Here is a 162,037-nt window from a genome sequence, read left to right as displayed (position 1 = left end):
TTGAAGCATTCCGAAGACCGAAGCCTCCGGCGCGTTCGCCATCAAGCGCCCACACTTATCGGTTGTTTGGTTGTTAAAGAACTTGCGCATCCGGCTTTGCCGTCTGCGTCGCTGCGTCGTTTGCGTCAGCAGCAGAGAAATGAGATTATGAAGAACAACCTGCRTTTCGTCAACAGGGCAGCGAAGTTTTTTTCGCTTCGGTCAGCGCCGCATTCCTTCGCGACTCCACCCCCCCCATCGACCCCGCAACCCTTGCCAGTGCTGCCTTGCAGCGGCGGTTTGTGTTGCGAGGGGACGAATAGTAGGCGTGTTTCTGAGGCTTTGCAACAAGCTTGTCATGCAAGCATATCCAGGCCTTGTGAATAACCCCGTCAACTCGTTGATCGGAAAGGGAAAGTGATCTCAAAATAAATCGCTGCCATCTTGAATACCCCTCCGCTCTCCTCGGGTATTCCCTAATCAAGTTTTCAGCGGTGCCGGAATTTGGGTGCCCGTTTCTCCACAAATGCGGCCATCCCTTCCTTCTGGTCCTCTGTAGCAAAGGTCGCATGGAACAAACGGCGCTCGAAACGGACCCCCTCATTCAGAGTCGTCTCATAGGCAGCATTGACCGATTCCTTGATCATCATGACCACGGGTAATGAATAGCTGGCAATGGCATCGGCCGCGGAGAACGCCTCATCGAGCAATTTCTCGGCCGGTACGACGCGAGAGACCAGTCCGGCGCGCTCCGCTTCGTTGGCATCCATCATGCGAGCGGTCAGGCACAAGTCCATGGCTTTGGCCTTGGACACTGCACGCGGCAGCCGCTGGGTGCCACCGGCACCCGGCATCGTGCCGAGCTTGACCTCGGGTTGGCCAAACTTGGCACTGTCTGCAGCAATGACGATATCGCACATCATGGCCAGTTCGGAGCCACCGCCGAGGGCATAACCAGCCACAGCCGCAATGACTGGCTTGCGAATGCGGCGGATGGTTTCCCAGTTGCGGGTGATGTAGTCGCCCTTGTAGACATCCATAAAGGAGTAACCGGCCATCATGCCGATATCCGCCCCCGCCGCGAACGCACGCTCGCTGCCAGTGATGACAATGCATCCAATAGCTTCGTCCTGGTCGAAGGCCGTGAGTGCCGCGCCCAGTTCGTCCATCAGGGCATCATTGAGCGCGTTCAGGGCTTTCGGGCGATTCAACGTCACCAGGCCCACGCGGCCGCGCGTCTCCACCAGGATGTTCTCGTACGACATGTCTGCTCCTTACGATAAAAGGGGTCTGCATTGTTGCCAGCGGCACGATACTCGCGCGGGGCCACCGCCACGGTCAAGACAGCGGCAGCCTCTTGCGCCCGGCTGACAGTACCACTACTATTTTCCGACCGACTGGTCGGTTAATTTAAACTCCAACGTAGCTTGAATGCGAATCCGGTTGACTACAATGCCCCGGGCGTTCGCGGTGACGTCAAGCCCACCCACCAGAGCCGGACAACAATATGGCGCAGGAGACAACCATGCCCCCAACCAACGCACGACCCGCTACGCGGGCGAGCCTCGATTCCGGCCCTATCCTGCTGCGCTGGCAGGGCGATGTCGCCGTCGTCACACTTAACCGCCCCGACAAGCTCAACAGTTTCACGCGTGAGATGCACCTAGCGCTGGCCAAGGCGCTGGACCATGTGGAAGCCGGCGGCGCCCGTGCGCTGCTGCTGACAGGCGCAGGTCGCGGCTTCTGCGCCGGGCAGGATCTGGCCGACCTCGATTTCACGCCTGGACATGCCACCGATCTGGGCGAGCTTATCGACACGTACTTCAACCCGCTGGTACGCCGCCTGCAGGCGATGCCGTTGCCCGTGATTGCCGCCGTCAACGGTACGGCCGCCGGCGCTGGCGCCAATCTGGCTCTCGCTTGCGACATGGTGCTCGCCGCGCGCTCGGCCAGTTTCATCCAGGCGTTTGTGAAAATTGGTCTCGTACCGGACTCGGGGGGGACCTGGCTGCTACCCAAGCGGCTGGGCATGGCGCGGGCGCTCGGTCTGGCAATGACCGGCGACAAGCTCTCGGCCGACGAGGCCGACAAGTGGGGCCTGATCTGGGAGGCGATGGACGACCCGCTTCTGGCGGAGCAAGCGATGGCACTGGCCACTCACCTTGCCGCCCAGCCGACGCGCGCATTGGCAGCCATCAAGCAGGCGATGCACGCCAGTGCAACCCAGACATTTGACGCACAACTGGACCTCGAACGCGATCTGCAGAAGGCTCTCGGGCAATCGCATGACTATATGGAGGGCGTGAATGCCTTCCTGGAAAAGCGCGCGCCCCGCTTCACCGGTCAATAGCCGCATCGGGAGCCGGACATCCCGGCTCCGCACCCCAGGAGACCCGCTTGACCCAAGATCCCCAGGCGCTTGCCGAGGCGGCCGCCGCCGCCATGTATGACACCGATGCCTGCAGCCGCTGGCTGGGCATCGTCGTGGAAGCCGTGCGGCCCGGCTATGCACGGCTCTCGATGCCCGTCCGCCCGGAATTCCTGAACGGCCACGGCATCTGCCACGGCGGGCTGATGTTCACGCTGGCGGACTCCAGCTTTGCCTTTGCCTGCAACAGCCACAACATCAACACCGTGGCCGCCGGATGTTCGATCGAGTTCCTGCGCCCCGTCCATGGCGGCGATGTCCTGACCGCCGAGGCGACGGAACAGATCCTGTCCGGGCGCCATGGCATCTACGACATCCGCGTGACCAACAGGGCCGGAGAGCCTGTGGCGATGTTCCGCGGCAAGTCGGCGCAAATCAAGGGGCACGTCGTGCCACCGGCCAGCCACGCCTGAAGCCTGACCCCAGCACCCAGCGCCAACGTAGCGCATCCCTTCCGAGAACGTGGAGACAACATGAGTACGCGCCTCACCGATCTGCCCCTGGATCCGATCGAGACTGCCAGTCGGCAGGAGCTCCTGGCCCTGCAACTGGACCGACTGAAATGGTCGCTTCGCCACGCTTACGAGCATTCGCCGGTCTATCGGCGCAAGTTTGACGAAGCTGGCGTCCATCCCGACCAGCTGCAGTCACTGGCCGATCTGGCGCGCTTTCCGTTCACGACCAAAAAGGACCTTCGCGACAACTATCCGTTCGGCATGTTCGCGGTGCCGCAGGACCGGATCGCACGCATCCATGCGTCGTCGGGCACCACCGGCAAACCCACCGTGGTCGGATACACGCTGCGCGACATCGAAACCTGGGCGACCGTCATGGCCCGGTCGATCCGCGCATCGGGCGCCCGGCGCGGCGACAAAGTCCACGTGAGCTATGGCTATGGCCTGTTCACAGGCGGCCTGGGCGCGCACTACGGGGTGGAGAAGGCCGGTCTGACCGCGATTCCGTTTGGCGGCGGCCAGACCGAGCGTCAGGTGCAACTGATCCAGGACTTCAAGCCCGAGATCATCATGGTCACGCCCAGCTACATGCTGGCGATCGCCGATGAATTCGAGCGTCAGGGGATCGACCCCGCGTCGACCTCGCTGAAGATCGGCATCTTCGGCGCCGAGCCGTGGACGCCCGAAATGCGACTCGCGATCGAGAAACGCATGGGTATTTCGGCTGTGGATATCTACGGCCTGTCCGAGGTGATGGGCCCCGGCGTCGCCAACGAATGCGCCGAAACCAAGGACGGCCCGACGATTTGGGAGGACCACTTCTATCCCGAGATCATCGATCCGGATACCGGCGAGGTGCTGCCCGACGGCGAATTCGGGGAATTGGTCTTCACGTCTCTGACCAAGGAAGCCATGCCCGTGGTCCGCTATCGGACGCGCGATCTGACGCGGCTGCTGCCCGGCACGGCGCGCGCCGCATTCCGTCGCATGGAGAAGATCACGGGCCGGACTGACGACATGATGATCGTGCGTGGCGTGAACGTCTTCCCGTCACAGATCGAGGAATTGATCCTCAAGCATGCCGAACTGGCCCCGCACTATCAGTGCGTGCTCGAGAAGGAAGGTCCGCTCGATACCTTGACAGTGCGGGTCGAGTGCGCACACGGCGCTGACCCGTCGATCGCCGGCGAGGCGCAGGCCGGGCTGGCGCACGACATCAAGGCGTATATCGGCGTCACGGCCGGCATCGAGATCCTCCCGGAAGGCGGTGTGGAGCGTTCGGTGGGCAAGGCGCGGCGGATCGTCGATCACCGGTCGCGCTAGCCAGGAATGGTGTGAGGGAGGGGACGGGAACCCCTTCCCGACGTGCCGCCTAGCTGCGCGGCATCAACACCCACATCCGGCCACCCTGTTTCATGCGACCGGCTGTTTCGCCGGCGGCATCGCCGGCGCCCCAGAAGAAGTCCGCCCGCACGCCGCCCTTGATCGCCGATCCCGTGTCCTGCGCAAACATGAGCCGCTGGATCGGTTCCGTCGACAGTGGGCGCGTGGTGGAGAGGAACACCGGCACACCCAGCGGAATCGTCGCCGGATCCACGGCGATGGAACGCTCCGCCGTGAGCGGCACCCCCAGCGCGCCGACCGGACCTTCATTGGTCGGCGGCAGTTCACGGAAGAAAACGAAGCGCGGATTCACGTTGAGCATCTCATCCACGCGGGCCGGGTTGGCGCGCGCCCAGGCCTTGATGCCCTGCATCGTGGCCTGAACAGGTGTGATCTCACCGCGATCGAGCAGCCATTTGCCGAACGAGCGGAACGGCTGGTCATTGGTGCCGCCATATCCGACGCGCATCACGGAGCCATCCGCCAGCCGAATGCGTCCTGAGCCCTGGATCTGCAGGAAAGCGGCCTCCACCGCGTCATCGACCCACACCACCTCGTTGCCGCGCATGGCCGGGTTCTGCAGCAATTCGGCGCGCGGCGGCAACGCCCCCTTGCCCAACTGGGGCGGGCGACGGTACAGGGGAACCTGGTACGGACCCTGGCGCGTGCGCGATCCATGCAGAATCGGCTCGTAGTAGCCAGTAATCAGGCCACTATCGGTGCCATCGCCGTTAACCACGCGATACGGCTGGAAATTCGATTCAAAGTATTCGCGCATGGCGCCAAGGTCACCGGCATCAACGAGCAGGCCGATCGTGCACACGCGATTCCACTCGGCACGCTTCTTCAGCGCCTGGCAGCTGGCCTGGAGCGCCGGCCAGGCGGCGCGGACGTCGTCCTGACTCCAGCCGCCGATGTCAGCCCAGTTCGCCGGCTGCAGGCGGCCTGCGGCGCTGGAGCCGGGCGGCGCCGTGGTGCCGCCGGTCGTCCCGCCCGGCCCCTCGACGCGTGGTGGCGGGCCGCTCATGCAGCCGGCCAGCAGCACCGCGGCGCCGGCAAGTGCCAGCCAGGCACGCCACGGAGCGCCGGCAGTCGTGAAGGAGGCGCGTGCAGCCGCGCCGGAGGAAGCCTGATATGCCATCTTGTTCGTTCTTCGCATGGCGTGCCGGTTTACGACTCCACGCATGTCCTACAATCTCAACCCTGTCCGGTGCGTGCGCAACGCGGCGCGCCCCTCGCAATCGGCCGGCACAACCGGCGTCCCTCACCTATCGAGACGGAGATGAGCCAGTTCTTCGAAGACCATCCCGCGTTGCTGCTCGCGGCAGAAGCCGGGGTGGCGCTGTTCCTGCTGATCTTCATCGTGGTCTGGACGATGAGCACCGCCCGGAAGCATCCGCGGCCGACCCGCGCGCCGAAGGACCATGCCTCCCGAGCCGCCGACGCGTCGAAAGACGCAGACACCCCGTCCAACGGCTAGGTTCCCGGAGTGCCCTGCATCGCTTAGTGCAGCATGCGCGGTAGCACCAGTGCGAATTCGGGGATCGGCACCTCGAAGCGATGACCGTCTTCGGCCACGCAGAAGTACTCGCCCTTCATCGACCCCACCGGGGTGGAGATGGTCGCCCAGCTTGTGTATTCGAAGTGCTCGCCCGGCTTGAGCAGCGGCTGGTGGCCCACCACGCCGAGTCCGGCCACTTCCTGCGCACTGTTGTCGCTGTCCGTGATGATCCAATGGCGCGAGATCAGCTGTGCGGCTACTTCGCCGGTGTTATGGATGGTCATGGTGTAGGCAAACGCATAGCGCCCGCGCTCGGGGTCCGACTGGTCCGGCAGGTACTGGGTGCGTACAGCCACGGAAAAAGCGTACTCGCTCATGGGTCGACGGGTCAGGAAGAACAGCAAACCGGCCAGCGGCGGGGTGCCGCGGCCGAGGTGTCCGCATTGTGCGGCAAGCCCTTGACAGCGGCAAGCGGCGTTCTCCGGAGGAAGGCGGGCGCCTCGCGGCCCGTCCGGCGTAAAATACGCGCCATTCCATACAGCAGGCACCCCGGCCACCCCTGTCCGGGGCAGCCCGACGCCAGCCCCGGCGCCAATCCGGGGTTGGCCCGCAGGCCCTGCCGCTGCCACGCCAAGACCCACGACCATGAGCACGCCGACCTACCGCATCGCCCCGTCCATCCTGTCCGCCGACTTTGCCCGCCTGGGCGAGGAGGTCCGCCGCGTGACCGAAGCCGGCGCCGACTGGATCCACTTCGATGTGATGGATAACCACTACGTGCCCAACCTGACGGTGGGCCCGCTGGTCTGCGAGGCCATCCGCCCGCACGTGACGGCGCCCATCGACGTGCACCTGATGGTCCGCCCGGTCGACCGCATCATTCCGGACTTCGCCAAGGCCGGCGCCAATATCATCACCTTCCACCCCGAGGCCAGCGACCATATTGATCGCTCGCTCGCGCTGATCCGCGACAACGGCTGCCAGGCCGGCCTGGTGTTCAACCCGGCCACGCCGCTGCACCACATGGACCACGTGATGGATCGCCTGGACGTGGTGCTGCTGATGTCCGTCAACCCCGGCTTCGGCGGCCAGTCGTTCATCCCCGAGACGCTCAACAAGCTGCGCGCCGTGCGCAAGCGCATCGATGAGTACACGGCCCGCACCGGCCGCCAGATCCTGCTAGAAGTCGACGGTGGCGTGAAGGTGGACAACATCGCCGAAATCGCCGCCGCCGGCGCCGATACCTTTGTGGCCGGCTCCGCCGTGTTTGGCAAACCCGACGCCGATGGCGGCTACCACGGCATTCTCGGCGCCCTGCGCGGGGAACTGGCCAAGGTCGGCAAGTAACCGGGCGGGTCAATACGATGAGTCTCGAAATCCTGCGCCGCACGGACTGGAGCGGCATCCAGGCGGTGATCGTCGACCTGGACGGCACCATGGTCGATACCGCCGGCGATTTCCACGCCGCCGTCAACGCCATGCTGCTGGCGCTGGTCCACCGGCATCCGAACCTGGGGCCGGTGGAGCCGATGACCGCGCAGGAGATCGTCAGCTTTGTCGGCAAGGGATCGGAGAACCTGATCCGCCGCGTGCTGGACGCGCGGTTCTCGCCACTGCACGCCAACGGCCTGTTCGCCGATGCCTACGCGCTCTACGACCGCGAGTACGTGCGCATCAACGGCCAGTTCTCCACGGTCTATCCCAATGTGCGAGAAGGACTGGCGGCGCTGCGCGCGGCTGGCCTGCGCATGGCCTGCGTGACGAACAAGCCGTGGAATTTCACGGAACCGCTACTGGCCAAGACCGGGCTGGCGAAGTATTTCGAACTGGTCTACGGCGGCGACGCCTTCCCCCTGCGCAAGCCCGATCCGTTCCCGCTGCTCAAGGTGGCGGATGCCTTCCACCTGGACCCGGGCGCCGTGCTGGCCATCGGCGACTCGGAAAACGATGCCCAGGCGGCACGCGCAGCGGGCATGGGAGTGCTGCTTGTGCCCTATGGCTACAACCATGGCAACCCTGTACAAGGCGTCGACGCCGATGGTATAGTCGCCGACATTGCCCGTGCCGCGGCGCTTCTTGCCGCACACCGGTCAAATCAACGCTGAACACATTCAATGTTCCTCAACCGCAAACGCATCTTTTCTGGCAGTGATCGGCAGGCCTGGCCCTGGCGTCGCTGGCGCGCCTCTGAACAGGCGTAAAGTGCGTTCGCGAGTCTCCTGACGGGCTTGCCGGGGCGTGTCCCGGATTTCCTCAGTCTTTCTGCAGGATTTCCTCCTCCCCCTTCAAGCTCCGCCGGACCGGTCTGAGTACCGGCTTCCCAAGCAGATCCCTCCGCCAGCGCCGTGGCCGGTTTTTCCTGTGCTACGGTTAGCTCAAGAACGCGCCGCACGCCACCCCGGCCGTGTGCGCGCTTGTGCGCAAGTCGTTTGCACCACGGTCCGCCCCCGGGGCGGGTTGCCGTACTTCTCCAGCCCTCCCCTGCCGACATCGCGGCGCCGCCCCACCTTCCGACCGGCGGGCGCTGCAAGAAGAGGATCGACATGACCGAACTGGAATTCAAATCGCTGGCCGACCAGGGCTACAACCGCATTCCGATCATCGCCGAGGCGCTGGCCGACCTGGAAACGCCGCTGTCGCTGTATCTCAAGCTAGCCCAGTCGCAGACGCGCGGCGTGAACACCTTCCTGCTGGAATCGGTGGTGGGTGGCGAGCGCTTTGGCCGCTACTCCTTCATCGGGCTGCATGCCCGCACGCTGATCCGCGCCTACGGCCAGCGTACCGAGGTCGTCACCGACGGCAAGGTCGTGGAAACCCACGAAGGCAACCCGCTCGATTTCATCGCCGAGTTCGAAAAGCGCTTCAAGGTGGCATTGCGCCCGGGCCTGCCCCGATTCTGCGGCGGCCTGGCCGGCTACTTCGGCTACGACGCGGTGCGCTACATCGAAAAGAAGCTGGCCGATACGCAGAAGCCCGACGACCTTGGCCTGCCCGATATCCAGCTGCTGCTGTGCGAAGAGCTGGCCGTCATCGACAACCTGTCCGGCAAGCTCTACCTGATCGTCTACGCCGACCCGACCACGCCCGAGGCCTACCCCCGCGCCCGCCAGCGCCTGCGCGACCTGCGCATGAAGCTGCGCCAGCCGGTGGATGTGCCGGTGACCAGCCCGTCCGTGCAGACCGAGGTCTATCGCGAATTCAACAAGCCGGACTACCTGGCTGCGGTGCACAAGGCCAAGGAATACATCATGGCTGGCGACATGATGCAGGTGCAGATCGGCCAGCGCCTGATGAAGCCCTACCGCGACTCCCCGCTGTCGCTGTACCGCGCGCTGCGATCGCTGAACCCGTCGCCGTATATGTACTTCTACAACTTCGGCGATTTCCAGGTGGTGGGCGCTTCCCCCGAGATCCTTGTGCGGCAGGAAACCCGCAAGGTCGGCAAGGGCGGCGAAACCAACGGCGACACGCAGAACGCCCATATCGTGACCATCCGCCCGCTGGCCGGTACGCGCCCGCGTGGCAGCACGCCAGAACGCGACGCCCAGCTGGCCACGGAACTGCTCCATGATCCCAAGGAGATCGCGGAGCACGTGATGCTGATCGACCTGGCGCGCAACGACATCGGCCGCATCGCCGAGACCGGCTCGGTCAAGGTCACCGACAAGATGGTCATCGAGAAGTACTCCCACGTGCAGCATATCGTCAGCTCCGTCGAAGGCACGCTGCGCGAAGGCATGAGCAACCTGGACGTGCTGCGCGCCACCTTCCCGGCCGGCACCCTGTCCGGCGCGCCCAAGGTCCGCGCGATGGAAATCATCGACGAGCTGGAGCCGCGCAAGCGCGGCATCTACGGTGGTGCGGTGGGCTACCTGTCGTTTGGCGGCGAGATGGATCTGGCGATCGCCATCCGCACCGGCATCATCAAGGACGGCAATCTCTATGTGCAGGCGGCAGCCGGCATCGTCGCGGACTCCGACCCCGAATCCGAATGGAAGGAAACCGAGGCCAAGGCGCGTGCCGTGATCCGCGCCGCCGAGCAAGTCCAGGACGGCTTGGACGCCGACCTCTGACCCCAGGAAATGGAGAAACGACCATGCTGCTGATGATCGACAACTACGACTCGTTTACTTACAACCTGGTGCAGTACTTCGGCGAACTGGGCGCCAACGTGCGGACCTACCGCAACGACGAGATCACGATCGAAGAGATCGAAGCCCTGAAGCCCGACCACATCTGCGTCTCTCCGGGCCCGTGCAGCCCGCGCGAAGCGGGCATCTCGGTGGCCGTGCTGCAGCACTTTGCCGGCAAGGTGCCGCTGCTGGGCGTGTGCCTGGGCCACCAGGCCATCGGCGAAGCCTTTGGCGGCAAGGTGATCCGCGCCAAGCAGGTCATGCACGGCAAGGTGAGCACGATCGAAACCACGCAGGAAGGCGTGTTCGCCGGGCTGCCCAGGCACTTCGACGTGACGCGCTATCATTCGCTGGCAATCGAGCGCGAGACGCTGCCGGACTGCCTGGAAGTCACCGCCTGGACGCCAGACGGCGAGATCATGGGTGTGCGGCACAAGACGCTGGCCGTGGAGGGCGTACAGTTTCACCCGGAATCGATCCTGTCCGAGCACGGCCATGCGCTGCTGGCCAATTTCATCAAGGCACCACGATGAAGCGGCTCGATCCCTCGACGCTCGCGCCCGCCCCCATCGCCCACGACACCCAAGAATCCGCCATGTCCATCACGCCGCAGGAAGCGCTGACGCGCTGCATCGAACACCGCGAGATCTTTCATGACGAAATGCTGCACCTGATGCGGCAAATCATGCAGGCGCAGATCTCTCCCGTGATGGCGGCCGCCATCCTGACCGGCCTGCGCGTCAAGAAAGAGACCATCGGCGAGATTTCCGCGGCGGCGCAGGTGATGCGCGAGTTCGCCAACAAGGTGGCCGTGACCGACCGCGAGAACTTTGTCGATATCGTCGGTACGGGCGGCGACGGCTCTCACACATTCAATATCTCCACGGCGTCGATGTTCGTCGCGGCCGCGGCGGGCGCGAAGATCGCCAAGCACGGCAACCGTGGGGTGTCGTCCAAGTCCGGCAGCGCCGACGTGCTGGAAGCCCTTGGCGTGAACATCATGCTGTCGCCCGAACAGGTGGGCCAATGCATCGAGGCGACCGGCATCGGCTTCATGTTCGCGCCGACGCACCACCCCGCCATGAAGAATGTGGCGCCGATCCGCAAGGAAATGGGCGTCCGCACGATTTTCAACATCCTGGGCCCGCTGACCAACCCTGCCGACGCGCCTAACATCCTGATGGGTGTATTCCACCCGGATCTGGTCGGCATTCAGGTACGCGTGATGCAGCGCCTCGGCGCAAAGCACGCGCTGGTGGTCTATGGCAAGGACGGCATGGACGAGGTCTCGCTGGGCGCCGCCACGCTGGTGGGCGAACTCAAGGACGGCGAAGTCCGCGAGTATGAGATCCATCCGGAAGATTTCGGCCTGTCGATGATTTCCAATCGCGGCCTGAAGGTGGCCGATGCGGCGGAGTCGAAGGAGATGCTGCTCGAAGCGCTGACCGACGTGCCCGGTACGCCGCGAGAGATCGTGTCGCTGAATGCCGGTGCCGCGTTGTACGCCGCCAATGTCGCCGGTTCGATCGAAGATGGCATCCGCCGTGCGCGCGAGGCCATCGCCAGCGGGGCCGCTCGCGAGAAGCTCGACCAGTTCGTGCGCGCCACGCAGCAATTCAAGTAAACGCCATGTCCGACATCCTGCAAAAGATCCTGGCCGTGAAGGCCGACGAAGTGGCCGCCGCACGCAAGAAGCGCGACCTGACGAGCCTGCGCGCGGAAGCCGAAAGCCTGCGTCACGAACCCGGGCTGGCCCCGCGCGGCTTTGAGCGCTCGCTGCGAGGCAAGATCGCGGCCGGACACGCCGCCGTGATCGCCGAGGTCAAGAAAGCGTCGCCCTCCAAAGGCGTGCTGCGCGAGAACTTCGTGCCCGAAGCCATCGCGGAGACCTACGCCAGCCATGGCGCAGCCTGCCTGTCGGTGCTGACCGACGTGAACTTCTTCCAGGGCCACGCGGATTACTTGAAGCGCGCGCGCGGCGCCTGCCCGCTGCCCGCGCTGCGCAAGGACTTCATGATGGACCTGTACCAGGTCTACGAAGCCCGCACGTGGGGGGCCGACTGCATTCTGCTGATCGTGGCGGCGCTGGATCCTGGCCTGATGGGAGACCTGGAGGCCTGCGCGCTCGAGCTCGGCATGGATGTGCTGGTGGAAGTGCACGGCGCCGACGAGCTCGACCACGCGCTGCGTCTGAAAACGCCGCTGGTAGGCGTGAACAACCGCAACCTTCGCACGTTCGAGGTCTCGCTCGACAACACGCTGGACCTGCTGCACGACATGCCGGCGGATCGCCTGGTGGTGACCGAATCGGGCATCCTCGGCGCGTCCGACGTAAAACGCATGCGGGACGCCAACGTCAATGCATTCCTCGTTGGCGAGGCCTTCATGCGCGCACCCGATCCGGGCGTGGAGCTGGCGCGGCTGTTTGCCTGATCATCAGAGCCCGGACCATGGCACGTGAAATCGAACTGAAGCTGGCCGTGCCCGATGCGGCACTGGCGGCCGTCGCGGCATGGCTGGACGCCAACGGCCAGCCATGCGGCGAGACCACGTTGCTCAACGTCTATCTCGACACGCCCGACCGCGACCTGGCGCGAGCCCGCGCCGCGCTGCGGCTGCGCAAGAAGGGCTCGCAGTGGCTGCAAACCCTGAAGACGGCGGGTAGCAGCGCCGGCGGCCTGGCCTCCCGGCACGAATGGGAAACCGAGGTGGTCGGCGCGGCCCTCGATCTCGCGCGCTTTCCCGACGAGGCCCGCAAGGTGCTCGCGCCGCTCGCAGGCAAGCTCGCCCCGGTGTTCCGGACCGACTTCGTCCGCCGGACATGGATCGTCGAGCAGGACGGCGTGCGCATTGAAGCCGCGCTCGATACGGGCGCCATCACGGCGCCCGGGACCGACAAGTCCGAGCACATCCAGGAACTGGAGCTCGAATGGCTACCCGGTGATCTGCCCGCTAATGAGTTGCCCGTTCATGATCCGCCCGTTCATGGCAAGGCCGACGGCGGCGCGAAGGATCGGGCCAACGCAAAGACCGACGATCGGACCGCTGATAGCGCCAACGACAGGATCGAAGCCGCGCTGCGCGCCTTCGGGCGTCGACTCGCACACGTCGCGCCGCTCACGCCATCCGACCTCAGCAAGGCCGCGCGTGGATATCGCCTGACCGGCGGCCAGCTTCTGTAATACTGCCTGCCTCCCGCATATCGCGGGAGTTCCGCGACTTTTCTCATTCCGCATGCAAGCTGACCTGTTCGCCACCGCCGCGCCCGCCACCCTCGTCACGAGCGCCACGCCCGTCCCGACCATCGCCAGCCTGCAAGCACAGGTGGACGCCCTGCCCGCCGCCTGGCGCGAACTGCTGGCGCCGTGCCTCGGCAACCCGGCCTGGGAGGCACTGGCTGCCTTTGTCGATGGCGAGCGCGCGGCCGGCAAGCCGGTATTTCCGCACGCGGTGTTCCACGCCCTGCACCTGACGCCGCCCGACACGGTCAAAGTCGTCATTCTCGGCCAGGACCCGTATCACGGCACCGGGGCGGTCGGCGGCGTGGAGATCCCGCAAGCGCACGGACTGGCCTTTTCCGTGCCGGACGGCGTCAAGGTGCCGCCGAGCCTGCGCAATATTTTCAAGGAGATCGGTGCCGAATATGGTGCCGAGCCGACCCGCGCTTCCGGCAACCTGGAAGGTTGGGCGCGACAGGGTGTTCTGCTGCTGAATACCGTGCTGACGGTGGAACAAGGGCAGGCGGCCAGTCACGCGCGGCGCGGCTGGGAAGCCGTGACCGACTGCCTGATCCATGCGCTGGCCGTCGCGCGGCCGAACCTGGTCTTCCTGCTCTGGGGCAGCCACGCGCAGGCCAAGCGCGCGCTGCTGGAAGGCCAGTCGCACTGCGTGCTGGAAGCGCCGCATCCGTCGCCGCTGTCGGCACACCGGGGCTTCCTGGGCTGCGGGCATTTCCGCCAGGCCAACGACTGGCTGGCGCGTCACGAACGTACCGGTATCGACTGGCTGTCGGCCTGACTGGCCTGACGTCGGCCAGCAAGCGGCGAGTCAGCACGCGGCTGGTCGGGCATGTAGGCCGAGCCCGCCTACCCACGCACCGCACCGCGCCGCGCAACCCACCTGACCTGCCCGCCGCAGCCAGTCAGGCCGTGGGCTGCAAGCTGAATCCTTCGAACGTTCCCTCCCCCGGGGAAACGTCCACATTCGTCACCCGCGCCGCGGGCGGCCCGGACGCCATCCAGGCGAGCAGCGCCTGCAGCTTTCGGGGCGCGCCGCAGGCCATCACCTCCACGGTTCCGTCGGCCCGGTTGCGGACCCAGCCACTCAGGCCAAGTGCCGTCGCCCGATCCGCGCAGGCCGCGCGATAGCCCACGCCCTGCACGCGGCCGTGCGCCAGCAGGCGCCAGGTTTCATTGACTTCATTCGCGTCATTGGCCGGTGCCATGGAAAGCTCCTTGTTCGATCGTCATCATTCTCATGGAGCCTAGGTAAACTCCCTAGGACCTCCAGACGTTACCTAGGTGGGCGATTCACGGAATTGTGCCGCAGCAGGCATCCCGCGCTCCATCCCTGTTCGCAGACCGAGACCGCCACCATGCCACCAACGCCTGAGCTCTCCGCCAAGTCCGCGCCGGCGCCCGGCTACGTCGGCCAGTTGCTGACTGCGCCGCCCAATCGGTTCGACTTCGCACTGCTGCCGATCATCCTGGCCGTCATCGTCATCGTCGCCTATGCGGCGCGACAGATGGACGTGCCGTACCAGCCCGGCGAAGCACTGGCCGTCCACCTCGATGTGGCCTGGCTGCCCTACTACCTGATGCGCACCAGCATTCGCATGCTGGCCGCACTGGCCGCGTCGCTACTGTTTTCCTTTGCCTTTGCCGCGCTGGCTTCGCGCAGCCGCACGGCGGAAAAGGTGATGGTGCCTGCGCTGGACATCCTCCAGTCCATCCCCGTGCTGGGCTTTCTGTCGATCACCGTCACAGGCTTTATCGCGCTGTTTCCCGGCAACCTCGCCGGCGTGGAATGCGCGGCGATCTTCGCGATCTTTACCTCGCAGGCCTGGAACATGGCCTTCAGCCTCTACCAGTCATTCCGCACGATCCCCGGTGACCTGCTGGAAGCGGCGTCGATGTTCCGGCTCTCACCCTGGCAGCGCTTCTGGCGGCTGGAAGTGCCCTATGCCATGCCGGGCCTGTTGTGGAACATGATGATGTCGATGTCCGGCGGCTGGTTCTTCGTGGTCGCATCGGAAGCGATTTCGGTATCCGGCCATGACATCCGCCTGCCCGGCATCGGTTCGTATATTGCGCTGGCGATCCAGCAACAGGACCTGGCAGCAATCGGCTGGGCCATCGTGGCGATGCTCTTCGGCATCGTCCTGTACGACCAGCTCCTGTTTCGCCCGCTGGTGGCGTGGGCCGATCGCTTCCGCTTTGAGACCCTGGCGCAGGACGACGCGCCGCAATCGTGGCTGCTGAACCTGTTGCGCCGTTCGGCCTGGGTGCACGCGCTGCTCAAGTGGGCGGCCGGGCTGGGCGGCCGTACGCTGGCCTGGAGCGCCAGGCATCGCGGCATGGTGGCCATTCCGGCGGCGCCCGCGCGCTTCGCGCCGTGGATCGACCGGCTGCGCGACGCGGTGATCATCGCCATCGCCGTGCTGGCGCTGTATCGCATCATCCACTTCGTGCATAGCGAAGTCGGCTGGGCAGAGGCCGCACGCGTGCTGTGGCTCGGCGCGCTGACGATGATCCGCGTGATCGTGCTGATCGCGCTGGCCGCGCTGGTCTGGGTACCGGTGGGCATCCGCATCGGCCTGAATCCCGCCGTGGCCCGCGTTGCCCAGCCGGTGGCCCAGTTCCTGGCGGCCTTCCCGGCCAACCTGATGTTCCCGCTGGCCGTGATGGCCATCGTCAAGCTGGGCCTGAATCCCGAAATCTGGCTGAGCCCGCTGATGATCTTCGGTACGCAGTGGTACATCCTGTTCAACGTGGTGGCCGGGGCGTCCGGCATTCCCACGGAACTGCGGCTGGCTGCGCGCAACTTCGGCCTGAAAGGCTGGCTGCTCTGGCGCCGCTTCCTGATACCGGCCGTGTTCCCCAGCCTGCTGACCGGCCTCGTGACGGCGGCGGGCGGCTCCTGGAACGCGAGTATCGTGTCCGAATACGTGACCTGGGGCGACCGCACGATGGTGGCGACCGGGCTGGGCAGCTATATCGCCGAAATGACCTCGCGCGGTGACTTCCCGCGCATCGCGCTGGGCATCTGCGTGATGGCCCTGTTCGTGGTCGGATTCAACCGGCTGCTCTGGAACCGCCTCTATGACCTCGCGCAGGCGCGCACCCGTCTCTGAAGAATCCACGATGGCACTGCACGACAATCATTCCCCCGCCGCCGCGCCCGTGATCGAGCTGCGCAATGTCGGCAAGATCTTCCGCACCGCCGACCACACGGACCGGGCGGTGCTGGAGGGCGTCGACCTGACGCTGCGCGAAGGCGAGATTGTCGCCATGCTCGGCAAATCGGGCTCGGGAAAATCCACCCTGCTGCGCATCATGGCCGGGCTGGTCGGTGCGGACCGCGGCGAGGTCCGCTTCCGCGGCAACCGGCTGGCCGGCACCGCCGAGGGCATCGCCATGGTGTTCCAGTCATTCGCGCTGTTTCCGTGGCTGACGGTGCAGCAGAACGTCGAACTGGGGCTGGAGGCACAGGGGGTGGCGCGCGGCGAACGCGCCCGCCGCGCCGAGGCCGCGATCGACATGATCGGCCTGTCGGGCTTCAACAGCGCCCTGCCCCGCGAGCTTTCCGGCGGCATGCGCCAGCGCGTGGGTATCGCGCGGGCCTTGGTGACCGAGCCCGATCTCCTGCTGATGGACGAAGCCTTCTCCGCGCTGGACGTGCTGACCGGGGAAACGCTGCGCGACGAAATGCTCGAACTGTGGGCCTCGGGCCGCGCCAACATCAAGAGCATTCTGATTGTGTCCCACAACATCGAGGAAGCGGTGATGATGGCGGACCGGATCGTGATCCTGTCGAGCGATCCGGGCCGCGTGCGGGCCGAGGTGCGCGTGCCGTTCCCGCGTCCGCGCAACCGTGACGACGCGCAGGTGCGTGCGCTGATCGACGAGGTCTATACGCTGATGACCTCGCCTGTGACGCTCGGCCCGCGCGTGCCGGCGATGGCGGCGGCACAGCAGATCGGCTACCGGCTGCCGGATGCCGATATCAGCCAGATGGAGGCCATCCTGGACCTGCTGCACGAGTCGCCGTTCTTCGGACGTGCCGACCTGCCGCACCTGGCCAACGAAGCCGGCCTGACCGACGACGAACTGCTGCCCGCCTGCGAAGCACTGCAACTGCTGGGGCTGGCCACGATCGAGCGCGGCGACATCACCGCCACGCCGCTGGGCCGCGCCTACTACGAGACCGAGCCGCCCGAGCGCAAGGTGCTGTTCGGCAAGCAATTGCTGATGCACGTGGCACTGGCCGCTCACATCCGCCATGAACTGCAGACCAGCGTCGATGGCGAGGTCGGCGAGGAAGCGGTGCTGCGTGAACTGGAGGCATACCTGAAGCCGGACGAAGCGAAGCGCGTGCTGACCATCGCCATCGGCTGGGGCCGCTACGGCGAGGTCTACGCGTATTCTTACAACAGCGGGATGCTGACGCTGCCGGCGCCGGAGATCGCGGTGGAAGACGACCGCCGGCCCCATAGGGAAGAAGCGGACGAAGCCAACAAAGAGGACAGCGCGGGCAGCTAGACGCCCATCCGCATCGCACGGCCAATCGCGCCGGTCCGCAGCGCGATCTTCGCGGCGTCCTCGCGCAAGGCGCGCAGGCGACGCTCCAGCACCGCGTTCGCGACACGGCCGGTTGAGCTGGCGGTGGATTCGGCGCGCGGGGATTTCTGCAACGGATCGTTCGCACCGATCTCGCCGGCTGCCGCAGCCTGCACCAGCACGTCCGCCTTGCGGCGGTCGGCCGAATCGGCGATGCGGGCGCGGCGATCGCTGGCGTCATCGGCATCGCGATCGCTCACTGCCGGCGATCCGGCCATCGATCCGGCCGCCGCCCCGGGCACCGGATCGGCGCCCCTTGCCGGGGCCGCGCCCCCTTCGGATACTCCCGCGCTTGCTCCCCCGCTTGCCCCCACATTCGCCCCCGCATTCGCCCCGACAGCCGCCAGCGCGGGTTCGGGCACGCCGCTCTGATGTACCAGCCCGACGCCGGCCACCGCGGTCTCGGCCGGCGTGCGGATGAAACCCGCGCCGCGCGGGCCATGCCGCTCCTCGCCGGCCAGACGCTCGCTGGCCAGCGTCAGGCTGCGCAGGGCCGCGTCGGTCGCCTGCTCGATCGCCGCCTCCGCCGCCGGGATATCCAGCTCGCCATAGTGCTGCCGCACGTGGATGCGCGCGGCGGCCACGTGGGCGGCAACCAGGTAGTTCTGCACGATGAACCGGTTCAGGTTATCCACCGCGCGATGCCGGCTGCGCGGCTCGTCCAGCATCCGCTGGAACGCGCCAATCAACGCCGACAAGGCGTCCATGAACTGCTTGCGCTGGACGCGATAGGCAAAGTCATCCTTCGCGCGTCGCAACAGCAAGTCCCGTGTGGCGGCGATATAGCGACGGTTGGCCTGCAGCACGTTGCCCACCAGCTTGGGAATCGCGCGGTATTCCCAGCTGGGCAGCACAAAGCTGAAGATCGACGCGATGACGCCGCCGATAACCGTGTCGATCAGCCGCTCGCCCACCACGGTCTGGCTGCCGGGCATCAGCAGGTTGATCTGGATCAGCACCTGCACGCAGGCCGCAATCGCCGTGTAGCGGTACTTGATTGTCGAGAACGTCGCGCTGGCCACCAGCGCCGCGAACAGCACGCCAAGCAGCAACAGCGGATCGTGGATGAAGCGCAGCACGACCACGCTGATGATGCAGCCAATCAGCGTACCGATCAGGCGGTCGTTGTAGCGCTGCTTGGTCATGCTGTAGTTGGGCTTCAGGATGACGATGATCGTCAACAGGATCCAGTAGCCGTGCGAGGCGTACGGCAGGTGCTCGCCGATCCAGAGGCCCACCGCCACCGCCATCGTGATCCGCAGCGAGAAGCGGAAGGCCGGGGAGCGCCAGTGCAGGTTGTCGCGCACCACGTCCAGTTCGTACTTCTGGCGCGTCAGGAACGGCGTCATGTCCGCCCCCGGCAATACCTGCGCCGGCTCCACGGGCGTGCGTGACGCCTCGTGCAACTGTCCGACCAGCGTGGCCGCGCCGCGAATCATGTCCAGCGTATCGGACAGGGCGGTCATCGCCGCGGGCGACACGTGATGGTGTCGCAACTGCGCAATCTCGCGCTCCACCACGCGCAGGTCGGGGCCGTAGTCGTAGGCGCTGTACGACGGCTTGCCGCGCGTGACGTCGTAGGCAATTTCCTCCACGTCCTTGCACATGCCCAGCACCAGCCGGCGCAGCGCGTCCAGCACCGGCGTGCCGCCGAAGGTCTGGCGCAGCAGGGGGTAGTCGGTGTTGGTGGACAGGATGTACTCGTAGAGATCGAGCATCCGCAGGTGGGTCTGCACCAGCAGGCCGTCACGTTTTGTCTTGTTGCCGCGCAGGACCAGGTCGCGCGCCGCCTGCTGGCGTTCGGCCACCACGATCTGCTGGCGCACGAGCTGGTTGAACTGTTCCTCGTAGTCCGTACCGGCGTCGTAGAAGGCGGCCTTGATCTCAAGGTAGCGAGCCATCTCGTAGAGCGATTCGGCCAGGATCTGCTGCCGGGTACGCCGTTCCATGACCCAGCTGACCACCATGGCGTAGGCCATGTAGGCCAGCGCCCCGCCGCCGAACAGCGCCGCGTGCGCCAGTGCCTTGCGCACGACGAAGTCCTCGTTGACCGTCAACGTCATGACGAACAAGGCCGAGAACTGCAGTGGCATCGTCTTGTTGCCGTAGACCGTCATCATGCCGGCCAGGAACGTGACCAGCACCAGCACCAGCGGCATCACGCGCGGAAACGGCGTGGCCAGCGCCACCACGCCGGTGACAGCGGTGCACAGCAGCACGCTGGCCAGCATCTCGTTGAACTTGTGGTTCAGCGGGCTCGGCAGGTCCATCAGGCTGGTGCAGAGCGCGCCCATCGACACCACCATCGCGCTGGGCAGGTCCATGAACTGCATCGCCACCAGCGTCGCGCCAATCACGCCCGTGGCCGACCGCAGGCCACGGTAGAGGTAGTGCGAGTAAAGAAACGTACGAGGATCGTGCGCGTATTCCATGGGACAGCTTAGTGACCCAGCCAGCGTACGCGGGCCGCATGCTTGCCGGACTCCACGGACACCTTGTACTGCACGGCCGGCTCGCGCGCCAGCGTGATGGGCAGCACCTGCAACTCGTCACGGCGGAACACGTGCAGCTCGGCCCGATCGCCCGGCCGATAGCGCGCCAGCAGCTTGTCGAGCTGGCCTGGGGCCAGCCGCAAACCATCGAGCGCCACCAGCAGGTCTCCCGCCGACACACCCGCCGCCTGGCCCGCGCCGCCATCCAGCACCTGGCTCACGCGCACCCAGCCATCCTCGGTGCGAGTCTTGATGCCAAGCGCGGCGCCGGCCGCCGGCTTCTGCACTTCGGCCTTGATGCCGAACGCGCGGAACAGCGGCACCAGGCCGATCTCGCCCGTGCCCTCGGTCAGCGCCCGCAACAGCGATCCCAGTCGCAGCCCGGTGACCTCGTCGAACAGCGCATGGACCTCCGCTTCGGTCACGCCACGCTGCTTCGCACCCGGCGCGTAGAAGTCGCGCCCGTAGCGCTGCCACAGCGCACGCATGATGTCATCCAGCGACTTGCGGCCCCGCGTCTTCTCGCGGATGGTGAGGTCCAACGCCAGCGCTACCAGCGAACCCTTGGTGTAATAGCTGACGATCGCGTTCGGCGCGTTCTCGTCCTGCCGGTAGTACTTCGTCCATGCATCGAAGGCGCTGTCGGCCACGCTCTGCTTCGTGCGGCCATTGCCGCGCAGTACGCCGTTCCAGGTCTTGGCCAGCATCTCGACGTATTGCGCCTCCGTCACCAGCCCGGTACGGGCCAGGATCAGATCGTCGTAGTAACTGGTGAAGCCTTCGAACAGCCACAGCAGCGGCGTGTAGGTTTCCTGCGCCAACTTGTACGGCACGAACGCCGCCGGCTTGATCCGCTTGACGTTCCACGTGTGGAAATACTCGTGGCTGCACAGCCCCAGGAATGTGCGATATCCCTCGCTGGTCTCGCTATCCCCGCGCGCCGGCAGGTCGCCGCGCGCGCACATCAGCGCCGTGCTGGCGCGGTGCTCCAGGCCGCCGTAGCCATCGGTCGTGACCATCGTCATGAAGACGTAGCGGCGATTGCTGTCGAGGAACGGTGCGCGCGCCGTGCGCGGCTCGAACATGCGGATCTGCGCTTCGCAGATCTGCTTCAGGTCACGGCAGATGCGCTGCAGGTCGAGTTGCGGGACGCGGCCCGTGAAGACCACATCGTGCTGGGTGCCGCAGGCACGGAAGCTGGCCAGCGCGAACGTGCCCATTTCCACGGGATGGTCGATCAGCTCGTCGTAATCCGAAGCCTGGTAGCGGCCGAAGCCGTAGCGACGCGCGCCGCCGGGGCCGCGAGCTTCGGGCAGCGCGGTGGCCACGCGCCAGTCGGCATAGGCGGCGCCTGCCGGGGCATGAATGTCGACGGTGCAAGGCAGGTGGTCCTGGCCATCCACGCGCAGGAACACCGAGCTGCCGTTGTAGAAGCCGTGCGTGGTATCCAGGTGCGCGCTGCGCACGGACAAGTCCCACGCGTAGACCTCGTAGCTGAGCACCAGCGGGCCGTCTTCGGCGCCGATGGGCTCGGCCTGCCAGCTTTGCTTGTCCAGCTTGGTCAGCGGCAGCTGCCTGCCGCCCGCATCGGCACGGATGCGAACGATATTGCGTGCGAAGTCGCGGATCATGTAACTGCCCGGGATCCACGCTGGCAGCGTGAAGACCTGGCCGGCGGGATCGGGCATGTCCACCGTCACGGTGACGGCAAACACGTGGGCTTCGAGATGAAGCGGAGCGATGGCGTAGCGGATCGAAGTCATGGTCACGATTGTAGCGTCACGTTCCGGTGCCGTCGGAGACACCGGATGGCGCGACCGGCGAGTTCCATCGCACGATCGCGCGCGCGGCAGCGCAGCCGGCCGCGCGGCATCAACCGTTCACATCGACCACCACACGCCCGCGCATTCCCCCTTCGACAATCATCCGCCCCGCGTCGATGGCCTCCGCCAGCCTGATCTCGCGCGTGATAGCCTGCAGCCGGTCCGGTGCCAGATCCTGAGCCAGCCGCTTCCACGCGGTCTCGCGCAGCGACATGGGCGCCTGCACACTGTCGACGCCTGCCAGCGTCACGCCACGCAGGATGAACGGCGCCACGGATGCCGGAAAATCCATGCCCTGCGCCAGCCCGCACGCGGTCACCACGCCGCCATAGCGCACCTGGGCGCACGCGTTGACCAGCGTATGGGAGCCCACCGAATCGATCACGGCGGCCCAACGCTCCTTTTGCAGCGGCTTGCCCGGAGCGCCCAGTTCGGCGCGGTCGATGACTTCGGCTGCGCCCAGCGCCCGCAGGAAGTCTGCCTCCGACGTCTTGCCGGTGGACGCCGTCACGCGATAGCCGAGTTTGGACAGGATGGCGATGGCCACCGATCCCACGCCGCCCGACGCGCCGGTCACCAGCACATCGCCATCGCCGGGGTGCACGGGGCCTTTCATGCCGCCGCGCTCCAGCGCCAGCACCGACAGCATCGCCGTATAGCCCGCCGTGCCGATCGCCATCGCCTGACGGGTCGTGAACGCATCGGGCAGCCTGACCAGCCATTCGCCCTTGAGCCGCGCCCGCTGCGCGAGGCAGCCCCAGTGGGTCTCGCCCACGCCGAAGCCATTCAGCACCACACGGTCCCCGGTCTTCCAGCGCGGGTCGCCGGAGTCGAGTACGGTGCCGGCGCCGTCGATGCCGGCCACCATCGGCCATTTGCGCACCACCGGCGAACGACCGGTGATCGCCAGCCCGTCCTTGAAGTTGATGGTGGAATAGTCCACGGCCACCAGCACGTTGCCATCGGCGGGCAGCTGGTTTTCGTCAAGCCCGGCGATCTCGGCCTGCGTCTTGCCATCCGCCTGGGTCAGTAACAAAGCCTGGAAGGTCATGATGTCTCCTTGGGGGCGCCGCGCCGGCGCGGTCTTGTCTTGTGACGGAAGTGTTTGGGATACCGGAAATGCAAAGCGGCCGGACTGTGCCGGCCGCTTCAGACAGCCGGGTCAGGTCCGGCGCTGCGACTACTTTTTGAGACTTGCGAGCTTGCGCTCCAGCGTGGCCACATCGGCGGCCCCCGGGATGCGCGAACCGTCCATGAAGAAGACGGCAGGCGTGCCGGTGATGTTCAGGCTCTGGCCCAGCGCCAGGTTATCGTCGATCGGCGTCTTGCAGCCGCCGTTGCCCACCAGCGACACGTGGCTGAGCATCCAGTCGCGCCAGACCTTGGTACGGTCCGTGGAGCACCAGACCTGCTTGGCCTTGACCGCCGAATCCGGCGACAGCACCGGGTAGAGGAAGGTGTAGACCGTGATGTTGTCCATCTGCTGGAAGGTCTGCTCGATCTTCTTGCAATAGCCGCAGTTCGGGTCCGAGAACACGGCCACGGTACGACTGCCATCGCCCTTGGTCCACTTGATGGCGCGCGCCAGCGGCAGGTCCGACCACTTGATCTTGTTGAGCTCGGCCAGTCGCTCTTCGGTCAGATTGGTGTTGGTCTTGGTATCGATCAACTCGCCGTTGAGGATGTAGCGGCCGCTGGCGTCGGTGTAGACGATCTGGCCGCTGACGTTGACTTCGTACAGGCCCGGCACCGGGGCCTTGGTCACGCTCTTCACCTCGGCGCGGCTACCCAGCATCTTCTGGATCGATGCCTTGATGCGATCGGTGCCCGGCTCGTCCGCGGCCATCGCGTGCAGGGCATATCCGGCCAACGCCACGCTGCTTGCCAGGGCGGCAATCGCGGTGAAGCGGGTGGAACGGCGGCGGAATAGTTGAAACATGTTGACTCCAGGTATCGATGTGCCGGTCAGTGCGCCGGCGCGAGCTTTTTCGGTGTTCGTCGAACGTTGCCGTGGGCACGAAGCCCGTCACCCCAGCGCGCGGCCAATCAGAAACCGCTTGAGCAGTCCCTGGCTGCCCACGGCGCGCATGCCAGCGTTGCGTACCACGCGCGCCGGGGATCCCGGCAGCGAGAACAACCGGTGCAGTCCATCGGTCGCGGCGGTCAGCGATAGCAGGTCCGTGGCGCGTGCGCGTTCGTAGCGGCGCAGCAGGCGCAGGTCGCCCTCGGGACGGAACGATTCTTTGTCGGCCATCACGCGCCCGAGTTCCGCGACATCGCGCAATCCCAGGTTCATGCCCTGCCCGGCCAGCGGATGCACCACATGCGCGGCATCGCCCACCAGCGCCACATGCGGCTGGACGAACTGCTCGGCGCGCTGTAGCACCAGCGGAAAGCCTTGCGCGGGGGTGATGGCGCGGAGTGCGCCAAAACGCGCACCCACGGCGCCGCTGGCGACCTGTGCCACGGTGGCGGCGAGTGCCTCGGGCGTCAGTGCCACCAGTTCCCGGGCGTGCGCTTCATCGGCGGACCAGACCATCGATACCCGGTTGCCGGGCAGCGGCAGCATCGCCAGGATCTCGCCGTTGGCGGGCTCCTCGTCGGCCATCAGCTTTTCTGGGGCACCGAGGAACCACTGCCATGCGGTTTCCTGATGGGGCAGTTCGCAGCGGAAGTTGGCCACCACGCCGAGCTGGCGATAGCGCCGCTGCGTGGTGGCGATATGGCATTGCTGGCGTACCCACGACCGGGCGCCGTCCGCGCCCACCAGGCAATTCGCCCGCACGTGCGCGCCGCTGGCCAGCGTCAGCGTGACGCCGTCGAGATCGCGATCGAGCGCCTCGGCTGTATCGTCGAACCACTGCACCTGATGCTGGAAGCGCAGCGCGGTATCGAGCACGCGCTCGACATGACCGGATTCGATGATCCAGGCCAGTTGCGGCACCGCAGCGGCATAAGCCGAGAAATGGAGATCGCCGTGCGGAGAGGGGCTGGTCTCGGCAGCACTGACGTCACCGCAGATGCGCATGTCGCGCACCGGTTGTACGCGCGCCGGGTCCAGTGCCTCCCACACGCGCAGGCGCTCCAGCAGCGCCTGCGAGCTGGCCGAGAACGCGTAGATCCGGCTGTCCCAGTCATCCTCGCCAGCATGGGCCGTATTGCCTGCCGGGCGTGGCGCCACCAGCGCCACCTGCATGCCCTGCTGGGCCAGCAACAGCGCGCAGGCCTTGCCGACGATGCCACCGCCGACGACGGCAATCTGGAAGCGGGAGGAAGGAGTCGAGGACATATAGGATGTGGCGGCGCGGCGCGCCGGTGCAGCAAGGCCAGTCATGGCTGGATTATAGCGACGTGACGTCGCAGCCATCGGTGACACCGCGCAAAGCCATGCCCGGCGGAGTCGGCCCCCTCGGCAGGCAGCGGCCATCCGCTAGAATACAGGTTTTGCTATTTCCAGCCAGATACCATGAGCCTCAAATGCGGCATCGTCGGCCTGCCCAACGTCGGCAAGTCCACGCTGTTCAATGCCCTGACCAAGGCCGGCATCGCCGCCGAAAATTATCCGTTCTGCACGATCGAACCCAATGTCGGCGTCGTGGAAGTGCCGGATCCGAGGCTTGCCAAGCTGGCCGAGATCGTCAAGCCGGAGCGCATCCTGCCGGCGACCGTCGAATTCGTGGACATCGCCGGCCTGGTGGCGGGTGCGTCCAAGGGCGAAGGCCTGGGCAACCAGTTCCTGGCCAACATCCGCGAAACTGACGCCATCACCCATGTGGTGCGCTGCTTCGAGGACGACAATGTGATTCACGTGGCCGGCAAGGTCGACCCGCTGTCGGACATCGAAGTCATCAATACCGAACTTGCGCTGGCCGACCTGGCTACCGTGGAAAAAGCCCTGGCCCGTTACATCAAGCCGGCCCGCGCGGGTGACAAGGAAGCGCTGCGTCTGGTGGCCGTTCTGGAAAAGGCCCAGGCTGTGCTGGACCAGGCCAAGGCGGTGCGCACGCTGGACCTCTCGCCCGAGGAGTGGGAGGCGATCCGTCCGTTCTGCCTGATCACCGCCAAGCCGACGATGTACGTGGCCAACGTGCGTGAAGACGGCTTTGAGAACAACCCGCACCTCGACGCCGTACGCGAATACGCCAAGCATACGAATTCGCCGGTGGTCGCAGTGTGCGCCGCAATCGAAGCCGAGATTGCCGACCTGGACGACGCCGACAAGGCCGAGTTCCTGGCCGACCTCGGCATGGAAGAACCGGGCCTGGACCGCGTGATCCGTGCCGGCTTCACATTGCTGGGCCTGCAAACGTACTTCACCGCTGGCGTGAAGGAAGTGCGCGCCTGGACCATCCACGTGGGCGACACCGCCCCGAAGGCGGCCGGCGTGATTCACACGGACTTCGAACGCGGCTTCATCCGCGCGCAGACCATTGCCTATGACGACTTCATCGGGTTCAAGGGCGAGCAAGGCGCAAAAGAAGCCGGCAAGATGCGCGCCGAAGGCAAGGAGTATGTCGTCAAGGACGGCGACGTGATGAACTTCCTGTTCAACGTCTGAGCCAAAGCGACTGATCGACGGACCGTGTCGACAACAGGTCGACACCAAAAGCCCGGCAAATCGCCGGGTTTTTTTGTTGCCTGCGGATTGTGAGACGCCACGGCGTCCGCGCGATGCGGGCTTGTCAGAGCGGCTGCAGGTGTTCGTCGCGCATGCCCACCAGCAACGCCTGCCCGTTCGCATCGACGCGGAATTCTCCGTAGCGGGCGCTGGCGAACCGTTCGGCCTGCCCTTCCTGGAAGAACCAGGCATCGGTCGACACCTGCACCATCGTGCCACCCCACCGGGATGGCACGTTCTGGACGCGCAACAATTTCTCACCCTCGGCCAATGGCCCGCCTTCATGCAGCCGAACCAGGTGCCCCACCTGACTAGCGTCACGCCGGATCACCACGACTTCCTCGCGCGCGCGTTTAGCGGAATCGCGACGTCCAGCCGCAGCGATCTCCATGCCAATCGCGAAATTCAGCGCCATGTAGTCACCCTGCATCAGCGACCGTGGGTCCACCGGCGCCAGGCGCAAATAGAGAACGTCGCCATGCGACAGCACGCGCTCCTTGCCAACGATGCCGGCCAATGCGATGCCGATTGCCAGGAGCCAGCCCACGAAGATCCAGCGTTTCATGCGACAACCTCCGTTCGCGGCAGCCGCATCAGCACGCTACGCGCAACCAGCAACAACACCCCCGACGCGACCAGCGTGGCCGACTTGGCCAGCAGCGTCCACTGCAATGTGCTGTAGTACCAGATAAAGCCGAGTGCGACGGTTGCGATCGCCAGGCCAAGCCACGGTAGCGATCCGCGCCGTAACGCCAGGCCGAGTGCCAGCACGCCGGACGCAACGGCCGGCGCCATGACCATCAGCGCGCCAAAGGCAATCGTGACGACCGTCACGCCCGCGCTGACAGGTGGCGCGCATTGCAACCGGCGACACTCGTTCAGCGCGAACCCAAGCAACACGGCACCGATCAGCGCGCCTGCCAGCCAGGCCCCGGGCAGACGCGGCGCGCCGTTCTCGTTGAAGACCATCGCCAGTGGATGCGTGGCGCCGGTTACCAGCAACGCCGCACCCAGCGCGAAAACCAGCGTCGCGTCGGCAGCGGGTTCCCAGCGAGCCAGGCGTCCCCGAGCCGCGAGCACTGCCTCGGTCAGGACGAACACCGTCACCGCCCCACACGCCACTGGCGTCAGCCAGCCCAGCGACCATGGCAGCACCGCCCACGCGTAGCGCACCGCACCTGCCAGCGCGATGTTGAGCGCGAAGGCCACGGCCAGCCACAAGCCGAGTGCCGCAAGGAACCGGTGCAAGCGGTTTGGCACGATGAGGTACAGGACCGCCTCCAACACTGCCACGCCCACCCAGAACGGCGCGGTGTTCACCAGGCGCTCGCCACCAAGCGCCTCCGCAGCGCCGAAGACCAGCATGCCCTGCCCGCCGAGACTGGCGGCCAGGGCGAACTGTCCGAGCGCGATACGTCCGCTGCCCTGTCCCGCCACGCGATACAGCACGACCGCGATGCCGATCATGACCATGCCGGTCACCGCCATCGCCGGCCCATTGCCGCGTGCCGCCGCGAATACCGAGCCGACGAGAAACAGTTGAAAGAACAGCGCGCCGAGCCAGCCGGCCGCCCCCATCAGCAGGCGGATCGGCCACGGCGTGCGCAGCGTACCCGCGTACTCGCCGCGCACCGCGCCGCGGGCGGCCAGCGTCTGCCAAAGCGAGCGTTCGATTTGGTCTGCATTCATGTCGACCTCCCAGCCATGTCGCGCCATACGCGCAGCAGCCACGCGGCCGCTGCCGCGGCCAGTCCGATCGTGACCAGCGCCAGCAGCAGGAACGCGCCGAAGTCGCCGCGGCCTTCGAACAGCAACCGGCCAAGCGCCGAAACGACAAGTCCGATGCCGGCCAGGCACACCAGACTCAGCACAACGATATCGAAGACCCGCCAGCGGAACCAGGCGCCGAGCCCGACCAGGGCAACGAAGCCGACAAGCAACCCGATGCCGTCCACGTGCGTGGCCATCAGGCTGGCCAGTCCGACCCACGCCGCATAGGCAATGGCCAGCACCGCAATCAGGCGCGGCCCGGTGACGCCGCGAAACCCCCACGCGCCAGCCCACGTCGCGAGCAGGTACCAGAGCACCAGCTGGATCACCGACGCGGCCAGCAGGAAGAACGTGGCTTCCCGCGCGTGAAGCGCCGAGAACAACAACTCGAACATGCCCCCGACGCCCAGGCTAATGCTGCAATAGCGCAGCAGCGCGACGTTGCCGACCACGAGCGGCAGCCACCAGTGCGGCGCGGCCCGTGCCGCCAGCGCCCACGGAACGGCCAGCAAGGTCCACAGTGCAAACAACTGCCACGCATCGGCACCGGTCTGGTAGGTCTGGCCGATGACGGCCAGCAGGACCCCGCCCATGACCTGCGCGCCGGCCAAGGCGGCACGACCCGCCATGTCGCCGGTCGGGCGCAGCGCAGCCAGTGCGGCCAGCGCCGTCAGCACCGCCGCGAGCAGGCCGAACTTCGTGAACTTGTGCAGGGCTTGCCAGTTGAAGGCAAAGAAGACGATCACGCCGGCACAGAGCAGTGCCGTGCCGAGGATCAGGAGGGTGCGGTCGAGCCATTGATGCCAGTGCGATGGCGTCGGCATCGTGGGGGCCCACGCCAGGGCGCAGTCCTCGGCGCCGAGCTGGTCCTGGGCTCGCCAGTCGGCCAGCGCCTGTTGCACGGCGCGGCGATGTGAAGAGGTTTCCAAACGGCAATCTCCTGAGAGGTTGCATCCCGGAATGCGATGTCAGGCGCACTGTAGCAAACCGTCCGCGCGGATGCACCTGCGACGAATCTGAAAAGCCGACGTGACCTGCCGTGGTCCCTTCCGCAGTCTCCCGGCCGCCGGTATGCTTGCGCTTCCTCTAAGCCACCTGGGCAATTGCGTCATGACACTGGGCATCCTTGCCGCCCTCCACGATGAAGTCGATGGGTTGATCGCCGCCATGCGGCATGAAGATGCGCGCGCGACCGTGCGCACGATCGGCATGCGCGACTACCACGTCGGCACCCTGCACGGCCAGCCCGTGGTGCTGGTACTGGCGCGCGTGGGCAAGGTGGCGGCGGCGGCCACCACAGTGACGCTGATCCGGGAATTCGGCGTGGACGAAATCGTGTTCACCGGGCTCGCCGGCGGCGTGGGCAGCGAGGTACGGGTCGGTGACATCGTCGTTGCCGACCGGGCGATCCAGCACGACATGGATGCGCGACCGCTTTTCCCGCGCCACGAGGTACCGCTGCTGGATCGGACCGAATTTCCGGCAGACCCCGGACTGACCGCCGCACTGCGCAAGGCGGCGGACGACTTTCTGCGCCAGGACCTGGCCACGGAAGTGCCCGACGGCGTGCTGGCACGCTTTGGGGTGGCCCAGCCCCGGCTGCACGTGGGCATGGTCGCCAGCGGCGACCAGTTCATCAACGCGCCACAGGCCGTGGCCGAGTTATGCGCGCGCCTGCCCGGACTACAGGCGGTGGAGATGGAAGGCGCCGCGCTGGCCCAGATCTGCTTTGAATATGGTGTCCCCTACGCGCTGATGCGGACGATTTCCGACCGTGCCGACGATTCCGCCCATGTGGATTTTTCGGCATTTCTGAGGGATGTCGCCAGCCACTATTCCAGCGCAATCCTGCGACGCTTCCTGGACGCCCGCGCCTGACGTCGTTCGGCGACCACCGGAGGTGGTAGCCAATTCGCAACAATTTCGTCTGTTCAGTCGTTACCGGCGAGGCCGGACCACGCCCCAGACGCCGACCAGCACGGCCGCGCCCGCGATGGCCGCTGCCCATCCAGTCAGTTGTCCATCCGTGAATAATCGCGCCGCCCGGCCACCATAGAACATGGCCAGCGCCCCCAGCACGCCCAGCACCAGCGCGGCTGGCAGGCTGACAACCCGCCCGCCCGGATGGAACTGGCGCCCTGCCAGTCCAACGATTGCCCCTACCACCACCAAGCCCAACATCGGCACCTCCTGTGTCTTTCCAGCCACAATGCCGCGGCCAGCCGCGTAACAATACTGCAGCTGGAACAAAACACCCCAGTTGCCTGCAACTTTGCAGCCCGGCGGTATAATGGCCATCGCTTCCGGCAGCATCCCGGATGGCAACGAATCCCCACAAATGCAACTGCTCGCGATCGGCATCAATCACACAACGGCACCTGTCTCGCTACGCGAGCGGGTGGCGTTTCCGCTTGAGCAGATCAAACCGGCCCTGGGCGCCCTGCGCACCCACCTGGCGGGCCGCAGTGGCACTGAAGCCGCCATTCTTTCCACCTGCAACCGTACGGAAATCTACTGCGCCACCGACGTGCTGCAGCCAGGCACGGATGGTTTCGAGCACACGCTGCGCTGGCTCGCACAGCACCACAACGTGCCCGCAGGTGAGTTGGCGCCGCATTTGTACGCCCTGCCCCAATCCGAGGCCGTCCGCCATGCCTTCCGCGTGGCCAGCGGCCTCGATTCGATGGTGCTGGGCGAAACCCAGATCCTCGGGCAACTCAAGGATGCCGTGCGTACCGCCGGAGAAGCCGGCGCGCTGGGCACGTACCTGAACCAGTTGTTCCAGCGCACGTTCGCGGTGGCCAAGGAAGTCCGCGGCCAGACCGAGATCGGCGCACATTCCGTCTCGATGGCCGCCGCGGCCGTCCGCCTGGCCCAGCGCATTTTCGAGAGCATCTCCACCCAGCGCGTGCTGTTCATCGGCGCCGGCGAGATGATCGAACTCTGCGCCACGCACTTTGCCGCGCAGATGCCGCGGCAGATCGTGGTGGCCAACCGGACCGTGGAGCGCGGTGAAAAGCTGGCCGAACAACTGGCCGGGCAAGGCCTGACCACGCAGGCGATCCGCCTGCAGGACCTGGGCGAACGCCTGCACGAATTCGACATCGTCGTGTCCTGCACCGCGAGCTCCCTGCCGATCATCGGCCTGGGCGCCGTCGAGCGCGCGGTCAAGCGTCGCAAGCACCGCCCGATCATGATGGTCGACCTGGCCGTGCCCCGTGACGTGGAGCCTGAGGTCGCGCGCCTGAACGATGTCTTCCTGTACACCGTGGATGATCTCGGCGGCATCGTGCGCGAGGGCAACGCGATGCGCCAGGCCGCCGTGGCGCAGGCCGAAGCCATCATCGAAACCCGCGTGCAGAACTTCATGCACTGGCTGGAGACCCGCAGCGTGGTGCCAGTCATCCGGGAAATCCAGTCTCAGGGCGAAGCCATGCGCCAGGCCGAACTGGAGCGCGCGCGCCGCATGCTGGCGCGCGGGGACGACCCCGAAGCGGTGCTGGAGGCCCTCTCCGGCGCGCTGACCCGCAAGTTCCTGCACGGACCGACCCACGCGCTGAACCACACCCAAGGCGAGGACCGCGAGGCGCTGCTGCGCCTGGTTCCGGGCCTGTTCCGCCACAGCAGCCACTCCGAGCGCTAGCCCCGCTCGCGCACTTTGCTGGCCGCTGCCCGAGCCGGGTTGCCGCCAGCCCGCCGGCAACCACTGCCGATTCGCCCGACGGCCTTCGCCGCGCCCCGCGCCCTCCGCTCCAGATTCCGGATTCCCATGAAAGCCAGCATGCTCTCCAAGCTCGACCAGTTGGCCGAGCGACTCGATGAAGTCAACGCCCTGCTCGCCCGCGAGAACGCCACGGCCAACATCGACCAATACCGCAAGCTCTCCCGCGAACACGCCGAGTTGTCGCCGGTGGCGGAGCAATACGGGCAGTACCGGCAGGCGCAGGAGGACCTGGCCACGGCGCAGGCGCTGCTGGACGATCCCGAGATGAAGGACTTTGCCGCCGACGAGATCGGCGCCGCACGCGATCGGCTCGAAGTCCTCGAGCAAAGTCTGCAGACGCTGCTGCTGCCCAAGGATCCCAACGACGACCGCAACCTGCTGCTGGAAATCCGCGCGGGCACCGGTGGCGAGGAAAGCGCGCTGTTCGCCGCGGACCTGCTGCGCATGTACACGCGCTACGCGGAACGGCAGCGCTGGCAGGTGGAGATCATGAGCGAGTCCGAGTCGGATCTCGGCGGCTACAAGGAAGTGATCGTGCGGATCGCCGGGGATGCGGCCTTCTCGAAGCTGAAGTTCGAATCGGGTGGTCATCGCGTGCAGCGCGTGCCGGCCACCGAGGCGCAGGGCCGTATCCACACCTCGGCCTGCACGGTGGCGGTGATGCCCGAGGCCGACGAAGTCGGCGAAGTCGAGATCAACCCTTCCGATCTGCGCATCGACACGTTCCGCGCGTCCGGCGCGGGCGGCCAGCACGTCAACAAGACCGATTCGGCCGTGCGGCTGACCCACCTGCCCACGGGCATCGTGGTGGAATGCCAGGACGACCGCAGCCAGCACCGCAACAAGGACAAGGCGATGAAAGTGCTGGCCGCGCGAATCAAGGACATGCAATTGCGTGCCGCGCAGGCCAAGGAGGCCAGCACGCGCCGCAACCTGATCGGCTCGGGCGACCGCAGCGATCGCATCCGCACCTACAATTTCCCTCAGGGCCGCGTGACCGACCACCGTATCAACCTGACGCTCTACAAGATCGACATGATCATGGACGGCGACATGAATGAACTGGTCGCCGCACTGGCCGCGGAGCACCAGGCAGATCAACTGGCGGCCCTCGGTGACGAAGGCTGAAGCGACGTCGCCGCTGATTTCACACGTACGCTCCAAACCGGCATTGCCGGATCGTGCAGGCATCGGCACCTGAACCCGCCAGCAAGCGTTTGTAACTGAGGTAAATGCTTGAAACAGCACTGGCAGGCAAAAGCGCGGTGTCTATAATCGATTTCGACCAGACCGCCCCGATACGTCACTTTTCTGATCGGGTGACACGCGAAGTCTGGGCTGATGTCGACCTCCTCAAACAGACACAAGGATGAAATCATGAAAAAACTGCTCGCGCTGTTGATGATCACCGCTGCCATGGCTGCTTGCAGCAAGAAGGAAGAGGCTCCCGCAGCCTCCAGCGCCGACAAGGCCATGCAAAGCGCCGCGGAATCGGCCAAGGCCGCCGCCAGCGATGCCGCCGCCGCTGCCAGCAACGCTGCGGATGCCGCCAAGGCTGCCGCCAGTGGTGCTGCTGCCGATGTCTCCGCCGCCGCCGACAAGGCCAAGGTCGATGCGGGCAACGCCATGGCCAACGCCAAGGAAGCCGCGCGCGACGCCGTCAACACCACTGCCGACAAGGCCAAGGACGCCGTCAACAAGTAATCGCCCGCCGCAATCAGGGCGACCGCGACAGCCGGAATCGGCTTACACTAGGCGCCAGTTGCAAAGCATTGCCAAAGCCCCGTCAGGCTGATCGCCCGACGGGGTTTTTTGCACCCGGCCTCCGGGTTCCCAACAAGTATTCCGATGTCCTCCACCCCTCCGGGCGCGCTGCCGCCCGATCCCACGCTGCGTGAAGCCCAGACCCTGGCAGCCATGGCCGGGTTACCGGCGCTGGAGGCACGCATGCTGCTGTCCCACGTGACGGGGTTCAGCCGTACCCAGTTGATTACGCGCGATACCGATCACCTGACCGCCGCCCAGCGCGATGCGTTTGCCACCCTGCTGGCGCGGCGGCTGGCCGGCGAGCCCATGGCCTACCTGCTCGGCGAGCGCGAGTTCTTCGGTCGCACCTTCCGTGTGACGCCGGATGTGCTGATCCCGCGGCCGGACACCGAAATCGCGGCGGAGGCCTCGCTGGCGCGCATCGCCAACGTGCACGCCCCGCGCGTGCTGGACATGGGCACCGGCTCGGGCATCCTGGCCGTGACGATTGCGCGCGAACGGCCCGATGCCGAGGTCTGGGCCACCGATATCTCCCCCGGCGCCGTGCTGGTCGCCCAGGACAACGCCCGGGCGCTGCAGGCGGACAACATCCGCTTCCTGGTATCGGATTGGTATCAATCCGTGCCAGACGGCGTGCGCTTTCACCTGATCGTCAGCAATCCGCCGTACATCGCCGCCGGCGACCCGCATTTGGCGGAGGGCGACCTGCGCTTCGAGCCAATCGACGCCCTGACGGACCACGAAGACGGCCTGTCGGACCTGGCGGCGATCGTGGCCGGCGCAACCGCGCGGCTGCTGCCGGACGGCTGGCTGCTGATGGAACATGGCTACGATCAGGCCGCTTCCATGCGCAGCCTGCTGACCCGTGCCGGCTTTGAGGACGTCTATACCGCCCGCGACCTGGCCGGACTGGAACGGTGCAGCGGCGGACGCCTGCCCGCGGCGCAGAAAGACCCCACCTGAAGCCGGCCGGCGATTCCGGTAAAATTGCTGGCTTGTCCCCCGTGCGCGGATGCGCGCACCCGAATCACCCCCAAATGGCGGCGCCGGCTTGATCCGGCACCGCGCGCAACCGGAAACACTTTCATCATGAGTGACGTACAGCAGAAGATCGACCAGATCGTGAAGGGCAGCCCCGTGGTGCTGTTCATGAAGGGCACCGCGCAGTTCCCGATGTGCGGGTTCTCCGGCCGCGCCATCCAGATCCTGAAGGCCTGCGGCGTGGACGCACCGACCACGGTCAATGTGCTGGAAGACGAAGCCATCCGCCAGGGCATCAAGTCATATGCCAACTGGCCGACCATCCCGCAGCTCTACGTGAACGGCGAGTTCATCGGCGGCTCGGACATCATGATGGAGATGTACCAGAACGGCGAACTGCAATCGCTGCTCAAGGCCTGAGGCTGGCCATGCCCGTGACATCAGGCGGCGCGCCGCAACGGCTGATCGTCGCCATCACGGGCGCTACCGGCGCCATCTATGGCGTCCGGCTCCTGCAGGTCCTGCAAGGCGTGGCGGGGGTGGAGACCCACCTGCTGATTTCGCCGGCGGGGGTCATGAACCTGCAGCACGAACTCGATATCGGCCGCGCCCAGGTGGAAGCGCTGGCCGATGTGGTCCACAACGTGCGCGACATCGGCGCGACCATCGCCAGCGGATCGTTCCGCGCGCATGCCATGGTCGTGGCGCCGTGCTCGATGCGTACGCTGGCGGCCATCGCACATGGTCTTTCCGACAATCTCATCACGCGCGCGGCGGACGTCACGCTTAAGGAGCGGCGCAAACTGGTTCTGATGGTGCGCGAAACGCCGTTGAACCTGGCGCACCTGCGTAACATGACGGCCGTCACGGAGATGGGCGGCATCGTGTTTCCGCCCGTGCCGGGTTTCTACCAGAAGCCGCAGACAATCGCCGAACTGGTCGACCACACGGTCGGCCGCGTGCTGGACCTCGTCGACCTGCCTAAGATTGGCGCTACCCTCGCGCCCAGCTGGGGCGGACTGAACGCCGCGGCGTCCGAGGGCGGCAACTGAAGCTACAACGAATCACCAGCCAGGCGGCAACAAGGCGTCGCCGCCCGGCGTGCGGCGCATTACCAGTGGCGATAGCGGCGGCCGTAGTAGCCACCGTAATATCCACCGCCGTAATACGCCCGCGGTGACACGACCACTGCCGGCCCACCGTAGTAGACCGGCGCCGGCGCCACGGCAACGGGCGCCGGCTCCACGACCGGGCCATACGGGGTCGGATACACCGCGCAGCCGCCCAGCATTGCTGCGCCAGCCACCGCCAAACCCATCACTATTGTTTTCATCGTATCGTCCTTATTGTCTCAGGCATTGCCTGCGGCAGTGCACTGCCCTTAAGAACGTTATACGGGTAGGTCTGGTAATACAGCGTCAAGCCGCTGTAACCCTTGTTACGATTCGCAACGACTTCACGCATGTAAGTTGTCAACCTGCGATGGCCTGGCGGAAGCCTGCATGCCAGTGCCATCGCAGGTCCGCCTCCTGCACGCCAGCCTATACGTCGAACCGGATCCCCTGCGCCAGCGGCAGGGCGTCGCCATAGTTGATCGTATTGGTGGCACGCCGCATATAGCCCTTCCACGCATCCGATCCCGATTCGCGCCCGCCGCCCGTCGCCTTCTCGCCGCCGAATGCGCCCCCGATCTCCGCCCCGCTCGTGCCAATGTTGACGTTGGCGATGCCGCAGTCGCTGCCCGCAGTCGACAGGAAGCACTCCGCCTCGCGCAGCGATTCCGTGAAGATGCATGACGACAGCCCATGCGACGCCGCGTTGTTGAGCGCGATGGCTTCGTCCAGCGAGGTATAGGGCATCAGGTAAAGAATCGGCGCGAAGGTTTCGGTCAGCATCGTGTCGTGCTGGGTGTCGGTCACCACCAGCGCGGGCCGCACATAGCAGGCGTGCGGATAGCGGTCGCCGAGCAGCCGTTCGCCGCCATGGACAACGTTTCCCTGCGCCCGGCAACTGGCGAGCGCGTTGGCCATCGTATCGCCGGCCGCCGCATCGATCAGCGGGCCGATCAGCGTGCCCTCCTGCAACGGATCGCCGACGGGCAGCCGCGCGTAGACCTGGCGCAACCGGCTGGTCACGGCTTCGATCAGGTCGACATGGACGAATGCGCGGCGAAGCGTGGTGCAGCGTTGCCCCGCGGTGCCCGCCGCGGCAAATGTCATGGCGCGAATGGTCAGCTCCAGGTTGGCCGACGGCGCGACGATGGCCGCGTTGTTGCCGCCGAGCTCCAGGATCGCGCGCTTGAACTGCGCGGCGCAGGCCATGCCGACCTCGCGGCCCATGCGCGTGGAACCCGTCGCGCTCATCAGTCGCACCGCCGGATGCTGGACCAACTGGGCGCCGACGGCGCGACCGCCCGGCAGCACACAGCAAAGGCCAGCGTATTGCGGTGCGGAGGTTTCCAGCACGCGGTCCAGCAGACCCTGCGCCGCCAATGCACAGAGCGGTGTCTTCTCCGAGGGCTTCCACACCACGCCATTGCCGCAAACCAACGCGAGCGCTGCATTCCACGCCCATACCGCCACCGGGAAATTGAAGGCGGAGATGACGCCGCAGAGCCCGAACGGATGCCAGGTCTCGCGCATGGCGTGCGCGGGTCGTTCCGATGCGATCGTCAGCCCATGCAGTTGACGTGACAGTCCCACGGCGAAATCGCAGATATCAATCATCTCCTGCACTTCACCGAGGCCTTCCTGGAGGATCTTGCCGGATTCCAGCGATACCAGCCGGCCCAGCGCGGTCTTGTGCTCGCGCAAGGCCAGCCCCAGGCGCCGCACCACCTCGCCGCGCGCCGGAGCCGGCGCCAGCGCCCAGATGGTCTGCGCGGCGTGCGCGCGGGCAATCCGGGCATCGACGTCAGCCGGCGTGCAGACCGGCAACTGGGCGAAGACCTCGCCATCGACCGGCGAGCGCAGGGGCAATGCACCGGGGCCACCGGCGCCGCCAGCCTCCCATGGTTGCCGCAGGCCCATGGCCTGCCAGCACGCTGCGATCTCTTGCGCTTTCATGCGGACGTCTCCTGCAACGGATGCCGGGTGTAATGCTGGCCGAACCGGTTCGCCAGGAAGCGATCCAGCGGCATGGCCTCCTGCCGGACAAAGCCTGCCTGAGGCAGCACGCCGGAGGCCACGAGGTCCAGCGCCGTGCAGATGCCGGCCGCCGTCGTCAGCTGGATGGCATTGGCGTGGCCCGCGCCGCCAAGGTCGTCCACACCACCGATACGCGCGGAAAAAGACGCCTGCGTGAGCGGCCCGCGCTTGCCTTCGCCCTTCACGCCGGGCGGATGGCCCGTCGCGCTGGCGAATACGATCACCACGTCCTGTTCCGTCATCGGGATGGCGTTCTCGAAAATCTCGCGCAGCCAGCCGCGCCGCTCGCGCAACCGCAGGTCGTTCAGCAAGAGCTTCATCTGCACGCAATGGCCGGGATAGCGGATGGACTTGTAGTCGACGTGACGCGCCCGGCCGGCCAGGGTATCGGGCAGCGTGCCGAGGCCTCCAGAAGTATTAAAGGCCTCGTACTCGATCCCGTCCAGCGCAAAGGTTTCAAGGCCTTCCAGCGCGGGCAGCTCGACCCGGCGGCCGTCGACGATGGCCTCGCAGGGGTTGCAGTACTCGTTGATCAGGCCTTCCGTGCTCCAGGTCAGGTTGTACTTGAGCGCGTTGCTGGGATAGCGCGGCAGCGCACCCACGCGCATGCGCAGGTCGAACAGGTCGCCGCCGCCCCGCAGGAACCGCTGGGCCAGGTCATGACCGACCACGCCGATAAACCCCGGCGCCAGCCCGCACTGCGGCATCAGGACCGAGCGCGCGCCCTGGCCAAGCTGGCGGATGGCATGCGTTGCGGCCACGTCCTCGGTCAGGTCGAAGTAGTGCACGCCCAGCCGCGCCGCCACGGTGGCGACGCTGACGGCCGCGTGGAACGGCAGCGCGTTGAGCACCGCGTCGGCACCGGCCAGCAGTGCGGCGCAGGTGCCGGGCTCGGTGGGGTCGCCGGCACGCACGGCGATGGTGCGCGGCAAGCCATCCAGCCGGTGCGCGTCGTGATCGACCAGGCAGACGCGGTAGTCGCCGGATTGGTCCAGCATGGCGGCGATGACGCGGCCGATCTTGCCGGCGCCGAGGACCACCACGGAAAGCGGGCGGGGGGCTTTGGTCATGTCCCGGGTGGCGGGACCAAGGGTGGATGGCTGCATGGCTGACTCCGTCGAAAAGCATGAAAACGCGTGACTGAAGTATGGGCAGCGCCGCGCACGTTTTACAGCCGCAAGATTGACGAAAGCCCGGCATAATCCGACGCATCGACCATCCTTTGTGACGAAACGTCAGACTGCCATGGCGGACCTCGACCAGATCGACCGGCACCTGCTGTCGCTGCTGCAGGGCAACGCGCGCGAGAGCGCGGCCAACCTCGCCCGCGTGCTCGGCATCGCCCGCACGACGGTCGTGGCGCGGATCGCCCGGCTTGAGAAAACCGGCGTGATCGCCGGGTATGGCGTGCGCATGGGCAGCCAGATGGAGGACAACGCGATCCTCGCGTTCTGCGGCCTGTCCGTACAGCCCAAGGCCGCGCCGGCCGTGGTCCGCGCGCTGCAGCGCCTGCCGGAGGTGGAAGAGCTGAACTCCGTCAGCGGCCCGGTGGACTATATGGCCGTGATCCGCTGCGACACCCACGCGCGGCTGGACAAGTTGCTGGACGAAATCGGCATGCTGGATGGCGTGAACCACACCACGACGTCGATCGTGCTCGCCCGCAAGATCGACCGCCGGCGCGCGGCCGGCTAGCGCGCTATCCTTGATCGCTTTCAAACCGAATCAGGAGAAGACGATGAGCACTGGCATTCGCGTCGCCGTTGGCGGCGTCACCGGCTGGGCCGGCGGCGAACTGGCGCGCGGCGTGGCCCACGCCCCCGACATGACCCTGGTGGCCGGCCTGTCGCGCGGCGCGGCGGGACAGCCCCTGTCGCAACTGACCGGCCATGCCGATACACCCGGCGTGGCCGCGGCCAGCATCGAGGCCCTCGGCGCCACGCCCTACGACGTCTACGTCGAGTACACCAAGCCGGCCGTCGCCAAGCACAACATCCTGCAGGCGCTGGCCCACGGCGCGCACGTGGTGGTGGGTACGTCGGGGCTGTCCGACGACGACTATGCGGAGATCGACGCGGCCGCGCGCAAGGCCGACCGTGGCGTGCTGGCCTGCGGCAACTTCGCCATTACCGTGGTGCTGTTGCAGAAATTCGCGGAAATGGCGGCGCGGCACCTCGATCATTGGGAAATCATCGACTACGCCAAGGCGGGCAAGGTCGATGTGCCGTCGGGCACGGTGCGTGAGCTGGCGTTCCGGCTTGGCCAGGTGAAGGCCGCCGCGCAGGCGGTGCCGGTGGACCAGGTCAGCGGCCCGAGGGAGACGCGCGGTGCGACGATCTCCGGCACGCAGGTGCACGCGGTGCGGCTGCCGGGATACCAGCTGGGGGTGGAGGTGATCTTTGGCGCGGACGGCCAGCGCCTGCACCTGAAGCACCAGGCCGGGGACGGGTCCAAGCCCTACGTGTCCGGCGCGCTGCTGGCCATCCGCAAGGTCCACACCTTGCGCGGCGTGGTGCGAGGGCTGGACAAGGTGATGGAAGGACTCTGACGCCGGCGTTGCCGCCTGCCATGAATAAGAAAGCCTCCCGCCATGAAAGACACCCCAAAGGTTGAACAGGTGTCCAACTTCTGGGGTACGTTCACGACGGGAGGCTTTCCCGGCAGTCCGGCGGCTTCGGCCCTTATCGAAAATCCTCCGAAAGGCCTTTCGCGGAGCAGTCTCCCCGGCCCTCCGCCCGGGCTTACCAGCTACCCGGGTTGACCGGCTTCGCCGGCGCCTTCTTGTCCGACTTTTCCGATTTTTCCGACTTCTCAGTCTTCTCCGGCTTCTTCGCTGCCGCGCCCGACGCCGGCGGCGCGAGCGACTTCTCCACCTCCGCATCGCGATTCGCCATCAGCGCGCGCGCCTGCGGCAGCAGCAATTCGATCGTCCCTTCGTTCGGATCTTCAGGAATCGCGTAGAGCTCCACGGTCAGCGGACGCTGCATCCAGCCCGCGTGAACGCTCTTGACGGGCTTGCCCGCCTTGTCCTTCATGTCGACCTGTTCCTGGCGGAACGGCTTGCCAAAGCGCGTGCTCAGCGCCCGTACCGCAGCGTCCTGCGAGCGGATGCCGTCCGTCGGCACCATCACGCCAACCAGCGCGTTGCCATCGACAAGCGCCAGCAGCTTCGGGCCGTCCATGAACGCGGGGCGCTTGTCGCGCGGCACGCCGACCTGGCGCATCACGCCATCGCCGCGCAATTCCACGCAGAACGCGGTCACATCTCGCCCGTCGGGTGTGCGATGGTCGGCACAATCGGGCAGCGCAGGCAGCGGACTGCCGATGACGAGCGTGTCGAGCACAGGCGCCAGGGCACCGGTATCGGCGGTGGCAGCGGTGGCGGTGTTTGTTGCGGCGGCGGGTTGCGGCGCGGCGGCCGCGGGTGCAGATGCGGGTGCGGAAGCGGGTGCAGCAAGGGCGACAGACGTCGCCAGCAGGCTGGCCGCAGCCAGCCCGGCAAAAGGAAATCTCAAAACACACTCCTGAAAACGGCTCCCGATTGGAGCCCGCCTCGGGCCAGGGGTTCCTGCCGCGCCCTGCCGGGTGGCGCCAGGTGCCTAGCGAAGCATTTGCTTCCCGAAATGATAGAGCACCAGCGCGGCGCCCAGGAGCACGGCCCACAGGATCAGGCGTGGCACGGCGCTCGGCGGCAACTGGCGCGGCGGCGTGCGCTGCACCAGCGGGATGCGCATGCGGGAATTGGTCTGCAGCCCGCGCGTGTGCCAGATCGTCGTATCTGCCCCCAGGTCCCGTAGCGGCGCCCTGTCCTTGGCAGGCGTCGCGGCCGGCCTCTGGATTGGCGCCTTGACTGGCTTGTTTGTGGGCGCCTTGGCCTGGCGTGTGCCGGCCGGTCGTTGCGTGGCCATCCTGTACTCCCCTCCCGAAGTCCTGCGATGCGCAAAACCGGCGAGTCAGATGTGCCGCCGGAACACTGCACGGCCGACCGGTCTGTTGCCGGCGATCCGTGCGCGGCACATGTTAAGACAAAGACGCTCCATGCGCTACCGGCATGCTACCGGTTGGTGAGGTGAATCCCACACACTCAGCCGGACACCCCCTTGCGGCTGATCGCCACGGCCTCGCGACGGAACCCGTGGGCCATGTGGTGATAGAACGGATGCGGGTTGAACTGGCGCGACAGGAACGACGCCAGCAGCGATGCCGCCAACAGATACACCGTCAGATCCTGCGTGCGGGTCATCTCCATGACGATCACGCTGGCCGTGATCGGTGCCTGCGTCGCCGCGGCCAGGAAGGCCGCCATCGACACCAGCGCCAGCACGCGCGGCTCCGTGATGCCTGGAAGAAAATGCGCGACGGTCTCGCCGATGCCCGCGCCAATCGCCACCGCCGGCGTGAAGATACCGCCGGGGATGCCAGCGAAGTACGACACCACCGTGGCCACCAGCTTGGCAAACCCGAACCACAAGGTGCTGTGGGGTTCGCCATTGATCAGGCCGGCGGCTTGCTCGTAGCCCGTGCCGAAGGTCGCGCCCGCCGTCGCCCAGCCCAGGATCGCGACGATCAGTCCGCAGCCAAAGGCGACCCAGATCGGATGCGCCGCGGGCCATCCCCGCCATTTCACGGGAAGCAGGCCCGGCACGCCACCGACCAGTACCTTGGCGAACAACCCACCGAAGACGCCGTTGACCGCCGCGCACAGGAGCACCGGCCCCCACGCCTCGTGGAGGACCAGCATCGGCACCTCGACGTGAAAATACGGGTTGTTGCCGAACACGGCCAGCGACAGGAAACCCGCGGTCAGCACGCCAGATAGCACCAGCCTGTCCCAGCGTACGGCCGTGCCGCGCCCGAGTTCCTCGATGGCGAACACCACCCCCGCCAGCGGCGTGTTGAACGCCGCCGCCAGGCCGCCCGCGGCGCCGGCGGCGATCAGCGCGTTGGGGTGAAAGCCAATGCGGAACCGGAGCTTTTCCTGGCACCACCGGCCCCAGGCGAGCATGGCCGCGGCCCCCACCTGCACGGACGGTCCTTCACGGCCGACCGAGGCACCGGCGAGTAGCGCCCCGGTCGTCAGCAACACCTTCCACATCGACTGCCGGAACGACACGAGCACATTCTGCGCGACGCCGTTCGGCGGCAGCGTGACGGCGGCGATCACTTGCGGAATGCCGCTGCCGCGCGCCTGCGGCGCCAGCCGGATGGTGAGCCAGCGCAGCGCGGCAAGCCCGAACGGCAGCATCACAAACGCCAGCCACGGCGTGGCCGAAGTCAGTCGTCCGTTCCAGCGCAATGCCAGTTCGGCGATATAGGCGAAGAGAATCGAAAACAGCGCCACACAGCCGGCGCCGCACATGAACACCGCGTAACGCAGCGACGTGCGCGATATCCGGCCGACCTGCCGCGTCTTGCGTTGTGCGGCGCGCGCGGCTTGCTGTCGCAGCCGGCGCGCCCCGCTGGGCTTGTCATCGAGGGGGAGACCGGGGGCGGATTCTGGGGGTGAGGCGGCCGGCGAAGCGGGCGTCGGCCCGGGGATCGAAGCGCTCGACCCCGGCATCGAACCGGGAGCGGAATCGGGTGCGGAATCGGGAGGCGAGGCGGAGGCAGTGGTGCGATCCGGTGGATCCGATGCATCCGACGTACGCGTTGGATCCGACTCATCGGTCGGATTGGCCGCATCGCGACGCGGGACGGATCGGGGCGAATCAGGCGGTTCGACGGACTCGGTCATGGAAGCGCGCGAGAGCAGTGGCAACGAAGACGTCCGCCGCGCCCCCTGCGGTGGCAGCCGCACCGGGCATGCCGCAGCGTCCTCGTACTATAGCCCGCCGATCCCGGCCCCGTGCCGCCGATCAGTCCAGGCTGATGTGGTTGGCGCGAATGACCTTGCCCCAGCTCTCGCGATCGGCCGTCACGTAGCGGTCGATTTCCGCTTGCGTGCGCGGCGCCTGGACGACCAGCCCCAGCGCACCAAACGTGTTGCGGAACTGCGGATCGACCAGCACGCGCGCCGCCGCAGCTTGCAGCTTGCCTACGACATCGGCGGGGGTCTGCGCCGGAACGGCCAGCCCGAACCACGTGGCGGCGTGGAAATTGGGATAGCCGCTTTCCGCCACCGTGGGCACATTGGGCAGCACGTCCAGCCGCGAGCGACCGGTCACTGCCAGCGCCTTGAGCTTGCCAGCCTTGATATGTGGCAGCGAGGTGCTGACCACATCCACCATCAGCTGCACGTCGTTGGCCAGCAGCGCGGACAGCGCCGGCGCGCTGCCGTTGTATGGCACGTGGGTGATGTCGATGCCGAGTTCGGACTTCAGCATCTCGGTGGCCAGCTGCAGCGGATTGCCCAGCCCGACGGACGCGTAGTTGAGCTTGCCGCCCGCGGCCTTGGCATAACCGGCAAAGTCGCGCGTATTGCCGGCCGGCACCTGGTTGTTGGTGACAACGACCAGCGGCACTTCGATGCCGATCGTGATGACCTTGAAGTCCTTTGGATCGTAGCCGGGCTTCTTGTAGAGCATCGGGTTGAGCACCATGCTGGCGCTGGTGCCCATCAGGATCGTGTAGCCGTCCGGCTGGGCGCGCGACACGCTCTGCGTGCCGACCATCGTGTTGGCGCCCGGGCGATTCTCCACGACCACGGGCTGCTTCAGTTCGCGCGACATCCCCTCGGCCAGCGCGCGGCCGAACTGGTCGGTCGAGCCGCCCGGGGTGTAGGGCACGACCAGCTTGATCGGGCGCTCCGGGTAGGCGGCATGGGCGGACGGCACGACGCCGGCGCCGACGGCAAGTCCGAGCGCACTGGCGGCTGCCAGCATGGCAGTTCTGCGATACATCGGTGGTCTCCTCTCTCTTATTGTGGATTGCTGTGGCAAAGCGTCGCGGGGGTACTCAGACGCGGCGCTGCCGTCCCGCCCAGTGCTGATCGCGCAGCCGACGCTTGGCCAGCTTGCCGGTTTCGTCGCGCGGCAATTGCGCCGTGACCTCGATCGTGCGTGGCACCTTGAAGCCGGACAGCCGGCCCTTGAGCCAGTCGATGACCGCGGCGGGCTCGATCGTCACCCCCTGCACAGGCTGGACCACGCCATGCAGGCGCTCGCCGTATTCGTCGTCGGGCACGCCAAACACCACGCAATCGGCCACGCCGGGGTAGCGCACGAGTTCGTGCTCGATCTCGGCCGGATAGATGTTCACGCCGCCGGAGATCACCATGTCCGATGCGCGATCGCAGATGAACAGGTAGCCGTCGGCGTCCACATAGCCCATGTCGCCAAGCGTCACCAGCCCGTCGCGGTCGATGGTGCGGCGGGCGACGTCGTTGTTGAGGTAGGTGAAGTCCGGGTAGGCGGGCTGGCGTACATAGATCAAGCCGACGTCTCCCTGCGCACAGGGGTTGCCGGCTTCGTCGAGGATGCGCAGACTGGCGGCGTCGACCGGGCGCCCTGCGGTCCCGGGTCGCTCGGCCGCATCGGCCGGCGTGGCCACCGTGATCATGCCGGCTTCGCTGGATGCATAGGTCTCGTGAATGACGGGCCCGAGCCAGTCCAGCATCGCGCGCTTGACCTCGGGCGAGCAAGGCGAACCCGTGGAGGCCACGAAGCGGATCGACGACAGGTCATAGCGCGCGCGCACCTCGGGCGGCAGTTTCAGCAGCCGCACGTACATGATCGGCACCAGGTAGAGCACGTCGATGCGATGCCGTTCCACCAGCGCCAGCACCTGCTCGGCATCAAAGCGCGGCGTCAGCACCAGGCGCTCGGCCATCTGCAGCGCGTTCTGGATAAACACGCCCGGCGCGCTGTGATAGAGCGGCGCCGACATCAGGGCACGGCAGCCCGGTACGATGCCGATGGCCTTGGCGACCACGGAACGCATGCGGGCAAGCTGGTCGTCGAGTTCGTCGAGCGGCACGGGATGGCGCAGCACGCCCTTCGGGCGTCCCGTGGTTCCCGACGTATAGGCCAGATGCCCGCGCGGCGCCACGCGCGGGCCGTCATAGGCGGGCTGCCCGGCAAGCCAGGGCTCGTATGCCATGGCGCCACCACCGTCACCCTCGACATCACCGCTTTCACCGTCATTGCGGCCACCGACGGTCAGCACGGCGACGCCGGCCGGAACGACGCCTCGGATCGCGGGCAGCAGGTCTGCATGGGCGATCAGCACGCTTGCAGCGCTGTCTTCCAGCAGGAAGCGGACTTCCTCCGCCGTGAAGTGCCAGTTGATCGGGCAGTAGTAGGTGCCGGCGGTGCGGCACGCAAACACCACGTCGGCAAAGACCGGATCGTTGCGCAGCAGGACGGCGACGACCGCGCCCTCTTCGAGCCCCAGCCGGCGCAATCCCCCGGCCAGCCGCGTGCCGCGATCCTGGACTTCCGCGCCGGGGCGGTGCAACGATTCGAACCAGAGGTCTGCGGGCATTCTTGTCTCCATCATTCCCGGTCTGAAGCCGGGCGAACGGCCACTGTAGCGGCGCATGCGGCTATCGACAATGCGGTGCCCCGGAATCACAATGTTGCGCCTGACTCGACAATCATTCGGACGCCTCGCATGGACCTCAACCTGATCCAGGCCTTCGTGGACATCGTGGAAGCCGGCAATCTCGCGGAAGCCGGCCGCCGGCGCGGCGTCACGAGATCGCAAATCAGCCGGCAGCTGGCGCAACTGGAAGAGCAGGCCGGCATCCGACTGCTACGCCGGACCACGCGCCGGCTGGAAATGACCGACCCGGGCCAATCGCTCTACGAACACGGCTTGCGCATCCTGCAGGAAGTGGCCGCGGCGCAGGCGGAGATCGACAGCCTGGGCAAGACGCTGCGCGGACACGTGCGTGTGAGCGTGCCCACCGGCCTCGGCGACGCCTTCATCGCCCCGCTGTTGCTGCAGTTTGCCAAGCGGCATCCGGGCATCTCGCTGCGGGTGTTCTTTGCCAATCGCGTGACGGACCTGATCGCGGCGGAAATCGACGTGGCGCTGAAGGTGACGTCCACGCCGCCGCTGGACACGGTGGCGCGCGACGTCTGTGCGATCCGCTGGCAGCTGTGCGCGTCGCCGGACTACCTCGCCAGCATTCCGCCCGTGCGGACCCCCTCGGACCTGGCCAAATGCCGTTTCCTGTGCCCGCCCTACACATCGAGACGTTTCGTCTTGACGCTGGGCCGCGACACGTGCGACGGCCCGGAGCGCGAAGACGTGGAGATTGCGCCCTCCCTGCAGTCGGAGCACTTCACGTTCCTGATGCATGCGGTGCGCGAGGGCCATGGCATCAGCCTGCTGCCGGTCTATGCGGGCTGGGAGGACGTGCGGCGCGGCACGCTGGTGCCCGTGCTGCCGGACTGGAAGCCCGAGGGGCTCGGCAACCGGCTGTACATCATCACCACGCCGAATCCGCATCTGTCGATGGCGACGCGGGCGCTGATCACGTTTCTCCGGGATGCCATCGCCGGCCTCGACGTCTTCGCTGCCGAATAGATCACAGATTTTTCCGACGAGCTTTCAGTTCGCAAGCTATGATCCGTTTTTACTTGCATTTCAAAAGTAAAACGACGAGACCATGGCCCCCACCGACTTTGCCAACATGCCCTGCCCCGTCGCCCGGTCGATGGCGATGCTCGGCGAGCGCTGGGCGATCCTGCTGATGCGGGAGGTGTATTACGGCAGCACACGCTTCGATGAATTCGAGCGGCATCTCGGCATCGCCCCCAATATCCTCAGCGCGCGGCTGAAGACGCTGGTCAGCCACGGGCTGCTGGAGAAGTCGCCCGCGCCCGGCGGCGGTGCGCGCCACATCTACACGCTCACCGAGATGGGTCGCGACTTCTTCCCGGTCTACGTTGCGCTCAAGGGCTGGGCCGACCGCTGGATGGCCGATGAAAAGGGTCCGCTGACCGTGCTCGAAGACAAGCGCGACGGCAAGGAGATTGTTGCCGCCACCCTGACGCGCCCGGACGGCAGCGCGATCACCGTCGACGATCTGCGCGTGCGCCCGGGACCCGGTGCCGGCCGCTACCTGCGCTCCCGTTTCGGCGAACCGGCGACCGACGATGTCACCGCCGACACGAAGGCCAGGAGTCATGACTAAGCCGGATGCCCTCGTGCTCGACGGCACCTCGCCCACCGTTGGCGACTTCGTGCCCGCGACGGCCATTGCGCGCCGCATCGCCGTACTGGCGGCACCGACCAGCCTCGTCGCCATCCTGCAAGCGGGTGCCCAACTGATCGAAACCTGTCTGGCCGCGCGCCAGGGCACGGCGGCGCTGGCCGGCTGGGCCGTGGTGTTGCCGTTCGCGCTGCTGCTCCAGCAAATGTCCGCCGGGGCGATGGGCGGCGGCGTGGTATCCGCCATCGCCCGCGCCCTCGGCGCCGGACGGCGCGAGGAAGCATCCTCGCTCGTGCTCCATGCCGTGATCATCGCGGTGACGGCGGGCCTGGCCTTTGCCATCGGACTGGCCGGCTTTCCGGAGCGCGTGTTTGGCGCCGTGGCCGGCGCCACCGCGGCGGAGGCCGCGACGCCCTATGCGATCTGGCTGTTCGGTGCCGGCGCGGTGCCCGCGTGGCTGGCCAACACCCTCGCCTCGGTACTGCGCGGCGGCGGACGTCATGCACTGGCCGCGCGCGTGCTGTGCGGCATGTGGATCGTCTTCCCGATCCTGTCGTGGTGGCTGGCCGAGCGTGTGGGGATGGGCCTCGCCGGCATCGGCGCCGCGCTGGCCGCCGTGTCATGGGCGGCTGCGCTGGCCATGGCGCTTGTCGTGATCCGGGGCGGGGCGGGCTTTGTGCCGACGCTGCGCGTGCGGCCGTCCGGCGCACTGTTCTATCAGATCCTGTCGGTGGGGCTGGTGGCCTGCGCGCTGGCATCCGTCGCCAACCTGACCACGATCTTGATCACCGCGCAATTGCGGCACTTCGGCACCACGGCGGTGGCGGCCTATGGCATCTCGGCGCGGCTGGAATTCCTGATGATCCCGCTGGCCTTCGGCGTCGGCTCGGCGCTGACCGCGCTGGTCGGTGGCGCCGTGGGTGCCGGCGACTGGCATACCGCGCGCCGCACCGCCTGGGTGGGCGCGCTGCTGGCGCTGGTCATCGCCGGCACGGTGGGCGCGGCCGTCGGCCTCGCGCCCGCACAATTCGCAGCGATGTTCACGAAGGATGCCGAGGTGGGTGCGATCGCGGCGCGCGCGCTGTCCTGGGTCGGCCCGGCGTTCGGTGGCTTCGGGCTGGGCATGGCGCTCTACTTCGCGTCGATGGGTGCGGGAAGGATGCGCTGGCCGATTGTGGCGGGACTGTGCCGCATCGCGCTGGCGGCCGGCGGCGGGTGGCTGCTGGCCAACGTCGCGGGCATGGGCCTCGACGGCCATTTCCTGGGCGTGGCGCTGGGGATCACCTCTTACGGGCTGATCACGGCGATCGGTGTACGCAAAGGCGAGTGGTCACCGCGCGCCTAAGATCGCCGCTCCCCCGGCTGGGCGCGGGCAACATTCTCTTGTGGGCACGTCGATCGTCGCCCACAGATGCGAGCGGTCAAGGCTTGGGGGAATCGGCCTGCTGGCGTGCCACGGCTTTCGCCTCCCCGCCCAGTCCGGCGTCCCGCACATCCGCCGGCACGGCCGTCCAGCCGCCGCCCAGCGATTTGTACAGCGCCGCGGTGCCCGTGAGCACATCGACCTGTCCCTGAACCGCGGCCAGCTGGGCCGTGAACAGTTTCTCCCGCGCGTCGGTGACCTCAAGGTAGCTCGAATATCCGCCCTCGTAGCGCGCGTCCGACTGGTCCGCGTAGATCGTCAGGCTTTGCTCCTGCCTGCGCAGGCTGCCCAGCCGGTTGCGCGTCTCGATGCCGTTGGCCAGCGCACTGTTCACGTCGGCCAACGCGTTCAGCACACTCGCCTGATAGGCCAGCATCGACTGGTCGCGGACGGACTCGGCGCTCGTCACCTGCCCGCGAATCGCGCCGCCCTGGAACACCGGCTGCGTGAGGCCGACGCCAAAGCCCCATACCTCCGACGCGCTGTGCCACAGCCCGGCCGGAGATGTCGCAAGCGCGCCAAACAGTCCGGACAGGTTCACCGCAGGCAGGAACAGCGCCTGGGCCGCACCCACCTGGGCGTTCGCGGCCACCGCCAATTGCTCGGCCTGCAGCAAGTCAGGCCGGCGCGACAGCAAGGCTGCCGGCAAGTCGGCCCCCGCGGGCGGCGCCTGCAACTCGATGACGGTCTTGCCCCGTTCGATCGGGCCGGGCTCTCGACCCAGCAGCACCGACAACGCATTCTCGGTCTGGGCGATTGCCGTACGCAGCGGCGGGATCGTCGCCTCGGCCGAATAGTAGTCATTCTCCGACTGCGACAACTCCACCTGCGAGATCACGCCGCCCTCGTAGCGCTGCTTGAAGATATCCAGCGCGCGGCCGCGGGTCTCCAGCGTTGCCTGCGCGATCTCCAGCTGCGCATCGAGGCCACGCAGCGTGGCATAGCCCTGCACCACCGACGCCGCCAGCGACAGCACCACGCCGCGCCGCGTGTACTCCGCGTTCCACAGGCTCGCCTCGGCGGCTTCCGATTGACGGCGGATGCGTCCCCAGAGGTCGATTTCCCAGCTGGCGTTGAGCAGCGCCTCATAAGAATTGCGCGGACCGCCGGACCCGGTCGCCAACGTGCCGCCAAACGTGCCGCCCTTCTGCCGCCCGGCTGCCGCCGTGGCATTCAAGTGCGGAAAAAAGCCCGAACGCGCGACCATCAACTGGCCGCGGAACTCGTCGATGCGGGCGGCGGCAATGCGGGCGTCATAGCTGTTGCGCAGCGCCGTCTCCACCAGCGCGGTCAGCACGGGATCGTCAAAGCTGTTCCACCAGTCGCTGTCGGCTGCCACGGTGAGCACGCCGGTATCGAGCCGGTAGGCGGCGGGCTGCGCCACCTCGGGCCGCTGGTAATCGGGCCCGACGGCACACCCCGCCAGCGCGAGCACGGCGGCCATCAACGCGCCATTGCAGAGCCTGGCCTGCCGGATGGCGGCCGGGCGAATCACGGGGTTGCGGATTGCGGCGCTCATGGCGATTCTCCGACTGTCGGTGTGGCGGATGTGGGCTCACTCCTACTGCGACCGCGCGCCGCCCACTTGTCGGCGGCCGTGCCCACGAGCCACGAGAACAAGGGCACGAACAGCAGCGCCAGCGACGTGGCCGCGATCATCCCGCCAACGATACCGGTACCGATCGAATGTCGTGAGTTCGATCCCGCACCGGTGGCGACAAAAAGCGGCACGGCACCGGGGATGAATGCCAGCAAAGTCATCACGATCGGCCGCAAGCGCAGCTTGGCCGCCTCTACGGCGGCGTCCGCGTGCGACAGCCCCGGCTGGCCGCGTTGCGTCCATCCGGCAGGTTAAGTCGCCGCGGTCGCCGCGACCATTCAAATCTTTAGCCGCCGCGTTAAGCGATTTCGGCGATATCGCACGGCACGTGGGTGACTCTTGCGTCGCCCGACATGGCCATCGCGGCAAAGGCCCGCCGCTTCAGGCTGCCGGCGCGACGTCAGCGGCGGAAGCCGTGGAAATGGCCGCCACCTCCGCCAAAGCGGCCACCGCCCCCCTGGAAACCACCGCCGGCAAAGCGGCCCTGCCACCGCTGCGCCGCCGTATTCCCAAATCGTTGCTGGCCCACCTCCCGCGCCTGCCGCTGCTGATCCAGCCGGCTGTTGACATCGCTGTTGGGCTGCACCGGCTGCCATCCGTCACTCGTGTGCTTCTGCCAGCCGTCGTCCGTGCGCTGATAGACGTTGCCGTCGTGGCCCGCGTAAACGTTGCCGTTGTTCCAGGCAACGGCGTTGTTCTTGTCCGGATTGGCGACAAACCCGCGGCTGCCCGCCGTTTGCGCACCGGTCTGCGTGTTGCCAGCCACGCCGGCTTCCGCCGCACCGACCCGGCCCGTCTGTGCGTTATAGCCAGTGACCTGACGGCCCGCCGCATAGTTGCCGGTGTATTCGTTGCCCACCACGCCGCCGCGTCCCGCGCCTTCCCTCCCGGTCGACGGATTGGCGAACGATCCCTGGCGCCCGGCCGCATAGTTGCCGGAATACGGATTGAACGCGGCGCCCTGGCTGCCCTGGAAGCGCCCGCCCGTGGCGGCGTTGTAGCCCGCGCCCGCGGTGCCGCGCCACTGTGTGCCCGTCCAGGCATTCCAGCCCTCCGCATGCGTGACCGTGCCCTGCCCCCACCCGCCGTAGAAATTGGTCTGGTTCACATTGACGTAATTCCAGTATTGGGCGCCGCCCCACCAGTACGGCCCCCAATATGGCGACGCCGCACCCCAGATCGCCCCGACCGCGAAGCCGAACGCAAAGCCCTCGGCCACGCCGACGCCGAAACCCGCACCATAGCCATAGGTCGCGGGATAGCCGTAGTAGTAGGTGCCGACATAGGGCGGATAGATGTAGCCGGTGCCGTAGACGACCGTGCCGTCGGCACTGACCACCACGCCCATGTAACCGGGGGTATAGCCGACGACCACGGTGTCCGGCGTAACGGAGTAGATACGCACATAGGTCACGTAATACAGCGGCGAGCTGGGCGGAATCGTGTAGATCGCAGAGGGAACCTCTGTCGCCACGCGCCACGGGCCGCCCGGCGCGCTGGCCGTGAACCACACGCCATTGGCCACCGCGTAGTAGTGGCTGCTGTCGACTTCGATCACGGGCGTGCCAGTGTTGATCGCGTAGTTCAGCGAGGTACCGGTGATCGCCGTGAACTTTGGCGTGCCATCATAGACGATGGCCACAACCGCCTTGGACCGGGATACCGACGCCGTCTGTGGAATCGTCGCGGCGATCTCGGCCTCCTTCGCTTGCGGCGTACCCGGCACGGAAACCAGTACATTGGCCTTTGCATCCTGCGGCGAGATCCTCGCGAAGTCCGGCGGCAACTGCGCGCCGGCGACGTATTCCCAGGGGCCGGTCAGCATCGGCGCACGGAACCAGCGGCCAGAAACCAGTACGTAATATTGGTTGGTCAACGGATCGACAAACACCGCGTGGTCGGCATTGGAGATTGTCAGCAGGTTGACGCCGCCGACGGGCGCCATCTGCGGTGCGCCGGTCGTGACGATCAGTTCCGCCGGCTGCGTGACCAGCAGGATCTCCGGCGCCCTGGCCGGCTTCTTGCTGTTGGCAGGCAGCATCGGGTCGGGCTTCGGCTCGTTCTGGCTGGCGCCGGCTTTGCTGGCTGCACCGAGCAGCGCCGCGGGCGGCGAGGCCGCGGCCTCCCACGCACCGCCGGCTGACTCCGACCGGTACCAGTAGCCGGCCGCCCGCAGCCAGAGCTCGCCACCGCCGTCCCGCAGCAGCAGCGCGCGGCTGTTGAGGGCGCGCTCGAAGCGCGTGCCGGGCACGGGACGCCAGACGGGATCGCCATCCACATGGACGAGCAGCGTCGGCGTGGTGGCGAAAAGGATCTGCGGCACGTCGTTCTTCACCGGCACGCGGACCGCGCGCGCCAGCTCCTGCGACACCGCGTAGCTGGCCTGGAGTTCGTCGAGCGGCACCGTCAGGCCCTTCGCCGGCAGCCGCGCGATCAGCGCCTGGCGCACGGCATCCGCGGCGCCGGGCCGCGTGGGCACATCCACGCTTTCCACCTGGATCTGTGTCAGCTGGACCAGCGACGACGGCTTGTCGATATCGGCCGTCGCGGAGAATCTCACCACCCCATAGGTAGGCGTACCATCCTTGGCGCCCACGGCCACGGCCGCCCGGCCGGACATGCGGTTGCCTTCCCATTTCTCGATCTCGGGCTGGTACATCTCGATGTGCTCGCCAGCCGCGTCAAAGTTGCGCGGCCACGCCAGCGACGGCAGCTTTTGGGCGGTACTGGCGGTCATGCCGGCGCTGGCTGCCAGCACGGCAGGCGAGGCGCCGGTCAGCAGTGCGGCAGCAACCAGCACCTGGGTCAGCGCGGCGCGCGGGATGGAACGCGGAAAGCGGAACGCCATGGATTCTCCATCCATTCCTGGAGCGATTTAATGGAGTCATCGGGGTAGAAATTGGGCAGCATCCGACACAGCCTGCCTCGTCAGATGAATCTAAAGGAGCGCGTCGGCCGGAACAATCGGATTCAAAAACATTCACTGTCCCGATGGAAAACGGACAGATCACCGCAGCGACAGGTACGGCCGGAGAGGTGCTCCGGGGCAACCGGGTGTGCATCTTGCTTGGCTTCTTATTCGCCCTCCGCCCCTTGAAGCCCGGTTGCGACAGCCTCACCTTGTCCGAACCCCATCCTCCAGAACCCGTCATGAGTGCCATGCCACCCCGCCGCTCGATCCTGTTCGCCGCCTCGATCACGGCGCTGCTGCATGCCTATATCGGCGTGCGGCTGTTGCCGGACCTGCCCGTGCCGATGGCAGTGAGCTGCGTGGGGGCGATCTGGCTGATCGTCTCGGCGCTGCTGCTGCCCAGCGCGCTGCTGGCGCGCCGGTTCGCGCCACCCTGGGCGGATCGGATTTCCTGGATCGGGATGCTGGCGATGGGCTTCTTCTCATCGTTGCTGATCCTGACGGTTGCCCGGGATATCTTTCTGCTCGTCGCCCTGATCGCCGGCTGGCATCCGGCGGGATCGCTGGCCTATAGCGCGGCGGCGGTGCTGATCCTGGCGCTGGTCGTGACACTGATCGGCTATATCAATGCGCGCGGGCTGGCGAAGGTGGTGGAAGTGGACGTGCCCATCCCCAACCTGCCTGAGGCCCTGCATGGCTTCACCATCGCCCAGATCAGCGATATCCACGTGGGTCCGACGATCAAGCGGCCTTATCTCGATCGCATCGTGGACCGTGTGAACGGCCTGCAGGCCGACGCCGTGGCCATCACCGGCGATCTTGTCGACGGTTCCGTGCGCGAACTGGCGTTACACACGGCGCCGCTGGCGCGGCTCTCCGCCAGGGACGGCACGTACTTTGTCACGGGCAACCACGAGTACTACTCGGGCGCCGAACCGTGGATCGCCGAACTGCGGCGCCTGGGCGTACGCGTGCTGATGAACGAGCACGTCGTGGTCGATCGCGCGGGGGCAGCACTGGTGCTCGGCGGCGTGACCGACTACTCGGCAGGAAAATTCATCGACAGTCATCGCAGTGACCCCGCCCAGGCGCTGTCCGGTGCACCGCCCGATGCGGCGGTGCGGGTGCTGCTGGCGCACCAGCCACGCACGGCGCCGGCGGCGGCGTCGGCGGGCTTTGACCTGCAGTTGTCCGGCCACACCCACGGCGGCCAGTTCTGGCCGTGGAACCTGTTCGTGCCGATGCAGCAGCCCTACGTGCACGGCCTGAACCGGCACGAGGGGCTGTGGGTCTATGTCAGTCGGGGGACGGGCTACTGGGGACCGCCGAAGCGCTTTGGCGCGCCATCGGAAATTACCAGGCTGCGGTTGGTGAAGGGGTGAAGGCTGCCGCCGTATCAGTGCAGGCGGCCGCAGCTTCACCGGCGTTGCTATTTTTTGGCGTTCTTGAGCAGAAACTCCAGGACGGCCTTGCGCTCTTCGTCATTCAAGCCCGCCCGGAGGAACATGCTTTGCGTGATGCCGAGCCATTGCTTCTCACTGAACTGGCCCGGATCGCGGGGACCATGACATACCGTGCAGCGTTGGTAGAAGATGCGCTCTCCCGGGGACAGGCCGGTATTTGATCCGACGCCGGACTCGCGTGAATGGCGGCCATGCCTGCGCGAATTTCGACAGATTCGGAGAGGCTAATGATGACGCTCTAACGCGTCCCTGCCGCGAGACCGCGTTGTGAATATCGTGCCGGTGGGATTCGGAGAAGCGGAGATGCGCGTCACGCCCGGATGGCATTGCGCCAGCCACGGTCTTGACGGAATTGAGCACTACGTATGCGTCGAGGCGACGCACCTGCGAGGCCGTCGGGAGCGGCCCTCCGCAGCGATGGCTGCGGAGGGTGGATCATCGGGGCTGTTCGTCAGCGATCGCCCGGTTCAGGCTACCCTTGCAGCCTGCCCGGATGAACCGGCAACGATCAGCGCTCGATCGGCTTGTAGCGAATGCGCTTCGGCTTGGCCCCTTCTTCGCCCAGGCGACGCTTCTTGTCTGCTTCGTATTCCTGGTAGTTGCCCGGGAAGAACTCCACATGCGATTCGCCCTCGAACGCCAGGATGTGCGTGGCGATACGATCGAGGAACCAGCGATCGTGGGAGATCACCATGACGCATCCGGCGAACTCCAGCAGCGCATCTTCCAGCGCGCGCAGCGTTTCCACATCCAGGTCGTTCGACGGCTCATCCAGCAGCAGCACGTTGCCGCCGGCAATCAGCGTCTTGGCCATGTGCAGGCGGCCGCGTTCACCGCCCGAGAGCGTGCCCACCTGCTTCTGCTGGTCGCCACCCTTGAAGTTGAAGCGGCCGATGTACGCGCGCGACGGCGTCTCATACCGACCCACCGTCAGGATGTCCGAGCCACCCGAGATTTCCTCGAACACGGTCTTGTTCCCATCGAGGGCGTCGCGGCTTTGGTCGACAAACGCCATCTTCACGGTCGGCCCGATCTTGATCTCGCCGCTGTCCGGCTGTTCCTTGCCGGTCAGCATGCGGAAGAAGGTCGACTTGCCGGCGCCGTTCGGGCCGATGATGCCCACGATCGCACCCGGCGGCACCTTGAAGCTGAGGTTGTCGATCAGCAGTCGGTCGCCGTAACCCTTGCTCACGCCGTCGAACTCGATCACTTCATTGCCCAGGCGCTCGCCCACCGGGATGAAGATTTCCTGGGTTTCGTTGCGCTTCTGGTATTCCTGGCTGTTCAGCTCGTCAAAGCGGGCCAGACGCGCCTTCGACTTGGCCTGACGACCCTTCGGGTTCTGGCGTACCCACTCCAGTTCCTTGTGCAGTGCCTTCTGGCGTGCGGATTCGCTCGACTCTTCCTGCTTCAGCCGCTGCTCCTTCTGGTCCAGCCACGAGCTGTAGTTGCCCTTCCACGGAATGCCGTGGCCGCGATCCAGTTCCAGGATCCACTCGGCGGCGTTGTCCAGGAAGTAGCGGTCGTGGGTCACGGCCACCACGGTGCCCGGGAAACGCGTGAGGAACTGCTCGAGCCAGTCCACCGATTCGGCGTCCAGGTGGTTGGTCGGTTCGTCGAGCAACAGCATGTCCGGGCGCGACAGCAGTAGGCGGCACAGCGCCACGCGGCGCTTTTCCCCGCCGGAGAGATGTCCGATCTTGGCATCCCACGGCGGCAGGCGCAGCGCATCGGCGGCGATGTCGAGCTGCAATTCGGCGTTATTGCCGTCGCTTGCAGCCAGGATCGCCTCGTACTTGGCCTGCTCGGCGGCCAGCGCGTCGAAGTCCGCATCCGGTTCCGCGTAAGCGGCGTAGATCTCGTCCAGCTTCTTGCGCGCCTCGAACACACCGCCCAGCGCGGCTTCCACGGATTCGCGCACGGTCTGTTCCGGATCGAGCTGCGGTTCCTGCGGCAGGTAGCCGATGTTCAGGTTCGGCATCGGCGTGGCTTCGCCCTCGATCTCCTTGTCGAGGCCGGCCATGATCTTCAGCAGCGTCGACTTGCCCGAGCCGTTCAGACCCAGCACGCCGATCTTGGCGCCGGGGAAGAAGGACAGCGAAATGTCCTTGAGGATGTGACGCTTGGGCGGAACGATCTTGCCCACGCGGTTCATGGTGAATACGTACTGTGCCATGGGTGCGAGTCGGTTTGAATTTGGGGAATGGCGGGAGTGTAGCAAACGAAGCGAGGCGGGCTCTGGTCACTTCGGCTGATTCCGGTCGCGGCCAGTACAATGGAGGGTTCGCAGTTTTCGCACAATTCCGCTATTCCATGAGCAAACCCGCCCTGACCCTCAAGTTCAAGTGCAAGAAGTGCACGAAACCTGTCACGCTGTACCTGCAAAAGACATCGGCATGCTCGCATATCCTGCCTTACCAGGGCTTCTGCAAGTGTGGCGAGATGATGCGCCACGCCACCGGTGACAAGGACGCCGTCGAGTCGTTCGTGAATTCGATGGATAACAGCTGGATGCACCACCACCATCACCATCACTAAGCAGGCGCCGGTCGTGAACGAGAACTGGCGTGCTGGCGTCAAGGATCCGATGCGCTTCCTGGGCGGCTATCCCCCGGGCGTGCTGGATCAGGTGCGCGCGCTGATCGCGGCTGGCGGCCTCGGCGAGCACCTCGCACGCCGCTACGCGGATCGTCATACGATCCAGACGGATCGGGCCCTGTACGAGTACACGGCCGAGATCAAGCAGGAATTCCTGCGTAGCGCGCCGCCGCTGCACAAGGTGGGCTATGACGCGCGGCTCGACACCGCACAACATGCGCTGGGCCTGCACACCGCGATATCGCGTGTGCAAGGCGGCAAGCTAAAAGCAAAGAAGGAAATCCGCGTGGCGTCCTTGTTCAAGGAAGCGCCCCCCGAATTCCTGCGCATGATCGTCGTGCACGAACTCGCTCACCTTAAAGAGAGCGACCACAACAAGGCGTTTTACCGGCTCTGCGAGCACATGGAGCCGCACTATCACCAGCTTGAATTCGATACGCGCCTGTTCCTGGCCTGGCGCGAGCTCGAAAAGACCGGAAACGCGGCCGGGCGCGCCACCGGATGACCGCGCATCAGCCGAAGCACTGAGCGCGGCACGCGTCGACGCACTGGTCCCGTACTAGTCGCAACTACTAGTCGCAGCTACTAGTCGCAGCTATATCGGAAGTTGTCGTTCAGCTTCAGTGGCAATACCAGCGTACGCAGATTCAGGGCCTTCGCCTTGGCACACAACGTTGCACGCTTCACCGGGTCCTTCCATTTTGTCGCGTACTCCACGTTGAACACAGCCTTGCCCTGCGTAGTAAAGGCTGAATAAACGCCGCATTCGTTGTACTGGAAGCACTGCTCATTGATGGCGAAGTCGAAATCTGTCGCCAACTCCGCAACCTGTGCGATCTCATTCTTAAGTCCGATGGCAAGCCCACGCGCATGGGCTTCGGAAGCAAGGAAGCGGTTGTAGTCGAGTTGCGTCTCGGCCGTCAGCGGCAGACCCGGATTATTCGTGTAGCCGTCGACATTATCCGGATCGATCCCATCGCAACCTCTCGACTTGGCCAGATCCATCCGCGCTTTCATGATGTTGCGCACGTTCGCGGAACGCGTATCAAGCCAACGCTCCCCCGCCCATCCATCGAGCGGATTGCCTTGATCGGCAGCAGTGAACTGCGCGAAATCCGACCGCCAGTCCTCGCTGCTACCCGCCGAGAAATAGCAGATCACGCGTTTGCCCTGCGCCTTCAAGGTGTCTATGGTCGCCTGGGGCGTATCAAACAGATCGAAATCAAATGCGACCGCGTTATAGCTCGTATTGAGTTTGCCTTGCAGTTGAAGCTGCCAGGTATCGGTGACGGCCGGCATCCATCGCGTCGTGGCGGTGATGCTGTTACTTGCGGACGGCGACACGGTAGGCGTTTCCGTGACGCGCACGACCGAGTTTCCGGAATCGCCATCTCCACCACCGCCGCACGCGGCCAGCGTCCCGACGACAATTGCGGCGGCCAGGCGCACGATGCCCTGGCATGCAAATCTGCTGTCCATACTTGCCCTTCCTCTGTCATCCCGACGAATAAATGAATGGCCGGCTTTCCATCGCATCCGCGCGGCCGGCCTCCGGCGCGGAAGTTGCCCTTGCGTCGTCATTGGATCGCGCTTGGGTCGGTGTAGCGTGTCGACATTATGTTCGGGCGGATTGGCAACGCAATGACGCCGTAACGCCACGACGCAGAAATGCGACACCCGGCGACGCCTCTCGCTCATTCAGCCACAGTCGAACCCTCGTTGCCGAGGCGAAGTCGTGATGGCGTGCAGAAGGACTATCGGCATCACGAACGGCTTTTGAAATTGCCTACGGTAATGAGGGCTTCCTCGGTTATCGGCGGAACGATCAACGAGAATTGGCTACCCAAGAGCAACTTGGCGCCGCTGAAGCAAGCGGGCGTCGCGAAGTGCAGGGCTTGTGAGAGGCGGTGAAAACAAAACGGGCCACGCAAATGCGTGACCCGTTCTAGATTCTGGTGCCGGCTGCAGGACTCGAACCCGCCACCTGATGATTACAAATCAACTGCTCTACCTGATGAGCTAAGCCGGCATGTTTGGTGCAGACCGCGATTCTACTGCATGCGGTCCACTTTGACGATGGCTTACTTCACCACCTTCAGAGAAGGTTTCTTGCCGCCGATGCGAGGTACGGGCGGCGGGGTCGGATCATCGTCCGAGCCGCCCTCTTCCGCCGTCACCGGGGTCGGGGCATCCGCATCCACAGAGGCCAGCTTCGGCGGAGGATTATTCTCCCGCTCCGTGGCCGCCTGGGTTTCCGGAATGCTGCGCTCCACCGGAAACGCCATGCCTTGCCCGTTCTCCCGCGCATAGATGGCCAGCACGTTTTCCACCGGCACATCGATCTTGCGCGACACACCACCAAAGCGAGCGCTGAATGCAATCCACTCATTGCCCATGTCCAGACCGCTTGTCGCGTCAAAACTCACGTTCAGCACGATTTCGTTGTTCTTCACGAACTCGCGCGGCACGCTTGTGTTGGCATCGACAAAGACGGCGATGTACGGCGTGAAACCATTATCCGTGCACCATTCGTAGATGGCTCGGATCAGGTAGGGCTTGGTGGACGTTTCAGACATTACGCTTCCGGTGGCGTCGGATCCGTCTTAGCGACGCATCACCTTTTCAGAGGGGGTCAGTGCTTCGATATAGGCAGGGCGGCTGAAGATCCGTTCCGCATACTTGAGCAGCGGCGCGGCATTCTTCGACAGTTCAATGCCGTAGTGATCCAGGCGCCACAACAGCGGAGCGATGGCGACGTCAAGCATCGAGAACTCTTCGCCCAGCATGTACTTGTTCTTCACGAAAATCGGCGCGAGCTGAGTCAGACGGTCACGAATGGCGGCACGTGCACGTTCGTGGTTCTTCTCGGCGGCCTTGCCCTTTTCGTTCTCGAGCACGTAGACGTGCGTGAACAGTTCCTTTTCGAAGTTGAAGAGGAACAGGCGAGCGCGGGCGCGCTGCACCGGGTCAGCCGGCATCAGCTGCGGGTGCGGGAAACGCTCGTCGATATACTCATTGATGATGTTCGATTCGTACAGAATCAGGTCTCGTTCGACTAGGATAGGGACCTGGCCGTACGGGTTCATCACCGAGATGTCTTCCGGCTTATTGAACAGATCTACGTCGCGAATCTCAAAATCCATGCCCTTTTCAAAAAGGACAAGGCGGCAACGTTGGGAAAACGGGCAAGTGGTACCCGAATACAACACCATCATGGTTGAATTCCTTGGGTGTGAAGTCCGCGAAATGCATAGCAATTCGGCGAACTTGGCAGCGCTAGTTCGGACAGGGCAAACATTCTGTCAGAACGCCCTATCGAAAAGCAAATAAGTTACAAATACAGAAAGCGCACCATTCAACACTTTATAGTTGCGTCGCGCAATGCAGAAGGGCCGACGCGGTGCTGCAATGCTGCAACTTCCGCGCCGGCCCTCCGGCAACCACAGCTAGCTGTTACAACTTACTTCACATCTTTCCAGAAAGCAGCATTGAGGCGCCAGGCGAAGACCGTGAACATGAGCAGGAACAGCAGCACCCAGACACCCAGTCGTTTGCGGTGGCTTTGTGCCGGCTCGGACATCCAGTTCAGGTAATTCACGAGATCGGCTGCCGCCTGGTCATATTCCTGGGTGCTCAGCTTGCCCGGCGTCAACTGCTCGAAGCCGGCGAACTTGTGCACCTTCTCGCCATGCTCTTCCACTTCGGCGAACTTGGCGGCGCGCTGGCCCTGCAGTTCCCACAGCACGTGCGGCATGCCGACGCTCGGGAATACGAGGTTGTTCCAGCCGGTGGCACGCGCGTCGTCACGGTAGAACGTGCGCAGGTACGTGTAGAGCCAGTCGTTGCCGCGGGCGCGCGAGATCACCGAGAGGTCCGGCGGCGTGGCACCGAAAAACACCTTGGCATCCTTCGGCGGCAGCGCGATCGTCATGGTCTCGCCCACCTTGTCGGCGGAGAACAGCAGGTTCTGGCGGATCTGGTCGTCCGTCAGATCCAGATCCTTCAGCCGGTTGTAGCGCATCATCGATGCGCCGTGGCAGTTCAGGCAGTAGTTGACGAACAACTTGGCGCCGCGCTGTAGCGACGACACGTCGCTGGTGTCCAGCGGCGCCGGCTCCAGGGGATAGCCCCCTTCGCTCGCGCTTGCGGGCATGGCCGCGAAGCAGGCGCCAACCAGTGCGAAGATCGAAAGCAACTTTTTCATCTTGTGTCCTTGTCCTCTTGTCGGGGTTCGCGCAACGCTTCAGTGCGGATGGAAGGTGACGCGCTCCGGCACCGGCTTGAATTCACCGGCGCGGCTCCACAGCGGCATGGTCAGGAAGAAGGCGAAATACAGCAGCGTACCAAGCTGCGACACCTTCTCACCCACCGGCGACGGCGGTTGCACGCCCAAGTAGCCGAGGACCAGGAACACCACCACGAAAACGATCAGAATCGTCTTGTGGAAAGCGGGACGATAGCGGATGGACTTGACCGGCGAGCAGTCCAGCCACGGCATGAAGAACATTACGATCACTGAGCCACCCATCACCAGCACGCCCCAGAACTTGGCGTCGATGAAGTAAAAGCCCAGGGCCAGGATGACAAGGATCGCCACCGAACCCGCCTTGATGCGTGAGTCCTTGCTGCGCAGGAACACCATGCCCAGCACGACGGCGAAGAACACCCACAGGATCGGCAGGAAATTCGACGTCGTGGCACGCAGCATCGAGTAGAACGGCGTGAAGTACCAGACCGGCGCAATGTGCGGCGGCGTCTTCAGCGGATCGGCCGGGAAGAAATTGTTGGCTTCCAGGAAATAGCCGCCGACTTCCGGGAAGAAGAAGATCACGGCCGAGAAGATCAGCAGGAAACCACCGACGCCCAGCAGGTCATGCACGGAGTAATACGGGTGGAACGGAATGCCATCGAGCGGAATGCCGTTCTCATCCTTCTTTGCCTTGATCTCCACGCCATCCGGGTTGTTCGAGCCCACTTCGTGCAGCGCGATGATGTGTGCGATCACCAGCGCCAGCAGCACCAGCGGTACCGCAATCACGTGGAACGAGAAGAAGCGGTTCAGCGTGGCATCGCTCACCACGTAGTCGCCGCGGATGAACAGGGACAGATCCTGCCCGATCACCGGGATTGCGGAGAACAGGTTCACGATCACCTGCGCGCCCCAGTACGACATCTGGCCCCACGGCAGTAGATAGCCCATGAACGCTTCGGCCATCAGGCACAGGAAGATCAGGCAGCCGAAAATCCAGACCAGTTCACGCGGCTTGCGATACGACCCGTACAGCAGGCCTCGGAACATGTGCAGGTAGACCACGACGAAGAACGCCGAGGCGCCGGTGGAGTGCATGTAGCGCACCAGCCAGCCCCAGGGGACTTCGCGCATGATGTATTCCACGCTGGCGAAGGCCACCGGAATGCCGGCGGCGTTCAGCGTAGCGTCCGGCTTGTAGTTCATCACCAGGAAGATGCCGGTGACGATCTGGATCACCAGCACCAGCAGCGCCAGCGAACCGAAGAAGTACCAGAAATTGAAGTTCTTCGGCGCGTAGTACTTGGAGAGGTGATCTTCCCAGAGTTGGGTGGCGGGGAAGCGGGCGTCGATCCAGCCCAGCAGGCCAGTGGTTTTGACTTCTTTTTCGGCCGCCATGATCAAGCTTCTCCTTTCTCGTCCTTGCCGATCACGATCTTGGTGTCGGTCAGGAACTGGTAGGGGGGTACGTCAAGATTTTGCGGAGCCGGCTTGTTCTTGAACACGCGCCCGGCGAGGTCGAATGTCGAGCCGTGGCAGGGGCAGAGGAAACCGGGGTCGGAACCGAGCTGGGGATTGGCGCCGGACGCAAACGGACCGGACGGAGAACAACCGAGGTGGGAGCAGATGCCGACGACAACCAGCAAGTCCTTGTGCTCGGCACGGGATCGCGTTTCGTTCTTGCAGTAGTCCGGCGTCTTCATGGTGAAGGGCACGTCGGACTGGGGATCGGCGACTTCGCCATCGGTCTTCTTGAGCGACGCCAGCATCTCGGGCGTACGACGCAGAATCCAGACCGGTTTGCCGCGCCACTCCACGGTCATCATCTCGCCGGGCTTGAGCGCACCGACATCTGCCTCGACTGGCGCGCCGGCGGCTTTGGCTTTCTCCGACGGTGCAAAAGTACTGACAAACGGAACTGCTACAGCCACGCCTCCTACGCCGCCCGCGACAGATGTCGCGATCAACCAATTGCGGCGACCTTTGTCCACGTTCTTCACGTTCTGCTGGTCACTCATTCCAAACCCCAGGGGATGTCATCAATCTGATCTTGCGTCAACCGAAAATTATACCTGAGGCACATCCCGCGACGATAGGCGAACTACTGATAGCCGACTGGTCGATAATCGGTCATACCCGCTCCATAGCCGCATCCAGGCTTGCACTCAGGGGTGCGATGATGCAGTCTTAGTCAGACGTGAACGTTAATCTGAAGCAACAAATAAGGGGAAAAAATAATGAGCATGATGAGCGAGTTCCGAACCTTTGCAATGCGCGGCAATGTGGTGGACCTGGCCGTCGGCGTGATCATCGGCGCAGCCTTTGGCAAGATCGTGGACTCGATCGTCAACGATCTGATCATGCCGTTGGTAGGCCGCGTGATCGGCAAGCTGGACTTCTCCAACATGTTCGTCACGCTGGCGGAACCGCCGCCGGGCATCCCGCATACGCTCGATGCGCTAAAGAAAGCGGGCGTACCCGTATTCGCCTACGGCAATTTCCTGACCATCGTGGTCAATTTCGCGATTCTCGCGTTCATCATCTTCCTGATGGTCCGCGCATTTAACAATATGCGCGCCAAGAGCGAGGAACCGGCCAAGCCCGCCGAGACGCCTGAAGACGTCGTCCTGCTGCGCGAAATCCGAGACAGCCTGAGAGCTCCGCGCGCCTGATCGCCAATTCGATCGGGCCCGGCTCAGACCGGATTCGGAATATCGATGAAGGTATGGCGCAGGCCGAATCGCTGCGCCAGATGCTCGCCCACTGCACGAATGCCGAATCGCTCGGTGGCATGGTGGCCGGCGGCCAGATACGCCACGCCGCTCTCGCGCGCGAGGTGCGTAGTCTGCTCCGACACCTCGCCGCTGAGGTAGGCATCCACGCCCGCCGCGACAGCGGCGTCGAAATACCCCTGTGCGCCTCCCGTGCACCAGCCGACGGTGCGTACCATCTGATCCGGATCACCGATTGCGAGGGGCTCGCGTCCCAGCACGCCGCCCACATGCGCGGCCAATGCGCGCAGCGGCATCGGCTGGGGCAGCGTGCCCGTCCAGCCGAGTTGGTCATCACTGAATCGGCCGGTCGGCGTGAACCCCAGATGCAGGCCCAGCTGCGCGTTGTTGCCCAGTTCGATATGGTTATCGAGCGGCAGGTGATACGCCATCAAATTGACGTCCGCACCCAGCAGCCGTTTCAGCCGGGCATGTTTCTGCCCAATGATCCGCGCATCCTCGTTTTTCCAGAAATATCCGTGATGCACGAGGATGGCGTCGGCGCCCGCCTCGATGGCAGCTTCGACCAGCGCCAGGCTGGCCGTGACGCCTGTGACGATATGTGTGACCTCGGGTCGACCTTGCACTTGGAGGCCGTTCGGGCAATAGTCCTTGAAACGGGGAACTTCCAATAGGTCGTTCAAGTACAATTCAAGCTCTTTTGTTTTCATTTTCTGCTCAAAACTCCAATATGTTGCGCCGCTTCTGGCTGTTTTTCGCTCAGGCTGTCACAGTCGTGCTGGCCGTGTGGTTCGTCGTGGCCACGCTCAAACCCGAGTGGCTGCAGCGCGGGCGGGTGGCCGTGCAATCGGGGTCGCCTATCGTGGCACTGAAGGAAGTTGTGCCGAGTGTGGCCGGCTCCGCGGCCGAAGGGTCTTATAGCGAGGCAGCCCGCCAGGCCATGCCCGCAGTGGTGAATATCTTTACCAGCAAGAATGGCAACAAGCGATCGCCGAATCCGCAGGCCGAAGATCCGTGGTTTCGATTCTTCTTTGGCGATCGCCTCCCGGAACGCCAGGAGCCGGTATCCAGCCTGGGTTCGGGTGTGATCGTCAGCGCCGAGGGCTATATTCTAACCAACCACCATGTTGTGGATGGTGCGGACGAGATCGAGATCGCCCTGACCGATGGCCGCAAGGCCAACGCCAAAGTGGTGGGCTCCGATCCCGAGACCGACCTGGCGGTGCTGAAGGTCACGCTGAAGGACCTCCCGGCGATCACCCTCGGCCGGATCGAGAACGTGAAAGTCGGCGACGTGGTCCTGGCGATCGGCAATCCGTTCGGCGTCGGCCAGACCGTGACGATGGGTATTGTTTCGGCACTCGGCCGCAGCCACCTGGGCATTAATACGTTCGAGAACTTCATTCAGACCGATGCGGCCATCAATCCTGGCAACTCGGGTGGCGCGCTGGTCGATGCCCAGGGCAACCTGCTGGGCATCAACACGGCGATCTATTCACGCTCGGGCGGCTCGCTGGGGATTGGTTTCGCGATTCCCGTATCGACCGCCAAGCAGGTCATGGAGTCCATCATCTCGTCGGGCGCTGTGACGCGTGGCTGGATCGGCGTGGAGCCGCAAGACATGACGCCCGAGATCGCCGAATCCTTCGGCCTGGACGCCAAGGAAGGGGCACTGATTGCCGCGGTGGTCCAGGGCGGCCCCGCCGACAAGGCCGGAGTGAAGCCAGGCGACGTGCTGGTATCAGTCGGCGAGCAATCCATTTCGGACACGACGGCGCTGTTGAACGCCATCGCGCAGTTGAAGCCGGGTGCCGAGGTCAGGATGAAAGTCATCCGCCGCGGCAAACCAGCCGATGTCACCGTGACGATCGGCAAGCGCCCTCCCCCACCGCGACGCGCGATGCCGCTGGATGAGGAAGAGTGAGCCTGCGGTTATGGCAGTGACCTCTGGATAGTGCAAAGGACCAGCAAGTTAAGTGCCAAGAAAGCGAAAACCCCGTCAGGCGACTGACGGGGTTTTTCTTTGGGGACAACGCGCGCAACGCTTGCACCTTGCGCATGTGGAGTGGACTTTTGGGTGTTAGGCCAAATCGTGGCGCTGCAGTCGACGATGCGTTAGGTAGATTACTTTTTGGACTTGAAAGGCCTGAGGGACCAGAAGAGGGGCCTGGGGTGCTTGAGGCAGACGTCCGCGGCATGGCGACTGCGCTGGGCAACGTCTCTACTTGCTTGCAGGAGCACACGGTAGGGGGACGACCTTGCACTTGAGATGGGAGCCTGTTCACGCAGGACTGGGTACGCCCTCAGGGGGCTGGTCGTCGGCATCCGGAATGCATTGGAGTCACGACCGCCGACAAAGCGGGGCACCCTCCGCGATGGAGTGGCTGTAACCAGAGCGCGAACCATGATCGCGAGGTGCGATCACCCCAAACACATCGCCCAACGGAAACACCTGGATTTGCAGGACAAAACAAAACGCCGACATCCTTTCGGATGTCGGCGTTCTGATCAAGCCGAATCTGATGCGGGCTTACACCCGCGTCAAATTAGAACTTGTGACGCATACCAACCACAGCACCGAACTGGTTGGCCGAACCATTGGTCTTGCCGAAACCGTCGACACCCATCGTCGAGTTGTCCTTGTTCTTGGCGTAGCTCATGGTCAGGTAAGCATCCGTACGCTTCGAGAAAGCGTAGTCAGCCGAGGCCACGAAGGTCCAAGGATCGCGGCCGCTGCCACGGAAGTCTTGGTAGTAGGTAGCGCCCGTCAGCGAGAACGCCGGGGTCAGCTGGTAACCCAGACCCAGCCAGTACAGGTTCGACGTGTTTTGGCCGCCCGGATTGGCAACTTGGAAAATGGTGTCAACCGAGTGACCCCAACGGTAACCAGCGAACACCTTGGCCGGGCCGAAGGCGTACGTACCAGCGACCGAAGCGCGACGCAGGACTTGGTCCTTCGCCACAGCGGTGCCAACGTTGGTTTCGTCATAGACGGCACCAACCGAGAACGGGCCGCCCGAATAGGTCAGGCTCAAGCTGTACTCGCGACCAACCTTGGCCGAACCCGGCAGTTCGCCGGCAGCGCCGCTACCCGTATCCCAGCCGAAGCTGTACAGGGCGTTGGCGGTCAGGCCACCGAAGGTACCGACGTACTTGACAGCATTGTCAGCACGTTGCGAGAACACCGGATCTTGCGAGGTGATCGAGTACTTGGTCGAGATGGCCATCGGATCGAAGGCCAGACCGAATTCATAGAACGGCGTCTGTTGACGACCCAGGGTCAGCGCGCCCCACTGGCTTTGCAGACCGACGTAGGCCTGACGACCGAACAGGCGGCTCGACTGGGCCGACTTGCCGTCGTCGATGGAGAAACCGCTTTCCAGCACGAAGACGCCCTTCAGGCCACCGCCCAGGTCTTCCACGCCGCGCAGGCCCCAACGGCTGCCGGACAGGTTACCGGAGGTCATGCGAACCACGTCGTGGCCGCCGGTCTGACCTGCGCCCGCTGCGGGCTGGTGGTTTTGGTATTCGATACCAGCGTCAACCACACCGTACAGGGTCACGCTCGACTGGGCATACGCACCGCCGGCGGCCATGGCGGCAACGGCAGCTGCAAACAGTTTCATCTTCATATCGACACTTTCCTTGTCAACTGATTGGGAAATCTTGGTTGCCCAAGTGCTTGGGCGACGCATTAACCTTCACGTCTGCGTCGTATTATGTGACACCCCCCCTCCGCGCCAGAAGACTTTTTCGCCGTAAACGCGGTTTACCGTCGCGTTTTGTTGTGATCAAGCAACAGCAAGGGGGTTGTTTTTCACCATTTTGGTGCAAAACAGCGCATTCAGACGCGGAGAATACGGTGTGCTTACAAGTCCGGAGGAACTCAGTCCGGCTGCGTCTCGCTTGCGGAAGGTGCGCCAAGCGGCTGTTTAGTGACAAAGCGGGCCATCAGCAAGCCCAGCTCATAGAGTGCGATCAGCGGCACGGCCAGCAGCAACTGGGAAAGCACATCGGGCGGGGTCACCACGGCGGCGATGATAAAGGCCCCAACGATCACATACGGGCGGATCTGCTTGAGCTTGTCCAGTTCCACCACGCCAAATCTGACCAGCACGATCACCACCACCGGCACTTCGAAGGTAATGCCAAATGCCAGGAACGTGGTCATGGCAAAGCTCAGGTATTTGTCGATGTCCGTCGACATGTCCGCACCAAGTGGCGCGTTGTAGTGCGCCATGAAATGAAACACGGTCGGGAACACAAGAAAGTACGCAAACGCGACGCCGCAGAGGAACAGCACATAACTGCTGGTGACCAGCGGCAGGATGAGCTTCTTCTCATGCTGATACAGACCTGGCGCGACAAATTGCCAGACCTGATAGAGAACCCAGGGCAAGGCGATCAGGAAGGCCACCAGCATCGTGACCTTCATCGGCACGAAGAACGACCCCGTGACATCGGTCACGATCATTCGGCCGCCCTTGGGAAGGGCCTCCATCAGCGGAGCTGCGAACAGGTTGTAGATATTCGGCGCCCAGTAGACGAGGCCGAGGAAGACGACAATCACCCCGGCAACCGCCTTGACCAGCCGCTCGCGCAACTCGATCAAATGGGAGATGAAGGTTTCCTGCTGGGTTTCGTCGTTGGGATCTTGGGAACGGGAGTCGCTCATGGCGTAGCCGCTTCAGCCGCGCTGGCTGGCATCAGGGTTCGGTGGCGGCCGCCGCCAGCCGGCGCGGCGGGCGGGACGGCAAAAGCCGTCATGGTCATTCGAAGAACGAGCGAGCGCGGCCGCTGGCGGGACGGTGCCGCTTGACGCGCGCAGCGCCGGACTGCACCCATACGCGCGAGCTCTGCTGCCGCTTGAACCAGAGCGGTCGCGCGCCCTGCTTCACGCGCCAGCTCTTGCGGCCGTTGTGGGATTTGTGGGCGGCATTCCAACTTGGTACGTAGCCGCCACCGGATGCACCCTCGCCTGACGTCGTCGACGCAGATCCTTCCACGCCCCCCAAAGCTTCGTTCAGCGCCTGAGTATGCTCGCTGACTTCTTTGTGGATGGTCTGCTCGACGTCGCGTGCGGCATTCTCGAACTCCGTGCGCATCTTGCGCAGTTCATCGAGTTCCACCTCGCGGCTGACTTCCGCCTTGACGTCATTGATATAGCGCTGCGCACGGCCGACCAGCGCGCCGACCGTCCGCGCCACCTTGGGCAGACGCTCAGGACCGATCACGATCAGCGCCACGGCGCCAATCAGTGCGAGCTTGGAAATGCCGAGATCGATCATGCGGACATCTGGCCAGGGACACAGGAAGGGCGGGCCGTCGCGAGCGCGGCCGCCGGGGGGAATGCTTCAGGCAAGTCGAAGACCGTCAGGTGCTTACTGCTGGCGGGACTTTTCCTTGGCTTCCACATCGATCGTGGTGGAATCGCGCAGTTCCTTGGCCGGGGTGCCCGGGGCACCCGGTTCCTCGGCACTGCCATCCTTCATGCCGTCCTTGAAACCCTTCACCGCGCCGCCCAGGTCTTGCCCGATATTGCGCAGCTTCTTGGTACCGAAAACGAGCATGACGATCACCAGCACGATCAGCCAGTGCCAAATGCTAAACGAACCCATTTCTTGCTCCTGATGAAGCTGCGGGCGATCAAGGTAAGCCGCCCGGCCCCGTAGTTCCGTCCCTCAAAGGTCACGTCGGGCGACGGTTGCCGACGCGACACCAGGCCAGGACACATGTCCTGGCCCGCTCATGCCCAGGCTGCCCCGGTAATCAGGGTGCCGGTGCCTTCCACTTGTCGCGCGGTCCGCCGAGTACGTGGACATGGAGGTGATAGACCTCCTGTCCGCCGTCCGTGCCGGTATTGATCACCGTCCGGAAGCCGTTGTCACAGCCGGCCTGGCGCGCCAGTTCAGGCACCTTGAGCATCATTCTAGCAAGCACATCCGAATCGCCGGGTCCGCAATCGGCCAGCGAATCGACATGCGACTTCGGAATTAGCAGAAAGTGTACCGGCGCTTTGGGATGGATATCGTGAAATGCCAGCAACTCGCCGTCCTCATACAGCTTTTGCGACGGAATCTGACCGGCCACGATCTTGCAGAAAACGCAATTGTCCTGGGATTTCATGAAGTTTTTGTTGCAGTATGTCGGATCATTCCACGCGATCGATCCGACCCGCGTTTTCTCAGAACTGCTGGTCCGGATACATCGGCTTGCGGTCATTCAGGTACAGCCAGCCCTTGACGATACGATACAGCATCCACAATGACAAAATGCTCCAGAGCGCAATCGCCACCGGGAACAGCAGCACTGTGACAAACATGAATCCGCCGACCACGGTCCAGACGATCGACCACCAGAACGTGCGGATCTGCCACGCGAAATGTGAGGCGTAAAGCGTGCCGCGCGTATCGTCGCGCTTGACATAGTTCACGACGATCGCGATCAGCGCCGTGATGCCGCCGGTCAGCCAGAAAATCGCATACAGCGCATAGAGAATATGCGTCAGCTTGCGCAGGCCATCTAGCTTGTCTGTGTCCGGGGTAGTCGTGACTTGCGTGGTGTAGTCCGTCGCCATCTTGCCCTCCAGCGTTGCGCCGTGCCCGGGCGATTCCCGGGCGCCAGGGGATCTATGCTACTCCTTGCGGCTGGCCTTCTCCGCCAGCCCGGACATCCCTTCGCGGCGCGCCAGTTCGTTGACCACATCCGACGGCGTCACGCCGAATCGTGCCAACAGCACCATGCTGTGGAACCACAGGTCGGCCACTTCGTAGACCACCTTGCCGACAGCCTCCTGGCTAAGCCCCGCGGCGCGGGCGTCCTTGGCCGCCATCACCGTTTCCGTCGCTTCCTCGCCAATCTTCTTGAGGATGGCATCGTCGCCCTTGTGGAACAGCTTCGCCACGTAGGACTTGTCGGGGTCGCCACCGTTTTCCGGCTTGCGGGACTCCAGCGTCGCAGCCACGCGCGCCAGCACTTCTGCCTCGGAGAGGGAATCGCTCATGACTTGGCCGCGTAGATGGTGGAGGGATCCTTCAGCACCGGCTCGACGGTCTGCCAGTCGCCCGATTCGGCATCGCCCTCGAACTTCTGGAAGAAGCACGAATGACGGCCAGTGTGGCAGGCGATGCTATCCACCTGTGTCACCTTCAACAGCACCACGTCTTCGTCGCAATCCAGACGAATCTCATGGACTTTCTGCACGTGCCCTGATTCCTCGCCCTTGTGCCACAGACGCTTGCGCGAGCGCGACCAGAACACGGCTTCGCCAAGCTCCACCGTGCGCTGCAGCGCCTCGCGGTTCATGAAGGCGAACATCAGCACGTCATTGGAACCCGTCTCCTGGACAATAACCGGCACCAGGCCGTTGTCGTCCCACTTCACCTTGTTCAGCCACTTCTTTGCCATGATCACATCCGGACGGGAATGCCCTCGCGGGCCATGAATGCCTTTGCTTCGCCAACGGTATGCTGGCCGTAGTGGAAGATGCTGGCGGCCAGCACCGCATCGGCGCGACCCAGACGGATTCCGTCGGCCAGGTCCTGCAGGCCGCCAACGCCACCTGATGCAATAACGGGAACCGGCACGGCGTCGCTGACAGCGCGCGTGAGTTCCAGATCGAACCCGCTCTTGGTGCCGTCGCGATCCATGCTGGTCAGCAGGATTTCGCCGGCGCCGCGCGCCGCCATTTCGCGGGCCCATTCGACGGCATCCAGGCCGGTGGCCTTGCGGCCGCCATGCGTGAAGACTTCCCAGCGCGGCGCCTCGCCTGGGGCGGAACTGCGCTTGGCATCGATGGCCACCACGATGCACTGCGAGCCGTACTTGCCAGTGGCATCGGATACGAGCTGCGGATTGGCAATGGCCGACGAGTTGACGCTGATCTTGTCGGCCCCCGCGTTGAGCAGGCGCCGCACGTCTTCCACGGCGCGCACACCGCCGCCGACCGTCAGGGGGATAAACACCTGGGAGGCCACCGCTTCAATGATGTGCAGAATCAGGTCGCGGCCGTCGCTGGTCGCGGTGATATCGAGAAAAGTGATCTCATCGGCGCCCTGCTCGTCATAGCGACGCGCGATTTCAACCGGGTCACCCGCGTCGCGCAATTCGACGAAGTTGACTCCCTTGACCACCCGCCCGTTGGTCACGTCCAGGCAGGGGATAATACGTTTGGCTAGCATGAGATTCCTTGCGCGCCGCCGCCCGAATGGCGACAGCTTCTCGCAGCTGCACGCGCCCGGCGCCGGGCACGTGCTTGTCGCTGGCTTACTCCGCGCCCAGCTTGTCCGCGCGCGCCTGGGCGTCCGCGAAGTTGAGGTCGCCGGAGTAGATCGCGCGGCCGCAGATCACGCCTTCCACGCCTTCTGGCTCCACCTGGCACAGGCGCTCGATGTCGGTCAGATTGGACAGTCCGCCGCTGGCGATCACCGGGATCGACATCGACTGAGCCAATTTCACCGTGGCGTCGATATTGATCCCCTGCAGCATCCCGTCGCGGCCGATATCTGTATAGATGATCGCTTCGACGCCGTAGTCTTCGTACTTGCGAGCGAGATCCGCCACTTCGTGGCCGGTCAGCTTGCTCCAGCCGTCGGTGGCTACCTTGCCGTCCTTGGCATCGAGGCCGACGATGATGTGGCCGCCGAATGCGGAGCACGCATCCTTCAGGAAGCCCGGGTTCTTCACCGCGGCAGTGCCGATGATGACGTACGACAAGCCATCATCCAGCCAGCGCTCGATGGTGTTCAGGTCACGGATGCCGCCGCCCAGCTGCACGGGGATCTCGTCGCCCACCTCGGCGATGATGGATTTGATGGCGGCCTCGTTACGAGGCTTGCCGACGAATGCGCCGTTGAGGTCTACCAGGTGCAGGCGACGCGCGCCCTGGTTCACCCAGTGACGTGCCATGGCGGCGGGATCTTCGGAAAAGACGGTGGCCTGGTCCATGTCGCCTTGTTTGAGGCGTACACACTGACCGTCCTTCAGGTCGATGGCCGGAATGAGCAACATAAGCGTGACGAGCGTGGTGGTTGTGTAAAAAGGAAAAAGGTAGCGATGCCGGCAAACGCGCTGGCTGTTCAGGTCATGTCAGTTTGGCAGTGGATGCGCAGTCTGGTTAGTGGCTCTGAACGATCGCTGGACAGTATCGGGGGCGCTTCAGGTACAGGTGCCTTACGGATTCCAATGCACGAAATTCCGATACAACTGCAAACCCATGGCGGCGCTCTTCTCCGGGTGAAACTGCGTGGCAAAAATATTATCGCGTGCTACCGCACTGGTAAACACGACGCCATACTCGGTTTCGCCGGCAATGTGGGCCGGGTCCTGCGCATGCACATAATAACTGTGCACAAAATAGAACCAGCTGTCGTCCGGGATCCCCTCCCACAGCGGGTGGGCGCGCGACTGGTGCACGCGATTCCATCCCATTTGCGGCACTTTGTAACGCGAGCCGTCCGGCTGCGTCATCCCGTCCAGCTCAAAGCGAATCACCTCGCCCGGCATCAGCGCCAGGCACGGCGTACTGACGCCTCCAGTGCGACTTTCGGTGCTGTGGTCAAAAAGCATCTGTTCGCCAACGCACACACCCAGCATCGGCTTGCTGGCGGCCGCTTCCAGCACCGCCTCCTGCAGCCCGGAGCCGCCCAGCGCACCCATGCAGTCCGGCATGGCGCCCTGGCCCGGCAACACCACGCGGTCCGCCGCGCGGATCGCTTCCGGCCGATCCACTACCTGGACATCCGCTTCCGGTGCCGCGGCGCGCAACGCCTGCGCCACCGAGCGCAGGTTGCCCATGCCGTAATCCACAATTGCTATGGTAGTCATGATTTCAAAACAGGCAACAATGTCTTCAGCCCGTCCACAATGAATTCGACGGCCAGCGCCGACAGGATCAGCCCCATCAGGCGCGTGCCGATATTGATCCCGGTCCGGCCAATCACCCGCGCGATGGGATCCGCCGCGCGGAACGTCATGTACACCACCGCGCCCAGCAACACTCCCAGGCCCACCAGTACCAGCAACTGGTACCAGTGCTGGGTCTTGCCGGCATAGACGATCACCGTGCTGATGGACCCCGGCCCGGTCAGCAACGGCAGCGCCAGCGGCACCACCGCGATGCTTGCCTTGGCCTCGGCCTCGTCCTCTTCCTCGGGCGTGGCCTTGGTCCGGCTGGTCTGGGCGTTCAGCATGTTCATGGCCATCATGATCATGATGATTCCGCCACCTACCTGCAACGACGCCACCGAGATATTGAAGAACTCGATGATCTGCTGACCCAGCAGCGCCGACACCCCGACCACGATTGCCACGGACACCGACGCCGTCTTGATGGTACGCAGCTTCTCCGCTTCCGTCTGCTGGCTGGTCAGGCTGATGAAGAACGGGATCGCCCCGATCGGGTTGATCAGCGCCAGCAATGAAATAAAGGACTTGAGCGTATCCATCGGTTGCGGGTGTATCGGTGTTCGTCAGCGGGCGCCGCAACCAGCCGGCACGCCTACAAGGTGTCGCGGAAGGCAGTCTGGATCAGAGGGTGCCTTTTGTCGATGGGATGATGTTGGCCGCGCGCGGGTCCAGTTCCACCGCCATGCGCAGGGCCCGCCCGAAGGCTTTGAACACCGTTTCGCATTGATGGTGGGCATTGATGCCACGCAGGTTGTCGATATGCAGCGTCACGCCGGCATGGTTGACGAAGCCGCGGAAGAATTCGATCGTCAGGTCCACATCGAAGCTGCCCACGCGCGCACGCGTGAACGGCACGTGGAACTCCAGACCGGGGCGCCCCGAGAAGTCGATCACCACGCGCGACAGGCATTCGTCCAGCGGCACATAGCTGTGGCCGTAGCGCGTGATCCCCTTCTTGTCGCCGATGGCCCTGGCAACTGCCTGGCCGAGCGTGATACCGACGTCTTCCACCGTGTGGTGGTCATCGATATGGACATCGCCGGTGGCTTCGACCTCGAGGTCGAACATGCCGTGGCGGGCGATCTGATCCAGCATGTGGTCGAGGAACGGCACGCCGGACGCCAGCTTCTGGCGACCGGTACCGTCGAGATTCAGCGAAACGCGGATTTGCGTTTCCGAGGTATTGCGGGTGACCTCTGCAACACGCATGGTGGGGTTAATCCTGCAATGAAGCGGCAAAGGCTTCAAGAAACTGCGCGTTTTCTTCGGGCGTGCTGACCGTCACGCGCAGACAGTTGGCCAGCAATGCGTGCATTTTACTCACGTTCTTGATCAATACCTTCCGCGCCAGGAGTCGATCGAATATCTGTGCCGCATCCGGCACGCGAACCAACAGGAAGTTGGCGGCGCTCGGGAATACCGTTACGCCGGGCTGCCCGGCCATCGCGTCGGCCAGCCGCGTGCGTTCGGCGCGCAGTTGGGCTGCCTGGTCGTCGAGCACGCCGACATGCTCCAGTGCGAACAGCGCCGTGGCCTCGGTCAGCACATTGACGTTATAAGGTGGGCGGACCTTGTCCAGCTGGGACAGCCATGCCGGCTCGCCGGCCACGTAGCCCAGGCGGATGCCGGCCAGGCCCAGCTTCGACACGGTGCGCATGACCAGCAGGTTGCCGAATTCGGTCAGCCGGGGCATCCAGCTTTCCTGCGCGAACGGCTGGTAGGCCTCGTCCACCACCACCAGGCTCTGGCAGACCTCTCCCTGCGCGGCGCGGACGATGGCCTCCATGTCGGCGGCGTCGAACAGGTTGCCCGTCGGATTGTTCGGATACGCCAGGTAAATGATGGCCGGCTTGTGCTCGGCCATCGCCGCCAGCATCGCCGCCCGATCCAGCGTGAAGTCCGCGCGCAGCGGCACGCCGACGAACTCGAGCCCGGCGAACTGCGCGGACATCGCGTACATCACGAAGCCCGGCACCGGCGCCATCACCTTCGCGCCCGGCCTGGCCGCGGCCAGCGCCAGCATGCTGATGATCTCGTCCGATCCGTTGCCCAGCAGCACATCCATGCCGGCCGGCACGCCCATGACGTCCTTGAGCTTCGCGCGCAGCGCCTCGCTGCTCGGCACCGGATACCGGTTCAGCGCCACCTCGCCCAGCCGCGCGGCCAGTTGCGTGCGCAGTGCGGGGGGCAGGCAGTACGGATTCTCCATCGCGTCGAGCTTCACCAGACCGTGCGAATCCGCCACATGGTAGGCGCCCATGGCGCGCACGTCGTCACGGATGATGCGTTCGATCAGGGAAGGGTCTACGGCAGGCATGAAGAATCCTCTTACGTTAAGAATTTAAACAATCAACTACGCTTGAAACGGTATTCCGCGCTGCGGGCGTGGGCCTGCAGGCCTTCACCATACGCCAGCTCGGCCGCGATCTGGCCCAGCATCTGCGCCCCGCCCTCGCTCACCTCGATCAGGCTCGAGCGCTTCTGGAAGTCGTACACGCCTAGCGGCGACGAAAAACGCGCGGTGCGTGAGGTTGGCAGCACGTGGTTCGGCCCCGCGCAGTAGTCGCCCAGCGACTCGCTGGTGTAGCGGCCCAGGAAGATGGCGCCGGCGTGGCGGATCTTCTCGCTCCATTGGCGTGGGTTCTCGGCGGAGATTTCCAGGTGTTCCGGTGCAATGGCGTTGGCGATCTCGCACGCCTCTTCCATGTCACGCACCTTGATCAGGGCGCCGCGGCCGGCCAAGGAGGCAGCGATCACCTCACGGCGCGGCATCGTGGGCAGCTGGCGCTGGATACTCGCTTCCACGCGATTCAGGTATTCCGCATCTGGGCACAGCAGGATCGACTGCGCCAGTTCGTCGTGCTCGGCCTGCGAGAACAAGTCCATCGCCACCCAGTCCGGGTCCGTGGTGCCGTCGCAAATCACCAGGATTTCCGAGGGGCCGGCGATCATGTCGATGCCCACCGTGCCGAACACGCGGCGCTTGGCCGCAGCCACGTAGGCATTGCCCGGGCCGACGATCTTGTCCACCTGCGGCAGCGTAGCCGTGCCGTAGGCCAGCGCGCCGACAGCCTGCGCGCCGCCGATCGTGAAGACGCGATCCACGCCGGCGATCTGCGCGGCGGCCAGCACCAGTTCATTGCGCACGCCACCGGGCGTGGGCACGACCATGATGACTTCCTTGACGCCGGCCACGCGGGCCGGAATCGCATTCATCAGCACGGACGACGGGTAGGCCGCCTTGCCGCCCGGCACATACAGGCCCACGCGGTCCAGCGGGGTCACCTTCTGGCCCAGCATCGTGCCGTCGGATTCCGTGTATTCCCAGCTATGGCTGCCGCACTCGATCTTCTGCTTCTCGTGGTAGGCCCGCACGCGCGCGGCGGCGGCTTCCAGTGCGGCGCGGCGCTTCGGTTCCAGGTCTTCCAGCGCCGCTTCGAGCTGGGCCTGCGACAGTTCCAGCGCACCCATCGACGATGCTTCCACGCGGTCAAAGCGACGCGTGTATTCGAGCACCGCCTCGTCGCCGCGCGCACGCACGTCGGCCAGGATCTGCGCAGCCGCGCGATCGATCGCCTCGTCCTCGGACGCCTCGAACGCCAGCACCTGGCGCAGCGCGCTGGCAAAGCCGGGCTCGACGGAGTCCAGCCGGCGGATCGACAGGTTTTCCATATCGGTTTCGTTCATGACTTCCTTCCTAGCGAGTCCCCGGTCGCTGCTGCCTCAGGCAAGCGCCGCCGAGGCCCGTTCAAACGCGTCGAGGATCGGCGCCAGCCGTTCCCGCTTGAGCTTGAGCGCGGCCTGGTTGACCACCAGCCGCGATGAAATTTGCACGATCTCTTCCACTTCGACGAGGTTGTTGGCACGCAGCGTGCCGCCCGTGCTCACCAGGTCGACGATCGCGTCCGACAGGCCGACCAGCGGCCCGAGCTCCATCGAGCCGTACAGCTTGATCAGGTCCACGTGCACGCCCTTCTTGGCAAAATGCTCGCGCGCGGTCTGCACATACTTGGTGGCCACGGCCAGCCGCGCACCCTGGCGCACCGCATTGGCGTAGTCAAAGCCCGCCGGCACCGCCACCGACATGCGGCAACGGGCGATGTTCAGGTCGATCGGCGCATACAGCCCGGTCATGCCATGTTCCATCAGCACGTCCTTGCCGGCCACGCCGAAATCCGCCGCGCCGTACTGCACGTATGTCGGCACGTCCGAGGCGCGCACGATGATGACGCGCACGGCCGGATCGGACGTGGGCAGGATCAGCTTGCGCGATGTCTCGGGATCCTCGGTCACGTGAATGCCGGCGGCCGCCAGCAGCGGCAGGGTCTCGGTGAAGATGCGGCCCTTGGACAGCGCCAGCGTCAGCTGGTCGGGCGAGGCATTGAAGGCGGGGCTCATCGTCAGGTTCTTAATCGATATTCGGGAGTCGGCTCGGCGTGCTTGCGCTGGCAATCAGGCCGCGCTGCGGGTCAGGCGGCGGATCTTGGCGCCCACCGCCGACAGCTTGTCTTCCATGCGGTCGTAGCCACGGTCCAGGTGATAGATCCGGTCGATCACCGTCTCGCCGTCGGCCACCAGGCCGGCAATCACCAGGCTGGCGGATGCGCGCAGGTCGGTCGCCATCACGCTGGCACCGGACAGGCGCGGCACGCCGGTCACCACGGCCGTGTTGCCCTCGGCGGTGATGTTGGCGCCCAGGCGGTTCAGTTCCTGCACGTGCATGAAGCGGTTCTCGAAGATCGTCTCCGTGATGCGGGCGGTGCCTTCGGCGATCGCGTTCAGTGTCATGAACTGCGCCTGCATGTCGGTCGGGAAAGCCGGGTACTCCGACGTGCGGAAGCTCACGGCCTGCGCGCGACGCGGCATGGCCAGGCGGATCCAGTCGTCACCGGTCTCGATCTGGGCGCCCGCCTCGCGCAGCTTGATCAGCACGGCGTCCAGGATCAGCGGCGGCACGCCGCGCAGCACCAGGTCGCCCAGCGTGGCGGCGGCCGCGCACAGGAAAGTGCCGGCCTCGATGCGATCGGCCACCACGGTGTGCCGGGCACCATGCAGGCGATCGACGCCCTGCACGATCAGCCGGTCGGTGCCAATGCCGTCGATCTTCGCGCCCATCTTGACCAGCAGGTTGGCCAGGTCGGTCACCTCGGGTTCGCGCGCGGCGTTCTCAAGCACCGTTTCGCCTTCGGCGAGCGTGGCGGCCATCAGCAGGTTCTCGGTGCCGGTCACGGTGATCATGTCCGTCACCACGCGGGCCCCCTTCAGCCGGCTGGCGCGGGCATGGATGAAACCGTGCTCGATATTGATCTCGGCACCCATGGCCTGCAGGCCCTTGATGTGCTGATCCACGGGACGTGCACCGATGCCGCAGCCGCCGGGCAGCGAGACGCGCGCCTCGCCGAAGCGCGCCACCAGCGGCCCGAGCACCAGGATCGACGCCCGCATGGTCTTCACCAGGTCGTAGGACGCTTCCGGCGAGTTGATGCCCGCGCCCACCAGCGTGGCGGTGTCGCCGGTCATGTCGGCCTGCATGCCCATCTCGCGCAGCAGCTTGAGCATGGTGCGCGTGTCCTGGAGATCCGGCACGTTGTCGATGGTGACGGTATCGGCGGTCAGCAGACCGGCGCAGAGGATGGGCAACGCCGCGTTCTTGGCGCCCGAAACACGGATCTCGCCTTTGAGCGGGCCATTGCCCTGAATCTGGAATTTGTCCATGTTCTGTCAGTTGCGACCGGACGGATCATGCCCGCCCGGTATCGTTGTGGCGGGAGCCGCGCATATCGGCGCCCGGCTCCAATCGGTGAAACGGCCCTGCCTTACTTGCCCTCGCCCGCCTGCCATTCGGCCGGCGTCAGCGTCTTCATCGACAGCGCGTGGATCTCGGCGCGCATGCGGTCGCCCAGTGCGGCGTAGACACGCTGGTGACGCTGGATCAGGCGCTTGCCGTCAAACTCCGCGCTGACGATGGTGGCAAAGAAGTGCTGGCCATCGCCTTCCACTTCCAGATGGTCGCAGGGCAAACCTTGGGCAATGTAATCCCTGACTTGTTCCGGTGTAGGCAGCATGTCTGTCTCTTGTGAAATCCGTCGGTGCGGCAATCAGTGCCGCAGCTTGTAACCCGTCCTGAGCATTCGCAGCGCCAGCGCGGCCAGCACTGCAAACGCGACGGCCACCACCGCCAGGCTATGCAGGGGCGGCACGTCCGATACGCCGAAGAAGCCGTAGCGGAACCCGTCGATCATGTAGAAGAACGGGTTGGCGTGCGACACCGCCTGCCAGAACGGCGGCAGCGAGTGAATCGAATAGAACACGCCGGACAGGAACGTGGCCGGCATGATCAGGAAGTTCTGGAACGCGGCCAGCTGGTCGAATTTTTCCGCCCAGATGCCTGCGATCAACCCCAATGTGCCCAAAATGCTCGCGCCCATCAGCGCGAAGACCACGATCCAGGCGATGTTGGCGAAATGCAGGTTCGCGAACCACGCCGTCACCAGCAGCACGCCCAGGCCCACGCTGAGACCGCGGATGACCGACGCCACCACRTAGGCRCCRAACATYTCCCAGTGCGACAGSGGCGGCAGCATGATRAACACCAGGTTGCCGGTGATCTTGGACTGGATCAATGACGACGAACTGTTCGCAAACGCATTCTGCAACACGCTCATCATCACCAGGCCCGGCACCAGGAAGGCGGTGTAACTGATCTGGTCATAAACCCGCACCCGGTCTTCCAGCACGTGACCGAAGATCAGCAGGTACAGCACCGCGGTCAGCACGGGCGCCGCCACGGTCTGGAAAGCGACCTTCCAGAAACGCAGGACTTCCTTGTACAGCAGGGTTCGGAAACCGACGAAGCCACCCACGGCCATCGAGGCCAGGCGCGCCTGATCGTCGGCGATGTCGATATCTGCCGGGTTTCTCATGCCGCGGGCTCCATGGCGGGGTCGGGTAGCGCGCCGGGCATGTGCCCCTCCCGCCGCATGATCTGGACGAACACGTCCTCGAGGTCTGCCTTGCTGATTTCCATGTCTTCGACTTCGCAGCCGGCTTCGCGCAGCGCGGCCAGGATCGGCTCCACCGCCTCGTAGCCGGACAGGCGCAGCCGGTGGGCGCGCTCGCCGGGGTTCGAGGGGGTACGCAGCGCTTCCAGCTCCGGCGGCAGCGTGCCGCGCGACAGCGTCAGCACCAGTTGCAGCCCGGCAAACTGGGTCAGCAGGTTGCTGGTCCGGTCCAGCGCCACCACCTCGCCAAACTTCAGCATGGCGATACGATCGCACAGCGCCTCGGCCTCTTCGAGGTAGTGCGTGGTCAGGATGATCGTGTGACCTTCGCGGTTCAGGCGCGAGATGAACTTCCACAGCGTCTGGCGCAGCTCAACATCCACGCCGGCCGTCGGTTCATCCAGTACGATCACAGGCGGCCGGTGCACCAGCGCCTGCGCCACCAGCACGCGGCGCTTCATGCCGCCGGAGAGCTGGCGCATGTTGCTGTCGGCCTTGTTGGTGAGATCCAGGTTGGCCATGATCTCGTCGATCCAATCGTCATTGCGCGTCAGCCCGAAGTAGCCGGACTGCAGGCGCAGCGTCTCGCGCACCGTGAAGAAGGGATCGAACACCAGTTCCTGCGGCACCACGCCCAGCATGCGGCGGGCCATGCGGTAGTCATCCACCACGTCATGCCCGAGCACGCTGATGCGCCCCGAATCGGCCCGGTTCAAGCCTGCGAGGATCGAGATCAGCGTGGTCTTGCCGGCCCCGTTGGGGCCGAGCAGGCCGAAGAATTCGCCGCGCTCGACGGTAAAACTGACGCCCTTGAGCGCTTGCAGACTGCGGTAGCGCTTGCGGACATCGGTAATTTCGATGGCTTTCATGGCCGAATGTCTTGTGACGGGTCCACTTTGGGGGACCGGCCTCTCTTGGAGTTGGGGAGCGCCCTCGGGGTTAGCCGCGCAGCACCTGGTGCATGAGTGTCAGGACACTTGGGGGCGACATGGGGACGAACAACCCGGAATTATAGGGGATGCGGGGGATCTCCCGCTTCGGTCCGATCCTGCCGGGCCGGCCATTCCGACGCGGCGTCCGGCCGCTCGGCCGGCGCCGGGGCATCGCATCGACCAGCGCAAACGGCGCGCGGCCACGGATGCCGGTTCAATGTCGGTGGTGGTGTTCCGGGAGAGAGGCGGCTGCAACCGGCGCCAGGCCGAGCAGTCCGTCGACGCCGTAGAGGCTGGCCAACTCGGCCAGTTGTGGCGGCACACCGGTCAGTGCCAGGGCCTGGCCGCGCCCGGCTGCGGCACGCTGCCACGCCAGAAGCACGGCGACGGCGGCCGAATCGACCTGCACTAGCGCACTGCAATCCACTGCCACGTCGCCCTGGGTCACGCGCGACAGCCCGTCACGCAGCACGGCGGCGGCGTTGCGGTTGGTCAGCGAGGCTCCGAACGAAGGCATCAGGATCGAGGGAAAGAGGGGGCGAAAAAACAAGAACTCCCGCTCGGCATACAGCGGGCGGGAGCGAGCGGCCATTGTAGACCAGTTTGGTTGCGGTGTGCTGCACCGCAACCAGATCGTGCCGGACGGGCTAGCTCTTGGCGTTGGCCAACTGGCGATTGCGGTCCTGCAGGGTCTTGATAACCCCATCCACGCCTTGCTGGCCGACGATCGTGTTGAAGCTGCCCTTGTAGGCCTCGGTCAGCCAGGCGCCCAGCACGTTGATGTCATACACCTTCCAGCCCTGCGCGGTCTTCTCCAGACGATAGTCCAGCTGGATCGGCTCGCCCTTGTTGATGACCTGGGTGCGGATCGTCGCGTCGGTGTCTTCCGGCGTGCCACGGTACGGACGGAACTGAACCTGCTGGTCGCGGATCTGGGCAATGGCGCCGGCATACGTACGGATCAGCAGCGTCTTGAATTCGTCGGTGATGATCTTCTGTTGTTCGGGCGTGGCCTTCGACCAGTTGCGGCCCATCGCGATCTGCGTGGTCTTCGTGAAGTTGGCGTTCGGCAGGATCTTCTGCTCGACCAGCGCCGAGATCTTCGCAATGTTGCCGGCCTGCATGTCCTTGTCGCTTTTCACGGTGGCCATGACGTCGTTCACCACGGTCTTGACCAGCGCGTCGGGCGAGGACGCGTCCACGGGATCCTGGGCCTGCGCGGCGCCGGCAAAGGCGAAAACGGCGACGACGGGGAGCAGCAAACGCTTCAGCATTGTGTATTTCCTTTCAATCAAGGGCTTTGCTCATCGGCGATGACGTGACGAGCGGGTGCCCAGGGAACCTTGGCCGGCCCAGCCCGACAACTGCCAGATACCGCGCCTATTGGAACACAGGCGCCAGCGGGACGTTTCACGTCCACGTAGCGCTGGCGCCACTTTCAAACACTTTGTTTCAGAGCTCACAGCACGCTCACAGGCGACCGGCCCCTTGTCCACATTGGTCCGGCCGCCTCTCAGCGACCGAAGCGCAACGTCCCGCCCGGACCAATCAATCGGTTGGGCGGCGGCACCGGCAGCGCCTGGTCGGGCTGCGTGCCCTGCTGCTGCGCCTCCGAAGCCGGCTTGCCGTCGGCTGGTGCCGCAGGCGTCCCATCTGCCGGCGAGGCAGGCTTGCCATCGGCCGGCGCACCGGGCTTGCCTTCCGCCGGAGCGGCCGGCATCGCCGGCTCCGCGGACTGGCCGTCAGCCGGAGAAGCCGGGCCGGACGGCGCGGGGGTCTCGTCGCCGTCCTCGCTCTTATCCGCCGGCGGGTTGCCGTCATAGATCAGGTACTGCCGCCGCTGCATATAGGAATCACGCAGGAACGCATACCGATCCAGCGCCGCCGCTTCGATCAGGTTCGACGCGCCCAGCAACTGCGCGCGGCCATCGACAATCCGCACCCCGGTCGCGGTATTGCGAATCCACACCGGGTAGATGTAGGCGGACGGGTCCAGCTGGCGGTCCACCAGCATGCCCACAGTGTCGCGCACGTTGCTCGGACCGAACAGCGGCAGTACCAGGTACGGTCCCGACGGCACGCCCCACACGCCCAGCGTCTGGCCGAAGTCTTCCTTGTACTTCGGCAGCCCAGCCGGCGTGGCAATGTCGATCAGCCCGCCGATACCCAGCACGCTGTTGATCGCCACGCGCATCGTGTCTTCCGCCGCACGCGTCGGCTTGCCCTGCAGCAGGTTGTTCGCCGCCGAGTACACATCGCTCATGTTGGAGAAGACATTGCCGATGGCAGTGCGCACCGGCGACGGCACGTAGTCCGCATACACCTGCGCCACCGGCTTGAGCGCGTACTTGTCGACCTGTTCATTGACCGTGTGGACGCCCCGGTTAAGCGGCTCCAGCGGGTCCTTCGGATTGGCATTGGGGCCAGTCGCGCAACCGGCCAGCGCCACTGCAGCCACGATCGCTACCACCAGCCGCGTCAGCCCCCGCGGCCGGTGTCCTCTGCCACCAGCGCTCATTTCGTTCCACCCAGACCTGGCGCGGCGGGCAAGGTGGCGGCACCGGATGCCGGAGCGGCCGGCGCCGGGGCGGCGCTGCCGCCACCCGCGCCCGCATCGGCCGCCTTGTTGTACAGGAACTGGCCGATCAGGTTTTCCAGCACCACGGCCGACTGGGTCATCGTGATCTTGCCGCCCTGCGCCAGCATGGCGGTGTCGCCACCGGCTTCCAGGCCGATGTATTGCTCACCGAGCAGGCCCGAGGTCAGGATCTTGGCCGACGTGTCCTTGGGAAACTGGTAGCGCTTGTCCAGGCTCAGTTCCACGGTGGCCAGGTATGCCTTGTCATCGAAGCGGATGCCCGCCACCCGGCCCACCACCACGCCCGCGCTCTTGACCGGCGCGCGCGCCTTCAGGCCGCCGATGTTGTCGAACTGTGCCGTCACGCCGTAGGTCTCCTGGAACGAGAAGCTGCTCATGTTGCCAGCCTTGAGTGCCAGGAACAGGAGGGCGGCAAACCCCACCACCACGAACAACCCCACCCAGTAGTCGAGCGATTTTTTCTTCATGCGATTCTCTTTTCCAATGCGATGGAAGCCACCGGCTCAGCTGAACATCAGCGCCGTGAGCAGGAAGTCCAGCCCCAGGACCGCCAGCGATGCCAGCACCACGGTGCGCGTGGTTGCGCGCGACACGCCTTCCGGCGTCGGGTTGGCCTCGAAACCTTGATACAAGGCAATAAACGTCACCGCGATGCCAAAGATGAAGCTCTTGATCACGCCATTGAGCACATCGGCACGCACATCCACGCCGCCCTGCATCTGCGACCAGAACGCCCCGGCGTCCACCCCGATCAGCTGCACGCCGACCAGATAGCCGCCCAGGATGCCCACGGCGCTGAAGATGGCCGCCAGAATCGGCATGGCGATGACACCCGCCCAGAAGCGCGGGGCAATCACGCGCTGCAGCGGGTTCACGGCCATCATCTCCATGGCCGTCAGTTGTTCGCCCGCCTTCATCAGGCCGATCTCTGCCGTCAGCGACGTGCCGGCACGGCCCGCGAACAGCAATGCACTCACCACCGGCCCAAGCTCACGGACCAGCGACAGCGCCACCAGTAGGCCCAATGCCTGCTCGGAGCCGTAGCGGTTCAGGGTGTAGTAGCCCTGCAGGCCCAGTACGAAACCGACAAACAGGCCCGAGACGGCGATGATCACAAGCGACAGGTTGCCGACGAAGAAGACCTGGTCGGTCACCAGCCGGAAGCGCCGCAGCAAGGCCGGCGACAACGCGAGCAGGGCGAAGAACATGCGGGTGGCGCGGCCGAGTCCGCCCACGAACTGGCGTACCGAGGCGCCGATGGCGGTAAAGAAGCCGGTCAACGCGATCCTCCGGCAGCAAAGTCGTCGGCCAGCGAGGGACCGGGATAGTGAAACGGCACCGGTCCGTCGGCCTCGGCATGCACGAACTGGTGCACGAACGGGTCGGTCGACGCGCGCAGCGCCTCCGGCTCGCCCTCGGCGGCAATGCTGCCGTTGGCAATGAAGTAGACGTAGTCGGCGATCTGGAACGTCTCCTGCACGTCGTGCGAGACGATGATCGTCGTCGCACCCAGTGCGTCGTTCAGGCTGCGAATCAGGTTGGCGGTCAGGCCCAGCGAGATCGGGTCCAGTCCGGCAAACGGCTCGTCATACATGATCAGGGCCGGATCCAGCGCAATCGCCCGGGCCAGCGCCACGCGCCGCGCCATGCCGCCTGAAATCTGCGCGGGCATCAGGTCGCGCGCACCGCGCAAGCCGACGGCATTGAGCTTCATCAGGACCAGGTCACGGATCATCGATTCCGGCAGGTCGGTGTGCTCGCGCAGGGGGAAGGCAACGTTGTCGAATACAGACAAATCAGTGAACAACGCGCCAAACTGGAACAACATGCCCATCTGACGCCGGACGGCGTAGAGCCCGTCCTGGTCCATCGTATCGATGTCGGCGCCGTTGAATGTGACGCGTCCGCTCTGCGGACGAACCATGCCGCCGATCAGTCGCATCACCGTGGTTTTGCCACAGCCGGACCCGCCCATGACGGCCACCACCTTGCCGCGCGGAAAACGCATGGAAAGGCCGGAAAGGATGGGCTTGTCGCCAGCCGCGTATGCAAAATCGACATCCGCGAGTTCGACGACGTTCGGGCCGGTAAAAAGCTGGCCGGGAAGGCTCGGTACGGTAGCGATCACGTTGGCACCGGATTGGACAGGCGGCCATTATAAGGGCTACCACCTATGTGCGCCGGTTGCCGTGTGGTGATCTCTACATTGCACGTTGGACAACAATCCGTGGCGTTACCGCAGGCCAAGTCGGGGTTACGGCTCACCACCCTGCCCGGCCTGCCGGAGAATGACCTGCCACTGGATCGACTCCGAGCGGATGGCGGTAGCGAACGCCTCCGGAGAATCCTGCACTGCCGTCAGCCCGGCCGCCAGGAGGCGTGCCCGGACTTCGCGCTCGTTTGTCACATTGTCGAGTTCCGCCGCCAGCCGGGCGACGATGGCTCGCGGCGTCTTGGCCGGCGCCATCACGCCGTACCAGGCGGCCGCGGCGTAACCTTCGAGGCCCGACTCCTGCAGTGTCGGCACCTGAGGTGCCAGCGGCGAGCGCGCCACACCTGTCACGGCAAGCATGCGCAGCGTGCCGGCCCGCACATGGCTCTGCACCGCCGAATACGAGCAGAAGCACGCGCTGATGCGGCCCGCGAGCATTTCCTGCACCACGGCATTCTCGCCCTTGGCGGCCACCAGCGGCACGCCACTCGGAATGCCGCGCACGGCGTACTCCGCATACAGATGCGCCGGACTGCCGGACTGGCCATATCCGTAGCTATATGAAGAAGGGTTCGAGCGCACCGCCGTCGCCCATTGCTGAGGCGTCTGCATCGGCAGGCGGCCATCGATCACCAGGAACAGCGGCATCGTGGCGACGCGTGCCACCGGCGTGAAGTCGCGCACCACGTCATAGGGCACCGGCTCCAGCCCAGGCTGGATCAGCATATTGGCCTGATGGAAAAGCAGGGTGTGTCCGTCGGAACTGGACTTGGCGACGACATCGCCCGCCATCGTGCCGGCCGCTCCCGGGCGGTTGTCGACTTCCACCGGCACACCGAGCCGGACCGCCAGCCGTTCGGCCAGCAGTCGGGCGACGGCATCGGCGACGCCCCCGGCCGGAAACGGCACGATCAGCCGCATCGGCCTGGCCGGGAATGACACCTGACGATTGAGCGCCTCGGCGCGCGGGCTTGCTGGAATGCTGGCGAGTTGGGCGCCCGATGCGGGGGCCCCCGGCGGCTGTGCGAACGCCATGGCGGCGCCCGCGCATGCGCACAGGAATGCGGCACCCCGAAGCCATCGCCGCGGGACTGCCTGGTTGGCAGCGAGTGTTGGCAACTTCGCTTTACCTCGCCAAAGCCGCGACAACTTGCGAACTTCGGACATCAATTTCCTCCGGGCCGCAGCGTGATGCATGCGACACCAAATCGGCTGAAAGGGATTCGAGGCAGTCTCTTTGTTATCGTTTTTGGGCATTGTACGAACAATGTCCGAGACGGCACAGACCACGTAAACCATAGCCGGGTGGACCCCAATGCTGGCCCCGCGAAACGCCCGCCCGAGGCCGTCGCGCGGCAGGTGATGCATGACTCGCCCCGTATAATTCCCGGATGTCTGAAATCGTCCTGCGGCGGATGGCGGCCGCCGACATGTCCGCCGTGCTGGCCGTGCAGGCGCAGTGCTACGGCAGCGCCTTGCTCGAATCCGCCGATGCGCTCGCCAGCCGCCTGGCGCTTTCGCCAGACACGTGCTGGGTCGCAGCCCTGCCTGGAGGGCACCTTGCCGCTTATTTCTTCACGCACCCATGGCCCACGTCCACGCTGCCCCCGTTTGACGATGTACTCATGGCGCACTGGCCCGCGTCAGCATCCCTGACATGGTTCGTCCATGACATGGCCGTCGCGCCGGTGGGCCGTGGCGCCGGACTGGCGGCCCGGCTCTACGACGCTGCGCGCGACGCCGCACTGGCAATGGGTCTTGCGTCATCGCGCCTGATCGCCGTGCAGTCCGCGGCGGCCTGGTGGCGCAGGCTTGGGTACGCCCCGCTGCCCGCCATCGAAGCCGCGCCTCACGCCGCGAAGCTCGCCGCCTATGGGGTCGACGCGGTGCTCATGGAGCGTAGGCTCCCGGGCTGACGAAAGGCTGACAGCATGGGTGGCAGGTGATGCCCGGCCAGCACGTGCGCGTGCAGCCGGCTGGGCCGCCTACGAAAAAAATCCCCCGCACAGCCTCATGGCTTGCGGGGGATTTTCATTGCTCAGGGCGTGGTCGCGATCGCGGCCACCCCGTCGACAGTCAGCGCATCAGTTAGCGCGGCAGTTCCGTATGGCCCATCAGGAACGCGTCAACGGACCGGGCAGCCTGGCGGCCTTCGCGGATCGCCCATACCACGAGCGACTGGCCGCGGCGGACGTCGCCCGCAGCAAAGACCTTCGGCACGTTCGTGTAGTAAGCACGATCGCCTTCGGTCGCCGCCTTGGCGTTCTTGCGAGCATCCGTATCCACGCCGAAGGCTTCCAGCATCGAGCCCACCGGGTTCGTGAAGCCCATGGCCAGCAGCACCAGGTCGGCCTGCAGCACGAACTCGCTGCCCGGCACTTCCTGCATCTTGCCGTCCTTCCACTCCACGCGGCACGCCTTGAGCGACTTGACCTTGCCGTTCTCGCCGATGAATTCCTTGGTGGCGATCGACCAGTCACGCGAGCAGCCTTCGTCGTGCGACGACGACGTGCGCAGCTTGATCGGCCAGTACGGCCACACCAGCGGCTTGTTCTCTTCTTCCGGCGGTTGCGGCAGCAGCTCGAACTGGGTCACGGACTCGGCGCCATGGCGATTGGACGTGCCCACGCAGTCGGACCCCGTATCCCCGCCGCCGATCACGATCACGTGCTTGCCTTCGGCGCGGATCTCGTTCTGGCCGTCGCCCGCCACTTCCTTGTTCTGCGGGATCAGGAATTCCAGCGCGTAGTGCACGCCGGCGAGGTCACGGCCCGGCACCGGCAGGTCGCGCGGCACTTCCGCGCCGCCGGCCAGCACGACGGCGTCGAACTGGTCGACCAGCGCCTGAGCGGAAATGGTCTCGCGGGCGTAGTTCTTGATGCCGGCCGGCAGCGCGCCGTCGGTCACCATCACGCCCTCGCGGAACGTCACGCCTTCGGCCTGCATCTGCTCCATGCGGCGGTCGATCAGCGTCTTCTCCATCTTGAAGTCGGGGATGCCGTAGCGCAGCAGCCCGCCGATGCGGTCGTTCTTCTCGAACACGGTGACGTCATGGCCGGCACGCGCCAGTTGCTGTGCCGCGGCGAGGCCGGCGGGGCCGGAACCCACCACGGCCACGGTCTTGCCGGTCTTGTGAGCCGGCACCTGCGGTGCCACCCAGCCTTCGTCCCATGCCTTGTCGATGATCGCGTGCTCGATCGACTTGATGCCCACCGGCAGCTCGTTGATGCCCAGCGTACAGGCGGCCTCGCACGGTGCCGGGCAGATGCGGCCCGTGAACTCGGGGAAGTTGTTGGTCTGGTGCAGGACGTCGATCGCCGACTTCCAATCCTGGCGGTACACCAGGTCATTGAAGTCGGGAATGATGTTGTTGACCGGGCAGCCGTTGTTGCAGAACGGGATACCGCAATCCATGCAGCGCGCGCCCTGGATCTTCGCTTCGCTGTCGGACAGCGCGAACACGAACTCCTTGTAGTGCTTCACGCGCTTGACTACCGGTTCGTAGCCTTCGTTCTGGCGCGGAAATTCGAGAAAGCCAGTCGCCTTACCCATGTTGCATCCTTGGTCTTGCTTGGCGCGAGGCGGCCGGGCCAGCCTCGCGTGGGGTCAGAATCTTGTGGACGCCGCGAGCCGTGGGCCGCGGCGCCGTCTCATTGGGCAGCTGCCGGTCAGGCGGCCATCGCCTCGCGGTCGCTGTCGCGGGCGGCCTGCTCCTTCGCGAACATTTCGCCCAGGGCACGCTTGTACTCGGTCGGGAAGACCTTGACGAACTTGCGGCGTGCCGTGCTCCAGTCCGCCAGCAGCGCCTTGGCGCGCTCGGAACCGGTGTAGCGGAAATGCTGCTCGATCAGGTTGCGCAGGATGACTTCGTCAAGCTGGCGCTTGCCGCCCATCTTGTGCCATTGCGCCTGCGCCTGGCCCTTCTCCTGGTCGGCGGCGGCCAGCACGGACTCCAGCGCCACCATCGACGTGTTGCAGCGCTTGTCGAACAGGCCGTCCTCGTCATAGACGTAGGCCACGCCACCGGACATGCCTGCGGCGAAGTTACGGCCCGTGCCGCCCAGCACCACCACCGTGCCCCCGGTCATGTACTCGCAACCATGATCGCCGGTGCCCTCGACCACCGCCACGGCGCCCGAGTTACGCACGCCAAAGCGCTCGCCAGCCACGCCGTTGAAGAAGGCCTCGCCGGCGATGGCACCGTACAGCACCGTGTTACCGACGATGATGTTGCGGGTCGGGTCGCCACGGAATTCGTGCGGTGCACGCACGATCACGCGGCCGCCGGACAGGCCCTTGCCCACGTAGTCGTTGCCGTCGCCCACCAGGTCCAGCGTGATGCCGTGCGCCAGGAACGCGCCGAACGACTGGCCGGCCGTGCCTTGCAGCTGGATGTGGATCGTGTCGTCGGGCAGGCCGTCATGGCCATACTGCTTGGCCACCACGCCGGACAGCATCGCGCCGACCGTACGGTTCACGTTCTTGACCGGCTGGATGAACGACACACGCTCGCCCTTGTCGATCGCCGGACGCGCCTTGGCGATCAGCACGTGATCCAGCGCCTTGCCGGCTTCCACCGACAGACCGTGGTCCTGCACGTCCGTGTGGTAGCGCGGCACCTCGGCCGGGAACGGTGCCTGGTAGAAGATGCGACCAAAGTCCAGGCCGCGTGCCTTCCAGTGTTCGATGCCGGCGCGCGTGTCGAGCAGGTCGGCGCGGCCGATCAGTTCGTCAAACGTGCGGATGCCCAGCTGGGCCATGATCTCGCGGGCTTCCTCCGCAACGAAGAAGAAGAAGTTGACCACGTGTTCCGGCTTGCCCTGGAACTTCTTGCGCAGCGCGGGATCCTGCGTGGCCACGCCCACCGGGCAGGTGTTCAGGTGGCACTTGCGCATCATGATGCAGCCCTCGGCCACCAGCGGTGCGGTGGCGAAGCCGAATTCGTCCGCGCCCAGCAGCGCGCCGATCACGACGTCGCGGCCGGTCTTCATCTGGCCGTCGGCCTGCACGCGGATGCGGTTGCGCAGGCCGTTGAGCATCAGCGTCTGCTGCGTCTCGGCCAGGCCCAGTTCCCACGGCGTGCCGGCGTGCTTGATCGACGACCACGGCGAAGCGCCGGTGCCGCCGTCATGGCCGGCGATGACCACGTGGTCGGCCTTGGCCTTTGCCACGCCCGCGGCCACGGTGCCAACGCCCACTTCCGACACCAGCTTGACCGAGATGTCGGACACCGGGTTGACGTTCTTCAGGTCGTGGATCAGCTGTGCCAGATCCTCGATCGAGTAGATGTCGTGGTGCGGGGGCGGCGAGATCAGGCCGACGCCCGGCACCGAGTAACGCAGCTTGCCGATGTAGTCCGAGACCTTGTGGCCGGGCAGCTGGCCGCCTTCGCCAGGCTTGGCGCCCTGTGCCATCTTGATCTGGATCTGGTCGGCCGATGCCAGGTACTCGGCGGTCACGCCGAAGCGGCCCGACGCCACCTGCTTGATCTTCGATCGCAGCGAATCGCCGTCCTGCAGTTCCAGGTCGCGTTCGACCACGTGGTCGCCCAGCAGGCCCTTCAGGGTATCGCCCTGCTTGATGGGGATGCCACGCAGCTCGTTGCGGTAGCGCTTTTCGTCCTCGCCGCCTTCACCGGTGTTGGACTTGCCGCCGATGCGGTTCATCGCCACGGCCAGCGTGGTGTGGGCTTCGGTCGAGATCGAACCCAGCGACATGGCGCCGGTGGCGAATCGCTTGACGATGTCCTTGGCCGATTCCACCTCTGCCAGCGGAATCGCGCGGGCCGGGTCCACCTTGAACTCGAACAGGCCGCGCAGCGTCATGTGACGGCGGCTCTGGTCGTTGATGATGTTGGCGTATTCCTTGTACGTCTGGTAAGCGCCCTTGCCGTCGTCGGCACGTACCGAGTGCTGGAGCTTGGCCACCGAATCCGGCGTCCACATGTGCTCTTCGCCACGGACACGATAGGCGTACTCACCGCCGGCATCCAGCATGGTTTCCAGAACCGGGCTGTTGCCAAACGCGTCGCGATGCAGGCGCAGCGCTTCCTCGGCTACCTCGAAGATACCGATGCCTTCCACGTTGGACGGCGTGCCGTGGAAATACTTCTGCACGAGCTCGCGCGACAGGCCGATCGCCTCGAAGATCTGCGCGCCGGTGTACGACATGTACGTGGAGATGCCCATCTTGGACATCACCTTGTGCAGGCCCTTGCCGATCGCCTTGACGAAGTTCTTGACGGCCTTCTCCGGCGACAGATCGCCCGACAGGCCCGTGGCCATGTCGGCCAGCGTTTCCATCGCCAGGTACGGGTGCACGGCTTCCGCGCCGTAGCCGGCCAGCAGCGCGAAGTGGTGCACTTCCCGGGCCGAACCGGTTTCCACGACCAGGCCGGTCGACGTGCGCAGGCCCTTTTCCACCAGATGGTGATGCACGGCCGACGTGGCCAGCAGCGCCGGAATGGCGACCTGGTCAGCGTCCACGCGACGATCCGACACGATCAGGATGTTGTAGCCCGAACGCACCGCGTCCACGGCTTCGGCGCACAGCGAGGCCAGGCGGGCTTCGATGCCTTCCTTGCCCCAGGCCTTCGGATAGCAGATGTTCAGTTCGTACGAACGGAATTTGCCGCCGGTGTAGTGATCGATGTTGCGGATCTTGGCGATGTCCTTGAAGTCCAGCACGGGCTGGGACACCTCGAGGCGCATCGGCGGGTTGATGTTGTTCAGCTCCAGCAGGTTCGGCTTCGGCCCGATGAACGACACCAGCGACATCACCATGTTCTCGCGGATCGGGTCGATCGGCGGGTTGGTCACCTGGGCGAACAGCTGCTTGAAGTAGTGGTACAGGGTCTTGTTCTTGGACGAGAGCACGGCCAGCGGCGAGTCATTGCCCATCGACCCCGTGGCTTCCTCGCCCGCCAGCGCCATCGGCGCCATCAGGAACTTGACGTCTTCCTGCGTATAGCCGAACGCTTGCTGGCGATCCAGCAGGCGCGCCACCGGCTTCTTCTCGGCGGCCACGTCCTCGGGCTTGGCCTCGAGTTCGTCCAGCTTGATGCGCACGGCGTCGATCCAGCTCTTGTACGGCTTGGCGTTGGCCAGGTTGTCCTTGAGCTCCTTGTCGTCAATGATGCGGCCCTGCTCCATATCGATCAGGAACATCTTGCCCGGCTGCAGGCGCCACTTCTGGACGATGCGCGACTCGGGGAACGGCAGCACGCCGGCTTCGGATGCCAGTACCACGACATCGTCCTCGGTCACGTAGAAACGTGCCGGGCGCAGGCCGTTACGGTCCAGCGTGGCGCCGATCTGGCGGCCATCCGTAAAGCAGATCGCGGCGGGGCCGTCCCACGGCTCCATCATGGCGGCGTGATACTCGTAGAACGCGCGGCGGTTCTCGTCCATCAGCGTGTGCTGCTCCCAGGCTTCCGGGATCATCATCATCATCGCGTGGACGAGCGGGTAGCCGGCCATCGTCAGCAGTTCGAGGCAGTTGTCGAACGATGCGGTGTCGGACTGGCCCGGATAGATCAGCGGCCACAGCTTGGGCAGGTCGTCGCCGAGCACCGGCGAAGAGATGGCGCCAGTACGCGCGTTGACCCAGTTGACGTTGCCCTTGACCGTGTTGATTTCGCCGTTGTGGGCGACCATGCGGTACGGGTGGGCCAGTTCCCAGGCGGGGAACGTGTTGGTGGAGAAGCGCTGGTGCACGAGCGCCAGGGCCGACACAGCGCGAGCGTCCTGCAGGTCCAGGTAGTACTCGCCCACCTGGTTGGCCAGCAGCAGGCCCTTGTACACAACGGTCCGCGCCGACATCGACGGCACGAAGTATTCCTTGCCGTGCTTGAGCTTGAGCGCCTGGATGGCGTGGCTGGCGGTCTTGCGGATGACGTAGAGCTTACGTTCCAGCGCGTCCGTGGTCATGATGTCGCGGCCGCGACCGATGAAGATCTGGCGGATCACCGGCTCGGTCGTGCGTACGGTCGGGGACATCGGCATGTTGGCGTCCACGGGCACGTCACGCCAGCCCAGCACGACCTGGCCTTCCAGGCGCACCGTGCGCTCGAGCTCCTGCTCGCAGGCCAGGCGGGAAGCGTGTTCCTTCGGCAGGAAGATCATGCCCGCGCCGTATTCGCCGGCGGGCGGCAGCTTCACGCCCTGCTTGGCCATCTCCTCGCGGTAGAACTGGTCCGGGATCTGGATCAGGATGCCCGCGCCGTCGCCCATCAGCGCATCGGCGCCAACAGCGCCCCGGTGATCGAGGTTCTCCAGGATCTTCAGGCCCTGGGCAATGATTTCGTGGGACTTCTTGCCCTTGATGTGCGCCACCATGCCAACGCCGCAGGCGTCATGCTCATTGGTCGGGTCATACAGGCCTTGGGCCTGCGGGCGGGCGGCGATGTCGGAGGTGTGTTGCGAGTGGTCCACGGGCTGAATTCCGGTGAAGGCTGCGCAGCCAGCAAGGCAGACCGAACGGGATGGCTGGATACGTGCGCCTCATTCGCGGGCAGACGGCAAACAGCGGGACCGCAGCGGCGTACACGAGCGTGACGCGCCGCACAATGACTGTGGGTGGAGCAACTATAAGAGAATCAGAAATGTATCGCAAAAAATTTAAATGGGGTCAGAACACATTAAATTTCGCACCAGTTCAGTACCGCATTTAAATGGGGACACATTAGGTTTCCAACACAAATTCCTCATGTTGGTGCAACGACGGCATCGGCAGTATCCAGTTCGTCGTCGGATGCTCGCCTGGGTCTTCCCTTTGGCAACGGCTGGATACGGCGCGTGGCATGACGCTCGAGTTGCGTGAGGAAGGCCGCATCGCCCAGGGGCCAGCCGCTGTGGGCATGCTTGCGCAGCATTGCCAGGGTCTTGCCGGAGAGTCCCTCGGCGGTCAACGCGCGGTAGTTGGACTGGCGCTCGAACGGCGTATTGCCCAGATCCCAGTACGCGGAGTGGTCGCTTACAAGCGGGCTGGCTTCGATACCGGCGTGATGCCGATAGCTGCTCCAACGGTCGGCCTCCGGCGTTATCACATCGCCAGCCCGCATCGCGTTGCCTTCGACATAGAGCAGGGCCGGCAGCATCCAGGCCTCTGGCTCGAAGACCGCGGAGCGGAAACGGCCCTCCCACAGGGTGCCGGTGCGGTTGGCCACGCGATTGAAGTGGCGCGCGTAGCGGCGCCCCACCGCCTGCATGGCCAGGCTCAGGGAATCCGGAGTCTTGGGTGTGGCAACCAGATGGATGTGGTTCGGACGCAGTGCGTAGGCGTGGACGGCGAGCTCGTGCTCGCGCGCCGCCATCCGCAGGCAGTCTAGGTAGTGCAGGTAGTCCTCGGCACTGAGAAAAACGGGCTGGCGATTGTTGCCGCGCTGCAACACCAATGCTGGCAGGCCGGCGGGAGAGAAACGGGGAAGACGGGCCATGGGGCATCCATGCTTAGGTGATGCCCGCATGATATCGGATCCGATCGCGGATCCGTCCCCATTTAATTTGCCACCGCGGGACGGATCGGATCAGTTGCTTTCGCTGACGGCAAAGATCCGGCGGTGCTCGCGAATCGCGTAACGATCGGTCATGCCGGCAATGTAGTGGGCAATCAGGCGCGGCTGATCGCCGCCATGGCTGGCCTGGTACTGGGGTGGCAGCAGGCGGGAATCCTGCATGAACGCACTGAACAGGTCCGACACGATCCGCTGCGCCTTGGCCGACATCCGCATCACGAGATAGTGCCGGTAGAGGTGCCGGAACAGGAAACGCTTCAGGGCAGCGGCTTCCTCATGGATCCGGGGGCTGAACGCCACCAGCGGGCCCGCGGCGCGCACGGCGTCGATCGTCTTGGGACTGGCTGCGGCGATATTGCGGCCGGTCGTCTCGATCAGATCCACGATCAGCGTGTTGATCATGCGCCGGACCGTTTCATTGATGGCGCGGCGGCCATTGATGCCGGGAAACGCGGCAGTGACCTCGGCCCGGTGGCGCCCCCACATCGGCACCTCGTCCAACTGCTCCAGCGTCAGCAATCCCGAGCGCAGGCCATCGTCGATATCGTGATTGTTGTAGGCGATCTCATCGGCCAGATTGGCCAGCTGGGCCTCCAGCGACGGCTGCGCGCCCTCCAGGAAGCGGCGACCCAGCTCGCCAAGCGCTGCCGCATTGACGCGCGAGCAATGCTTGAGAATGCCTTCGCGCGTCTCGAACGTGAGGTTCAGGCCGTTGAAGCCGCCGTAGCGCTCCTCCAGTTCGTCCACGACCAGCAGGCTCTGCAGGTTGTGCTCGAACCCGCCGTAGTTCTTCATGCAGGTGTTGAGCGCGTCCTGGCCGGCATGGCCGAAAGGCGTGTGGCCAAGGTCGTGCGCCAACGAAATCGCCTCGACGAGATCCTCGTTCAGACGCAAGTTGCGGGCGATCGACCGCGCGATCTGCGCGACTTCCAGGCTGTGGGTCAGTCGCGTGCGAAACAGATCGCCCTCATGGTTCACAAAGACCTGGGTCTTGTACTCCAGACGGCGGAACGCGGTGCTGTGGATAACCCGGTCGCGGTCACGCTGGAATTCGCTGCGCGACGACGATGCCGGTTCGGCATGCACCCGTCCGCGCGTGTGCGCGGAGCGGGCAGCATAGGGGGCGAGATGGGATTCGAGGTCGGTCATGCGGCAATCCGTTGGCTGGGTCGGGGTTGCAAGGCATAACCGATCGGTCAGGCGACCGGTGCCTCGGTTGGGGGTTTCAGTACCGCATGGCGCAGTGTTTCGCGCAGATCCGGATCCGGCACGGTGGTAATGAAGGCTTCGCCAAGTTTTTTCAGCAGGATGAACTTGATGCTACCTGCTTCCGCCTTCTTGTCCACTTTCATCAGTTCGATGTAGCGGTCGGTGCCGAGTTCCGGCGCCACCACGGGCAACATGGCCGCCTGCGTCAGCTGGCGAATGCGCGCCCGGGTTTCCGTATCGATGAAGCCCAGGCGATGCGACAGATCCGCCGCCATCACCATGCCACAGCCCACGGCCTCACCGTGCAGCCATTCACCATAGCCCATGCCGGCTTCGATGGCATGGCCGAAGGTGTGGCCAAAGTTCAGAATCGCGCGCAGACCGCCTTCGCGCTCATCCTGCGCCACCACGGCGGCCTTGATCTCGCACGAGCGCTGCACGGCTTGCGCCATCAGCTCGGGATCGCAGGCGTTCAATGCGTCGATGTTCTGCTCGATCCAGACGAAGTATGCGGCGTCGGCAATTGCGCCGTGCTTGATGACTTCCGCCAGGCCCGCGGCCAGTTCCCGCGGCGGCAGCGTACGCAGCGTATCGATATCAGCGATCACCGCATTGGGCTGGTGAAACGCGCCAATCATGTTCTTGCCAAGCGGGTGGTTGATGCCCGTCTTGCCGCCGACCGAGGAGTCCACCTGCGACAGCAGCGTGGTCGGCATCTGCACGAACGGTACGCCGCGCATGTAACAGGCGGCTGCAAAGCCGGTCATGTCACCCACCACGCCACCGCCCAGCGCGATCAGCGTGGTCTTGCGATCGGCGCCTGCACGCAACAGCGCGTCGAAAATCAGGTTCAGCGTCTCCCACTGCTTGAAACGCTCGCCATCGGGCAACGTCACCACGCGCACGGTCTTGCCGAGACCAGCCAGCGTGGCTTGCACGCGGGCCGCGTACAGCGGACCCACGGTTTCATTGGTGACGATGACGGCGTGCTGACCGCGCACGTGCGGCCGCAGCAGCTCGGCGCGGTCCAGCAGGCCGCCACCGATATGGATCGGGTAGCTTCGCGCCCCGAGATCGACTTCCAGCGTGATCATGAGTGGGTGTCCTGCGCCGGCTGCTCCGCCCCCGCCGCGTCCCGCGTGTCCGCCGTCACTCCCGCAGCGCCGGTCACCCCGGTCGCATCGGTTGCCTCGGCAGTCTCCGGGGTACTTTCGGCGGGCGGAAATACAAAGCCGGCCATTTCGAGTTGCATAAGAACCATATTAGCAAGCTGTGCTACGGACGGCTTGCCGGTTTCGATGATGAAGTCCGCGACTTCCCGATAAAGCGGGTCGCGCTGGGCGTACAGCGCTTCAAGGCGGCCCTTGGGGTCCTCGGTCTGCAGCAGCGGTCGATTCCGGTCGTGCCGGGTACGCAGCCACAGATCATGCGGACTGGCGCGCAAATAGACTACGGTGCCGTTCTCGCGCAGCGCGGCCCGATTCTCCTCGCGCAGCACAGCGCCACCGCCAGTGGCCAGCACGATGCCGCTTCGCGACGCCAGTTCGGCAATCACCTGCGCCTCGCGCTCCCGGAAGCCGGCCTCGCCTTCATGCTCGAAAATGATAGGAATACGCACGCCGCAACGCGCTTCGAGCTCGTGATCCGAGTCGAAGAACGGATAGTTGAGGCGCCTGGCCACGGTGCGGCCGACTGTGGTCTTGCCGGCGCCCATCAGGCCAACGAAGAAAAGATTCGGGCGAGAGGCTGTCACTGGACTGTCGAGGTGGTGCGGGGTAAAGCGAGGTGCGCCGGCTTGCCGGCCCAGCCCTTGGAGGCATCGCATTATCGCCCGGGTCGGCAACATTGCGAAGAAGTGATGCTAAGTCATCACGCGGAATCGCAGTCACCCAGCCATGGCTGCCTGTCGATGCCGCCAATGAAAAAGGCCGCGTCGGATCGCGACGCGGCCTGCCAGTCTACTGCATCCGGGCCCTCTGCTGCACCCGGTTGGCGTTATTTCAGCGACACATTGTCGTTGAGGATACGCGGCGTCAGGAACACCAGCAGCTCGGTCCGGTTGTTGACCTTGGCGTTGTTCTTGAACAGGTAGCCGATGATCGGGAGATCGCCCAGGAACGGAACCTTGTTGTAGTTGTTGCTTTCTTCCTGACCGTAGATACCGCCGATCACCACGGTGCCGCCATTCTCGACCAGCACCTGCGTCTGCACGTGCTTGGTGTCGATGGCGAAGCCGGCGGTGGTCTGGATACCCACGCTGTCCTTGTTCACATCCACATCCAGCAGCACATTGCCTTCCGGCGTGATCTGCGGCGTCACCTCGAGCTTCAGGTTGGCCTTGCGGAACTGGATCGACGTTGCACCGCTCGACGTAGCCGACTGGTACGGCAGCTCCGTACCCTGCTCGATCAGCGCCTTGATGTTGTTGGCGGTGACCACACGCGGGCTGGAGATGATCTTGCCCTTGCCATCGGCTTCCAGGGCCGACAGCTCCAGCGCCAGGAACCGGCCTGCCCCGGCATTGAAGATGCTGAAGGCCACCGACGCGGGGTTCGTGCCGTTGATCGCCGCCGCGGGCAGGCTCAGGGCCGGACCGTTATCCCACTTGGCGTCCTGCGTGATCGGGCTCACCACGTTGGTGTAGGTGTTGCCGTACCCGGCGCCCGAGCGCTGCGATGCAAAGCCCAGCTTCACGCCCAGGTTGCGGCTGAAGGTGTCGCTCGCCTCGACAATGCGGGCCTCGATGATCACCTGACGCACCGGGATGTCGATCTTCTGGAGGAAGATCTGCACTTCTTCCAGCTTGCTGGCGACGTCCGACACGAACAGCTGGTTGGTGCGGGGGTCCGCCGTCAGCGAGCCACGCTTGGACAGCATCCGGGTCGCGCCCATCGTCCCGCCAGCGCCGCCAACCGGAGCCGCCGCAGCGCTACCACCCGCGCCACCGCCCGTGGTCGCCTGGCCCAGCAGCATCCGGCGGACGTCATCAGCACGCTGGTAGTTCAGCTGGTACACCTGGCTGCGAATCGGCTCGAGTTCGGTGATCTGCTGCTGCGCTTCCAGCTCGAGCTTTTCCTTGGTTGCCAGTTCAGCCTTGGGGGCGACCCACAGCACGTTGCCGTTGCGACGCGACGCCAGGCCCTTCGAGTCCATCACGATCTGCAGCGCCTGATCCCAGGGCACATCCTTCAGCCGCAGTGTCAGGTTGCCCTGCACCGTGTCGCTGGTGATGATGTTCAGGTTCGTGAAGTCGGCGAACACCTGGAGCAGCGACCGGATGTCGATGTTCTGGAAGTTCAGCGACAGGCGCTCACCGCGGTAACCCTGGCCAGCGATCAGCTTATTCGGATCGTCCTTGACCTGGCGCACCTCCACCACGAACTGGTTGTCCGTCTGGTAGGAGCTGTATTCCCAGTTGCCGCGCGGCTCGATCGTCAGGCGTGCGCTGCCGTTGGCGTCGGTAGCACGCATGCCCTGGATCGGCGTGCCGAAGTCCGTCACATCGAAGCGGCGGCGCAGGTCCGCCGGCAGCGTCGTACCCATGAAGTCGACGACGAGGTTCTGGCCTTGCTGCGCGATGTTGATGCCCGAATCGCGCGACGACAGGTCCACAACCACGCGGCCAGCGCCATCGGTGCCACGACGGAAGTCGATATTGCGCACTGACGGACGGTTGGCCGCGGCCGCCGGGGCCGGGCTGGCCGCGAACGTCGGCGCTGCCGTCATGGCGGCCTGCGATACGTTGTCGATCAGCACCACGAACTGCGTGCCCCGCACTTCCGTACGATATGTTGCGCTGCGGCTCAGGTTCAGCACCACGCGGGTGCGGTCCCCGATCTGCATGACGTTGGCGCTCTTGAGCAGCTTGCCGGAGTAGTCATACTGCGCACGCCCGGCGGCAAAACCCGTGTCGAAGAAGTCGATCGCGATCTTTGCCGGGTTCTGCGTGGTGAAGTCCACAGGCTTCTGCGCCAATGGGCCCTGCAGGTCGACCGTGAAGACGGTCTGCTCGCCGACCACATTGGCGTCTACCTGTTTGAGCTGGTTAGTCTGTGCGAGTGCGGCCGGAGAGGCCAGCACGAATGCCATCGCTGCCGCGCCCGCAAGCGCCCGGTACCAACGTGCCGTGATCATGCGGATGCCTCCAGCTTCAGGCTGGTCATTTTCTCTTTCCAATCTGAGACCCCTTCCCGAACCAATTCGCGCAACACGATCTCTTGATCGCTAATGCGGACCACTCGGCCATAGCTCTGGCCGAGATACTGACCCACCTTGACGTGATGGATCTTGTTATCTACGCGTACGACACCGTAGGTCTCGCCGTTTTTCTTCAGCATGCCGAGCATCTTGAAGTTCTCCAGCGGGAAATCCTCAAGCGGCTCGTGTCGCCGTCCGGCCTCCGGCGACTCAGACAACGCCTTGTTCAGTTCGCCGATCTTGGTCTGCGCGAACGGCTCCGGCGAAGTACGACCCCCATACTCGCGCGGCACATAAGGTTTGACCTCCGGCAGCGGATCCGGCGGCGGCGACTTGGCCGTTCGCGTCTGGTTCATCCATTGCTGCAGGCTTTCGTCCTCGCTGGGGCCACAACCGGCCAGCGCCGTGACGGCCAGCGCGGCTGCCGCCAGCGTATGCAGGGCGATCCGGGGGCGTCGGGTCAGGCGGCTCATTTGGCACCTCCCTTGGCCTTCTTGGCGGCGGCATCCGCCGCTGCGCGGCGCTGCGCGGCCTGCTCTTCCGGATCCAGGGCCCGGTAGGCCATGGCGACCCCTTCCATCGACAGCGTGCCGTCCTTGGCGACTGACATGTTCAGGTTGCGCATCGAAACGATCCGGGAGAGCGCCGCCACGTCAGCGTTGAACAACGCAACGTCGTGATAGCGGCCGGTGACCTTGAGGTTGACCGGGATTTCGGCAAAGTACGCCTTGACCGTGGCGGCTTGCGGCTTGAACAGTTCGAACTGCAGGCCGCGCGCCACGCCGGCATGGTTCACGTCGGCCAGCAGCGCGTCCATCTCGGTGCTGTTCGGCAACTGGCGCTCGGCCAGGGCGACGCGCTTCTCGACCTCGACCTTCTGCGCACGCAGTGCATCCAGGTTGGCGATCTGCGCCACCTTGGTCTTGTACTGCTGCTTCAGCGTTTCATGCTCGGCATGTCTGCGGTCGAGCTCGTCGCTCTTGTCGCTCCAGTAGAACTGCCAGCCGAGCACCAGTACGATTACCGCAGCCAGCACCGAGAACAGCAGGCGTGGGACGATCGGCCAGGTTTCCGGCTCGTTCAGGTTCAGGCCACGGAACTGCGCGGTCAGGTCCTGCAGGGAGATATCGGAATTGAGCGCCATGATCAGACCTTTCCGCCTGCGGGGTTGGCCGCGGCATCGGAGGCGCCCTTCTTCTTGTCGCCCGGCACTTCCGGCGCGCGATAGGCAAAGCGCATCGAGAAATCGAACAACCGGCGTTGCTCACGCAGGTTGTTGGTCATGGTCACGGCCTTGGACTCCACCAGCTCGGCCCGGTCCAGCCATGCAACCTGACTGACGTTGCGCAGCAGCTCGGACACGCGTTCGTTGGACTGGGCCACGCCGGCCATGACAAAGGTGTCGCCGGTTTGCTTCAGGCTGGTCAGGTACACGCCTTCCGGCACCTGGCGCACCAGTTCCTCAAGCAACTGCACAGGCAGGTTGCGCTCCGCCTGCAGGCTTTCGATGGCCTTCTGACGATCCAGGAGCGCCTCGATGTCCTTCTTGAGGGTGTTGACCTCCTTGATCTGGCCATCCATCTTGGTGTTGGCCGCGGTCAGCACCTGATTGCGCGCGTTCACTGCGTCAATCTGGGAGTCGATGTAGAAACCGCCGATCAGGACGATCAGCGCACCTGCGCCCGCCGCCCCGCCCAGCATGGTGTAGACCTTCTTGCGCCGGGCTGCCTTGCGCGCCTCGTGATACGGCAGCAGGTTAACCGACGGGATGGTATTCGTCGTCGTGGACATGCTTCTCCCCCCGGTGGGTTATTGCAGCCCGCGCAATGCCAGTCCCGCACTGACGATGTAGGCAGGCAGGTCGCGCTGGAGATAGCGCTCATTGACCTTGCCCGCGGTCATCATGTTGGCGAAAGGATTGGCCAGCGTGGTGGTGATCTGCGTCTGCTGCTGAATGGCGGCCTGTACCCCGAGCAGCGAGGCATGCCCGCCAGAGAGCAGGATCTCGTCGACGCGGCCGAGGCTGGAGCTGGAGACGAAGTTGCCGATGGCACCTTGCACCTCCATGGCCAGCGCTTCCAGCGACGGCTTGAGCAGTTGCGCACGCCACGCTTCAGGCAGCGTGTTCTTGCGCTTCTTGATCTCCGCCTTCAGCGCGTCGAGCGTGAACATGCGCGCGGCACTCTGCGTGAGCTGGTCGCCGTAGCTGTTCAGCGGCTGCTCGTACAGTTCCTTCCAACCCTGATAGAAGATGGCCTTGGATCGGCTGCCACCAAGGTGGACGACAGCCACCACCGGGAGGTCCTTGGCGTCGGTCTCGGTGAGGCCGGCAGGCACGCCGAGCATCTGTACGACCGAGCGCTGCACGGCGTACTCCTCGACATCCATCACCTGCGGCTTGAGACCGGCCATTTCGGCGGCGGTCACCCGCTCCTGCACGCGGTCGCTGTTTGCAGCGGTGACGCGCACGCCGATGCCGCCTTCGGTTTCGTTGGGTCCGATGACCGCGAAATCGAAGTTGACCGCCTGCGAAGGCGGATAGAGGCGGTGCGCCTCCGACTCGACCTGGGAATAGAGTTCGTCTTCGGACAGGTTGTCCGGCAGACTGACCGTCTGGGATTCGGTCAGCATGGACGGCACCCCAAGGACAACGTCCTTGGTGCGGATGCCCGCCTTGCCGAGCGCGCGCTTGAGCGCGATACCCACGGCTTCGATGTTGACGACGTTGCCATCGGCAACGGCGTTACGATCCAGCAGTTCGCTGGCGCATTTCTCCAGACGAAAGTCGTGTTTGCCCGCCCCAACGGACAGTTCCACGACCTTGACGCTGGACGACCCAATATCTACGCCGACCGTAGTCCGGCGCAGAAGACCCGACAAGATGCCCCGTCGCAAGGTGACCCCCTGACATTTGAACTCGCCCACGGCATGACTGCTCTAATGGTGCGAGCCAGTTTCTTGGATGAAACGTTTGCTCTTTTATGTTCGTGGATTCTCACAAAAACCAGAGGCGCTGGCAATGTGCCGGTTTGACCACGCTTTCTTTTTCAGAGTGGCCATGCGAAAGCGTTGTCAAAATCCGACGGTCGGCAAAACCCTCGTTGCCAGGCGTCGCGCCATCTCTACTTCTGCCGCCCCACCCCGTCTGACGATCCCGCTCCACCCTCATGCACTCGCGATGGCCCGCCAGGCCGCGCCGCGCCTCAGACCTTCGTGACGTTACATGCTGATCTCAGTGCCATTACATCTTGTAACAGCGGGATAGCGCCTTTTGCGGCACCGCGCACCGAGAAGGCCCCATCCCCGACGATATAATCCGGGCACTCTGAACAGGTAAACCCCTTATGGTCACAGCACAACAGAAGCCGTCCCTTCCCGTCCGCCGCCCACTCTGGGTACGGGCCATGTTCTGGGTGATCGGACTGCTTGTCGCGGGCATCGTCGCCGCGGGGCTGCTGCTGGGCTATGCGCTGCTGGTTGCGGCGCCGAACCTGCCATCGCTGGACACCATCACCGACTACCGCCCCAAGATTCCGCTGCGGATCTACACCGCCGACAACGTGCTCATCGGCGAGTTCGGCGAAGAGCGTCGCAACTTCGTGCCGATCACCGAAATCCCGGAGGTCATGAAGAAGGCCGTGCTGGCCATCGAAGACGACCGCTTCTACGAGCACGGCGGCGTGGACTTCGTGGGCGTGTTGCGCGCCGGGCTGGCCAACGTGCGTGGCGGGCTGTCGCAGGGCGCATCCACCATCACCATGCAGGTGGCGCGCAACTTCTTCCTGTCCAGCGAAAAGACTTACACGCGCAAGATCTACGAGATGCTGCTGGCGTACAAGATCGAGGCCAACCTGACCAAGGACCAGATCCTCGAGCTGTACATGAACCAGATCTACCTGGGCCAGCGCGCCTACGGTTTTGCCAGCGCCGCGCGCGTCTATTTCGGCAAGTCGATCAAGGACGTGACGCCGGCCGAGGCCGCAATGCTGGCCGGCCTGCCCAAGGCGCCGTCCGCGTACAACCCGGTGGTGAACCCCAAGCGTGCCAAGGTACGACAGGAATACATCCTCCAGCGCATGCGCGACCTGCGGTACATCACGCCTGAGCAATACGACCAGGCCGTGCGCGAGGAACTGAAGGTGCGTGGCGAAGGCAACGAGTTCTCCACGCATGCGGAATACGTCGCCGAAATCGTGCGCCAGCTGATGTACGCCCAGTATCGCGAGGAAACGTACACCCGCGGCCTGACGGTCTACACCACGCTGAACAAAGCCGACCAGGACGCCGCGTACGAGGCCGTGCGCGGCGGCATCATGGCCTACGAACGCAAGCACGGCTACCGCGGCCCCGAAGCGTTCATCGACCTGCCGTCAGACGCAGGCGAGCGCGAGCAGGCCATTGACGACGCCCTGGTGGAACACCCTGGCAGCGACGACCTGCGCTCCGCCGTGGTGACCAGCGTCACGTCGAAACAAGTGCGCGCCACGTTGCTCTCCGGCGAGGTGGCGACGATCGAAGGCGCGGCATTGCGCTTCATTGCACCGTCGCTCTCGGCCAACGCCCAGCCCAAGGTCAGGATCCGCCCCGGCGCGATCATCCGCGTGACGCAGGATCCGCAGGACAGCACGTGGTCGGTGACGCAGTTGCCGGAAGTGGCCGCCGCGTTCATCTCGCTGAATCCGGAAGACGGCGAGATCCGTGCGATGGTTGGCGGCTTCGACTTCAACCGCAACAAGTTCAACCACGTGACGCAGGCGTGGCGCCAGCCCGGATCGAGCTTCAAACCCTTCATCTACACCGCCGCGCTGGAAAAGGGCTTCTCCCCCGCCACGGTGATCAACGATGCGCCGCTGACGATTGGCCCGGATACCGGCGGCCAGGTTTGGGAGCCGAAGAACTACGACGGGAAGTTCGAGGGCCCGATGACCATGCGCCGGGCGCTGGCCAAGTCCAAGAACCTGGTGTCCGTGCGGATCCTGCGCGCCATCGGCACGCAGTACGCACAGGACTACATCACGCGCTTCGGCTTTGAGGCCGACAAGCACCCGGCCTACCTGCCGATGGCGCTCGGTGCCGGAAGCGTGACGCCGCTGCAGATGGCTGGCGCGTACTCGGTGTTTGCCAACGGCGGCTATCGCATCAACCCGTACCTGATCCAGCGTGTGGTCGACTCGCGCGGCAAGGTGATTTCCGAAACGCAGCCACAGCGTGCCGCACAGGATGCCGTGCGCGTGCTCGATGCCCGTACCGCATTCATCGCGGACAGCATGCTGCGCGAAGTCGTACGCAGCGGCACGGCCAATCCGGCCAAGCAGCGCCTGGCCCGCAACGACCTGGCCGGCAAGACCGGTACCACCAACGATGCCGTCGACGCGTGGTTTGCGGGCTACACGCCCAAGCTGGTAGCCATCGCCTGGATGGGCTACGACCAGCCCAAGAGCCTGGGGGTACGCGAAACCGGTGGCGGCCTGGCGCTGCCGATCTGGGTCAGCTACATGAGCAAGGCGCTCAAGGGCGTGCCCGAAAGCCCGGATCGTCAGGCACCCGAGGGCGTTGTCATGGTCGCCGGCGACTGGACGCTGGAAGAAAACGCAGGCGGTGCCGGCGTGGCGTCGGTGGGCCTGGGCGATCCATGGCCCGGCAAGCCGGATGAAAGCTCGCGCCCGGCGCAGGATACCGAGGCGGAAAAGAAGAAGATCCTGGAGATGTTTGGCGGTGCCTGATGGCAACCTGAACCGCTGCAGCCCGAAAAAAAACCGGCCTCGATGGCCGGTTTTTTTGTTGGCGACGGTCGCCGCTTGCGGAGCGTCCTTTAGTCCCTTACCTCAGGCTCAGCGACACGCCGGCCTGCTGGCTCATGTAGCCGGATAGCGCCGCGTAGAGCTCACCGCCACCCCGGGTATCAAGCCACTGTTGCCCATCGTGGCGAAAGTGGAAGCCGCCTGCCTTGGCCGCCACCCACAATTCCTGCATCGGCGCCTGGCTGTTGACGATGATCTTGGAGCCATCCTCGAACTCCAGCTCCATCACATTGCCGGTGCGATTGATTTCGATATCGGCGTCGGCTGCGTCGGCGGCGGCTTCGATGTCGGCTTCCAGCCGGTCAAGGGCCTGTCCGGCCAGCACCAGGAACTCGCTTTCACTCAGGGGGGGCATGCTACACTCCAAGGCCGCCGGCGGCCCTGTCCAGACAAGGCGATCGCCGGCATGAATCACGGAAAAAAATGGGACATTGCGCCGGATTCCTGTGCGGATTCCGGGTGCTCCCTACAGCCATCCGAAAAGCCATCCAGACAATGAAGGACTCCCCGATGCTGCGTCGTGGTGCGATTGTATCGGCGTTTGCCGCCGGCCTCGCGATGACCCTGACCGGGTGCGGCATTCGTGGCCCGCTCGTCATGCCCAAGGTGCCGCCCGCCCCGACCGCGCCCAATGTGCCCGATCCGGGCCTGGGCCAGCCGGGCGCGGTCTCGCCGGCCCGCCCGATGGACGAGCCTGCCACGTCTGCGCCTGTTCCGGCCGAAACCACCCGCGGCACTTCCGCCCCCTCTGCACGTTGAACATGACCGATTTCTTTCACCGCCGCGATGGCGCCCTGGCCGTCGAGCAAGTGCCTCTGGCCAGTATTGCCGCCGAGTTCGGCACGCCCACCTACGTCTACTCGCGCGCCGCGCTGACCAAGGCGTACAACGCCTACGCCGCCGCATGCAAGGGCCGCAACGCGCACGTGCAGTTCGCGGTCAAGGCCAACTCCAATCTCGCCGTGCTGCAGGTCTTTGCGCAGCTGGGGGCCGGTTTCGACATCGTGTCCGGCGGTGAGCTGCTGCGCGTGATGGCCGCCGGTGGCGATCCGCGCAAGGTCGTGTTCTCCGGCGTGGCCAAAAGCACGGCCGATATGGAACTGGCGCTGAAGAACGATGTACGCGGCTTCAACGTCGAATCGATTCCCGAACTCGACCGCCTGAATGAAGTGGCTGGACGCGTGGGCAAGCGAGCCCGCGTGTCGCTGCGCATCAATCCGGACGTCGACGCCAAGACCCACCCGTATATTTCCACTGGACTCAAGGGCAACAAGTTTGGCGTGGCCTTCGAGGACGTGCTGCCGACCTATCGCGCCGCCAGCGCGTTGCCGAACCTGGAAGTGGCCGGCATCGACTGCCACATCGGCTCACAGATCACCGAGGTGGAACCGTACCTGGAAGCGCTGGATAAGGTGCTGGATGTGGTTGAGGCCCTCGAGCGCGAAGGCATCAAGCTGGATCACATCGACGTGGGCGGCGGTCTCGGCATTACCTACGACGATGAAACGCCGCCGGACATCACCGGCTTTGCCACCACACTGCTGGACCGGGTAGCCGCACGCGGCCACGGTCACCGCGAGGTGTTGTTTGAACCGGGCCGCTCGCTGGTGGGTAACGCCGGCGTGCTGCTGACGCAGGTGGAATTCCTGAAGCCTGGTGCGGCCAAGAACTTCTGCATCGTGGATGCGGCCATGAACGACCTGGCGCGCCCCGCGATGTATGAGGCCTTCCACAGGATCGAGCCCGTGGCGCCGCGCGCGGATGCGTCGATGACCTACGATGTGGTCGGCCCCGTTTGCGAATCGGGCGACTGGCTCGGGCGCGACCGCGCGCTGGCCGTGCAACCGGGAGACCTCCTGGCGGTGATGTCGGCCGGCGCGTACGGTTTTGTGATGAGTTCCAACTACAACACGCGAGGCCGCGCGGCAGAGGTGATGGTCGATGGCAGCGCCGTGCACCTGGTGCGCGAACGTGAGCAGCCGGCAGACCTGTTCCGCAACGAGCACCTGATCAAGGCCTGACACGAACGCTGACGGCGTTACCGATTGACGCTGTCGGGAAACGAAAAAGGGCGACGGAGCCTCCCTCCGTCGCCCTTCTTGTTTCCGTGGCCTGGCGTGTCAGCCCTGCGCGGGTCTGACGGGCGCCGGCTTGCGCGCCCACCACCACACACGCATCGCCAGGAGCACGAACACCACCCCGGCATAGATCGATACCTCGCTGAAGTCGTGCTTGCCAGCCTTGTGCCACCAGTAGTGCAGGATGCCCAGAAAGGCGATCGCATAGACCACCTTGTGCAGCACCTGCCAGCGCTTGCCACCCAGACGTTTGACCATCGCATTGGTCGACGTGGCGGCCAGTGGAATCATCAGCGCGAACGCGGCGAATCCCACCGTGATAAACGGGCGCTTGGCGATGTCCTTGATCATATAGGCCACGTCGAACCCGCGGTCCACACCGATCCACAGCAGGAAATGCTGCAGGCCGTAGAAGAAGGCGAACAGTCCAAGCATCCGGCGCAGACGGATGAGCCAGTTCCAGCCAGTGAGCCGGCGCAGCGGTGTGATGGCCAGCGTCACGCAAAGCATGACCAGTGTCCAGGTGCCCGTGGAACGCGTGACGAACTCCAGCGGGTTCGCACCGAACTGCGCCGTTGCGCCAAGGTAGAGCAGGCGCACGAACGGCAGCAGCGCCAGCAGCCACACGATGATTTTCACCGCACGGACGCGCGACGGCGACAGCATCGCGAGTCCGCCCCCCGGGCGTGCCGGCGCGCGCCCCGCCGGTGAGGCGGCAGTCTGGCTTGCAGTGATATCCGGCTCCACCATCAGAAGAACTTCTTCAGGTCCATGCCCTGGTACAGCGACGCCACCTGCTGGCCATAGCCATTAAACGGCAGCGTCTTACGCTTGGGCGCGAACAGTGCGGAGAAGCCGCCACCACCCTTGTCCTCGCCGATACGGCGCTCGGTCGCCTGGCTCCAGCGTGGATGGTCAACATCCGGATTCACATTGGAGTAGAAACCATACTCGTTGGCGGCAGCGATATTCCAGCTGGTCGGCGGCTGCTTGTCGACAAAGCGAATCTTGACAATCGACTTGGCGCTCTTGAACCCGTACTTCCACGGCACCACCATGCGCACTGGCGCGCCATTCTGGTTGGGCAGCACCTCGCCGTACAGGCCGAAAGTGAGCAGCGCCAGCGGATGCATCGCCTCGTCCATGCGCAGTCCCTCGCTATACGGCCAGTCCAGTACAGATCTGCTGACACCCGGCATCTGCTTCTTGTCGGCCAGCGTGATGAACTGGACGAATTTGGCGCCAGGCTGCGGCTCCACGCGCCGGATCAACTCGGCCAGCGAGTAGCCGATCCAGGGAATCACCATCGACCAGCCTTCCACGCAGCGCAGCCTGTAGACCCGCTCCTCCATGGGCGCGAGCTTCATCAACTCGTCGAGGTCATAGACCTTCGGCTGCTTGACAAGGCCCTCGACCGAAACCTGCCACGGGCGCGGCCGCAGCGTGCCGGCATAGCGGGCCGGGTCGGATTTGTCCGTGCCAAATTCGTAGAAATTGTTGTAGGTGGTCACGTCCTCGTAGGGCGTGCGTTTTTCCGTGACAACGTAGCTATTGTTGAGTGTGGCGGGCAGCTTCGTGCCCTTGCCTTGTGCAAATGCCTGACGGGCGAACCACGGCGTCAGCATGCTGCCGGCCGCCCCGGCACCTGCCATCGCCAGCAAGCGACGACGCGATTCGAAGAGATGGCGTGGAGTAATTTCTGAGGTGGCGATATCTTCACCGCGCAGCCATTTGGGGGACGGGATCAGCATGTTTCCGGGGTTCCTGGTTGCCGCATGTGCGATTAGACATGAAGCTTGGTCGAATGGTGCGCGGAGTCCTTACAGCGATTTTCGGACGGGCATCAGCACCGGGCGACGGTTCAGCCGCGTTGGTATTGCTGATAGACGGCCTGGGCCAGTGCCAGCAAACGGTCGCGGTCCAGCGGGCCGGCCAACGCGAAGCCCAGATCACGGTCGACCCAGTAGAACGCCATGGTGGCGTTGCCGGCATTCGGCAAGCTCGCCGCCGGCGAGCGCCCTGCGGAAGCGGACGGCATCCGCTCCAGCCGGAATGCGGTATCGGGCGTGCCCTGCGCCATGCGGCGCAACTGTAGCGACAACCGGGTGCCATCGTCGGCTTCATACATCAGGATCGCCATCGGGCCGCCCTCCGCCACACCCAGACGACCGCCGATCAGGTGAAAGCCCTGCTGCCGCAGGTCCGGCACCGGCAACGGCGCGCCGAGCCGCTTTGACAGCCACGCGACCATGTGGGCTTCGTCGCTGGCGGGGACTTCCACCACGTGGCGCACTTCCGGCGCGTAGACTGCGTGGCTGGCCAGCGCGTCGCGCGCGAAGCGTTCCGCAGCGGGCGCACCCGCCAAGGAAACGGTACCAAGGCGCTCGTGGGCGACCCAGCCACCGGCGCCGCCGATGCCCAGGGCGGCCACACTGGCAGCCAGCGCGAGAGGCCATCCGGTCCAGCGAGTGCCGGCGGCTTGCCTTGCCGCATCGTCGCGCAGGCCGTGTGGCCATGCTGCCAGCGGCACGGCCTCGTTGAGCACGCCATCCAGCGCCGCGTGCAAGCCAGCCGTCTGCCGACGCCAGGCGTCCACCTCACGGGCCGCCTCGGGATCGGCCGCCAAGTACGCTTCCACCTCCGCACGGCGTGGCCCGGACAGTTGTCCGTCCGCGTAGGCGTGGAGATCGGCTTCGCTGACGGGACCCATCATTTCACCCGCTGCAAGACGGAGGGAGCGGCGGCCTCGCCGCCGCCATCCAGAAGACGGCGCATATGTTCCCGCGCGCGTGCCAGGCGCGACATCACAGTGCCAACAGGGACCTCGAGGACCTGAGCCGCTTCGGCGTAGGAAAACTGCTCCAGGCTGACAAGCAGCAAGACCGCGCGCTGCGCCTCCGGCAACTGCCCGAGCGCCTGCAGCAGATCGCGGCGCAGGCCGGGATCTGCTGCAGGCGCTGCCACGTCAGGCAGGGTATCGGTCGCAGTCACGAGATCTTTCTTACGGAGGTGATTCAGACGCAGCCTGTGCATCAGCGTCAGCAACCAGGGCAGGAGGCCGTCGGCACCATCGCCCCACAGCGCACCCGGGCGCAGGCGAAAGCGCCAGCGGTAACGCAAGGCACGCTCGAGCGTGTCCTGCACGAGGTCATCAGCCAGCGTGGTGTCGCCGGTCAGGCCGCGTGCGTGACGCCGCAGACGCGGGGCCAGCGCCACCAATTGGCGATCAAACCCGTCCATGCCTTGATTGCCGGTCGGCTGCGGTCAGGGCTTGGCGACGTGCCAGACGTTGTTGAAGTTGTCGCCCGTCCGGTCACCTGCCTTGGCATCCTTGGCGAAGCGGTACAGCGGCATTCCCTTGTAAGCCCACTGGCGGGCGCCATCATCGCGCGTGATGATCGTGTAGCTGCCCGCGGCGCTCGTGCCCGGTTCAGCCAGCAGCGGCGGCCAGTTGGTGGCGCACGCGCCATTGCAGACGCTCTTGCCGCCGTTGGCGGGATCACGGTCAAACGTGTAGAGCGTCAGACCCTGCGGATCGGTCAGTGCGCCGTTGCTGATCTTGACGGTCGGTGGCATGTTGCCGCCGCTGCTGCCCATGCCCATGCCGGAGCAGGCGGCAAGCAAGACGGATGCGGAAGCGAGTGCCAATGCGGCGGGACGAAGCAGGGATGCAGCGGTGTGGCGGTTAGGGGCCATCATGAGGGTCTCCTTCTCCAGGGCGGTGCCGACAACCGGCGCCGTTCACCCTCAGTAAACACCCGATGTGATGTGTTTATTCCCCGCAGTCGAAAAAAATGTGGCGTCATCGCCGAAAAGCGCCTCTTTTGGCACTATTCGGCGGCTGGCGCAAAGGGTGTGCGCACCCAGAACTGGGTTAGACAACCGTCACTTTCGATTCTTCAAGGAATTAACAGACCCATCCGCTCCATGAAAAAGGCCTGCCACAGACATGGCAGGCCTTTTGATTGCGGCCGATACGGATGTGCCGACGGACACCCGCTTCAGAGCTCTCCGTAGCTATGAAGCCCCGACAGGAACATGTTGACGCCCAGGAACGCAAAGGTCGTGACCAACAGGCCCACCAGTGCCCACCAGGCTGCCACCGTACCCCGCAGCCCCTTCATCAGGCGCATGTGGAGCCATGCTGCATAGTTCAGCCAGACGATCAGTGCCCAGGTTTCCTTCGGGTCCCAGCTCCAGTACCCGCCCCATGCCTCGGCGGCCCACAGCGCGCCAAGGATCGTGGCGATCGTGAAGAAAGCGAATCCGACCGCGATCGCCTTGTACATCACGTCGTCAAGCAACTCCAGCGATGGCAGGCGCTCCGCGAGGATCCCATGCTGCTTCAGCAGATAAGCAACGGAAACCATTGCCGCCAGAGCGAACGTGCCATAGCCAATGAAGTTGGCCGGCACGTGGATCTTCATCCACCAGCTTTGCAGGGCCGGCACCAGCGGCTGAATCTCCTGAGCGTTGCGGGTGACCGTATACCAGAGCAGGAAGCCAACTGCCGCGGACACGACCAGCATCACGAACGGCCCCAGCGCGCGCGTGGCGTAGCGGCGCTCGTAGTAGAGGTAAAAAAGCGACGTGATCAGCGTGAACAGTACGAAGACTTCGTACAGGTTCGAAATGGGAATGTGACCGATGTCCGCACCGATCAGGTACGACTCATACCAGCGCACCATCATGCCCGTGAAACCGAGCACGACCGCTGCCCAGCAGAGCTTGCTGCCAATGCTATAGCCCGTGGCGGCCTTCGTCGCCAGACCCACCCAGTAGAACAGCGTGGACAGGAACACCAGCGCGCTCATCCACAGGATGGCCGACTGGCTGGACAGGAAGTACTTGAGGAAGAAGGCCTGCTCGGCGCGCGCCAGGCTCCCCTGGTAAAGCTGGATCGCAAACAGCGAGAGCACCGCCATGCCCACCATCAGCGGCCGGACCGCTTTCCAGTGCCAGCCGAGCAAAGCGAACGTCGGCACGGCCGCGACCAACACCGCCTTGTCGTAGACATTCATCCACTGCCCGTAGCGGGTCAGCGCAAACCCGGCGCCCACCACCAGCAGCAGCGCAAACGCCCAGTCCAGCCAGGTGAGACGGCGAAGGAAAGACGGTTCGAGGTAGGCGTCGGCCGCATCGTTCGCTGCAGCAGCGCGTCGCGTGGTCAGGCCGGGGTTGGCGTGGTTCACGTTGGAAGACATGGCATTCCTGCTTTATGGCGCATTGGCGTTGATATTGTGGAGGCGCATGGCGAGCGTCGCCGCGACATTCAACCACGCTCGCGTGACCGGCTCGCGTGTCTCCGCGTAGGCCGGACGCCGAATCATGCATATGTACTATATTGCTGGCGCACTCGCATCACCAGCCATTGATGCAGCGAATTACCGCGCCTAGTGCGCCACCGGCAGCGTCCCATCGGGCGATGCGCCATCTTCAGGGCGACTGACTTCAGCACCGCTTGCGCGACCGATATCATCGCGCAATGCCATGAACTCCTTCTCGAAGTCCATTGTGCGGCGCTGCGTGGACATGGCCATGAGCACGTGACTGCCGGCCGAGTGTCCGACATCGTCGGCGGACTTGTCCTTGACCCAGATCCAGACACGGCGCTCGCGGATGTAGAACATCGCAAACACGCCCAGGACCAGTAACAAACAGCCAAGATACACGATGTTCTTACCCGGCGCACGGGTCATCTGGAACACGCTGGCCTTGACCTCCTGGAAGTCATCGAGCTGCAGCAAAACCGGTGCGCCGTAGAAGAAACTGTCTGACAGCGCGTTGATGGCCTGCTGCAGGAACGCCCCGCTCCGGGCATCGTTGGGGATCACTGGCTGCTTGTCCTGCGCACGCACCAGTTGCCACAACTCCCACATCGATCCATTGAGAATCTTGAGCAGGACATCGGCCGCCTTCTGCTGTTCAGCCGGGGGCACGGATTTTTCAAGGAAGGCTGCAATGGCGGTGAAGCCGCCCGGGGGTGCGTCCGGCTGACTGCGTGTGGCACCCGCGAACAGGTCCATGGCCCGCAACGCGCTTTCGGCCAGTTGCTTGCGCAATTCGGCCTTGTCGGCGCCCGGCATGGAGATCTCCGCAAAGCGCCGTGCGGCTTCGCCGCGCATGGCACGGTCCTGCAGCGCCGCGCGCAACCGCATCCAGCCGCCCACGCTGCCCTGCTCATCAGCCGGAATCCGCAGGTAGCGGAACGGCTCGCTGGGCGATTCGCGCATGCCCGCCAGGAAAACCGATTGGCCATCCAGCTGCACCGGCACCATATAGTTGTTGAATTCGCGCGCCTGACCGTTGCGGTCGCGCAGCTTGTACTGCACCGACGGGCCGACGTTGCGCAGCGTCTTGTCCTTGTCCGGGTTGGCGGCAGCGCCCAGGTGGGATTCCAGCGTCTGGTTCAGGGATTTGCGTGCCACACCGCGGGCATCCGGCTTGCCCGAAGCGTCGGTGACGTTCTCGATGTTCATCAATCGGAAATCGCTGAACTCGACCGTGAGGCCGTCCTTGTCGGCATCTGTACCGGTGCCGCCCAGCGCCGCGTTGCCGCCCACCGTGCCTGCGAACGGGAACGTCGCGTGGGCACTGCCGGCCATCGGGTAGCCGACGAACTTGAGGCGCGAGCCGCCATCCTCGAAGCTCGACTGGTAGATGGCCACGCCGTCCACGATCAGCGGTTCGTTGACCTTGATGGTCGCTTCCGTCTTCTTGCCGGTCGCACGGTCCGTCACGATTACGTCCGATGCAAACAGCTTCGGCATGCCGGTGGAGTAATAGTCGACCGTGAACTTCTTGAGCGTGATGGTGAACGGCAGATCCTGCACCAGCGCCCCGTCGGCAACATTCAGGATGGCCGTCGACACAGTGGCACCTTCAGGCACGAAGGCGTTACCGCGGAAGCCGGGGTTGCTCGTAGACAGACGATGCTTGGCCGGGATGTCGCTGATGATGGCGTTGCCGTCGATTGGCGTCTTGCCTCCGAACCACATCTGCGCACGGATCAGCATGTCGCCATCGAGCAGGCCGCCGATGCAGATTACGACGATCGCCGAGTGCGCGAGGATATAACCCAGCTTGTTGGCGGCACCGGCCTTGGCGGCCAGCAGGGTGGCGCCATCGTGCTCAACCGGCTTGACGCGATAACCGCGGTTGCGCAGCAGTGCCGTCAGGCGGCCGACGGCATCGCCGCGACCGCGTGGGGCATCGAACTCGCCCCGGTGGTGAAACGATCGCAGGCTACGTTCGCGCACATGGTCTTTCCACGATCGCATCTCGACGATCATCTTCGGGCCGTTGCGTGCAATGCACAACGACGTGGATACCACCAGGAAACCCAGGATCAGCAGGAACCACCAGGAGCTGTAGACCTTCTGCAGCGACAGCGCATGGAACAGATCCGCCCAGAACGGCCCGAACTGGTTGACGTAGTTCGGATACGGTTCGTTCTGCTTGAGCACCGTGCCGATAATGCTGGCGATGGCGATTACCGTCAGCAGCGTGATGGCAAATCGCATCGAGGACATCAGCTCGACGCCGTCGCGCAACACGCGGTTCGGGGTCTTCAGGTGGAGCCCTGAAGTGGAAGGGGTCGACATGGGCGGTAAAACCGGTTCTGTACAGAAGCTGAAAATGAAAAAGGGTGGACATGCTTTGGCAAGCAGGCCACCCTCTTCGATTGTTGCCGGTGCGGCGGGTTCATCCCCTTGGGGCTGCTCCCCCCGCGCTCCGGCCCGGAACGACTCAGCGAACGCCGGCCACGTAGTCGGCGACGGCCTTGATCTCGGCGTCGGACATCCTGGCGGTGATCGTGCTCATGACCGAATTGTTCTTGCGGGTGCCCTGGCGGAATGCCACCAGTTGCGCTTCGGTGTACTCGGAATATTGCCCACCGATACGCGGGTATTGTGCGGGGATGCCGGCGCCGGTCGGACCGTGGCAGCCTGCGCAGGCCGGTACGCCCTTGGCAGCGATGCCGCCGCGATAAATCTTCTGCCCAGCCTCGATTGTGTCCTTGTTCTTGGCCGTGGCGGGCTTGAGCTGCTGCTTGGCCAGGTAGGCGCCCAGGTCTTTCATCTCCTGGTCGGTCAGGACCGACGCATACGGCGTCATGATGGCGTTGCTACGGGTCTTGTCCTTGAAGTCGGCCAGTTGCTTGTGGACGTATTCGGCCTGCTGGCCGGCCAGCTTGGGATTCGCTGCCGCGCCGCTGTTACCGGCAGCACCGTGGCAGGAAAGACATGCGGGAACATTGCGATCGGGCGCGCCTTGCGAGTAAAGCGTTTCGCCCTTGGCGGGATCCGCCTTGGAAGCGGCCTGCTCTGCGGCAGATGCCAGTCCTGTCATTGCCGCAGCCGGGACAGCCAGCGCCATGACAGCCAGAAGTTTCGCAATGCGGTTCATTCGCACACCTTGTCAGAATTGTTATGAACACCGTAATGCATGTCGGTCGACCCTTGCCGGCGGTGAGGACGCGCCTGTTTTGCAATGACCTGACATCGTGACACCGGCCCGATGGAACGGGATACACGAAGGCGCCCTGGATGGGACCGGACACCCTAGATTACGACCTGCAAGGATGCCACACGTCACCCATTCAGGAGACCGTAAACCGGGTTATTGTACAATAAATCGCTTTCCGGATTGACTTAGCTCAGCCTCTGTGGCGCCGCCACACAAGGCAAGGCCGGCCCCCCTTCCGGCGACGTGAACCACATGCCGCGCAACCCGCGCCATCGTTCACCCGCCCCAACGCATTCCCCGCATGTCACTCCTACATCAGGCCCGCTTTTTTATCACCGTCAACCATCTGCGCGACCTGCCGGCCACGGCCGTGCCCGAGGTGGCGTTTGCCGGCCGCTCCAACGCCGGCAAGTCCACCGCGATCAACATTCTGTGCAACCAGAAACGGCTCGCATTTTCGTCGCGAACACCAGGTCGCACGCAGCACATCAACTACTTCTCCGTCGCACCGGTCAAGGCGCCGGACCCACTGGCATTTCTCGTCGACCTGCCCGGCTATGGCTATGCGGAGGTATCGGGATCGGCCAAGTACCACTGGCAAGGCTTGCTGTCCGACTACGTGCAGACACGTGCGCAGCTCTCCGGCCTGGTGCTGATGATGGACGCGCGCCGCCCCTTTACCGACCTCGATTGCCAGATGGTGGAGTGGTTCCTGCCCACAGGTCGCCCGATCCATATACTGCTGACCAAGGCCGACAAGCTGACCAACAGCGAGAACGCCAAGGCACTGCGCGAAACGCGGCAGATGCTGGAGGATTATGCGGCGCAGTTGGAAAACCCGCCGCCGATGTCGGCTCAGTTGTTCTCGAGCCTGAAGCGCCGCGGCATCGAGGAGGCACAGCGTGTGGTGGCCGGCTGGCTCTCGCTGCCGGAAGCCCAGGTCGCACCCGCTGCGCCGGCGCCTGCCGCCCCGCCCTCGTCGCCTGGACCTGAGGCCTGAAGTACGAAGGCCTGACGCTCGCGCATCGCTCTGATCCGGATCGACAAAAAAAAAGCCCCGTTGCAAGCAACGGGGACGAACTTTCCCACCGGTTCAGGGCGGGTACCCGCTCAGGGAGGAGTAGCGGGGGACACCTGCGCTGCGCGAAGCAACACAAGGTGTCCGCGAGTATGATAGCGGGCACGCACAAAAGTTTAGTTTTTCTTTCGGCGTGATTCGCCGCGGGGTTTCGCGGTGACGTGCGCCGCGCATTCGTCCACGACTCTCCCAGAATCCAGCCATGTCCACCTTCCCCGAGTATCGTCCCCGTCGCATGCGCCGCGATGATTTCTCGCGTCGCATGATGCGCGAAAATCGCCTGTCGCCCGACAACCTGATCTATCCGGTGTTCATCCTGGAAGGCCAGAATCAGCGGCAGTCGGTGGCGTCGATGCCGGGTGTGGAACGTGTCTCTGTGGACCTGCTCATGCCGATCGCAGAGGACTGCGTAAAGCTCGGCATTCCTGTCATTGCGCTGTTCCCGGTGATCGACCCGTCGATTAAGACACCCGATGGCATTGAAGCCACGCGCGCAGAAGGTCTGGTGCCTCGCGCAGTCCGTGCCCTCAAGGACCGATTCCCGGAACTGGGCGTCCTGACGGACGTCGCGCTGGACCCGTACACGAGCCACGGTCAGGATGGCGTGCTCGATGACAACGGTTACGTGATCAACGACATCACTGTCGACCTCCTGGTCAGGCAAGCGCTCGTGCAAGCCGAGGCCGGGGTGGACATCGTTGCCCCGTCTGACATGATGGACGGCCGTATCGGCGCCGTGCGCAGCGCGCTGGAAGACGCGGGCCACATTCACACGCGCATCATGGCCTATTCGGCCAAGTACGCATCGGCGTTCTATGGCCCATTCCGCGATGCAGTGGGCTCCGCAGCCAATCTGGGCAAGGGCAACAAGATGACCTACCAGATGGACCCGGCCAACACCGACGAAGCCTTGCGCGAAGTGGCCCAGGATATCCTGGAAGGCGCCGACATGGTCATGGTCAAGCCGGGCATGCCGTACCTCGACATCGTGCGCCGTGTGAAGGACGAGTTCCGTTTCCCGACCTACGTGTACCAGGTAAGCGGCGAGTACGCGATGCTCAAGGCCGCCGCGCAGAATGGCTGGCTGGACCATGACAAGGTGATGATGGAATCGCTGCTGGCATTCCGTCGTGCCGGCGCCGATGGCATCCTGACCTACTTCGCCCGCGACGCCGCCCGCCTGCTGGCCGCCTGACTGCCACGCATGCAGCTGCTCGGGTTCTCGGCCAGCCAGGTTCACCCGCTCGCCACACTGGACGCAGCCAGGGACTTCCTGGCAGGCAACGCGGCCGCCCGCTTTGTCTGGGCCGATTTCAACACTGAAGAAGTCGCGCCAGCGCCCGCCGCATGGCGCGACGGCCTGATTGCGCTCACCGGCGCGCCCATCCTCGACCTGCACCTGGTCGATGCCACCAATCCTGCGCATCCGTCGTTCTTCGACACGACCAATGCGTATGACATGGTGATCTTTCGCAAGCTCACGTTCGAGACCAGTCGCCTGTTTGCTGAAGCGGAAGCTACGCATGCAGCGGAAGGCACAGGCGCAGCACTGGGTACGCTTGGTGTGTCGGCCATGCCCGCCTCAGGGGCAGTAAATGCTTCGTCGGGAGCGACATCGATGGCACCGCCGGCCACGTCTTTGGCGGGCTCGTCAGTCGACTACTCGAGCTCTGCCTCGCTCGCGTCGGCCGCAGCCTCGGCTTCTTCGACTACTTCATCGACCACGGCTGCGCCGCCGAAGTCCGCACCCCAGAAGGCATCGCGGAAGTACCCACCTGGCTTCCTGCCCGCGCTCGCACGCATCGACACCCAGCCCGTTGCGTTTTTTGTCTTCGACAATGTGCTGGTAACGATACGGCCCGGTCCATCGCGCACGATCGATCAGGTGCGCCAACGCTTGCTGGAGCTCTGTGGCGCGCCACGGCCAGCAGCATCGCAGGCCAATGGCTCGGCGGCTTTGGTTCATGGCATACGGCCGCCCACGCGGCCGGAGGACCTGATGCTGCGCCTGCTCAATGCGATGGTCGATCGCTACCTGGATCTGCGCGCTCCGCTGACGCGCCAGTTGGATCGATGGCAGCGAGCGCTACTGAGCACGCGCAGGAGCTTTTCCAGCTGGGAGGGACTACTCGACGCCCGCATCCAATTGCGTCGGCTCGAGCACCTGAGCGAAGAGCAACGCGACGCGCTGCAGGAATTCAGGGACAGCCTGCTCGACAACCGTTACAGCACAGAAGGAACGGAGGGTGCAAGCGGCAGCGCGGCGAGTCGGGACGACGTATTGCTCGTGCGTATCACCGACCTGATGGAGCACATCCTGCGCGTGCTGGCGCATACCCGGCGTCTGGAGGACTCGATCGAGTCTGCTGTGCAAATCCACTTCTCGGCGGTGGCGCACAGAACCAACCGAACCATGCGCACGCTGACTGTGATCACGGCGCTGTTCATGCCGCTGACGCTGATCACGGGCATTTTCGGGATGAACTTTGATCGCATGCCCTGGCTACGGGAGCCTCAGGGCTTCTGGTGGTCCATCGGCTTGATGGGCGCCGTGGTCGCCGTCATTGGTGCAATCTGGGGCCTGGGTCGCTTGCTGGACCGCTGACACCCCGCCCCGGTCAGATCCTTGCCTGCGGGCCGAACGCCCGTTCAAGACTATCCAGGAAGCGGCGCGCCGGTTGGTAGCCAATAACGCGGACCGGTCGCTCGCGACCATCGGGGCCAAACAGAATGATGCCCGGCGGCCCAAACAGACCGAAGCGCTTGAGCAGCGCCCGATCGTCGGCATTGTTGGCAGTTACATCGGCCTGCAGCAATACAACGTCCGCGAGCCGGGCCCGCACCTTGGCATCCGGGAACGTCAGCTTCTCCATTTCCTTGCAGCTGACGCACCAGTCGGCGTAGAAATCGAGCAGGACAGGTCGACCCGCTGTCGCGGCCTGCGCTACACGAGCATCGAGTTCTGCGATGGATCGTACGCGTTCGAAGCGAATGGCTTCCACACGAGGCGCCTGAGCACCACCTGACGACAGGCTCAGATGAGATAACGGCTGCAGCGGATCCCGACCGCCTGACGCCAGGCCCACGAGCTGAATGGCTCCTGCCAACGCGGCAAGTAGACCAATTCCCTTACCTAGCCGCAGCAGGCCACGCGGATCGGGGCCGAGTGAATCAAAAGCGCCCAGGTACACGGCGGCGACAATCAGCAACATGGCCCAGGCTGCCATGACGATCCACACCGGGACGACGGGCGTCACCATCCAGATCGCCACGCCGAGCAGCAGGAAGCCGAAGAATCGTTTGGTGGCTTCCATCCATTTCCCGGCACGTGGCAGCAGGTTGCCGGCGCCCACGCCCACCAGTACCAAGGGGACGCCCATGCCCAGTGCCATGGCAAGCAGTGCGCCACCACCGGTCATGGCGTCCCCAGTCTGCGCGATATAAGCCAGCGCACCCGCGAGCGGGGCGGTAACGCACGGGCCGACAATCAGCGCCGAGATGGCTCCCATCGCAACCGCGCCGACTATTTGGCCACCCTGGCGGCGATTCGAAGACGCAGTGAGGCGGGTCTGCCAGCGCTGCGGCAACTGAAGTTCGTAAAGACCGAACATCGACAGCGCCAGGACGACCATCAGCATCGCGAATGTGCCGAGTATCCAGGGCGTTTGCAGCGCAGCTGAAAGCCCTTCACCAGCCAGTCCCGCCGCCACGCCTACCGCCGTATAGACGACGGCCATGCCGAGCACGTAGGCCAGCGACACGACGAAGGCACGGCCTCGCGTCACGTGCTCGCCGACGACGATCGACGAGAGGATCGGTATCATCGGCAATACGCAGGGTGTGAAAGTGAGCAACAAGCCCAGCCCAAAGAACAACGCGGCGATCACACCGAGATTGCGACTGGCCAGCGCCCCCGCGATGCGGTCGTTGTCGTCGCTCAGTGCGATTCTGCGAGCCGGTGCAGGGCCGGCGGCGGTTGGGACATTGTCGTCAGTAGAGGGGCTCGCGCCGGACGGTGTCGTTGCGGACGTAGCGGGTGCCGCGGGCGTCGATCGCACCGGCGCTCCCCGGTCGCCGAACAGGCCCCCGAGTACCGAGCCACCGACCTTGTACACGCTCTCCATCGGCGGATAGCAAAGCCCCTTGTCCGCACAGCCTTGGGACGTCACCACGAGCGACCAGCGGCCATCCGCAGGCACGCCATCGAAGGGAACCCTGACAACCACGCTGCCCCGGTACGTTTCCATGTCCTTCCCGAACGTCTCGTCGAAATGGACCTTGCCCTGCGGCATCACTGGCGCGCCCAGTTTGACCGTTGCCGGCTGGGTCGCAAACGCAAAGCGCTCCCGGTATAAGTAGTAGCCATCGGCCACGTTGAAGCGGACCTCGATGGTCTTGGCATCGATCTGCTTCGCCGCGAATCGGAACGCCTGCTCGGGCGGCAGGAAGTCGTCCTCCGAAGCGGCATGCGCGACGGTATTGAGCATCAGGCAGGCGCAAATCATGAGCAAGGCTGCGACGATATGTCGCAGCCCGTTTGCCAGCCTCGCACCGGTTTTCAACCCTATTCCGATGCTCATACCCGTCATTCCCATATTCGTGTTCCGATGCTTCGAGAGTCTTCTACGGCCGCGCCGTCTGCCCCGGTGGCTTAGGCGGGCGCCGAGGGGCGACCGGTTGCTTCATCGCGCACCCAGGTCAGATAGGGTTGGAAGCCGGCCGCCACCGGCCACGCGACGAGCTCGGGTACATCATAGGGATGCTCCGCGCGAACCACCGCTTCCAGCGCGGCATATTGCCCTTGTGTGGTCTTGATCAGCAATGGCCACTCCTGCGCCTGCTCCAGCCCGCCCTGCCACCAGTACTCGGACTGGCAAGGTGACAGGCGGTTCACGCACGCTGCCACGCGGGCTTCCAGTATGGCCCGGGCCATGCGTGTCGCTGCGGCTTCATCCGGCAGGTTTGTCATCGCCATGAGCACCGATTCTGGCGCCTCTCCGGCGGACCGGATCTGAGCGGATTCTGAAACAGTCATGTCGTCCTCGCCATCGTCGCCAGTATCCAGTGCACAAAACAAAAGAGCCAGGCAATAAGCCTGGCTCGATTGTAAAGCGGCGCACGCGAACCCGTCATCGCTGACGGGCTACGGCCATCACCTTATTCCGCAGCTTCTTCGGCCGGGGCTTCGGTGATTTCCGGACGATCCACCAGTTCGACCAGCGCCATCGGCGCGTTATCGCCCTGACGGAAGCCGAACTTCAGGATACGGGTGTAGCCGCCCGGACGAGCGTTGTAACGCGGACCCAGTTCGGTGAACAGCTTGGTAACCATGTCGCGATCGCGCAGACGGGCGAAAGCCAGACGGCGGTTGGCAACGGTGTCCTTCTTGGCCAGCGTGATCAGGGGCTCGACAACCTTGCGCAGTTCCTTGGCCTTGGGCAGGGTGGTCTTGATCAGCTCGTGCTGGAACAGCGAGTTGGACATGTTGCGCAGCATCGCGAGACGGTGCGACGAGGTGCGGTTAAGTTTCCGCAAACCATGACGGTGACGCATGATGATTCCTTTCTTGTTTCAGTGTTTGACCAGCTCTTCTATCGCCTCCGCAAAACAGCGCGGGCGCGGGCCGGTAGTGCTTCAATGCCTCGGGCAAAATGCCTGCGGCGCGATGACAAGCGGGAGCGCGTCGCCGCGGCCCCGCATCGTCAATTACTTCTCCAGGCCTGCGGGCGGCCAGTTCTCGAGCTTCATGCCGAGCGTCAGGCCACGGGAGGCGAGGACTTCCTTGATCTCGTTGAGCGACTTGCGACCCAGGTTCGGGGTCTTGAGCAGTTCGTTCTCGGTACGCTGGATCAGGTCGCCGATATAGTAGATGTTCTCGGCCTTCAGGCAGTTGGCCGAACGCACCGTCAGTTCCAGGTCGTCGACCGGGCGCAGCAGGATTGGATCGATCTGCGGCGTGCGGCTCGACGCGGCCTCGGCGGCGGACTCGGTACCTTCCAGCGCTGCGAACACGGACAACTGATCAACCAGGATACGAGCCGACTGACGAATCGCTTCCTCCGGCGAGATCACGCCGTCGGTTTCGATGTTCATCACCAGCTTATCCAGGTCGGTACGCTGTTCCACACGCGCCGACTCCACCGCGTACGATACACGGCGGACTGGCGAGAACGAAGCGTCCAGAACGATGCGGCCGATGACCTTGCCGCTCTCGTCGCCGAACTTGCGCACGTTGCCCGGCACGTAGCCGCGGCCTTGTTCGACCTTGATCTGCATGTCCAGCTTGCCGCCGGCGGACAGATGGGCGATCACGTGATTCGGGTTGATGATTTCCACGTCGTGCGGCAGCTCGATATCTGCAGCCGTGACCACGCCTTCTCCATCCTTGCGCAACGACACTGTGACTTCGTCGCGGTTGTGGAGCTTGAACACCACGCCCTTCAGGTTGAGGAGCAGGTTGACGACGTCTTCCTGCACGCCATCAATGGTGGAATACTCGTGGACGACCCCAGCGATCGTGACTTCGGTCGGCGCATAGCCGACCATCGACGACAGCAGCACGCGACGCAGGGCGTTACCGAGCGTATGGCCGTAACCGCGCTCAAACGGCTCCATCACGACTTTGGCGTGATGGTCGCCAAGCGGTTCAACGGCGATGATTTTTGGCTTGAGGAGTGCTGTTTGCATTAGGTTGTCCTTTTCAATACCCTCGGCTCGTTACACCGATAAGGCTGACGTTTGGAACCTGAAAATCCCATCGCACGATGGGCAATAAGCCCGACGCGCCGCAAAGCGCGTCGGGCTGAAAGCTAAGCCTTGTGATGAAGGCAAGCGCTGAACCGTTCGATGATCGATCCGGCGATTAACGCGAATACAATTCGACGATCAGGCTTTCGTTGATATCGCCAGAGATATCGGCGCGATCAGGGGCTTGCTTGAAGGTGCCTTCGAACTTCTTGGAGTCCACCGCCACCCAGGTCGGGAAGCCCGACTGCTCGGCCAGCGACAGCGCTTCGGCAATACGGACCTGCTTCTTCGATTGCTCACGTACCGTCACCACGTCGCCTGCCTTGATCTGGGCCGACGGCACGTTCAGGGCCACGCCGTTCACCAGGATGGCCTTGTGCGACACCAGCTGACGCGCTTCAGCGCGCGTCGAGCCGAAGCCCATGCGATACACGACGTTGTCCAGGCGCGATTCCAGCAGTTGCAGCAGGTTTTCGCCGGTGTTGCCCTTGCGGCGGTCGGCTTCAGCGAAGTAGCGACGGAACTGGCGCTCGAGCACACCGTAGATGCGCTTGACCTTCTGCTTTTCACGCAGCTGGTTGCCGTAGTCGGACGTGCGGGCACCCGAAGTGCGGCCGTGTTGGCCAGGCTTGCTGTCCAGCTTGCACTTGTCGGCCAGCGAGCGACGGGCGCTCTTCAGGAACAGATCGGTGCCTTCGCGGCGGGAAAGTTTGGCCTTCGGGCCGGTATAACGTGCCACTTTATCTTCCTTTGATCGATCGCGACGCCATTCAGACGCGCCGCGAGTCCGTCATCCACGTGTGCGACGGACGGTGGGCTTATGGTTCTTCATCCGCAGCGGCCTGAGCCACCCGGAGGCAACGCAAAAGCATGACAGTGTCGTCCGCATTGCGGCGGCCAAGACAGGCCGCCAGATTGTGCAGACGCAAAACGAAAACCTGCCGCAACGAATTGCAGCAGGTCAGCGCGCGATACTACCACATCGCGGAGGCAAGAGAGAAATCCCCTTCTCGCCTCCGGCACACCAAAGCGATTAGATACGACGGCGCTTCGGCGGACGGCAGCCGTTGTGCGGCACTGGCGTCACATCTTCGATCACGGCGATCTTGATACCCAGCGCGTTCAGCGCGCGGACAGCCGATTCACGGCCAGGGCCGGGGCCCTTGATGCGCACTTCCAGGTTCTTGATACCCTGGTCTTGTGCGACACGGCCGGCGTTTTCGGCAGCGACCTGAGCAGCGAAGGGGGTCGACTTGCGCGAACCCTTGAAGCCCTGGCCACCAGCGGTCGCCCACGACAGGGCGTTACCCTGGCGGTCGGTGATCGTGATGATGGTGTTGTTGAACGAGGCGTGGACGTGCGCAATGCCGTCGGCAACGTTCTTCTTGACCTTCTTACGCGCGCGCTGGGCGGCGTTGTTCGGACCTTTTGCCATTAGTTTCTTCCTATGCCTTCGGCTTTACTTCTTCAGAGCCACGCCGGCCTTACGCGGACCCTTACGGGTGCGGGCGTTGGTGCGGGTACGCTGGCCGCGCATCGGCAGGCCCCTGCGGTGACGGACGCCACGATAGCAACCAAGGTCCATCAGACGCTTGATATTCATCGTGGTTTCGCGACGCAGGTCACCCTCAACCGTGACCTTACCCACTTCGTCACGAAGCTTTTCCAGGTCGGCGTCGGTCAGGTCCTTGACCTTCTTGTCAAAAGGAACACCGGTGGCCTCGCAGATCTTGCGAGCGCGCGAGCGGCCGATACCGTAAATAGCCGTCAGGCCGATTTCGGTATGCTTGTGGTTCGGGATGTTAACCCCTGCGATACGTGCCATTCGTCAATCCTCTTTCCGATTAGCCTTGGCGTTGCTTGTGGCGGGGATCCGACGAGCAGATCACGCGCACGACACCGTTGCGCTTGATAATTTTGCAGTTGCGGCAAATGCGCTTCACAGAAGCCAGCACTTTCATGATTTTCCTCTTCCTTCAATTCCTGTTCGCTTCACTTCGTCCGGAAGACGATGCGTGCGCGTGACAGATCATATGGGGTCAGCTCGACAGTCACCTTGTCACCCGGAAGAATCCGGATGTAGTTCATTCGCATCTTGCCCGATATGTGCCCCAGTACTATGTGGCCATTTTCAAGCTTGACGCGGAACGTCGCGTTGGGGAGATTTTCCAGGACCTCCCCGTGCATCTGGATGACGTCGTCTTTTGCCATACCTAGAGCCAGCCTGTACCAGACCTTCTTCAGCGCAAGGTCAGGTTACCCTTGAAATTCGCCTTCTTCAGAAGCGACTCATACTGCTGCGACATGACATAGGACTGTACCTGTGCCATGAAGTCCATCGTGACGACCACGATGATCAGCAGCGAGGTTCCGCCGAAATAGAACGGAACGTTCCAGCGCAGCACCAGGAATTCCGGCAACAGGCAGACCAGCGTGATGTAAATCGCACCAGCCAGCGTCAGGCGCACCAGGATCTTGTCGATATAGCGCGTCGTTTGCTCGCCCGGACGGATGCCCGGAATGAAGGCACCGCTTTTCTTCAGGTTATCCGCAACTTCCCGACTGTTGTAAACCAGAGCCGTATAGAAGAAGCAGAAGAAAATAATTGCAGCAGCGTACAGCAGGATGTAGACCGGCTGGCCCGGCGACAGCGTGGCAGCCAGGTCCTTGATGAACCGGCCAACCGCACCTGTCGAGTCAGACGTAAACCAGCCCGCGATCGTCGCCGGGAACAGGATGATCGACGATGCAAAGATCGGCGGAATCACCCCGGCCATGTTCAGCTTCAGAGGCAGGTGCGACGACTGACCGCCGTACACCTTGTTGCCAACCTGACGCTTCGCATAGTTCACCAGGATCTTGCGCTGGCCACGCTCGACAAACACCACGGCGAAGGTCACACCAGCCACGATTGCCACGATCAGGATCGACGCAATAATGCTCATGGAACCCGTACGGACCAGTTCGAACAGTCCGCCGATCGCATTGGGCAAGCCCGCAGCGATACCACCGAAAATGATGATCGAGATGCCGTTGCCCAGACCACGCTCGGTGATCTGCTCACCCAGCCACATCAGGAACATCGTACCGGTCACCAGCGTGATCACCGCCGTCGCCCGGAACATCAGGCCCGGATCAATCACCAACCCAGGCTGCGACTCCAGCGCGACTGCAATCGACAGCGCCTGGAAGGTGGCCAGAACCACTGTGCCATAGCGCGTGTACTGCGTGATCTTGCGCTGCCCTGCCTGCCCTTCCTTCTTCAGCGACTCCAGCTGCGGCAGCACGATCGTCAGCAGTTGCATGATGATCGACGCCGAGATGTACGGCATGATGCCGAGCGCGAAGACGGTAAAGCGCGACAGCGCACCGCCCGAGAACAGGTTGAACATCCCGAGGATGCCACCCGACTGACTCTGGAAAAGCTTCGCGAGCTGTTCCGGATCGATCCCCGGCACCGGAATATGTGCGCCGATGCGGTAAACGATCAGGGCCAGCACCAGGAACATCAGCCGGCGCTTGAGATCGCCGTACTTCGCCGTGTTCCTGGCTTGCGCGCTTGCATTGGGTTTCGCCGTGGCCAAACGATGCTCCGACTGTGACTTCGCCTATGCTGCGAATACTGCTGCGAAATTACGCAGCGATCTGGCCGCCAGCGGCTTCGATCGCGACCTTGGCACCAGCGGTGGCGCCCAGACCCTTGATCGTTACCTTGCGGGTCAGCTCGCCGGCCTTGATGACCTTTGCGCTCTTGACGAGATCGCCCACCAGGCCAGCTTGCTTCAGGACCAGCAGGTCCACTTCAGCAGCTTCCAGGCGTTCGATGTCACGCAGGGTCACCTCAGCGGTGAATGCCTTGGTCAGCGAGGTAAAACCACGCTTCGGCAGGCGACGATACAGCGGCATTTGACCGCCTTCGAAGCCCACCTTGTGGAAGCCGCCCGAACGCGACTTCTGACCCTTGTGACCGCGACCGGCGGTCTTGCCCAGGCCGGAGCCGATACCGCGGCCGACGCGACGCTTGGCGTGCTTCGAACCGGCAGCCGGTTTCAGGTTGTTCAGTTGCATGTTGCTCTCCGAGTCCCCGGTATCAGGCCAGAACCTTGACCAGGTACGAGACCTTGTTGATCATGCCGCGCACGGCGGGCGTGTCCTGCAGCTCCGACACCGAATTGATGCGGCGCAGGCCCAGACCACGTACGGTGGCGCGATGATCCTCGCGCGTGCCGATCAGGCTGCGCACGAGTTGCACTTTTACGGTTTTCTGCGACATTTCGTTCACCTTAGCCGAGGATGTCTTCGACCGACTTGCCACGCTTGGCAGCAATCTCGCCCGGCGTGCTCATCTTCTGCAGACCGTCGATGGTAGCGCGGACCATGTTGTAAGGGTTGGTCGAGCCGTGCGACTTCGTCACCACGTTCGTCACGCCCATTACTTCGAAGATCGCGCGCATCGGACCACCGGCGATCACGCCAGTACCTTCCTTCGCGGGCATCATCAGCACCTTGGCGGCGCCGTGCTTGCCGATCACCTCGTGCTGCAGCGTGCCGTTCTTCAGCGAGACCTTGACCATCTTGCGACGGGCTTCGTCCATTGCCTTTTGCACGGCCACCGGAACTTCCTTGGCCTTGCCCTTGCCCATGCCGATGCGGCCATCGCCGTCACCAACCACAGTCAGCGCAGCGAAACCGAGAATCCGGCCACCCTTCACCACCTTGGTGACGCGGTTGACCGAGATCATCTTCTCGCGGAGGCCGTCGTCGCGTTCGTCCTGCTGGACTTTTGCTTGCATCTTTGCCATGACGTATCTCTCTCTATGCGCTTAGAACTTGAGGCCGGCTTCGCGCGCAGCGTCAGCCAGGGCCTTCACGCGGCCGTGGAAGCGGAAGCCCGCGCGGTCGAACGCAACGGTTTCCACACCGGCAGCCTTTGCCTTCTCGGCAACGCGCTTGCCCACCACGGTGGCGGCGGCAACGGTCGCGCCGCTGCCGGTCAGTTCTTTGCGCACTTCTGCTTCGGCGGTCGAAGCCGATGCCAGCACTTGCGTGCCGCACGGCGAGAACACCTGAGCGTAAATGTGCGAATTCGTACGGAACACGGTCAGACGGCTGACTTTCATCTCCGCGATCTTGGCGCGGGTCTGACGTGCACGGCGCAAACGAGCGTCTTTCTTGTTCATCATTGCACCCCTTACTTCTTCTTGGTTTCCTTCAGGATGACGCGCTCGTCGGCGTAGCGAACACCCTTGCCCTTGTAGGGCTCAGGCGGACGGTACGCGCGAACTTCCGCGGCAACCTGACCGACTTTCTGCTTGTCCGCACCCTTGATGATGATCTCGGTCTGCGTCGGCGTTTCCGCCTTCACGCCTTCCGGCATCTCATGGATCACGTCGTGCGAGAAACCAAGCTGGAGCTTCAGCGCAGCACCTTGCAGCTGGGCACGGTAGCCCACGCCAACCAGGGTCAGCTTGCGCTCGAAACCGGCGGTTACACCCTTGACCATGTTGGCCACCAGGGCGCGCATGGTGCCTTGCAGGGCGTTTGCTTCACGCGATTCGTCAACCGGCGAGAAGGTCAGCGTGCCGTTATCGACATTGACCTTGACCAGGCTGTGAATCGGCTGCGACAGCGTGCCGAGCGGGCCCTTAACGGAGAGCACGCCAGCCGCTACATTCACTTCCGCGCCTTTCGGCAGCGCGATGGGAGCTTTACCTACACGGGACATAGTTTGCTCCTTACGCGACGTAGCAGAGAACTTCGCCGCCCACGCCAGTGGCACGTGCCTTGCGGTCCGTCATCAGACCCTGCGGGGTCGAGATGATCGCGACGCCCAGGCCGTTCATCACTTGGGGGATCTCGCTGCGGCCCTTGTACACGCGCAGGCCGGGCTTCGAAACGCGTTCAATGCGCTCGATGACCGGACGGCCGGCGTAGTACTTCAGACCGATGCTCAGTTGTGCCTTGCCGCCTTCTTCCTGCACTGCGAAGTCGTCGATGTAGCCTTCGTCCTTCAGGACCTTGGCGATCGCCGCTTTCAGCTTCGACGAGGGCATGACCACCGACGCCTTCTGCACGCCCTGGGCGTTGCGGATGCGCGTCAGCATATCGGCGATAGGATCGCTCATGCTCATACTGTTTCTCCTGTAGCCTGTGCGTAATTACCAGCTGGCTTTCGTCAGACCCGGGATTTCGCCCTTGAAGGCGATTTCGCGGATCTTGTTACGCGCCAGGCCAAACTTGCGGAAGGTACCGCGGGGACGACCGGTGATCGCGCAGCGGTTACGCTGGCGGGTCGGGTTCGCGTTGCGCGGGAGCTGTTGCAGCTCGAGACGCGCCAGATAACGCTCTTCTTCCGACTTTTCTTGGTCGTCAATAATGGCCTTGAGGTTTGCGCGCTTGGCGGCGTATTTTGCCACCAGCTTGGCGCGCTTCTTCTCACGTTCAATCAGAGCCAGTTTAGCCACGGTTACCCCTTAATTACGGAACGGGAACTTGAACGCATTCAGAAGAGCCTTGGCTTCCTCGTCGTTCTTTGCCGTCGTCGTGATGCTGATGTTCAGACCACGCAGTGCGTCGATCTTGTCGTACTCGATCTCGGGGAAAATAATCTGCTCTTTCACACCGATGTTGTAGTTGCCGCGACCATCGAACGAACGGCCCGACACACCACGGAAGTCACGCACGCGCGGCAGGGCCACGGTCACGAAACGATCGAGGAATTCGAACATGCGCTCGCCGCGCAGGGTCACCATCGCACCGATGGGATAGCCCTGGCGGATCTTGAAGCCGGCGATGGCCTTCTTGGCCTTCGTCACAACCGGCTTCTGACCGGCGATCTTCGTCAGGTCGCCCACGGCCAGTTCAATGACCTTCTTGTCATTGATGGCTTCACCGAGACCCATGTTCAGGGTGATCTTGGTGATGCGCGGCACTTCCATGACCGACTTGTAGCCGAACTGCTCGATCAGCGCCGGCACAACCTTTTCTTTGTAAAACTCTTGCAGACGTGCTGCCATGCTCAACTCCTATCTGTGCCCAGAATCAAGCAGCCACGACGGCACCGGTCGTCTTCAGGAAGCGCACGCGCTTACCGTCTTCGACCTTGAAACCGACGCGCGACGGCTTGCCATTGGCATCCACGAGCGCAATGTTGGAAATATGCAGCGGCATGACCTTGTCGACCACACCACCGGTGGTGCCCAGCATCGGGTTCGGGCGAGCGTGCTTCTTGGCAACGTTCACGCCCTCTACCGCAACCTTGTCGCCGAGCACGGCTTGCACGGTACCGCGCTTGCCCTTGTCTTTGCCGGTCAGGACGATGACTTCGTCGCCTTTGCGAATCTTGTTCATGGCGGCTCCTTACAGCACTTCCGGCGCGAGCGACACGATCTTCATGAAGCGCTCGGTACGGAGTTCACGAGTCACCGGCCCGAAGATACGGGTGCCGATCGGCTCGAGCTTGGTGTTCAGCAGGACAGCTGCATTGCTGTCGAACTTGACGAGCGAACCGTCCGCGCGGCGCACGCCCTTGGCGGTACGCACGACGACGGCATTGTAGATATCGCCCTTCTTCACGCGACCGCGCGGCGCTGCGTCCTTGACGGTCACCTTGATGATGTCGCCCACGCTCGCATAGCGGCGCTTGGACCCACCCAGCACTTTGATGCACAGCACTTCGCGCGCACCAGTGTTATCGGCCACTTCGAGCCGGCTTTCTGTCTGAATCATGGTGTTTGTCTTCCCAACTTAATCCGCTGAACCCAACAGATATCGAGTCCACCGGTCAGTCTTGGTCCCGTCGGCAACCAGCTTTGCGCCAGCACCGTTTGGGTTGATCAACTTTGAAGTCGGTAGTTACCGGGCAACCTGAAATTCAGGACCGCCTGGCCTTGGCTCGCTTCAGAGGCCCGCCTGGGTGATGCTGCTAGGGCGAACGCAATAAAGCGGAAGTCCAGGATTATAGCACATAACCCTGGACTTGCAAGTCAACCAAGAACTGTTGTTCTTAGATGACGCGTGCAGCTTCTACCAGCCGGGAAACCACCCAGGACTTGGTCCGCGACAGCGGACGCGTTTCCTGGATCTCGACCTTGTCGCCTTCCTTGTACTGGTTGGCTTCGTCGTGTGCGTGGTACTTCTTGGAACGCAGCACGTACTTGCCGTACAGGGGATGCTTGACGCGGTTTTCGATCAGGACCGTGACGGTCTTGTCCATCTTGTCGCTAACGACACGGCCTACGAGAGTCCGGCGAAGCGACGTTTCAGTCTTTGCAGCTTCAGTCATTTCGCGTTCGCCTTTTCGCTCAGCACGGTTTGCACACGCGCGATGTCCTTGCGCACCTTCTTCAGCTGGCTGCTGTTCTGCAGCTGCTGGGTGGCCTTTTGCATGCGCAGGCTAAATTGGGCCTTCAGCAGCTCGGAGAGCTCCTGGTTCAGGCCTGCGGCGTCCTTGCCGCGAAGTTCGGATGCTTTCATCCCTGCTCTCCTTACGTCCCGACCTGACGCACCACGAAATTCGTGGCGATCGGCAGCTTGGCGGCCGCAAGGCGGAACGCCTCACGCGCCAGCTCTTCGCTCACGCCATCCATTTCGTACAGCATCTTGCCCGGCTGAATCTCAGCCACGTAGTATTCCGGATTGCCCTTACCGTTACCCATACGGACTTCGGCGGGCTTCTTCGAAATCGGCTTGTCCGGGAAAATCCGGATCCAGATGCGGCCGCCACGCTTGATGTGACGGGTCATCGCACGACGTGCCGACTCGATCTGACGCGCGGTCAGACGACCACGTCCCATTGCCTTCAGGCCAAACTCGCCGAAAGACACGGCGTTGCCACGGGTAGCCTTACCCGTGTTGCGGCCTTTCTGCTCCTTGCGATACTTCCTGCGCTTAGGTTGCAGCATTCTTATTCTCCACTCTTCGCATCTGCGCCAGGCGCAGCGCGGCGACCGGCGCCAGCACCGGCGCCACCGCGACGGTTGCCACCCGGACGGCCGCCTTCGCCTTCACGGCGACGACCTTCCGGACGACCCGGGCGACGACGACGGTCTTCCTGGGGCTCTTCCACCACGGGCGCTTCGTTGCGACCCAGGTGATCACCCTTGTAGACCCACACCTTGACACCGATGATGCCGTAGGTGGTTTCGGCTTCGGAGAAGCCGTAGTCGATGTCGGCGCGCAGGGTGTGCAGGGGCACACGACCTTCGCGGTACCACTCGGTACGCGCGATTTCGATACCGTTCAGACGACCCGAGCTCATGATCTTGATGCCCTGGGCACCCAGGCGCATCGCGTTCTGCATCGCGCGCTTCATTGCGCGACGGAACATGATGCGACGCTCGAGCTGTTGAGTAATCGAGTCGGCGATCAGCTGCGCATCGGTTTCCGGCTTGCGGATTTCCTCGATGTTCACGTGCACGGGTACACCCATGCGACGTTGCAGTTCGGCCTTCAGCAGTTCGATGTCCTCACCCTTCTTGCCGATCACCACGCCCGGACGCGAGCTGTAAATGGTGAGACGGGCATTGCGGGCAGGGCGCTCGATCACGACACGGCCAACCGATGCGTTCTTGAGCTTCTTCTTCAGAAATTCGCGAACTTCGATGTCTTCTTTCAGCATGCCGGCGAACTTCGTGTTGTTGGCGTACCAACGCGAAGCCCAGTTACGGCTGACGGCCAGACGGAAGCCAGTCGGATGAATCTTCTGTCCCATCGTGACTCCTTAGTTGCCGAGCGTCACAGTGATGTGACAAGTTTGTTTCTCGATGCGGTTGCCGCGGCCCTTTGCCCGTGCGGTGAAGCGCTTGAGCGAGGTCGCCTTGTCGACGAAGATCGACTTGACCTTCAGGTCGTCGATATCGGCGCCTTCGTTGTGCTCAGCATTGGCGATGGCCGACTCGACCACCTTCTTCACGATCCCGGCAGCCTTTTTCGGGCTGAACGTCAGGACATTGAGCGCGCGCTCGATCGGCAGACCACGGATCTGGTCAGCGACCAGGCGCGTCTTCTGGGCGGAGATGCGGGCACCGCGATGAATCGCTTTCACTTCCATGATGGCACCTTACCTCTTCGCTTTCTTGTCAGCCGCATGGCCCTTGAACGTGCGGGTGAGCGCAAATTCGCCGAGCTTGTGGCCAACCATGTTTTCCGTAACGTACACCGGCACGTGTTGACGGCCGTTGTGAACGGCGATCGTCAGGCCGATGAACTCCGGCAGAATGGTCGAGCGACGCGACCAAGTCTTGATGGGCTTCTTGTCCTTGCCGCCCGTGGCCGCTTCCACCTTTTTCAGCAGGTGGGCGTCACAGAACGGACCCTTTTTTGCGGAACGTGTCATGTTCTAGGCTCCTACCTACCGATTAACGCTTGTGGCGCTTCTGCACGATCATGCTGGCAGTGCGCTTGTTGCTGCGGGTACGGTAACCCTTGGCCGGGGTACCCCACGGGGAAACCGGATCGCGACCAGCGGCGGTCTTGCCTTCACCACCACCGTGCGGGTGGTCCACCGGGTTCATCACCACACCGCGAACGGTCGGGCGAATACCACGCCAGCGAGTTGCACCGGCCTTGCCGATGACGCGCAGGCTGTGCTCTTCGTTGCCCACTTCACCGATGGTGGCGCGGCACTCGATGTGCACGCGACGCACTTCACCGGAGCGCAGACGCACCTGAGCGTACACGCCTTCACGGGCCAGCAGCACGGCGGAACCGCCAGCAGCGCGGGCGATCTGGGCACCCTTGCCAGGCAGCATTTCCACGTTGTTGATCGTGGTACCGACCGGGATGTTGCGGATCGGCAGGTTGTTGCCAGCCTTGATCGGCGCTTCCGCGCCATTCAGCAGCGACTGGCCGGCTACCATGCCCTTGGTGGCGATGATGTAGCGGCGCTCGCCGTCAGCGAACAGCACCAGCGCGATATTGGCGCTGCGGTTCGGATCGTATTCCAGGCGCTCGACCTTGGCGGGGATTCCGTCCTTGTCGTTGCGCTTGAAGTCGACCACACGGTAGTGGTGCTTATGACCACCGCCCTTGTGACGGGTGGTGATGTGGCCGTTATTGTTACGACCCGACTTCTGGAATTGCTTTTCCAGCAGCGGTGCGTGCGGCGCGCCCTTGTGCAGGTCGTTGTTCACGACCTTCACCATCGAGCGACGGCCCGGGGAAGTCGGCTTGGTCTTGACGAGTGCCATGATTACTTGGCCTCCGCTTCAAAATTGATTTCCTGACCCGGCTTCAGCGACACGTAAGCCTTCTTTACGTGGTTGCGACGGCCCATGAAGCGGCCAAAGCGCTTTTGCTTGCCCTTCTGGTTCAGGATCTGAACGGACTGCACCTCGACCTTGAACAGCAGTTCGACGGCGGCCTTCACTTCTGCCTTGTCGGCATCACGAGCCACTTCGAACACGACCTGTTCATTCTTGTCGGCGACCAGGGTTGCCTTTTCGGAAACCACCGGCGCGAGCAGCACCTGCATCAAACGATGATCGTTCTTGGCTACTTGCGTCATTTCAGCAACTCCTCGATCTGCGCGACAGCCGCCTTGGTCACCAGCACTTTCTTGTAGTGCACGAGCGACAGCGGATCAGCCTGACGCGGCTCCACAACAGCCACGTGCGGCAGGTTGCGGGATGCCAGGTAGAGATTTTCGTCGAGGCTATCGGTGATGATCAGCACCGAGTCCAGGCCCATGGCCTTGAACTTGTCGGCCAAGAGCTTGGTCTTGGGCGCATCGACGGTGAAACCGTCCACCACATTGATACGACCTTCACGTGCGAGCTGCGAGTAAATCGAGCGCATACCGGCACGGAACATCTTCTTGTTGACCTTCTGGCTGAAGTTCTCTTCCGGCGAATTCGGGAAGATACGGCCGCCCCCGCGCCACAGCGGCGAGGAAGACATACCGGCACGAGCACGGCCCGTACCCTTCTGGCGCCAAGGCTTCTTGGTCGTGTGCTTGACCTCTTCACGATCCTTCTGCTTACGGTTGCCGCTACGAGCGTTGGCCTGGTAAGCAACTACGATCTGGTGAACGAGGGCTTCGTTGTAGTCACGGCCGAACACTTCGGGCGACGCGGCAACGCCGGCGCCGATTTGACCGTTGTCCTGGAGGAGCTTGAGTTCCATTACATGCGCTCCTTAAGCTTTGGCCTTGACGGCCGGAGTAACGATGACCTTGCCGCCCTTGGAACCGGGGATGGCGCCCTTGACCAGCAGGAGCTTGCGCTCTGCGTCGATCTTGGCGATTTCCAGGTTCTGGACGGTGCGGGTGACGTCACCCAGGTGACCCGTCATGCGCTTGCCGGGGAACACACGGCCCGGATCCTGCGCCATACCGATGGAACCCGGCACGTTGTGCGAACGCGAGTTACCGTGGCTGGCACGACCCGATGCGAAGTGGTAGCGCTTGATGGTACCGGCGTAGCCCTTACCGATGCTCACGCCCTGCACGTCGATTTTCTGACCAACCTGGAACAGGTCGACAGACAGCGAGCTGCCAGCTTGCAGCTCGGCAGCCTTGGCTGCATCGATGCGGAATTCTTTGATGACTTCACCGGCTTCCACGCCGGCTTTGGCGAGGTGACCCGCCAGCGGCTTGGTGACGCGGCTTGCGCGCCGGCTGCCGAAGGTGACTTGAACCGCGGTGTAACCGTCGGTCTCGTCCGTCTTGATTTGCGTCACGCGGTTGTCGCCGACCTCGACCACGGTAACGGGAATCGAATCACCGTCGTCCGTGAAAATACGGGTCATGCCAACCTTGCGACCTACAAGGCCAAGGCTCATGGTTTGCTCCATTCCCAGCTGCGATTGGCCGGGGCTGATTAATACACGAAAACTGTGTGAGTGCGGGTTGCGCGAAAGAGATTGCGCACGACCAAAACGGTCCCCACTACCCGGAGAAACGGGTAGCCTTACACTATATCGCACTAATTTGGAAAGGGCAACATGCGATGCGCTTTTTCCTCTGCGGTGCACGCTCACGTGTTTTTTTGCGGCGTTTCCAGCATAAACACGGTGCGATGCACGAGATAGCGTGCGAATCGGTGAGCGGGAATCGTGCGGCGGTCAATCGCTGCCGTTCGGGCCGGCGCGATCCGGCGCCTCCAGCCCCCAGTCACCGAAGTCCAGCCAGTCATCGCCGAGTAATTCGAGCGGATGCTGCGTGCGACCCGAACCATTGCCGCATCCCATGGCATCCGCCGGGCAATATTTATCGCAGCCCCAGCAGATGCGCTCGGGATGCTTGGGATGGAGAGGAAACTTCTTTGCCATCGCGGTCGGCTGAAACAGGTTCGGGCACATGCCCCACCCGTCGACGTATAGCCTAGACGCCGCCGCCCGACTCGTCCGATTGCACGAGATTTGGCACAGATCAAATTCGTGATGCCCGCCCAACCGACTTCGACCAGGCTCACACCAAAGCAAAAACGGCGAACTCACGTTCGCCGTCTTCTTGCTGCAACAAGCCGGAGACCCCGGCCCGAAGCACCTTACACCTTGATCTCGACGTCCACGCCGGCCGGCAGATCCAGCTTCATCAGCGCGTCAACGGTCTTGTCCGTCGGGTCGACGATGTCCATCAGGCGCTGGTGGGTGCGGATCTCGAACTGATCGCGGCTGGTCTTGTTGACGTGCGGCGAACGCAGGATGTCGAAGCGCTGAATGCGCGTCGGCAACTGCTTAGTCGAGGATCTTTGCCACGACGCCGGCGCCGACGGTACGGCCGCCTTCACGGATAGCGAAGCGCAGACCTTCTTCCATGGCGATCGGGGCGATCAGCTTGACGGTGATCGACACGTTGTCACCCGGCATCACCATTTCCTTGTCCTTCGGCAGCTCGATCGAGCCCGTCACGTCGGTCGTACGGAAGTAGAACTGCGGGCGGTAGTTGTTGAAGAACGGCGTGTGACGACCGCCTTCGTCCTTCGACAGGATGTACACCTCGCCGGTGAAGTGCGTGTGCGGCTTGATCGAACCCGGCTTGCACAGCACCTGGCCGCGCTCCACGTCTTCGCGCTTCGTGCCGCGCAGCAGCAGACCCACGTTGTCGCCAGCCTGACCTTGATCCAGCAGCTTGCGGAACATTTCCACGCCGGTGCAGGTGGTCTTCACCGTCGGGCGGATACCCACGATTTCGATTTCTTCACCGACCTTCACCACGCCACGCTCGATACGGCCGGTCACCACCGTGCCACGACCCGAGATCGAGAACACGTCTTCCACCGGCATCAGGAACGTGCCGTCCACAGCGCGCTCCGGCGTCGGGATGTACGTGTCCAGCGCGTCGGCCAGGTTCATGATGGCCACTTCGCCCAGCTCGCCCTTGTCGCCTTCCAGCGCCAGCTTGGCCGAACCCTTGATGATCGGGGTGTCGTCGCCGGGGAAGTCGTACTTCGACAGGAGTTCGCGCACTTCCATTTCGACGAGCTCGAGCAGCTCGGCGTCATCCACCATGTCGCACTTGTTCAGGAACACGATGATGTACGGCACGCCAACCTGGCGGGCCAGCAGGATGTGCTCACGCGTCTGCGGCATCGGGCCGTCAGCGGCCGAGCACACCAGGATCGCGCCGTCCATCTGGGCGGCACCCGTGATCATGTTCTTCACATAGTCAGCGTGGCCCGGGCAGTCAACGTGCGCGTAGTGGCGGTTGGCCGTTTCGTACTCGACGTGCGCGGTGTTGATGGTAATACCGCGTGCCTTTTCTTCCGGCGCTGCRTCGATTTCGTCGTACTTCTTGGCGGCGCCACCGAACTTCGAGGCCAGCACCGTGGCAATCGCTGCCGTCAGCGTCGTCTTGCCGTGGTCAACGTGACCAATCGTACCTACGTTCACGTGCGGCTTGGTCCGCTCGAACTTTTCCTTTGCCATGTTTCAGCTCCTAATGGAATACAGTCTGATTCAATTCTTTGCACCACCACGCAGGTCATGCGTGGCGGTGAAGCGTCTTTTTACTTGCCCTTGGCCGTCATCACGGCTTCGGCGATGTTCTTCGGTGCCTCGGAGTAGTGCTTGAATTCCATGGTGTACGTGGCGCGGCCTTGCGTGGCCGAGCGCAGCGACGTGGAATAACCGAACATTTCCGACAGCGGGACTTCGGCCTTGATGATCTTGCCGCCGCCCACCATGTCGTCCATGCCCTGCACGATGCCGCGGCGGGACGACAAGTCGCCCATCACGGTACCCGTGTAGTCTTCCGGCGTTTCCACTTCCACGGCCATCATCGGCTCGAGCAGAACCGGGCTGGCCTTGCGCATGGCTTCCTTGAAAGCCATCGAGCCGGCCATGCGGAACGCGTTTTCGTTCGAGTCCACGTCGTGGTACGAACCGAACGTCAGCGTGACCTTCACGTCCACCACCGGGAAGCCAGCCAGGATACCGGTCGGCAGCGTGTCGACGATACCCTTTTCGACCGCCGGGATGTATTCGCGAGGAATCACACCGCCCTTGATGGCGTCGATGAACTCGAAGCCCTTGCCCTGCTCTTGCGGTTCCAGCGTGATCACAGCGTGACCGTACTGGCCGCGGCCGCCCGACTGCTTGACGAACTTGCCCTCGACGTCTTCGGCCTTCTTGCGAATGGTTTCGCGGTAGGCCACCTGCGGCGCGCCGATGTTGGCTTCCACGCCGAATTCGCGCTTCATGCGGTCGACCAGAATTTCGAGGTGGAGCTCGCCCATGCCCGAAATGATGGTCTGACCCGATTCTTCATCGGTACGCACGCGGAACGACGGATCTTCAGCGGCCAGGCGGTTCAGGGCGATGCCCATCTTTTCCTGGTCAGCCTTGGTCTTCGGCTCGACGGCCTGCGAGATCACCGGCTCCGGGAACACCATGCGCTCGAGCACGATCGGTGCAGCCGGATCGCACAGCGTGTCGCCCGTGGTGGCGTCCTTCAGACCCACTGCAGCGGCGATGTCGCCGGCCAGCACTTCCTTGATTTCTTCGCGCTGGTTGGCATGCATCTGCAGAATACGGCCGAGGCGTTCCTTCTTGCTCTTGACCGGGTTGTACACGGTGTCGCCCGAATTGATCTTGCCCGAGTAGACGCGGAAGAAGATCAGCTGACCAACGAACGGGTCGGTCATGATCTTGAACGCCAGTGCCGAGAACTTTTCGTTGTCGTCAGCCTTGCGCTCGAGCTTCTTCTCGCTGTCGTCCTCGTCCGTGCCCGTAACCGGCGGAATGTCGACCGGCGACGGCAGGAAGTCGATCACGGCGTCGAGCATACGCTGCACGCCCTTGTTCTTGAACGCCGTGCCGCACAGCATCGGCTGGATTTCGCAGGCGATGGTACGGTCACGCAACGCCTTGACGATCTCGGCGCGGGTCAGCTCTTCGCCGCCCAGGTACTTTTCCATCAGCTCTTCGCTGGCTTCGGCGGCGGACTCGACCATCTTCTCGCGCCATTCTTCAGCGGTGGCTTGCAGCTCAGCCGGGATGTCCTGGTATTCGAACTTCACGCCCTGGCTGGCTTCGTCCCAAATGATCGCCTTCATTTCCAGCAGATCGACGACGCCCTGGAAGCCGTCTTCAGCGCCGATCGGCACCACGACGGGCACCGGGTTGGCCTTCAGGCGGGTCTTCAGCTGGTCGTAGACCTTGAAGAAGTTCGCGCCGGTACGGTCCATCTTGTTGACGAATGCCAGACGCGGCACGCCGTACTTGTTGGCCTGACGCCAGACGGTTTCCGACTGGGGCTGCACGCCACCCACTGCGCAGTACACCATGCACGCGCCGTCCAGCACGCGCATGGAACGCTCCACCTCGATGGTGAAGTCCACGTGGCCCGGGGTGTCGATGATGTTGAAGCGGTGCTCGGGGTAGTTGCCGGCCATTCCCTTCCAGAAGGCCGTGGTGGCAGCGGAGGTGATCGTGATGCCACGCTCCTGCTCCTGCTCCATCCAGTCCATGGTGGCCGCGCCATCATGCACTTCACCGATCTTGTGGTTCACACCGGTGTAGAACAGGATCCGCTCGGTCGTGGTGGTTTTACCCGCGTCAATGTGAGCCGAAATACCGATATTGCGGTAGCGCTCAATGGGAGTCTTACGAGCCACTTTAATCCTCTATTCGTCCGTGAGGCGCCGGCATCTCATGCCCCGCGCCCCTAACACAAACGGGCGAGATGTGTAAAAACACAGCCCGCCCGGCAACCAACAACGTTTCTCGCGCGCTTTAGAAGCGGAAGTGCGAGAACGCCTTGTTGGCTTCGGCCATGCGGTGCACTTCGTCGCGCTTCTTCATCGCGCCGCCACGGCCTTCCGATGCTTCCAGCAGCTCACCTGCCAGGCGCAGCGCCATCGACTTCTCGCTGCGTTTTTTCGCGGCCTCGCGCAGCCAACGCATCGCCAATGCCAAACGACGCGACGGACGGACTTCGACCGGAACCTGATAGTTGGCGCCGCCCACGCGACGGCTCTTCACTTCCACCACCGGCTTCACGTTGTTGATCGCAACGGAAAACACTTCGATGGGGGCCTTGCCTGCCTTCTTCTCGATCTGGTCGAACGCGCCGTACACGATACGTTCGGCAACCGACTTCTTGCCGTCCAGCATCAGCACGTTCATGAACTTGGCAACTTCAACGTTGCCGAACTTCGGATCAGGCAGAACGTCCCGCTTGGGGACTTCACGACGACGTGGCATCTTCTTTCCTTTAGATTCAGTTGAGAGCGCGATCAGATATTTCCCGCTCTCCGGCCACCAACTAGCTTGCTCGCAGCAAATTCGCCGGGTGACCACTTACTCGACGGCACGGCGCATAAACGCTCCGTTTTACCGCCGCCTGGTGACAGCACCATGACTCGCGCCACAGGCTATCGGTTGTAGCTTCGGGCATCAGCCCAGGTTGCCTGAAAAAGCTTAGGCAGCCTTCGGACGCTTCGCACCGTACTTCGAGCGAGCCTGCTTGCGGTCCTTCACGCCTTGCAGGTCGAGCGAACCACGGACGATGTGGTAACGCACACCCGGCAGATCCTTTACACGGCCGCCGCGGATCAGCACGACCGAGTGTTCCTGCAGGTTGTGGCCTTCACCGCCGATGTACGAGATGACTTCGAAGCCGTTGGTCAGGCGCACCTTGGCGACCTTACGCAGTGCCGAGTTCGGCTTCTTCGGCGTCGTGGTGTACACGCGGGTGCACACGCCGCGACGCTGCGGGCAGTTCTCAAGCGCCGGGCTCTTGCTCTTGATGACTTCAGAGACGCGCGGCTTGCGAACCAGTTGGTTGATAGTTGGCATTGTTCAATCCAGCTTGGTTTTACAGAAACACCCCTCCGCCGGCTTCATCGGCCTGAAGGGGCAACTACGGGTTTTGGACGGGATGGAGAGCGAGCGCTCAAAAGGAAGGGCTGTGAAGTGACAGACTTGCCAAAGAGCGCGAGCTCGCCCGGATCCCGCTCCGCTCCTTGCCAGATTGCGGACCAGAGGCCACAAACCCGACGGACGAGCGAAATCCAAAGCCAAAAACTCGAATCTGGCATCCTAGCAGTCGGCTTTGCAACGGTCAAGCGGTATACCCGTCGTATACCGATACATTGCTAAGGGTGGCCTCGCGAAGGGCCGCAAGCGGGTCTCAAAAGGGTCACGTGAATGTCGGCGATTCCAGGCAGCGCCCCTAGGCGACCGCCCGCAATGTCTCGAGAATTTCCTCGCCATAGCGCTCGAGCTTGGATGCACCGATACCGGGCACCTCGGCCAATTCGTCAAGCGACTCCGGCGCGCTTCGGGCCAGCTCGGCCAGCGTGGCGTCGTGGAAGATGACGTAGGCCGGGACGCCGTGCTCGCGCGCGGCCTCGGTCCGCCAGCGGCGCAGGGCCTCCCAGTTCGCCAGCGCATCGGCATCCATCGTGGCGGTATGGTCCGTTCGGGGGCCTCGCCCGGCACGGTCGCCCGAGGACTTCCCCGGTTTGCTGACCTGGCGGCGCAGGGTAATCGGCGTTTCGCCCTTGAGCACTGCGCGGGCGGATTCGCCCAGCAGCAGAGCGCCATGGCCACCATGGTCAATGACCAGCAGCCCGTGCGCAATCAGCTGGCGAAAGATCGCGTGCCATTCCGACACCGAGCGGTCCTTGCCGATGCCGAACGTCGAGATCTTGTCATGGCCCCACTGCCGGATCTTCTCGGAAGCATTGCCCCTCAGCACGTCCACCAGATGTGTGGCGCCAAAGTGGATGCGGCTGGCTTGCGCAGTTCGGTACACGCAGGACAGTGCCATCTGCGCCTCGCGCGTGCCGTCCCAGGTGGCCGGCGGCTCCAGGCACGTATCGCAGTTGCCGCACGGCTCGGCGGTCTCGTCGAAATACGCCAGGATGCGCACGCGCCGGCAGCCAGCCGTCTCGCACAAACCCAGCAACGCGTCGAGCTTGGCGGACGAAACCCGCTTGTGGGCATCGTCGGCTTCGGACTCGTCGATCATCCGCTTCTGCTGCACCACGTCGCCGAGGCCGTACGCCATCCAGGCATTGGCGGGCAGCCCATCCCGGCCCGCGCGACCGGTTTCCTGGTAATAGCCTTCCATGCTCTTGGGCAGGTCCATGTGCGCAACAAATCGCACATCCGGCTTGTCGATGCCCATCCCGAAGGCGATCGTCGCAACCATGACGATCCCTTCCTCCTCGCGGAAACGAGCCTGGTGATGCTGGCGCACCTGCGCTTCCATTCCGGCGTGATAGCCCAGCGCCTTGATGCCGTGACCGGACAGCCAGGCAGCGGTGTCTTCCACCTTCTTGCGTGACAGGCAATAGACGATGCCACTGTCATGGCCGCCGTCGCCGTTCATGTGTTCGCCCTTGATAAAGGCGAGCAACTGCTGGCGCGCGTTGTCTTTCTCGACGATGCGGTAACGGATATTCGGGCGATCGAAGCTCGAGATGAAGACACGCGCGTCGTCCAGCGCCAGACGCTCGACGATCTCATCGCGCGTGACCGCATCGGCCGTCGCCGTCAGCGCGATCCGTGGTACGTACGGAAAGCGTTCGTGCAGGACCGACAGCTGGATGTATTCGGGCCGGAAATCGTGTCCCCACTGGGACACGCAATGCGCCTCATCGATGGCGAACAAACCCACTCGGGTGCGCTCCAGCAGATCGAGGAAGCGCGGCGTCATCAGCCGCTCCGGTGCGACGTAGAGGATCTCCAGCCGCCCGGCCAATAGGTCGCGCTCCACGGCAGAGGCCTCGCTGCTGCTCAGCGTGGAGTTGAGCACCGCGGCCCGCACGCCCGCCTCGGTCAGGGCGGCAACCTGATCCTGCATCAGCGCGATCAGCGGCGACACGACGATACCCACGCCCTGCCCTGCCTGCTGCCGCAGCAACGCCGGAATCTGGTAGCAGAGTGACTTGCCGCCACCCGTGGGCATCAGTACCAGGCAGTCACCACCTTCGGCCACGTGGTCGATGATCTCCGCCTGCCGGCCGCGAAAGGCGTGGTAGCCAAAGACTTCTTTGAGGATCGCCAGAGCGCGCGGCATGAGGGACAGCGGAAAGTGGAAAACCGGGAAAGGCGTAACCATACCACTCCATGCCTCCCCGAGCCGCATGTGACCTCGCATGTGACGGTATGTGTCTGTCCCAGTGTGGCAGGTATGCCAATCGCTCTCGATGAGGTCGACCTCAATCCGGAACACAGGCCGGACTGCCCATTGGCTGGGTCTTGATGAATTGGGTGACGAGATGGATATGCGTGAGAGTGATACGGGCAATGTGCCAACCGAGGCGCCCGTCGGCTTGGGATGAATCCGGAGTTCTGCTGGGCGCGGTTTCATTACGCCGCGCCAGGTGACGAAGCGCACGCATGGACCGCCCAATCCGGACCAGGTTGCGCGAGCGCAAGGTTGCCGCTTGCCACCCTGTTCTAGGATCGCGCGATCAACCATTCGGCCACCTGTATGTCGTCCACATTCGCCATTCCCGCTTCGCACGCAGCATCGACCTTGCAAGAAACCTTGTTTGTCAGTGGCAGCGACCTCTTCGCGCTAGGGCACTATCCCGGCAACCCGGTCTACCCCGGCGCATTGATGCTCGAGCGCATGCTGGCGATGGCGGGCGCGCTTGTCAGCGGGACGCTGGGCCAGCCCGCCCGTGCGACCGCTGTCAAGCGCGTGCAGTATCTGGGCGTGGTCGTTCCGGGCGATGTGGTGACACTGGAAGCTTCCGTGCTGGAGCAAAGCGCAAACAAGGTGGCATGCCAGGCCGTCGCCAGTGTCGGCGGTGACCCGCGTGTCCGCGCGACGATCGAGTGCGGGCTCGACTCCGGAATCGCCCCGTCGCCGGTTCTTTCGAATCCGGCAACGGCCGTGAAAGACACGAACACGCCAGCTCTGGCGCATCAGGAAATTGCGCGCCTGCTGCCACACCGCTATCCGTTCGTGCTGCTCGACACGGTGCAGACCTATAGCCCTGGCGCGCATATGCTGGCGACCAAGGTCATCAACCGTGAGTCGCCAATCCTGGGGCGCAAGCCTCCCGACACCTATCCGGCCGCGCTGGCGATCGAGTCCTTTGGACAAGCTGGCGTGGCCCTGTATTTCCTAAGCCAGATGGATAACGCACCAGCGCACGCGCTGGTCGGCGCCATGCGCGACGTGACCTTGCTTCGGGAGATTCCGTACGACACCATCCTCACCCTGGATGTCAGGATCGAACGCATGATGGCAAACGCCGTGGTGTTCGGAGGCGATCTCCGGATCGGCGCTGAGGCTGTGATCCGGATTGGTAGCCTCGTGGTCATGATTGCACCGATGCAGGCCGGGTCCTGACGCCACATACGTAACCAATCGGGCGAGTCACTATCCTCCAAAGGGTAGCGGTATCGGCAAGGCCTGTTCCTGGAAGGGATTGGGCAGCACCGGCCGGGGCACTGGCGCCGGGGAGGCGCTGCGGCGCAGCGCGTCGAACTGCAGCTGTCTCGCGCGCTGCTCCAGCGCCTCGCAAGTACGAGTGTCCCCCCGACGCGCTGCGCAGGCTTGTTGCTGCTTGAAACGCTGCGCCCACAGACCCTCGATCGGCAGAGGGGGCTTGGGGGACAAGGCCAGGCTGAACGGTTGGCCGGGTGGCAATTGTGCAAGCGCTGCGCCACAGCACATGGCAAGCAGGACGGGAAAGATTCGATATGGTTTCAGCAGCGTGGCCAGAGTCGCACGCATCTTCGGATCCTCGTCGAGCGCAGTGATGCCCCACCCTAGCGTCCGCCTTGTACCGCGACCTTGACCCTCGCCAAGCCGTCGGCACGGGACGAAAAAAAACCCGGCTCGGATGAGCCGGGTTTTTCACTACTTACTACGGAGTGGATCGCGATCAGGCCGCGCCGTCCTCGCCTTCGGTCGCCTGCACCACCGGCGGCTCGATGAAGAGCGATTGCTCTTCGTCCGAGATCGCCTGGGCGCGTTCGCGCTCGGATGCCTCCCGTGCCTTGCGTGCACGGTGGTAGGCCAGGCCGGTACCGGCCGGGATCAGACGGCCAACGATCACGTTTTCCTTCAGACCACGCAGGTCGTCGGTCTTGCCCATGATCGCGGCTTCCGTCAGCACGCGCGTGGTTTCCTGGAACGATGCCGCCGAGATGAAGCTGTCGGTCGACAGCGACGCCTTGGTGATACCGAGCAGCAGGTTCTCGTGCGTGGCCGGACGCTTGCCTTCGGCGATCACGCGATCGTTCTCGTCGAGCAGCTCCGAACGCTCCACCTGTTCACCCGGGATGAACTTGGTGTCGCCCACGTCCGCGATCTGCACGCGGCGCAGCATCTGGCGCACGATCACTTCGATGTGCTTGTCGTTGATCTTCACGCCTTGCAGACGGTACACGTCCTGCACTTCGTCGACGATGTAGTGCGCCAGTTCCTCGATGCCCTTCAGGCGCAAGATGTCGTGCGGGTCCGCAGGACCTTCCACGATCATTTCGCCCTTGTTCACCACCTGACCGTCGTGGACCAGGACCTGCTTTTCCTTGGCGATCAGGAACTCGTGGGCGTTGCCGTCCAGGTCCGTAATCACCAGGCGTTGCTTGCCCTTGGTGTCCTTGCCGAACGACGTGGTACCGGTGACTTCCGCCAGCACGGCGGCGTCCTTCGGCGAACGCGCTTCGAACAGCTCGGCCACACGCGGCAGACCCCCGGTAATGTCGCGGGTCTTCTGCGATTCGGTCGGGATACGTGCGAGCACTTCACCCACGTGCACCTGCTGGCCGTCCTTCACGGTAATCAGCGCGCCCACCTGGAAGCCGATGGTCACGGAGTGGTCCGTGCCCGGAATCTTGACTTCCTGGTTGTTGGCGTCGAGCAGCTTCACCTGCGGGCGCAGGCCCTTGGTGGCAGCCGTACGGCGCTTGGCGTCGATCACCACGAGGGTCGACAGGCCGGTCACTTCGTCCATCTGCTTGGCGACGGTCACGCCTTCTTCGACGTTCTCGAACTTGATGGTGCCCGAGTACTCCGAGACGATCGGTCGCGTCAGTGCGTCCCACGTGGCCAGCTGCGTGCCAGCCTTGATTGCCTGGCCGTCCTGCACCAGCAGCGTGGCGCCATACGGGATCTTGTGGCGCTCGCGCTCGCGGCCATGGTCGTCCGTGATCATCGACTCGCCCGAACGCGAGATCACGATCAGTTCGCCCTTGGCGTTGGTCACGTAGCGCATGGTCGCCGTGAAGCGGACCGTACCGGTCGCCTTGGCTTCCACGCTCGACGCCACTGCCGCACGCGATGCCGCACCACCGATGTGGAACGTACGCATGGTCAGCTGGGTGCCCGGCTCACCGATCGACTGCGCGGCGATCACGCCCACCGCTTCACCCGAGTTCACCAGCACGCCGCGGCCGAGGTCGCGGCCGTAGCACTTGGCGCACAGGCCGTAGCGCGTGTCGCACGACAGCGGGGTGCGGACCTTCACTTCGTCCACGCCGAGGCTGTCGATCAGGTCGACCAGATCTTCGTCCAGCAGCGTGCCGGTTTCGATCGCGGTTTCCTGGGTTTCCGGGTTCACCACGTCGGACACCGTCACACGGCCGAGGATACGGTCGCGCAGGGCTTCGATCACTTCACCGCCTTCGACCAGGGCCTTCATGGCCACGCCGTTGGAGGTGCCGCAATCGTCTTCCACCACAACCAGATCCTGCGTCACGTCAACCAGACGACGGGTCAGGTAACCCGAGTTCGCGGTCTTCAGTGCCGTATCGGCCAGGCCCTTACGGGCGCCGTGGGTCGAGATGAAGTACTGCAGAACGTTCAGGCCTTCACGGAAGTTTGCCGTAATCGGCGTTTCAATGATCGAGCCATCCGGCTTGGCCATCAGGCCACGCATGCCGGCCAGCTGACGGATCTGCGCCGCGGAACCGCGCGCACCCGAGTCAGCCATCATGTAGATCGAGTTGAACGATTCCTGCTTGACGGTCTTGCCTTCGCGGTCGACCACGTCTTCGTGCTGGAGCTGCTCCATCATCGCCTTGCCCACCTGGTCGCCGGCGGCGCCCCAGATGTCCACGACGTTGTTGTAACGCTCCTGGTCCGTCACCAGACCCGACATGTACTGCTTGTCGTATTCCTTCACCTTGGCAGCTGCGTCGGAGATGATCTTCTCCTTCTGCGGCGGCACCAGCATGTCGTCGATCGCGATCGAGATACCGGCGCGGGTGGCCAGGCGGAAGCCCGACTGCAGCAGCTTGTCAGCGAAGATCACGGTCTCGCGCAGGCCGCACTTGCGGAACGCTGTGTTGATCAGGCGCGAGATTTCCTTCTTCTTCAGCGGCTTGTTCAGCACCGAGAACGGCAGGCCCTTCGGCAGGATCTCGGACAGGATCGCGCGGCCGACCGTGGTGGCCTGCAGCGTGATCTTGGGCGCGAAGCGGGCATCGCCCACGGCGTCCTTGTCGACGAGTTCGTACTCGGTGATCCGCACGTTCACGCGCGAAGCGAGCTCGACCTCCTTGTTCTCGTAGGCGCGGATGACTTCGCTGATGTCAGCGAAGGTCATGCCTTCACCCTTGCCGTTGATCTTGTCGCGGGTCGTGTAGTACAGACCCAGCACCACGTCTTGCGACGGGACGATCGACGGGTCGCCGTTGGCCGGGAACAGCACGTTGTTGGACGCCAGCATCAGCGTGCGGGCTTCCATCTGCGCTTCCAGCGACAGCGGCACGTGAACAGCCATCTGGTCACCGTCGAAGTCGGCGTTGAACGCCGCGCAGACCAGCGGGTGCAGCTGGATGGCCTTGCCTTCGATCAGCACCGGCTCGAACGCCTGGATACCCAGGCGGTGCAGCGTCGGCGCACGGTTCAGCATCACCGGGTGCTCGCGGATCACCTCTTCGAGGATGTCCCACACCACCGGCGTCTGGCTTTCCACTTCCTTCTTCGCCGCCTTGATGGTGGTGGCGATGCCCATCGTTTCCAGCTTGTGGAAGATGAACGGCTTGAACAGCTCGAGCGCCATCAGCTTGGGCAGGCCGCACTGGTGCAGCTTGAGCGTCGGGCCCACCACGATGACCGAACGGCCCGAGTAGTCCACGCGCTTGCCCAGCAGGTTCTGACGGAAACGGCCGCCCTTGCCCTTGATCATTTCGGCCAGGGACTTCAGCGGACGCTTGTTGGCGCCGGTCATCGCCTTGCCGCGACGACCGTTGTCCAGCAGCGAGTCAACCGCTTCCTGCAGCATGCGCTTTTCATTGCGCACGATGATCTCAGGGGCCTTCAGCTCCAGCAGGCGCTTCAGGCGGTTGTTACGGTTGATGACGCGGCGGTACAGGTCGTTCAGGTCCGACGTCGCGAAGCGGCCGCCATCCAGCGGCACCAGCGGACGCAGTTCCGGCGGCAGCACGGGCAGCACTTCCAGGATCATCCACTCGGGCTTGATACCCGAGCGCTGGAACGCCTCCAGCACCTTCAGGCGCTTGGCGAACTTCTTGATCTTGGCTTCGGAACCGGTGGCCTGCAGCTCGGCGCGGATCTGTTCGATCTGCTTCTCGATGTCGATGCCGCGCAGCAGTTCACGGATGCCCTCGGCGCCCATCATGGCGACGAATTCACCCTCGCCGTACTCATCGCACTTCGCGATGTAGTCGTCTTCCGACATGATCTGGCTCTTCTTGAGCGGCGTCATGCCGGGTTCCAGCACCACGAACGCTTCGAAGTACAGCACGCGCTCGATGTCGCGCAGCGTCATGTCGAGCACCATGCCCAGACGCGACGGCAGCGACTTCAGGAACCAGATGTGGGCGGTCGGGGCAGCCAGTTCGATGTGGCCCATGCGCTCGCGGCGCACCTTGGCCAGCGTCACTTCCACGCCGCACTTCTCGCAGATCACGCCACGGTGCTTCAGGCGCTTGTACTTGCCGCACAGGCACTCGTAGTCCTTGATCGGGCCAAAGATCTTGGCGCAGAACAAGCCATCGCGCTCCGGCTTGAACGTGCGGTAGTTGATCGTTTCCGGCTTCTTGACTTCACCGTACGACCACGAACGGATCTTCTCGGGCGAGGCGAGGCCGATCTTGATCGCGTCGAACTGCTCTTCCTGCTGAACCTGCTTAAAGAGATCGAGCAATGCTTTCATTGCAACTCCTTGTTTCGCCGCGGCACCGACTTCTGTTCGGGGCCACGGCATTCATTCTGTGGGAAATCCTGTGCTGGTCGGCGCCGGCCTCGGCCGGCGCCGTCATCTCGTCGATCAGTAGCGATCGAGGTCGATGTCGATACCCAGCGAGCGGATTTCCTTCACCAGCACGTTGAACGATTCCGGCATGCCGGCGTCGATCGAGTGCTCGCCCTTGACGATGTTTTCGTACACCTTGGTACGGCCGTTCACGTCATCGGACTTGACCGTCAGCATTTCCTGCAGCACGTACGACGCGCCATAGGCTTCCAGTGCCCACACTTCCATTTCACCGAAACGCTGGCCACCGAACTGGGCCTTGCCGCCCAGCGGCTGCTGCGTCACCAGCGAGTACGGACCGGTGGAACGGGCGTGCATCTTGTCGTCCACCAAGTGGTGCAGCTTCAGCATGTGCATCACACCCAGCGTGACAGGACGCTCGAACGCTTCGCCGGTACGGCCATCGTGCAGCGTGACCTGCTGCTTGGAGGCGGTCAGGCCCTTCTCCTTCGCGATGTCGTCCGGGTACGCCAGGTCCAGCATGCGGCGGATTTCGTCCTCGTGCGCACCATCGAACACCGGCGTCGCGAACGGCACACCCTTCTTCAGGTTGCTGGCCAGTTCCAGCACTTCGGCGTCAGACAGGCTGTCCAGGTCTTCCGGCTTGCCGCTCTCGTTGTAGACCTGGGCCAGCAGCTTGCGCAGCTCCTGTGCCTTGGTCTGCGCCTTGAGCATGTCGCCGATGCGCTGGCCCAGACCGCGCGCGGCCCAGCCCAGGTGGGTTTCCAGAATCTGGCCCACGTTCATCCGCGACGGCACGCCCAGCGGGTTCAGCACGATGTCAGCCGGCGTACCGTCTGCCATGTACGGCATGTCTTCGATCGGAACGATCTTCGACACCACACCCTTGTTACCGTGACGACCGGCCATCTTGTCACCAGGCTGCAGGCGACGCTTCACGGCCAGGTACACCTTGACCATCTTGATCACGCCCGGCGGCAGTTCATCGCCCTGCGTCAGCTTCTTGCGCTTCTCTTCGAAGGCCAGGTCGAACTCGTGACGCTTCTGCTCGATGGCTTCCTTGACGGCTTCCAGCTGGGCAGCCACTTCCTCGTCGGCCGGACGGATGTCGAACCAGTGGTACTTGTCCAGGTCAGCCAGGTACTCGCGCGTCAGCTTGGCGCCCTTGGCCAGCTTCTTCGGACCGCCATTGACGGTCTTGTCGAGCAGCAGGCGCTCCAGACGCTGGAACGCGTCACCTTCCACGATACGCAGCTGGTCGTTCAGGTCCAGGCGGTAGCGCTTCAGTTCGTCGTCGATGATCGACTGGGCACGCTTGTCGCGGGTCACGCCTTCGCGGGTGAAGACCTGGACGTCGATCACGATACCGCTCATGCCCGACGGCACGCGCAGCGAGGTGTCCTTCACGTCCGACGCCTTCTCGCCGAAGATCGCGCGCAGCAGCTTCTCTTCCGGCGTCAGCTGGGTCTCGCCCTTCGGCGTGACCTTGCCCACCAGCACGTCGCCGGCTTCCACTTCGGCACCGATGTAGGTGATGCCGGACTCGTCCAGACGCGCCAGCTGCGCTTCGGCGAGGTTGGAGATGTCGCGCGTGATTTCTTCCGGTCCCAGCTTCGTGTCACGGGCCACGACCGACAGTTCCTCGATGTGGATCGAGGTGTAGCGGTCTTCGGCCACCACGCGTTCGGAGATCAGGATCGAATCTTCGAAGTTGTAGCCGTTCCACGGCATGAACGCCACCAGCATGTTCTGGCCGAGCGCCAGCTCGCCCAGGTCGGTCGAGGCGCCGTCGGCGATGACGTCGGCACGGGCCACGATATCGCCAACCTTCACCATCGGACGCTGGTTGATGTTGGTGTTCTGGTTGGAACGCGTGTACTTGATCAGGTTGTAGATGTCGACGCCGACTTCACCGGCCACGGCTTCGTCGTCATTCACGCGAATCACGATACGCATCGCGTCGACGTAGTCCACCACGCCGCCACGCATCGCCTGCACCGCGGTACCCGAGTCAACGGCCACGGTACGCTCGATTCCGGTACCCACCAGCGGCTTGTCCGGACGCAGGCAAGGCACGGCCTGACGCTGCATGTTCGCGCCCATCAGTGCACGGTTCGCGTCATCGTGTTCCAGGAACGGCACCAGCGAGGCTGCCGCGGACACGATCTGCGACGGCGCCACGTCGATGTACTGGACGCGATCCGGCGTCACCATACGGGTTTCACGCTCGGAGCCTTCGCGGGCGGACACCAGTTCGTCGGTCAGGTTGCCGTCGGCATCGACCGTCGCGTTGGCCTGCGCCACCACGTACTTGCCTTCCTCGATCGCGGAAAGGTAGTCCACCTGGTCGGTCAGCTTGCTGTCCACCACCTTGCGGTACGGGGTTTCCAGGAAGCCGTATTCGTTCAGGCGGGCGTACAGTGCCAGCGAGTTGATCAGGCCGATGTTCGGACCTTCCGGCGTTTCGATCGGGCACACACGGCCGTAGTGGGTCGGGTGCACGTCACGAACTTCAAAGCCGGCGCGCTCGCGCGTCAGACCACCCGGGCCGAGTGCGGACACACGGCGCTTGTGGGTGATTTCCGACAGCGGGTTGGTCTGGTCCATGAACTGCGACAGCTGCGACGAACCGAAGAACTCGCGAATCGCCGACGAAATCGGCTTCGAGTTGATCAGGTCGTGCGGCATCAGGTTCTCGGTCTCGGCCTGGCCCAGACGTTCCTTGACGGCGCGCTCCACGCGCGACAGGCCGGCGCGGAACTGGTTCTCAGCCAGTTCGCCGACGCAACGCACGCGACGATTGCCCAGGTGATCGATGTCATCGACCTCGCCCTTGCCGTTGCGCAGGTTGACCAGGATCTTGATGGTCTCGAGGATGTCCTCGTCCTGCAGCACCATGCTGCCTTCGCCGCTCGGACGCGACAGGCGGCTGTTGACCTTCATGCGGCCAACGCGCGACAGGTCGTACGATTCCTCGCTGTAGAACAGGCGCTGGAACAGCGCTTCCACGGCATCTTCGGTCGGCGGCTCGCCCGGGCGCATCATGCGGTAGATGGCAATACGCGCGGCCGTCTGGTCGACGGTCTCGTCCACGCGCAGGGTCTGCGACATGTACGGACCCTGATCCAGGTCGTTCGTGTACAGGGTCTGGATCTGCTTGACGCCCGCTTCGCGCAGGTTTTCCAGCAGCGTTTCCGTCAGCTCGTCGTTGGCGTTGGCGATCACCTCGCCCGTGTCCGGGTCGATGATGTTCTTGGCCAGCACGCGGCCCAGCAGGTAGTCTTCCGGCACGCTGATCAGCTTGGTGCCGGCGGTGTCCAGGTCACGGATGTGCTTGGCATTGATCCGCTTGTCCTTCTCCACGACTACGCGACCGTTCTTGTCGAGGATGTCGAAACGCGCGACTTCGCCACGCAGGCGCTCGGGCACGAACTCCAGCTGTGCACCTTCCGATTGCAGCGTGAAGTTGTCGAACACGAAGAAGTGCGCAAGGATCTGTTCCGGGGTCAGCCCAATGGACTTCAGCAGAATCGTCACCGGCATCTTGCGGCGGCGGTCAACGCGGAAGTACAGGATGTCCTTCGGGTCGAACTCGAAATCCAGCCACGAGCCACGGTACGGAATGATCCGTGCCGAGAACAGCAGCTTGCCCGAGCTGTGGGTCTTGCCCTTGTCGTGCTCGAAGAACACGCCCGGCGAGCGGTGCAGCTGGCTGACGATGACACGCTCGGTGCCATTGATCACGAAGGAGCCGGTCGAGGTCATGAGCGGAATTTCGCCCATGTACACTTCCTGCTCCTTCACTTCCTTGACCTTGCCAGGGTTTTCACGATCGTTGATGATCAGGCGAACCTTGGCACGCAGCGCCGAATGGAACGTCAGGCCACGCTGCTGGCATTCCTTGACGTCGAACGGCGGGTTGGACAGGTGATACGAGACAAACTCCATACGGGCAAGCCCGTTATGGGAGGAGATTGGGAAAATCGCGCTGAAAGCGGCCTGCAGACCCTCGGTTTTGCGACGCGCGGTCGGCGTATCCGCTTGCAAGAACTGGGTGTAGGATTCAATCTGGGTGGCAAGCAGGAATGGAACCTGGTGAACCGTCGCGCGCTTCGCAAAGGATTTGCGAATGCGCTTCTTTTCGGTGAAGCTGTACGCCATGGGATCTCCGAATCATCGCAGGGCTGGCTGGACCTGGCCGGCACCTGAGGTGTTCAGCGACTGGGAGGGGATTTGGCGGTTGGCCGCTACCAACCTCTGGCTGACGGTGTCCGCACGCTGCGGGCGGTGTGGTCATTGCGCGGCGCAATGCCTGTACTCGCCCGGGGGACACCCGACCAAACTTGTCTTCTGCAGTCGGTTCAGAAGACAAACATCAGCAACCACTTAGTGTGCCACTGATGTTTGGCTTCTGCAGGAACAGCGAGTTTTTTCGCCATCCAAGCAGCTTTTAAGCCACATTTTCCGTGATCCGGCCAGCTTGCCGGCGCGCCAGGTGCGCAATCAAACACACCCACAGAAGCGCAAAAAGGCTGGCGCCGGGAATTTCCCTTTGCCAGCCCCATCCGCGTGCCGCGAGGGCACGCGCGGTACCACTTACTTGACTTCGACCTTTGCGCCGGCGTCTTCCAGCTTCTTCTTGGCGTCGTCGGCGGTAGCCTTGTCCACGCCTTCCTTCACGGGCTTCGGTGCGCCATCGACCAGGTCCTTGGCTTCCTTCAGGCCCAGACCGGTGATTTCGCGCACGGCCTTGATCACGCCAACCTTGTTCGCGCCAACTTCGGCCAGCACAACGTTGAACTCGGTCTTTTCTTCAACAGCGGCAGCACCGCCAGCGCCCGGGGCAGCAGCCACGGCCATGGCGGCAGCGGACACGCCAAACTTCTCTTCGAACGCCTTGACCAGGTCGTTCAGTTCCATCACGGACATCGCGCCTACGGCTTCGAGAATGTCGTCTTTAGTGATTGCCATTTGGAATACTCCTAGATGTGATTCGGTATCGGTAATGCGATCTGTCTATGCGAGGCCTGCGTCAGCTCAGGCAGCAGGGGCTTCCGCTTCCGCGGGAGCGCCTTCGCCCTTCTTGGCAGCGAGGGCAGCCAGCAGACGGGCGAAGCCCGACACCGGTGCCTGCATCACGCCAAGCAGCTGAGCAATCAGTTCGTCGCGGCTCGGGATCGAAGCCAGCGCCTTGACGGCGACTGCATCGAGTACCTTGCCGTCGTACGACCCTGCGCGCAGAACCAGCTTGTCGTTGGTCTTGGCAAAGTCGTTCAGAACCTTGGCCGAGGCCACTGCATCTTCGGAAATACCGTAGATCAGCGGACCGGTCATTTGCTCTGCGAGGCCTGCAAACGGCGTACCTTCGACGGCACGGCGGGCCAGCGTGTTCTTCAGAACGCGCAGGTACACGCCTTGCTGACGAGCGGAAGCACGCAGCTTGGTCAGATCGCCAACCGTGATGCCGCGATATTCGGCGACGACGATGGTCTGGGCCTTGGCGACTTGCGCCGAAACCTCAGCAACGACGGCCTTCTTATCTTCAATATTGAGTGGCACGGTTTAGCTCCAAAACGATGCGGGTGGTCCGGAATCTTCCGGCTCAAACGCATCAGTCCAAACGAACGGCGTCCGATTGGCCCGAATCACCCGGGACATGCCCGGATTCATCAATCCCTTCGGGTGCGCCATCTGCGCTGGCGGGCCGACGAGCATCGGGGCGAACCCCGCATGCGCCGACCGATTAAGTCCACGCTGCCAGACTTCGGCGGTGTGAACACCAGCGGTCTTTGATAACCAGCAACGCTCGCTTCGCTCTTCGCGTGGCGGGCGTCGCTGCCCAAAGCCTTGCTCCGTCGCCTTGCGGCGGCGGAGACGATCCCGGCAATGCCGGCATCTTCAATTCCTGCCCTGGTCGGTGTTATCGGGAGCCGTCCAGGTGGTTGCCGTCAGCTTAGGCCGACAGCGATGTCTGTTCGACGCGAACGCCAACGCCCATCGTGGACGACACGGCGATCTTGCGCAGGTACACGCCCTTGCTCGTGGCCGGCTTGGCCTTGACCAGCGCGTCCAGCAGTGCGGACAGGTTGCTCTTGAGCGCAGTGTCTTCGAACGAACGACGGCCGATGGTGGCGTGAATGATACCGGCCTTGTCGACACGGAATTGCACCTGACCAGCCTTGGCGTTCTTCACAGCCTGGGCCACGTCCGGCGTCACGGTGCCGACCTTCGGGTTCGGCATCAGGCCGCGCGGGCCGAGGATCTGGCCCAGCGTACCGACGATACGCATCGTGTCCGGCGAAGCGATCACGACGTCAAAGTTCAGGTTACCGGCCTTGACTTGCTCAGCCAGGTCTTCCATGCCGACCACATCAGCGCCAGCAGCCTTCGCGGCTTCAGCCTTTTCGCCCTGGGCGAACACGGCCACGCGAACGGACTTGCCGGTACCGGCCGGCAACACCACGGAACCACGCACAACCTGGTCCGACTTCTTGGCGTCAATGCCCAGTTGCACGGCCACGTCGATCGACTCGTCGAACTTCGCCGAGGCGCAGCTCTTCACCAGGCCCAGGGCCTCGTCGATCGGGTAGAACTTGGTACGCTCGATCTTCGCCTTGTTGGCGGCGACGCGCTTGGAAACCTTAGCCATTTACAGACCCTCCACGGTGATGCCCATCGAACGGGCCGAGCCGGCGATCGTACGCACGGCGGCGTCCAGATCGGCAGCGGTCAGGTCAGCGTTCTTGGCCTTGGCGATGTCTTCAGCCTGAGCGCGGGTGATCTTGCCAACCTTGTCGGTATGCGGCTTGGGCGAACCCTTGGTAATGCCAGCTGCCTTCTTGATCAGCACGGTCGCGGGAGGCGACTTCATCACGAAGGTGAAGCTCTTGTCGGCGAAGGCGGTAATCACCACCGGCACCGGCAGACCAGGTTCCATACCTTGGGTCTGGGCGTTGAACGCCTTGCAGAACTCCATGATATTCAGACCGCGCTGACCCAGTGCGGGACCAACGGGCGGGGAGGGATTTGCTTTACCAGCCGGAATTTGCAGCTTGATAAAGCCAACGATCTTCTTGGCCATTTCTACTCCAATCCGGATCCTTTCCTGCTCGGAAAACGGATCCTGTTGAGTCGTAACGCGCTATCGTCGCGCCATTCAGCGCAACCTCACGCTCCTCTTCAGGCGCGGCCTTTCGGCTGCCCTATCTGTCCGCCGCCGCCCGGTGGGGCTACGGCGATCAAACTGTTAAACCTTTTCGACCTGGCCGAACTCGAGTTCGACGGGGGTCGCACGACCGAAGATTGTGACCGAGACGCGCAGGCGCGATTTCTCGTAGTTCACTTCCTCGACGTTGCCGTTGAAGTCGGTGAACGGACCGTCCTTGACGCGCACCATTTCGCCCACTTCGAACAGCGTCTTGGGACGCGGCTTCTCGACCCCTTCCTGCATCTGGGTCATGATCTTGTCGACTTCCCGCTGGGAAATCGGGCTCGGGCGGTTGCGTGCGCCACCCACGAAGCCGGTCACCTTGCTGGTGTTCTTCACCAGGTGCCACGTCTCGTCGGTCATTTCCATTTCCACCAGGACGTAGCCAGGGAAGAAACGGCGTTCCGTTACCGACTTGTGACCACCCTTGATCTCGACAACTTCTTCCGACGGCACCAGGATGCGGCCAAATTTGTCCTGCATCTCGGCGCGTTCGATGCGCTCTTGCAACGCGCGCTGTACGCTCTTTTCCATGCCGGAATAGGCGTGCACCACATACCAGCGCTTCTTCGACGAAGGCGATTCCGCGGCGGCGGTTTCCTGCTGAGCGTTATCCGTCATGTACTACCTCTTATTTCCAGCTCAACACGAGTGAGAAAATTACCCACTCAATGAGCTTGTCAGCCGACCACAGGAACAGTGCCATGACCACAACAAAGGCGAACACCAGCCCGGTCATCTGACCGGCTTCCTTGCGCGTCGGCCAGACGACTTTACGAACTTCCCGGTACGATTCCTTGGCAAATCCCACAAAGTCCTTGCCCGGGGCGGACACCAACGCCACAACAACACCCAGTGCGAGGCCGGCAAACAGCGCGGCGCCGCGCACGTAGGACGGCTGCTGTGCCAGTGCGTAGAAGCCGATTACCCCGGCAACCACCAGAAGCACCGCCACGCCTAGCAGCCACTTGCCGCTCGAGGCGCCTACGGTTTCAACATTGGGATTGGCCATGTTTCGCAAACGAGACTAAGCCGCGTCACGATTGTTCTTCGCGACGCGGCTGATTGAATTGGCAGGGGCAGAGGGAATCGAACCCCCAACCTTCGGTTTTGGAGACCGACGCTCTGCCAGTTGAGCTATACCCCTAAAAACAACTTTGGGGTCGGCGATGCCGCCAACCCCTCTGGCAAACGAGCGCGGCCGGTTGGTGCCGCGCTCGCCAGTTTTACTGCTTAGTCGAGGATCTTTGCCACGACGCCGGCGCCGACGGTACGGCCGCCTTCACGGATAGCGAAGCGCAGACCTTCTTCCATGGCGATCGGGGCGATCAGCTTGACGGTGATCGACACGTTGTCACCCGGCATCACCATTTCCTT

The 162,037-nt window shown here is 64.1% G+C and carries 166 protein-coding genes, 2 tRNA genes and 1 pseudogene; 41 read left to right on the top strand and 128 right to left on the bottom strand.

From position 1 onward, the window contains the following. Positions 1 to 467: 467 nt before the first annotated feature. Positions 468 to 1,244: an enoyl-CoA hydratase gene (locus AC1DOX_RS19405; protein ID WP_441619633.1), complete on the bottom strand. Its 777-nt coding sequence runs from the start codon at positions 1,242 to 1,244 to the stop codon at positions 468 to 470. Positions 1,245 to 1,486: 242 nt separating this feature from the next. On the opposite strand from AC1DOX_RS19405, the gene paaG reads away from it, so the two are divergent. From paaG to paaK, 3 genes are read left to right on the top strand one after another with little or no spacing between them, the layout of a single operon-like run. Then, entirely contained in the window at positions 1,487 to 2,329 is an 843-nt protein-coding gene (gene paaG, locus AC1DOX_RS19400) for a 2-(1,2-epoxy-1,2-dihydrophenyl)acetyl-CoA isomerase PaaG (RefSeq protein ID WP_441619631.1), read from the top strand. A gap of 47 nt (positions 2,330 to 2,376) precedes the next feature. Further along, positions 2,377 to 2,820 (top strand): hydroxyphenylacetyl-CoA thioesterase PaaI, encoded by a 444-nt coding sequence (gene paaI / locus AC1DOX_RS19395; protein WP_092141003.1) that lies wholly within the window; start codon positions 2,377 to 2,379, stop codon positions 2,818 to 2,820. A gap of 60 nt (positions 2,821 to 2,880) precedes the next feature. Further along, positions 2,881 to 4,185 (top strand): phenylacetate--CoA ligase PaaK, encoded by a 1,305-nt coding sequence (gene paaK / locus AC1DOX_RS19390; RefSeq protein WP_441619629.1) that lies wholly within the window; start codon positions 2,881 to 2,883, stop codon positions 4,183 to 4,185. Positions 4,186 to 4,234: 49 nt separating this feature from the next. On the opposite strand, the gene mltA is transcribed toward paaK, so the two are convergent. After that, positions 4,235 to 5,386: a murein transglycosylase A gene (gene mltA, locus AC1DOX_RS19385; protein ID WP_441619627.1), complete on the bottom strand. Its 1,152-nt coding sequence runs from the start codon at positions 5,384 to 5,386 to the stop codon at positions 4,235 to 4,237. 141 nt (positions 5,387 to 5,527) lie between these two features. Here mltA and AC1DOX_RS19380 point away from each other — a divergent pair, with 141 nt between their 5' ends. After that, positions 5,528 to 5,725 carry a hypothetical protein gene (locus AC1DOX_RS19380; protein ID WP_441619625.1) on the top strand — a complete coding sequence of 66 codons (198 nt, stop codon included), beginning with the start codon at positions 5,528 to 5,530 and terminating at the stop codon, positions 5,723 to 5,725. 23 nt (positions 5,726 to 5,748) lie between these two features. Here the strand turns inward: AC1DOX_RS19380 and apaG are convergent, their stop codons facing one another. Beyond that, the gene (apaG, locus tag AC1DOX_RS19375; protein WP_092141258.1) at positions 5,749 to 6,123 is read right to left on the bottom strand and encodes a Co2+/Mg2+ efflux protein ApaG; all 375 of its coding nucleotides are present in this window, start codon (positions 6,121 to 6,123) and stop codon (positions 5,749 to 5,751) included. Between the two features lie 268 nt (positions 6,124 to 6,391). Between apaG and rpe the strand changes: the two genes are divergently transcribed. The 8 genes from rpe (at position 6,392) to AC1DOX_RS19335 (ending at position 13,896) form a co-directional block, all read left to right on the top strand. After that, the gene (gene rpe / locus AC1DOX_RS19370) at positions 6,392 to 7,093 is read left to right on the top strand and encodes a ribulose-phosphate 3-epimerase (protein WP_092141011.1); all 702 of its coding nucleotides are present in this window, start codon (positions 6,392 to 6,394) and stop codon (positions 7,091 to 7,093) included. Positions 7,094 to 7,110: 17 nt separating this feature from the next. Next, positions 7,111 to 7,851 (top strand): phosphoglycolate phosphatase, encoded by a 741-nt coding sequence (gene gph / locus AC1DOX_RS19365; protein WP_441619622.1) that lies wholly within the window; start codon positions 7,111 to 7,113, stop codon positions 7,849 to 7,851. A gap of 438 nt (positions 7,852 to 8,289) precedes the next feature. Further along, the gene (trpE, locus tag AC1DOX_RS19360; protein WP_441619620.1) at positions 8,290 to 9,819 is read left to right on the top strand and encodes an anthranilate synthase component I; all 1,530 of its coding nucleotides are present in this window, start codon (positions 8,290 to 8,292) and stop codon (positions 9,817 to 9,819) included. Positions 9,820 to 9,842: 23 nt separating this feature from the next. Then, positions 9,843 to 10,412, top strand: coding sequence for an aminodeoxychorismate/anthranilate synthase component II (locus AC1DOX_RS19355; protein ID WP_092141017.1), 570 nt, complete (start codon positions 9,843 to 9,845; stop codon positions 10,410 to 10,412). Positions 10,413 to 10,474: 62 nt separating this feature from the next. Then, on the top strand, positions 10,475 to 11,503 hold the full coding sequence (gene trpD / locus AC1DOX_RS19350; RefSeq protein WP_092141261.1) for an anthranilate phosphoribosyltransferase: 1,029 nt from the start codon (positions 10,475 to 10,477) through the stop codon (positions 11,501 to 11,503). 5 nt (positions 11,504 to 11,508) lie between these two features. After that, positions 11,509 to 12,312, top strand: coding sequence for an indole-3-glycerol phosphate synthase TrpC (gene trpC / locus AC1DOX_RS19345; protein WP_441619617.1), 804 nt, complete (start codon positions 11,509 to 11,511; stop codon positions 12,310 to 12,312). Between the two features lie 17 nt (positions 12,313 to 12,329). Continuing rightward, positions 12,330 to 13,061: a CYTH domain-containing protein gene (locus AC1DOX_RS19340; protein WP_441619615.1), complete on the top strand. Its 732-nt coding sequence runs from the start codon at positions 12,330 to 12,332 to the stop codon at positions 13,059 to 13,061. A gap of 52 nt (positions 13,062 to 13,113) precedes the next feature. Next, complete coding sequence (locus AC1DOX_RS19335) at positions 13,114 to 13,896, top strand: uracil-DNA glycosylase (RefSeq protein ID WP_441619613.1); 783 nt, start codon at positions 13,114 to 13,116, stop codon at positions 13,894 to 13,896. A gap of 124 nt (positions 13,897 to 14,020) precedes the next feature. Here the strand turns inward: AC1DOX_RS19335 and AC1DOX_RS19330 are convergent, their stop codons facing one another. Further along, positions 14,021 to 14,323 (bottom strand): acylphosphatase, encoded by a 303-nt coding sequence (locus tag AC1DOX_RS19330; protein ID WP_441619611.1) that lies wholly within the window; start codon positions 14,321 to 14,323, stop codon positions 14,021 to 14,023. A gap of 150 nt (positions 14,324 to 14,473) precedes the next feature. On the opposite strand from AC1DOX_RS19330, the gene AC1DOX_RS19325 reads away from it, so the two are divergent. Further along, entirely contained in the window at positions 14,474 to 16,231 is a 1,758-nt protein-coding gene (locus tag AC1DOX_RS19325) for an ABC transporter permease (protein ID WP_441619609.1), read from the top strand. A 10-nt stretch (positions 16,232 to 16,241) separates the two neighbouring features. After that, complete coding sequence (locus tag AC1DOX_RS19320) at positions 16,242 to 17,639, top strand: ABC transporter ATP-binding protein (RefSeq protein ID WP_441619607.1); 1,398 nt, start codon at positions 16,242 to 16,244, stop codon at positions 17,637 to 17,639. Here AC1DOX_RS19320 and AC1DOX_RS19315 read toward each other — a convergent pair. From AC1DOX_RS19315 to AC1DOX_RS19295, 5 genes are all read right to left on the bottom strand, one after another. Further along, positions 17,636 to 20,149 (bottom strand): FUSC family protein, encoded by a 2,514-nt coding sequence (locus tag AC1DOX_RS19315; RefSeq protein ID WP_441619605.1) that lies wholly within the window; start codon positions 20,147 to 20,149, stop codon positions 17,636 to 17,638. The genes AC1DOX_RS19320 and AC1DOX_RS19315 overlap by 4 nt on opposite strands. Positions 20,150 to 20,157: 8 nt before the next feature. Further along, positions 20,158 to 21,972, bottom strand: a complete 1,815-nt coding sequence (locus AC1DOX_RS19310) for a M61 family metallopeptidase (RefSeq protein WP_441619646.1) — start codon at positions 21,970 to 21,972, stop codon at positions 20,158 to 20,160. Positions 21,973 to 22,081: 109 nt separating this feature from the next. Beyond that, positions 22,082 to 23,083, bottom strand: coding sequence for an acrylyl-CoA reductase (NADPH) (gene acuI, locus AC1DOX_RS19305; protein WP_441619603.1), 1,002 nt, complete (start codon positions 23,081 to 23,083; stop codon positions 22,082 to 22,084). Positions 23,084 to 23,212: 129 nt separating this feature from the next. Then, positions 23,213 to 23,971 carry a DsbC family protein gene (locus AC1DOX_RS19300; protein WP_441619601.1) on the bottom strand — a complete coding sequence of 253 codons (759 nt, stop codon included), beginning with the start codon at positions 23,969 to 23,971 and terminating at the stop codon, positions 23,213 to 23,215. An 87-nt stretch (positions 23,972 to 24,058) separates the two neighbouring features. Next, a complete protein-coding gene (locus tag AC1DOX_RS19295) occupies positions 24,059 to 25,366 on the bottom strand; it encodes a UbiH/UbiF family hydroxylase (RefSeq protein WP_441619599.1) in 1,308 nt (435 codons plus the stop codon). 132 nt (positions 25,367 to 25,498) lie between these two features. Between AC1DOX_RS19295 and ychF the strand changes: the two genes are divergently transcribed. Continuing rightward, complete coding sequence (gene ychF, locus AC1DOX_RS19290) at positions 25,499 to 26,590, top strand: redox-regulated ATPase YchF (protein WP_092141039.1); 1,092 nt, start codon at positions 25,499 to 25,501, stop codon at positions 26,588 to 26,590. 124 nt (positions 26,591 to 26,714) lie between these two features. Here the strand turns inward: ychF and AC1DOX_RS19285 are convergent, their stop codons facing one another. Genes AC1DOX_RS19285 through AC1DOX_RS19275 form a run of 3 tightly spaced genes read right to left on the bottom strand, consistent with a single transcriptional unit; the run spans position 26,715 to position 29,349 of the window. Next, positions 26,715 to 27,215 carry a GDYXXLXY domain-containing protein gene (locus AC1DOX_RS19285; RefSeq protein ID WP_441619597.1) on the bottom strand — a complete coding sequence of 167 codons (501 nt, stop codon included), beginning with the start codon at positions 27,213 to 27,215 and terminating at the stop codon, positions 26,715 to 26,717. Beyond that, positions 27,212 to 28,339, bottom strand: coding sequence for a DUF4401 domain-containing protein (locus tag AC1DOX_RS19280; protein ID WP_441619595.1), 1,128 nt, complete (start codon positions 28,337 to 28,339; stop codon positions 27,212 to 27,214). Before AC1DOX_RS19280 ends, AC1DOX_RS19285 begins: the two co-directional genes overlap by 4 nt. Then, on the bottom strand, positions 28,336 to 29,349 hold the full coding sequence (locus AC1DOX_RS19275) for a DUF2157 domain-containing protein (RefSeq protein WP_441619593.1): 1,014 nt from the start codon (positions 29,347 to 29,349) through the stop codon (positions 28,336 to 28,338). Before AC1DOX_RS19275 ends, AC1DOX_RS19280 begins: the two co-directional genes overlap by 4 nt. 181 nt (positions 29,350 to 29,530) lie before the next feature. Here AC1DOX_RS19275 and AC1DOX_RS19270 point away from each other — a divergent pair, with 181 nt between their 5' ends. Further along, a complete protein-coding gene (locus AC1DOX_RS19270; protein WP_441619591.1) occupies positions 29,531 to 30,298 on the top strand; it encodes a 5'-methylthioadenosine/adenosylhomocysteine nucleosidase in 768 nt (255 codons plus the stop codon). 60 nt (positions 30,299 to 30,358) lie between these two features. On the opposite strand, the gene AC1DOX_RS19265 is transcribed toward AC1DOX_RS19270, so the two are convergent. Further along, positions 30,359 to 30,601, bottom strand: a complete 243-nt coding sequence (locus AC1DOX_RS19265; protein ID WP_092141267.1) for a hypothetical protein — start codon at positions 30,599 to 30,601, stop codon at positions 30,359 to 30,361. A 157-nt stretch (positions 30,602 to 30,758) separates the two neighbouring features. Here AC1DOX_RS19265 and hemA point away from each other — a divergent pair, with 157 nt between their 5' ends. From hemA to AC1DOX_RS19235, 6 genes are all read left to right on the top strand, one after another. Beyond that, positions 30,759 to 32,063 carry a glutamyl-tRNA reductase gene (gene hemA, locus AC1DOX_RS19260; protein WP_092141270.1) on the top strand — a complete coding sequence of 435 codons (1,305 nt, stop codon included), beginning with the start codon at positions 30,759 to 30,761 and terminating at the stop codon, positions 32,061 to 32,063. A gap of 126 nt (positions 32,064 to 32,189) precedes the next feature. Beyond that, complete coding sequence (prfA, locus tag AC1DOX_RS19255) at positions 32,190 to 33,272, top strand: peptide chain release factor 1 (RefSeq protein WP_092141049.1); 1,083 nt, start codon at positions 32,190 to 32,192, stop codon at positions 33,270 to 33,272. A 249-nt stretch (positions 33,273 to 33,521) separates the two neighbouring features. Further along, complete coding sequence (locus tag AC1DOX_RS19250) at positions 33,522 to 33,848, top strand: hypothetical protein (protein WP_092141051.1); 327 nt, start codon at positions 33,522 to 33,524, stop codon at positions 33,846 to 33,848. A gap of 144 nt (positions 33,849 to 33,992) precedes the next feature. Further along, positions 33,993 to 34,874 carry a peptide chain release factor N(5)-glutamine methyltransferase gene (gene prmC / locus AC1DOX_RS19245; RefSeq protein WP_441619588.1) on the top strand — a complete coding sequence of 294 codons (882 nt, stop codon included), beginning with the start codon at positions 33,993 to 33,995 and terminating at the stop codon, positions 34,872 to 34,874. 126 nt (positions 34,875 to 35,000) lie between these two features. Continuing rightward, a complete protein-coding gene (gene grxD, locus AC1DOX_RS19240; RefSeq protein WP_092141055.1) occupies positions 35,001 to 35,312 on the top strand; it encodes a Grx4 family monothiol glutaredoxin in 312 nt (103 codons plus the stop codon). 8 nt (positions 35,313 to 35,320) lie between these two features. Then, positions 35,321 to 35,944, top strand: coding sequence for a UbiX family flavin prenyltransferase (locus tag AC1DOX_RS19235; protein WP_441619586.1), 624 nt, complete (start codon positions 35,321 to 35,323; stop codon positions 35,942 to 35,944). Between the two features lie 59 nt (positions 35,945 to 36,003). On the opposite strand, the gene AC1DOX_RS19230 is transcribed toward AC1DOX_RS19235, so the two are convergent. The 3 genes from AC1DOX_RS19230 to AC1DOX_RS19220 form a co-directional block, all read right to left on the bottom strand. Then, positions 36,004 to 36,225: a hypothetical protein gene (locus AC1DOX_RS19230; RefSeq protein ID WP_441619584.1), complete on the bottom strand. Its 222-nt coding sequence runs from the start codon at positions 36,223 to 36,225 to the stop codon at positions 36,004 to 36,006. Positions 36,226 to 36,433: 208 nt separating this feature from the next. Next, the gene (gene amaB / locus AC1DOX_RS19225; RefSeq protein ID WP_477101487.1) at positions 36,434 to 37,957 is read right to left on the bottom strand and encodes an L-piperidine-6-carboxylate dehydrogenase; all 1,524 of its coding nucleotides are present in this window, start codon (positions 37,955 to 37,957) and stop codon (positions 36,434 to 36,436) included. Next, positions 37,954 to 39,144: a saccharopine dehydrogenase family protein gene (locus tag AC1DOX_RS19220; protein ID WP_441619580.1), complete on the bottom strand. Its 1,191-nt coding sequence runs from the start codon at positions 39,142 to 39,144 to the stop codon at positions 37,954 to 37,956. Before AC1DOX_RS19220 ends, amaB begins: the two co-directional genes overlap by 4 nt. A gap of 139 nt (positions 39,145 to 39,283) precedes the next feature. Between AC1DOX_RS19220 and AC1DOX_RS19215 the strand changes: the two genes are divergently transcribed. After that, the gene (locus AC1DOX_RS19215) at positions 39,284 to 39,733 is read left to right on the top strand and encodes an Lrp/AsnC family transcriptional regulator (protein WP_441619644.1); all 450 of its coding nucleotides are present in this window, start codon (positions 39,284 to 39,286) and stop codon (positions 39,731 to 39,733) included. 43 nt (positions 39,734 to 39,776) lie between these two features. After that, complete coding sequence (dapB, locus tag AC1DOX_RS19210; protein WP_441619578.1) at positions 39,777 to 40,586, top strand: 4-hydroxy-tetrahydrodipicolinate reductase; 810 nt, start codon at positions 39,777 to 39,779, stop codon at positions 40,584 to 40,586. Positions 40,587 to 40,779: 193 nt separating this feature from the next. Here the strand turns inward: dapB and AC1DOX_RS19205 are convergent, their stop codons facing one another. The 5 genes from AC1DOX_RS19205 to AC1DOX_RS19185 form a co-directional block, all read right to left on the bottom strand. Then, a complete protein-coding gene (locus tag AC1DOX_RS19205; RefSeq protein ID WP_441619576.1) occupies positions 40,780 to 41,553 on the bottom strand; it encodes a hypothetical protein in 774 nt (257 codons plus the stop codon). Between the two features lie 84 nt (positions 41,554 to 41,637). Next, positions 41,638 to 41,946 (bottom strand): hypothetical protein, encoded by a 309-nt coding sequence (locus AC1DOX_RS19200; protein ID WP_441619574.1) that lies wholly within the window; start codon positions 41,944 to 41,946, stop codon positions 41,638 to 41,640. Between the two features lie 176 nt (positions 41,947 to 42,122). Continuing rightward, positions 42,123 to 43,598, bottom strand: a complete 1,476-nt coding sequence (locus AC1DOX_RS19195) for a chloride channel protein (RefSeq protein WP_441619572.1) — start codon at positions 43,596 to 43,598, stop codon at positions 42,123 to 42,125. 295 nt (positions 43,599 to 43,893) lie between these two features. After that, on the bottom strand, positions 43,894 to 44,877 hold the full coding sequence (locus AC1DOX_RS19190) for a Bug family tripartite tricarboxylate transporter substrate binding protein (RefSeq protein WP_441619570.1): 984 nt from the start codon (positions 44,875 to 44,877) through the stop codon (positions 43,894 to 43,896). 55 nt (positions 44,878 to 44,932) lie between these two features. Continuing rightward, the gene (locus tag AC1DOX_RS19185; RefSeq protein ID WP_441619568.1) at positions 44,933 to 46,459 is read right to left on the bottom strand and encodes an acyl-CoA synthetase; all 1,527 of its coding nucleotides are present in this window, start codon (positions 46,457 to 46,459) and stop codon (positions 44,933 to 44,935) included. Between the two features lie 129 nt (positions 46,460 to 46,588). On the opposite strand from AC1DOX_RS19185, the gene AC1DOX_RS19180 reads away from it, so the two are divergent. The 3 genes from AC1DOX_RS19180 to AC1DOX_RS19170 all read left to right on the top strand — a co-directional run bounded on the left by AC1DOX_RS19180 (position 46,589) and on the right by AC1DOX_RS19170 (position 49,482). Further along, positions 46,589 to 47,509, top strand: a complete 921-nt coding sequence (locus AC1DOX_RS19180; RefSeq protein ID WP_441619566.1) for a LysR family transcriptional regulator — start codon at positions 46,589 to 46,591, stop codon at positions 47,507 to 47,509. Between the two features lie 82 nt (positions 47,510 to 47,591). After that, positions 47,592 to 48,119 (top strand): winged helix-turn-helix transcriptional regulator, encoded by a 528-nt coding sequence (locus AC1DOX_RS19175; RefSeq protein WP_441619564.1) that lies wholly within the window; start codon positions 47,592 to 47,594, stop codon positions 48,117 to 48,119. After that, a complete protein-coding gene (locus tag AC1DOX_RS19170; protein WP_441619562.1) occupies positions 48,112 to 49,482 on the top strand; it encodes an MATE family efflux transporter in 1,371 nt (456 codons plus the stop codon). Before AC1DOX_RS19175 ends, AC1DOX_RS19170 begins: the two co-directional genes overlap by 8 nt. 76 nt (positions 49,483 to 49,558) lie before the next feature. Here AC1DOX_RS19170 and AC1DOX_RS19165 read toward each other — a convergent pair whose 3' ends face one another. The 3 genes from AC1DOX_RS19165 to AC1DOX_RS19155 all read right to left on the bottom strand — a co-directional run bounded on the left by AC1DOX_RS19165 (position 49,559) and on the right by AC1DOX_RS19155 (position 54,008). Beyond that, complete coding sequence (locus AC1DOX_RS19165) at positions 49,559 to 51,004, bottom strand: efflux transporter outer membrane subunit (RefSeq protein WP_441619642.1); 1,446 nt, start codon at positions 51,002 to 51,004, stop codon at positions 49,559 to 49,561. A 71-nt stretch (positions 51,005 to 51,075) separates the two neighbouring features. Continuing rightward, the gene (locus AC1DOX_RS19160) at positions 51,076 to 51,336 is read right to left on the bottom strand and encodes an efflux RND transporter permease subunit (protein ID WP_441619560.1); all 261 of its coding nucleotides are present in this window, start codon (positions 51,334 to 51,336) and stop codon (positions 51,076 to 51,078) included. 224 nt (positions 51,337 to 51,560) lie between these two features. Beyond that, positions 51,561 to 54,008, bottom strand: a complete 2,448-nt coding sequence (locus AC1DOX_RS19155; RefSeq protein ID WP_441619558.1) for a carbohydrate-binding family V/XII — start codon at positions 54,006 to 54,008, stop codon at positions 51,561 to 51,563. A gap of 311 nt (positions 54,009 to 54,319) precedes the next feature. Between AC1DOX_RS19155 and AC1DOX_RS19150 the strand changes: the two genes are divergently transcribed. Together AC1DOX_RS19150 and AC1DOX_RS19145 are read left to right on the top strand one after the other, a co-directional pair. Then, the gene (locus tag AC1DOX_RS19150) at positions 54,320 to 55,453 is read left to right on the top strand and encodes a metallophosphoesterase (protein ID WP_441619556.1); all 1,134 of its coding nucleotides are present in this window, start codon (positions 54,320 to 54,322) and stop codon (positions 55,451 to 55,453) included. Continuing rightward, entirely contained in the window at positions 55,450 to 55,695 is a 246-nt protein-coding gene (locus AC1DOX_RS19145; RefSeq protein ID WP_441619554.1) for a hypothetical protein, read from the top strand. Before AC1DOX_RS19150 ends, AC1DOX_RS19145 begins: the two co-directional genes overlap by 4 nt. 347 nt (positions 55,696 to 56,042) lie before the next feature. Here AC1DOX_RS19145 and ettA read toward each other — a convergent pair whose 3' ends face one another. Then, complete coding sequence (gene ettA, locus AC1DOX_RS19140; RefSeq protein ID WP_441619552.1) at positions 56,043 to 57,710, bottom strand: energy-dependent translational throttle protein EttA; 1,668 nt, start codon at positions 57,708 to 57,710, stop codon at positions 56,043 to 56,045. 137 nt (positions 57,711 to 57,847) lie between these two features. Between ettA and AC1DOX_RS19135 the strand changes: the two genes are divergently transcribed. Both AC1DOX_RS19135 and AC1DOX_RS19130 read left to right on the top strand, forming a co-directional pair. Then, complete coding sequence (locus tag AC1DOX_RS19135; RefSeq protein ID WP_092141095.1) at positions 57,848 to 58,072, top strand: hypothetical protein; 225 nt, start codon at positions 57,848 to 57,850, stop codon at positions 58,070 to 58,072. A 49-nt stretch (positions 58,073 to 58,121) separates the two neighbouring features. After that, a complete protein-coding gene (locus AC1DOX_RS19130; protein ID WP_441619640.1) occupies positions 58,122 to 58,637 on the top strand; it encodes a M48 metallopeptidase family protein in 516 nt (171 codons plus the stop codon). 80 nt (positions 58,638 to 58,717) lie between these two features. Here the strand turns inward: AC1DOX_RS19130 and AC1DOX_RS19125 are convergent, their stop codons facing one another. The 7 genes from AC1DOX_RS19125 to petA all read right to left on the bottom strand — a co-directional run bounded on the left by AC1DOX_RS19125 (position 58,718) and on the right by petA (position 64,399). Then, positions 58,718 to 59,611 carry an endo alpha-1,4 polygalactosaminidase gene (locus AC1DOX_RS19125; RefSeq protein ID WP_441619550.1) on the bottom strand — a complete coding sequence of 298 codons (894 nt, stop codon included), beginning with the start codon at positions 59,609 to 59,611 and terminating at the stop codon, positions 58,718 to 58,720. Positions 59,612 to 60,085: 474 nt separating this feature from the next. Then, positions 60,086 to 60,161 (bottom strand) — tRNA-Thr (locus AC1DOX_RS19120). A 52-nt stretch (positions 60,162 to 60,213) separates the two neighbouring features. After that, entirely contained in the window at positions 60,214 to 60,708 is a 495-nt protein-coding gene (locus AC1DOX_RS19115; protein ID WP_441619548.1) for a ClpXP protease specificity-enhancing factor, read from the bottom strand. Positions 60,709 to 60,735: 27 nt separating this feature from the next. Next, on the bottom strand, positions 60,736 to 61,347 hold the full coding sequence (locus AC1DOX_RS19110; protein ID WP_008643086.1) for a glutathione S-transferase N-terminal domain-containing protein: 612 nt from the start codon (positions 61,345 to 61,347) through the stop codon (positions 60,736 to 60,738). 245 nt (positions 61,348 to 61,592) lie between these two features. Beyond that, the gene (locus AC1DOX_RS19105) at positions 61,593 to 62,336 is read right to left on the bottom strand and encodes a cytochrome c1 (protein ID WP_092141101.1); all 744 of its coding nucleotides are present in this window, start codon (positions 62,334 to 62,336) and stop codon (positions 61,593 to 61,595) included. Between the two features lie 39 nt (positions 62,337 to 62,375). Next, positions 62,376 to 63,779 (bottom strand): cytochrome b, encoded by a 1,404-nt coding sequence (locus AC1DOX_RS19100; protein ID WP_441619545.1) that lies wholly within the window; start codon positions 63,777 to 63,779, stop codon positions 62,376 to 62,378. Positions 63,780 to 63,781: 2 nt separating this feature from the next. Then, positions 63,782 to 64,399: a ubiquinol-cytochrome c reductase iron-sulfur subunit gene (gene petA / locus AC1DOX_RS19095; RefSeq protein ID WP_092141105.1), complete on the bottom strand. Its 618-nt coding sequence runs from the start codon at positions 64,397 to 64,399 to the stop codon at positions 63,782 to 63,784. A 219-nt stretch (positions 64,400 to 64,618) separates the two neighbouring features. Here petA and mscL point away from each other — a divergent pair, with 219 nt between their 5' ends. Further along, positions 64,619 to 65,053 (top strand): large conductance mechanosensitive channel protein MscL, encoded by a 435-nt coding sequence (gene mscL / locus AC1DOX_RS19090; protein WP_441619543.1) that lies wholly within the window; start codon positions 64,619 to 64,621, stop codon positions 65,051 to 65,053. A gap of 23 nt (positions 65,054 to 65,076) precedes the next feature. Here the strand turns inward: mscL and AC1DOX_RS19085 are convergent, their stop codons facing one another. Then, complete coding sequence (locus AC1DOX_RS19085) at positions 65,077 to 65,823, bottom strand: Nif3-like dinuclear metal center hexameric protein (RefSeq protein WP_441619541.1); 747 nt, start codon at positions 65,821 to 65,823, stop codon at positions 65,077 to 65,079. A 20-nt stretch (positions 65,824 to 65,843) separates the two neighbouring features. On the opposite strand from AC1DOX_RS19085, the gene AC1DOX_RS19080 reads away from it, so the two are divergent. Next, positions 65,844 to 67,037 carry a Do family serine endopeptidase gene (locus AC1DOX_RS19080; RefSeq protein WP_477101485.1) on the top strand — a complete coding sequence of 398 codons (1,194 nt, stop codon included), beginning with the start codon at positions 65,844 to 65,846 and terminating at the stop codon, positions 67,035 to 67,037. A gap of 622 nt (positions 67,038 to 67,659) precedes the next feature. Here AC1DOX_RS19080 and AC1DOX_RS19075 read toward each other — a convergent pair. From AC1DOX_RS19075 to AC1DOX_RS18945, 27 genes are all read right to left on the bottom strand, one after another. Next, positions 67,660 to 68,745: a porin gene (locus AC1DOX_RS19075; protein ID WP_441619537.1), complete on the bottom strand. Its 1,086-nt coding sequence runs from the start codon at positions 68,743 to 68,745 to the stop codon at positions 67,660 to 67,662. A 254-nt stretch (positions 68,746 to 68,999) separates the two neighbouring features. Further along, positions 69,000 to 69,788 (bottom strand): twin-arginine translocase subunit TatC, encoded by a 789-nt coding sequence (tatC, locus tag AC1DOX_RS19070; protein WP_092141115.1) that lies wholly within the window; start codon positions 69,786 to 69,788, stop codon positions 69,000 to 69,002. A 94-nt stretch (positions 69,789 to 69,882) separates the two neighbouring features. Further along, positions 69,883 to 70,401: a Sec-independent protein translocase protein TatB gene (tatB, locus tag AC1DOX_RS19065; protein WP_441619535.1), complete on the bottom strand. Its 519-nt coding sequence runs from the start codon at positions 70,399 to 70,401 to the stop codon at positions 69,883 to 69,885. Positions 70,402 to 70,494: 93 nt separating this feature from the next. Next, entirely contained in the window at positions 70,495 to 70,731 is a 237-nt protein-coding gene (tatA, locus tag AC1DOX_RS19060) for a Sec-independent protein translocase subunit TatA (protein WP_441619533.1), read from the bottom strand. 151 nt (positions 70,732 to 70,882) lie between these two features. Then, complete coding sequence (locus AC1DOX_RS19055) at positions 70,883 to 71,239, bottom strand: histidine triad nucleotide-binding protein (protein ID WP_092141121.1); 357 nt, start codon at positions 71,237 to 71,239, stop codon at positions 70,883 to 70,885. Positions 71,240 to 71,297: 58 nt separating this feature from the next. After that, complete coding sequence (locus AC1DOX_RS19050; RefSeq protein ID WP_441619531.1) at positions 71,298 to 71,690, bottom strand: DUF4870 family protein; 393 nt, start codon at positions 71,688 to 71,690, stop codon at positions 71,298 to 71,300. Between the two features lie 57 nt (positions 71,691 to 71,747). Beyond that, positions 71,748 to 72,116: a phosphoribosyl-ATP diphosphatase gene (locus AC1DOX_RS19045; protein ID WP_441619529.1), complete on the bottom strand. Its 369-nt coding sequence runs from the start codon at positions 72,114 to 72,116 to the stop codon at positions 71,748 to 71,750. Then, positions 72,113 to 72,520, bottom strand: a complete 408-nt coding sequence (gene hisI / locus AC1DOX_RS19040) for a phosphoribosyl-AMP cyclohydrolase (RefSeq protein ID WP_092141127.1) — start codon at positions 72,518 to 72,520, stop codon at positions 72,113 to 72,115. The genes AC1DOX_RS19045 and hisI overlap by 4 nt, the downstream gene beginning before the upstream one ends. 2 nt (positions 72,521 to 72,522) lie before the next feature. Then, the gene (gene hisF, locus AC1DOX_RS19035) at positions 72,523 to 73,293 is read right to left on the bottom strand and encodes an imidazole glycerol phosphate synthase subunit HisF (RefSeq protein WP_092141129.1); all 771 of its coding nucleotides are present in this window, start codon (positions 73,291 to 73,293) and stop codon (positions 72,523 to 72,525) included. Between the two features lie 85 nt (positions 73,294 to 73,378). Continuing rightward, positions 73,379 to 74,122 carry a 1-(5-phosphoribosyl)-5-[(5-phosphoribosylamino)methylideneamino]imidazole-4-carboxamide isomerase gene (hisA, locus tag AC1DOX_RS19030; RefSeq protein ID WP_092141132.1) on the bottom strand — a complete coding sequence of 248 codons (744 nt, stop codon included), beginning with the start codon at positions 74,120 to 74,122 and terminating at the stop codon, positions 73,379 to 73,381. Positions 74,123 to 74,284: 162 nt separating this feature from the next. Then, the gene (hisH, locus tag AC1DOX_RS19025) at positions 74,285 to 74,938 is read right to left on the bottom strand and encodes an imidazole glycerol phosphate synthase subunit HisH (protein ID WP_176861065.1); all 654 of its coding nucleotides are present in this window, start codon (positions 74,936 to 74,938) and stop codon (positions 74,285 to 74,287) included. Next, positions 74,935 to 75,558, bottom strand: coding sequence for a YchE family NAAT transporter (locus tag AC1DOX_RS19020; protein WP_441619525.1), 624 nt, complete (start codon positions 75,556 to 75,558; stop codon positions 74,935 to 74,937). The genes hisH and AC1DOX_RS19020 overlap by 4 nt, the downstream gene beginning before the upstream one ends. 82 nt (positions 75,559 to 75,640) lie before the next feature. After that, positions 75,641 to 76,228, bottom strand: a complete 588-nt coding sequence (gene hisB / locus AC1DOX_RS19015) for an imidazoleglycerol-phosphate dehydratase HisB (RefSeq protein WP_441619523.1) — start codon at positions 76,226 to 76,228, stop codon at positions 75,641 to 75,643. Positions 76,229 to 76,235: 7 nt separating this feature from the next. Then, on the bottom strand, positions 76,236 to 77,336 hold the full coding sequence (gene hisC / locus AC1DOX_RS19010) for a histidinol-phosphate transaminase (protein ID WP_092141138.1): 1,101 nt from the start codon (positions 77,334 to 77,336) through the stop codon (positions 76,236 to 76,238). Positions 77,337 to 77,368: 32 nt separating this feature from the next. Continuing rightward, a complete protein-coding gene (gene hisD, locus AC1DOX_RS19005) occupies positions 77,369 to 78,706 on the bottom strand; it encodes a histidinol dehydrogenase (RefSeq protein ID WP_441619520.1) in 1,338 nt (445 codons plus the stop codon). A gap of 36 nt (positions 78,707 to 78,742) precedes the next feature. Then, a complete protein-coding gene (hisG, locus tag AC1DOX_RS19000; protein ID WP_092141142.1) occupies positions 78,743 to 79,417 on the bottom strand; it encodes an ATP phosphoribosyltransferase in 675 nt (224 codons plus the stop codon). A 54-nt stretch (positions 79,418 to 79,471) separates the two neighbouring features. Continuing rightward, positions 79,472 to 80,734, bottom strand: coding sequence for a UDP-N-acetylglucosamine 1-carboxyvinyltransferase (gene murA, locus AC1DOX_RS18995; RefSeq protein WP_441619518.1), 1,263 nt, complete (start codon positions 80,732 to 80,734; stop codon positions 79,472 to 79,474). A 101-nt stretch (positions 80,735 to 80,835) separates the two neighbouring features. Further along, entirely contained in the window at positions 80,836 to 81,084 is a 249-nt protein-coding gene (locus AC1DOX_RS18990) for a BolA family protein (protein WP_092141146.1), read from the bottom strand. 33 nt (positions 81,085 to 81,117) lie between these two features. Beyond that, complete coding sequence (locus AC1DOX_RS18985; RefSeq protein ID WP_369804711.1) at positions 81,118 to 81,942, bottom strand: ABC transporter permease; 825 nt, start codon at positions 81,940 to 81,942, stop codon at positions 81,118 to 81,120. Further along, complete coding sequence (locus AC1DOX_RS18980) at positions 81,939 to 82,889, bottom strand: ABC transporter ATP-binding protein (RefSeq protein ID WP_441619515.1); 951 nt, start codon at positions 82,887 to 82,889, stop codon at positions 81,939 to 81,941. The genes AC1DOX_RS18985 and AC1DOX_RS18980 overlap by 4 nt, the downstream gene beginning before the upstream one ends. Positions 82,890 to 83,166: 277 nt before the next feature. After that, a complete protein-coding gene (locus tag AC1DOX_RS18975; RefSeq protein ID WP_092141150.1) occupies positions 83,167 to 83,469 on the bottom strand; it encodes an STAS domain-containing protein in 303 nt (100 codons plus the stop codon). A 130-nt stretch (positions 83,470 to 83,599) separates the two neighbouring features. Further along, positions 83,600 to 84,226, bottom strand: coding sequence for an MlaC/ttg2D family ABC transporter substrate-binding protein (locus AC1DOX_RS18970; protein WP_092141152.1), 627 nt, complete (start codon positions 84,224 to 84,226; stop codon positions 83,600 to 83,602). A 239-nt stretch (positions 84,227 to 84,465) separates the two neighbouring features. Beyond that, on the bottom strand, positions 84,466 to 85,470 hold the full coding sequence (locus AC1DOX_RS18965) for an MlaA family lipoprotein (protein WP_441619512.1): 1,005 nt from the start codon (positions 85,468 to 85,470) through the stop codon (positions 84,466 to 84,468). Beyond that, positions 85,467 to 86,018, bottom strand: coding sequence for an outer membrane lipid asymmetry maintenance protein MlaD (gene mlaD, locus AC1DOX_RS18960; RefSeq protein WP_441619510.1), 552 nt, complete (start codon positions 86,016 to 86,018; stop codon positions 85,467 to 85,469). The genes AC1DOX_RS18965 and mlaD overlap by 4 nt, the downstream gene beginning before the upstream one ends. 36 nt (positions 86,019 to 86,054) lie before the next feature. Then, on the bottom strand, positions 86,055 to 86,831 hold the full coding sequence (gene mlaE / locus AC1DOX_RS18955; RefSeq protein WP_441619508.1) for a lipid asymmetry maintenance ABC transporter permease subunit MlaE: 777 nt from the start codon (positions 86,829 to 86,831) through the stop codon (positions 86,055 to 86,057). Then, on the bottom strand, positions 86,828 to 87,679 hold the full coding sequence (locus AC1DOX_RS18950) for an ABC transporter ATP-binding protein (RefSeq protein ID WP_441619506.1): 852 nt from the start codon (positions 87,677 to 87,679) through the stop codon (positions 86,828 to 86,830). The genes mlaE and AC1DOX_RS18950 overlap by 4 nt, the downstream gene beginning before the upstream one ends. 126 nt (positions 87,680 to 87,805) lie before the next feature. Further along, a complete protein-coding gene (locus AC1DOX_RS18945) occupies positions 87,806 to 88,930 on the bottom strand; it encodes a tripartite tricarboxylate transporter substrate binding protein (RefSeq protein WP_441619504.1) in 1,125 nt (374 codons plus the stop codon). A 224-nt stretch (positions 88,931 to 89,154) separates the two neighbouring features. On the opposite strand from AC1DOX_RS18945, the gene AC1DOX_RS18940 reads away from it, so the two are divergent. Further along, the gene (locus AC1DOX_RS18940; RefSeq protein WP_441619502.1) at positions 89,155 to 89,679 is read left to right on the top strand and encodes a GNAT family N-acetyltransferase; all 525 of its coding nucleotides are present in this window, start codon (positions 89,155 to 89,157) and stop codon (positions 89,677 to 89,679) included. Positions 89,680 to 89,851: 172 nt separating this feature from the next. Here AC1DOX_RS18940 and AC1DOX_RS18935 read toward each other — a convergent pair whose 3' ends face one another. From AC1DOX_RS18935 to pilM, 11 genes are all read right to left on the bottom strand, one after another. Beyond that, positions 89,852 to 91,315, bottom strand: coding sequence for a glutamate synthase subunit beta (locus AC1DOX_RS18935; protein ID WP_441619500.1), 1,464 nt, complete (start codon positions 91,313 to 91,315; stop codon positions 89,852 to 89,854). Positions 91,316 to 91,431: 116 nt separating this feature from the next. Beyond that, positions 91,432 to 96,099 carry a glutamate synthase-related protein gene (locus AC1DOX_RS18930; protein ID WP_441619638.1) on the bottom strand — a complete coding sequence of 1,556 codons (4,668 nt, stop codon included), beginning with the start codon at positions 96,097 to 96,099 and terminating at the stop codon, positions 91,432 to 91,434. A gap of 368 nt (positions 96,100 to 96,467) precedes the next feature. After that, positions 96,468 to 97,199, bottom strand: coding sequence for a transposase (locus tag AC1DOX_RS18925; protein ID WP_441619498.1), 732 nt, complete (start codon positions 97,197 to 97,199; stop codon positions 96,468 to 96,470). 90 nt (positions 97,200 to 97,289) lie between these two features. Further along, the gene (locus AC1DOX_RS18920) at positions 97,290 to 98,426 is read right to left on the bottom strand and encodes a deoxyguanosinetriphosphate triphosphohydrolase (RefSeq protein ID WP_441619496.1); all 1,137 of its coding nucleotides are present in this window, start codon (positions 98,424 to 98,426) and stop codon (positions 97,290 to 97,292) included. Positions 98,427 to 98,473: 47 nt separating this feature from the next. Continuing rightward, positions 98,474 to 99,580: a 3-dehydroquinate synthase gene (aroB, locus tag AC1DOX_RS18915; protein WP_441619495.1), complete on the bottom strand. Its 1,107-nt coding sequence runs from the start codon at positions 99,578 to 99,580 to the stop codon at positions 98,474 to 98,476. After that, positions 99,577 to 100,200 (bottom strand): shikimate kinase, encoded by a 624-nt coding sequence (locus tag AC1DOX_RS18910; protein ID WP_255371450.1) that lies wholly within the window; start codon positions 100,198 to 100,200, stop codon positions 99,577 to 99,579. The genes aroB and AC1DOX_RS18910 overlap by 4 nt, the downstream gene beginning before the upstream one ends. 281 nt (positions 100,201 to 100,481) lie before the next feature. Further along, positions 100,482 to 102,620: a type IV pilus secretin PilQ gene (locus AC1DOX_RS18905; protein ID WP_441619492.1), complete on the bottom strand. Its 2,139-nt coding sequence runs from the start codon at positions 102,618 to 102,620 to the stop codon at positions 100,482 to 100,484. Continuing rightward, the gene (locus AC1DOX_RS18900; RefSeq protein WP_176861066.1) at positions 102,617 to 103,156 is read right to left on the bottom strand and encodes a pilus assembly protein PilP; all 540 of its coding nucleotides are present in this window, start codon (positions 103,154 to 103,156) and stop codon (positions 102,617 to 102,619) included. The genes AC1DOX_RS18905 and AC1DOX_RS18900 overlap by 4 nt, the downstream gene beginning before the upstream one ends. After that, on the bottom strand, positions 103,153 to 103,827 hold the full coding sequence (locus tag AC1DOX_RS18895) for a type IV pilus inner membrane component PilO (protein WP_441619490.1): 675 nt from the start codon (positions 103,825 to 103,827) through the stop codon (positions 103,153 to 103,155). Before AC1DOX_RS18895 ends, AC1DOX_RS18900 begins: the two co-directional genes overlap by 4 nt. A gap of 2 nt (positions 103,828 to 103,829) precedes the next feature. Then, positions 103,830 to 104,474: a PilN domain-containing protein gene (locus AC1DOX_RS18890; protein WP_441619488.1), complete on the bottom strand. Its 645-nt coding sequence runs from the start codon at positions 104,472 to 104,474 to the stop codon at positions 103,830 to 103,832. Positions 104,475 to 104,492: 18 nt separating this feature from the next. After that, positions 104,493 to 105,563, bottom strand: a complete 1,071-nt coding sequence (pilM, locus tag AC1DOX_RS18885; protein WP_176861067.1) for a type IV pilus assembly protein PilM — start codon at positions 105,561 to 105,563, stop codon at positions 104,493 to 104,495. 464 nt (positions 105,564 to 106,027) lie between these two features. On the opposite strand from pilM, the gene AC1DOX_RS18880 reads away from it, so the two are divergent. Next, positions 106,028 to 108,406 (top strand): penicillin-binding protein 1A, encoded by a 2,379-nt coding sequence (locus AC1DOX_RS18880; protein ID WP_441619486.1) that lies wholly within the window; start codon positions 106,028 to 106,030, stop codon positions 108,404 to 108,406. A gap of 97 nt (positions 108,407 to 108,503) precedes the next feature. On the opposite strand, the gene cyaY is transcribed toward AC1DOX_RS18880, so the two are convergent. Continuing rightward, a complete protein-coding gene (gene cyaY, locus AC1DOX_RS18875; protein WP_092141186.1) occupies positions 108,504 to 108,839 on the bottom strand; it encodes an iron donor protein CyaY in 336 nt (111 codons plus the stop codon). Positions 108,840 to 108,994: 155 nt separating this feature from the next. On the opposite strand from cyaY, the gene lptM reads away from it, so the two are divergent. Beyond that, positions 108,995 to 109,243, top strand: coding sequence for an LPS translocon maturation chaperone LptM (lptM, locus tag AC1DOX_RS18870; protein ID WP_092141188.1), 249 nt, complete (start codon positions 108,995 to 108,997; stop codon positions 109,241 to 109,243). Between the two features lie 2 nt (positions 109,244 to 109,245). Next, positions 109,246 to 110,505 (top strand): diaminopimelate decarboxylase, encoded by a 1,260-nt coding sequence (lysA, locus tag AC1DOX_RS18865; protein WP_441619483.1) that lies wholly within the window; start codon positions 109,246 to 109,248, stop codon positions 110,503 to 110,505. Positions 110,506 to 110,604: 99 nt separating this feature from the next. Here lysA and msrQ read toward each other — a convergent pair whose 3' ends face one another. The 8 genes from msrQ to AC1DOX_RS18825 form a co-directional block, all read right to left on the bottom strand. Next, complete coding sequence (gene msrQ / locus AC1DOX_RS18860) at positions 110,605 to 111,312, bottom strand: protein-methionine-sulfoxide reductase heme-binding subunit MsrQ (protein WP_441619481.1); 708 nt, start codon at positions 111,310 to 111,312, stop codon at positions 110,605 to 110,607. Continuing rightward, a complete protein-coding gene (gene msrP, locus AC1DOX_RS18855) occupies positions 111,312 to 112,313 on the bottom strand; it encodes a protein-methionine-sulfoxide reductase catalytic subunit MsrP (RefSeq protein ID WP_441619480.1) in 1,002 nt (333 codons plus the stop codon). The genes msrQ and msrP overlap by 1 nt, the downstream gene beginning before the upstream one ends. A 110-nt stretch (positions 112,314 to 112,423) precedes the next feature. After that, a complete protein-coding gene (locus tag AC1DOX_RS18850) occupies positions 112,424 to 113,275 on the bottom strand; it encodes an anti-sigma factor family protein (protein ID WP_441619478.1) in 852 nt (283 codons plus the stop codon). Continuing rightward, complete coding sequence (locus tag AC1DOX_RS18845) at positions 113,272 to 113,802, bottom strand: RNA polymerase sigma factor (protein ID WP_092141198.1); 531 nt, start codon at positions 113,800 to 113,802, stop codon at positions 113,272 to 113,274. Before AC1DOX_RS18845 ends, AC1DOX_RS18850 begins: the two co-directional genes overlap by 4 nt. A gap of 24 nt (positions 113,803 to 113,826) precedes the next feature. Beyond that, positions 113,827 to 114,258 carry a COG4315 family predicted lipoprotein gene (locus AC1DOX_RS18840; RefSeq protein ID WP_441619636.1) on the bottom strand — a complete coding sequence of 144 codons (432 nt, stop codon included), beginning with the start codon at positions 114,256 to 114,258 and terminating at the stop codon, positions 113,827 to 113,829. A gap of 305 nt (positions 114,259 to 114,563) precedes the next feature. After that, positions 114,564 to 115,766 (bottom strand): c-type cytochrome biogenesis protein CcsB, encoded by a 1,203-nt coding sequence (ccsB, locus tag AC1DOX_RS18835; protein ID WP_441619475.1) that lies wholly within the window; start codon positions 115,764 to 115,766, stop codon positions 114,564 to 114,566. Positions 115,767 to 115,955: 189 nt separating this feature from the next. Continuing rightward, positions 115,956 to 118,166: a cytochrome c biogenesis protein ResB gene (locus tag AC1DOX_RS18830; protein WP_441619473.1), complete on the bottom strand. Its 2,211-nt coding sequence runs from the start codon at positions 118,164 to 118,166 to the stop codon at positions 115,956 to 115,958. Between the two features lie 145 nt (positions 118,167 to 118,311). After that, complete coding sequence (locus tag AC1DOX_RS18825) at positions 118,312 to 118,971, bottom strand: c-type cytochrome (protein WP_441619471.1); 660 nt, start codon at positions 118,969 to 118,971, stop codon at positions 118,312 to 118,314. A 361-nt stretch (positions 118,972 to 119,332) separates the two neighbouring features. On the opposite strand from AC1DOX_RS18825, the gene yihA reads away from it, so the two are divergent. The 3 genes from yihA (at position 119,333) to AC1DOX_RS18810 (ending at position 122,714) form a co-directional block, all read left to right on the top strand. Next, positions 119,333 to 120,031 (top strand): ribosome biogenesis GTP-binding protein YihA/YsxC, encoded by a 699-nt coding sequence (gene yihA / locus AC1DOX_RS18820; protein ID WP_441619469.1) that lies wholly within the window; start codon positions 119,333 to 119,335, stop codon positions 120,029 to 120,031. A 280-nt stretch (positions 120,032 to 120,311) separates the two neighbouring features. Continuing rightward, positions 120,312 to 121,304, top strand: a complete 993-nt coding sequence (hemB, locus tag AC1DOX_RS18815; protein WP_441619467.1) for a porphobilinogen synthase — start codon at positions 120,312 to 120,314, stop codon at positions 121,302 to 121,304. A gap of 9 nt (positions 121,305 to 121,313) precedes the next feature. After that, positions 121,314 to 122,714: a magnesium transporter CorA family protein gene (locus AC1DOX_RS18810; RefSeq protein ID WP_441619465.1), complete on the top strand. Its 1,401-nt coding sequence runs from the start codon at positions 121,314 to 121,316 to the stop codon at positions 122,712 to 122,714. Positions 122,715 to 122,727: 13 nt separating this feature from the next. Here AC1DOX_RS18810 and dsbD read toward each other — a convergent pair whose 3' ends face one another. From dsbD to recQ, 37 genes and pseudogenes are all read right to left on the bottom strand, one after another. After that, complete coding sequence (gene dsbD / locus AC1DOX_RS18805) at positions 122,728 to 124,689, bottom strand: protein-disulfide reductase DsbD (RefSeq protein WP_441619463.1); 1,962 nt, start codon at positions 124,687 to 124,689, stop codon at positions 122,728 to 122,730. A gap of 71 nt (positions 124,690 to 124,760) precedes the next feature. Beyond that, complete coding sequence (cutA, locus tag AC1DOX_RS18800) at positions 124,761 to 125,084, bottom strand: divalent-cation tolerance protein CutA (protein WP_441619461.1); 324 nt, start codon at positions 125,082 to 125,084, stop codon at positions 124,761 to 124,763. Between the two features lie 182 nt (positions 125,085 to 125,266). Then, a complete protein-coding gene (gene rplQ, locus AC1DOX_RS18795; protein ID WP_011299296.1) occupies positions 125,267 to 125,662 on the bottom strand; it encodes a 50S ribosomal protein L17 in 396 nt (131 codons plus the stop codon). 153 nt (positions 125,663 to 125,815) lie between these two features. After that, positions 125,816 to 126,796 (bottom strand): DNA-directed RNA polymerase subunit alpha, encoded by a 981-nt coding sequence (locus AC1DOX_RS18790; protein ID WP_010812374.1) that lies wholly within the window; start codon positions 126,794 to 126,796, stop codon positions 125,816 to 125,818. Positions 126,797 to 126,971: 175 nt separating this feature from the next. Beyond that, positions 126,972 to 127,595 (bottom strand): 30S ribosomal protein S4, encoded by a 624-nt coding sequence (gene rpsD / locus AC1DOX_RS18785; RefSeq protein WP_092141216.1) that lies wholly within the window; start codon positions 127,593 to 127,595, stop codon positions 126,972 to 126,974. 294 nt (positions 127,596 to 127,889) lie between these two features. Then, positions 127,890 to 128,291, bottom strand: a complete 402-nt coding sequence (gene rpsK, locus AC1DOX_RS18780) for a 30S ribosomal protein S11 (protein WP_008642963.1) — start codon at positions 128,289 to 128,291, stop codon at positions 127,890 to 127,892. Positions 128,292 to 128,315: 24 nt separating this feature from the next. Next, positions 128,316 to 128,681: a 30S ribosomal protein S13 gene (gene rpsM / locus AC1DOX_RS18775; RefSeq protein WP_039007551.1), complete on the bottom strand. Its 366-nt coding sequence runs from the start codon at positions 128,679 to 128,681 to the stop codon at positions 128,316 to 128,318. 19 nt (positions 128,682 to 128,700) lie between these two features. Beyond that, positions 128,701 to 128,817: a 50S ribosomal protein L36 gene (rpmJ, locus tag AC1DOX_RS18770; RefSeq protein WP_008642959.1), complete on the bottom strand. Its 117-nt coding sequence runs from the start codon at positions 128,815 to 128,817 to the stop codon at positions 128,701 to 128,703. A 31-nt stretch (positions 128,818 to 128,848) separates the two neighbouring features. Beyond that, positions 128,849 to 129,067, bottom strand: a complete 219-nt coding sequence (gene infA, locus AC1DOX_RS18765) for a translation initiation factor IF-1 (RefSeq protein WP_092141219.1) — start codon at positions 129,065 to 129,067, stop codon at positions 128,849 to 128,851. Positions 129,068 to 129,096: 29 nt separating this feature from the next. Further along, the gene (gene secY / locus AC1DOX_RS18760) at positions 129,097 to 130,440 is read right to left on the bottom strand and encodes a preprotein translocase subunit SecY (protein WP_441619457.1); all 1,344 of its coding nucleotides are present in this window, start codon (positions 130,438 to 130,440) and stop codon (positions 129,097 to 129,099) included. Between the two features lie 49 nt (positions 130,441 to 130,489). After that, complete coding sequence (gene rplO / locus AC1DOX_RS18755) at positions 130,490 to 130,924, bottom strand: 50S ribosomal protein L15 (protein ID WP_441619455.1); 435 nt, start codon at positions 130,922 to 130,924, stop codon at positions 130,490 to 130,492. 22 nt (positions 130,925 to 130,946) lie between these two features. Beyond that, the gene (gene rpmD, locus AC1DOX_RS18750; protein WP_010812381.1) at positions 130,947 to 131,129 is read right to left on the bottom strand and encodes a 50S ribosomal protein L30; all 183 of its coding nucleotides are present in this window, start codon (positions 131,127 to 131,129) and stop codon (positions 130,947 to 130,949) included. Between the two features lie 10 nt (positions 131,130 to 131,139). Then, on the bottom strand, positions 131,140 to 131,658 hold the full coding sequence (gene rpsE, locus AC1DOX_RS18745) for a 30S ribosomal protein S5 (RefSeq protein WP_092141225.1): 519 nt from the start codon (positions 131,656 to 131,658) through the stop codon (positions 131,140 to 131,142). A 21-nt stretch (positions 131,659 to 131,679) separates the two neighbouring features. Beyond that, complete coding sequence (rplR, locus tag AC1DOX_RS18740; protein ID WP_092141294.1) at positions 131,680 to 132,036, bottom strand: 50S ribosomal protein L18; 357 nt, start codon at positions 132,034 to 132,036, stop codon at positions 131,680 to 131,682. A gap of 11 nt (positions 132,037 to 132,047) precedes the next feature. Beyond that, the gene (gene rplF / locus AC1DOX_RS18735) at positions 132,048 to 132,581 is read right to left on the bottom strand and encodes a 50S ribosomal protein L6 (RefSeq protein WP_441619452.1); all 534 of its coding nucleotides are present in this window, start codon (positions 132,579 to 132,581) and stop codon (positions 132,048 to 132,050) included. Between the two features lie 10 nt (positions 132,582 to 132,591). Next, a complete protein-coding gene (gene rpsH / locus AC1DOX_RS18730; protein WP_092141231.1) occupies positions 132,592 to 132,987 on the bottom strand; it encodes a 30S ribosomal protein S8 in 396 nt (131 codons plus the stop codon). Between the two features lie 27 nt (positions 132,988 to 133,014). Continuing rightward, positions 133,015 to 133,320 (bottom strand): 30S ribosomal protein S14, encoded by a 306-nt coding sequence (rpsN, locus tag AC1DOX_RS18725; protein WP_092141234.1) that lies wholly within the window; start codon positions 133,318 to 133,320, stop codon positions 133,015 to 133,017. A 9-nt stretch (positions 133,321 to 133,329) separates the two neighbouring features. Beyond that, positions 133,330 to 133,872, bottom strand: a complete 543-nt coding sequence (gene rplE, locus AC1DOX_RS18720; protein WP_092141237.1) for a 50S ribosomal protein L5 — start codon at positions 133,870 to 133,872, stop codon at positions 133,330 to 133,332. A 25-nt stretch (positions 133,873 to 133,897) separates the two neighbouring features. Next, positions 133,898 to 134,206, bottom strand: a complete 309-nt coding sequence (gene rplX / locus AC1DOX_RS18715; RefSeq protein WP_092141240.1) for a 50S ribosomal protein L24 — start codon at positions 134,204 to 134,206, stop codon at positions 133,898 to 133,900. Between the two features lie 9 nt (positions 134,207 to 134,215). Continuing rightward, positions 134,216 to 134,584, bottom strand: a complete 369-nt coding sequence (rplN, locus tag AC1DOX_RS18710; protein WP_017225233.1) for a 50S ribosomal protein L14 — start codon at positions 134,582 to 134,584, stop codon at positions 134,216 to 134,218. Positions 134,585 to 134,861: 277 nt separating this feature from the next. Continuing rightward, the gene (rpsQ, locus tag AC1DOX_RS18705) at positions 134,862 to 135,140 is read right to left on the bottom strand and encodes a 30S ribosomal protein S17 (protein WP_008642939.1); all 279 of its coding nucleotides are present in this window, start codon (positions 135,138 to 135,140) and stop codon (positions 134,862 to 134,864) included. After that, on the bottom strand, positions 135,137 to 135,331 hold the full coding sequence (gene rpmC, locus AC1DOX_RS18700; protein WP_092141243.1) for a 50S ribosomal protein L29: 195 nt from the start codon (positions 135,329 to 135,331) through the stop codon (positions 135,137 to 135,139). The genes rpsQ and rpmC overlap by 4 nt, the downstream gene beginning before the upstream one ends. 11 nt (positions 135,332 to 135,342) lie before the next feature. Beyond that, entirely contained in the window at positions 135,343 to 135,759 is a 417-nt protein-coding gene (gene rplP, locus AC1DOX_RS18695; RefSeq protein WP_006576240.1) for a 50S ribosomal protein L16, read from the bottom strand. 2 nt (positions 135,760 to 135,761) lie between these two features. Continuing rightward, positions 135,762 to 136,568 (bottom strand): 30S ribosomal protein S3, encoded by an 807-nt coding sequence (gene rpsC, locus AC1DOX_RS18690; protein ID WP_441619449.1) that lies wholly within the window; start codon positions 136,566 to 136,568, stop codon positions 135,762 to 135,764. Between the two features lie 9 nt (positions 136,569 to 136,577). Further along, positions 136,578 to 136,907 (bottom strand): 50S ribosomal protein L22, encoded by a 330-nt coding sequence (gene rplV / locus AC1DOX_RS18685; protein ID WP_092141249.1) that lies wholly within the window; start codon positions 136,905 to 136,907, stop codon positions 136,578 to 136,580. A 9-nt stretch (positions 136,908 to 136,916) separates the two neighbouring features. Then, positions 136,917 to 137,192: a 30S ribosomal protein S19 gene (gene rpsS, locus AC1DOX_RS18680; protein WP_039007581.1), complete on the bottom strand. Its 276-nt coding sequence runs from the start codon at positions 137,190 to 137,192 to the stop codon at positions 136,917 to 136,919. A gap of 22 nt (positions 137,193 to 137,214) precedes the next feature. After that, positions 137,215 to 138,045: a 50S ribosomal protein L2 gene (rplB, locus tag AC1DOX_RS18675; protein ID WP_441619446.1), complete on the bottom strand. Its 831-nt coding sequence runs from the start codon at positions 138,043 to 138,045 to the stop codon at positions 137,215 to 137,217. Positions 138,046 to 138,047: 2 nt separating this feature from the next. Further along, on the bottom strand, positions 138,048 to 138,362 hold the full coding sequence (gene rplW, locus AC1DOX_RS18670) for a 50S ribosomal protein L23 (RefSeq protein WP_092141252.1): 315 nt from the start codon (positions 138,360 to 138,362) through the stop codon (positions 138,048 to 138,050). Continuing rightward, positions 138,359 to 138,979, bottom strand: coding sequence for a 50S ribosomal protein L4 (rplD, locus tag AC1DOX_RS18665; RefSeq protein WP_029047583.1), 621 nt, complete (start codon positions 138,977 to 138,979; stop codon positions 138,359 to 138,361). The genes rplW and rplD overlap by 4 nt, the downstream gene beginning before the upstream one ends. Before the next feature lie 12 nt (positions 138,980 to 138,991). After that, entirely contained in the window at positions 138,992 to 139,636 is a 645-nt protein-coding gene (gene rplC / locus AC1DOX_RS18660) for a 50S ribosomal protein L3 (protein WP_092141255.1), read from the bottom strand. Between the two features lie 282 nt (positions 139,637 to 139,918). Continuing rightward, positions 139,919 to 140,125, bottom strand: a complete 207-nt coding sequence (locus AC1DOX_RS18655) for a DUF3079 domain-containing protein (protein ID WP_441619443.1) — start codon at positions 140,123 to 140,125, stop codon at positions 139,919 to 139,921. A gap of 218 nt (positions 140,126 to 140,343) precedes the next feature. Continuing rightward, a pseudogene (rpsJ, locus tag AC1DOX_RS18650) lies at positions 140,344 to 140,529 on the bottom strand (30S ribosomal protein S10); the annotation flags it as partial. 4 nt (positions 140,530 to 140,533) lie between these two features. Continuing rightward, a complete protein-coding gene (tuf, locus tag AC1DOX_RS18645; RefSeq protein ID WP_092144099.1) occupies positions 140,534 to 141,724 on the bottom strand; it encodes an elongation factor Tu in 1,191 nt (396 codons plus the stop codon). 80 nt (positions 141,725 to 141,804) lie between these two features. Beyond that, positions 141,805 to 143,913, bottom strand: a complete 2,109-nt coding sequence (gene fusA, locus AC1DOX_RS18640; protein WP_477101649.1) for an elongation factor G — start codon at positions 143,911 to 143,913, stop codon at positions 141,805 to 141,807. 118 nt (positions 143,914 to 144,031) lie between these two features. Continuing rightward, complete coding sequence (rpsG, locus tag AC1DOX_RS18635) at positions 144,032 to 144,502, bottom strand: 30S ribosomal protein S7 (protein WP_010810459.1); 471 nt, start codon at positions 144,500 to 144,502, stop codon at positions 144,032 to 144,034. Between the two features lie 216 nt (positions 144,503 to 144,718). After that, entirely contained in the window at positions 144,719 to 145,096 is a 378-nt protein-coding gene (rpsL, locus tag AC1DOX_RS18630) for a 30S ribosomal protein S12 (protein ID WP_006576501.1), read from the bottom strand. A gap of 376 nt (positions 145,097 to 145,472) precedes the next feature. Further along, positions 145,473 to 147,326: a DNA helicase RecQ gene (gene recQ, locus AC1DOX_RS18625; protein WP_441624330.1), complete on the bottom strand. Its 1,854-nt coding sequence runs from the start codon at positions 147,324 to 147,326 to the stop codon at positions 145,473 to 145,475. Between the two features lie 417 nt (positions 147,327 to 147,743). Here recQ and AC1DOX_RS18620 point away from each other — a divergent pair, with 417 nt between their 5' ends. After that, entirely contained in the window at positions 147,744 to 148,613 is an 870-nt protein-coding gene (locus AC1DOX_RS18620) for a 3-hydroxyacyl-ACP dehydratase FabZ family protein (protein WP_441624323.1), read from the top strand. 30 nt (positions 148,614 to 148,643) lie between these two features. Here the strand turns inward: AC1DOX_RS18620 and AC1DOX_RS18615 are convergent, their stop codons facing one another. The 11 genes from AC1DOX_RS18615 to AC1DOX_RS18565 all read right to left on the bottom strand — a co-directional run. Next, positions 148,644 to 149,000 (bottom strand): hypothetical protein, encoded by a 357-nt coding sequence (locus tag AC1DOX_RS18615; protein WP_441624321.1) that lies wholly within the window; start codon positions 148,998 to 149,000, stop codon positions 148,644 to 148,646. Positions 149,001 to 149,151: 151 nt separating this feature from the next. Next, entirely contained in the window at positions 149,152 to 153,393 is a 4,242-nt protein-coding gene (rpoC, locus tag AC1DOX_RS18610; protein ID WP_441624319.1) for a DNA-directed RNA polymerase subunit beta', read from the bottom strand. Between the two features lie 114 nt (positions 153,394 to 153,507). Then, positions 153,508 to 157,614, bottom strand: a complete 4,107-nt coding sequence (gene rpoB, locus AC1DOX_RS18605; protein WP_441624317.1) for a DNA-directed RNA polymerase subunit beta — start codon at positions 157,612 to 157,614, stop codon at positions 153,508 to 153,510. Positions 157,615 to 158,049: 435 nt separating this feature from the next. After that, a complete protein-coding gene (gene rplL / locus AC1DOX_RS18600) occupies positions 158,050 to 158,424 on the bottom strand; it encodes a 50S ribosomal protein L7/L12 (RefSeq protein ID WP_441624315.1) in 375 nt (124 codons plus the stop codon). 66 nt (positions 158,425 to 158,490) lie between these two features. Continuing rightward, positions 158,491 to 159,012, bottom strand: a complete 522-nt coding sequence (gene rplJ / locus AC1DOX_RS18595) for a 50S ribosomal protein L10 (protein ID WP_092143688.1) — start codon at positions 159,010 to 159,012, stop codon at positions 158,491 to 158,493. Between the two features lie 394 nt (positions 159,013 to 159,406). After that, positions 159,407 to 160,102, bottom strand: a complete 696-nt coding sequence (rplA, locus tag AC1DOX_RS18590) for a 50S ribosomal protein L1 (RefSeq protein ID WP_092143691.1) — start codon at positions 160,100 to 160,102, stop codon at positions 159,407 to 159,409. Continuing rightward, positions 160,103 to 160,534, bottom strand: coding sequence for a 50S ribosomal protein L11 (rplK, locus tag AC1DOX_RS18585; protein ID WP_092143694.1), 432 nt, complete (start codon positions 160,532 to 160,534; stop codon positions 160,103 to 160,105). A gap of 165 nt (positions 160,535 to 160,699) precedes the next feature. Then, positions 160,700 to 161,281 carry a transcription termination/antitermination protein NusG gene (nusG, locus tag AC1DOX_RS18580; RefSeq protein ID WP_092143697.1) on the bottom strand — a complete coding sequence of 194 codons (582 nt, stop codon included), beginning with the start codon at positions 161,279 to 161,281 and terminating at the stop codon, positions 160,700 to 160,702. 10 nt (positions 161,282 to 161,291) lie between these two features. Beyond that, a complete protein-coding gene (gene secE, locus AC1DOX_RS18575) occupies positions 161,292 to 161,672 on the bottom strand; it encodes a preprotein translocase subunit SecE (protein ID WP_441624311.1) in 381 nt (126 codons plus the stop codon). 59 nt (positions 161,673 to 161,731) lie between these two features. Further along, positions 161,732 to 161,807: transfer RNA gene (locus tag AC1DOX_RS18570), tRNA-Trp, on the bottom strand. An 86-nt stretch (positions 161,808 to 161,893) separates the two neighbouring features. Continuing rightward, positions 161,894 to 162,037: EF-Tu C-terminal domain-related protein (locus AC1DOX_RS18565; RefSeq protein ID WP_477101491.1), on the bottom strand; the 144-nt coding region annotated here is incomplete at its 5' end.

It is taken from the genome of Cupriavidus sp. 01L415 (assembly GCF_056400065.1).
This window is presented reverse-complemented; position numbering and strand designations above follow the sequence as displayed.

What these genes read in the sequence shown, in the direction of transcription:
- hisH (WP_176861065.1), bottom strand. Translation starts at nt 74,938, where the DNA reads ATGACTACCATAGCAATTGTGGATTACGGCATGGGCAACCTGCGCTCG.
- AC1DOX_RS19170 (WP_441619562.1), top strand. Translation starts at nt 48,112, where the DNA reads ATGACTAAGCCGGATGCCCTCGTGCTCGACGGCACCTCGCCCACCGTT.
- AC1DOX_RS19155 (WP_441619558.1), bottom strand. Translation starts at nt 54,008, where the DNA reads ATGGCGTTCCGCTTTCCGCGTTCCATCCCGCGCGCCGCGCTGACCCAG.
- AC1DOX_RS19310 (WP_441619646.1), bottom strand. Translation starts at nt 21,972, where the DNA reads ATGACTTCGATCCGCTACGCCATCGCTCCGCTTCATCTCGAAGCCCAC.
- AC1DOX_RS19190 (WP_441619570.1), bottom strand. Translation starts at nt 44,877, where the DNA reads ATGTATCGCAGAACTGCCATGCTGGCAGCCGCCAGTGCGCTCGGACTT.
- yihA (WP_441619469.1), top strand. Translation starts at nt 119,333, where the DNA reads ATGTCACTCCTACATCAGGCCCGCTTTTTTATCACCGTCAACCATCTG.
- cyaY (WP_092141186.1), bottom strand. Translation starts at nt 108,839, where the DNA reads ATGCCCCCCCTGAGTGAAAGCGAGTTCCTGGTGCTGGCCGGACAGGCC.
- AC1DOX_RS18920 (WP_441619496.1), bottom strand. Translation starts at nt 98,426, where the DNA reads ATGACCGACCTCGAATCCCATCTCGCCCCCTATGCTGCCCGCTCCGCG.
- rpsC (WP_441619449.1), bottom strand. Translation starts at nt 136,568, where the DNA reads ATGGGACAGAAGATTCATCCGACTGGCTTCCGTCTGGCCGTCAGCCGT.
- AC1DOX_RS18910 (WP_255371450.1), bottom strand. Translation starts at nt 100,200, where the DNA reads ATGGGCGCCGGCAAGACCACAGTCGGCCGCACCGTGGCCAGGCGCCTC.
- AC1DOX_RS19285 (WP_441619597.1), bottom strand. Translation starts at nt 27,215, where the DNA reads ATGAAACGCTGGATCTTCGTGGGCTGGCTCCTGGCAATCGGCATCGCA.
- hisB (WP_441619523.1), bottom strand. Translation starts at nt 76,228, where the DNA reads ATGCGTGTTGCAGAGGTCACCCGCAATACCTCGGAAACGCAAATCCGC.
- AC1DOX_RS19125 (WP_441619550.1), bottom strand. Translation starts at nt 59,611, where the DNA reads ATGGACAGCAGATTTGCATGCCAGGGCATCGTGCGCCTGGCCGCCGCA.
- rpmC (WP_092141243.1), bottom strand. Translation starts at nt 135,331, where the DNA reads ATGAAAGCATCCGAACTTCGCGGCAAGGACGCCGCAGGCCTGAACCAG.
- rplC (WP_092141255.1), bottom strand. Translation starts at nt 139,636, where the DNA reads ATGAGCCTTGGCCTTGTAGGTCGCAAGGTTGGCATGACCCGTATTTTC.
- rpsL (WP_006576501.1), bottom strand. Translation starts at nt 145,096, where the DNA reads ATGCCAACTATCAACCAACTGGTTCGCAAGCCGCGCGTCTCTGAAGTC.
- AC1DOX_RS18990 (WP_092141146.1), bottom strand. Translation starts at nt 81,084, where the DNA reads ATGCTGCCTACACCGGAACAAGTCAGGGATTACATTGCCCAAGGTTTG.
- AC1DOX_RS19110 (WP_008643086.1), bottom strand. Translation starts at nt 61,347, where the DNA reads ATGATGGTGTTGTATTCGGGTACCACTTGCCCGTTTTCCCAACGTTGC.
- paaG (WP_441619631.1), top strand. Translation starts at nt 1,487, where the DNA reads ATGGCGCAGGAGACAACCATGCCCCCAACCAACGCACGACCCGCTACG.
- rplB (WP_441619446.1), bottom strand. Translation starts at nt 138,045, where the DNA reads ATGGCACTCGTCAAGACCAAGCCGACTTCCCCGGGCCGTCGCTCGATG.
- AC1DOX_RS18980 (WP_441619515.1), bottom strand. Translation starts at nt 82,889, where the DNA reads ATGAAAGCCATCGAAATTACCGATGTCCGCAAGCGCTACCGCAGTCTG.
- AC1DOX_RS18900 (WP_176861066.1), bottom strand. Translation starts at nt 103,156, where the DNA reads ATGAGCCGCCTGACCCGACGCCCCCGGATCGCCCTGCATACGCTGGCG.
- AC1DOX_RS19020 (WP_441619525.1), bottom strand. Translation starts at nt 75,558, where the DNA reads ATGGATACGCTCAAGTCCTTTATTTCATTGCTGGCGCTGATCAACCCG.
- rpsE (WP_092141225.1), bottom strand. Translation starts at nt 131,658, where the DNA reads ATGGCAAAGATGCAAGCAAAAGTCCAGCAGGACGAACGCGACGACGGC.
- AC1DOX_RS19325 (WP_441619609.1), top strand. Translation starts at nt 14,474, where the DNA reads ATGCCACCAACGCCTGAGCTCTCCGCCAAGTCCGCGCCGGCGCCCGGC.
- hisC (WP_092141138.1), bottom strand. Translation starts at nt 77,336, where the DNA reads ATGCCTGCCGTAGACCCTTCCCTGATCGAACGCATCATCCGTGACGAC.
- AC1DOX_RS19180 (WP_441619566.1), top strand. Translation starts at nt 46,589, where the DNA reads ATGGACCTCAACCTGATCCAGGCCTTCGTGGACATCGTGGAAGCCGGC.
- AC1DOX_RS19380 (WP_441619625.1), top strand. Translation starts at nt 5,528, where the DNA reads ATGAGCCAGTTCTTCGAAGACCATCCCGCGTTGCTGCTCGCGGCAGAA.
- AC1DOX_RS19320 (WP_441619607.1), top strand. Translation starts at nt 16,242, where the DNA reads ATGGCACTGCACGACAATCATTCCCCCGCCGCCGCGCCCGTGATCGAG.
- rpsG (WP_010810459.1), bottom strand. Translation starts at nt 144,502, where the DNA reads ATGCCACGTCGTCGTGAAGTCCCCAAGCGGGACGTTCTGCCTGATCCG.
- AC1DOX_RS19265 (WP_092141267.1), bottom strand. Translation starts at nt 30,601, where the DNA reads ATGTTGGGCTTGGTGGTGGTAGGGGCAATCGTTGGACTGGCAGGGCGC.
- AC1DOX_RS18615 (WP_441624321.1), bottom strand. Translation starts at nt 149,000, where the DNA reads ATGCGTGCGACTCTGGCCACGCTGCTGAAACCATATCGAATCTTTCCC.
- murA (WP_441619518.1), bottom strand. Translation starts at nt 80,734, where the DNA reads ATGGACAAATTCCAGATTCAGGGCAATGGCCCGCTCAAAGGCGAGATC.
- tatC (WP_092141115.1), bottom strand. Translation starts at nt 69,788, where the DNA reads ATGAGCGACTCCCGTTCCCAAGATCCCAACGACGAAACCCAGCAGGAA.
- rpsQ (WP_008642939.1), bottom strand. Translation starts at nt 135,140, where the DNA reads ATGACTGAAGCTGCAAAGACTGAAACGTCGCTTCGCCGGACTCTCGTA.
- rplD (WP_029047583.1), bottom strand. Translation starts at nt 138,979, where the DNA reads ATGGAACTCAAGCTCCTCCAGGACAACGGTCAAATCGGCGCCGGCGTT.
- rplA (WP_092143691.1), bottom strand. Translation starts at nt 160,102, where the DNA reads ATGGCTAAGGTTTCCAAGCGCGTCGCCGCCAACAAGGCGAAGATCGAG.
- AC1DOX_RS18975 (WP_092141150.1), bottom strand. Translation starts at nt 83,469, where the DNA reads ATGCCTTCGTTCGGAGCCTCGCTGACCAACCGCAACGCCGCCGCCGTG.
- infA (WP_092141219.1), bottom strand. Translation starts at nt 129,067, where the DNA reads ATGGCAAAAGACGACGTCATCCAGATGCACGGGGAGGTCCTGGAAAAT.
- rplE (WP_092141237.1), bottom strand. Translation starts at nt 133,872, where the DNA reads ATGGCAGCACGTCTGCAAGAGTTTTACAAAGAAAAGGTTGTGCCGGCG.
- AC1DOX_RS18830 (WP_441619473.1), bottom strand. Translation starts at nt 118,166, where the DNA reads ATGTCGACCCCTTCCACTTCAGGGCTCCACCTGAAGACCCCGAACCGC.
- aroB (WP_441619495.1), bottom strand. Translation starts at nt 99,580, where the DNA reads ATGATCACGCTGGAAGTCGATCTCGGGGCGCGAAGCTACCCGATCCAT.
- AC1DOX_RS19330 (WP_441619611.1), bottom strand. Translation starts at nt 14,323, where the DNA reads ATGGCACCGGCCAATGACGCGAATGAAGTCAATGAAACCTGGCGCCTG.
- AC1DOX_RS19200 (WP_441619574.1), bottom strand. Translation starts at nt 41,946, where the DNA reads ATGGCCACGCAACGACCGGCCGGCACACGCCAGGCCAAGGCGCCCACA.
- rplV (WP_092141249.1), bottom strand. Translation starts at nt 136,907, where the DNA reads ATGGAAGTGAAAGCGATTCATCGCGGTGCCCGCATCTCCGCCCAGAAG.
- AC1DOX_RS18930 (WP_441619638.1), bottom strand. Translation starts at nt 96,099, where the DNA reads ATGGTGGCGCACATCAAGGGCAAGAAGTCCCACGAAATCATTGCCCAG.
- AC1DOX_RS19085 (WP_441619541.1), bottom strand. Translation starts at nt 65,823, where the DNA reads ATGAAAACAAAAGAGCTTGAATTGTACTTGAACGACCTATTGGAAGTT.
- rplK (WP_092143694.1), bottom strand. Translation starts at nt 160,534, where the DNA reads ATGGCCAAGAAGATCGTTGGCTTTATCAAGCTGCAAATTCCGGCTGGT.
- petA (WP_092141105.1), bottom strand. Translation starts at nt 64,399, where the DNA reads ATGAGTGACCAGCAGAACGTGAAGAACGTGGACAAAGGTCGCCGCAAT.
- AC1DOX_RS19100 (WP_441619545.1), bottom strand. Translation starts at nt 63,779, where the DNA reads ATGGCGGCCGAAAAAGAAGTCAAAACCACTGGCCTGCTGGGCTGGATC.
- ettA (WP_441619552.1), bottom strand. Translation starts at nt 57,710, where the DNA reads ATGGCACAGTACGTATTCACCATGAACCGCGTGGGCAAGATCGTTCCG.
- hemA (WP_092141270.1), top strand. Translation starts at nt 30,759, where the DNA reads ATGCAACTGCTCGCGATCGGCATCAATCACACAACGGCACCTGTCTCG.
- AC1DOX_RS18935 (WP_441619500.1), bottom strand. Translation starts at nt 91,315, where the DNA reads ATGGGTAAGGCGACTGGCTTTCTCGAATTTCCGCGCCAGAACGAAGGC.
- AC1DOX_RS19355 (WP_092141017.1), top strand. Translation starts at nt 9,843, where the DNA reads ATGCTGCTGATGATCGACAACTACGACTCGTTTACTTACAACCTGGTG.
- AC1DOX_RS19250 (WP_092141051.1), top strand. Translation starts at nt 33,522, where the DNA reads ATGAAAAAACTGCTCGCGCTGTTGATGATCACCGCTGCCATGGCTGCT.
- AC1DOX_RS19220 (WP_441619580.1), bottom strand. Translation starts at nt 39,144, where the DNA reads ATGCAGCCATCCACCCTTGGTCCCGCCACCCGGGACATGACCAAAGCC.
- AC1DOX_RS19340 (WP_441619615.1), top strand. Translation starts at nt 12,330, where the DNA reads ATGGCACGTGAAATCGAACTGAAGCTGGCCGTGCCCGATGCGGCACTG.
- AC1DOX_RS19165 (WP_441619642.1), bottom strand. Translation starts at nt 51,004, where the DNA reads ATGGCCGCCGTGCTCGCGCTGGCGGGGTGTGCCGTCGGGCCCGATTAC.
- AC1DOX_RS18890 (WP_441619488.1), bottom strand. Translation starts at nt 104,474, where the DNA reads ATGTCCACGACGACGAATACCATCCCGTCGGTTAACCTGCTGCCGTAT.
- AC1DOX_RS19135 (WP_092141095.1), top strand. Translation starts at nt 57,848, where the DNA reads ATGAGCAAACCCGCCCTGACCCTCAAGTTCAAGTGCAAGAAGTGCACG.
- AC1DOX_RS18840 (WP_441619636.1), bottom strand. Translation starts at nt 114,258, where the DNA reads ATGGCCCCTAACCGCCACACCGCTGCATCCCTGCTTCGTCCCGCCGCA.
- trpE (WP_441619620.1), top strand. Translation starts at nt 8,290, where the DNA reads ATGACCGAACTGGAATTCAAATCGCTGGCCGACCAGGGCTACAACCGC.
- rplQ (WP_011299296.1), bottom strand. Translation starts at nt 125,662, where the DNA reads ATGCGTCACCGTCATGGTTTGCGGAAACTTAACCGCACCTCGTCGCAC.
- AC1DOX_RS19055 (WP_092141121.1), bottom strand. Translation starts at nt 71,239, where the DNA reads ATGAAATCCCAGGACAATTGCGTTTTCTGCAAGATCGTGGCCGGTCAG.
- AC1DOX_RS18845 (WP_092141198.1), bottom strand. Translation starts at nt 113,802, where the DNA reads ATGGACGGGTTTGATCGCCAATTGGTGGCGCTGGCCCCGCGTCTGCGG.
- AC1DOX_RS18825 (WP_441619471.1), bottom strand. Translation starts at nt 118,971, where the DNA reads ATGAACCGCATTGCGAAACTTCTGGCTGTCATGGCGCTGGCTGTCCCG.
- AC1DOX_RS19195 (WP_441619572.1), bottom strand. Translation starts at nt 43,598, where the DNA reads ATGCCGGGGTCGAGCGCTTCGATCCCCGGGCCGACGCCCGCTTCGCCG.
- AC1DOX_RS19185 (WP_441619568.1), bottom strand. Translation starts at nt 46,459, where the DNA reads ATGCCCGCAGACCTCTGGTTCGAATCGTTGCACCGCCCCGGCGCGGAA.
- AC1DOX_RS19080 (WP_477101485.1), top strand. Translation starts at nt 65,844, where the DNA reads ATGTTGCGCCGCTTCTGGCTGTTTTTCGCTCAGGCTGTCACAGTCGTG.
- AC1DOX_RS18880 (WP_441619486.1), top strand. Translation starts at nt 106,028, where the DNA reads ATGGTCACAGCACAACAGAAGCCGTCCCTTCCCGTCCGCCGCCCACTC.
- gph (WP_441619622.1), top strand. Translation starts at nt 7,111, where the DNA reads ATGAGTCTCGAAATCCTGCGCCGCACGGACTGGAGCGGCATCCAGGCG.
- AC1DOX_RS19130 (WP_441619640.1), top strand. Translation starts at nt 58,122, where the DNA reads ATGCGCTTCCTGGGCGGCTATCCCCCGGGCGTGCTGGATCAGGTGCGC.
- amaB (WP_477101487.1), bottom strand. Translation starts at nt 37,957, where the DNA reads ATGAAAGCGCAAGAGATCGCAGCGTGCTGGCAGGCCATGGGCCTGCGG.
- AC1DOX_RS18655 (WP_441619443.1), bottom strand. Translation starts at nt 140,125, where the DNA reads ATGGCAAAGAAGTTTCCTCTCCATCCCAAGCATCCCGAGCGCATCTGC.
- rpsH (WP_092141231.1), bottom strand. Translation starts at nt 132,987, where the DNA reads ATGAGCATGAGCGATCCTATCGCCGATATGCTGACGCGCATCCGCAAC.
- AC1DOX_RS19175 (WP_441619564.1), top strand. Translation starts at nt 47,592, where the DNA reads ATGGCCCCCACCGACTTTGCCAACATGCCCTGCCCCGTCGCCCGGTCG.
- dsbD (WP_441619463.1), bottom strand. Translation starts at nt 124,689, where the DNA reads ATGAGCATCGGAATAGGGTTGAAAACCGGTGCGAGGCTGGCAAACGGG.
- rpsS (WP_039007581.1), bottom strand. Translation starts at nt 137,192, where the DNA reads ATGACACGTTCCGCAAAAAAGGGTCCGTTCTGTGACGCCCACCTGCTG.
- AC1DOX_RS19045 (WP_441619529.1), bottom strand. Translation starts at nt 72,116, where the DNA reads ATGAGCGATTCCCTCTCCGAGGCAGAAGTGCTGGCGCGCGTGGCTGCG.
- rpe (WP_092141011.1), top strand. Translation starts at nt 6,392, where the DNA reads ATGAGCACGCCGACCTACCGCATCGCCCCGTCCATCCTGTCCGCCGAC.
- dapB (WP_441619578.1), top strand. Translation starts at nt 39,777, where the DNA reads ATGAGCACTGGCATTCGCGTCGCCGTTGGCGGCGTCACCGGCTGGGCC.
- AC1DOX_RS18620 (WP_441624323.1), top strand. Translation starts at nt 147,744, where the DNA reads ATGTCGTCCACATTCGCCATTCCCGCTTCGCACGCAGCATCGACCTTG.
- rplP (WP_006576240.1), bottom strand. Translation starts at nt 135,759, where the DNA reads ATGCTGCAACCTAAGCGCAGGAAGTATCGCAAGGAGCAGAAAGGCCGC.
- AC1DOX_RS19315 (WP_441619605.1), bottom strand. Translation starts at nt 20,149, where the DNA reads ATGGAATACGCGCACGATCCTCGTACGTTTCTTTACTCGCACTACCTC.
- msrP (WP_441619480.1), bottom strand. Translation starts at nt 112,313, where the DNA reads ATGCTGATCCCGTCCCCCAAATGGCTGCGCGGTGAAGATATCGCCACC.
- nusG (WP_092143697.1), bottom strand. Translation starts at nt 161,281, where the DNA reads ATGACGGATAACGCTCAGCAGGAAACCGCCGCCGCGGAATCGCCTTCG.
- ychF (WP_092141039.1), top strand. Translation starts at nt 25,499, where the DNA reads ATGAGCCTCAAATGCGGCATCGTCGGCCTGCCCAACGTCGGCAAGTCC.
- trpC (WP_441619617.1), top strand. Translation starts at nt 11,509, where the DNA reads ATGTCCGACATCCTGCAAAAGATCCTGGCCGTGAAGGCCGACGAAGTG.
- mlaD (WP_441619510.1), bottom strand. Translation starts at nt 86,018, where the DNA reads ATGAAGAAAAAATCGCTCGACTACTGGGTGGGGTTGTTCGTGGTGGTG.
- rplN (WP_017225233.1), bottom strand. Translation starts at nt 134,584, where the DNA reads ATGATTCAGACAGAAAGCCGGCTCGAAGTGGCCGATAACACTGGTGCG.
- hisI (WP_092141127.1), bottom strand. Translation starts at nt 72,520, where the DNA reads ATGGCAAAGAAGTGGCTGAACAAGGTGAAGTGGGACGACAACGGCCTG.
- rpsM (WP_039007551.1), bottom strand. Translation starts at nt 128,681, where the DNA reads ATGGCACGTATCGCAGGGGTTAACATCCCGAACCACAAGCATACCGAA.
- rpmJ (WP_008642959.1), bottom strand. Translation starts at nt 128,817, where the DNA reads ATGAAAGTGCTGGCTTCTGTGAAGCGCATTTGCCGCAACTGCAAAATT.
- AC1DOX_RS18850 (WP_441619478.1), bottom strand. Translation starts at nt 113,275, where the DNA reads ATGATGGGTCCCGTCAGCGAAGCCGATCTCCACGCCTACGCGGACGGA.
- tatA (WP_441619533.1), bottom strand. Translation starts at nt 70,731, where the DNA reads ATGGGTTCGTTTAGCATTTGGCACTGGCTGATCGTGCTGGTGATCGTC.
- AC1DOX_RS18965 (WP_441619512.1), bottom strand. Translation starts at nt 85,470, where the DNA reads ATGAGCGCTGGTGGCAGAGGACACCGGCCGCGGGGGCTGACGCGGCTG.
- paaK (WP_441619629.1), top strand. Translation starts at nt 2,881, where the DNA reads ATGAGTACGCGCCTCACCGATCTGCCCCTGGATCCGATCGAGACTGCC.
- rpoC (WP_441624319.1), bottom strand. Translation starts at nt 153,393, where the DNA reads ATGAAAGCATTGCTCGATCTCTTTAAGCAGGTTCAGCAGGAAGAGCAG.
- hisG (WP_092141142.1), bottom strand. Translation starts at nt 79,417, where the DNA reads ATGAGCCCCGCCTTCAATGCCTCGCCCGACCAGCTGACGCTGGCGCTG.
- AC1DOX_RS19115 (WP_441619548.1), bottom strand. Translation starts at nt 60,708, where the DNA reads ATGTCTGAAACGTCCACCAAGCCCTACCTGATCCGAGCCATCTACGAA.
- hemB (WP_441619467.1), top strand. Translation starts at nt 120,312, where the DNA reads ATGTCCACCTTCCCCGAGTATCGTCCCCGTCGCATGCGCCGCGATGAT.
- mscL (WP_441619543.1), top strand. Translation starts at nt 64,619, where the DNA reads ATGAGCATGATGAGCGAGTTCCGAACCTTTGCAATGCGCGGCAATGTG.
- acuI (WP_441619603.1), bottom strand. Translation starts at nt 23,083, where the DNA reads ATGACCTTCCAGGCTTTGTTACTGACCCAGGCGGATGGCAAGACGCAG.
- lysA (WP_441619483.1), top strand. Translation starts at nt 109,246, where the DNA reads ATGACCGATTTCTTTCACCGCCGCGATGGCGCCCTGGCCGTCGAGCAA.
- AC1DOX_RS19230 (WP_441619584.1), bottom strand. Translation starts at nt 36,225, where the DNA reads ATGAAAACAATAGTGATGGGTTTGGCGGTGGCTGGCGCAGCAATGCTG.
- AC1DOX_RS18940 (WP_441619502.1), top strand. Translation starts at nt 89,155, where the DNA reads ATGTCTGAAATCGTCCTGCGGCGGATGGCGGCCGCCGACATGTCCGCC.
- apaG (WP_092141258.1), bottom strand. Translation starts at nt 6,123, where the DNA reads ATGAGCGAGTACGCTTTTTCCGTGGCTGTACGCACCCAGTACCTGCCG.
- trpD (WP_092141261.1), top strand. Translation starts at nt 10,475, where the DNA reads ATGTCCATCACGCCGCAGGAAGCGCTGACGCGCTGCATCGAACACCGC.
- rplO (WP_441619455.1), bottom strand. Translation starts at nt 130,924, where the DNA reads ATGCAACTGAACAACCTGAAACCGGCTGCCGGTTCGAAGCACGCCAAG.
- AC1DOX_RS19150 (WP_441619556.1), top strand. Translation starts at nt 54,320, where the DNA reads ATGCCACCCCGCCGCTCGATCCTGTTCGCCGCCTCGATCACGGCGCTG.
- recQ (WP_441624330.1), bottom strand. Translation starts at nt 147,326, where the DNA reads ATGCCGCGCGCTCTGGCGATCCTCAAAGAAGTCTTTGGCTACCACGCC.
- hisD (WP_441619520.1), bottom strand. Translation starts at nt 78,706, where the DNA reads ATGAACGAAACCGATATGGAAAACCTGTCGATCCGCCGGCTGGACTCC.
- AC1DOX_RS19335 (WP_441619613.1), top strand. Translation starts at nt 13,114, where the DNA reads ATGCAAGCTGACCTGTTCGCCACCGCCGCGCCCGCCACCCTCGTCACG.
- rplR (WP_092141294.1), bottom strand. Translation starts at nt 132,036, where the DNA reads ATGAACAAGAAAGACGCTCGTTTGCGCCGTGCACGTCAGACCCGCGCC.
- mltA (WP_441619627.1), bottom strand. Translation starts at nt 5,386, where the DNA reads ATGGCATATCAGGCTTCCTCCGGCGCGGCTGCACGCGCCTCCTTCACG.
- rpmD (WP_010812381.1), bottom strand. Translation starts at nt 131,129, where the DNA reads ATGTCGCAGAAAACCGTAAAAGTGCAACTCGTGCGCAGCCTGATCGGC.
- AC1DOX_RS19050 (WP_441619531.1), bottom strand. Translation starts at nt 71,690, where the DNA reads ATGGCGACGGACTACACCACGCAAGTCACGACTACCCCGGACACAGAC.
- AC1DOX_RS19270 (WP_441619591.1), top strand. Translation starts at nt 29,531, where the DNA reads ATGACACTGGGCATCCTTGCCGCCCTCCACGATGAAGTCGATGGGTTG.
- AC1DOX_RS19405 (WP_441619633.1), bottom strand. Translation starts at nt 1,244, where the DNA reads ATGTCGTACGAGAACATCCTGGTGGAGACGCGCGGCCGCGTGGGCCTG.
- AC1DOX_RS19075 (WP_441619537.1), bottom strand. Translation starts at nt 68,745, where the DNA reads ATGAAGATGAAACTGTTTGCAGCTGCCGTTGCCGCCATGGCCGCCGGC.
- AC1DOX_RS18970 (WP_092141152.1), bottom strand. Translation starts at nt 84,226, where the DNA reads ATGCTGAAGCGTTTGCTGCTCCCCGTCGTCGCCGTTTTCGCCTTTGCC.
- AC1DOX_RS19215 (WP_441619644.1), top strand. Translation starts at nt 39,284, where the DNA reads ATGGCGGACCTCGACCAGATCGACCGGCACCTGCTGTCGCTGCTGCAG.
- hisA (WP_092141132.1), bottom strand. Translation starts at nt 74,122, where the DNA reads ATGTTGCTCATTCCGGCCATCGACCTGAAGGACGGTCAGTGTGTACGC.
- msrQ (WP_441619481.1), bottom strand. Translation starts at nt 111,312, where the DNA reads ATGGTGGAGCCGGATATCACTGCAAGCCAGACTGCCGCCTCACCGGCG.
- AC1DOX_RS18895 (WP_441619490.1), bottom strand. Translation starts at nt 103,827, where the DNA reads ATGGCGCTCAATTCCGATATCTCCCTGCAGGACCTGACCGCGCAGTTC.
- lptM (WP_092141188.1), top strand. Translation starts at nt 108,995, where the DNA reads ATGCTGCGTCGTGGTGCGATTGTATCGGCGTTTGCCGCCGGCCTCGCG.
- AC1DOX_RS18945 (WP_441619504.1), bottom strand. Translation starts at nt 88,930, where the DNA reads ATGTCCGAAGTTCGCAAGTTGTCGCGGCTTTGGCGAGGTAAAGCGAAG.
- AC1DOX_RS18905 (WP_441619492.1), bottom strand. Translation starts at nt 102,620, where the DNA reads ATGATCACGGCACGTTGGTACCGGGCGCTTGCGGGCGCGGCAGCGATG.
- AC1DOX_RS19280 (WP_441619595.1), bottom strand. Translation starts at nt 28,339, where the DNA reads ATGAATGCAGACCAAATCGAACGCTCGCTTTGGCAGACGCTGGCCGCC.
- AC1DOX_RS18790 (WP_010812374.1), bottom strand. Translation starts at nt 126,796, where the DNA reads ATGCAAACAGCACTCCTCAAGCCAAAAATCATCGCCGTTGAACCGCTT.
- secE (WP_441624311.1), bottom strand. Translation starts at nt 161,672, where the DNA reads ATGGCCAATCCCAATGTTGAAACCGTAGGCGCCTCGAGCGGCAAGTGG.
- rplX (WP_092141240.1), bottom strand. Translation starts at nt 134,206, where the DNA reads ATGAACAAGATTCGCAAAGGCGACGAAGTCATCGTCCTGACCGGCAAA.
- prmC (WP_441619588.1), top strand. Translation starts at nt 33,993, where the DNA reads ATGTCCTCCACCCCTCCGGGCGCGCTGCCGCCCGATCCCACGCTGCGT.
- AC1DOX_RS19300 (WP_441619601.1), bottom strand. Translation starts at nt 23,971, where the DNA reads ATGTTTCAACTATTCCGCCGCCGTTCCACCCGCTTCACCGCGATTGCC.
- AC1DOX_RS19105 (WP_092141101.1), bottom strand. Translation starts at nt 62,336, where the DNA reads ATGAAAAAGTTGCTTTCGATCTTCGCACTGGTTGGCGCCTGCTTCGCG.
- tatB (WP_441619535.1), bottom strand. Translation starts at nt 70,401, where the DNA reads ATGATCGATCTCGGCATTTCCAAGCTCGCACTGATTGGCGCCGTGGCG.
- rpsK (WP_008642963.1), bottom strand. Translation starts at nt 128,291, where the DNA reads ATGGCAAAAGGTCCGAACAACGCCGCCCAGCGCGCGCGTAAGAAGGTC.
- ccsB (WP_441619475.1), bottom strand. Translation starts at nt 115,766, where the DNA reads ATGTCTTCCAACGTGAACCACGCCAACCCCGGCCTGACCACGCGACGC.
- hisF (WP_092141129.1), bottom strand. Translation starts at nt 73,293, where the DNA reads ATGCTAGCCAAACGTATTATCCCCTGCCTGGACGTGACCAACGGGCGG.
- AC1DOX_RS19235 (WP_441619586.1), top strand. Translation starts at nt 35,321, where the DNA reads ATGCCCGTGACATCAGGCGGCGCGCCGCAACGGCTGATCGTCGCCATC.
- AC1DOX_RS19295 (WP_441619599.1), bottom strand. Translation starts at nt 25,366, where the DNA reads ATGACTGGCCTTGCTGCACCGGCGCGCCGCGCCGCCACATCCTATATG.
- grxD (WP_092141055.1), top strand. Translation starts at nt 35,001, where the DNA reads ATGAGTGACGTACAGCAGAAGATCGACCAGATCGTGAAGGGCAGCCCC.
- rplW (WP_092141252.1), bottom strand. Translation starts at nt 138,362, where the DNA reads ATGACGCAAGTAGCCAAGAACGATCATCGTTTGATGCAGGTGCTGCTC.
- rplF (WP_441619452.1), bottom strand. Translation starts at nt 132,581, where the DNA reads ATGTCCCGTGTAGGTAAAGCTCCCATCGCGCTGCCGAAAGGCGCGGAA.
- prfA (WP_092141049.1), top strand. Translation starts at nt 32,190, where the DNA reads ATGAAAGCCAGCATGCTCTCCAAGCTCGACCAGTTGGCCGAGCGACTC.
- AC1DOX_RS18925 (WP_441619498.1), bottom strand. Translation starts at nt 97,199, where the DNA reads ATGGCCCGTCTTCCCCGTTTCTCTCCCGCCGGCCTGCCAGCATTGGTG.
- cutA (WP_441619461.1), bottom strand. Translation starts at nt 125,084, where the DNA reads ATGGCGATGACAAACCTGCCGGATGAAGCCGCAGCGACACGCATGGCC.
- rplL (WP_441624315.1), bottom strand. Translation starts at nt 158,424, where the DNA reads ATGGCAATCACTAAAGACGACATTCTCGAAGCCGTAGGCGCGATGTCC.
- AC1DOX_RS18810 (WP_441619465.1), top strand. Translation starts at nt 121,314, where the DNA reads ATGCAGCTGCTCGGGTTCTCGGCCAGCCAGGTTCACCCGCTCGCCACA.
- rpoB (WP_441624317.1), bottom strand. Translation starts at nt 157,614, where the DNA reads ATGGCGTACAGCTTCACCGAAAAGAAGCGCATTCGCAAATCCTTTGCG.